Annotated in this window: 212 protein-coding genes, 5 tRNA genes, 2 rRNA genes, 1 other RNA gene and 10 pseudogenes (2 of these 230 running past the window's edge); 129 read left to right on the forward strand and 101 right to left on the reverse strand. The window is 35.0% G+C overall.

Annotated features, from left to right (window positions below; translation table 11 throughout):
* A protein-coding gene (gene purB / locus AAGD91_RS03755; protein ID WP_341820658.1) for an adenylosuccinate lyase crosses the window boundary here: on the forward strand, window positions 1-867 show its 3' portion. The gene continues 426 nt to the left of window position 1, outside the view; the window shows 867 of its 1,293 coding nt (coding positions 427-1,293); the start codon falls outside the window, past its left edge; its stop codon occupies window positions 865-867.
* Window positions 867-939 (forward strand) — tRNA-Met (locus AAGD91_RS03760). The genes purB and AAGD91_RS03760 overlap by 1 nt, the downstream gene beginning before the upstream one ends.
* 195 nt (window positions 940-1,134) lie before the next feature.
* Here the strand turns inward: AAGD91_RS03760 and AAGD91_RS03765 are convergent.
* Entirely contained in the window at window positions 1,135-2,472 is a 1,338-nt protein-coding gene (locus AAGD91_RS03765) for an iron-containing alcohol dehydrogenase (protein WP_341820659.1), read from the reverse strand.
* A 42-nt stretch (window positions 2,473-2,514) separates the two neighbouring features.
* Here AAGD91_RS03765 and dapE point away from each other — a divergent pair, with 42 nt between their 5' ends.
* The 3 genes from dapE to AAGD91_RS03780 all read left to right on the forward strand — a co-directional run bounded on the left by dapE (window position 2,515) and on the right by AAGD91_RS03780 (window position 5,654).
* Window positions 2,515-3,720, forward strand: coding sequence for a succinyl-diaminopimelate desuccinylase (dapE, locus tag AAGD91_RS03770; protein WP_341820660.1), 1,206 nt, complete (start codon window positions 2,515-2,517; stop codon window positions 3,718-3,720).
* 655 nt (window positions 3,721-4,375) lie between these two features.
* Entirely contained in the window at window positions 4,376-4,903 is a 528-nt protein-coding gene (locus tag AAGD91_RS03775) for a cytochrome c family protein (protein ID WP_341820661.1), read from the forward strand.
* Window position 4,904: 1 nt separating this feature from the next.
* Window positions 4,905-5,654 (forward strand): alpha/beta hydrolase, encoded by a 750-nt coding sequence (locus AAGD91_RS03780; protein WP_341820662.1) that lies wholly within the window; start codon window positions 4,905-4,907, stop codon window positions 5,652-5,654.
* A gap of 4 nt (window positions 5,655-5,658) precedes the next feature.
* On the opposite strand, the gene AAGD91_RS03785 is transcribed toward AAGD91_RS03780, so the two are convergent.
* The 3 genes from AAGD91_RS03785 to AAGD91_RS03795 all read right to left on the reverse strand — a co-directional run bounded on the left by AAGD91_RS03785 (window position 5,659) and on the right by AAGD91_RS03795 (window position 9,036).
* Entirely contained in the window at window positions 5,659-6,540 is an 882-nt protein-coding gene (locus AAGD91_RS03785) for an Rpn family recombination-promoting nuclease/putative transposase (protein ID WP_341820663.1), read from the reverse strand.
* 347 nt (window positions 6,541-6,887) lie between these two features.
* The gene (gene ligA, locus AAGD91_RS03790) at window positions 6,888-8,885 is read right to left on the reverse strand and encodes an NAD-dependent DNA ligase LigA (RefSeq protein WP_341820664.1); all 1,998 of its coding nucleotides are present in this window, start codon (window positions 8,883-8,885) and stop codon (window positions 6,888-6,890) included.
* A gap of 4 nt (window positions 8,886-8,889) precedes the next feature.
* On the reverse strand, window positions 8,890-9,036 hold the full coding sequence (locus AAGD91_RS03795; protein WP_264329277.1) for a hypothetical protein: 147 nt from the start codon (window positions 9,034-9,036) through the stop codon (window positions 8,890-8,892).
* A 78-nt stretch (window positions 9,037-9,114) separates the two neighbouring features.
* Here AAGD91_RS03795 and gltX point away from each other — a divergent pair, with 78 nt between their 5' ends.
* From gltX to AAGD91_RS03810, 3 genes are all read left to right on the forward strand, one after another.
* The gene (gene gltX / locus AAGD91_RS03800; RefSeq protein ID WP_341820665.1) at window positions 9,115-10,437 is read left to right on the forward strand and encodes a glutamate--tRNA ligase; all 1,323 of its coding nucleotides are present in this window, start codon (window positions 9,115-9,117) and stop codon (window positions 10,435-10,437) included.
* A gap of 163 nt (window positions 10,438-10,600) precedes the next feature.
* Window positions 10,601-11,482: an Rpn family recombination-promoting nuclease/putative transposase gene (locus AAGD91_RS03805; protein WP_341820666.1), complete on the forward strand. Its 882-nt coding sequence runs from the start codon at window positions 10,601-10,603 to the stop codon at window positions 11,480-11,482.
* A 175-nt stretch (window positions 11,483-11,657) separates the two neighbouring features.
* Window positions 11,658-12,335 carry a hypothetical protein gene (locus AAGD91_RS03810; RefSeq protein WP_341820667.1) on the forward strand — a complete coding sequence of 226 codons (678 nt, stop codon included), beginning with the start codon at window positions 11,658-11,660 and terminating at the stop codon, window positions 12,333-12,335.
* A gap of 175 nt (window positions 12,336-12,510) precedes the next feature.
* Here the strand turns inward: AAGD91_RS03810 and dapA are convergent, their stop codons facing one another.
* The 10 genes from dapA to AAGD91_RS03860 all read right to left on the reverse strand — a co-directional run bounded on the left by dapA (window position 12,511) and on the right by AAGD91_RS03860 (window position 21,210).
* Window positions 12,511-13,443 (reverse strand): 4-hydroxy-tetrahydrodipicolinate synthase, encoded by a 933-nt coding sequence (gene dapA, locus AAGD91_RS03815; protein WP_341820668.1) that lies wholly within the window; start codon window positions 13,441-13,443, stop codon window positions 12,511-12,513.
* A gap of 9 nt (window positions 13,444-13,452) precedes the next feature.
* Entirely contained in the window at window positions 13,453-13,926 is a 474-nt protein-coding gene (gene ssb / locus AAGD91_RS03820) for a single-stranded DNA-binding protein (protein ID WP_096616007.1), read from the reverse strand.
* Between the two features lie 67 nt (window positions 13,927-13,993).
* Window positions 13,994-14,067, reverse strand: a tRNA-Arg gene (locus AAGD91_RS03825).
* Between the two features lie 110 nt (window positions 14,068-14,177).
* Window positions 14,178-14,993 carry a hypothetical protein gene (locus AAGD91_RS03830; protein ID WP_253309204.1) on the reverse strand — a complete coding sequence of 272 codons (816 nt, stop codon included), beginning with the start codon at window positions 14,991-14,993 and terminating at the stop codon, window positions 14,178-14,180.
* A gap of 4 nt (window positions 14,994-14,997) precedes the next feature.
* On the reverse strand, window positions 14,998-15,606 hold the full coding sequence (locus AAGD91_RS03835; protein WP_341820669.1) for a hypothetical protein: 609 nt from the start codon (window positions 15,604-15,606) through the stop codon (window positions 14,998-15,000).
* A gap of 4 nt (window positions 15,607-15,610) precedes the next feature.
* Entirely contained in the window at window positions 15,611-17,050 is a 1,440-nt protein-coding gene (locus AAGD91_RS03840) for a hypothetical protein (protein WP_341820670.1), read from the reverse strand.
* A 205-nt stretch (window positions 17,051-17,255) separates the two neighbouring features.
* Window positions 17,256-17,381: a hypothetical protein gene (locus AAGD91_RS03845; protein WP_341820671.1), complete on the reverse strand. Its 126-nt coding sequence runs from the start codon at window positions 17,379-17,381 to the stop codon at window positions 17,256-17,258.
* Window positions 17,374-19,119, reverse strand: coding sequence for a type I secretion system permease/ATPase (locus tag AAGD91_RS03850; RefSeq protein ID WP_341820672.1), 1,746 nt, complete (start codon window positions 19,117-19,119; stop codon window positions 17,374-17,376). The genes AAGD91_RS03845 and AAGD91_RS03850 overlap by 8 nt, the downstream gene beginning before the upstream one ends.
* Before the next feature lie 182 nt (window positions 19,120-19,301).
* On the reverse strand, window positions 19,302-20,309 hold the full coding sequence (tsaD, locus tag AAGD91_RS03855) for a tRNA (adenosine(37)-N6)-threonylcarbamoyltransferase complex transferase subunit TsaD (RefSeq protein WP_341820673.1): 1,008 nt from the start codon (window positions 20,307-20,309) through the stop codon (window positions 19,302-19,304).
* 163 nt (window positions 20,310-20,472) lie between these two features.
* A complete protein-coding gene (locus AAGD91_RS03860) occupies window positions 20,473-21,210 on the reverse strand; it encodes a hypothetical protein (RefSeq protein WP_341820674.1) in 738 nt (245 codons plus the stop codon).
* 492 nt (window positions 21,211-21,702) lie between these two features.
* Between AAGD91_RS03860 and AAGD91_RS03865 the strand changes: the two genes are divergently transcribed.
* Window positions 21,703-22,311 carry a superoxide dismutase gene (locus tag AAGD91_RS03865; protein ID WP_341820675.1) on the forward strand — a complete coding sequence of 203 codons (609 nt, stop codon included), beginning with the start codon at window positions 21,703-21,705 and terminating at the stop codon, window positions 22,309-22,311.
* A 1-nt stretch (window position 22,312) separates the two neighbouring features.
* A complete protein-coding gene (locus AAGD91_RS03870; RefSeq protein WP_341820676.1) occupies window positions 22,313-23,584 on the forward strand; it encodes a pitrilysin family protein in 1,272 nt (423 codons plus the stop codon).
* A 103-nt stretch (window positions 23,585-23,687) separates the two neighbouring features.
* Here the strand turns inward: AAGD91_RS03870 and AAGD91_RS03875 are convergent, their stop codons facing one another.
* From AAGD91_RS03875 to nuoE, 4 genes are all read right to left on the reverse strand, one after another.
* Window positions 23,688-24,017 (reverse strand): hypothetical protein, encoded by a 330-nt coding sequence (locus tag AAGD91_RS03875; protein ID WP_341820677.1) that lies wholly within the window; start codon window positions 24,015-24,017, stop codon window positions 23,688-23,690.
* Between the two features lie 198 nt (window positions 24,018-24,215).
* Window positions 24,216-25,358 carry a hypothetical protein gene (locus AAGD91_RS03880; protein ID WP_341820678.1) on the reverse strand — a complete coding sequence of 381 codons (1,143 nt, stop codon included), beginning with the start codon at window positions 25,356-25,358 and terminating at the stop codon, window positions 24,216-24,218.
* Window positions 25,359-25,501: 143 nt separating this feature from the next.
* Complete coding sequence (gene tgt, locus AAGD91_RS03885) at window positions 25,502-26,719, reverse strand: tRNA guanosine(34) transglycosylase Tgt (RefSeq protein ID WP_264731631.1); 1,218 nt, start codon at window positions 26,717-26,719, stop codon at window positions 25,502-25,504.
* On the reverse strand, window positions 26,720-27,220 hold the full coding sequence (gene nuoE, locus AAGD91_RS03890) for an NADH-quinone oxidoreductase subunit NuoE (RefSeq protein WP_264731629.1): 501 nt from the start codon (window positions 27,218-27,220) through the stop codon (window positions 26,720-26,722).
* Window positions 27,221-27,562: 342 nt separating this feature from the next.
* Here nuoE and AAGD91_RS03895 point away from each other — a divergent pair, with 342 nt between their 5' ends.
* The 4 genes from AAGD91_RS03895 (at window position 27,563) to rnpB (ending at window position 30,891) form a co-directional block, all read left to right on the forward strand.
* Window positions 27,563-28,012, forward strand: a complete 450-nt coding sequence (locus AAGD91_RS03895) for a hypothetical protein (RefSeq protein ID WP_341820679.1) — start codon at window positions 27,563-27,565, stop codon at window positions 28,010-28,012.
* Window positions 28,013-28,273: 261 nt separating this feature from the next.
* Window positions 28,274-28,744, forward strand: a complete 471-nt coding sequence (locus AAGD91_RS03900; protein ID WP_341820680.1) for a hypothetical protein — start codon at window positions 28,274-28,276, stop codon at window positions 28,742-28,744.
* A 9-nt stretch (window positions 28,745-28,753) separates the two neighbouring features.
* Window positions 28,754-30,385, forward strand: coding sequence for a hypothetical protein (locus tag AAGD91_RS03905; RefSeq protein WP_341820681.1), 1,632 nt, complete (start codon window positions 28,754-28,756; stop codon window positions 30,383-30,385).
* Between the two features lie 157 nt (window positions 30,386-30,542).
* An RNA gene (rnpB, locus tag AAGD91_RS03910) (RNase P RNA component class A) lies at window positions 30,543-30,891 on the forward strand.
* 48 nt (window positions 30,892-30,939) lie between these two features.
* Here rnpB and AAGD91_RS03915 read toward each other — a convergent pair.
* Window positions 30,940-31,710 (reverse strand): response regulator transcription factor, encoded by a 771-nt coding sequence (locus AAGD91_RS03915; RefSeq protein WP_096616586.1) that lies wholly within the window; start codon window positions 31,708-31,710, stop codon window positions 30,940-30,942.
* A gap of 325 nt (window positions 31,711-32,035) precedes the next feature.
* Here AAGD91_RS03915 and AAGD91_RS03920 point away from each other — a divergent pair, with 325 nt between their 5' ends.
* The 4 genes from AAGD91_RS03920 to AAGD91_RS03935 are packed head-to-tail and all read left to right on the forward strand — an operon-like array spanning window position 32,036 to window position 35,469.
* Window positions 32,036-33,019, forward strand: coding sequence for an NAD(P)H-dependent glycerol-3-phosphate dehydrogenase (locus AAGD91_RS03920; RefSeq protein WP_341820682.1), 984 nt, complete (start codon window positions 32,036-32,038; stop codon window positions 33,017-33,019).
* 19 nt (window positions 33,020-33,038) lie between these two features.
* Window positions 33,039-33,521, forward strand: a complete 483-nt coding sequence (locus AAGD91_RS03925; protein WP_341820683.1) for a phosphatidylglycerophosphatase A — start codon at window positions 33,039-33,041, stop codon at window positions 33,519-33,521.
* The gene (locus tag AAGD91_RS03930) at window positions 33,511-34,290 is read left to right on the forward strand and encodes a GNAT family N-acetyltransferase (protein WP_341820684.1); all 780 of its coding nucleotides are present in this window, start codon (window positions 33,511-33,513) and stop codon (window positions 34,288-34,290) included. Before AAGD91_RS03925 ends, AAGD91_RS03930 begins: the two co-directional genes overlap by 11 nt.
* Before the next feature lie 42 nt (window positions 34,291-34,332).
* Entirely contained in the window at window positions 34,333-35,469 is a 1,137-nt protein-coding gene (locus AAGD91_RS03935; protein WP_341820685.1) for a hypothetical protein, read from the forward strand.
* A 3-nt stretch (window positions 35,470-35,472) separates the two neighbouring features.
* Here the strand turns inward: AAGD91_RS03935 and AAGD91_RS03940 are convergent, their stop codons facing one another.
* The 7 genes from AAGD91_RS03940 to AAGD91_RS03970 form a co-directional block, all read right to left on the reverse strand.
* Window positions 35,473-36,261 carry a succinate dehydrogenase iron-sulfur subunit gene (locus AAGD91_RS03940; RefSeq protein ID WP_341820686.1) on the reverse strand — a complete coding sequence of 263 codons (789 nt, stop codon included), beginning with the start codon at window positions 36,259-36,261 and terminating at the stop codon, window positions 35,473-35,475.
* Window positions 36,262-36,347: 86 nt separating this feature from the next.
* Window positions 36,348-36,800, reverse strand: a complete 453-nt coding sequence (ybeY, locus tag AAGD91_RS03945) for an rRNA maturation RNase YbeY (protein WP_253309310.1) — start codon at window positions 36,798-36,800, stop codon at window positions 36,348-36,350.
* On the reverse strand, window positions 36,794-37,192 hold the full coding sequence (locus AAGD91_RS03950; protein ID WP_341820687.1) for an EVE domain-containing protein: 399 nt from the start codon (window positions 37,190-37,192) through the stop codon (window positions 36,794-36,796). Before AAGD91_RS03950 ends, ybeY begins: the two co-directional genes overlap by 7 nt.
* Complete coding sequence (ftsZ, locus tag AAGD91_RS03955) at window positions 37,192-38,388, reverse strand: cell division protein FtsZ (protein WP_253309308.1); 1,197 nt, start codon at window positions 38,386-38,388, stop codon at window positions 37,192-37,194. Before ftsZ ends, AAGD91_RS03950 begins: the two co-directional genes overlap by 1 nt.
* A gap of 247 nt (window positions 38,389-38,635) precedes the next feature.
* Window positions 38,636-39,166 (reverse strand): hypothetical protein, encoded by a 531-nt coding sequence (locus tag AAGD91_RS03960; RefSeq protein WP_341820688.1) that lies wholly within the window; start codon window positions 39,164-39,166, stop codon window positions 38,636-38,638.
* An 83-nt stretch (window positions 39,167-39,249) separates the two neighbouring features.
* Complete coding sequence (locus AAGD91_RS03965; protein ID WP_341820689.1) at window positions 39,250-40,713, reverse strand: YifB family Mg chelatase-like AAA ATPase; 1,464 nt, start codon at window positions 40,711-40,713, stop codon at window positions 39,250-39,252.
* Window positions 40,643-42,274, reverse strand: a complete 1,632-nt coding sequence (locus AAGD91_RS03970; protein WP_341820690.1) for a recombinase family protein — start codon at window positions 42,272-42,274, stop codon at window positions 40,643-40,645. Before AAGD91_RS03970 ends, AAGD91_RS03965 begins: the two co-directional genes overlap by 71 nt.
* Before the next feature lie 312 nt (window positions 42,275-42,586).
* Here AAGD91_RS03970 and AAGD91_RS03975 point away from each other — a divergent pair, with 312 nt between their 5' ends.
* Window positions 42,587-43,783, forward strand: a complete 1,197-nt coding sequence (locus AAGD91_RS03975) for a hypothetical protein (protein ID WP_341820691.1) — start codon at window positions 42,587-42,589, stop codon at window positions 43,781-43,783.
* On the forward strand, window positions 43,749-44,858 hold the full coding sequence (locus tag AAGD91_RS03980) for a hypothetical protein (RefSeq protein WP_341820692.1): 1,110 nt from the start codon (window positions 43,749-43,751) through the stop codon (window positions 44,856-44,858). Before AAGD91_RS03975 ends, AAGD91_RS03980 begins: the two co-directional genes overlap by 35 nt.
* A 12-nt stretch (window positions 44,859-44,870) precedes the next feature.
* Here the strand turns inward: AAGD91_RS03980 and AAGD91_RS03985 are convergent, their stop codons facing one another.
* Genes AAGD91_RS03985 through AAGD91_RS04005 form a run of 5 tightly spaced genes read right to left on the reverse strand, consistent with a single transcriptional unit; the run spans window position 44,871 to window position 49,984 of the window.
* Window positions 44,871-46,886 carry an AAA family ATPase gene (locus AAGD91_RS03985; RefSeq protein WP_341820693.1) on the reverse strand — a complete coding sequence of 672 codons (2,016 nt, stop codon included), beginning with the start codon at window positions 46,884-46,886 and terminating at the stop codon, window positions 44,871-44,873.
* Between the two features lie 22 nt (window positions 46,887-46,908).
* The gene (locus tag AAGD91_RS03990) at window positions 46,909-48,135 is read right to left on the reverse strand and encodes an AAA family ATPase (protein ID WP_341820694.1); all 1,227 of its coding nucleotides are present in this window, start codon (window positions 48,133-48,135) and stop codon (window positions 46,909-46,911) included.
* Entirely contained in the window at window positions 48,132-48,620 is a 489-nt protein-coding gene (locus AAGD91_RS03995) for a hypothetical protein (RefSeq protein WP_264337671.1), read from the reverse strand. The genes AAGD91_RS03990 and AAGD91_RS03995 overlap by 4 nt, the downstream gene beginning before the upstream one ends.
* 23 nt (window positions 48,621-48,643) lie before the next feature.
* Window positions 48,644-49,441, reverse strand: a complete 798-nt coding sequence (locus AAGD91_RS04000; protein WP_341820695.1) for an ATP-binding protein — start codon at window positions 49,439-49,441, stop codon at window positions 48,644-48,646.
* Window positions 49,442-49,492: 51 nt separating this feature from the next.
* Window positions 49,493-49,984, reverse strand: a complete 492-nt coding sequence (locus AAGD91_RS04005; RefSeq protein WP_341820696.1) for a sigma-70 family RNA polymerase sigma factor — start codon at window positions 49,982-49,984, stop codon at window positions 49,493-49,495.
* An 897-nt stretch (window positions 49,985-50,881) separates the two neighbouring features.
* Here AAGD91_RS04005 and AAGD91_RS04010 point away from each other — a divergent pair.
* From AAGD91_RS04010 to AAGD91_RS04165, 32 genes and pseudogenes are all read left to right on the forward strand, one after another.
* The gene (locus AAGD91_RS04010) at window positions 50,882-51,352 is read left to right on the forward strand and encodes a hypothetical protein (RefSeq protein WP_015587746.1); all 471 of its coding nucleotides are present in this window, start codon (window positions 50,882-50,884) and stop codon (window positions 51,350-51,352) included.
* A gap of 132 nt (window positions 51,353-51,484) precedes the next feature.
* A complete protein-coding gene (locus AAGD91_RS04015) occupies window positions 51,485-51,955 on the forward strand; it encodes a hypothetical protein (protein WP_341820697.1) in 471 nt (156 codons plus the stop codon).
* 18 nt (window positions 51,956-51,973) lie between these two features.
* Window positions 51,974-53,467 carry an ankyrin repeat domain-containing protein gene (locus tag AAGD91_RS04020; RefSeq protein ID WP_341820698.1) on the forward strand — a complete coding sequence of 498 codons (1,494 nt, stop codon included), beginning with the start codon at window positions 51,974-51,976 and terminating at the stop codon, window positions 53,465-53,467.
* Window positions 53,464-55,290, forward strand: a complete 1,827-nt coding sequence (locus tag AAGD91_RS04025) for a phage terminase large subunit family protein (protein WP_341821512.1) — start codon at window positions 53,464-53,466, stop codon at window positions 55,288-55,290. Before AAGD91_RS04020 ends, AAGD91_RS04025 begins: the two co-directional genes overlap by 4 nt.
* The gene (locus AAGD91_RS04030; RefSeq protein WP_341820699.1) at window positions 55,283-55,507 is read left to right on the forward strand and encodes a gpW family head-tail joining protein; all 225 of its coding nucleotides are present in this window, start codon (window positions 55,283-55,285) and stop codon (window positions 55,505-55,507) included. The genes AAGD91_RS04025 and AAGD91_RS04030 overlap by 8 nt, the downstream gene beginning before the upstream one ends.
* Window positions 55,507-56,934 (forward strand): phage portal protein, encoded by a 1,428-nt coding sequence (locus AAGD91_RS04035; protein WP_341820700.1) that lies wholly within the window; start codon window positions 55,507-55,509, stop codon window positions 56,932-56,934. The genes AAGD91_RS04030 and AAGD91_RS04035 overlap by 1 nt, the downstream gene beginning before the upstream one ends.
* Entirely contained in the window at window positions 56,931-57,998 is a 1,068-nt protein-coding gene (locus AAGD91_RS04040; RefSeq protein ID WP_341820701.1) for a S49 family peptidase, read from the forward strand. The genes AAGD91_RS04035 and AAGD91_RS04040 overlap by 4 nt, the downstream gene beginning before the upstream one ends.
* 27 nt (window positions 57,999-58,025) lie before the next feature.
* Window positions 58,026-58,385, forward strand: a complete 360-nt coding sequence (locus AAGD91_RS04045) for a head decoration protein (RefSeq protein ID WP_341820702.1) — start codon at window positions 58,026-58,028, stop codon at window positions 58,383-58,385.
* Window positions 58,386-58,411: 26 nt separating this feature from the next.
* Entirely contained in the window at window positions 58,412-59,416 is a 1,005-nt protein-coding gene (locus tag AAGD91_RS04050; protein WP_341820703.1) for a major capsid protein, read from the forward strand.
* An 83-nt stretch (window positions 59,417-59,499) separates the two neighbouring features.
* Complete coding sequence (locus AAGD91_RS04055) at window positions 59,500-59,820, forward strand: hypothetical protein (RefSeq protein WP_341820704.1); 321 nt, start codon at window positions 59,500-59,502, stop codon at window positions 59,818-59,820.
* Window positions 59,813-60,310 carry a phage tail protein gene (locus tag AAGD91_RS04060; protein WP_341820705.1) on the forward strand — a complete coding sequence of 166 codons (498 nt, stop codon included), beginning with the start codon at window positions 59,813-59,815 and terminating at the stop codon, window positions 60,308-60,310. The genes AAGD91_RS04055 and AAGD91_RS04060 overlap by 8 nt, the downstream gene beginning before the upstream one ends.
* Window positions 60,291-60,818 (forward strand): hypothetical protein, encoded by a 528-nt coding sequence (locus AAGD91_RS04065; RefSeq protein WP_341820706.1) that lies wholly within the window; start codon window positions 60,291-60,293, stop codon window positions 60,816-60,818. Before AAGD91_RS04060 ends, AAGD91_RS04065 begins: the two co-directional genes overlap by 20 nt.
* Window positions 60,808-61,377: a phage baseplate assembly protein V gene (locus tag AAGD91_RS04070; RefSeq protein WP_341820707.1), complete on the forward strand. Its 570-nt coding sequence runs from the start codon at window positions 60,808-60,810 to the stop codon at window positions 61,375-61,377. The genes AAGD91_RS04065 and AAGD91_RS04070 overlap by 11 nt, the downstream gene beginning before the upstream one ends.
* 39 nt (window positions 61,378-61,416) lie before the next feature.
* Window positions 61,417-61,869 (forward strand): PAAR domain-containing protein, encoded by a 453-nt coding sequence (locus AAGD91_RS04075; protein ID WP_341820708.1) that lies wholly within the window; start codon window positions 61,417-61,419, stop codon window positions 61,867-61,869.
* A gap of 5 nt (window positions 61,870-61,874) precedes the next feature.
* Window positions 61,875-62,210, forward strand: a complete 336-nt coding sequence (locus AAGD91_RS04080; RefSeq protein WP_341820709.1) for a GPW/gp25 family protein — start codon at window positions 61,875-61,877, stop codon at window positions 62,208-62,210.
* A 9-nt stretch (window positions 62,211-62,219) separates the two neighbouring features.
* Window positions 62,220-63,017: a baseplate J/gp47 family protein gene (locus AAGD91_RS04085; RefSeq protein WP_341820710.1), complete on the forward strand. Its 798-nt coding sequence runs from the start codon at window positions 62,220-62,222 to the stop codon at window positions 63,015-63,017.
* Between the two features lie 6 nt (window positions 63,018-63,023).
* Entirely contained in the window at window positions 63,024-64,241 is a 1,218-nt protein-coding gene (locus AAGD91_RS04090; RefSeq protein WP_341820711.1) for a phage tail protein, read from the forward strand.
* A 21-nt stretch (window positions 64,242-64,262) separates the two neighbouring features.
* Entirely contained in the window at window positions 64,263-64,949 is a 687-nt protein-coding gene (locus AAGD91_RS04095; RefSeq protein WP_341820712.1) for a hypothetical protein, read from the forward strand.
* Window positions 64,950-64,974: 25 nt separating this feature from the next.
* A complete protein-coding gene (locus tag AAGD91_RS04100) occupies window positions 64,975-65,271 on the forward strand; it encodes a hypothetical protein (RefSeq protein ID WP_341820713.1) in 297 nt (98 codons plus the stop codon).
* A gap of 17 nt (window positions 65,272-65,288) precedes the next feature.
* Entirely contained in the window at window positions 65,289-72,548 is a 7,260-nt protein-coding gene (locus AAGD91_RS04105) for a neuraminidase-like domain-containing protein (RefSeq protein ID WP_341820714.1), read from the forward strand.
* A pseudogene (locus AAGD91_RS04110) lies at window positions 72,548-74,476 on the forward strand (DUF4815 domain-containing protein). The gene AAGD91_RS04105 and the pseudogene AAGD91_RS04110 overlap by 1 nt, the downstream one beginning before the upstream one ends.
* Window positions 74,477-74,496: 20 nt before the next feature.
* Window positions 74,497-75,702 carry a hypothetical protein gene (locus tag AAGD91_RS04115; protein WP_341820715.1) on the forward strand — a complete coding sequence of 402 codons (1,206 nt, stop codon included), beginning with the start codon at window positions 74,497-74,499 and terminating at the stop codon, window positions 75,700-75,702.
* Window positions 75,703-75,706: 4 nt separating this feature from the next.
* On the forward strand, window positions 75,707-75,901 hold the full coding sequence (locus AAGD91_RS04120) for a hypothetical protein (protein WP_341820716.1): 195 nt from the start codon (window positions 75,707-75,709) through the stop codon (window positions 75,899-75,901).
* Window positions 75,898-77,322 (forward strand): hypothetical protein, encoded by a 1,425-nt coding sequence (locus tag AAGD91_RS04125; RefSeq protein ID WP_341820717.1) that lies wholly within the window; start codon window positions 75,898-75,900, stop codon window positions 77,320-77,322. Before AAGD91_RS04120 ends, AAGD91_RS04125 begins: the two co-directional genes overlap by 4 nt.
* A gap of 6 nt (window positions 77,323-77,328) precedes the next feature.
* Window positions 77,329-77,886, forward strand: a complete 558-nt coding sequence (locus AAGD91_RS04130; RefSeq protein WP_065094341.1) for a hypothetical protein — start codon at window positions 77,329-77,331, stop codon at window positions 77,884-77,886.
* 11 nt (window positions 77,887-77,897) lie between these two features.
* Window positions 77,898-79,085: a phage tail sheath subtilisin-like domain-containing protein gene (locus AAGD91_RS04135; protein ID WP_341820718.1), complete on the forward strand. Its 1,188-nt coding sequence runs from the start codon at window positions 77,898-77,900 to the stop codon at window positions 79,083-79,085.
* Window positions 79,086-79,099: 14 nt separating this feature from the next.
* On the forward strand, window positions 79,100-79,600 hold the full coding sequence (locus tag AAGD91_RS04140) for a phage major tail tube protein (RefSeq protein ID WP_065094343.1): 501 nt from the start codon (window positions 79,100-79,102) through the stop codon (window positions 79,598-79,600).
* A gap of 16 nt (window positions 79,601-79,616) precedes the next feature.
* Window positions 79,617-79,868, forward strand: coding sequence for a phage tail assembly protein (locus AAGD91_RS04145; RefSeq protein WP_065094344.1), 252 nt, complete (start codon window positions 79,617-79,619; stop codon window positions 79,866-79,868).
* A gap of 112 nt (window positions 79,869-79,980) precedes the next feature.
* Window positions 79,981-82,152 (forward strand): phage tail tape measure protein, encoded by a 2,172-nt coding sequence (locus AAGD91_RS04150; protein WP_341820719.1) that lies wholly within the window; start codon window positions 79,981-79,983, stop codon window positions 82,150-82,152.
* A 3-nt stretch (window positions 82,153-82,155) separates the two neighbouring features.
* Entirely contained in the window at window positions 82,156-82,563 is a 408-nt protein-coding gene (locus AAGD91_RS04155) for a phage tail protein (RefSeq protein WP_341820720.1), read from the forward strand.
* 10 nt (window positions 82,564-82,573) lie between these two features.
* Window positions 82,574-82,747, forward strand: a complete 174-nt coding sequence (locus tag AAGD91_RS04160; RefSeq protein WP_245611407.1) for a tail protein X — start codon at window positions 82,574-82,576, stop codon at window positions 82,745-82,747.
* A 1-nt stretch (window position 82,748) separates the two neighbouring features.
* Window positions 82,749-83,717 carry a phage late control D family protein gene (locus AAGD91_RS04165; RefSeq protein WP_341820721.1) on the forward strand — a complete coding sequence of 323 codons (969 nt, stop codon included), beginning with the start codon at window positions 82,749-82,751 and terminating at the stop codon, window positions 83,715-83,717.
* On the opposite strand, the gene AAGD91_RS04170 is transcribed toward AAGD91_RS04165, so the two are convergent.
* Window positions 83,694-84,221: an ankyrin repeat domain-containing protein gene (locus AAGD91_RS04170; RefSeq protein WP_341820722.1), complete on the reverse strand. Its 528-nt coding sequence runs from the start codon at window positions 84,219-84,221 to the stop codon at window positions 83,694-83,696. The two genes, AAGD91_RS04165 and AAGD91_RS04170, sit on opposite strands and share 24 nt — an antisense overlap.
* 131 nt (window positions 84,222-84,352) lie before the next feature.
* On the opposite strand from AAGD91_RS04170, the gene AAGD91_RS04175 reads away from it, so the two are divergent.
* From AAGD91_RS04175 to AAGD91_RS04190, 4 genes are all read left to right on the forward strand, one after another.
* The gene (locus tag AAGD91_RS04175) at window positions 84,353-84,577 is read left to right on the forward strand and encodes a hypothetical protein (RefSeq protein WP_065094365.1); all 225 of its coding nucleotides are present in this window, start codon (window positions 84,353-84,355) and stop codon (window positions 84,575-84,577) included.
* A 9-nt stretch (window positions 84,578-84,586) separates the two neighbouring features.
* Window positions 84,587-85,501: a patatin-like phospholipase family protein gene (locus AAGD91_RS04180; RefSeq protein ID WP_341820723.1), complete on the forward strand. Its 915-nt coding sequence runs from the start codon at window positions 84,587-84,589 to the stop codon at window positions 85,499-85,501.
* 105 nt (window positions 85,502-85,606) lie between these two features.
* The gene (locus AAGD91_RS04185) at window positions 85,607-85,852 is read left to right on the forward strand and encodes a DUF6444 domain-containing protein (protein WP_341820724.1); all 246 of its coding nucleotides are present in this window, start codon (window positions 85,607-85,609) and stop codon (window positions 85,850-85,852) included.
* Window positions 85,852-86,121 carry an IS66 family transposase zinc-finger binding domain-containing protein gene (locus AAGD91_RS04190; RefSeq protein ID WP_341820725.1) on the forward strand — a complete coding sequence of 90 codons (270 nt, stop codon included), beginning with the start codon at window positions 85,852-85,854 and terminating at the stop codon, window positions 86,119-86,121. Before AAGD91_RS04185 ends, AAGD91_RS04190 begins: the two co-directional genes overlap by 1 nt.
* 28 nt (window positions 86,122-86,149) lie before the next feature.
* Here AAGD91_RS04190 and AAGD91_RS06370 read toward each other — a convergent pair whose 3' ends face one another.
* The 5 genes and pseudogenes from AAGD91_RS06370 to mutL all read right to left on the reverse strand — a co-directional run.
* Window positions 86,150-86,572: a transposase gene (locus AAGD91_RS06370; protein WP_410541928.1), complete on the reverse strand. Its 423-nt coding sequence runs from the start codon at window positions 86,570-86,572 to the stop codon at window positions 86,150-86,152.
* Window positions 86,515-86,742, reverse strand: coding sequence for a hypothetical protein (locus AAGD91_RS04195; RefSeq protein ID WP_341820726.1), 228 nt, complete (start codon window positions 86,740-86,742; stop codon window positions 86,515-86,517). Before AAGD91_RS04195 ends, AAGD91_RS06370 begins: the two co-directional genes overlap by 58 nt.
* Window positions 86,693-86,857: a transposase gene (locus tag AAGD91_RS06375; protein ID WP_410541929.1), complete on the reverse strand. Its 165-nt coding sequence runs from the start codon at window positions 86,855-86,857 to the stop codon at window positions 86,693-86,695. Before AAGD91_RS06375 ends, AAGD91_RS04195 begins: the two co-directional genes overlap by 50 nt.
* A 69-nt stretch (window positions 86,858-86,926) precedes the next feature.
* A pseudogene (locus AAGD91_RS04200) lies at window positions 86,927-87,082 on the reverse strand (DNA mismatch repair protein MutL); the annotation flags it as partial.
* A 153-nt stretch (window positions 87,083-87,235) separates the two neighbouring features.
* Window positions 87,236-87,924 (reverse strand): annotated as a pseudogene (gene mutL, locus AAGD91_RS04205) (DNA mismatch repair endonuclease MutL); the annotation flags it as partial.
* Between the two features lie 389 nt (window positions 87,925-88,313).
* On the opposite strand from mutL, the gene AAGD91_RS04210 reads away from it, so the two are divergent.
* The 13 genes and pseudogenes from AAGD91_RS04210 (at window position 88,314) to AAGD91_RS06380 (ending at window position 109,632) form a co-directional block, all read left to right on the forward strand.
* Window positions 88,314-92,648 carry a type I polyketide synthase gene (locus AAGD91_RS04210; protein WP_341820727.1) on the forward strand — a complete coding sequence of 1,445 codons (4,335 nt, stop codon included), beginning with the start codon at window positions 88,314-88,316 and terminating at the stop codon, window positions 92,646-92,648.
* A gap of 19 nt (window positions 92,649-92,667) precedes the next feature.
* Window positions 92,668-95,406 (forward strand): beta-ketoacyl synthase N-terminal-like domain-containing protein, encoded by a 2,739-nt coding sequence (locus AAGD91_RS04215; protein WP_341820728.1) that lies wholly within the window; start codon window positions 92,668-92,670, stop codon window positions 95,404-95,406.
* 25 nt (window positions 95,407-95,431) lie between these two features.
* Window positions 95,432-96,367 (forward strand): ketoreductase domain-containing protein, encoded by a 936-nt coding sequence (locus tag AAGD91_RS04220; RefSeq protein ID WP_341820729.1) that lies wholly within the window; start codon window positions 95,432-95,434, stop codon window positions 96,365-96,367.
* Complete coding sequence (locus AAGD91_RS04225) at window positions 96,364-101,013, forward strand: amino acid adenylation domain-containing protein (RefSeq protein ID WP_341820730.1); 4,650 nt, start codon at window positions 96,364-96,366, stop codon at window positions 101,011-101,013. The genes AAGD91_RS04220 and AAGD91_RS04225 overlap by 4 nt, the downstream gene beginning before the upstream one ends.
* On the forward strand, window positions 101,007-102,659 hold the full coding sequence (locus AAGD91_RS04230; RefSeq protein ID WP_341820731.1) for a beta-ketoacyl synthase N-terminal-like domain-containing protein: 1,653 nt from the start codon (window positions 101,007-101,009) through the stop codon (window positions 102,657-102,659). The genes AAGD91_RS04225 and AAGD91_RS04230 overlap by 7 nt, the downstream gene beginning before the upstream one ends.
* Window positions 102,646-103,377 carry a thioesterase II family protein gene (locus tag AAGD91_RS04235; RefSeq protein WP_341820732.1) on the forward strand — a complete coding sequence of 244 codons (732 nt, stop codon included), beginning with the start codon at window positions 102,646-102,648 and terminating at the stop codon, window positions 103,375-103,377. Before AAGD91_RS04230 ends, AAGD91_RS04235 begins: the two co-directional genes overlap by 14 nt.
* Complete coding sequence (locus tag AAGD91_RS04240; protein ID WP_341820733.1) at window positions 103,374-104,180, forward strand: GNAT family N-acetyltransferase; 807 nt, start codon at window positions 103,374-103,376, stop codon at window positions 104,178-104,180. Before AAGD91_RS04235 ends, AAGD91_RS04240 begins: the two co-directional genes overlap by 4 nt.
* 21 nt (window positions 104,181-104,201) lie before the next feature.
* Window positions 104,202-105,353, forward strand: coding sequence for a M42 family metallopeptidase (locus AAGD91_RS04245; RefSeq protein ID WP_341820734.1), 1,152 nt, complete (start codon window positions 104,202-104,204; stop codon window positions 105,351-105,353).
* 62 nt (window positions 105,354-105,415) lie between these two features.
* Window positions 105,416-106,540, forward strand: a complete 1,125-nt coding sequence (locus AAGD91_RS04250) for an MFS transporter (protein WP_341820735.1) — start codon at window positions 105,416-105,418, stop codon at window positions 106,538-106,540.
* Between the two features lie 5 nt (window positions 106,541-106,545).
* The gene (locus tag AAGD91_RS04255) at window positions 106,546-107,379 is read left to right on the forward strand and encodes a TauD/TfdA family dioxygenase (RefSeq protein WP_341820736.1); all 834 of its coding nucleotides are present in this window, start codon (window positions 106,546-106,548) and stop codon (window positions 107,377-107,379) included.
* Window positions 107,379-108,092 (forward strand): 4'-phosphopantetheinyl transferase, encoded by a 714-nt coding sequence (locus AAGD91_RS04260; protein WP_341820737.1) that lies wholly within the window; start codon window positions 107,379-107,381, stop codon window positions 108,090-108,092. The genes AAGD91_RS04255 and AAGD91_RS04260 overlap by 1 nt, the downstream gene beginning before the upstream one ends.
* A 225-nt stretch (window positions 108,093-108,317) precedes the next feature.
* Window positions 108,318-109,428, forward strand: a pseudogene (locus AAGD91_RS04265) (IS3 family transposase).
* A gap of 111 nt (window positions 109,429-109,539) precedes the next feature.
* Window positions 109,540-109,632 (forward strand): MGMT family protein, encoded by a 93-nt coding sequence (locus AAGD91_RS06380; RefSeq protein WP_410541930.1) that lies wholly within the window; start codon window positions 109,540-109,542, stop codon window positions 109,630-109,632.
* Between the two features lie 13 nt (window positions 109,633-109,645).
* On the opposite strand, the gene AAGD91_RS04270 is transcribed toward AAGD91_RS06380, so the two are convergent.
* The 3 genes from AAGD91_RS04270 to AAGD91_RS04280 are packed head-to-tail and all read right to left on the reverse strand — an operon-like array spanning window position 109,646 to window position 111,369.
* Window positions 109,646-110,017, reverse strand: coding sequence for a helix-turn-helix transcriptional regulator (locus AAGD91_RS04270; protein ID WP_341820738.1), 372 nt, complete (start codon window positions 110,015-110,017; stop codon window positions 109,646-109,648).
* Window positions 110,018-110,051: 34 nt separating this feature from the next.
* Window positions 110,052-110,384, reverse strand: a complete 333-nt coding sequence (locus AAGD91_RS04275) for a helix-turn-helix transcriptional regulator (protein ID WP_341820739.1) — start codon at window positions 110,382-110,384, stop codon at window positions 110,052-110,054.
* Between the two features lie 52 nt (window positions 110,385-110,436).
* Entirely contained in the window at window positions 110,437-111,369 is a 933-nt protein-coding gene (locus AAGD91_RS04280; RefSeq protein ID WP_341820740.1) for a hypothetical protein, read from the reverse strand.
* Between the two features lie 190 nt (window positions 111,370-111,559).
* Here AAGD91_RS04280 and AAGD91_RS04285 point away from each other — a divergent pair, with 190 nt between their 5' ends.
* A complete protein-coding gene (locus AAGD91_RS04285) occupies window positions 111,560-112,642 on the forward strand; it encodes a hypothetical protein (RefSeq protein WP_341820741.1) in 1,083 nt (360 codons plus the stop codon).
* 180 nt (window positions 112,643-112,822) lie between these two features.
* Here AAGD91_RS04285 and AAGD91_RS04290 read toward each other — a convergent pair whose 3' ends face one another.
* The 3 genes from AAGD91_RS04290 to AAGD91_RS04300 form a co-directional block, all read right to left on the reverse strand.
* On the reverse strand, window positions 112,823-113,185 hold the full coding sequence (locus AAGD91_RS04290) for a helix-turn-helix transcriptional regulator (RefSeq protein WP_341820742.1): 363 nt from the start codon (window positions 113,183-113,185) through the stop codon (window positions 112,823-112,825).
* A 1-nt stretch (window position 113,186) separates the two neighbouring features.
* On the reverse strand, window positions 113,187-113,522 hold the full coding sequence (locus AAGD91_RS04295) for a helix-turn-helix transcriptional regulator (RefSeq protein WP_341820743.1): 336 nt from the start codon (window positions 113,520-113,522) through the stop codon (window positions 113,187-113,189).
* Window positions 113,523-113,625: 103 nt separating this feature from the next.
* Window positions 113,626-114,285 (reverse strand): RadC family protein, encoded by a 660-nt coding sequence (locus AAGD91_RS04300; protein ID WP_341820744.1) that lies wholly within the window; start codon window positions 114,283-114,285, stop codon window positions 113,626-113,628.
* A gap of 332 nt (window positions 114,286-114,617) precedes the next feature.
* On the opposite strand from AAGD91_RS04300, the gene AAGD91_RS04305 reads away from it, so the two are divergent.
* From AAGD91_RS04305 to AAGD91_RS04320, 4 genes are all read left to right on the forward strand, one after another.
* Window positions 114,618-115,457 (forward strand): polysaccharide deacetylase family protein, encoded by an 840-nt coding sequence (locus tag AAGD91_RS04305; RefSeq protein ID WP_341820745.1) that lies wholly within the window; start codon window positions 114,618-114,620, stop codon window positions 115,455-115,457.
* Window positions 115,412-116,968 (forward strand): penicillin-binding transpeptidase domain-containing protein, encoded by a 1,557-nt coding sequence (locus AAGD91_RS04310; RefSeq protein WP_341820746.1) that lies wholly within the window; start codon window positions 115,412-115,414, stop codon window positions 116,966-116,968. Before AAGD91_RS04305 ends, AAGD91_RS04310 begins: the two co-directional genes overlap by 46 nt.
* A 126-nt stretch (window positions 116,969-117,094) precedes the next feature.
* Window positions 117,095-117,730, forward strand: a complete 636-nt coding sequence (locus tag AAGD91_RS04315) for a hypothetical protein (RefSeq protein ID WP_341820747.1) — start codon at window positions 117,095-117,097, stop codon at window positions 117,728-117,730.
* Window positions 117,731-117,811: 81 nt separating this feature from the next.
* Entirely contained in the window at window positions 117,812-118,228 is a 417-nt protein-coding gene (locus AAGD91_RS04320; RefSeq protein WP_341820748.1) for a hypothetical protein, read from the forward strand.
* A 671-nt stretch (window positions 118,229-118,899) separates the two neighbouring features.
* On the opposite strand, the gene AAGD91_RS04325 is transcribed toward AAGD91_RS04320, so the two are convergent.
* Window positions 118,900-119,916 (reverse strand): aspartate-semialdehyde dehydrogenase, encoded by a 1,017-nt coding sequence (locus tag AAGD91_RS04325; protein WP_341820749.1) that lies wholly within the window; start codon window positions 119,914-119,916, stop codon window positions 118,900-118,902.
* A 141-nt stretch (window positions 119,917-120,057) separates the two neighbouring features.
* Here AAGD91_RS04325 and AAGD91_RS04330 point away from each other — a divergent pair, with 141 nt between their 5' ends.
* Entirely contained in the window at window positions 120,058-120,504 is a 447-nt protein-coding gene (locus tag AAGD91_RS04330) for a hypothetical protein (protein ID WP_253307368.1), read from the forward strand.
* A gap of 8 nt (window positions 120,505-120,512) precedes the next feature.
* On the opposite strand, the gene AAGD91_RS04335 is transcribed toward AAGD91_RS04330, so the two are convergent.
* A complete protein-coding gene (locus tag AAGD91_RS04335) occupies window positions 120,513-121,790 on the reverse strand; it encodes an APC family permease (RefSeq protein ID WP_341820750.1) in 1,278 nt (425 codons plus the stop codon).
* 138 nt (window positions 121,791-121,928) lie between these two features.
* Here AAGD91_RS04335 and AAGD91_RS04340 point away from each other — a divergent pair, with 138 nt between their 5' ends.
* Complete coding sequence (locus AAGD91_RS04340; RefSeq protein WP_341820751.1) at window positions 121,929-123,338, forward strand: hypothetical protein; 1,410 nt, start codon at window positions 121,929-121,931, stop codon at window positions 123,336-123,338.
* 1,438 nt (window positions 123,339-124,776) lie between these two features.
* On the opposite strand, the pseudogene AAGD91_RS04345 reads toward AAGD91_RS04340, so the two are convergent.
* A pseudogene (locus tag AAGD91_RS04345) lies at window positions 124,777-125,187 on the reverse strand (DUF1284 domain-containing protein).
* A complete protein-coding gene (locus AAGD91_RS04350; protein ID WP_341820752.1) occupies window positions 125,184-125,711 on the reverse strand; it encodes a biotin transporter BioY in 528 nt (175 codons plus the stop codon). Before AAGD91_RS04350 ends, AAGD91_RS04345 begins: the two are co-directional and overlap by 4 nt.
* 85 nt (window positions 125,712-125,796) lie before the next feature.
* On the opposite strand from AAGD91_RS04350, the gene AAGD91_RS04355 reads away from it, so the two are divergent.
* The 8 genes from AAGD91_RS04355 to dnaN all read left to right on the forward strand — a co-directional run bounded on the left by AAGD91_RS04355 (window position 125,797) and on the right by dnaN (window position 131,865).
* The gene (locus AAGD91_RS04355; protein ID WP_341820753.1) at window positions 125,797-126,384 is read left to right on the forward strand and encodes a nitroreductase family protein; all 588 of its coding nucleotides are present in this window, start codon (window positions 125,797-125,799) and stop codon (window positions 126,382-126,384) included.
* A complete protein-coding gene (dapF, locus tag AAGD91_RS04360) occupies window positions 126,365-127,153 on the forward strand; it encodes a diaminopimelate epimerase (RefSeq protein ID WP_341821513.1) in 789 nt (262 codons plus the stop codon). The genes AAGD91_RS04355 and dapF overlap by 20 nt, the downstream gene beginning before the upstream one ends.
* Before the next feature lie 827 nt (window positions 127,154-127,980).
* Entirely contained in the window at window positions 127,981-128,106 is a 126-nt protein-coding gene (locus AAGD91_RS04365) for a hypothetical protein (protein ID WP_341820754.1), read from the forward strand.
* Window positions 128,107-128,424: 318 nt separating this feature from the next.
* On the forward strand, window positions 128,425-128,565 hold the full coding sequence (locus AAGD91_RS04370) for a hypothetical protein (protein WP_341820755.1): 141 nt from the start codon (window positions 128,425-128,427) through the stop codon (window positions 128,563-128,565).
* Between the two features lie 76 nt (window positions 128,566-128,641).
* The gene (locus AAGD91_RS04375; RefSeq protein WP_182184127.1) at window positions 128,642-128,893 is read left to right on the forward strand and encodes a hypothetical protein; all 252 of its coding nucleotides are present in this window, start codon (window positions 128,642-128,644) and stop codon (window positions 128,891-128,893) included.
* Window positions 128,894-129,200: 307 nt separating this feature from the next.
* Complete coding sequence (locus AAGD91_RS04380) at window positions 129,201-130,094, forward strand: RNA polymerase factor sigma-32 (RefSeq protein ID WP_341820756.1); 894 nt, start codon at window positions 129,201-129,203, stop codon at window positions 130,092-130,094.
* Window positions 130,087-130,584, forward strand: a complete 498-nt coding sequence (locus tag AAGD91_RS04385; RefSeq protein WP_164225010.1) for an invasion associated locus B family protein — start codon at window positions 130,087-130,089, stop codon at window positions 130,582-130,584. Before AAGD91_RS04380 ends, AAGD91_RS04385 begins: the two co-directional genes overlap by 8 nt.
* Window positions 130,585-130,707: 123 nt before the next feature.
* Window positions 130,708-131,865 (forward strand): DNA polymerase III subunit beta, encoded by a 1,158-nt coding sequence (gene dnaN / locus AAGD91_RS04390; RefSeq protein WP_341820757.1) that lies wholly within the window; start codon window positions 130,708-130,710, stop codon window positions 131,863-131,865.
* A 96-nt stretch (window positions 131,866-131,961) separates the two neighbouring features.
* Here dnaN and truA read toward each other — a convergent pair whose 3' ends face one another.
* Window positions 131,962-132,699, reverse strand: coding sequence for a tRNA pseudouridine(38-40) synthase TruA (truA, locus tag AAGD91_RS04395; protein WP_341820758.1), 738 nt, complete (start codon window positions 132,697-132,699; stop codon window positions 131,962-131,964).
* A 141-nt stretch (window positions 132,700-132,840) separates the two neighbouring features.
* On the opposite strand from truA, the gene recA reads away from it, so the two are divergent.
* From recA to plsY, 6 genes are all read left to right on the forward strand, one after another.
* Window positions 132,841-133,908 carry a recombinase RecA gene (gene recA / locus AAGD91_RS04400; RefSeq protein ID WP_264687864.1) on the forward strand — a complete coding sequence of 356 codons (1,068 nt, stop codon included), beginning with the start codon at window positions 132,841-132,843 and terminating at the stop codon, window positions 133,906-133,908.
* Between the two features lie 164 nt (window positions 133,909-134,072).
* Window positions 134,073-134,765, forward strand: a complete 693-nt coding sequence (locus tag AAGD91_RS04405; RefSeq protein WP_253309960.1) for a phosphatidylserine decarboxylase — start codon at window positions 134,073-134,075, stop codon at window positions 134,763-134,765.
* A complete protein-coding gene (locus tag AAGD91_RS04410) occupies window positions 134,762-135,532 on the forward strand; it encodes a CDP-alcohol phosphatidyltransferase family protein (protein ID WP_182183504.1) in 771 nt (256 codons plus the stop codon). Before AAGD91_RS04405 ends, AAGD91_RS04410 begins: the two co-directional genes overlap by 4 nt.
* 31 nt (window positions 135,533-135,563) lie before the next feature.
* Window positions 135,564-136,901 carry an amino acid carrier protein gene (locus tag AAGD91_RS04415; RefSeq protein WP_341820759.1) on the forward strand — a complete coding sequence of 446 codons (1,338 nt, stop codon included), beginning with the start codon at window positions 135,564-135,566 and terminating at the stop codon, window positions 136,899-136,901.
* A 1-nt stretch (window position 136,902) separates the two neighbouring features.
* Entirely contained in the window at window positions 136,903-138,369 is a 1,467-nt protein-coding gene (locus tag AAGD91_RS04420) for an amino acid carrier protein (protein ID WP_341820760.1), read from the forward strand.
* 124 nt (window positions 138,370-138,493) lie between these two features.
* Window positions 138,494-139,063, forward strand: coding sequence for a glycerol-3-phosphate 1-O-acyltransferase PlsY (gene plsY / locus AAGD91_RS04425; RefSeq protein WP_341820761.1), 570 nt, complete (start codon window positions 138,494-138,496; stop codon window positions 139,061-139,063).
* Here the strand turns inward: plsY and AAGD91_RS06385 are convergent.
* From AAGD91_RS06385 to AAGD91_RS04445, 3 genes and pseudogenes are all read right to left on the reverse strand, one after another.
* Window positions 139,058-140,892, reverse strand: a pseudogene (locus tag AAGD91_RS06385) (hypothetical protein). The gene plsY and the pseudogene AAGD91_RS06385 overlap by 6 nt on opposite strands.
* A gap of 52 nt (window positions 140,893-140,944) precedes the next feature.
* On the reverse strand, window positions 140,945-141,817 hold the full coding sequence (locus AAGD91_RS04440) for a cation diffusion facilitator family transporter (RefSeq protein ID WP_341820764.1): 873 nt from the start codon (window positions 141,815-141,817) through the stop codon (window positions 140,945-140,947).
* Window positions 141,818-141,843: 26 nt separating this feature from the next.
* A tRNA-Val gene (locus tag AAGD91_RS04445) sits at window positions 141,844-141,916 on the reverse strand.
* A gap of 244 nt (window positions 141,917-142,160) precedes the next feature.
* Between AAGD91_RS04445 and AAGD91_RS04450 the strand changes: the two genes are divergently transcribed.
* The gene (locus AAGD91_RS04450) at window positions 142,161-145,526 is read left to right on the forward strand and encodes a peptidase M2 (RefSeq protein WP_341820765.1); all 3,366 of its coding nucleotides are present in this window, start codon (window positions 142,161-142,163) and stop codon (window positions 145,524-145,526) included.
* A gap of 205 nt (window positions 145,527-145,731) precedes the next feature.
* Here the strand turns inward: AAGD91_RS04450 and AAGD91_RS04455 are convergent, their stop codons facing one another.
* A complete protein-coding gene (locus AAGD91_RS04455) occupies window positions 145,732-146,220 on the reverse strand; it encodes a transposase (protein WP_341820766.1) in 489 nt (162 codons plus the stop codon).
* Window positions 146,221-146,378: 158 nt separating this feature from the next.
* Window positions 146,379-146,672: a transposase gene (locus tag AAGD91_RS04460; RefSeq protein ID WP_341820767.1), complete on the reverse strand. Its 294-nt coding sequence runs from the start codon at window positions 146,670-146,672 to the stop codon at window positions 146,379-146,381.
* 40 nt (window positions 146,673-146,712) lie between these two features.
* On the opposite strand from AAGD91_RS04460, the gene AAGD91_RS04465 reads away from it, so the two are divergent.
* The 3 genes and pseudogenes from AAGD91_RS04465 to AAGD91_RS06390 all read left to right on the forward strand — a co-directional run bounded on the left by AAGD91_RS04465 (window position 146,713) and on the right by AAGD91_RS06390 (window position 147,692).
* A complete protein-coding gene (locus AAGD91_RS04465; RefSeq protein ID WP_341820768.1) occupies window positions 146,713-146,952 on the forward strand; it encodes a hypothetical protein in 240 nt (79 codons plus the stop codon).
* Window positions 146,953-147,001: 49 nt separating this feature from the next.
* Window positions 147,002-147,289: pseudogene (locus AAGD91_RS04470) on the forward strand (IS630 transposase-related protein); the annotation flags it as partial.
* Window positions 147,290-147,473: 184 nt separating this feature from the next.
* On the forward strand, window positions 147,474-147,692 hold the full coding sequence (locus AAGD91_RS06390; protein WP_410541925.1) for a transposase: 219 nt from the start codon (window positions 147,474-147,476) through the stop codon (window positions 147,690-147,692).
* 47 nt (window positions 147,693-147,739) lie between these two features.
* On the opposite strand, the gene AAGD91_RS06395 is transcribed toward AAGD91_RS06390, so the two are convergent.
* Window positions 147,740-147,976 (reverse strand): transposase, encoded by a 237-nt coding sequence (locus AAGD91_RS06395; protein ID WP_410541931.1) that lies wholly within the window; start codon window positions 147,974-147,976, stop codon window positions 147,740-147,742.
* 367 nt (window positions 147,977-148,343) lie between these two features.
* On the reverse strand, window positions 148,344-148,499 hold the full coding sequence (locus tag AAGD91_RS04475) for a hypothetical protein (protein WP_341820769.1): 156 nt from the start codon (window positions 148,497-148,499) through the stop codon (window positions 148,344-148,346).
* Between the two features lie 253 nt (window positions 148,500-148,752).
* On the opposite strand from AAGD91_RS04475, the gene AAGD91_RS04480 reads away from it, so the two are divergent.
* Window positions 148,753-149,397: an alpha/beta hydrolase gene (locus AAGD91_RS04480; protein ID WP_341821514.1), complete on the forward strand. Its 645-nt coding sequence runs from the start codon at window positions 148,753-148,755 to the stop codon at window positions 149,395-149,397.
* Between the two features lie 5 nt (window positions 149,398-149,402).
* Entirely contained in the window at window positions 149,403-150,218 is an 816-nt protein-coding gene (locus tag AAGD91_RS04485) for an SDR family oxidoreductase (RefSeq protein WP_341820770.1), read from the forward strand.
* Between the two features lie 9 nt (window positions 150,219-150,227).
* Here AAGD91_RS04485 and AAGD91_RS04490 read toward each other — a convergent pair whose 3' ends face one another.
* From AAGD91_RS04490 to AAGD91_RS04500, 3 genes are all read right to left on the reverse strand, one after another.
* The gene (locus tag AAGD91_RS04490; RefSeq protein WP_341820771.1) at window positions 150,228-151,655 is read right to left on the reverse strand and encodes a hypothetical protein; all 1,428 of its coding nucleotides are present in this window, start codon (window positions 151,653-151,655) and stop codon (window positions 150,228-150,230) included.
* 130 nt (window positions 151,656-151,785) lie between these two features.
* A complete protein-coding gene (gene carB / locus AAGD91_RS04495) occupies window positions 151,786-155,088 on the reverse strand; it encodes a carbamoyl-phosphate synthase large subunit (RefSeq protein WP_341820772.1) in 3,303 nt (1,100 codons plus the stop codon).
* 86 nt (window positions 155,089-155,174) lie between these two features.
* Entirely contained in the window at window positions 155,175-155,327 is a 153-nt protein-coding gene (locus AAGD91_RS04500; protein ID WP_341820773.1) for a hypothetical protein, read from the reverse strand.
* Window positions 155,328-155,367: 40 nt separating this feature from the next.
* Here AAGD91_RS04500 and AAGD91_RS04505 point away from each other — a divergent pair, with 40 nt between their 5' ends.
* On the forward strand, window positions 155,368-155,661 hold the full coding sequence (locus AAGD91_RS04505; RefSeq protein WP_253309376.1) for a transposase: 294 nt from the start codon (window positions 155,368-155,370) through the stop codon (window positions 155,659-155,661).
* Window positions 155,662-155,819: 158 nt separating this feature from the next.
* On the forward strand, window positions 155,820-156,308 hold the full coding sequence (locus tag AAGD91_RS04510) for a transposase (RefSeq protein ID WP_341820774.1): 489 nt from the start codon (window positions 155,820-155,822) through the stop codon (window positions 156,306-156,308).
* 114 nt (window positions 156,309-156,422) lie between these two features.
* Here the strand turns inward: AAGD91_RS04510 and AAGD91_RS04515 are convergent, their stop codons facing one another.
* The 3 genes from AAGD91_RS04515 to rlmB all read right to left on the reverse strand — a co-directional run bounded on the left by AAGD91_RS04515 (window position 156,423) and on the right by rlmB (window position 158,527).
* Entirely contained in the window at window positions 156,423-156,959 is a 537-nt protein-coding gene (locus AAGD91_RS04515; RefSeq protein ID WP_253307274.1) for a cytochrome c oxidase assembly protein, read from the reverse strand.
* On the reverse strand, window positions 156,960-157,682 hold the full coding sequence (locus AAGD91_RS04520; RefSeq protein WP_341820775.1) for a Bax inhibitor-1/YccA family protein: 723 nt from the start codon (window positions 157,680-157,682) through the stop codon (window positions 156,960-156,962).
* An 80-nt stretch (window positions 157,683-157,762) separates the two neighbouring features.
* A complete protein-coding gene (rlmB, locus tag AAGD91_RS04525; RefSeq protein WP_341820776.1) occupies window positions 157,763-158,527 on the reverse strand; it encodes a 23S rRNA (guanosine(2251)-2'-O)-methyltransferase RlmB in 765 nt (254 codons plus the stop codon).
* 92 nt (window positions 158,528-158,619) lie between these two features.
* Between rlmB and AAGD91_RS04530 the strand changes: the two genes are divergently transcribed.
* Window positions 158,620-159,114, forward strand: a complete 495-nt coding sequence (locus tag AAGD91_RS04530; protein WP_341820777.1) for a Smr/MutS family protein — start codon at window positions 158,620-158,622, stop codon at window positions 159,112-159,114.
* 977 nt (window positions 159,115-160,091) lie between these two features.
* Here AAGD91_RS04530 and AAGD91_RS04535 read toward each other — a convergent pair.
* Genes AAGD91_RS04535 through rpmF form a run of 3 tightly spaced genes read right to left on the reverse strand, consistent with a single transcriptional unit; the run spans window position 160,092 to window position 162,271 of the window.
* Entirely contained in the window at window positions 160,092-161,048 is a 957-nt protein-coding gene (locus AAGD91_RS04535) for a beta-ketoacyl-ACP synthase III (protein WP_341820778.1), read from the reverse strand.
* Window positions 161,041-162,078 carry a phosphate acyltransferase PlsX gene (plsX, locus tag AAGD91_RS04540; protein ID WP_341821515.1) on the reverse strand — a complete coding sequence of 346 codons (1,038 nt, stop codon included), beginning with the start codon at window positions 162,076-162,078 and terminating at the stop codon, window positions 161,041-161,043. Before plsX ends, AAGD91_RS04535 begins: the two co-directional genes overlap by 8 nt.
* Before the next feature lie 10 nt (window positions 162,079-162,088).
* Entirely contained in the window at window positions 162,089-162,271 is a 183-nt protein-coding gene (gene rpmF / locus AAGD91_RS04545; RefSeq protein WP_010962967.1) for a 50S ribosomal protein L32, read from the reverse strand.
* Between the two features lie 1,018 nt (window positions 162,272-163,289).
* Between rpmF and AAGD91_RS04550 the strand changes: the two genes are divergently transcribed.
* The gene (locus tag AAGD91_RS04550) at window positions 163,290-164,075 is read left to right on the forward strand and encodes an enoyl-ACP reductase (RefSeq protein ID WP_341820779.1); all 786 of its coding nucleotides are present in this window, start codon (window positions 163,290-163,292) and stop codon (window positions 164,073-164,075) included.
* Here AAGD91_RS04550 and secD read toward each other — a convergent pair.
* The gene (secD, locus tag AAGD91_RS04555) at window positions 164,072-165,589 is read right to left on the reverse strand and encodes a protein translocase subunit SecD (protein ID WP_341820780.1); all 1,518 of its coding nucleotides are present in this window, start codon (window positions 165,587-165,589) and stop codon (window positions 164,072-164,074) included. The two genes, AAGD91_RS04550 and secD, sit on opposite strands and share 4 nt — an antisense overlap.
* Window positions 165,590-165,684: 95 nt before the next feature.
* Window positions 165,685-166,182 carry a hypothetical protein gene (locus AAGD91_RS04560; RefSeq protein WP_341820781.1) on the reverse strand — a complete coding sequence of 166 codons (498 nt, stop codon included), beginning with the start codon at window positions 166,180-166,182 and terminating at the stop codon, window positions 165,685-165,687.
* Window positions 166,183-166,309: 127 nt separating this feature from the next.
* Here AAGD91_RS04560 and hemC point away from each other — a divergent pair, with 127 nt between their 5' ends.
* The 3 genes from hemC (at window position 166,310) to AAGD91_RS04575 (ending at window position 168,680) form a co-directional block, all read left to right on the forward strand.
* Window positions 166,310-167,188, forward strand: a complete 879-nt coding sequence (gene hemC / locus AAGD91_RS04565) for a hydroxymethylbilane synthase (RefSeq protein WP_341820782.1) — start codon at window positions 166,310-166,312, stop codon at window positions 167,186-167,188.
* Window positions 167,179-168,066, forward strand: a complete 888-nt coding sequence (murB, locus tag AAGD91_RS04570; protein ID WP_253309144.1) for a UDP-N-acetylmuramate dehydrogenase — start codon at window positions 167,179-167,181, stop codon at window positions 168,064-168,066. Before hemC ends, murB begins: the two co-directional genes overlap by 10 nt.
* A gap of 446 nt (window positions 168,067-168,512) precedes the next feature.
* Entirely contained in the window at window positions 168,513-168,680 is a 168-nt protein-coding gene (locus AAGD91_RS04575) for a hypothetical protein (protein ID WP_341820783.1), read from the forward strand.
* A gap of 484 nt (window positions 168,681-169,164) precedes the next feature.
* On the opposite strand, the gene AAGD91_RS04580 is transcribed toward AAGD91_RS04575, so the two are convergent.
* From AAGD91_RS04580 to AAGD91_RS04595, 4 genes are all read right to left on the reverse strand, one after another.
* Window positions 169,165-169,923, reverse strand: coding sequence for a cell division protein FtsQ/DivIB (locus tag AAGD91_RS04580; protein ID WP_341820784.1), 759 nt, complete (start codon window positions 169,921-169,923; stop codon window positions 169,165-169,167).
* Complete coding sequence (locus AAGD91_RS04585; RefSeq protein WP_341820785.1) at window positions 169,904-170,923, reverse strand: D-alanine--D-alanine ligase; 1,020 nt, start codon at window positions 170,921-170,923, stop codon at window positions 169,904-169,906. Before AAGD91_RS04585 ends, AAGD91_RS04580 begins: the two co-directional genes overlap by 20 nt.
* A 132-nt stretch (window positions 170,924-171,055) precedes the next feature.
* Window positions 171,056-171,538, reverse strand: a complete 483-nt coding sequence (locus tag AAGD91_RS04590) for a hypothetical protein (protein WP_341820786.1) — start codon at window positions 171,536-171,538, stop codon at window positions 171,056-171,058.
* Window positions 171,539-171,735: 197 nt separating this feature from the next.
* On the reverse strand, window positions 171,736-172,110 hold the full coding sequence (locus AAGD91_RS04595; protein ID WP_096617230.1) for a ferredoxin family protein: 375 nt from the start codon (window positions 172,108-172,110) through the stop codon (window positions 171,736-171,738).
* Window positions 172,111-172,171: 61 nt separating this feature from the next.
* Between AAGD91_RS04595 and dprA the strand changes: the two are divergent.
* Window positions 172,172-173,261: pseudogene (gene dprA, locus AAGD91_RS04600) on the forward strand (DNA-processing protein DprA).
* 133 nt (window positions 173,262-173,394) lie between these two features.
* Here the strand turns inward: dprA and AAGD91_RS04605 are convergent.
* From AAGD91_RS04605 to AAGD91_RS04620, 4 genes are all read right to left on the reverse strand, one after another.
* The gene (locus AAGD91_RS04605; RefSeq protein ID WP_341820774.1) at window positions 173,395-173,883 is read right to left on the reverse strand and encodes a transposase; all 489 of its coding nucleotides are present in this window, start codon (window positions 173,881-173,883) and stop codon (window positions 173,395-173,397) included.
* Window positions 173,884-174,041: 158 nt separating this feature from the next.
* Window positions 174,042-174,335, reverse strand: a complete 294-nt coding sequence (locus AAGD91_RS04610; RefSeq protein WP_253309376.1) for a transposase — start codon at window positions 174,333-174,335, stop codon at window positions 174,042-174,044.
* Window positions 174,336-174,695: 360 nt separating this feature from the next.
* Complete coding sequence (locus AAGD91_RS04615) at window positions 174,696-175,421, reverse strand: triosephosphate isomerase (protein WP_341820787.1); 726 nt, start codon at window positions 175,419-175,421, stop codon at window positions 174,696-174,698.
* Between the two features lie 24 nt (window positions 175,422-175,445).
* A tRNA-Thr gene (locus AAGD91_RS04620) sits at window positions 175,446-175,518 on the reverse strand.
* Window positions 175,519-175,596: 78 nt separating this feature from the next.
* On the opposite strand from AAGD91_RS04620, the gene rsmA reads away from it, so the two are divergent.
* Window positions 175,597-176,415 (forward strand): 16S rRNA (adenine(1518)-N(6)/adenine(1519)-N(6))-dimethyltransferase RsmA, encoded by an 819-nt coding sequence (gene rsmA, locus AAGD91_RS04625; protein WP_341820788.1) that lies wholly within the window; start codon window positions 175,597-175,599, stop codon window positions 176,413-176,415.
* Window positions 176,416-176,446: 31 nt separating this feature from the next.
* On the forward strand, window positions 176,447-177,940 hold the full coding sequence (gene guaB, locus AAGD91_RS04630; RefSeq protein WP_341820789.1) for an IMP dehydrogenase: 1,494 nt from the start codon (window positions 176,447-176,449) through the stop codon (window positions 177,938-177,940).
* Window positions 177,941-177,950: 10 nt separating this feature from the next.
* Here guaB and fsa read toward each other — a convergent pair whose 3' ends face one another.
* From fsa to pstC, 4 genes are all read right to left on the reverse strand, one after another.
* Window positions 177,951-178,592: a fructose-6-phosphate aldolase gene (gene fsa, locus AAGD91_RS04635; protein ID WP_341820790.1), complete on the reverse strand. Its 642-nt coding sequence runs from the start codon at window positions 178,590-178,592 to the stop codon at window positions 177,951-177,953.
* A 291-nt stretch (window positions 178,593-178,883) separates the two neighbouring features.
* A complete protein-coding gene (locus AAGD91_RS04640; protein WP_341820791.1) occupies window positions 178,884-179,228 on the reverse strand; it encodes a F0F1 ATP synthase subunit epsilon in 345 nt (114 codons plus the stop codon).
* 12 nt (window positions 179,229-179,240) lie between these two features.
* A complete protein-coding gene (gene atpD, locus AAGD91_RS04645; RefSeq protein ID WP_253309946.1) occupies window positions 179,241-180,668 on the reverse strand; it encodes a F0F1 ATP synthase subunit beta in 1,428 nt (475 codons plus the stop codon).
* Window positions 180,669-180,769: 101 nt separating this feature from the next.
* The gene (pstC, locus tag AAGD91_RS04650) at window positions 180,770-181,858 is read right to left on the reverse strand and encodes a phosphate ABC transporter permease subunit PstC (RefSeq protein ID WP_341821516.1); all 1,089 of its coding nucleotides are present in this window, start codon (window positions 181,856-181,858) and stop codon (window positions 180,770-180,772) included.
* Between the two features lie 107 nt (window positions 181,859-181,965).
* Between pstC and rpmH the strand changes: the two genes are divergently transcribed.
* The 3 genes and pseudogenes from rpmH to AAGD91_RS04665 all read left to right on the forward strand — a co-directional run bounded on the left by rpmH (window position 181,966) and on the right by AAGD91_RS04665 (window position 182,758).
* The gene (rpmH, locus tag AAGD91_RS04655) at window positions 181,966-182,100 is read left to right on the forward strand and encodes a 50S ribosomal protein L34 (protein WP_006279898.1); all 135 of its coding nucleotides are present in this window, start codon (window positions 181,966-181,968) and stop codon (window positions 182,098-182,100) included.
* Between the two features lie 67 nt (window positions 182,101-182,167).
* Window positions 182,168-182,443 (forward strand): annotated as a pseudogene (gene rnpA / locus AAGD91_RS04660) (ribonuclease P protein component); the annotation flags it as partial.
* Window positions 182,444-182,533: 90 nt separating this feature from the next.
* On the forward strand, window positions 182,534-182,758 hold the full coding sequence (locus tag AAGD91_RS04665) for a hypothetical protein (protein WP_253309152.1): 225 nt from the start codon (window positions 182,534-182,536) through the stop codon (window positions 182,756-182,758).
* 16 nt (window positions 182,759-182,774) lie between these two features.
* Here the strand turns inward: AAGD91_RS04665 and rrf are convergent.
* A 5S ribosomal RNA gene (rrf, locus tag AAGD91_RS04670) occupies window positions 182,775-182,881 on the reverse strand.
* 66 nt (window positions 182,882-182,947) lie between these two features.
* Window positions 182,948-185,714: ribosomal RNA gene (locus AAGD91_RS04675) — 23S ribosomal RNA — on the reverse strand.
* 335 nt (window positions 185,715-186,049) lie between these two features.
* Here AAGD91_RS04675 and AAGD91_RS04680 point away from each other — a divergent pair.
* Both AAGD91_RS04680 and AAGD91_RS04685 read left to right on the forward strand, forming a co-directional pair.
* Complete coding sequence (locus AAGD91_RS04680) at window positions 186,050-187,126, forward strand: methyltransferase domain-containing protein (protein ID WP_341820792.1); 1,077 nt, start codon at window positions 186,050-186,052, stop codon at window positions 187,124-187,126.
* Between the two features lie 58 nt (window positions 187,127-187,184).
* Window positions 187,185-188,969 carry a ribonucleoside-diphosphate reductase subunit alpha gene (locus AAGD91_RS04685; protein ID WP_341820793.1) on the forward strand — a complete coding sequence of 595 codons (1,785 nt, stop codon included), beginning with the start codon at window positions 187,185-187,187 and terminating at the stop codon, window positions 188,967-188,969.
* Between the two features lie 678 nt (window positions 188,970-189,647).
* On the opposite strand, the gene AAGD91_RS04690 is transcribed toward AAGD91_RS04685, so the two are convergent.
* Window positions 189,648-192,347 (reverse strand): PD-(D/E)XK nuclease family protein, encoded by a 2,700-nt coding sequence (locus AAGD91_RS04690; RefSeq protein WP_341820794.1) that lies wholly within the window; start codon window positions 192,345-192,347, stop codon window positions 189,648-189,650.
* A gap of 107 nt (window positions 192,348-192,454) precedes the next feature.
* On the opposite strand from AAGD91_RS04690, the gene AAGD91_RS04695 reads away from it, so the two are divergent.
* The 7 genes and pseudogenes from AAGD91_RS04695 (at window position 192,455) to AAGD91_RS04720 (ending at window position 201,752) form a co-directional block, all read left to right on the forward strand.
* Window positions 192,455-195,556 (forward strand): phosphoribosylformylglycinamidine synthase subunit PurL, encoded by a 3,102-nt coding sequence (locus AAGD91_RS04695; RefSeq protein WP_341820795.1) that lies wholly within the window; start codon window positions 192,455-192,457, stop codon window positions 195,554-195,556.
* 203 nt (window positions 195,557-195,759) lie between these two features.
* The gene (locus AAGD91_RS04700) at window positions 195,760-196,272 is read left to right on the forward strand and encodes a hypothetical protein (protein ID WP_341820796.1); all 513 of its coding nucleotides are present in this window, start codon (window positions 195,760-195,762) and stop codon (window positions 196,270-196,272) included.
* Between the two features lie 306 nt (window positions 196,273-196,578).
* Window positions 196,579-199,383: an excinuclease ABC subunit UvrA gene (gene uvrA, locus AAGD91_RS04705; protein ID WP_341820797.1), complete on the forward strand. Its 2,805-nt coding sequence runs from the start codon at window positions 196,579-196,581 to the stop codon at window positions 199,381-199,383.
* A 54-nt stretch (window positions 199,384-199,437) separates the two neighbouring features.
* Entirely contained in the window at window positions 199,438-200,085 is a 648-nt protein-coding gene (locus AAGD91_RS04710; protein WP_341820798.1) for a hypothetical protein, read from the forward strand.
* A 121-nt stretch (window positions 200,086-200,206) separates the two neighbouring features.
* On the forward strand, window positions 200,207-200,932 hold the full coding sequence (locus AAGD91_RS04715) for a ComF family protein (protein ID WP_341820799.1): 726 nt from the start codon (window positions 200,207-200,209) through the stop codon (window positions 200,930-200,932).
* Between the two features lie 247 nt (window positions 200,933-201,179).
* Window positions 201,180-201,362: pseudogene (locus AAGD91_RS06400) on the forward strand (ankyrin repeat domain-containing protein); the annotation flags it as partial.
* A 111-nt stretch (window positions 201,363-201,473) separates the two neighbouring features.
* Entirely contained in the window at window positions 201,474-201,752 is a 279-nt protein-coding gene (locus AAGD91_RS04720) for a hypothetical protein (protein ID WP_341820800.1), read from the forward strand.
* 22 nt (window positions 201,753-201,774) lie between these two features.
* On the opposite strand, the gene AAGD91_RS04725 is transcribed toward AAGD91_RS04720, so the two are convergent.
* The 5 genes from AAGD91_RS04725 to AAGD91_RS04745 all read right to left on the reverse strand — a co-directional run bounded on the left by AAGD91_RS04725 (window position 201,775) and on the right by AAGD91_RS04745 (window position 208,563).
* Window positions 201,775-203,196: a UDP-N-acetylmuramoyl-L-alanyl-D-glutamate--2,6-diaminopimelate ligase gene (locus AAGD91_RS04725; RefSeq protein ID WP_341820801.1), complete on the reverse strand. Its 1,422-nt coding sequence runs from the start codon at window positions 203,194-203,196 to the stop codon at window positions 201,775-201,777.
* Window positions 203,171-204,412 carry a cystathionine beta-lyase gene (gene metC / locus AAGD91_RS04730; RefSeq protein WP_341820802.1) on the reverse strand — a complete coding sequence of 414 codons (1,242 nt, stop codon included), beginning with the start codon at window positions 204,410-204,412 and terminating at the stop codon, window positions 203,171-203,173. The genes AAGD91_RS04725 and metC overlap by 26 nt, the downstream gene beginning before the upstream one ends.
* A 7-nt stretch (window positions 204,413-204,419) precedes the next feature.
* Window positions 204,420-204,704, reverse strand: coding sequence for a BolA family protein (locus AAGD91_RS04735; protein ID WP_341820803.1), 285 nt, complete (start codon window positions 204,702-204,704; stop codon window positions 204,420-204,422).
* Window positions 204,705-204,789: 85 nt separating this feature from the next.
* The gene (gene dnaK / locus AAGD91_RS04740) at window positions 204,790-206,712 is read right to left on the reverse strand and encodes a molecular chaperone DnaK (RefSeq protein WP_341820804.1); all 1,923 of its coding nucleotides are present in this window, start codon (window positions 206,710-206,712) and stop codon (window positions 204,790-204,792) included.
* 87 nt (window positions 206,713-206,799) lie between these two features.
* Entirely contained in the window at window positions 206,800-208,563 is a 1,764-nt protein-coding gene (locus AAGD91_RS04745; RefSeq protein ID WP_341820805.1) for an Rne/Rng family ribonuclease, read from the reverse strand.
* Window positions 208,564-208,712: 149 nt separating this feature from the next.
* Between AAGD91_RS04745 and rpmG the strand changes: the two genes are divergently transcribed.
* Window positions 208,713-208,913, forward strand: a complete 201-nt coding sequence (gene rpmG / locus AAGD91_RS04750; RefSeq protein WP_064124823.1) for a 50S ribosomal protein L33 — start codon at window positions 208,713-208,715, stop codon at window positions 208,911-208,913.
* 25 nt (window positions 208,914-208,938) lie between these two features.
* On the forward strand, window positions 208,939-209,214 hold the full coding sequence (locus tag AAGD91_RS04755) for a helix-turn-helix domain-containing protein (RefSeq protein WP_341820806.1): 276 nt from the start codon (window positions 208,939-208,941) through the stop codon (window positions 209,212-209,214).
* Window positions 209,215-209,288: 74 nt separating this feature from the next.
* Here the strand turns inward: AAGD91_RS04755 and AAGD91_RS04760 are convergent, their stop codons facing one another.
* The gene (locus tag AAGD91_RS04760; protein WP_341820807.1) at window positions 209,289-210,170 is read right to left on the reverse strand and encodes a zinc ABC transporter substrate-binding protein; all 882 of its coding nucleotides are present in this window, start codon (window positions 210,168-210,170) and stop codon (window positions 209,289-209,291) included.
* On the opposite strand from AAGD91_RS04760, the gene AAGD91_RS04765 reads away from it, so the two are divergent.
* Both AAGD91_RS04765 and ubiB read left to right on the forward strand, forming a co-directional pair.
* Window positions 210,162-210,902 carry a metal ABC transporter ATP-binding protein gene (locus AAGD91_RS04765; RefSeq protein ID WP_341820808.1) on the forward strand — a complete coding sequence of 247 codons (741 nt, stop codon included), beginning with the start codon at window positions 210,162-210,164 and terminating at the stop codon, window positions 210,900-210,902. The genes AAGD91_RS04760 and AAGD91_RS04765 overlap by 9 nt on opposite strands.
* Complete coding sequence (gene ubiB / locus AAGD91_RS04770) at window positions 210,899-212,329, forward strand: 2-polyprenylphenol 6-hydroxylase (RefSeq protein WP_341820809.1); 1,431 nt, start codon at window positions 210,899-210,901, stop codon at window positions 212,327-212,329. The genes AAGD91_RS04765 and ubiB overlap by 4 nt, the downstream gene beginning before the upstream one ends.
* 172 nt (window positions 212,330-212,501) lie before the next feature.
* On the opposite strand, the gene AAGD91_RS04775 is transcribed toward ubiB, so the two are convergent.
* Window positions 212,502-212,894: a TraR/DksA family transcriptional regulator gene (locus AAGD91_RS04775; protein ID WP_341820810.1), complete on the reverse strand. Its 393-nt coding sequence runs from the start codon at window positions 212,892-212,894 to the stop codon at window positions 212,502-212,504.
* A gap of 107 nt (window positions 212,895-213,001) precedes the next feature.
* Here AAGD91_RS04775 and AAGD91_RS04780 point away from each other — a divergent pair, with 107 nt between their 5' ends.
* Window positions 213,002-213,649: a heme exporter protein CcmB gene (locus AAGD91_RS04780; RefSeq protein ID WP_341820811.1), complete on the forward strand. Its 648-nt coding sequence runs from the start codon at window positions 213,002-213,004 to the stop codon at window positions 213,647-213,649.
* Window positions 213,650-214,398: 749 nt separating this feature from the next.
* Complete coding sequence (locus AAGD91_RS04785) at window positions 214,399-214,686, forward strand: hypothetical protein (RefSeq protein WP_182158640.1); 288 nt, start codon at window positions 214,399-214,401, stop codon at window positions 214,684-214,686.
* Between the two features lie 7 nt (window positions 214,687-214,693).
* Here AAGD91_RS04785 and AAGD91_RS04790 read toward each other — a convergent pair whose 3' ends face one another.
* From AAGD91_RS04790 to AAGD91_RS04805, 4 genes are all read right to left on the reverse strand, one after another.
* A complete protein-coding gene (locus tag AAGD91_RS04790) occupies window positions 214,694-215,152 on the reverse strand; it encodes a hypothetical protein (RefSeq protein ID WP_341820812.1) in 459 nt (152 codons plus the stop codon).
* Window positions 215,153-215,287: 135 nt separating this feature from the next.
* Window positions 215,288-215,362 (reverse strand) — tRNA-Gln (locus AAGD91_RS04795).
* Window positions 215,353-215,688, reverse strand: a complete 336-nt coding sequence (gene cutA, locus AAGD91_RS04800) for a divalent-cation tolerance protein CutA (protein ID WP_341820813.1) — start codon at window positions 215,686-215,688, stop codon at window positions 215,353-215,355. The genes AAGD91_RS04795 and cutA overlap by 10 nt, the downstream gene beginning before the upstream one ends.
* A 616-nt stretch (window positions 215,689-216,304) precedes the next feature.
* On the reverse strand, window positions 216,305-217,744 hold the full coding sequence (locus AAGD91_RS04805; protein WP_341820814.1) for a hypothetical protein: 1,440 nt from the start codon (window positions 217,742-217,744) through the stop codon (window positions 216,305-216,307).
* 156 nt (window positions 217,745-217,900) lie between these two features.
* Here AAGD91_RS04805 and AAGD91_RS04810 point away from each other — a divergent pair, with 156 nt between their 5' ends.
* From AAGD91_RS04810 to AAGD91_RS04825, 4 genes are all read left to right on the forward strand, one after another.
* Window positions 217,901-218,116 (forward strand): hypothetical protein, encoded by a 216-nt coding sequence (locus AAGD91_RS04810; RefSeq protein ID WP_264687826.1) that lies wholly within the window; start codon window positions 217,901-217,903, stop codon window positions 218,114-218,116.
* Between the two features lie 82 nt (window positions 218,117-218,198).
* Window positions 218,199-219,233 carry an FtsH protease activity modulator HflK gene (gene hflK / locus AAGD91_RS04815; RefSeq protein ID WP_341820815.1) on the forward strand — a complete coding sequence of 345 codons (1,035 nt, stop codon included), beginning with the start codon at window positions 218,199-218,201 and terminating at the stop codon, window positions 219,231-219,233.
* Window positions 219,234-219,235: 2 nt separating this feature from the next.
* Window positions 219,236-220,108 carry a protease modulator HflC gene (locus tag AAGD91_RS04820; RefSeq protein ID WP_341820816.1) on the forward strand — a complete coding sequence of 291 codons (873 nt, stop codon included), beginning with the start codon at window positions 219,236-219,238 and terminating at the stop codon, window positions 220,106-220,108.
* Between the two features lie 3 nt (window positions 220,109-220,111).
* Window positions 220,112-221,596: a DegQ family serine endoprotease gene (locus tag AAGD91_RS04825; RefSeq protein WP_341820817.1), complete on the forward strand. Its 1,485-nt coding sequence runs from the start codon at window positions 220,112-220,114 to the stop codon at window positions 221,594-221,596.
* Between the two features lie 37 nt (window positions 221,597-221,633).
* Here AAGD91_RS04825 and AAGD91_RS04830 read toward each other — a convergent pair whose 3' ends face one another.
* The 3 genes from AAGD91_RS04830 to AAGD91_RS04840 all read right to left on the reverse strand — a co-directional run bounded on the left by AAGD91_RS04830 (window position 221,634) and on the right by AAGD91_RS04840 (window position 222,741).
* Window positions 221,634-221,927 carry a hypothetical protein gene (locus AAGD91_RS04830; protein WP_341820818.1) on the reverse strand — a complete coding sequence of 98 codons (294 nt, stop codon included), beginning with the start codon at window positions 221,925-221,927 and terminating at the stop codon, window positions 221,634-221,636.
* A gap of 133 nt (window positions 221,928-222,060) precedes the next feature.
* Complete coding sequence (locus AAGD91_RS04835; protein ID WP_341820819.1) at window positions 222,061-222,525, reverse strand: hypothetical protein; 465 nt, start codon at window positions 222,523-222,525, stop codon at window positions 222,061-222,063.
* A 27-nt stretch (window positions 222,526-222,552) separates the two neighbouring features.
* Window positions 222,553-222,741, reverse strand: coding sequence for a hypothetical protein (locus AAGD91_RS04840; protein ID WP_341820820.1), 189 nt, complete (start codon window positions 222,739-222,741; stop codon window positions 222,553-222,555).
* Window positions 222,742-222,801: 60 nt separating this feature from the next.
* On the opposite strand from AAGD91_RS04840, the gene terL reads away from it, so the two are divergent.
* Window positions 222,802-224,232, forward strand: a complete 1,431-nt coding sequence (terL, locus tag AAGD91_RS04845) for a phage terminase large subunit (protein ID WP_341820821.1) — start codon at window positions 222,802-222,804, stop codon at window positions 224,230-224,232.
* A 10-nt stretch (window positions 224,233-224,242) separates the two neighbouring features.
* On the opposite strand, the gene AAGD91_RS04850 is transcribed toward terL, so the two are convergent.
* From AAGD91_RS04850 to AAGD91_RS04875, 6 genes are all read right to left on the reverse strand, one after another.
* Window positions 224,243-225,703, reverse strand: coding sequence for a hypothetical protein (locus tag AAGD91_RS04850; RefSeq protein WP_341820822.1), 1,461 nt, complete (start codon window positions 225,701-225,703; stop codon window positions 224,243-224,245).
* Between the two features lie 121 nt (window positions 225,704-225,824).
* Entirely contained in the window at window positions 225,825-227,153 is a 1,329-nt protein-coding gene (locus AAGD91_RS04855; RefSeq protein ID WP_341820823.1) for a hypothetical protein, read from the reverse strand.
* A gap of 37 nt (window positions 227,154-227,190) precedes the next feature.
* Entirely contained in the window at window positions 227,191-227,379 is a 189-nt protein-coding gene (locus AAGD91_RS04860) for a hypothetical protein (RefSeq protein WP_341820824.1), read from the reverse strand.
* A gap of 21 nt (window positions 227,380-227,400) precedes the next feature.
* Window positions 227,401-227,619, reverse strand: coding sequence for a hypothetical protein (locus AAGD91_RS04865; protein WP_341820825.1), 219 nt, complete (start codon window positions 227,617-227,619; stop codon window positions 227,401-227,403).
* A gap of 53 nt (window positions 227,620-227,672) precedes the next feature.
* Window positions 227,673-229,052 carry a hypothetical protein gene (locus AAGD91_RS04870; RefSeq protein ID WP_341820826.1) on the reverse strand — a complete coding sequence of 460 codons (1,380 nt, stop codon included), beginning with the start codon at window positions 229,050-229,052 and terminating at the stop codon, window positions 227,673-227,675.
* Between the two features lie 608 nt (window positions 229,053-229,660).
* Window positions 229,661-230,686, reverse strand: partial view of an ankyrin repeat domain-containing protein gene (locus tag AAGD91_RS04875; protein ID WP_341820827.1) — the 3' portion only. Its footprint extends 582 nt past the window's final position; the window shows 1,026 of its 1,608 coding nt (coding positions 583-1,608); the start codon falls outside the window, past its right edge — the gene reads right to left on this strand; it ends in the stop codon at window positions 229,661-229,663.

Genomic DNA, 230,686 nt, shown 5'->3' on the forward strand with positions numbered 1-230,686 from the left:
ATGCATGCAGAACCAACAACTCTTGGATTAAAATTTGCTAGATTTTATGCTGAATTTAAACGCAATTATCAGAGATTAATTAGCGCGCAAAAAGAGATCTCAATTTGTAAAATATCAGGTGCAGTAGGTAATTTTGCAAATGTTGATCCGTTTATTGAAGAGTATGTAGCGAAAGAAATGGGACTCATACCTGAAACCATATCGTCTCAAGTCATTCCTCGTGATAGACATGCCATGTTCTTTTCGGTTTTGGGAGTGATTGCAAGCTCAATAGAAAATATTGCAATTGAAATTCGTCATTTGCAAAGAACTGAAATCGGCGAAATTTCTGAGCATTTTTCCATTGGGCAGAAGGGAAGCTCTGCTATGCCACACAAATGTAATCCTATTTTAAGTGAAAATCTGACGGGACTCTCACGTTTAATACGCAGTTATGTTTTTCCTGCGTTAGAAAATGTTGCATTGTGGCACGAACGTGATATATCACACTCGTCTGTGGAAAGATGCATTGCTCCTGATGCTTGTATAACAATGGATTTTGCTTTAGTGCGATTAACAGATTTGATAGATAAATTGGTAATCAATAAGGAAAACATTGAAAAGAACTTAAATTCTTCAAAAGGTTTAGTTTTCTCACAGCGTGTATTGCTTGAGTTAGTAAATAGTGGTTTAGCGAGGGAAGAGGCGTATAAAATTGTTCAGAGCAATGCAATGAAAGTGAAACAAAACAACAGTGATTTTCTGGCCGAATTGAAACAAGATAAACCTTTACTTAAGGTTATTAACTCGGAAAAACTTGAATCTTTGTTTGATTTGAAATATTATACAAAGCATGTAGGTCACATATATAGCAAGGTTTTCAATTAGGCTGAGTAGCTCAGTTGGTAGAGCAGGAGGATCATAATCTCTTGGTCGGGGGTTCAAGTCCCTCCTCAGCCACTCGAACTGAACTATGTTTAGCAAGATAGTGCTATTGGTGAAATAGTGCAACCCAGTGTCAGCTACTTGGAATGGTTACGTTCAGTTGTATATCCACTTAGGTCTACAGTTTAGAGGAAAATGGATAAGAGATTGTGAAAAGGGTTTAGCTTTTGGCCTATGATCTCTTTAAATGACAGAATTTCACTACAAAACTTAACTTTCTTCTATGCAATTAGCTAAGTCAAGAAAGGTGAATCTATCTCTTGTTGCAAACGCAAGATCGACCACTTTACAATATTGTTCTTTATTCCAACTGAGGTGCTCTGGTAAGTGCGGAATTGATAGATCTTCAAATATTTTTTGCAGGTATTTTGCAGGTAGTAAATTTTGCTTAATTAAATTGGAAATATTAGTCCATTCTTTACAAATAATCTCTTGGATTTTTTGCTGCATAATTTGCTTCTGTTCAAAAGTTCTTACAAATTCGATATTATCAAAGCACTGAGTTATATGTTTTACATCTAAAGTGGTCGGGTTGATAATCGGGTTTTGTATTGATAATATCTTTTCCTGCAAATTAGCCATGGTAATCGTCGTAACAGAAATTTTTTCGCCATGTAGTGAGGAATGATCTCTTGTTACCATTTCCATTGCGTGAGCTATCATATGCTCTCCTTGGCTTGCAGAATAGCTGCCTTTTGATATTACCATTCCAAGTCCTGAAATTAGTAGAACTTCCATAAGTAATAGGACCACTTTTCTACTTCTTTTAGTAAGCGCCGTATACTCTCTTAGCAAAATTTGCTCCAAATCGCGAACAAGTGTAAAAGGTAATTCATTGTATTCTGTGCCAAGCAACAAATGAGATAGTAGCCAGTCAGCCTGAACTGTCGAACGGCAAATGAAATCTGCAAATCCGCTTAATGTGAGGCGCAGTGGTGCATTGGTAAGTATGTCTATATCTATATATATCGCTCTTGGAAGATGTGCTTTGAACGATTTTTTGTATCCATTTACTAATATTGAAGCATTTGCGGATGTATATCCATTCATGGAAGCTGCTGTTGGGAACGATATATAATCTTTTTTCTCGAGGTAGCTTGCATATTTGCAGATGTCGTTAACGGTGCCGCTACCAAATGCAACTATTAAGTCACTGTCTTTTGCTTTGTTTCTAACTAGATTTATGGTTTCAAGAGAGGCAAGTGAAAGATTAGTACCCATGGTTGGTGTCATTCCAGCGCGTGACGCTGATTTTTTTTCCTGGATCCCAGTCTCGGAGGACTGGGATGATAAAATGTAGGGAGCATCCGAAATGATATGAGGTTTTGCAAGAGGCCTAATAGTATTGCTCGGGATAATTAAGTGAGAAATTTTATTAAATACGTTTTTGTTTAAAAGTTTTGCTGTATTTTCATCTGCAACTAGAAAGATGTCATTTCCATGTCGTGTGCATATTTTATAGATATCATCAGCAAGGTGGTAATCTGTTATTACTTCCCTTAGAAAAGTTTGTTCGGCTTGATGTAATATTTGTTTTAAATAGTGCATAGAGTGTTTACAATATAGCAATATAAGTATTTTAAGATTGACATGAAAATTGACCCTGTAGAGCTAACTAAGAAATTGATCTCTTTTGAGAGTATAACACCAAGGGACGGCGGGGCAATAGAGCATATAGCAACAATCTTCAAGAAAAGTGGCTTTGACTGTGAGATTTTAGAATTTGGTGATGATGGAACTAAAGTTAAAAATCTTTATGCGAAATATATAAATGGAGTACCAAATTTGTGCTTTGCTGGGCATGTTGATGTTGTACCACCGGGTCAGTTAAAAGATTGGGCATTTGGTCCATTTAATCCAGAAGTTAGAGATGGAATGCTATATGGAAGAGGAGCAGCTGATATGAAAAGCGGAATAGCTGCATTTATTGCTGCTATGGCAAATTTAATTGCAGAAAAGTTTCAATTTAATGGTTCGATAAGTGCATTGATTACCAGTGCTGAAGAAAGCACGGAAGAATATGGAACAAAGGCAGTTTTGGAATGGATGAAAAGTAAGCAAAAAAAGATAGATTTTTGTGTAGTTGCCGAACCAACCAGTAGTGAGAAATTAGGTGATACCATAAAAATAGGCAGAAGAGGTTCTGTAACATTTGAATTAATTTGCCATGGAAAACAAGGACACGTTGCCTACCCAGAACTAGCAGATAATCCAATATATAAGGTAATATCGATATTGAGTAAGGTAAAAAATACTACTTTTGATCATGGTAATAAATATTTTCAGCCTTCACATTGCGAAGTTACTACTATCGATGTTGGAAATAATACTAGCAATCTAATACCTAGTTCAGCAACTACACGTTTTAACATTCGATATAACGATACACAAACACCTGACGGCTTATATAAGCTGATTGATGAAATATGCTCCAGTGTAACTAACGATTATAAACTTTCTATGCATAGCAGCAGGGACGTTTTCCTCTCTACTCCTGATAGAAATACTGATATTATGCTTGATGCGATAAATAAAGTTACCAGTATTGATGCTGTGCTGAGCACAAGTGGTGGCACATCTGACGCTGCGTTTATCAAAGATGTTTGTCCAGTGATTGAATTTGGTATAATCAACAAAACCGCACATCAGATAAACGAATGCGTATTAGTAAATGATATACACAAATTAACAGCTATATATAAGGAATTTATAGAAAATTATTTCAATCCCACTAATAAAATATTGAGTCAGGTCAACGTAGTTAGTAATATATCTAGTGGTCCATTGTTAGCTTAGATGTAATCAGATCTCTTGCATAACTGTTGTTTGAGTAACAACTGGTATCATCCCAGCGTGTGACGTTAGAATCCAAAAACCATGAGAGCTACAAAAACCACTTGACAAACTCCGCCAGTCCCCTTATCATGAAACTGAAGCTATTGTATTTGTTTTCGCCAATCTGCAGATTAAAAGGTAAGGATTACTTAATGTATTGGCGTCTTATGTTCAATTTTTTGCAGTATATAGATACTGTATGTCTTTACAAAACTTCATCTACATCTAGATTTTTATCTAAATAAGCTGAACGCGCTTACAAAGCGTTACAAGACATCAAAAAATGCCAATACTCGACAAAGATAGTAAAAGACTAGCTAACTCGGGGATTCTTTGTCTTTTTTTCTGCTTGGTAAATTTCTTAAACATTTGCAGCGTAGGTTAGTTGCAATTAAAAGCAGCTTAATCTCGCTTGTCAAGCGTTTAAAACATAAAAAACGCCAATATTTTAAAGCGGATAATAACCCCAGGGTTTCTTTTGCCTTTTTTTTCATTTGGTAAATTTCTTAATATTTGTAGCTAGAGACTCTCATCTTTAGCGAGCTTCAAGGTAATTGGTTGCTATTTGCGAAAATATTTGCATAATTTAAGCAACATTAATTGATAAAAATTAACTATGGAGCTTAATAAGATTGCAGCATCGATTTTACTTTCTGGGCTAATCATTATGATAGTCAGCAACGTAGTTGATATGCTGTATAGTCCAGAGGAATATAAGATTGAACACCAAACGATAGTAGCTGCTGGTAACAATGAGTCCCAGCAAAAAATCGAGCAAGTGGCGCTCGATATTGGAGCGCTCATGCAGAATGCTAGCTTTGAAAAAGGCAAGTCAGCAGGGAAGAAATGTATAGCCTGCCATAGTTTTGAGAAAGGTGGAATGAATAAAGTAGGACCAAACTTATGGAACGTAGTTGGAAACAAAAAGGCTCATCTTGGTAACTCATTCAATTACTCAAAAGCAGTGCTTGAAAGAGGTGGAAAATGGGGGTATGAGGAGCTATTTGCTTTCTTAAAGAACCCAAAAGCCTATATAAAAGGTACGCGTATGGCATTTGCAGGTATTTCCAATCCACAAGAAATTGCAGATCTAGTTAGTTATTTGCGTCAATTGAGTGATAACCCGGTTGCTTTGCCAAAGTAGTATGGATTATTGTAATGATGGAAATAATGGTCACATAGCATATCGAAAGCTACAAGGAAAGAAAGCTTCTGTAGTTTTTTTCGGTGGATTTGCATCTAATATGGATGGAACTAAAGCAACTGCTATTTACAAATTTTGCCAAGAAAACGATATAGCACTTGTGCTATTTGATTATTTTGGTCACGGTCATTCAAGTGGTGATTTTATTGATTACACGATAAGTGATTGGCAAGAAAATTGTGCTAAAGTGATAAGTGAATTAACTAGCGATAAACAAATAATTATAGGTTCAAGTATGGGAGGATGGCTGATGCTGCTCATTGCCCTTCAATTTCCAGAAAAAATTGCAGCATTAATCGGCATATCGTCTGCTCCTGATTTTACTGAAGATTTGATATTCAAGCAATTGTCAGGCAAGCAAAAAGAAGAACTAGGTTCTAAAGGTGTAATAGATTTTACTTCAGAGCATTGTACATACAAAATAACTAAAAATTTGATCGAAGATGGCAGAAAGAACCTTCTTTTAAACAGAGAAGCAATAGATATAAACTGTCCTGTGCGCTTATTGCATAGCATTAATGATAAAGATGTTCCTTATCAAACTTCATTGAATTTAGCTGAAAAAATTAAGTCAACCGATGTTGAAGTATACTTGATGAAATCAGCAGAGCACAACATGTCTGACAATTACTCACTGAAAGTTTTATTTAAGACCATTAGAGAATTTTTGCCAGCAAAAACATATAGGTAACCGTTCACAGATTTCCACTTAATTCTTCAATCTCACTAATAGAAAGGCCAGTAAATTTGACAATAGTGTTGACATCAACATTATTAGCCAGCATTGCTTTTACGACTTCAATTTTTCCTTTCTCTATACCTTTTTGTATACCTTTCTCTTCAGCAAGATCAAGTCTGTATTCAAGAATGGCTTCTTCTTTCCGTAGATCCATTATTCTTTCTTCGTAAGCTACTAAATCTTTTTCGTTCCAACGAAACTTGTCTAATTCATCATATGCTAGCTTTATTATTGGCGCTTTTTCTGCTATCTCTTTTAAGTCCTCTTCTGTTGTTTCTTCTGCGTATTTAAAAAAGAAACACCACCTTTCTACTATACTTTCTAACTGCTCTACTTTACTTTTTGAAAATTTGGGCAATTCTATAAAGATAAATTGAAAATCTTTTAAGTAATGGCCGTTAGTTTTTATATCACGTATATTATGAGTAGAGATATAACCAACTTCTTCAGGAAGTAAGTTACAATTGGAAATAGCAATAAAGAAGACTTTCTTTAAATCAATGTAGTTGCCAGATTTATCTAATTGTCTTGAGTAGGCTTTAGCGGCATATAATTGAGCGCGTTTTTCGAAGCCCTTGTCTCTAGCGAGCTGCATTTCTGCTATATATCTATTTCCGTGAGAATCCTTGCAGAGAACATCAACAATACTTTGTTTATCAGAGGCAACTTCGGGATCCATAATAGTGCTAAGAAACTCAACTTCTTGTATTGCATTTATCTCAGTAAACCCTAAAATATCGTTCAAAAAGTGGATCAGGATATTCTTATTTTTTTCCGTTCCAAAGATTTTTCTGAAACACAAATCATTGCTAGGATCGAGAAATTTTGAAAGAGCCATAATGCTTGGAAAATATTAATAATTATACACTATTATTAACAATTATTCAACCATATTTTTGAAGATAGCTATAGCTAAAGTGACTTAGGTTTACCGATAATTTGAAAAACAAAAATTCGTCATTCCGCTACTTGTTAGCGGAATCTATGCTGAGATACTGCGAATAAATCGCGGTATGACGTGTTGCTTGGGTCAGCTATAGGACCTGTAACAGCACCATGACCTTACCCAGAAAAAATGGAGAGAAAGAAAGGAGTTTTTTTGTGGTAATGACCCTACCCAATCAATCCAATTAACAGCTTGCTCATTATAGTCTTGCAACTTTGATTTAATATACAATCCAAGTGTCATTTGAACACTCCCGAACTTATCACTTTATGCCACTGGTCTTCATCTAAAATTTCTACACCTAATTCCACTGCCTTTTTATATTTGGATCCTGGTTTTTCTCCTGCAATTAGGTAGTCAGTTTTAGCAGAAAGATGTGAGCTGACCTTTGCTCCTAGAGTTTTGGCTCTTACTTTTGCCTCTCCTCTACTCATAGCAAGTAGCTTACCAGTAAACACTATAATTTTATTATTTAAAATAGAGTCACTAGAGTTGGAGCTCACAGGAAGAATTTGAAGACAAGCAGTAAGATCATTTAACATTTTGATGTTATGTTCCTTAGAAAAAAATGATTCCAAAGATTCAGCCCCTTTTTTTCCTATGCCGTCTATACCGACTAGCTCAGTATTATCTGATGACAGTTCAATCATCGAATTATACCAATTATAATAAGAAACATAATAATCTGCAAGCAATTCTGCTGCAACTTGGCCAATAAATCTAATACCTAAAGAAAATATAAACCTATCTAGAGTTATCACCCTTCTGCTTTGTATAGAATTTAACAAATTAGCTATAGATTTCTCGCCCCAGCCAGACTGTCCTTCCAGATTAAATTCATCCAATTTTTCTTCTAAAATAAAAATATCATGGATTTGTTTTATCAGATCAAGGTTGTAAAAAAACTCTATCTGCTTATCACCAAGGCCAACAATGTCAAATGCATCTTTCGATACAAAATGCTTTAGTTTTTCTATTATTTGAGCTTTACAGGCAAATTCCTCAGGACATCTTACTGCCGCCTCTCCCTCAACCTGACGTACTTTACTACCACATTCAGGGCATACTCCAGGAAACACAAATTCAGGTGTATTTGGAAGACGAGAATCTCTGTTCACTTCAATGATCTGGGGAATTACATCTCCTGCCCTTTTGATTGTTACAATATCTCCCTCTCTTATGTCTTTACGTTTTATCTCATCTTGGTTATGCAGACTTGCTCTACTAACTAGCACCCCACCAATATTGACTGGCACTAAATCTGCAACTGGAGTTAAAACCCCTGTTCTGCCCACCTGTATAAATATCTTATTTAACTTTGTTTTTGCATAAACCGCAGAAAACTTGTATGCAAGTGCTGAGCGCGGTGCTTTGTGAGTATTCCCTAGACGATTTTGTAGTACCAAATCATTTACTTTATAGACTATTCCATCAATATCATAATCCAAGTTATAGCGACAATTATAGACCTCGTTATAGAACTTCAGCATTCCATCCAAACTACTCGTTAAGGACTGATGCTCATTTACGCAAAAACCAAGTGCCTCAAGCTTATTTAGTATTTCACTTTGACTTTTCTCTGCTCCACCAATCAAAGAATAAGCAAAATATCTAAGTGGTCTACTTGCTGTAATGTTTGCATCCAATTGCTTTAGAGAACCAGCAGCTGCATTTCGAGGATTGGCAAATTCATCGTTTTCATTTAACTTTAAAAAGTCGCTGTTACTGATGTATATTTCACCTCTTACTTCCAATCTACCTTGCACACCTTGCAAAAACTTAGGAAAGCCTTTTATTGTTGCAACATTGTGAGTGACATCTTCCCCTAAAAAACCGTCACCTCGAGTTGCAGCTTTAACAAATCTCCCATCCTCATAAATTGCAGAAAACGACAACCCATCAATTTTTGGCTCACATAATATCTCTATTTTGTCCTCAATTAAAAACCTCTTTATTTTAGACAAAAATTTCTCTACATCTTGTTCGTCATAAGCATTCTCAAGAGAAAGCATAGGTTCTTGATGTTCCACCTTAGAAAACCTCTCATCAGGTGGAGCACCAACACTATCTTGTGTTGCATAAATTTCTGGAAATTGTGCCTCTATTTCAGCTAACTTTTTCTTCAGTTCATCATATTCAGCATCACTTATTTCTGGCTTATTTTTTTGGTGATACAAAACATTATGATAATTTATTTGATCTTGCAGTTTTTCTCTCATCTTTTCTAAGTTAGTCATGATATCAATATAATGCTACATTAGCCTTTGTCGTCAAGTTGTGAATTTTCTTGAATTTATCATATGGTCTTAATCCATCAAATATCAAAGGTGCCACAATGCTATAGCCATACTTATTCTTCTCTTGCTCAATTGTATTAGCAGATCTCACTTGCTTTAGCCGTATATTTATATAAAATTAAAATAAATTAGAGTAAATAAGTTATTATTTTACAATATTGCTATTTAAATGCTAACAAGATTCGCTCCAAGCCCAACTGGCTATCTCCACGTAGGAAACGTACGAACTGCTTTGGTTTGTTGGATGTACACACGTAATCAAAATGGAAAATTTCTACTCCGTTTTGATGATACTGACCTTCAGCGTTCAGATGTCAAATATATAAATAATATCATAGAAGACCTAAAATGGATTGGTATCGATTGGGATGCAAGTTTTAAGCAATCAGAGCGCTTTGAGCGCTATAATGAGGTGTTCTTGCAGTTAATAAAAGAAGGGCATATTTATGCATGCTATGAAACAAGAGAAGAGTTAGAAATTAAACGAAAGTTGCAATTAAAACAAGGACTTCCTCCTGTTTATGACAGAAGTGCATTGCTTCTAACTGAGCAAGAGAAAATCCATTATGAGCAAGAAGGACGAAGACCACATTTCAGGTTTAGATTGGATAGAAATGAAGTTGTTAAATGGAATGATGAAGTTAAAGGTGAAATAAATATTGCAACAAGTCACATCAGCGATCCTGTGGTAAAAAGAGAAGATGGAATTTATACATACATGCTACCTTCTGTTATTGATGACGTTGACTTTAATGTAACCCATGTTGTACGTGGGGAAGATCATGTAACTAATACCGCAGTTCAGATCCAAATGATTAAAGCATTAAAAGCGAAAATCCCTATATTTACTCACCTTTCTCTACTACATTTTGATGATAGCAAGATATCGAAACGGAAAGGCGGGCTGGATATCAAGTCCATAAGAGAAGATGAGACTGAACCAATGGCGCTAACTAGCTATTTAGCAAAACTTGGAACATCTGATCCGATAGAAGCTCATGCTGACATACAGTCTTTAATTGACTCATTTGATATTAAAAAATTTAGCTCAGCATCTGCACAATTCAGCTTGAGTGAAGTATACAAGCTAAATAGCAAAGTGCTGCAACAAATGTCATTTGAAATTGTACAAGAACGTTTAAATCAAATTGGAGTGGGCTCCTCAGAGTTTTGGTATTTTATAAGGAAAAATATAGAAAGGTTTTCTGAGGTGGCCAAGTGGTGGAAAATATGCAAATCTGATATAGAGCCTGTGATTCTTGATAAGGAGCTTATAAAAATTGCGTTCAATGCATTGCCTCAAGGCGATTGTAACAAAAACACATTATCAGAGTGGGTAAAAGCTATTCGACAGACAGTGGATATAAAGGCAAAAGACTTATTTATGCAGTTGCGTTCAGCTTTAACAGGAACAGAAACAGGACCAGAGCTCGCTAAATTATTAATTTTTATCGGCAAAGAAAATATCATTGCAAGGTTAAAAAAAAAGTGAAAATCAAAAAATTATATAGTAACCAGACTGCATTCTGTGAAAAATACGATCTTTCATTTGAGCTTTCTTCAATTTAAAGTAAATATAGAAACTAGCTATCTTCAAAAATATAGTTGAATAATTGTTAATAATAGTGTATAATTATTAATATTTTCCAAGCATTATGGCTCTTTCAAAATTTCTCGATCCTCGCAATGATTTGTGTTTCAAAAAAATCTTTGGAACGGAAAAAAATAAGAATATCCTTATTCACTTTTTGAACGATATTTTAGGATTTGCTGAGGCAAGTGCAATACAAGAAGTAGAATTCTTAAGTACTATCATGGATCCCGAAATTGCCTCTGATAAACAAAGTATTGTTGATGTTCTCTGCAAGGATTCTATTGGTAATAGGTTTGTGATTGAGATGCAACTGGCTCGTGATAAAGGTTTTGAGAAACGCGCTCAACTATATGCTGCTAAGGCTTACTCAAGACAATTAGATAAATCTGGCAACTACATTGATTTAAAGAAAGTCTTCTTTATTGCTATTTCCAATTGTAACTTACTTCCTGAAGAAGTTGGTTATATCTCTACTCATAATATACGTGATATAAAAACCAACGGCCATTACTTAAAAGATTTTCAATTTATCTTTATTGAGTTACCTAAATTTACAAAAAGCAAAGTAGAACAGCTAGAAAGCATAGTAGATCGTTGGCTATTTTTCTTTAAATATGCTGAAGAAACGACAGATGAAGATCTAAAGAAAATTGCAGAAAAGGCACCAATAATAAAGCTAGCATATGATGAGTTAGATAAGTTTCGTTGGAACGAAAAAGATTTAGTAGCTTACGAAGAAAGAATAATGGATCTACGCAAAGAAGAAGCCATTCTTGAATACAGACTTGATCTTGCTGAAGAGAAAGGTATAGAAAAAGGTATAGAGAAAGGAAAAATTGAAGTCGTAAAAGCAATGCTGGCTAATAATGTTGATGTCAACACTATTGTCAAGTTTACTGGCCTTTCTATTAGTGAGATTGAAGAATTAAGTGGAAATCTGTGAACGGTTACGGATTGATTGGGTAGGGTCATTACCACAAAAAAACTCCTTTCTTTCTCTCCATTTTTTCTGGGTAAGGTCATGGTGCTGGTACAGGTCCTATAGCTGACCCAAGCAACACGTCATACCGCGATTCATTCGCGGTATCTCGCCATAGATTCCACTAACTAGTAGCGGAATGACGAATTTGTCGTTTTTCAAATCGTCGGTAAACCTAAAAAAGTTTGCATCATATGCAGCAATAGCCATAGGGTCTGTAGGGCTTATAGCTAGTATCACAGCTCTTAAATATTGTCCTAGTTTACCGCCTTTGATCGCAGGGGGGATGATTGGCTCTATGCTCCCGCTAGTTGCGTGTACGCTTGTTGGCATTTTATTGCTTATAGATAGAAGCTCTCTCGATAAAATATATGGTAATATATATGACCAAAAAAAGATAAATGAAAAAGCTGAATTGTTTGATAAATTGAGTAAGTGTGTTTTACCTCTTATAGCAGGGGCTGTGGTTTCTTTTGGAGTTGGAGCAGGCTTAGTTGCTCTTGGTGTCACATCACCTATAGCTATAACTATTTTGACTCTAATAGCAAATGCAATTGTTATGCAACTTGTGAGTAAAATAACTGAACGCTCTTCTTCTCCACCAATACCACCAGGTAACCATACTGGTCCTGATAGCAAAACTAAATGCCCTTCTTCTCCACCGCCAGGTATGGTCGGCCACGGCATGAGAGTTGATGATGCAAATGGTCATAATCCTATAGATTACCAAAAAGAAAGAGAATGTAAGGGCAAACCAAGTACTGAAAGAAAGTGTTCAACATATGCCACCCGCAAAAAGCCTATAGATAAGGAATAGGGTGAAAAGGAGTATCTTCGCCCTTTAGAAGAAGACCCGTTTGTAAAAGAATTAGAGGATCACTTTGAAAGAATAAGCAATTTGATAATAGAAACTGAAAGCAGAGAACAACCAGATAGCTCGGTTGACAGCGGTGTGAAAGTTAATGGTGCTAGTGCAGGTTGTGTTCCTAGCCCTAGTCATTAGTCAGTTCTTTCCATCCAAGAATCATTTTATTGGCTTGCCTTAATATCTCAACAGAAGGCAAGTCTTCTGTGCTGAGTGGTAGGCGGACAGTTTGATGTTCTATAAGACCAATATCATGCAAAAGTGCTTTAGTGGGTATTGGGTTGCTGGCAATAAATAGAGCTTTGCAAGCTTGTTGCCAGATATCTGTTGAACTTTTCATGTCATTTCCTGTCATTTGAGGAGTTGTTTTTTTTCTAGTTACGTGCTGGAATGACAGTAGGCATTGCTTAACATATTCATGTGCTACATGTGGCCAAACATTGGAAGCAACGGAAACCAGACCAGCCGCACCATAAGCGGCCATATCGGATATCATGTTATCATCTCCGCAAAAGACCTCAATATTTGGAGCAACTTTCTTATACTGAGCTAAAGTATCAACGGTGCCACTTGAATCTTTGATAGCCCAAAATTTTTCGTGGCTGGATAAGTTGCGTACAGTTTCAGCGTGAAGACTCACTCCTGCTCTCGATGGAATATTGTAAAACATAGCCGGCACATGTGCTTTCTCAAGCAGCTTTTCAAACCATAAAGTCTGCCCCATAATTCCGGGCTTTGCATAAATGGGAGTTGTCATTAGATAGCCATGAATAGGCATACCCTTGCAAAAATCAAGCCATTCAAGAGTTTGATATAGATTCACTCCTGGTACACCAATTATAATTTTCGTATTTAATTTTAGCTTACATACAAATTCAACTAATGTACGCTTTTCAGAATCAGTAAGCGATAGGCCTTCACCTGTGCTACCCAGTAACACTACGCCATTTTTAGCTTCAGCTTGTATTGTAAGTAAACGCTGCAAACTGCGGTAATCTATGTCATCCCCATTGCAATTAAAAGGAGTAACACAAGCAGTCCATAAAAATGTAAATTTCAATTTAAATTGTTAAAATGGTATTTCATCGTCGATTAGTTCATCTTTTATATCGTTGTCAAAACTTTCGTGCTTATTTTTTTGTTCTGTTTCATTTTGCTTGTATTCACTTGGCTTGTAATCGGAATTTGGTCGCGAATCCAAGAGAGTAAGAGCGCTATTAAAATTATATAGAACCACCTCTGTTGTGTATCTTTCACTACCGTTTTGGTCAGTCCATTTTCTAGTTCTCAAAGAACCTTCAACATAAACTTTACTGCCTTTGCGTGCAAAATCTTTGACGATTTTTACTAATCCTTCACTAAAAATTACAATATTATGCCATTCTGTCTTTTCAGAGCGCATACCGGAAAGTTTGTCAGTCCAACTTTCAGACGTGGCTATTGAAAAACTTGCCATCTCTTTTCCATTTTGTGTAGTCCTAATTTCAGGATCTTTTCCTAAATTACCAACTAATATGACTTTGTTTATGGTACCACCAGACATAATTATACTCTAAATAAATCCCTTTATTATCTTATGTGAAAGTACTATTGTCAAATTTAATTAAAAGTGCGCTTGGAGGGATTCGAACCCACGGCCTTTGCCTCCGGAGGGCAACGCTCTATCCAACTGAGCTACAAGCGCATATATAGCTACCCACCCGCGGTATCTATGTTGAGATCCCGCTAACGAGCAGCGGGATGACGGTTTTTCAAATTGTCGGTAAACCTAAGTCACTTTGGCTATATACTAAATTATTTAATAGATAAGCTATCCAAGTCAAATTTTTGTTTTGGATAAAGCGTAAACATAACACTCCCATGTCCAAGATATACATTTTGAGAATCATTCGCATGCTTTTTTATTGCTTTTTGATCTACGGCCCATACAAAAGTCACACAATTTTCAGTGACTGAGTGCACCTTTAAGTCCTTAGTATTTATAAACAGCTTTCCATTTACCCATATTTTCCATGTATCGGAAGAAAGATATAAAATTGAGTCTAAACTCACTACCTTACAGTTGAAATTATCTGATACCTCCTCTTTTGCAGCTCTTGAAGACCGTAAATTGAACTTTTCCATTTCATTGACCATTCTATTAACTGGCTCTTCATCAAAAAAAATGCTTTTTACGTTACTATATTGTGACAAAACGTCAAAGTCACTTTCCACTGCTTCTCTTATTATATCGTCCCGATCTGTATAGCTTAGTTTTTGATTGTTAATAAAGAAACACTCTTTTGCACGCAAATTTGCTATATCAATAAAATCATCGATTTCTTGATTGCCAACTTTAAGAATACTTTCAAAATATCTTTTTTCTATCATCATTCCATACTGAGAATGATGACAAACCATTTCATCATCACCTTGTTTTTCTATATATACGCATAAATTTCCACTATTTAATCCTAATATTTTATGCTCAATAAAATCTTCATTGCCAATATATTGTCGGCAAGAATACTCCTTACAAATTTCTATGCTTTCTATGATATCTTCACAACTGCAATATGCATTAACATTGGAAATGAGTAGCGTAAAAATAAAAAACAGCTTTATGTTCATCACCTTATCTACTTAATATAGTATACCAATCAAAGACTATATTAACTCTCACTATCTCTATCATATTACCATTCAAAATTTGATTCATAGTTACAGCATCAATATTTCTCTGCTTGTTTAAAATAAGAGATTTGATCATAACATAACCGGGCAGATTTGGAATAGACTGTAGAAATAAAAAAATATGCTTATCGCTGATTGAACTTAAATTTAAGACCACTTCACTTTTTATTACTTTTGTGCGTTCACTTTTGTTGTGGAGCTCAACTTCTTCGGGTATAGAAATTGATATTTCAGGTTCTAATATATAGTACTTTTTATATAACCTGCTAAGCTCGAAATTTAAATTTGCAATGTATCTGCTACTGTGTAAATTTGAAGAAGAAATTTTTTTCCATAAATCTAGGTTTTTATTTAGAACAACTTCCTTTTTTTGAATTCCAGTAATCTGTAAATTAATAGAACGTATTTTATCAATCGCAATTTGGTTTTTATTATAAACCTTTTCGTTATAGATAACAACATATGTTAATAACCCTATTAATCCAACAGATAATAACAAATACGATATAAACTGAATTGTAGCTTTTCTTTTTAATTGAGAGATAGTCATTAATCTACATTGCCTCTCCTATTTCAACATCAATAGATAGATTTTGCCCTTTAGCAGCAGGTAAGTTAGAAATATTAATGTCATAGGTACGAAAATTATCGTTTAAATTTTTTCGTAGTTTCTCGTATTGATAGGAAATATTTTTACCGGATCGAAAATTAAACCTTAAAGTTGTGGTAATATAACTTTTTGCCTCATGATAATTCCATTCAAATGATCGAAGCTCTATACCTGGTACTTTTAACTTTTCTACATACTTAACTTGTGTGAGAGGAGAGTATTCTATTTTTGATAAAATATTATTGATATTAATAAAATCATAAATTTCATCTATTTTTTTTACATTATAGCTTTGGCTAAGTTTTGTTAATTGGTTATTTAAGGTGCTCTGCTTTGCGGATAAATTATCAGCGACACTGAAGTTTGAATACAAATTTAGCAAACAAAGGGCGTTAATTACAACTAAAACCAAAGCGAAGTATAGAAAAATTTGAGGAGAGTTTAAATAAAGATAATTGAATAGATAAAATTCTTTAGTTTCCTTTGTATTAAAAATAGCTGCTAATTTATTCTTAAAGCTGTGAAACAAAATTATGGTATCGCAAAAGTTATCTTTTTCACTTATAGCTAGTTCTGCTCCTAATAGTTTGCATAACTCATATGGAGTTAATATGTTCACACTGTTCTCTGAAAAATTTATGACTGATAAACTAGCTTTAATATCTTCTGACACTATGATGCAAAGGTCGATAGGGTTATTTTTTTCAAACCCAAACTTAGTTAAGGATCGAATAGTATCTTGCACTTCCTGATATATTCCACCAGCAATAATTCCTGGTAAATTATCATTAATAAATGGTACTAAACGCGTAAATATCATTTTATTCTCTTTAAGAACCACTTGTCTATAGCCTCCCGTTTTAGTTGCAGCAACTATAATTTTCCAATTATTAGGATCTTTATGTAGAATCTTTTTTGTTATATTACTTATTTCTATAGGAAACATTAATATTCCCTTAAAGTTGGAGCCTATCTCAATAAACACATTCAACCAATATTCTACTAAATGCTTTGCTTTTGATGAAACAAGAAGATAGCACCAGTTTTGATTGAATTTGTTTGGCTTCTCAACCAAAAAAACTGAACTTATGTCATTATTACGAGAAAAATGCTCCATCTTTGTTTTTGCTGATAGATAGGCACTAATCTTGTTTGCCCTTGTAATAAACTGTAGCGAGTAATTTTGATCTGCATGATTAAGCACCAGGTATAAAGGTGCTTTTTTGTCTGATGAAAGACATGAAATTAAATCGGAAACTGCTTTATCGTTTTTGCCCTTAACAAAATACCTTTTATTTAAAGTATTATTTTTAAAATATAGTAACATTATGCCTTCTTCTCCAATAGAAAGCATAAACTTACTTTTGGATTTTGAACTAAACATATTAACAAAGCATATACTTATCTAGAATTAAAAAGGCAATTTATTGAAATTCATTAAACGTTAGAGGGAAATATTGTTATAAATTTTCGCAGCAACATTATTTATATTATAATTTTTTTATAAAATCACTACTAATATTAAACTATTTAATTAATAAATTAAGAAAACTCATTAATTAGAAATATACTCTATCTGCCGATTAACTTTAATTAATAGGAGTTGTTAATCTATTTACTATTCTTGTAATATTATTTCTAATGGTAAACATTTCTAGTAATACTGGAACAGTTGTTATTTCAGATACAGAATTTAGTGTAAGTAAACTAACCATTTGCTGAAGAGCGCTCATCTTCTGTGGTATTTGATGATGGAGCAACTAATTTGCTCAAAATCTCATCTTTTGGTCCCATAGCGTAAATGACACCATCTGACATGAGGATCACCTTATCAACTACGGACAATAACGGTAGCTTGTGAGTGATGATAACAGTAGTAGTATTTTGCTTCCTTGCAATGCCAATTGCATTAATTAAGCATGCCTCTCCATTGCTATCTAAGTTAGCGTTTGGTTCATCAAGTACTAAAAGTTTTGTATGACCATAAAAAGCTCTGGCAAGTCCAAGAAGCTGTTTTTGACCGCCAGAGAGCGTTACTCCTCCAGGACCTCCTATTGTTGTATCATATCCATTTGGTAAGCTTAGTATTAATTCATGCATTCCTGCAATTTTTGCTGCTTTGATTATTTCTTCAGGATTTGGATCTGGTCTCATGCGAGCAATATTAGCTTTGACACTAGTGTTAAATAACTCAATATCTTGAGGTAAGTAGCCAACATAATTACCAAAATTTTCTCGATTCCAAGTATATACATCAGCGCCATCTAGTCTGACTACACCAGATATTGGCTTCCATACACCAACAGTTAATTTTGCGATAGTGGATTTACCAGAAGCACTTGTACCAATCACACCTACTACGTCCCCTGGTTCTATAATAAATGATATTCCTTTTACTGTTGGCTTATTGCTTCCATAAGGAGTAAAAAATACTCTATCAAATTCCAATTTTCCTTCAGGTTCTGGTAGAGCCATCGTTTGCTCTCTTTTTGGCGATGTTAATATAAGTCTTTGTAGCCTTCCATATGACATTCTAGCCTGATTTAAAAACTTCCAAGTATGAACCGCAGCGTCAAATGGTGCTAATACTCTACCCATTAAAATTGAAGCAGCGATGATGCTACCAGCAGTTTTATGAGCTGTAATTGCAAGTAATGCACCTGTTCCAATTACTGATATTTGCAGAGTTGAGCGCAAAAACTTAGTGATTCCAGTAATTACATTAGAGCGATTTTGTGCTTTAATTTGCATTGCTCGATTCTGATCATTTCGTTTACACCAATCAGAGACTATGAATTCTGACATGCCCATAGCTTCAACTACTTCTGCATTTCTTGTTGCAACATCTATAGCATTGATATTCCGTATAGTTTCTTCGTTGGTTTCTTGTAATATTCGTTTAGTGGCAAGTTCATTCCATATTGCCATAGAGACTAATATAATGATTCCAGCAATAGCTATAAACCCCGTGGAGGTGTGTATCATGAAAATCACAACAAGGTAAATTAACGACCATGGAGTATCAAACAGTGAGAATATACCATTTCCTGTAATGAAATTTTTTATTACCCCGAGATCTCGTATTGCTTCACCACTTGAAGTTGAGCTCTGCACTGACGTTAGCCTGATTGACCTTACTATCAGATCTGGTGTTGCAGTTTTATCGATCCAATCACCTATTTTTGCCATGGCTAAATATCGACAAGTTTCAAGCATTGCAGAACATGCAAATGCAGATAAAGTGATAATTGTCAGCATAGTTAGTGTTGATACACTTTCGCTTGATATCACCCGATCAAGCACTTGAGAGGTATAAAGTGGTAGAAATAACATTAATAAATTGATTCCCGCACTAAACCAAAAGATAAACCAAAATGCACTTTTGCATTTTTCTAGGCAAATATATAGAGTACTTTGCTTCAATTCTTTTTTTATTGATGGCGTAATTTCCACAATCTTCCTCTTAATTTGATTACATGCACCATATACAATTTTTATTACAAAAATATTAATAACGGCAGTTAGCTTACTTTAAGTGAATAAAATATTAATATATGTAAATAGGAAATATAAACAATGGTAAAAAGAAGTATAGTTAATATTTCCTTCATTACCTAATTCAGAATTGAGAGTTTTTAATAACTTTCTAACTCCCACTTAGGTCTTGGTGCAAAATTAAGTGGATCTATATAATTCTTCTGTAACCTTTCAATTCCTGCCCATCCAACCATTACTGCATTGTCTGTACATAGATTATTAGGGGGGAAAAATATGTTTAAGTTTATGTGTTCTTTCAGTTTTTCTCTCAAAAAATTATTTGCTGCAACTCCGCCGGTAATCACAAAGTCATTGATTTTGATATTTAAAGATTCGGCCATAATAATCACATTACTAACCCTGTCCAGCAGTATGTCACTAATACACTCTTGAAACGAAGCACACACATCACACACATCTTGCTCGCTCATTTCGAGTTTCTGCACTAAGTTTTTTACTGCTGTCTTGATTCCAGAAAACGAAAAGTTACATCCAGAACGTTTTATCATCGCCCTTGGCAGTTTAAATCTTGCACCATTGCCTTTTTTAGCTAACTTTTCAATTAATGGCCCTCCGGGATAGCTTAAACCCAGCATCTTAGCAACTTTATCAAATGCTTCTCCTAACGAGTCATCAAGTGTCTCCCCGAGTTTAATATATTTACCTACATCCTGTGCAATTAAAAATTGGCAGTGACCACCTGATATTAGTAGGACTAAAAACGGAAATTTCACCTCATGCAGTAACCTAATAACTAATGCATGCGCTTCTAAGTGATTCACTGCAATGAACGGTTTTTGCGCTACATGTGCAATTGCTTTAGCCATCATTGTACCAACTATTAATCCACCTATGAGTCCTGGTCCTGATGTTGCTGCAATTGCATTGAGATCAAAAAAGTTAAGGTTAGATTTTTCCACGGCGCTTTTTATTAGACCACTTAAATGCTCCATATGAGCACGTGACGCTATTTCAGGGATCACCCCACCGCGTTTTTTGTGTTCTGCTTGGGAGAGAATTTCGTGAGCAAGGACTTGCTTGTCACTATTTACAATCGCTACTGCAGTTTCATCGCAGCTTGTTTCAACAGCTAAAATGGTTTTCATGTATATTCGAGCACTTTATTATAAAAACTATACCTTGAAACGCTGTAGAAGTTAACTGCAAAGTTAACTTCTATAGCTAAAAGATTTACCGACAACCGTCATTCCGCTACGTGTTAGCACCGCGGCGGTATGACGTAGGAAAACCTGCACTAGCTATACTAAGCTAATTGTCATCTCCAAATATAGAGCTAATTTTTTTGCCCCCAGGAGAAAATTTATTAGTCCAACTGCTTTGTACTTTGGTTACGTCTTTAGTGGCAGTTTTATTGCTGTATTCCTTGATTTCCTTATCTATTCTATCCATCATTTGTGGATCCAGGCAGCTCTTTTTCCATTGATCAGTAGCAAGGAACACTTTGTTTAAATCTTGAGTGCGAATTAAGTATTCTTTATCCTTAGGATAAACCTCTTTTGCCCAAGCAAATAGCTCAAAATAGCGTGCAAACAATTCAGATGCGCGTGACTTTGCAGTTTGATAAGCTTGTATCTCCTTAAATATAACTTGGCTAATAATTTTCTGCACAAGAACATTTGCTTGCCTTAAATTCTGCTCAATATCCTGGTAAACCTTATGGAGAAATTCCTGCTCTAGGCTCAAGTTAAGCTCATTTTCAACCATATGTGAAAGTTCATGCACTATAATGTATGGATTTGACCTTCTCAGCACAATAACATACCTATTTACACCGGAAGACCTGATTGTCTTACACACCCCTTCTTCCATATCCACTAATCCCTCTTGGTATATTTCAAACGAAAGCTTATTTTGCTTTATTAGTGATAAAGTGAGGTTTAATGTGTTTCTAAACTTCTCAAATTGATAGAGATACTCAATATATCGTATTGCATTTTCACTGCTTCCTACTTTAGTCGCTTGTTTGATTAAATTCCTGATTAGCATGCCTTATTATTAAAGGAATTTTTTTTTATACTCAAGAGCTACAAACGTTAAGAAATTTACCAAGTAAAAAAAAGGCAAAAGAAACCCCGAGCAGCGAGTTTGACTCTCTAATACTTTAAATTGGCGCTGTAATAATTTGCTGACGCTTAGTTTAAGCGCGATTTGGCTGAATGTAGAAAAATTTTAAAAGACATGCAGCCGCTATAATTTTATGTAATCTGCCAAAAGATACCCTGAATTTTGTCATTGAGCCTGCAGGTCAAAAACAAGTTTTGAGTCATAAATACCCTTAATGCCATGATAAGGGGGCTGGCGGAATTTGTCAAGTAAGTTTTTGTATTTAATCCGTTTCTATGGCTTATATAATAATTATTATTGTAGTATAATTTAGAATAATGCAATAGATACCTAATGTTTTAGCTATTAATTATATGTTGCACAAGAGCACATATTACAATACCATCCAAGTAGGTCAAAAATAAGGAGATTGTCATGAGTTTTACTTTACCTGAATTACCATATGATAAAACAGCTTTAGAGCCTTACATATCTGCAAAAACCTTAGATTTTCATTATGATAAGCACCATAAAGGGTATTTAAATAAACTCAACGAGCTGGTTGAAAATACAAATTATCAACATGTGAAAATTGAGGAAATAATAACAAAAGTGCATGGTAATAGCGATAAAGTTCCCATATTTAATAACGCAGCGCAAGTTTGGAACCACACTTTTTATTGGAATTCAATGAAGAAGAATGGTGGTGGTAAACCTAAAGATGATAGTTTTCTGGCAAAAAAAATTCAAGATGATATCTGTGGTTTTGATAAGTTTTGTGGGGAATTTGCCAATCATGGAGTAAGCCAATTTGGTAGTGGATGGGTATGGTTAGTGCTCGAAAAAGGAAAGCTCAAAATCACCAAAACTCCAAATGCAGATTTGCCATTAATTTATGGTCAAGTTCCATTACTCACTATGGATGTCTGGGAGCACGCCTATTATTTAGATTGTCAAAATCGTAGAATTGACTACATAAAAGTTTTCCTTGACCATTTGATTAATTGGGATTTTGCAGAAGAAAATTTAAAAAAGAATACATAAGATGAATACACCTCAGGTAACAAAATTAGATAATGGTCTACGCATAATAACCGAGCAGGTGCGTGATGTTGATTCCGTAGCTTTAAGCATACGAGTTGGTGTTGGCAGTAGAGCAGAAAGTGCAAAGCAAAATGGAATATCCCATTTTTTAGAACACATGGCTTTCAAAGGGACAAAGACAAGAACTGCCTTTGAAATTGCAAAAGCTTTTGATGACATAGGTGGAGTTTTCAACGCTAGCACCGGCAGAGAAAGCACCACCTATTATGCAAAAGTTCTCAAGAAGGATATCAAAACTGGTATTGATATATTAATAGATATATTAATGAATTCTACGTTTCCAGAAGATGAATTGGAACGTGAGAAGGGTGTTGTAATACAAGAGATTTTTCAAACTAATGATTCACCAAGTGACATTGTTTTCGATAAATATTTTGAGGCAGCTTATAAAGATCAACCTTTTGGCAGGTCAATCTTAGGCACGCAAGATACTGTAAAATCTTTTGCTCGAGGAGATCTAGATAATTACATAAATGAACATTACTTTGGCGAGAATATGCTATTTACCGTTGCAGGAAATGTTGAACATGAAGAAGTTATTGCATTAACCAAAGATTTTCTCTCAAAGATTCATTCTAAAAAGCTGAAAAAAAGCCAAAATGCGAGCTGTACTGGTGGTGAGTATTTAGAACATCGTAAATTAGATCAGGTACACTTGCTAATTGGTCTACCTAGTGTTTCTCGCCATGACGATAAATATCACACGTTTCAAGTGCTTGATTCTATATTAGGGAGCGGAATGTCATCACGTCTGTTCCAGGAAGTAAGGGAAAAGCAGGGATTAGCTTACTCTGTTTATTCATTTAATTCCAGCTACACTGATACAGGGATGTTTTCCATTTTTGCTGGCACAGATAGTAGTAACTTAGATAAGCTTTTAAAATCTATGACGACAGAGTTGAAGAAGCTGTCTACAGATAATCTGAGGGAAGAAGAAGTAAATAGAGTGAAAGAGCGAATAAAATCCCAAATTTTAATGTCACGCGAAAGTGTTAGCTCACGCGCTGAAACATTGGGGTACTACTATGGTAACTATAATAGGTACATCAGTAAAAATGAATTAATAGAAAAAATTAGTGCAGTTACCACTGCTAACGTAAAAAAAGCAGCAAAAGAATTGTTATCTCAGCATGAAAAAACCACTCTAGCTGCAATTGGAGAAATTAAATCATTGCCAAGTTACGATAAAGTGGTTTCTATGCTTAAAGCTTAGCGCATTCTATTATATTGATTTGGCTGCTTTACAATATAATTTAGCACAGTGATTAAAGAAGTGTAAGTTGAAACAATGTGCCATGAACCGGATATGCAAGAAATTATACGAATCTTCGACCTCCTCTTTCAATAATATTATTATTTCTATTTTGCGTAACTTTTTCCGTATAATTTTTAGGAGGTACTGGTGGTGCAAGTGGTTTTTTGCTTACAGGGTTTGAGTCTATACCTTTCTTTTGCCGATGATAGTTCCGTGCTTCTTGAACGGTCTGAAATATAGACTCTCCATCATTATAGTTTCCTCTCACAGAGTTTGAGTTTATGTCTTTCTTTTGCGGAGGATAATTCAATGCCTCTTCACGAGTCTGGAATATAGGCTCTCCATCATTATAGTTTGAGTTTATATTTTCCTTTTGCAAACCAGCGTTCAATAATTTCGATATCTCTCGCCCTAGCTGATCACCTTTATAATTATTGTTAAGATCTTTGATTTTCTCTTTTTTCTCGATTATTTGAGCTAAGGACTCGACAATAATATCTTTGTTTATTCTTGAAGCATCTATTGGTTTACTTCCTTTGACAGTAATTTCACTACTTCCTTGCTTACTACTTACATTATAGCCCTGCCCTTAAATTTTTGTTGCCACTTCTCTTCTAAATAAATTGCAAATAGCATTTATTACCTCTTGAATACAATCTTGAAAAAAAGCTTTGATTGCCTTGAATTCTTGTGCTAAGGAAACGATTTGAATATGTGCGTATTTTTTACCTGGTGATAACTCTTCAGCATTCTGGTGTATAGATTCTATTTGCTGAGGGTCAAGCATCATTGCATGACATTTTGAGCGTGTTGGGTTTGCTTGTGTTTCGGATGACGACATGTCCTTAATATCTTGTTTTTTATTCTCACCATCAGCAACCATACCATCACTTGATTTCCTTTTTTTAGGAGGCAATGGTGGTCGATTTTCATTGTTCTGATATATAGGTTCTTTTGGTACCGTTTCAGACAATGATCTCTGAATATCTTGAAGATTTTGGTATATAGGTTCTTCCTTCTTCAAATTTTCATAAATTGGTTCTTGCACTAAGTTAGCATTGACAAACTCCTGTACTCTTTCTAGATAACCAACATTTTTATCCTCTTTCGGCACTCGCGCACCTTCAAATTTGATTTTTTGTATCTCTTCAATACTCAGCCCATTTTTTTCAAGCCATTCCTCTCTTTTACTCATTGATGCAACAAACTCATTAATCTTTTGAATATTTTTGACATCATCATCAACTATCATGACAGTTTTTGGCAACTCACCATGTTTATCCTTATACTCCACAATTGCCTTACAGATGTGTAAATTTTTTCCAACTTGATTTTTTTGTTCTTTGAGACCTTTTGGAAGCTCATTATCATAATCTCCTGGAAATCTACCAAATACAGAAATACCGCCTGCTTGTTCTTTAGATAAACCCAAATGATTCTCTACAACCCTTCTCACAGCGTCTGAATATCCTGTATACGATGCGATATTAACTTTCACTCCATTTGAAAGTGCAGATTGCAACACAGATTTTAATGTCTCCTTATTTTTTACTCCGCCTGTATTCTTTAGAAAATTTCCTATATCAGTATCGTTCACTGCATATTCTGCACCAGAATTGAAATCACTTTTTTTGAACCCGGAGTGTTTACCGGAGAAAATATTATGCATGTGTCCATTAGTAATAGTGTTATCAAAATCAAATATTAATAGGGTATTATTTCCTTTAGCCATATCTTCACCTCTAATCCTTACAAATCATACGGGTAGAGACTAACATTAATAGATTAATTATTTATTATAACCTTTCTAATTAATAGTGTGATAAATAAAGTAAATATAACAAGAAGTAAAAATCAACGGCATAAAGAAAAGACTTAAAGAGAGGCCAAATCAAAGTGCAATGGTATTTCACTAATCCAATTATTTTTCTCTTGATCTAGCCTATCATCTAATATTGCCTGCCTTATAGATGCCATTAACTTATTCATGAAGAAAACGTTATGAATGGTAACGAGTGTGTAAGCCAGGAGCTCTTTAGCTTTCAGTAAATGGTGTATATAAGCTCTTGAATGCTTTCTGCAGGTAAAACATAAGCAGTCACTTTCAATTGGGTTATTGTCCAGCTCGAATTGTTGATTTCGCAAATTAATATGCTCTTTGCACTTTGAAGAAATAGAATCTCTATTTTTTACTTTAATAAGCGCACCACCATGCCTTGCTAAACGGGTTGGATGCACGCAATCAAACGTATCAATTCCAAGACTAACTCCGCGAAAGATGTCCACAATTCCACCAATACCAAGCAAATGAGTAGGCCTATCTTTTTTCAGATGGTCCATAGTGAAAGAAACTACATCGTACATCTGCTCTTTACTTTGACCAAGTGATCCACCTATTGCTTGACCAAAAAATGGCAAATCGTTAATAAAATTACAACTTTCTCTACGTAAATCTTGATATACTCCGCCTTGACTAATTCCATACAGTGCCTGCTTGCCATTATTATTTTTTTCAAATTCATTTAAAGAACGTTCAGCCCATTTGTGGCTCATGAGCATTGATTTTGCTGTGTATTCTTTGCTTATGTGAAATGGAGTACATTCATCTAAGACTAAGACTAAATCTGCACCTAGTTTCTGTTGAATTTGTATAGACTTTTCAGGAGTCAAACAATAAGTTTTACCATTAATGTAAGAACGAAAAATTGCCCCATCCTCATTAATTTTGATCAGAGTTTTTTGTTTTTTTCTTATTCCTTTTATCTCTTCCGAAACTGATCCGTGCCCTAAGCTAAATATCTGGTATCCACCAGAATCAGTGAGCATTGGTCCACTCCATCCCATCATCTTGTGCAAACCACCAAGTTTTGCTACGGTATCTTCCCCTGGTTGGAGCATTAGGTGATAGGTGTTGGAAAGTATTATCTGAGTACCTGCTTCACTAATTCTCTCGATATCTGCAGCTTTAATTGCAGCTTTTGTTGCACAGAATATAAAAGCTGGTGTTTCTACGCTTCCATTTGGAGTTTTAATTGTTCCAACTTTTGCAGAACCTGATTGCTTGATTATCTTGAATGCAAATTCTTCTTTCATCTATTTGCCTGAAAGTTCTGTTATGATGTTTTCTACTTTCTCAGGAGTAAGATTTTCATAGAAGTCATTATTGATCTGCACAACGGGAGCATTAACGCATGCACCTAGGCATTCAACTTCTTTTAAAGTGAACAAATTATCTTTAGTAGTCTCACCGATATTGATTCCAAGTTTTTTTTTAAAGGTATTTAAAACTTCTTCACTATTGCACAACCAGCAAGGAGTTGTTCTACAAATTTGTATTAGATATTTGCCTACTGGTTTTAAATTATACATGGTGTAAAAATTTGCCACTTCATATACACGAATATGTGGAATATGCAGCATATCAGCAACATAACGCATAGCAGATTCAGAAACCCATCCGCATTGCTCTTGAACCAGGTATAGTAAAGGCATGACAGCACTACCTTCTCTACCTTTGGGATACATCTCTATAAACTTTTCCGCTTTCTTAAGGTTTTCTGATGTAAAACTAAACTGCTCTTCTTTTTCTATCATTCATGAGACTCGTGTAAACTTTACAGATTATACCTGTAGAACCAATGATTGCAATTGTTGGTTTTTTGAGAAATAGCATTTTGCAGTATCATACTACCCATACTGCCCAACTTGTAAATTCTTTTGGCTTGGCCATAGGATCCAGTTAAAAAATCTGATCATGCGCTAACTTCAATTGTTTCATAAGTTTGTTTTAGTAAATCTCAATTATTTTAGCTACAGCTAACTACTTTAAAAAAATGCTTAAGAAATTATAGTATATTATTTATAAATACACTATCCTTGACATTTATTATAAATGTTGTGTATAATAAACTATATTTATTAATATGAGGTTAAACTATGAGTAAACAATTAAATTTATGGATAAAAGAAACTGGTGAAGAGAAATTTAAAAATTTTCTCACATCACTAGATAAAGAAAATCTTCAAAAGCATGCCACAACTATTTACAGAAATTACGAACAAAGTTACAATGAAAAGTATTTCATGTACAGCAAAATTGGTTCTGGTGAAGTAGTAATAGGATCTTGTGCTCTCATTCTGCTATCTCGATATTTCGATCTAAGAGAAAAAGTGCAAAAACCACTTGAATACATGGCACTTGCAGCAATTGTTATCTTTGGAGTTGGATTTCTATACTCACTTTATCAAGAACATGAATATAAAGCCTCCAACAAAAAGGGAGAATATGTATCAGATCACGAAAAACATAAGGAGCTTCCTGAGGTTCAAACAATTATAGATGAGCTAAAGGCAGAAGCCCTAGTAGGGAGTAAAAAAGAAATTTAGCCAAAACTTAAGATTCCGCTACTTGTTAGCGAAATCTGCATAAGACATAACGAATAAAAATTTACCTTTAAATATAGATTATAGGGTTTTGAGAACTCCACCTTCCTTTCATCTATAAAACTTCTTAGCCATTTTCGAGCCTATACTTACTTTTTAGTATAAAATAAAGACGTTAATTTTTTAATTTTAGTTAAAATTTTCATTGACATTAACACATAGGAGTAATCATAATAGCATTTTATTAATATTTTAAATAAAATTATGTCTATATTAGGAAGATTGCTCGGGATCAACTCAAATACACCGGAAGTTAAAGAAGCGGTAGGTTTTAACCCAGCAAACGTAGGGTTGATCGAAGGAGATGGAGTCGCTTATGGACTTAGCTATCAAGATAATGGTAATGGGAGCAGTAAAGTAAAATTACTTATTAGTCCATTATATCAATCAAAAACATACGAATGGGGTACAAATGTCAGCGTAGTAAATGAATTCAAAGATCAATTGTCTCTCACATTAATAGAAGATTCAGCTGAAACAGATAAAGTTGGAATTGTCTTTCCTGAAGAAGGAATTGGCGAAGAAGGAGAAAAATACGTTAAAGGCTTATCTTTTAACACTTATGGAATTAAACAATCAGTTAATACTCCTTCTGTTGAACATTTAGGTAAAACAAAATTACAAAAGAATATTGATAATAATAGTCTTGCAAATGTGGGCAATAGTTACTTTTAACCAAAAGCAGTGAAAGTTGGTAATGGTGATGTAATTGTAATTGCTCATAACTTAAAGGATCAAATTTTAGTTTCTTGGTACTTAGAGTCAAATGGAAGTGGAAAATTTAAAGCATTAAATGGAAAAAGTGGTGTTACAGAAAGAAAATTGTTCAATTTTAATAATCCGGGGCAATTGGCATTAAATGGAAACACGATGCTTTATGCGCAAGTGAGCAGAAAAATTATTGGGGATCAAGAGGTGAGAAAAACACGTATTTTCAAATTTGATATGGCTAAAGTGGTTGAGGATCTGAAAAGTAGAAAGGAAGATGAATATTTGCTTGGTAAGAAAAATTGTCAGATAAATACAGCGTCATCTTTTTCTAGTGAATATGAAATAAGCTTTTTGCAGTATGTAAAGCGAACTGAAGGCAATGATCTAGTTGCCTTTCTTGCAGAAGACCGGTTGTCTGATAAACAAACGTTACATTTAACAAGTCTTGTTAAGAATGGATCAAAATTGAACTTTACTATTTGCGAATTTGCAGATTCTATAGAGCAATTGTACGTTAAAGACAATGGTCAAGACAGTTTTATTGTAACTGCAATAAGTGAAGAAAACATCGCAATTTTCAATCATCAAAGATTTGAAAAACCTTCTAAGGTAACAATAATACCGGCAAGTAGTATCAAAACTCTCAGTGATTTTGTTGATATCATTAACGGTCGATTGACACCTGATATCATTTCTAGTAGTACCGTGGCTCCTGTAACTATTACAGAAACGGTTGTGACTTCTAAGAAAACGCTGACTGCTGCAATTACTAGCACAACAGAAACCGACACTGTAAAGACTACCAAATTAACAACAGAAGCATCAACTACCGTTGCACCTACTTCTACAATAAGTAAACCTTCAACAGAGTCAACGACTCAAACAAGTACAGTAACAGTGGAGCCAACAACAGAAGCCGTTATACCTACTTCTACAATGAGTAAACCTTCAACGACTCGAACAAGTACATTAACAATGGAGCCAACAACAGAAGCCGTTACACCTACTTCTACAATGAATAAACCTTCAACGGAGTCAACGACTCAAACAAGTACAGTAACAGTGAAGCCAACAACAGTAGCAAAAACAACTACTACTTCACAAGTGACCACGGTTGCTACAACGTCAACTAGTGTGCCAATAATAAACTCAGAGAAAACTATACAAACAGTATTTAGTATACCAAGTACTAGAACAAAAGAGTCAACAACTCCTATATTTACCACGACTTTACTTCCTCAACCTACTTCTTCACCACAGCCTACTCAACTTGCTATAGGGTCTAATAGGGCAGGAATGATAGGAGGATCTTTGATTGGAACAATAGGTATTGCTGGAATTATAGGATTTATAGCATATAAATGTATTAAGAAATATCACGGTTATTATAATGCTGCTCATGTGTTAGAATTAGCTGATTTGGAATCGCATTCAAATAGCAGCAATGAAGAAATTTTTTTCACCCATAGCAGAACAAGCAGTGATAATAACATATCTATACAAACTACGTATCAATCTGAAACAATGCTAAACAGTATATCAGTAGAAAGTAGTAGTCGAGCAAGAAGTAGCTCGTCGTCTTCAAGCGGTGGACCAGGCTCTTGACTAACTGAAGCGGAGTCTAAAAGTGAAAAAAGCTTATCTTGGGATAGCGATGATGTGCCGGAATATCACCTTTAGCTATTTGTCTGAATGTTTTTAATATGTAGACTGTTAGGAAATTGTCTTTTGCTTTTGTGATTTTCATGTTAAAGTATAATTCCTGGGTGAAATAAGTAGCTGCTGTTGTGTGATAAACATAGCAGAGGAAAGTCCGGGCTCCAAGGAAAAATAGTGACGGGTAACGCCCGCCGGAGGCAACTCCAGTTATAGGGCTACAGAAAATTACCGCCTAAAATATTTTAGGTAAGGGTGAAAAGGTGTGGTAAGAGCACACCATGACAATGGCAACATTGGTAGTCGAGTAACCAACACTAGGAGCAAGATTAAATAGAAGTAGATTTTATGTTTTTCTCATATCTACTCGGGTAAATCGCATGAGGTAAATGGTAACATTTACTCCAGATAAATAGCTACATAAACAGAACTCGGCTTATATTTCACCTAGGCGTCACATGATACATGCGATATAAGCCATGCTATATTTAAGTGTAGGCATTTCATGCGTTGTCCTTCACTTGTTCTGCTTGATAGCCATCACTACTTTCGCCTACATTAACATTAGAATATTCTTCATCATCAATATATTCTTTCAGAACATACCCTCTGCCCCAAACGGTTTCTATGTGGCTTTTTCCATCATTTGCACTTTCAAGTTTCTTACGTAATTTGCACATAAAAACATCAACTATCTTGTTATCTGAAGGTTCATCCAAGCCATTGTAAAGATGATTTAAGAACATTTCTTTTGTTAGTACTGTTCCTTTACGCAGTGCTAGCAATTCTATCATAGAATACTCTTTATTAGTAAGGTGAACCGTTTTACCTTTCACCTCAACAATCCTGTGATCAAAATTGATATTTATATTACCAATCTTTATCACCGATTCAGGATGGCCTTTAGTACGACGCACTATGGCCTTAATTCGAGCTAATAACTCGCTTTTATGAAATGGCTTGGTTAAGTAATCATCGGCACCATACCCAAGCCCTTTAGCTTTGTGATTGACAGCGGATATACATGAAAGTATTAAGACAGGAACTTTGATTTTTGCACTTCTTAGTCTTAACAATATATCATATCCGTCAATATCACCAGGCAAGTGTATATCTAAAATAACTAGGTCATAGTAATCTCCGTTTGAGGAAACCATATTATTGTTATAATCTTGTGCAGAAGTAACAACGTCACAGAAGTGTCCATCAGAAGTTAAGGCATTAACCACAGTCTTTGCACTTACTTGATCATCTTCGATTAATAATATACGCATATTTTACACCCCATAAATAATTTATAATTTTAGTAATATATATAACTAAGGAAAGTAATAAATCAAATTTTTATTAACAAATGATCAAAATTACACTTATTAATTAATAATAAATATATTGTTCCAAAGTTATATAAATAGATCTAAAATATAATAGATATACCATGGTAGTAATAATATTTTTAGTAAATATTGAATTAAAGTTACTATTATTAAAAGAATACTTCGGTTAATAAATATTTAACTATTCTATATGTCTGTGTTATATTTTTAATTTACTTATCCTACTGTTTTAAAGTATAAGTAATACTTTCAGGAATATTGTGTGGCAATATCAATTTTAGGTGCTGGTGCATGGGGTACAGCAATCGCAATTTCATTAGGTAGTAAGAAAGATGTGATTTTGTGGACTCGCAATGAAACTACATTTGAATCAATCAACGGGAAAAGAGAAAGTGACAAGCTACCCGGTTGTCGAATTTCTGATAATGTGTCAGTAAAATTGGCTATTGAAGACACAATTAATGCTTCAGTAACAATCCTCGCTGTTCCCACTCAATCTCTGAGGGAGGTATGTCAGCAATTGCATAATTGTAATCTGAAAAAAGATGTAGCAATAATTTTAGCTTGTAAGGGAATAGAAAAGTCTACATTAAAATTACCTAGTGAAATAGTAAATGAAGTTTTACCTAACAATCCTATTGCTATTTTTTCAGGCCCTAGTTTTGCTGTAGAAGTTGCAAGAAAATTACCCTATTCAATGGTTCTTGCATGCCGAAATAACATATTGGGTTCAAAGCTAGTATCAGAACTACAGCAAGAAAATGTTAAATTACGCCTTAGTAGCGATGTTATAGGGATACAGGTTTGTGCAGCGTTAAAGAACGTTTTTGCTATAGCGTGTGGGATTGTTCTAGGTAGTAAACTTGGGTTTAATGCTCATGCAGCATTGATTACGAAAAGTGTAAGCGAAATTAATGCTTTATACTCAGCAAAAGTTGGTAACGGTAATGTGGATATAAATACACTACTTGGACTGGCATGTCTGGGTGACCTAATTATGACATGCACATCCTTGAATTCAAGAAACCTATCTTTTGGGTTTAAAATAGGTAATAGTGACAATGGCTTTAATGTTCAGCAGATTTTGTCAGAAGGCAAGTCAGTGATTGAAGGTTTTAGCACTGCTGAGCCCATATTTAATTTAGCAAGAAAGCTAAAGATAAAAATGCCTATATGTGAAGCGGTCTATAGATTATTGTATGAAAGCGCCTCTATAGAGGATACTATTTCTGTTCTTGTAAATTAGTTTTGTACTTTGGTGTATTGTGAAATTTTTATATAAATTGATATCAACATGGTGGCTGTCTGGCACAGTAAAAAAAATGCCAGGTACCGTAGGCAGCTTAGCTTCTTATCCAATTGTTCCTGTGATACTGAGTGACAGAATTTTAGGTGCAGCAATTATTTTTTTTTTATTTTTGATTGGACTATGGTCTATAGGCAATTATATAAAACACTACAAGACTTCATGTGATCCAAAAGAGGTAGTAATTGACGAAGTAGTTGGTCAATTGCTGACAATACTTTTAGTTTCGATATTGTTAAGCCAAGAGATGAATTGCTCTTCATTGTTGTTGTGCTTTTTTTCTTTTAGGTTTTTTGATATAATAAAAACGTGGCCTATAAATTTGATCGATAAAAATACCAAAGGTCCTTTAGGTGTTATGCTAGATGATATTATAGCTGCAATTTTAGCCTGTGTTCTTATAGGAGCCTTTTATTGTTTATTGTTGATGTATGCAAGATAAAAAAATTTATTATTCAAGCTTAATTGTTCAAAATTTAAAGGATTATATACTGTACACAGCGAATTTATCTGAGTGGGAAGTACACGATGAATTTGATAACGTTACATTTACAATAAATGGTACTAGGGAGTCATTATTTAATTTTATGTTCTGTGGAGATCAATGTACCGAGCTTTCTATACAAAAAACTCTAGATTATCTCAGAATAAGAGATATAGAAGCAACATGGGTAATAAATTCACATATGAAAATAAGAGATATTTTAGAAAAGTGTGAAATAAAACACGTTAGCACACCAAAAAAAGCTTTACTTAATATGAAAAATTACTTTTTACCTGCTGATGTTATTCCAAACTTGAGGTTAAATGCTGTAAATGGTAGCGACCTCTTAGAACAGTTAGATTTACACACTTCTAAAATTTTTTATCATGGCGTCGGAATTGTCAGCACATTTTTTCGCGGATTATCAAATTATGATGATAAAAACTCAAGATTAAGATTTTTTCTTGTAACACTAAATAGTGAAATTATTGGGACATGCGGTCTTTATGTTCAAGACAGTGTAGCTGGTTTTTATAGTGATGGAGTTTTACCAATTTACAGGAATCGTGGAATAGGTACCCAAATGGTTTTAGAAAGAATAAAGATAGCTAAACAGCTTGAATGCAAATATATAGTAGCACATTGTATGAAACCTTCTGTAAACCTTTATAAGAGATTGGGCTTTCAGATGTTAGGCAATCTTTACTTATATAACTCTTCAGCATAATTCTGAGCGGTTACAAGTTTTTACATCTGTTTTAGAAGTGCTATGTTTTTTTTGTATGAAGTGGTTTTAATATTGATTCTAATATTATTCTTTCTCTCTTATTCTAAATTAAAAATTAGTAATAAGATTAAGAACTTACAACATCGAAATGTTATCATAAATAATTTAATTGATACTGTGAATGATGGGTTTTATATTTGGGATGCAAAAAAGCGTATAGAAAAGTTCTCTCCCAACTTACTAATTTTGCTTAATACTGTTTTTTACTCATTTAATGAGTTTGTGAATTTTTTTGAGCAATCAGAAAGTTTAATTAAAAATTTTGCTGAGGCAAAGGAAATAAATAAATCTTTTACTCTAGATTTAAAGTCAAAAGACAGTGAGGTTTATTGCATATGTTATGGTAGAAGCATAATAGATGATTCTACCAATGTGATTGGTGTGCTGTTATGGATACGGAATGTCTCAGACTGTAAAATAAAAGCTCACGGACTTGAGCTAGAAAATAGTAAGCTTACACAAGAAGTGGAGAGCTATAAAAATGTTTTCAACTCTTTACCATTTCCAATACTAAAATATAACAAGAATAGAAAGGTAGAATTTTATAATTTGTTTTATGATAAATATGTAGATGGCTCTAAGAAATTTGCTATTACCAGTAGCGCTCATAGCACAAAACCAGGAAGGCATGTCGTAACTTACAAGAACGAACCTAAGGTTTTCGATTTTGTTAAAATTCCAATACAAGGTTCTGGTAGCATAGTAATGTATGGGAAAGATGTTAGTGATGCAGAGAAATTATATACTGAATTAAACAGTTATTTAGCTACACAGAAAAATTTGCTTGAGAGGTTGCCGGTTGCTATAGTAATATATAGTAAGAATCAAAAGCTAAAATTTTATAATAATTCTTTCATAAAAACCTTTCAATTTGACCCAAAATTTTTGGCATCTTACCCAACTTATCATGAAGTTATGCTTTACCTCTTCGAATCTAAAAAGCTTTTAAAAAAAGAGGATTTTCAAACTATTAGTAACCAAAGACATGAGTTATTCAAAAAATTATTTGCATCGTATGATGATACGATGCATTTCACGAATGGAAAAGCGTTCAGGGTATTAACAATACCCTACGCTTCGGAAGGTTTGCTGTTCTCTTACGAAGAATGCAAAAGATGATACTTAAACTCCTTCTTTCTCTACCATGAGCTGTTTTACTTTCGCTATTGCTCTTGCTGGATTAAGTCCTTTAGGACAAGTTTTTGTGCAATTCATTATTGTATGACAACGATACAACTTGAATGGGTCGTTTAAAACATCAAGTCTTTCACCTATCTTATTATCACGGCTGTCAGCAATCCATCTGTAGGCTTGTAATAGTATTGCTGGTCCTAAAAATTTATCACTATTCCACCAGTAGCTTGGGCAACCAGTCGAACAGCAAGCACATAATATACAGTCGGACAAGCCATCTAATTTTTTTCTATCTTCAGGAGATTGAGAGTATTCTTTATTTGGTAGGGCAGGCTTATCTGCTTGTAACCAAGGTTTAATTGATTTGTATTGCTCATAAAATTGGCTCAAGTCCGAGACTAGGTCCTTTATCACATACATGTGAGGTAATGGATATATTTTTACATCACCTTTTATATCGTGTATAGATCTAGTACATGCAAGAGTATTGGTTCCGTCAATATTCATGGCACAAGATCCACATATGCCTTCTCTACAAGAACGTCTGAAAGTTAAAGTCGAATCTATTTCATCCTTTATTTTTATTAATGCATCAAGTACCATAGGGCCACAACTATCCATATCAATAAAAAATGTGTCTATTCTAGGGTTTTTCTCGTCATCAGCAGACCAACGGTAAATTTGAAATCTTCTGATGTTTTTTGCTCTAGCAGGAATAGGATAAATTTTGCCCTTTTGATTAATTTTAGAATTCTTTGGCAAAGAAAACTGAACCATATCACTTACCTTTTATTGTTTATAGCTAAAACCCTTTGTAGATAACATATTTTATTATCATCTACTATATTTTTATTAAATTCCTTTTAAATCGCGCACATATTGTAGCCAAGCGAAGCTAAAATTTCTCTTTCTAGATTTTTCATTATAATTTCTTCATCTTTTTTTTGGTGATCATGACCAAGTAAATGCAGTAATCCATGCACTAACATGTGTGCAATGTGAGCAAGAATAGGTATACAATACTCATGCGATTCTCTTTTTATTGTGTCTATTGAAATTGCTATGTCTCCTAAATCGCACTCATTAGACAATTGTTCACACGGAAATGATAGTACGTTAGTTGGCTTATCCATTTCTCTAAATTTTAAATTAAGTTGATGTAGCAAGTCATCATCAGCCAGAGCTATTGATATATTTGGTTTATAGTGGTCTATTTTTAATTCTTTTAGAGAAGCATTGATGACACCTAATACAAAATTTTTAGGATTTTCTATAATGCTGCACCATTTCTTGTCAAGAATATTTACTTCTAACATTCACTCATCCTTATTACTTCATTCCATTCAATTTCCGAAACTGGGGCAATTGATAAACGTGGTTGTTTTAATATAGCCATATTTTTCAAAAGTGGGTTTTGTTTTATATTATTTAACGTTACTTGGTTATTTAAAGGTTTCAAAAACTTTACATTCACTAATCCGAACTTGGGATCATTAATATGATAATACTCTTTAAATACTTCAACGATTCCAAGTATTGCTTTCTCTTTACCTGTATGATAAAAAAACGCAAGATCGCTTACTTTCATAATTTTCATGTAATTTTGAGCTTGATAATTGCGCACGCCATCCCACTCAACTACCTGCTCCTTTTCCATTTTTTGCCATGAATATTCACTTGGCTCTGACTTGAGTAGCCAAAGTTGCATTATTTTTTTCTTCTTAAATAAGCCGGTATATCATAAACATTGCTGCCCCATTTAGCTCCTTCGCTTACCTGTTCAGTTGGTTTTGTTTCCAGTGTTTTGTCTTGCGTACTTTCACTGTGACTATAGGGCCACTTAAATTTCTCTTTCTCTGAGTCTTCGCTCTGACTTATAGGTGAAGTTTCTGACTTATTATTGCGACCATCAATGCCAGTTGCAAGAACAGAAACTCTAACTCTTCCCTCCATCGCTTGATCAAAAGTAGCACCAAATATTATATTTGCATTTTCATCTACTTCTTCACGCACTCTATTGGCTGCAGCATCAACTTCAAACAGAGTCATATCTCCGCCACCAGTAATGTTAATTAATATTCCTTGCGCACCTTTCATTGATACATTGTCAAGCAATGGATTGGATATTGCAGCTTCCGCAGCACTAATTGCTCTATCTTCTCCTTCTGCCTCTCCGGTGCCGATCATCGCTTTGCCCATCTCGCTCATTACTGTTTCTATATCAGCGAAGTCAAGATTAATAAGCCCTGGCATGACCATCAAGTCAGTTACTCCTCTAATGCCAATATGCAGAACATTATCAGCAAGTTTAAATGCATCAGAAAATGTAGTTTTTTCATTTGCAATTCTAAATAAATTCTGATTTGGAATGACAATAAGTGTATCCACGTATTTTTGCAGTTCTTCAAGTCCAAGCTCTGCAATGCGCATGCGGCGCACACCTTCAAAACCGAACGGTTTAGTTACAACTCCAACAGTTAATATCTTTTTTTCTTTTGGCGCTCTATCCTTAACTGCAGCTCTTGCTTCTCTGGCTGCTTTTGCAATTACCGGTGCTGCACCGGTTCCAGTACCACCGCCCATTCCTGCTGTGATGAAAAGCATATGACTATCTTTTATATGCTCCATAATTTCATCGATTGATTCTTCTGCTGCACCTTTGCCAACATCAGGCAAAGCACCAGCACCAAGACCCTTAGTTAAATTAATGCCAAGCTGAATTTTTTTATCACATAACGACTTTTCTAGTGCTTGAGCGTCGGTATTTGCGACAACAAAATTCACTCCTTGCAAATTAGATTGGATCATGTTATTCACAGCATTTCCACCAGCACCACCCACTCCCACAACGGTAATCCTTGGGTGTAATATAGGTAACTCCGGCAGACTAAGATCAATAGACATTTAAATTACTCAAATTTAGCGAATTCACTTGATAGTAAGTTACTGCTTTTTTAATAATATGCAAATACTTTTCACTTCTATAGGCGTAAACAGTAAACGGGATTTACTTATTCTTAACATTTATACTAATAAGTGCCGTTAATTATAATAACTAGATTCTTAAATGACATCACTTAACCAATGCAAAAAATAGAAAATATTTACGTAAAGGGATAGAAATCTATCCCTTTTCTTTGTTGAAACTGCTTTATTGTCCTTTTGCTGGTGTTGAAACTACTCCAATTGCTATTTTTATTTCATTCAAGAGCATTGATTCATTATCATTCATTGTAGACTTATCACCATCTTTATTTTCATGCTTATTTAATAATTCTTTCACTTTATCAATTTGATTTGCCTTACTACTATTCTTATATGCATACACAGGTGCAGCTATTAAAGCCGCCACCGCAGCAACAACTATCAAACTAGCAACTAGTGGATGAGCAACTAAAAATGCAGATACTGCAGTAATAGCAGGACTAACGAGTGTTGCAGCTTTTGTTCCAACTGTACCAACGAAAGCCACATAAGCTGGGCTCAAAAAATAAGTAGCTGTAAGCGCTACTGCTAAAAACATACCAACAACAGTTGTTTTTAATTTGTTATTCTTTGCATACTCACCAAACCCACCAGCAGCACCTGGAATTCCCTCATAATCATCAGCTTGTTTATATCCTTCTGAAATAGCATTAAAAATGCCATCCCCTTTTTTATACTTATAACCTGTTAATGCCATAACTCTACTCCTTAAACAGAATGTTAAAATTTCATTAAGGGTAGTATATAGTGAAAAAATTATCTGTCAAGTAAAGTAATTTTTTAATATACCCTTATTCTATAATTCAGCGCTTCAGCAATGTGTGCTCTTTTTACTTTTTCAGTTTTTGCAAGATCTGCAATGGTTCTTGCAACTTTTAATACGCGTGTGTAGCCTCGATTGGAAATGTAATTTTCTTTCAGTACGTATTTTAGCAATTCTAACCCTGCCTGATCTGGTTCAGTAAATTTATTAAATGCTTCACCGCTTACTTCTGCGTTACAACGAACATTCAATTTACTATAACGCTCAGTTTGAACTTTTCTTGCTGCTATCACTCTTTCTCTTATGATTTTAGTACTTTCTCCCTCCACAGAAATTTCAGGAGAGAGTATGCTAACGTTTGGCATTTCAATGCATATGTCTATTCTATCAAGCAATGGTCCTGATATTTTGTTTTTGTAATCTGTGCCACACTTTGGAGCTTTGTTGCACGATCTACTTGCATCACCTAAATAACCGCACCTGCAGGGATTCATTGCAGCTATAAGTTGAAAATTGGCAGGGTAGGTTATGTGAGCATTTGCCCTTGCAACGGTAACTTTTCTATCTTCAAGTGGTTGGCGCAGAGAATCAAGCACAAGTCTTGGAAATTCAGGTAGCTCATCAAGGAATAACACGCCATTATGAGCCATGGTAATTTCTCCAGGTTTTGCATTCTTTCCTCCCCCTATCATTGCTGGCATAGAGCATGAATAATGAGGTTCACGAAAGGGACGAGTTACTTTGAATATTTCATTACCAGTTTTTGTTATGCTGGAAATAATATTAACATCAATCATCTCCTGTTCGGTCAAATCAGGCAGCAATCCTATAAAGCGCTTAGCAAGCATTGATTTTCCAGTACCAGGAAGGCCAACAAGAAGCATATTATGCCCACCTGCTGCTGCAATTTCAGCTGCTCTTTTTGCAACAACTTGGCCTTTGATATCCTTCATATCGGGAACCAATCTTTTTTCTTTGGGTGCATCACTATAATTAAAAATTACTGGCTGAATTAATTGCTCACCCTTAAAGTGTCTGATAATATCAGTTAATTTCTCTATAGCTAGAATTGAAACATTCTTTACCCATGAAGCCTCTACTCCATTTCCCCTTGGGCAAATTACTCCTTTGTTTGCCTTTTTTGCATTAATTGCTGTTGGTAGCACTCCTGAAACTGGAATAACTCTGCCATCAAGAGCCAGTTCACCCATGATTATATAAGACTGAACTTTTTCAACTGGTATCACACTCATTACAACAAGTAGTCCAATAGCAATAGCCAAGTCATAATGACTGACTTCTTTCAGCAAATCCGCAGGGGAGAGATTAACTGTAATTCTTTTTGGAGGTAGTAGTAGATTGATTGAATTTAACGCTGCTCTGATGCGCTCTTTGGATTCCGCAACAGTTTTATCCGGCAATCCAACAATATTGACTGCTAGTACAACATTGCATAATTCTATTATGCCTATTTTGATCAAAATTTGCAAGACTTTTTATGCGAAATACTATGTATAAGTGGTTGTGGTTGATTTCAATTTGATGAATTAACATTCTAATAATATTTTGCTTAGTCTGCCAATCTACTTGATCAAGCTTTGATTCAACACTTGAGGAAAAGTTTTTCAAGCTATCTGTAACAAGGCTCAATTCTTGTTGTAGTTTTTTTTGATCAATCGTTCTTTCTTTCTCTTCTTCAATTTCTTTCAAATGCTGTTTCATTGTTGTGATTCTTGGTTCAAATTCTTCTTGGCTTATAAACCCTTTGGCATAGCTATCAATAAATTTTTTGATACTTAATCTTAGCTTACTTTCTTGCTTTTCACGTGTTTGATTATGTAAAGGTTTTTTGTTCTCTGATAATCTACGTTGATATTCATTTGCAATCCTATCTGGCTCTTTCAAGATACTCTTGACTTCTTCCCATATAACTCCATCTAATATATCAGTGCGTATTGATTTATTATCGCAGATTTTATTGCCATTAAATTTGCTAGAGTTTGTACCAGAGCAACGATAGTAATAATATGTCGACTTTTTATGAACGTGGTTTGTACCACAATAAGTATATTGACAACGTTGGCATACCATTAAACCTTGTAATAAATATGTTTCTCTTCTTTGCCGTACTCTTGCTCTTTGTCTATTTTCAGCTAATTGTGTTTGCACTGAATCAAATAAATTTTCATTGATTATTTTTGGTACTGGAATATAAGTCCAATTCTCTTTATCACTATTAAAGCGACCACTTTTAAGTTTACCACAAGTTCCTTTTTTTGACTTTTTTACTTGTGGTTTTGAGCATGTCTTAGTTTTACCATAAGCTGCTTGTCCTATATAAGCAGGATTTTTTAACATGTTCCAAATAGTGCTCCTTTTCCAATACCTTTTTCCTGTTCGTGTTATTACCGGTATCTTATTCAGTTCATGTACAACTTCTCCTATACTTGCTCTTTCTTGGCCAACCCAACTAAATATTTTACGCACTATATTTGCCTCTTCTTCATCAACCTCAAATTGAGCACTTCCTTCACCTACATGTTTTGCTATGTAGCGATAACCGTAAGGCGCCCTACCCATCACACTTATACACCCAGCTTTGGCCGCATGAAGTTTACCTCTACGGTTTCGTTCCATAATCTTTGCACGTTCATACTCTACTATTGCTCCCTGAATCTGTAGAAATAAATGGGAATCAGGATTATCATCAAACTTATGATTCAAAAATACTATTTCAGATCCAGCCTTTTTAAACTCTTCGAGTAAGATCATTTGATATGAAAATTTACGTGATAGCCGATCAGGTGAATGAATATATATCTTATCAATCTTACCTTCTGCTACTCTATCACGTAAATTTTCTAAGCCAGGACGTTCTAAATTTGATCCACTGTAACCATTATCAACAAACCTATGCTCATCTAATAATTCATGTCCATCGCTACTAATGCGACGCTCCAATTCTACAATCTGACTCTCTATCGTATTCTCTTGTGCTTGTTGTCTTGATGAAACTCTTGCATACAAGCTTACTGTTGTCATTTTCTTTCACCTCCTTTATTTTATATTTCAATAATTGTTCATAAGCATCTGCCAAATATGTACCCGCTAACCTGTGAGGTTCATAACGGCAATAAATAGTTAAATCCCCTTTTTGCATGTTTTTCTTCCTGTGAATTTTTTTATAGGTTAGGAGACTTCTATTAAACTAAACCAATGCACACCTTATTTAAGAAAGCTATCTAGTTTACACAAATTCTCCCTAATTAAATATACAAGATTTGAAAAAATTATGTCCAAAAAATCTTTGCTTGAATTGTCATATTATGTATAATATAGCTTATTTTATGTAATATGAATGTTCATCCAAGCCATGAATTTTGGGAAAGCGATTTAGAAGTTCCTGTTAACCTTTTATTAGATCGTTTTCAGGATTCTAATATACGTCAATCTTGGTTAGATTCCCTTTCTGGTAAACAACTGAGCATCATTTTTCAGCATTGCTTTAAAAATCATTTGAATGGGCAACTTTTTCAGGACGGAGATTATGATGATAGATCCACTCAGCAAAAACGTAAGATACTTACCAGTTACTCTGACTCTCTTTTTAACTATTATCTCATTAGCTACTTTGATCGTACAAAGCTTGAGGCTACAGTCAGTGAAGTAGCAAGATTTGCCCTCACTCAAGAGTTAATGAGATCGTACCTAATAAAAAATAATACTAAGTACGATAAAAGATCCTTGTTGTTTTTACTATTTCACATAAATTGCGAACTTCTAAAATCTGTCTATCACTTTGATAAAGTGCAAAAGAAAGGTTTCGTATCATTTGCTCTACAGAAATCACCAAGACAAATAAACACTTCATTCAAGGAATTTATGTCACGAGAAGCTGTAGAGCAGATACTAAATTTTGAAAACCAATTGCAGGGTTTTTTCCATCATCAAGATCGGATATATATGTTTGTACGCCGAGGAAGTGACATAGATTTACTACTTAATTCAAACAAGGTTGTTCATGGTCATAAACCTGAGTGGATGATTTTAGATTTTTCGCTTGATGGTACAAAGGTTAATCTCTGTGCTAAAAATACTAACAAGGCTGTGGAAATAGCAAATAGTATTGTAAGTGGTTATTTTAACTGCGAATGTACTTTTGTAAATATACAGGATAAGAACTTTCCACTACAAGTGCATAAATTTCTTCAAGCATGTATAGATGGTTCTGATCCTAATATTTGTATATTTGAGTTAAATTTTAAGTCAGATTATTTTAAAAATAGTAATACATATCTTACTTTAAGTGTAAAGCCATATGATCCTATTGCACCAGAGTTACATATTTTAAAGCCATCTATTGGCAACATACTACAATCTATTCAATCAGCTAAAGTAATGTTTCAAAATAAAAAGGTAACATTTTCTTTCAGATCAAGTGGAGAAATTTATTATTCAGAGCATCCGCTCAATAAAAAAGAAAGAGAAGAGCTAAAGAAACATATGGAACAATCCTATGGTCTTAAAATTCTTTCACGAGCAAATTGCTGATCTTTTAAGTTCAAATAGTTCTTGGGTTAATCCAAGTCAAAATCACATTCAAGCAGCAAGATACTTATTTGATCTTGGATTGATAAAAATGCAAGAAAGGTACTATATTGTTTGTTCTCGTGAAGAAGATCATCTTGATTGGCCAAATGTAGTTGATCCAAGTTGTAGTAATGAGATTTTCATCGATTCAGACTTTGATGAAGCATGTGATGATGCTATTTGTGAAAACTGTTCTCGCCATATTTTTCCTAATACTGATCAAAAACAGAGGTTTCATCTCTTATCCATATACTTAAATACAGAGAGAATCATAGACTGGTTTGAAACCGAGTTGAATGATTCAAGACTTATGTGGGAAAAAGTGGAAAAAGGAGTTTATTATATTTGTAATCAAGGTCGCATTGTAAATCTAATAATTCTTGATTTTTGTACTGATGCGATATTTTTAACCATAGACAAACTGAGAGTCCATCCGACAGTTCTCATCACTCTAAAAAAAGATATACCTAATCTATTATTGAGCCTATATGTAGTGCGAATGGCAGAACTATTTTGCCAGTATAAGACTTTAATTGAGATATTTCAAGAAGCAGCTAAAAGAGGAGTACCAGAGGTAGTAGAAAATACTTCTTTGCAAGTTTTACCAGCTTCATATATTTCGCTTAAACGTGTTGAACCAATTATACCAACAAAGCTTTTGGAGTTACAGGTAGTTAAAGGTATGGTATATGTTAATAGCGTTGAAGTTATAAATAAAAAAGCTGTGTCATGTCTTAATATTTTTCGAATATTGTTCAAGCAATTTTTACATGACTGTGAAAAAGAATTACCACCTGAAAAACATACACTTCTCAATATTAATCAGTTAGAAAAACTCTTGGGACTTAGTTTAGAAGCAGATTTAGAACATCAAATCAGAAAACCATTAAATAAAATGCAAAGAACAATCAAAGCTACACTTGCTGAAAAATTAGGATTAAGTATTGAACGTGATGATGTAATACAAACACTTGGTTGGCAAAGATCATCACATGGTTATCGTATTAACCCTTTTACTTTGACTATAAAAAAATAGAATTTCCTGATTTTAAAAATTTTCAGCTCCATGAGTAAATTTTCCAACTCCACGTGCAAATGGTCCTGTTTTTACATCAAGCCATTTATCTTCTTTTGAACCATTAGCCATTCCTTTAACTATTTGCTTTGCTTGTAAAAGCTCTTGAACTATACACTCTAGTCTATCTCTTCCCATACTATGAAAAACTTCAGGCAGTCTATGTCGTTGTTTATGTATTCCTGCACTTCCTGTGTGAGTAAATGGATGTCCTGAAATAGCAGCTCGCGCAATTGAATCAATAAGATATATTTTAAGATCCTTATCACTAGTATTTTGAGCTTTTAATTGTTCAGTGATGTCTTCTAATAGCCCTGTTTCTTCATTTCTTAGATAAGTACGTATAGTACGATCAGCCAGGCCATTTGCTTTAACAACAGCTCCATAAAATAGTGCATTTTGTCTTGGGATTTTTCCAATTGATCTAAAAATCATTGGTTTAGTTATATCCTCAACAGGCCAAAAAGCAAAAGAACACCTGACTCCATTTACGAGAGCAGAAGTACCTCGAATAGCATCTCGTGCTTGCTCTACTGTTGATATAGGCTTTTCTCCCTTCAGCTTTCTCATATGATGTGCAGTAATTATTGAAGCTCCAGTGCTACATGCTAAATCAGATAATAAACACATGAGATAATCCCCTACTGCTGGGTCAGCATTTAAATCTGCATGAATGAAAGAAGCAAGGGGATCAAATATAATGAGCTTTAAATCCTTTATTCTGCTCAGCTGCTTCATTACCGACTCAAATTCTGGAGATATTTCTACAACTTTACCGCGAACATTCTTAAGTATGGTAAATGATCCTCCTATATTTGGCAATGGTACAATAAATAGCCTATCTTTATATTTTAATCTCTCGCATTTTGGATCAAGTCGTTCTAAGCGACGATGTATTTCATTTGTATCATCCTCTGCGGAAAATACCACCACAGAACCATGTTCAGTAACAGGTGGGCCAAATCCACACACCTGGTCTATGCTACTTGCAACCTTGAGGGCTAGGTCAAGAAGAAGCACACCTTTGCCTGTATCTCCCATTGCAGCCAAAATGGAGGTTACACCCAAAGGAAATAATCCTTCAACCAAGAATCTTTGCTTTGGTACTGGACCTACAAAACGCTCTACACTCCAGCTGAAAATATCAAGTGGTGGTTTAATAATTATTTTTCTTGAGTTTTTTTCAATAAATTCCGAAACATTTATTCCCTCTAACACACAATCAGCAGCATCCCAACTCCTTGGTTTATTTGGTGGAATCTTAAGCGTAGCAAGTGATGCAACACCAAGTTCTAAAAGCTTCTTTTCAGCGTTTTTGGCATATTTATTACCTGCTTCATCGTTGTCTGGCCAAATGATAACATGTTTACCTCTAAGCGGAGTCCAATCTGTTCTATCAATAGGCGCATTTGCTCCAAACATTGCTGTTGTTGCAGTTATTCCTTTCTCTATAAGTGCTTCTGCGCATTTTTCTCCTTCAACCAGAACAACCTTATCAGACTTTAAAATACCTGGAATGTTGTAGAGTGGCCTTATCTCTGGCTCTTTGAATCTTTGTTTTTTAACATCAAATGGTTTAAACTGTTTTTTCTCTAAAGGAGGATCATAACGGTAGACTATTACAATCAATTGGTTATTTTCATCGTAGTAGTTCCAACTACAAGTCAGGTATTGTTCTAGATCTCTAATATTATTTTTTTCTTTGATGCCAAGCCATTCACTTATTGAGAGCATTACTTCAGGAAATTCTGTTTTTGCATTCTTCCCTTGTACTGTTGCCCAAAGGTCAATAATGTCACCACCTTCTCCTGTTGCAAAATCTTTCCATAATCCAGTTCTTTCGCCTGTTAATTCTATTACAGTACTTTTGCCTTTGTTACCCTGTACATCACCTACATAAAACTTATCACCACGAAATGTCCCTCTTGGTAGTAGATGAAAAAGACAAGATCTGATATTTTGCAAAAGCTGAGTCTTTAGCTCTACCATAGTATCCGTTTTTGCGGACAAGTTAAGTCGTAGCTATAATTTTAGAGTTCTGCCAACGCCCATTTACTCTGCTAATGAATTTTGCTGGTATTGATTTACCATTTCTTAGCTCATATACTACTTGCAAGACATTTGCACGTTTATTTGGTTGAAACATTACCATACCAGATGTATAAAAGCTTCTTAAAGCATTAGCACCAATTAAAGCTTGAAAAGGACTTTTTGCTAATGTAGCTGTGGATACTTTTCTGGTATGACGTGTGATAATTATTCCAGCTGTAGGATTAATCACAGAACGTAGTCTTTCTATTCTGCTTTGCAGGCCAGAAAATATATTTTCATAGTCAAGAGAATCCAAAACGATAAGGTCTATCGTTTTAAATTTTTCCCCTATGATCTCTTTTATTCTCTCTATACCTTCATCATTTAAAGTTAATCTCATCTTTGTAGTAACAATCAAGTTTTCTTCTGCTAGATTTGGTAGCCTTTGATTAGTTATGATTTGTTGTATGCGTTCCCTGATGTAATTATACTCCATCTCATTTTGCAGATAGATTATTTTTAGTGGCCTTGCTGACTTCATCTTAAGAAACGACACTCCTGCTGCAAGATGTGCAAGCAAAGAGAGAAGAAAATAACTTTTGCCAACCTTTGGAGTACCACCAATGACTAAAAGACCACCTGGAGTGAGAATTCGTGGAGCTATTATATCTTCTGGTATTGGTGATTGATCACTTAAGTACTGCTTTACAGAAAATATTTTTTCTTCTCTTTTCCCCCCTTTTTTTTCTCCACTCTTTGATTTTTTATTGAGCCACTTTCTAGCAGAATATATATCACCCTTAATTAAAATCCAAAGATCAATAATATCACCACCAGTTCCTTCAGTAAAATTACGCCAATCACCAGCTTCCTTACCTACTATTTTAACTGTAATTGTATTTCCATTTAAGTCTCCAATATAAGTTTTTTCTCGGTAAAACTCACCATTTGGAAGTAGGTAAGAAACACACTCCTTGATATTATCAATCAATAACATCTTTAACTCTTTTTGCTTTTTAGACATAAAATTCCCATACATATTTTTCATACGTGTAAAGTTGAGATTAGCTAGCTCACAAACAGTTTCAAAAGATTTTGAATTCAGCCAATTAATTGCTTCTTCTCTTAGCTTTGGGTTTTTTCCTACTGCGTCCTGAATACCTCTAGTAACGACAGCAGACCAAAGCTTTTCCTCGTCGTACTTCAAAATGGTACTCTGTCAATTTCATAATTTTTGCGGTATTCTGGAGTAACTACCGAAGCAATTTTGTTCTTCTCTCCATATTCATCAGTTATAACACCTACCTTTACTGTAAACTCTAAGCCATTTAATTCTGCAATTGAATTTAGCTTACGAGCAAGGATTGCACTTTCTGAGTTATCATGTGGATGAATGTCACGCGCTGATTCCAAGATACTGCGAAGCATAGAGCGACCCATTTCTCCCCAAGTATCTTCTGCTTTACTACTTTTAATACCAATTATTTGGTAAATCTTATGCTTTTCATATAGACCTTCAATAACGGTAAATTCTGTATTTAAATAAATGCTACCGGTAGTGGGGCTTTTAGTAAACCAATGCTCATAACCTCCAGGCTTGATTGTCATTTTTACCTTTACTATTGTACCTTTAGGTATTAGTCTACTTTGCGGTTTTACAGTGTTAAAATCAGTTAATAGGTTTTGTAACATATATCACTCTCCATGTTTAAATTTTAAAACTTGCTTTTAATCTTTGTAAGCAGCTTACCTAAGTGTGGTTCTTCAACCATACTCAGACGTCCACTACGATCCTTAGCTGGGTATCCCCAGGGATTTAAAGTGTGGCAAACAAAAGAGCGCTTCTCCGTTCCATCATCTTTCTTGATTCCAACCATACTGATTACTTCGTCAACTATTCCAGGAATTTCACTAGCAGTTTTAGTTCCTTCGCATTGAGGTAGCCAAATTGGACGATTGAAGTCATCGAGATATTGACCTAAAGTGCCAACTATGATGATGTCTTTGTCTCTGATGTGTTGAAATTGATTGAGCCAAGCCATCATCTCCTGAGCAAGTAATCCATAGGCAGCTCTCATGTCCTGTTTTCCCGATCTCTCAGAAAAAGCTTCAGGTTGCATTTTTGCCCATAATAGACATAAACGTGAAGCAACGGTTATACTATCTACAAAGATGCATTGGTATTTAGAAAACTCAGAGAAAAGATCTTTGTACTTACCAGATACATGTTCATGGTGTCTTTGGCTATATGCTTGATCAGACTTCAGCGCAGGATTAGGCCCCCCTATAAGACAAGCAATATCTCTAGCTTCATTCCAAGTGCGAAGACTAATTGAATCTCCTTGCCAATCTTGAACAGCAAGAAGCCCTGCTTCAAAATCAAGGCAAAGTGTTGGTTCATCTACGGTCTTTAGGAGACTTGTTTTACCAATACCATAAGGACCAAAGATGACCATTTTTACAGTTGATATTGTTTGCAATCTTTCATTATTATTCAAAATTTTAAGAACCATTATTTATCCATGCTACGATGTATATATATACAAGAAAGGCAAAAATTTTGTTCAATTTTTCTTTTTGCCTTCGTAGTAAATAGGAGAAAGTTTGGCACGTATCTTCTTGATAATATTGTTTAAAGTGGTTCTTGAAACGTTGTTCATTTTGGCAACTTCATGTAAGTTAAAAAATTTAAGTTGCTCACATATATTTTGCCATTCCTTTGGTAAAACCGAGATCATATAGTCTACATCAATGCGTTTTGTTATTTCACCCTCAAATAGCTCTGTTACATCAATACTAATGTAATTGTTGATATCATGTTTTGCACATCGCTGTTTCTTTAGCAAGTTAATAGCTTTATTTTCAGTTAATCTTGCTACAAAGGTATTAAAGCTACTTTTGTCTTCATCATGCTGGTCAAGATATGGCCAAATTTCACAGAAGAGTTCTTGCTCAAGATCTTCGTGAGCTTCATTAATAAAGCACTTAGCAAGTTTCAGTCTATAAGCTTGATATTTTACATTTTTAATAACTATATGGTAGTTTTGTAATTTCATAACTTTCCTTAAAAACAAATTGATGCTTTTAAGGATGAGAGTTATTAATGCTATTATGTAGGACAGGAGCAAAAATAAATAATACTGATGCGATTTTTAATCTATTGATATTCTGTTATTTTTTTTTGAGAATAATACTGATGCAATTTAAAATAATACAGTTTAGGTTTTTGGAATCTATTTTAAATGGATTTCAATATTTTTAAGAATGGGTAGCTCAGGCTTCCTAAAGTTATATTAAAAATATATAAGAATTTCATATTTTGAAATTCAATATCACCTAAAGAGCTAAAAATGTGGATTTCGCTATTAAAAGAATAGCTTAAATTTTTAAGAGGAAAATAGTTGAAAAGTATGCTCTCTATAACCTTAAGTTCCGTTCCTAATTACTGGCTTCCTAAATCAGGAATTAGGAATCAGGAATCTAGAATTAGCCTGTATGGCGGGTTTTCACCATGCGTTCCTAAAACCGTTCCTAGGAACGGCATATCTGAAGTCCGCCAATATGGAGGATTCTAGCTTCCTGAAACCCTTATATATAATATATATATAATACATATATAAAAATATACACATATATAAAAACATATAAAATATAAGAGTAGAATAATAAAAACCTCTAAAAGTAGAGAAACCCGTTTGAAAGGTCTTCAAATTCAAGAATTATAAAAAAAATTCCTAAAAATTTGAAGATTTTTTGGACGAAAATTTTTCAAATCTTGTATATATATGTACACAACAATTGAAAGGAAATGCTCACACTGGATCTTGGTAAACAAACTGGCTGTAAAAGAGTTTTTATGTTAGTTTTTAGTTGTTAAATTTCGAAAATTAAAGATTTTTTGGACGTAATTTTTTCAAATCTTGTATATATATGTACTCGGCAATTGAAAGGAAATGCTCACCCTAGATCTTGGCAAACAAACCGGCTGGACTATTTTAAATGATGGAATAGTGCAAAGTGGAAGTAAGAGTTTTCATGTTAGCAGGTTTAGTGGTGGTGGAATGCAGTTTTTAAATTTTCGTAATTGGCTTAATTCACTTAAGTATAAATTTCCAGGCATTGAAGTTGTATACTTTGAAGAAGTGAGAAGACACTTGGGAACTGATGCTGCACATATCTATGGAGGGTTTTTAGCACACCTTTCTGCTTGGTGCGAAGAAAGTAATATTCCCTATCAAGGTGTTTCGGTTAAGACTATTAAACGTTTTATAACTGGCAAGGGCAATGCAAGTAAAGCTGATGTAATTGAAGCAGTGCAGGAAAAGGGTTTTTGTCCAACAGATGATAATGAAGCAGATTCTTTAGCATTAATGTTCTATGTTATGAATTTTAGTAAAGATTTTAATACGTTGGAAATATCATAAAAAGTGGGTCCTTTTGGCCAGGCTGGCGGGTTTGGTGGTCCCGACCTCGGGCCTTCTTTAGCGTTAGACATATTTCAAATGTTAACTACTTACGAAATTATAGCTGAGCAGTGCTAAAAAGGAGAAAAAAAGGTGAGAATTACGCAAGCAGAGTGGGCAAGGGAAAAAGGGTTTTCGAGGCAATATGTCTGTTCTTTAGTAAAAAAAGGAATAGTTGAGCTGGAAGATGGACTTATTGACCGAGAACAAGCAAATGAAGCGGTAGCAGCAATAAGAGATCCAAGTCAACCACTTAGGAGAAAAGAGCGCGGAGAAAAACTTTCAACGATATTGCTAAAAACGCGAATAAAAAATGAAACGGAGCGTGGTAAACCTTTGGAAGCTAAAGTGAAAGCTGAAATAGGCAAATTTGTGTCAATTGAAGAGGTAAAAACTGAAGCATTTAACGTAGCAAGAGTTGTCCGTAATAATTTGCTTAATATTCCAAATAGAGTTTCAGCGCTGCTTGCATCACTGAGCGATACTGAAAAGATTCATCAGACGCTAACTGAAGAGATTACAAGCTCACTCCAAGAATTATCTAACACTAAATTTCAAATATAAAAAGATTTTGAATATAAAATGACTGATAACTTAAGTTTAGAGTTAATAAAGTGTCTCATCAATCAACCTGGATTAGATGTTAATGTTAGAGGATTAAATGGAAAGACACCACTACATTGCGCTATAGAGTTTGACGAATTAAGCATGGTAGATCTGCTACTCACAAAAAAGAATATCAATCCTTTTGTAGAAGATAATGATGGTAAAACATCTCTTGATTACGCCAAAGAAGGGAAAAAAGCAGAGATATTACAAGCGCTAATTAATAACAAATACGGGTCAGAACAAGATAGCTTACTTCATTTGGCCGCAATGATAGGTGAAGTTAATGCAGTGAGATATTTGATCAGAAAAGGTATTGACGTTAATGCACGAAATGCTCTGCATCATACTCCATTACATCTAGCAGCAGGCATAGGACATGCAGAAGTTGTAAAGATTTTGATAAGAGAAGGAAATGCTGAAATTGAGGTTTTTGATGCACGAAATCAGACACCAATGCACTATGCAGTTAACAACAAAAAATTGGAGATAGTAAAGTTATTACTGGAGCTAGGAGCAGATGTAAATAGCGCACGTGTAGGACAAAACTCAATGAAATTGTCACCTGTGCATATAGCTGTAAGTAATACTAATTACGATGAAAGAGACTTATGTCTTGATATCCTCAAATCCTTAATAAAGGAGCCTAATGCTCAAGTCAATTTGCAAGACTATGAAAATAAAACACCACTACATTATGCTGAAAGACTGAAAACAATAGAAGTTTTACTAACGCGAGAAGATATAGACCCTCTGGTAAAAGACGATAGCGGTAAAACACCATTTGATTACGCTAAACCTGAGATAAAGAAGGCTTTGATGAGTAATAAATACGGTTCTGAAAAGAATAGTCTACTCCATTTAGCTGCACAAAGAGGAGAAATTGAGATTGTAGATGCAATTTTAAAAGAAGAAATCAATATTGATATTGTAAATAATAAAGGTCTATCACCGATTTATCTTGCTGCAGAAAAAGGGCATTTACATGTAGTAAAGTTATTGCTGAAAAAAGGAGCAAATTATACACCTGTTTTGCACTTAGCAATCAAATCAAACAATTTAGAGTTACTTAAAGTTTTGTTTACTGAAAAAAATGGGTCTTTGCTCTGCAGAGATACCGTTGTTAATTTTCCAACCCTTCATAATAAATATATAGCACAGAGAGAAATAGCAGATAAAAGGACGAAAAAACATAATAATATTATCTGCATCTATACTACAGTCAGCGCAACAGCAGTAGCAGTATATATAGGGTTGATAACAACAACAATAAGCAGTGCAATCATTTTTGCAACAATAACAGGGATATTTGCGCTTGTTATAGCAATAATGATAAGTGAGGTGAGCAAAAGATATATAGAAAACGAATTTCAGAAAAAGGTGTTTATGGAATTGGAGGAGTGTGGAGGAATAAACTCTACTGTTAACAATATTGAGATAGAACCAATTATGAGTAGATGCAGACAATGATATACGCTAGAGCTTTTTCTGAAGGTTTAAGACCAGATCCGCAGCTTAAAGTATCAGAGTGGGCAAATGAGTATCGAGTTTTAGCAGCAACTGCAGCATCAGAGCCAGGTAAATGGAGAACGGAAAGAACTCCTTATTTAAAAGAAATCATGGATTCACTTTCTCCGTCCTCACCAACAGAAAAAGTAGTATTCATGAAAGGAGCGCAGATTGGGGGAACAGAAGCTGGTAACAATTGGATTGGCTACATCATAGATCAGACTCCTGGTCCAATGCTGGTAGTACAGCCAACAGTTGAAATGGGAAAACGTTGGTCAAAAGGAAGATTTGCGCCGTTAATAGAGAGTACGCCATGTTTAAAGAGTAAAGTAAAAGACCCAAGGTCAAGAGACTCAGGCAATACTGTACAAAGTAAGGAATTTCCAGGTGGAATTGTAGTAATAACTGGAGCAAACAGCAGTGTAGGACTGAGATCTATGCCAGTAAAGTATCTCTTTCTTGATGAGATTGATGCGTATCCAGGAGATTCAGGAGGAGAAGGAGATCCAGTACTGCTTAGTATTGCTCGAACTAATACATTTGCACGTCGAAAGATTTTTTTAGTATCGACACCAACGATTCATGGAATAAGCAGAATTGAGAAAGAATTTGAAGCAACAGATAAGAGATACTTTTTTGTACCATGTCCACATTGTAATTATTACCAAATATTAAAATGGCCACAAATTAAATGGGAAGATAAAAATCCAAATACAGCACACTATATATGTATAGAATGTGGTGAAAAGATAGAAAATCATCAAAAGACAGAGATGCTTGAACGTGGAGAATGGAGACCTACTAATAGAGTAAAAGGTGAGAAAAAAGGATTTCATCTTTCAAGTCTTTATAGTCCAGTTGGGTGGTATAGCTGGACTCAAGCAGTAGAAGATTTTCTCCATGCAAAAGAAAGTGAACAATTACTAAAAGTTTGGATAAATACCACCTTAGGAGAAACTTGGGTAGATAAAGGAGAAGTACCAGACTGGAAGCAATTATTTAACAGGAGAGAATTTTTTCCCGTAGGCACAGTACCTAGGAGAGAAGTGGTACTTACTGCAGGAGTAGATGTCCAAAAAGATCGTTTAGAAGTAGAAGTTGTAGCATGGGGAAAAAGCCGTGAAAATTGGTCAATAGACTACCGAGTATTTGAAGGAGATACAGGAAGTGGAGAAGTATGGAAAAAGCTTTCAGAGCTTCTGAGTCATCATTTTATCGGTGAAAATGGTCTTGAATATATGATAAGTATGATGGCGGTTGATGCTGGGTATGCAACACAGGAAGTATACAACTGGGTAAGAGGTCATCAGGGCTCTGGAAGAGTAATGGCAGTGAAAGGTGTAAATAAAGCGCTAGTGCCACTTAGTAGCCCAAGCAGAGTAGATATAACAGTTGGTGGTCAAAAGTTAAAAAGAGGAATAAAGTTATGGCCAGTAGGAGTATCAATATTAAAGTCAGAACTTTTTCAATTACTTAATGTTTTAAAAGAAGAAGAGAAAGTACCAGCAGGATATTGTCATTTTCCCGAGTATACACCTGAATATTTTAAACAGCTAACGGCAGAGCAATTAGTCAGCAAGGTAGTGAAAGGTTATACCAAACAGGAGTGGCAAAAGGTAAGAGAAAGAAATGAAGTACTAGATTGCCGAATTTACGCAAGAGCAGCATCGATAGCATTGGGGATTGATAGATGGCAAGAGGTTAAATGGAGTAGTTTAAGTGAAAAACCAGAAAGTAAAAAACCTAAAAAAGTGAGACAGAGTAAGTGGTTGGAAAATGTATAACGAAGAGTATTTGTTTCAGGTTGAACAAGCAATAAAGAAGCTGCAAAGTGGCGAAAGAGTAGTATCAATTGCATATGGTGACCATGTGGTAAGATATGCCGAAGTAGATATAAATGATTTACTAAGCTTAAGACAACGTATTAAGGCTGAACTAAAGATTGTTGGAATGAAGCCGAAGAGGAAAATTATTTTTGCTACTAACAAGGGAGTTTTGTAATGTTACTAAAATCATTCAAACAACTATTTAGCAAGCCAAAAATCAAAAGCTCAGCCTGGGATGCATCTGGCTCAGGAAGAAGGGTAATGTATTGGCAAGGAGAAACGGGAAGCATAAATAATTTACTCTCTCAAAGCCTTGAGCACTTGCGTAGCCGCTCTCGTGATATGGTAAGAAAAAATCCATATGCAGCAAATATCATTGATACAATAGTAAGTAACTCGATTGGAACAGGAATAAAACCGCAATCAAAAGCTAAAGATCCAGAGTTTCGGAAAAGAGTGCAAGAGTTATGGCTGAGATGGACAGATGAAGCAGACAGTAGTGGAGTAAATGATTTTTATGGACTGCAAGCACTGGTTTGTAGGAGCATGATAGAAGGCGGGGAATGTTTCATACGGTTAAGAACAAGAAAACCTGGAGATGGTCTGTGTGTACCGTTGCAATTACAAGTGCTTGAATCTGAACACTTAGATAATAAAACAAATCAAACTTTAGCAAATGGTAATGTAATAAGAAACGGGATTGAGTTTAACAGGGTTGGGCAAAGAGAGGCATATTACTTATTTAGAGAACATCCAGGAGAAGGCTCATTTGGAGAGTCAGTGAGAGTGCCAGCAAATGATGTTTTACATATTTATAGACCACTAAGACCTGGTCAGATCCGAGGAGAGCCATGGCTTTCTAATATACTGCTAAAGCTCTATGAGCTTGATCAATACGACGATGCAGAGCTGGTAAGAAAGAAAACAGCAGCGATGTTTGCAGGGTTTATTACGAGACTTGATCCTGAAGCAAATATCATGGGAGAAGGTGAAAGTAATGAGCAAGGAATAGCACTATCTGGCCTAGAACCTGGAACAATGCAGCTTTTAGACCCAGGAGAAGATATAAAATTTTCAGAGCCGTCAGATGTAGGAGGAAGTTATGAAGCGTTTATGAGACAGCAACTCAGGGCAATAGCAATAGGTACAGGGATAACATATGAACAGCTAACAGGAGATTTAACAGGCGTTAATTATTCATCCATTCGAGCAGGATTGATAGAGTTTCGCAGGAGGTGCACGATGTTACAGCATAACATTATGGTATTTCAGTTTTGCCGTCCTGTATGGGATAGGTGGTTAGAGTTAGCACTACTTTCTGGAGAGCTAGACATAGGTGAAGAATGGACAAAGGGAAAAGAAGGAGCAAAAAAAGAAGTAAAATGGATACCACAGGGATTTGATTGGGTCGATCCGCTAAAAGATCAGCAAGCACAGCAAATGGCAGTAAGAAATGGATTTAAGAGTCGATCAGAAGTAGTATCAGAAATGGGTTACGATGTAGAAGAAATTGAGCAGGAAATTGCTGAAGATCAAAGACGTGCAAGTGAACTGGGCTTAAGTTTTGATTCTGACGTTACGGCCAATCAAGAGGTGATATGAAACAACAAACAATATGGCTAAACAGATGTGTAATGGTAGAACCAAGGAGCTTTGAATTACTGTCACTACAAACAGGAAAGCAGCCTATCTTTAAAAATATAAAACATGCAGTAAGAAATAGTGAAAGAGGAATAATACCGATACATGGAATCTTGACAAAAAAGTCAGAAACTTTTGATGATATTTTTGGAATGACTTCCTATAATCAAATAGAAGCACAAATTACACAAGCAATAGAAGATAGTGATATAGAAACAATCCTGTTGGATATAGACAGTCCTGGAGGAGAGGTCAATGGAGTGTTTGACCTTGCTGATTTTATTTACAGTGCAAGGGGAAAAAAGAGGATAATAGCGATAGCAAATGATGATGCATATTCTGCAGCGTACGCTATAGCTTCTAGCGCTGAAAAGGTATTTGTGAGTAGAACTTCAGGAGTAGGAAGCATAGGAGTAATAGCAAGTCATATAGATCAAAGTGGGTTTGATGAAAAACAGGGAATAAAATATACCACAGTGTTTGCAGGAAGTAGAAAAAATGATTTAAATCCACATGAGCCAATAACTTCTGAGAGTTTAGAAAATCTAAAAAGCGAAGTGAATCGTTTATATGGAATGCTGGTTGAGCTAATAGCACGCAATAGAAACCTTTCTGTAGAGGCAATAAAATCAACAGAAGCAGGGCTATATTTTGGCGAGAAAGCAGTAGAAATAGGTCTTGCAGATGGAATTACAATTCTTTCAGAGCTTAAATCTATTAATAAAAACAGGAGTATTACTATGAACGAACAAACTATAACTGACCTAAAAGAAGAAACTAATAATTTAACTAAGTATCGTACTGAAGTTCTTGAATTAATACGTTTATGTAACTTATCACGAATGCCAGAGAAAATAGGAGAATTTATTGAGCAGGGCGTAAGTGTTGAGCAAGCAAGGGAGGTTTTAATGGAATTACTTGCAGAGCGAACGAAAAAGACAGAGATACTGAGTGCAATACCACAGAATTCAGGAGAAGAGTTGATGATGCAGGTAGCGAAAAGTCGTGCGCAATCAGGCATTTAAAATATATAACAAAAGGAGAAAAGCAAAATGAGTACTATAACCGAACAAAATAATCTAGGTGACTTATTAAAGTATGAGGCATCAAGCCTGTATTCAAGAGACTCAATAGCAGTAGCTAAAGGTCAAAATCTTAAACTTGGTACAGTTGTTGGTCGTGATAAAGACAACATGATTAAGGTGATAAATCCAACTGCCACAGATGACACACAAACAGCGATAGGTGTAATAACAAGTGATGTAAACGCAACCAAAGCAGTAATCATTACACGTATAGCAGTGTTAGCCGATCATGCAGTTGTATGGCCAGCAAATATCACTGAAGAGCAGAAAGCTGCAGCAATAAAGCAACTTGAAGCACGAGGGATCATTGTCCGCAAGGGAGTGTAACTTAAATTAATAAGGGGGAGAAAAAAATGCAAAATCCATTTACAAATACAGCATTTAGCATGACGGCACTAACAAATGCGATAAATATATTGCCGATAAATTATGGACGAGTTGAAAATTTAAATTTATTTCCAAGTAGGTCAGTAAGATTTAGACATATTACGATAGAAGAACACAACGGAGTGTTAAGTTTACTACCAACGCAAGTACCCGGAGCACCAGCAACAGTAGGAAAAAGAGGAAAAAGAAAGGTAAGAACATTTACGATTCCGCACATTCCGCATGATGATGTAGTGCTGCCAGAAGAAGTACAAGGAATAAGAGCTTTTGGATCAGAGAGTGAACTTAAAGCGCTGGCAGATGTAATAACCGATCATTTACAGCTAATGAGAAACAAACATGCAATAACGTTAGAGCATTTGCGAATGGGAGCGCTGAAAGGGATTATTCTGGACGCAGATGGCAGTGAATTATTAAATCTGTACAACGAATTTGAAATTACGCCAAAAGTAGTAAATTTTGCACTAGGAACAGCAATAACAGATGTAAAACGTAAGTGTATGGAGGTATTGAGGCACATAGAAGATAACCTAAGTGGTGAATATATGACTGGAATTCATGCCTTGGTAAGCCCTGAGTTTTTTGATGCATTAACTTCGCATAGTAAAGTGAAAGAAGCATATGAAAGATGGCAAGAAGGTGCAGCGCTAAGGAATGATATGAGGTCAGGATTTACGTTTTGTGGTATAACGTTTGAGGAATATAGAGGACAAGCAATTGATCCTGAAGGAACCGTGAGAAGATTTATTGAGAAAGATACAGGGCATTGTTTTCCACTAGGAACAGCGAGCACATTTACAACATATTTTGCACCAGCAGACTTTAATGAGACAGTAAATACTCTTGGGCAGCCACTATATGCAAAACAAGAGCCAAGAAGATTTGATAGAGGGACTGATTTGCATACGCAGTCAAACCCTCTGCCAATGTGCCACCGTCCAGCAATACTAGTCAAGATCGTTGCAACATAGGTAGAGCAAATATAAAGCGGTGTGAGGCAGAAGAATGCTTTACCTCTTCTTAGCATGTAAATGTTAGTATATAGCGGAGAAATGTGCAAGAGAATATTAAGAGATTATTTAAAGATTGTTTTGCCCATTTAGGAGAAGTGGCTTGTTATAAATCAAAGGATAAGTCATATATGGTACAGGTATTAAAGCAACAGCCAGATAAATTATACGAGATTGGTGAAGGACAATTTGTGGGAGAGATGCTTTTTCTTGAGGTAAATATTTTTGATGTACTGAGGCCAATGGTGGGAGATATTTTTGTTATTGATGGTCGTAAATATAAAGTATATTCTCCACCACTGCGAGATAATTCAGGAATAGTATGGAATATAAAATGTACAGTACTTGGAGAGAAGGATGTTTAACATTGAGGTTAATGAAAATATTGAGAGAATTATTCACAACATTGATGCTAACAAAGCCAAAATAGAATTGGCAGCGGTAAGAGCGCTAAACAAAACGGCATTATGGTTAAAATCTCAGGCTGTCCGAGAAATCAGTGAAGAAAAGCAAATTAGGCTAAAAGTAATTAGAAAAAGACTAAGAATTATCAAGGCAAGGAAAAGCACTTTGAAGGTTTTAATTAGAGCATATCTGTATGATGTGAGAATGAGAAATATAAAACAAGCAAAAATAAGAACAGCATTTAATGATGCATTTATGGCAACGATGCCAAGAGGCTATCATGGTATTTTAAAACGTGAAGGAAAAACAGCACTGCCAATACAGGAAGTTAAACTACCACTTGAACCTGAGGCTTCAAGGATAATAGAAAATCTTGTTAATTATGAAGTTGAAAGGATATTTGAAAAATATTTTACACATGAGTTATTTTATGACGGCATTTTGGACTAATTTACATGAGGCAATCTGTAATACGCTAAAGGCAGAGATACCAGCAATTCAAACTTGTGAGGTTTATCCAGCAATAAGGAAAGAGTTAGCAGCTCCAGCGGTATTTATAGAATTGTCAAGTCTAGAGCAAGGAAAAGATCCAGGAACAGAGGAGCTAGCGCTGAGAGCAAAATTTGAGGCACGAATAGTGATCGATAGCACAATAGAAAATGCACCTATTATTGTCAGATCATTGGCGGCAGAAGTAGCAAGAGTGGTAAATAAAAACACTTGGAAAGTGGAAAAAATTTCACCAGGAGAATTTATCTCAGGAGGGGGAGATGATTTTAGGCCAGAGCTCGATGCATATTTAGTGTGGATAGTAGAGTGGGTGCATGAATTACATCTTGGTGATTCAGTATGGGCAGAGAGTAGTATTCCGCTGAGTACTGTTTACATTGGGTTTACGCCTGATATTGGAGTTGCTAATAAGCATAAATATGTAAAGGTTGGCAAAAATGATGAATAGTTTTAAAGATGCAGATTTACCAAGAAAGTTGGATAACTTGGTTAGACTTGGCACAGTGGAAGAAGTGGACTGTGGCATGGCTAAGGTGCGTGTAAAAACGATAGGTAATATATTAACAGACTGGTTGCCGTGGGTAACAGCAAGAGCTGGAGAAAATAGAAGTTGGTTTGCACCAAGTATTGGAGAACAGGTGATAGTACTTTCGCCGTCTGGTGAAATTGCTAAAGGGATTGTCCTATCTGCAATTTATTATGAAAAATATCCTCCTCCAGAGGGAAGTAAGGAAGAAGTAAGCGGTTTTGTTTTTAAAGATGGAACAATTGTTTACTATAACCGAAATAGCCATAAGTTTACAGTTTCTGTCAAGGAAGAAGGAATGCTTGTTTTTACAGTGAAAGAAACGCAAATGGAAGTGACCAGTAAGAAAGTTATTTTGAAAACGGGAAGATCAAGTTCAAATATAACTGATGAAAAGATTGTCTTACAGGTTGGGAACTCAAGTCTAGAGATTACTGAGAGTGGCATTAAGTTAAATGCAAAAAAAATAGATTTAAACTAGCCGGAGAAAAATGTTAGAGCTAATAATGATAAGGGTATTATGATTGGTGATATTGATAATACCTCTCAAACATCAGAATTAAGTGGATATGAATCAGGATGTGAAGATGAGTCAAGAAGAGAGGAGGAAACAAGAGGTTCATTGTTAGGGCAAAAACGACTTTCAGAATCAGACAAAGATTTAAGTTTGGCAAAACAGGGAAAAGTTATTCGTTTTGGTGATGTGTGTAACCAACATGGAGATTATTTACAAAGCCCTGGTATAGGAGGAAGCAGTAATGTGTTTGTAAATGGTAGGCCTGTGCATCGTCGAGGAGATGAATGGTCACAACATGCATCAACAGACCCTTATAAGCCACCACATATTAGTCAATTCCTTCTTGAGGGGTCAGATTCAGTGTTTGTAAATGGCAAAGCCATTGCTCGTACTGGTGACCTAATTTCCTGTGGAGCGATAGCAGAAGAAGGGAGTGATAACGTTTTTGCAGGGTAAATAATATGCATGGTATGAGTTCTGAAACTGGCAAAACAATAAGCGGTATAGAACATTTAAAACAATCAATAGTTGATATTTTAACCACACCAATTGGCACTCGTGTTATGCGCCGAGATTATGGATCAAGATTATTTGAGCTGATTGATCAGCCAATTGTACCTGGTTTTGCACAAGAACTTTATGCAGCAGTTGCAGAAGCACTGGAAAAGTGGGAGCGTCGATTTAAGCTTAAACGTGTACAAATAACAGAAATAAAAGAAGGTAAAGTAACTCTCATTTTAGAAGGAATCTATCTGCCAAATGGAAAGCCGATCCGCCTTGATGGTATTATAGTATAAGGTAGTAGGATGAAAACACCAAATATTGTCGAAACATTAAAATTTGAGAAAGTCTTTTCTCGCATGAAAGAAGAGTTAGTGCGTCGAGATGCAAGTTTTTCTGCGCTAACTGAGAGTGATCCAGCAATAAAGATACTGGAAGTAGCAGCCTGGCGTGAACTTTTGCTTAGGCAAAGGATTAATGCTGCAGCACAGGCAAATTTACTTGCTTTTGCAAGAGGTAATGACCTTGATCACTTGGCTGAATTTTATGGTGTGCTGAGAAAGGAGTCAGAGAATGATGAATCCTTAAGAAAGCGGGTAAAAGCCAAAATTGTTGGTTGGTCAACAGCAGGAAGCAAAGAGCATTATCGTTATCATGCATTATCTGCTGACACAAGAGTAAAAGATGCGCAAGTAGTATCGCCGATACCAGGAAGCGTACAGATTTCAATACTTTCCACAGAAAATGATGGTGTGCCTTCGGAAGAATTACTAGAGATCGTCAGAAGTCACGTTGTTCGTGACGATATTCGTGTGTTAACAGATACGCTAACAGTTATTGGCTGTGGTATTATTCCCATTACTATTCATGCTAAAGTGCATATTTATCCTACTGCATCAAAAGATGTTATCGAAGCTGCAAAAGAACAATTTGTCAAAGATCTTGAATCTGCTAAAGGGTTAGGGTGGAATGTTACCAGATCATGGATTATTGCCCACCTTTTTGCAGAAGGTGTGCAAAATATAGAAGTTACAGAGCCGAGAGAAGATATCACTGTAGAAAATAATGAATGCGTTACTTTAAATAATTTAAGTGTTAGGTAAAAATTGGTGATACTTCCTCCAAATGCTTCAAAGCAAGAGCAAATACTTACAGACATAATTAATTATTCTCTTGATGCAAATTCTCTACGGGGATTTAAATTTAACCCACAGACTGAAATGTTGCCGTGGCTAGTAGCGGAATACGGCTTGGGAGAAATTTTATCCTGGGGTAAGAAAGCTACTAAGAGTGCATTAAAAGAATGGGTCTTAGCTAAGCAAAACGGAATAAGATTTCAACGTTTGCGCGGTACACCACAGTCACTGAAGATGGCGCTGAAGTGGGCAAACATTGATAATATTACCATTCAAGAAGAACCACCAGGAGAGCATTTTGCTGAATTTCAAATTGGCATCTCTGATGTTCCTAATGACTTTTTTGTCGATAGTGTAATTGCTCTGGCAAAACTTTCTGCACCGGCAAGATCTCGATTAATGCGAATATTCAATGACTATTACAATGCTCAGCGGTTTATGTTCGATGAAAGTATTTTTGGAGATCTTCTTTCAGATTACTCAGGTGTAAAAATAGCAAAAGAAGGGCCAGTGTTATCGTTTGGAAGAAAAAACTCATTTGAACTGAAAATAGGAAATCCAAGATTTAAATTTGGCACTTTTAGATCACATTATGATAGAAGCTACAGTAATGATTTATATAGGTTAGATGTTGCAATATTAGGAGAAACAGAGCTTCACACGAAGAATTACAACGGTATATATGAAAGAAGTCATCAGTGGTATAACTTAAAAGCACTATATCCTCTACCACAGAGTTTATTGCCAGAAATTAAGTTTGCTAAAGCATTGATAGTATTGTCAGATAGTTGGAATTTAGGGGATATAAATGCTTGTTTTGCATCAACTACTTATGAAGAAATAGAGCATACATTTCACTTAAGTGAAGATAAACTTTCTGAGCAAATTTGGAACTTTCGATGCACACCGATTTTAGAGCGGTTTAGTATAACTTATTACTACGAAGCAAAGAGTTTTACTGATCAAAGAATAATAGAGTCTAATTTAATGGAATATCATGTTGATTGTCAAAATGATTCAGATTCAAAACAGAAAGATCCCATTCATGAGCTAGAAAATTACGTAGCAGCATTCTATCTAGGTATGGTTACTTGGCATGAACATCGCCACTTAAATCGCCCTTGGAAAGATTTTGATCCTATTATTGCAAAAAAATTGGACGTTTTTTCCACGGATCTTGTATATACATAATATCAACTACACAAATCAACTATGTCAGTACTCACACAATCAGGCAGAGCAGCTATTGCTGCGAGCATAAAAGAGCAACCAATACATCTTGCTTGGGGATCTGGAGATTCTACCTGGGAAAGCAGCTACAAAGTTGAAAAAACTTTTACAGCAGGCGGCAAGATAAGTTTAGATCACCACACTATTAAAAATGTAAAAGTTTATACAGGGCAAACAATTTATCAGTCAAGCATAGATTATATAGTTGATAGTAGCGCAGGCGCTATTGAGCGTGTAGAAAATGGTGCAATTATAGCAGATAGCGTAATCACTATAGAGTATACTCAAAATACACCACCAGAACTCATCACTTCTGCAACATTAATTAAGGAAGTTGGACGTCGTGTTGTTGATGAGATGCTCTTCTGCGTGGGTGATGAAAACGGAGAGCTTGTTACTCCCTCAGGGAGGTTTAAATCTTCTGCTGTACCAACCAATAACTTGTACCTTAAATTTACTTTCGATTTCACGGACGCAGCAAATCAAGTGATAAGGGAACTAGGGGTTATGGTTGGTACAAAGCTTAGGGAAAATTTACCTCCTGGGCAGAGATATTTTGAACCACAGGATATTGAAGACCCGGGAATTTTATTGGTACTTGAACACACGGTACCACTTATCAGAACCGTAGCAACTCGTGAAACTTTTTCATTTGTGGTTACATTTTAAAAATTTTATGGAAGGAGAAAAAGAAATGACAAAAGATGCGCTTACTCGTTTGCAGAAGATAGGACTTGATGATTCCACTGCTGAGCAGCTACTCAGTTTTGAAGATAACGGCAATTTTCTATATGACTCAGCATTTAAGATTACTGACTTATCTGAAGATAGGTTTGTTGAAGCAGTAAAAGATACATTTCTAGAAAGCACAGCACGGGATATCTACAAAAAAGCTGTAGCTAGGAAGAAGTTTATCTCAGTTTATGTAGCAAATGCTAAGGAAATTTCTGAGCCTCATTATCGAGCTCAACACTGCTGCAACATACATTAAAATTTATAGGGGAAAACATGCATATACCAAAAATCTTTAATACCGATAATTACAATCAGTGCGAAAGTTGCCAATCAGTACTAAGTCCTGCAGCTTATCTGGTTAAGTTATTGGAAATAGTTAATAAATATATTTGTCCACCTGAATTACTTAAGGAACGTCGTCCAGATCTCTACTGCATAAAACTAGATTGCGATAATACTAACAAAGAGAAGTTATATCTTGAAATCGTAAATGAGATAATGGAGGAAAAGCTAAAGCATGATCTTGGAAATGATGTTCTAAGTAAACTTGCAACTGCCAAATATCCTTTTAACCTTCCAGCAAATTTTCCACTAATGAGTATACGTGCTTATCTTAAGAAGCATAAGACAAGCTTAGCAGAGATATATAAAATACTCATTGCAAATGCTGACACTGATGCAGAATTTTCAAGCCTTTCCCCAGAAGAATATGAAGTAATTACGTCTGATAATGAAACAGAAGCTTATTTAAGAGAAGTATATGGAATAACAGAAGGAGAAATAAATCAATTGAACAATGTTGATAAATTTATCGTACAAACAGGTATAGAACACGATAAGCTTCAGCCATTACTTGATAGCTATAATAAAATTAAAGGTTCAATAACACTTACTATTACAGGACAAACTATAGATGAACGCAAAGAACAAGTTATAAATAATCTTGATAATCAAGCACTGAGCTTTTTACATCGTTTTATTCGTTTAGCGAACAAACTTAATTGGTCATTTGATGAGTTAACTCAAGCACTAAGTGAGGGTAAAATTGATCAGAAAAAAATAGCAAAGATTAAAAATCTACATGAAAAATTTCAACAACCTTTAGCTAAAATATTTGCATTGTATGCTGATAGTCTACCAGAGGGTATATCAAATAAAATTGACAGTTTACCAGAATTTAAAGCACTTCTAAGTCAAAAAAGCCTCAAAGATTTAGCTGCCACAGCAAGTAACTATAGTACATTACAAAATATTTTAGGAGTAAATATTAATGAATTAACTTCTTTAATTAACTACCACAATGATCAAGAGGTATTCGGAGAAAAAATTTTAAAAGTATACAAACAAGTTCTGCTTGCAAGATTAGTAAACATACCAATAGCAGAGCTCTTATCACAATTAAAGATAGAAGGAGTAAATCAAGACAATGTAGTTGAGTTTAATGATTGGCTAACAAAACATGCAATTACGACAGAGCAAATACGCAGATTGATTGATCCTGCCTCAAGCAAGCAACTTGCAGAACAATTGCACAATTCAGTACAAGGAGTAAAAGATCAGCAAAGTTTCTACAACGAGGTGTATAAGTTTGTAGGTAATATTCAACCTGAAATACTAGATGCTATTTATACATTTACTGCTGATCCAGAGAATTCGCAATCATTTTCAGACAGAGGATTTTTAGAAAAGTTTCTTCATAATATAGATGTATTTACAACATTAAAATTTGAAGTAGAGAGTATTGCAAATTACAAGAGTGCATATGGAGGACAAGAAACCTGGTCAATTGAGCAGATCAAGACTTTAGCAAACTATAGAACACTAAAGGGATTATATTCTAAGTTGCCAGGATACATAAGCTGGCTATATGGAAATGACTACAAAAGTGACAAAATAATAGAAAAAATGGTTCAGCTAACTGGTTGGAATCAAGATACGCTAGAAGCTATTAAAGAGGTCAAAATATTTAGGCCATGTTTTGAGAAGCAAGATCCAGTAGGCTCTCTGATGAAGATTAAACCTCTCATGGATATAAAGGAGATAAACATCAAAATTCTACTAAAGCTCAAGGATTTATATAATTTAAAAGTAAGTAATGGGTGGAATAAATACACCGATGTTGCTCGAGATTTAGAGCTCATTACTGAAAAAGACGAAGGACATTTAGCAAGAGAAAAGCGGGATATTCTCGCAAGGTACATGATACATATCAATCAAGACCTGAAAAACATGAGGGATCTCTATGGATTCTTGCTAATGGATGTTGAAATGAGTGAATGTTCAAAGATTTCGCCGATTAAAGCAGCACTGAATAGTGTCCAACTTTACATTCATCGCGCTATGATGAAGATAGAAGAGGGTATAAAGGTTGATGAGAAATTCACCGAAGAAAAATGGAAGTGGCTGTCTAGTTATCGTGAATGGGAAGCAAGCAATAAGATAAAATTATATCCAGAAAACTACTTAAATCCAACTTTACGTAAAATAGTCGCCCCAGAATACAAAAAGCTGCAAAATACTCTCATGCAAGGAAATATCACCGATGAAGGAGTAAGTGATGCATACATGAAGTATTTTGAAGATTTTGAACAAGTAACCAGCTTAAAGATAGTTGATAGCTGTTTTGAAAGAGTAGATAAAAAAAATACACTGTACGTTATTGGCAGAACACTTGCGCAACCATACGATTATTATTACCGCACAGCAGTATTTGATGAAGAAAACCAAAAGATACTTTACTGGACTGCGTGGGAGAAAATAGAAGCGTCAATTCCAGTTGAAACAGTAACACCAATATATGCATTTAACAGATTATTTATATTTTGGGTGCAGCAAATTGAAAAAGGGAAAGATAACGAAAAAAGAATTGATGCAATGATTAATTACATATTTCAAAAGCCAAGTGGCAGTTGGACAGCACCACAAAAGCTTGCAAGCGATATTAAAATAGATCCAGTTGATGAAGCAAAAAAATTATACTGGAAGAAAGTAGCAGTTTTTTATCTAAAAGAACAAGGTGGAGAAGAAAGACGGATTGTAGTTATTATAGGTGAAACAAAGTTTGATAGTGAAAGCCCGTCTAATCTATTTACTCTTGATGAAGATTTAGTTGCCAGTGAGAACCAGAAAGGAAAGTTTATTAATACCTTTCCTTATAAAACTTGTACTGTTGACTTAAAGAAAAAATTTGATCCTTTACCTTTTTCATCAAAAGCTGTCATTGGTAATAAAGTTATTTTCTTCGGGGGTAAAATTGATGATGATCAATACTCTTCACAAGTAAATATTTATGACAATGAAACAGGAGAACGGTCATCCCATACTGTTGGTGAAGGGCGAATTTTTGTACCAGTAGCAGTAGTGGGCAAGAAAGCCATTTTTTTTGGGGGTAAGAACAAGGATGGTTATTCCTCAAAAATAGATATTTATGATGACAAAACTAAAGAATGGACAAACTGCCTTATGAAAGGCAATCCATTGTATAGATCAGATGCTACAGTAGTCGGCAATAAAGCCGTTTTCTTTTGTACTAGTCAATCTCCAGAAATAGATATATATGATGGTGAAACAGGGGGGTGGACAACTCATACTGCCAGTGGAACACGGCACAATCCAGCAGTAGCAGTAGTGGGCAAGAAGGCTATTTTCTTTGGTGGTGAGAAATTTTATAACCCCTCTCCAAAAGTAGATATCTATGACGATGAAACAGGAGAGTGGACACCTCATATTACTAGCGAAGCAAGAAAAGGTGCAGCAGTAGCAGTAGTGGGCAAGAAGGCTATTTTCTTTGGAGGTATGGGCAAAGGTGGATACTCATCAAAGATAGACATTTACGATGCTGTAACTGGAGGATGGACAACTCATATTGCCAGTGAAGCAAGAATGAATGTAGCAGTTGCAGTAGTCGGTAAAAAAGCTATTTTCTTTAGTGGTGATGCAGGTGATATTAGTGTTTATGATCATCCATCACAAATAGACATCTATGATGATGAGGCAATTGATAAAAAGTGGTCAACTCATAGCATTAGTAAAGAACGAACATATGTAGCAGTAGCAGTAGTGGGCAAGAAAGCTATTTTTTTTGGTGGTTTAGGTTCTAAAAAAATAGATATCTATAATGGCGAAACCAAAAGTTGGATAACCTGTGCCGGTGGCCAAGAGAGCACAACCTTCCAAAAAAGCGTAGTAGTAGGCAAGAAGGCTATTTTCTTTAACAAATTTGATGCTTCAAAAATAGATATTTATGATGACGAAACTGATGTATGGACAGCTAGAACTACTAAAATTAAACATTTGTATAGCCACATTATTCAAGGCAATAAAATAACATTTATCGGCTCTGATGAAAACAAAAATATGTTGAAGTATGAAATAACAGTAGATAAGATCCAGTATTCATCTTATGATGCAATTAAGAATAGTGATAAGCTTCTTTTAGGAGAAACCAAAAATATCTTTGAGACCAATGTTACCAATAAAGATGGTAATGCTACACTTTTATATGAAAATGACTCTACTAAGCAATTAATATTGTTAGATGATTTTAAAAAGTCCTTATCACAGCAAGTAATAAACAAACCAGGCTGGTTCATTGTTGAAGGTAACTTAGAGCGTGAAAATATTCGTGAATCTTTCTTGCTTTTACCTAAAGATTACAACTTATCTGCAATTAGTGAGCAATCAACTTATAAGATAAATAAGGATAAACTTGAGTTTGAATATATTAGCGAAACCCCAAAGTCTAATTTTAAAGATATAAAATTCTCTTTTACGAGGTTAAACATCACTGGCAATATGCGTGATTTACGTCAAAAAGCTTATGCTGGTGGGCCAAAGAGAATTTTAACTTTAGAGTCGCAGAAAATAGAACAACTTAAATTCGAAAGATTTAACCCAACGAATAGTGTTGTTCATCGTCCAAGTGATCTTTTAGATTTTAGTGGTGCCTATGGTCTTTATCTGTGGGAGATATTCTTTCATATACCAATGCTGACTGCATGGCATTTAAATCGAGAACAGGATTTTGCTACAGCAAGAAAATGGTATCAATATATCTTCAACCCTACCAATGATAAAGCATGGCAGTTTTTGCCTTTTGAAGAGCATAACAGTGATAATATCGTTGCATCACTGAGTGATACGCAAACTACTATAGAATTAGCAATTGATCCATTTGACCCATACACCATTGCAAAACAACATGTAACTTCATTTGAAAAGTACATCATCATATCTTACGTAAACAATCTCATCGATTGGGGAGATATGCTCTTTGCTAAAGGGTCTTGGGAAGCATTAAATCAAGCTACGATGTTATACATTAGAGCTTGGGATTTACTTGGCCCAAAACCTATTAAAAAAGGAAATTTTTCAGTTCAGCCTCAATCCTTCAATGAATTAAAACAGCATGATTTATTGCAACTGGAAACAGAACTACCCTGTGGTTCACAACCTGAAGTTCAATCTGATGAAGCTCATGATCTTATCAAATACAGCAATTACTTCTGCACGCCTGAAAACAAGAGCTTTATTGATCTTTGGGATAAAGTTGAAGATCGTTTATACAAGATAAGACATTGTTTAGATATGGGAGGCAAAAAAGCAGTACCGCCTTTATTCCAGCCGCCGCTTAATCCTAAGCAACTATCAGTAGCAACTGGAGGCTATTCTGTAGAATTACCACAAATACAACTACCACATTATCGATTCAGTCAGATGGTGAGTTATGCAAAATCAATAGTTGAAACTGTGATGCAATTTGGCTCAGAGTTACTTGATGTTCTGGAAAAAAGAGATGCTGAAGCATTGACCATCCTTTTCAATAAACAAGAAGGAATAATCAGTAATTTAATCTCATCGGTTAAAGAAAGGACCATAGAAGCCTTAAAGAAAGAAAAAGATGCACTAAGTGCAAGTTTAAATAATGCTGAGGAGCGTAGATCGCATTATGAAAAATCAATTAGTTCTGGTGTATTTTCTGATTTACCAATTCTCAGTGGATTACTCCATGGTTTATCAGCTCTTGAATTAACAGGAGTAACTTTGCGTTCTGGAGCAATTGCAACAAGACTTGGAGCTTATGGTACATTTGGAGCTGCAGCGTTAACTCATTGGACACCTACAATATTTGGCTTTTCTAATGGCGGTTTTCATCCCGGTTTTTCCGTAGAAGCAGGAGCAGAATCTGTCAGTGCCTTAGCAGACAATATGAGAGATGGTGCTGAATTATGCAACATTATAGCAAGTTATCAAAGACGTGATGAGGATTGGGATTTACAGAAAAAGTTAGCTACCTGTGATGCTAAGCAGATTAGCCATACAATAGAAGCTAATAAAATTAATCAAGCCATTGCTGAACAAGAACTAAAAGTACATAAAGAGTCAATCAAGCAAAACCAGGAAAAAAGAGAATTCTTCGAAAGTAAGTTTACAAGTAAAGAGCTCTATGACTGGATGAAAGGGCAAATAGCGATAATATATTTCCAAGCTTATAAGATGGCCTTGGAGATGGTAAAACAAGTGGAAAAAACTTATCAGTATGAGTTGAATAACGATAGAGTATTTATTACAGCAAGCTCTTGGAACAGTTTAAAAGAAGGATTACTTGCAGGTTATAGCTTGAAGTTTGCTCTTGAGCAAATGGCCAAAGAGTATCTTGATAACAATGAAAGAGCTCTAGAAATTACTAAGACCATACCTTTAAACCCTATTGCAATTAATGACTTAAAAACTAAAGGTAGTTGTAAGTTTTCATTAACAGAAAAAATGTTTGATCTTGATTTTCCAGGTCATTATTGCCGTAAGATTAAGAACATAAGAATTACTATTAAAGCAGCTCATGAAGACATTCATGCTACCTTGCAGCAAACAAGCAACAGAGTGGTACTTAAACCTGATATTGAGGCAATAAAATCATTACTTGGTGAAAGTGATGAATCAAATGAGTCGATAAGGGTAAATTGGAAAACAGGTCAACAGATAGCAATATCAAAAGGAAACCAAGCAGATAGTGGATTATTTGAATTAAACTTCAATGATGAACGTTATCTGCCATTTGAAGGCACAGGGGCGGTATCTGATTGGATATTGAAACTGCGAAATGCTACGAAAGTTTCTGATGTAATTGTTCATCTTGATTATACTGCGTTTGATGGTGGCGAGGAGCTCTGTGATAAAGTAAAAGCTCTGCCAAAACTGAAGTACTATTATGATATGCTGGCAGTAAAGTTAAGCGAGTTTGATCAAGAAGAGTGGCAAAGATTTAAACGATCATCAGAGCTTAAGTTTAAACCTACTTTTCCCGCTGAGATCAAAAACCCAGAAATTGATTTAAGTTACAACGGTATTTACCTCATACCAAAGATCTCAGATGAAAGTCAGGTGGATATAAAACTTGGTAGTAATGTTTGGGATAGAAATACCCATAAAGTAAGCGTAACTCAACTAGAAAGCGATTGGGTCATTAAAGCAACTAATGCAGATAAAATAGAGGAGATTATGGTAATAATACCTTATAAGGCAGAGGTTAATTGATGACACTTAACAGATATTATAACCGCTTTAATCCTGACAAAGAATACGAAAAAAGCTTATTTCTTGCTGGAAGAGGTTTGCAATCTGCAGAATTAAACGAGACTCAGGAGTATGCTCTCTCTAAGCTTAAAGGCATAGGCGATGCAATATTTCGTGATGGTGATGTTATAACAGGAAGCAATTGTATTATAGATAGAGAAACTGGTAAAGTTACGCTTGAATCAGGAAAAATCTATCTTCGTGGAGCAGTTAGAAAAGTCGAAAAAGAAGAATTTATTATTCCACTGAGTACCACAGTTCGTATAGGTGTTTATTATCTAGAATCTACTATTACAGAGCTTGAGGATGAAAATCTTCGTGATCCTGCTGTTGGTACAAGAAACTATCAGGAAGTAGGAGCAGCAAGACTTAAAGTTTCCACCATTTGGGGTTATCAATATGAAGGTCTTTCTCCACGTTTTTCTGAAGGAGAGTTTTATCCAATTTACAATATTGAAAATGGAGTATTAATAGAACATTCACCGCCACCACAAGCAAATATAGTAACTACTGCTCTTGCTCGTTATGACAAAGAAGCAAATGGTTCCTATGTTGTAAATGGCCTTGAAGTAATGTTCCTGCAAAAGGAAGAGGGGGAAGGAGGAAAAAAAATATTTGTGATTAATGAGGGCAAAGCTCATGTTGATGGCTATGAGATTGAGTTACCTCACAGTATTCGCATTTCTTTTGATGAAGATCCAGATATAAAATCAGTTGAATCAGAACCACATACTTTTCAGCCAAATAGCCAAAAAGTAATGGAACTTAAAGTTAATGATTTTCCAATAAGTGAAATCAAAAAAGTAGATATAACTGTTCAAAAAACCATTACCATTACTCATGGTTCATATTCAGGAGCTGTTGATCCAATACCTGACTCTGCAGTACTTGAAATTATTCAAATTAAACAAGGTAATGTTATTTATGAAAATAGTGTAGATTATAAACTAAACGCAGGAAATATTGATTGGTCATTACCCGGCAAAGAACCAGCTCCTGGAAGTAGTTACCTAATAACCTATCGCTGTCGCACTCATATAAGTCCTGAAGATATAAGCGAAGAGGGATGTAAAGTAAGAGGTGCAGTTGATAACAGTTTGGTTCTGATTGACTACACCTGGAAAATGCCCCGCTATGATTTAATTACTATCGATAGCAAAGGAGTGGTAAGGAGAATAAAAGGAATTTCCCATTCTTGGAGACCATCGATGCCTAAAGCTCCCTCTGGACAGCTTTTGCTCTGCTACATTCATCAGACGTGGAAAAAAGGCGAAGGGGTAAAAATAGTGAATAATGCTATCCATGCTGTGCCAATGAACGAGCTTGAAGCAATGAAGAAGGGAATAAATGATCTTTATGCGCTAGTTGCACAGGAACGTTTACGCAGTGATGCAAATTCAAGAGAACTTACCACCAAAAAAGGAGTATTTGTTGACCCATTCTTTGATGATGATATGCGTGATCAAGGAATTTCACAGTCTGCAGCAATAGTAAATAAGGAACTAATTTTACCAATAGATGTAACTATTGCTGATATTGATGGGGGAGAAAAAACTTATTTGTTGCCGTATGAACTTGAACCGGTACTGGAGCAGCTTTTACAGACCAAAGGAGAAAAGATCAATCCATACCAAGCTTTTGATCCAGTACCAGCACAAATTACTTTAAATAAAAATATTGATCACTGGACGGAGGTAAAAACAAATTGGAAAAGTCCAGTAACCAGAGTATTTAATGTTAAAGAAACAACAGAGCTGCTGTCAAGTACCTAATACGAAACTGAATTTATGCGAGAAGCAACTCAAAATTTTGAGATTGAAGGTTTTGCAACTGGTGAAAAGCTTAAGGAATTAAAGTTTGATGGAATTTTTATTCAACCTCAAGCATAGAAAATATTTGAAAGAAAAACATGATCGCAACATTTATTGCTGATAACAGAGGAAAAATAAAAGGAAGATTTACTGTATCAAGAAACATTCCTGCTGGGACTAAGTTAGTGCAGTTCTTCGGTGATAAAGGCAGTTATGGAGAAGCAACGTATACTGGTAAAAAAACAATTACCATAGAGGAAAGAAGAAGAGTTATCGCAGCAAGAAGAGTTGATCCTTTAGCGCAAACATTTACTCTAAATGAAAGTAGGCACATAGGAGGCGTGGAGCTATGGTTTGTAAATAAAGGCAAAAAACGTGTTGTTGTGCAGATTAGAGAAACAGCAGTGGGAATGCCCTCGCAGACTGTCATTGCTGAAAGCTATATTGAGCCAAAAGATATAAAGATAGATGGTACGGCAACACGTATTACTTGGTCACCAGTGTTTTGCCATGCAGGACAAGAGTATGCAATAGTACTGCTTACTGATGATCCGGGTACTGCAGTAAAAATAGCAGAACTTGGCAAATATGATGCAGTAAATAGCCGTTGGGTAACAAGTCAGCCATATCAAGTAGGAGTATTACTTTCATCAAGCAATGCAAGTACGTGGACTCCACATCAGAACTTAGATTTAACGTTTCGATTACTAGCTGCAAAATTTAGCGAAGTTTCTCACATTATTGATCTTGGTAAAGTTACTGTAAATAATGTATCAGATTTAATAGTTTTAACAAATGTTGAAAAAGTAGCATTTGATACCAATGTAGAATTTATCTTAACAGATGAAGAAGGAAAAGAAAACTTTTTGTCTGATAATTTGCCGCTTGCACTGCGTGAAAGAATAAATGGGGAATTAACGGTAAAAGCAAGCCTAAAAGGAGGGCAAGAAAAAAGTCCAGTTCTTTATCCTGGGTTACAGTTAGTTATGGGTGATCTTTCAGAGTCTGGAGATTATGTAACGAGAAGCATTACAGCAGGAACTAACACTAAGATTACCGTAACATATGATGCGCTCATACCCGGCACTGCAGACGTTAAAGCATATGTAGAACAAAGCGTGGGAGGGGGAGAAAAATGGCAGCTAGTAAATTTAACCTCGGGAAAACCAATAGGGGAAAATTGGGTAGAGAGAACTCATGTGCTATCAAATTTTAACGCCAATGAGACAAGGATAAAATTGGTTTTAAGTGGAACAGTTGTCTATCGTCCTAAAGTCAAAAATCTACGAATCATTATCACTTAGCAGAATGTCAGATGATAAAACAAGTAGAGGATACTCTTTGCCTCATCCAGAAAACATTGCTGTGCAAGATGTTGTTCGTATCCGTACCACAATTGAGAAAATAGATGAAGATATTACCGAAAGAGAAGATGAGCATAATCAACTAAAAAATAATTTTAAACGATTTAGATTTGAAACTTTTTTGACTTTTTGGGAATGAAAGAAGCAATATACCAAAGGATAAAGGATTTAGCAGCAAACAGCACTCCAGATCAACTGGCATATCTTGCAAAATCTCTGGAATTGATAGCAGATAAAAAAGCTATTTCTGACATTGTGCAAATGACTAAAATAAAAGAAATAATTGATGCACTACAAAAGAGACTTAAGGATTTAGTAGCAAACAGCACTCCAGATCAGCTTGCATATCTTGCTAAAGCATTGGAATCAATAGTCGATAAAAGTTCGGTTTCTGAAATTGTGCAGATGACAGATGGTAAGCTAAAAGAACTTCTTGATAGTGCAAAAAAACACTTAACTGATCTGGATAATAAAAAAGCTAGTTCTTTAGCAGTGATCTCTGAATCAGAGAAGCAGTTATTAAAGAGAATTGATGAAAAAGGAACAACAAATTTATCGCTACTTGATACGAGAAAGAATGCCAATATTGCAGCAATAAATAGCATTAGTAATAGTCATAAAGATGGTCTTAAAGGTTTAGTAGAAGATTTTCGTGCTGTTAATAATGTACCATCTGGCTCATCAATTATTAGGGAAATAGAAACTCGTGATAACCAATTAAAAACATCCCTTACAAACGAGATAAAAACTAGAGATGATGAGCTGAAAGTGTCGCTTACACAAGAAATAAGAAAGCGCAATATGGTTGAACCAGGGTCATTACCTTTCTTATTTGGTGTACTTGGAAGAAAAAATAATTACTTTGGCCACGGAACTTTTACAACAGAGCTTGGAAAGTGGAGTAGTAAAACCGACTATATGTTGCAATTACTAGCAGGTAGCCATACATACGATACAGATTACGTTAGTTTTTATCGGCCAAGACAACTAAGTTTTATAGAGGGAAGTAAAGGAACATTTATTTACGGAGAGTTATGCACAAAAAGTTTTTCGGGTAGTTATGATGAGATATACTATTACCCATATGCTGCACTTGGAGTAGTATTTATAAAAAATACAACGAATGTGAACATAAATAAAACAATAGAATTTGTTGGATCATCATACTCTAGTACGGAGTATGGGGGTGCAGGATTATTTGTGGGAACACCAGATAATACCAATGCTAGTAAATCAATAATTTCGAAAATAATATGGAAAAATGTTTACCAATACACGAGCTCTAATAGCAAATTGGCCGGATCTGGCAATGTAGAAATTCCAGCAGGAAAAACAGTTGCTATGTTACTTTACACATCATCTTATCTATATTCTAGAACACAAGTTAGTCAAGGTATGCTTGCATCAAATTATGTACACAACTATGGTCAATTTATCCAGTGGGGAATATATAACTTACGTAGCAATTTTCTGACCACAGGGCTTGAGGTAGATGTAGAGAGAACACTAAAGGCTTGGCAATGTCCAGGATTATCTGAAACCTATGAGCTCTGGAGGTAGCAAATAATGCCAATTTATATTAGATTTGAAAATAACAAACAGATAGAAGTAACAGTACTTGAAAATAAGCCAACTGGGAATGATTGGTATGAAGCACCAAAGAATTTCGACTGGCAAAAGAGTTATCGATTAATTGAAAGAGGAGAAATTGTTGAGCGTACTAAAGAAGATATACAAAAGGAGTTGCTGGATAATGCGAAGCTTTGTGCATTTGATAGTATGCGTTTTTATTATGATAGCTATATTAACCAATATGCAGGGAATTCTCACCAAAAAGCTAAATCTTATGAGATTCAAGCAGAAGCCGCAAAAAACATTCTAGCAGCACCAGAATCTATAAATAAAAAAGATGCAGCAATTATAGAGCCTTTAGCAAGAGTGAGAGGAATTTCAGTAGTAGAGATGGCAAAAATAATTCAAGAGAAGGCAAAAAAAGCAGTAAAAGAAATAATGAAATGTGAAGAATTGGAAGACATCGCCAAGAAGAAAATTAAAGAAGTCAAAAGTGAAGAAGAGCTACAGACTTTGCTCGATGATTTCAGGAAAACAATGCAAGAAAGTTAAAAAGGGAAGAAATGCCAGAAGAATTTTTACACGGAGTAAAGGTTATTGAGGTAACCTCAGGAGCAAGATCAGTACGTACAGCTAAATCATCAGTGATAGGTGTAATTGGTACTGCCCCTGAAGCTGATGAGCAAAAATTTCCACTGAATAAACCAGTACTGATAGCAGGAAGCTTAAAGGAAGCAGCAAAGCTTGGGAAAAATGGAACACTACCTTCTGCAATAAACGGAATATTTTCCCAAATTGGTGCAACAGTAGTAGTTATTCGAGTTGAAGAAAGTGAAAACAGTGATACAAAGCTCAAAGAAAGTGAAGCTATTCAAAATATAATTGGTGGAGTTGATGAAGAGACTGGAAAATATCAGGGAATTCAAGCATTCCTCAGCAGTGAAAGCATAATACATGTTGCCCCAAGAATACTAATTGCACCTCAGTTTACTCATCAATTGCCTGAATCTGAAAATCCTAAAAACCCAGTAGTAGCAGCTTTGATAGGAGTAGCAGAAAAGCTAAGGGCAATAATAGTAGCAGATGGTCCAAATACTAATGATGAAGAAGCAATAAAATGGCGTAAGAGTATCGGTAGCTCAAGAGTTTACGTAGTTGATCCGTGGGTTAAGGTATTTATTGAAGGAAAAGAAGAAACTTTGCCATCTAGACCATTTGTAGCTGGTTTAATAGCGAAAGTAGATAGCGAGCAAGGATTTTGGCACTCACCTTCAAATAAAGAGATAAACGGTATTGTTGGCACAAGCAGACCTATTGATTTTACGCTCGGTAATACAAATTGTAGAGCAAACCACTTAAATGAAAATGAAGTAACAACGATAATTCATCAAAATGGCTATAGGCTTTGGGGAAATAGAACATGTTCAAATGACTCAAAATGGGCTTTTCTGTCAGTGAGAAGGACTGCAGATTTAATCAACGATAGTCTACTTCGAGCTCATTTATGGGCAGTTGATCGAAATATTACCAAAACTTATATAGATGATGTGATTGAGGGGGTAAATTCTTATCTTGCAAATTTAAAAGCGCAAGGGGCGATTATTAGCGGAAAATGTTATGCAACTCCAGAGCTCAATACACCAACAAATATTGCAAGCGGAAAAGTGTCTTTTGATTTTGAGTTCACGCCACCATATCCAGCTGAACAGATTACTTTCAGGTCACACCTTGTGAGTGGCGCAATATTGTAAAAGGAGAAAGAGAGATGTTACCAAAGATCCTAAAGAATTTTAACGTATTTGTTGATGGTCGTGGTTATGCAGGAAAAATAGATGAAGTAACCTTGCCAAAACTTACCATAAAAACAGAAGAATACAGAGCTGGTGGTATGGATATTCCAATAAATATTGATATGGGCATGGAAAAGCTTGAAGCAGATTTCACTTTTTCTGAATATGACTCTGAGCTCTTTAGACTTTTCGGATTGATAAACAATAATGCTGTTTCTCTTACTTTAAGAGGAGGTTTGCAGGGAAGTAGTGATGCCGAATCAGTAGTAATTAACTTAAGAGGGCTCTTTAAGGAACTTGATTTTGGTAACTGGAAGGCTGCTGAAAAAGCAACACTAAAATGTATAATTGCTGCCAACTATTATAAGCTTACCATTGATGGCAGAGAATTGATTGAAATTGATGCAGAAAACATGATTCGCAAGATCGATGGTGTTGATCAAATGACTTCTATGCGCACAGCTTTAGGGATTTAAATAAAAGGGTAAAATAATGCAAAAAATTAAATTAACTGAACCAATAAAAATCGATGGAATTTTAGTTTCAGAGCTAACTCTACGTCGTCCAAAAGTTCGAGACCGTTTAGCTGTTGAACGTATGGGTAATAGTGATGCAGAGAAAGAAGTAGCACTGATTGGAAATCTTGCAAGTATTTCAAGAGAAGCAGTAGAAGAACTTGATCTTGCAGACTACAATAAGATTCAGGGAGCGTTACAAGGTTTTTTGTCTCAGCAGAAGATTTAAGGCTGAGCATATTATCACTTAGCTCAATGGTTGGTGGTGGAATCAATCAGTGGCTTGATATGGATATTGAAGAATTTATTACTTGGTTTGAAAGTAGCGGAAAATTATACAAATGAAGGCAATTTCTATAGTAATTGGAGCAACACTGCAAAGCAGTTTTAATAGTACGATAGCAGGTAGCACGAAGCAACTTTCTCGTATTGGTAGTACGATAAAACAACTTGAATCATCAAGTAAAGCAGTATCCAAGTTTAAACAATTAAGCCACGATGCTCTGCTTGCTAGGCGTTCTTGGAATGAACTAGAAATAAAGACAAAATCTCTTGCTCAGCAGATAAAAAACGCAGAAGAACCAAGTAAGAGTCTGCAAAATGAGTTTACAAGGTCTAAAACTGCAGCACTGAAAGCTAAAACAGCTTATTTACAAAAAAGAAGTGCTCTCCACCATTTACGCACGGAGTTCAGTAAAAGTGGTAGAGATATAAAATCTCTTATTGGAGATCAAGCTAAACTTGGCTCTTCTATTGAAAAGCTTAAAAATAACTATACAGCTTTAAATTCCGTAATGCAAAAACGTAAGGGAGTTTTAGCGCAAAGAGCAAATTTTAGAGCTCAAATCATGGATACCGTGGCACTTGGCCTCACCCTTGCAGCACCACTTAAGGCTGCAATTAGTTTTGAGAGTGCCATGGCTGATGTAAAGAAAGTTGTAAAGTTTGAAGATACAGATGTAAATGGCTTAACAAAGCTTGGGGAAACATTAAAGGAAATGTCACGAACAATTCCGCTATCTGCAGCAGAACTTGCGCAAATTACTGCAAGTGGTGGTCAGCTTGGTATTGCAGCTAAAGATCTTACAATCTTTACAGACACTGTGGCCAAAATGGCAACTGCATTTGATATGTCAGCAGAAGAAGCAGGCGACGCTATTGCTAAACTTTCTAATATTTATCAAATTAAAATTGGTGAAATGAAAAGCGTTGGCGATGCGATAAACCATATCTCTGATAACACTGCGGCAAAGGCTCAGGACATTGTTCCAACGCTAAACAGGATTGGTGGTACAGCAAGGCAATTTGGCTTAACTGCAATGGAAGCAGGAGCTTTAGCAAGTAGCTTCATTAGTCTTGGCAAAACTCCTGAAAAAGCAGGTACGGCGATTAATGCAATGCTCAGCAAGTTGCAAACAGCGAGTAAACAAGGTGGCAATTTTCAAAAAGCGTTTCAAGTGCTAAAAATAAATGCTCAGGAGTTTGAGAAAGCAATCGGTAAGAATGCACAAGGTACATTACTTAAGTTCTTAGAAACAGTTGCAAAATTAGATAAGCAAGAACATTCTAGCGTTCTCTTTGACCTCTTTGGTCTTGAATATCAGGATGATATAGCGCTACTTACTGGTAGTCTAGATGAATATAGAAAATCTTTGCGATTAATAAACGAAGAATATCATGGCTCAATGCAAAGAGAGTTTGAAAATAGAGCAAATACTACAGCAAATAATCTTCAGTTACTTAAGAACTCAATAGCAGAATTGGGTATGAATCTTGGTGCGGTATTATTACCACCTTTAAATTTTACTGTTAATCTTCTCAAGTCAGCAACTACACAAGTAGCGCTGTATGCAAAAGAATATCCAATACTGACTACAGTAATCACGAGTACTGCTACAGCGTTGATTAGCATTAAAATAGCAGCTATATCTCTTGGATATGCTTGGACTTTTATAAAAGGTTCTTTATTCGCTCTTTTATCTACTTGGAGAATGTTTGGATCTGTTATTACTTTGGTAAAAATAGGTCTTTATTCTACTTCTGCAGTTTTTCCAGCAATTATTGCTGGATTTAAAGCATTAACAATTGCCGTGATGAGCAACCCTATGGGGCTGATTATTGGTGGTATTGCTGTTGCTGCAACTTTGATAATTACCAAATGGCAAGCAGTAAAGAACTTTTTTGTTACTATCTGGGAATCAGTGAAAATTGTATGGAAGTCTTTTTCTGATTGGGTAGGAAAATTTTGGAATAATATTACTCAGCCTTTTAAAACAATCAATAATCTATGGAGTAAAAAAAATGAGGCTAGACTAGAAGTTAGATCTGTAAATAACGTTATCAGTGATTCTCTTAAGTACCCCATTACAGCACAAAGTAAGACTGTAGAAAACAAAATGCAATTTAGTATCAATATTCATTCAAGCCCTGAGCAGAATGCACGCAGCATTGCTGATGAAGTAATGGAACGAATTAGAGAACAATTTAGTGGCGCACTTTACGATATAAATTAAATTATGTTATCTCTTGGTACATATAGATTTTCATTAATTGAGCAAGGCTTTACACGCAGAAGTGAATATCGCTGGCCTGCACTTGAGCGTATTGGGGAAAAGCCATTGCTCCAAAGTATTGGTCCTGGAGAGGACATTGTTGAGCTTGCAGGAGTAATCTATTCAGGAGGGCTGAAGCAAATAAATAATATGCGAAATTCATCGAAACCTCTTTTACTTATTGATGGCCAAGGTAACATTTTAGGCCATTTTATTATCGTAAAAATAGAAGAAACACAGAAATATTTTTTTCCGAATGGTGAACCAAGGAAAACTGAGTTTCATTTAAGTTTAAAACATTATAGCAATTTATCATCACAAAATAACACTACTGACTTTACTGCAGCTAACAATGATGTACTACAAAACTAAAGAAAATGACATGTTAGATTTTATTTGCTGGAGACACTATGGATTCAGCTCTGGCACAGTTGAGGTTGTATTAAAAGCTAATCCTGGTCTTGCAGAGTATGAGCTTCTTCCTGCAGGGTTAACCATTAAACTGCCTGTAATTCAAAAAGCAATACAAAAGCAAGTAGTAAAACTATGGAATTAAAGTGACACCAGACTTTAGTATTTCAGTAGAGGGAGTTTTAATCACTGAGCTGATAAAGAGTCGATTGGTATCAATGCATATTACTGATGAAGCTGGAGTAATAAGTGATACTGCTATAATTCACCTTGATGACCGTGATTCGTTATTTGAGATTCCTAGAACTGGAGCAAAGCTGAATATTTTACTTGGATATAAAGAAACTGGCATTGTGCCAATGGGAGATTACATAGTAAATGAAATTGTGTTACAAGGCCCGCCACAGGCGTTAAAAATTAAGAGTCATGCAGCAGATTTAAAACAGTCTTTAAAGGAACAAGTGTTTAATGAGTGGCATCAAACTACTTTAAGTGATTTAGTGGAAAAAATCGCAAACAAACATGGCTATCAAGCTAAAGTTGCTGAAGAGTTTGCAAGTATCATGATATCACATATTGATCAGACCGCAGAGAGCGATATGCATTTTTTAACCAGGCTTGCTCAAATTTATGGAGCAATAGCAAAACCTGCAGGAGGGTATTTACTGTTTGTTTCAAAAGGAAAAGCAAAATCAGTTACCGGAAAAACTTTAAGCACTATTACTTTCACACCTGGAGATATTACAAATTGGAAAGTAAGATTTAATGAGCGTAATCAATATGGCTCGGTTATTGCCTACTGGTATGATTATGAAAAAGCAGAGACTATAACAGAAAAAGTAGGTGATCAGGAACCAAGCTATATTCTGCGAGATGTTTATGCAAGCAGTGATTTGGCGCAAAGTGCAGCATCTGCAAAATTAAATCAGCTGATGAGTGATGCAGCAACACTCAATATCACAATGCCAGGAAGTCCTGAATTGTTTGCTGAAGCAAAGATCAACTTTTTGGGGTTTCGCAAGGGAGTTTATGGTAAATGGATAATAAATAGGGCTGAGCATGTAATTGATAATTTGGGCTATCGTACTGTATTAACAGCAGTTATGGGAAAGTAAATTGATAATTTCCTCATAAATATCTTTTTTTTCTTTATTATTGTTTAATGCCTCTACAGCAAGATCTAAAGGAGTTTTTTTATCTTTATTTTTAGCAAGAGGATGTGCTCCATTTTCCAGTAGAAATTTAGTAATTTCCAAACGTCCTTCCTGTGCAGCATAGTGCAAAGCTGTCCAGCCAAAAGCATCAGTAGTATTTATATCAATGCCCTCTTTAATTAGAAATTTTACAACTTCTAAACAGCCTCCGCTTGTAGCATAGTGTAATGATGTTGCGCCAAAATGATGAGTAGCATTGATATCTACCACATTTTTTATTAAGGACTTTACAGTATCTAAGTTACATTTTTTAGCTGCAGTAGACAATCTTTCCAGATTATTGCCATTTGCATTACTTTTTATTGGTATGTTTTTTGAAGGTCTAAAATGTTGAAACAAAAAGATAGTACATATTATTGGTATTATCGAATTTACTAATAATTTTCGAAAAAGGCTAGATTTCATGTCTTTTATATTATTTGCATCGCTTGTTCAGTGCAACCAATTAACTTTATTTTAGAAAAGATTTTTTGGACGTAATTTTGATGAATCTTGTATATATCAATACGCAGCTCTTTATGCAAGAGAACTTTAAGATGAAAAACCAAAGTACAGGAAAGATCCCTGTAGCAGTAATTGCTACTATGGTAATACAAACAATAGCATTTATCTGGTGGCTGGCCAAACTCGACTTAAGAGTACACATGCATGATAAATTTATAGAACAAAACCAAAGGACTACAGAAATCATCTATCGTCTTGAAGAAAGGGTCAAAAACCTTGCTGAAGAAGTTAACGAGCTTGAGCAGAGACAAAAATAATTATAACAAATGACAAAGTACATTTTATCTGTAGATGGAGGAGGAATTAGAGGAATAATTCCTGCCATTATTCTAGCAGAAATTGAATCTAGGACAAAAAAGCCAATTTCCCAGATCTTTGACTTAATGGCAGAAACTTCAACCGGTGGAATTGTTGTTGCTGGACTTTGTAAAAGCAATAAACTTCAATACTCTGCCAATGATTTGGTTGAACTTTACCAAGAGTATGGACCATATATCTTTCAAGCATCACTTTGGAGAAAATCAATCGCTTCTTGGCTGAGTGGTTCTCAGTACTCATATAAAAATATGGAATTTATTCTCAACAAATACTTCGGCGAAAGCACTATGGCCGATGTTGCGAGTAATCTACTGCTCACCAGTTATGACATTCACAATAGTTGTGAATTTTTCTTCAAAAGTTGGAAAGAAGAAAACATTAAGTTAAAAGATGCACTCAGAGCTACAACAGCTGCTCCAACGTACTTCACACCAAAACGTCTAAAAATTAGCCAAAGAGAGAGAGTGTTGATAGATGGCGGAGTGTTTGCCAATAATCCAGCGGCTTGTGCATATGCAAGTGGTAAAAGGTTATTTCCAAATGATGAGATTATACTGCTATCAATAGGCACTGGTGGAACAAATAGAAGTATAAAGTATGCTAACTCAAGGAGATTTGGCAAAATAGGGTGGATCAAGCCACTACTGAATGTGATGTTTGCTTCTGGATTGGATTGCGTTGATTATCAACTAGAACAAGTAATAGATGATAAATACATAAGAATACAATCGCAATTGAAAGTAGCATCGACTGAGATGGACAATATTACACTCAAAAATATCAAATTTCTTCAGCAAGAGGCAAGTAAAATGATAGAGGATAACCAGAAAGTGATAGACAAATTCTGTGATGTCGTATCTTGATACGCAGAAATGCAAAAAAATTCGTAGCCGTTTACGGAGATAAAGTGGTTTATAAAGTAAGTATAAAAGTGTAAAGGAATAGGAAGCTAAATATGGAATGGGTAAATGATAACAGTGCTGCAAGAAAGGGTTGCAGTAGAAAACGTTAATCTCAAGGAAGAAATAAAAGCGCTGATCAGAGAAAATAATAGCTTCAAAGCAAAAATAGTTGAATTAGAAGACAAATTGGGCTTAAATTCGCAAAATTCATCGCTACCACCGTCACGAGATATATATCGTAAGAAAGCAAAAAAGAAAAGTGATAAAAAACAGGAGGTCAGCCAGGACATAAGGCGCATAAGCGTAAATTAATGGCTGCAGATGAGGTAGTGAGCTGCACAATTGATACGATTTGTATGTGTGGAGGTAAGGTTATTTTAGAAGATGAAATTATTCATCAGAAGGCAGAGTTGCCAGAAATTAAGCCAATTGTAACTGAGTACAGATTGCAAAGAGGACGTTGTAGAGTATGTAAAAAAAGAATTACAGCAAATTTACCCGAAGGTGTTGCAAGAGATCTTCTAGGGTCTAATGCTAAAGCGATCATAAGCAACCTTAGAACCTGTCTTGAAAGGAGTTAAGCAGCTAATTTAGTAAGCATAGAAGTAATCATGTAAAATAAGATTTGTTTTTTGAAGTAAGAGGAGAATGTTCGTAATCCTTGCTCATGCGTCTAAAATTGGAAAGCCAGGCAAAGGTTTGTTCTACAATCCAACGTTTAGGAATAACTTGAAATCCTGTATCAACCAATTTCTTGGTAATCGTTAGTAAACATCCAGTTTCCAACAAACATCGATTTTGTAATTTACCTTTGTATCCTTGGTCAGCAAAAAACTTACGTAATGTTGGAGCTTTGCATTTAGCCTGAACAAAAAGATTGGTAGCAACATCACGGTCCTTAATGCTTGCGCTGTGTACTTCTGCAGTAATTACAAGACCTAGTGTATCTACAATAATATGACGTTTTCTACCCTTTATTTTTTTACCGGCATCATATCCTCTTGATCCCCTTTTTGAGTCGTTTTCACTGATTGACTGTCAATTATACCTACTGAAGGTGTTTCATTTTTACCAACCATTTTTCTTACCTCTTTTACTAGCATGTCATGTATTTTTTTCAATTTTCCATTATTACGCCACCTGAGAAAATATTCATACATCGTTTTCCATGGAGGAAAATCTTTTGCTCCACTGGCAACCACCCCTCATTATATACCTTATTGCATTAATAATTGTTCTGATGTTATGTTTTCTTGGTCGTCCTATCGCTCCTTGTGCAACATAGGGCTCTAAAATTTCCCATTCCTTGTCACTTATATCACTTGTTACCCTCCTATTTTTTGCTTACCTCATCATACTCTTTTCTTTATTCCCTTTCAAGACAGGTTCTAAGTGCAGCACTGCAAAAGGATACCCCCCACTTAGAATAAAATCTTGATACGCATATCTAATTGCACCAGTAAGTAGATTGTCTTTTATTGGCCTTCCATTAACAAACGTATAGATCTGAGTTGAATTGCCACGACTAATAGTTGGTTTACAAGACCTGCTGCAAAAGGAAAGTTGCTGTCTTTATGGTAGCCTATTTCCAAAAAAAATCTGATTTTAAAGTACATTACAGAAGCGAAACATATTATCCTGGTCATTTTTTAACCCTTAAAAAATACTCCATTTTTGTTTTGCAGCAGGTCTACAGATGTGTCCCGTAAGTTTGATGCCGTCTTCTTCCTCTTTAACTTCCAGCGAATCTCTCTGAAATTCTTCTCCTATTTCGCATAATCTGTTAAATAATGAAGTTTGCTTAACATATTTTAAGAGCTTTTTATTACCGGAAGTGAGAGTAAACCCAATACTATGTTGCTAAGTTATTCACAATATCAACAATGCTTTGTGCTTCTGCCCTTTCGGTCTTTAGAAATTTTAGTCTATTTGGTGTTGCAAAAAATAAGTCACGAACTTCAATATATGTACCCTGTAGCAAAGAACAAGGTGTAATCTCTCTTATTTTTTCTCCTCCCTCATAACTTATAGACCATGCTTCATCTGCTCCATTTGCCTTAGATGATAATTTCATTCTACTTACTGCTGCAATTGAAGGCAGAGCCTCTCCCCTAAAGCCAAGATGTCTGATTTCTATTAACTCACTATCGCTTAATTTTGAAGTGGCATACCTCGTAAATGCTAGTTCTAGATCGTTCTTTTCTATTCCATTTCCATCATCTGTTACAGTAATAAGATTACGCCCACCACTTTCTATCTTGATCTCTATCTCTGAACTTCCAGCATCTATTGCATTTTCTACTAATTCCCTTACTACACTTGCTGGCCTCTCTATCCGCTGCTATACGGTTTATGGTTTTTGTGTCTAAAAGAATTATTGTCATATTTTCAATCCTCAGTCTGATCAGTTGAATATCAATGCAAATCAAGTATGGTTTACTCAATTCATTTGCTGGACTTCAAAAGCATATTACAGAGAGAAGATATATAAAAAGGACCTATAGAGATGTGTAGACTTTTTAGTTCCTATGTAGCTTGTTAATACCATATAAAGCATTTGATAACTACTAAACATCAATTAGAATGATTGACATAACATGTTAATTAGATGGTAAAATGAATAGCTACCATGTAAAAAATAACGCTTTGGCAATATCGAACACCACAACCAATATAAGTGGACTAGTGAGTGTTTTACAAATTAATACACACATTACAAAACTTAGTTTAGAACATGATAAGTTAACAATGTTAAAGGTAAGTTGCGTAAGTTATGGATGATCAGCACGATATTGCGATTATTGGAATTTCTTTAGAATTTCCTGGAACAGATACTGTAGATGATTTTTATGCTTCTTTACTAAGAAGAAAGGTTTTGTATATCAATAATAATTCAGATTCTAGTAGCCACGAACTAGTTTCAGCTTGGGGGGGAGTAAAGAACTTGTATGGCTTTGATTACAATTTTTTTGGTTATTCATATAAAGAAGCATGTTATATAGACCCCCAGCATAGGTTACTTTTAATGCATAGTTGGAAAGCATTAGAGAGTGCAGGGTACGGTAGCTCTAAATATAGACCTGTTACCGGTGTGTTTGCTTCTGCTAGTATAAATCGATATCTTCATAATAACCTTATAGGTTTGATAAATGATGACAAAGAGGATGAAGTTCTAATTGGTAATATACATGATTTTTTAGCATCAAGAGTGGCGTTTAAACTAGATTTAAAGGGACCTGCCTTAAATATACAAAGTGGTTGTAGTTCGTCACTTGTGGCAATTCATCAAGCACGCCTGGCTCTATTAACAGGTCAATGTAACATGGCATTAGTTGGAGCTGTCTCATTATCTGCTCCAAATGATCATGGATATGAATATGAAAAAGACGGTATTAGATCCCAAAACGGAGAAGTGCGCCCTTTTGATTCTAAGGGTACTGGTACCGTTTTTACTAATGGAGTAGCTGTAATTGTTTTGAAAGAGTTAGAGAATGCTTTATCAAGTAAAGACAATATAATTGGGGTTATATCAAGTACTGCAGTAAATAACGATGGATGTAACAAGGCAAGTTTTACATCCCCTTGTAGCCTACAGCAAGCTCAAGTTATCAAGAAAGCAATGGAAATTGCAAAAATTACTCCAGAACAATATGCATTGATAGAGACTCATGGCACAGGTACTAATTTAGGTGATCCAATAGAATTTTATGCGTTAAAGAGCGTGTTTTCTGGTGTATCCAATAGTAATTTATGTGCTTTACAATCTGTGAAGGCTAATATAGGACATCTTGATACAGCAAGTGGTATTGCAGGCGTTATAAAAACAGCACTGATATTGAAAAATAGAAAAATTCCTCCTCAAATTAATTTTGAAGAACCCAATTCCAAGATTGATCTTGCAAGTAGTCCTTTTTATGTTAATGCAAAAGAGAGTATAGACCTCAAAGGTAAAGATCCTATTTACGCTGGTATTACAGCTTTGGGTATAGGTGGAACAAATGCTCACGTTATAATGAAAACCTTCCAAAGCGTTTCTAAGGATAATATTGCAAATAGAACTTTTGATAAATCAAATGGAGAAGTAATTCTTCTTTCTGCCCATACAGATAATGCACTCAAAAATCTAAAAAAAGAATATTTGGAATTTATTGACAAGAGCAGCGATGAGTTACGTGATATCTCTTATTCAAGTATTTTCTCAAGAGAAGAAATGAAATTTAGATCCGCCTTTGTTTCCCATTCCATAGCTGATCTTCGTGACCAATTAAACGTCAGCTTAAACAAAAAAACAAGTGTTACAAAAAATGCCATAGTTTTTCTTTTTTCTGGACAGGGCAGTCAGTATTTTAAGATGGGAAAAGAGCTATTTTATAGCTCCAGTATATTCAGGAACATTCTGTCTGATTTTCTTAATACCATAAGCAAGTTATTAGATCGAGATTGCTTTAATATGCTGTTCATAGATGAGCAAAACCAAGATCAACTATATGAAACAAGAAATGCTCAACCTATCCTTCTTGCAATAGAAGTAGCACTTGCTCAATACTTAATAATTTGCGGGGTGAAACCACAAGCTTTATTAGGTCATAGCTTAGGAGAATATTCAGCCTTGGTCATCAGCAATGCATTATCCTTTGAAAATGCTGTAAAGTTTGTAACAAAGCGGGCTGAATTGATGTCTGAAACAGATTTAGGTGGAATGGCATCAGTTATGACTAATTTAGAAAATGTAAAAAAAATCAAGCCAGATAGTTTAGATATTGCTGCAATAAATGGTTATGATTTAACTACCATATCAGGTAAAAAGGAAGAAGTGGAGAGTTTTATTTCTTTATGTGAAAAACAAGGTATAATTTGTTACCCTTTACCAACTAATAGGGCGTTTCATTCGCACTTGCTCGATACTATTCTTGAAAGATACTATCAATTCGCAAAATCCATTATATTTAACAAACCTTTGATACCCATTGTATCAAACTTATACGGGAAGATATTACAATATGAAGATTTAAATTCGAGTTATTTGGTCAATCAAATGCGTAAACCAGTTCAATTTCTTAATTGTATTGAGTTTTTGCAAGGCCAGTACAATCCTATTTTTCTTGAAGTAGGCCCAGGCACAACTCTAAAGTCGTTGACCCAAGGCATATTGCAGACAAAAGGAAATTCAAATCACATAGCTTTAAATACCATTCCTCATCCAAAAGATAGAACCAGTAGTCTTACAATGATACAGAAATGTCTTACAACTTTATGGGAAAATAATCATGAAGTTGATTGGTCTAAGGTGAGAGACTACACTGATAAATCTAAAACTATTATATTACCAACTTATCCTTTTGAATTAGAAAAATGTTATGTAAAAAATGGAGAAAACAGATCTGCGCATTTAGAGAAATCTACTGATAAAGTTCCTTTGTCTTACGTTCGAGTTTGGAAGCAACACAGTAGAAGTCTTACAAAAAAAATAAATCTCGAAAAGTATCACATACTTTTTTTGAATAAAGATCATGATGTAAAATGTCTTGTATTATCATTACAAGAACAGAGTAAAGTAGTTTTATTGGTATATAAATGTGAAGAGAATTTTGATAATTCTGAATTCTTATTGCAGTTAGCTCAAGCATGTGTAGCTTCAGATACAAAAAATAGAATTTTCAAAATTTGCTTTGTATCTCATCATGGAGCAGATTTGCAAACGACTATAAATCCATCAATTGCAACATTGCAAGCACAAATAAAAGTTGTAAATCAGGAATTATCTCCCTGCAAATGCCTGCTTATCGATGTCTTAGAATCAGAAAATTGGTGGGATGAAGTGAAGGAGGCGTTATCGTATGAAAATGAGTATCCTATTGTAGTGTTACGTCATGGTGAAAGATTTGTTGAACATTTTGAACCATTTGAGATATCAATTAATCATGACAATATTTTAGGAAATAATGTTATTATTTTGGGTGGAACAGGCAATGTAGGCCTTCAATATGCTGAAACACTACTGAAAACAACAAAGCAAAAAATTTTTCTAGTGCAAAGATCTAGTATTGAATCACTTGAAAACCCCAAAACAAAGCGTGATAGAATTAAAGCTCAAAAAATTGAAAAGTTGAGGAAATTGGGGAAAAACAGGCTTTTTATCTTAAGTGCTGATATTGGTAATTTGACTCAATTATCAAATGTGATTACAACTGCTTTGAAACTAAATAACGGAAATTCGATAGATAATATAGTTCATACATCTGGGGTAGATGCTTCCATGCATTATAGGTTGCTTAAAGACATTGATAATGATTTTTATCAAGCTTGTTTTTATGCAAAAAAAGAAGGTTTGAGTAATTTATCTAAAATTGTAAAGGATTTTAAAATTAAAAACTGCCATATTATTTCTTCTATTTCAAGTGTTTTAGGGGGAATTGGTATGTTTGTATATGGAGGTATGCATTCTTACATAGATAGTTTTATACTTTGGCAACAGCAAATTAAAAGTGATACTAACTGGTCAGTGATAAATTGGGAAGCATGGAACTTCCAGATAAATGAAAGCGAACCAGAAGAATTTCAGATGGGTTCCTTTGGCAATCATCTAAATCAACTAGCAATTTCTCCAGAATTAGGTTCTTTGTTAATAAAGAAGATTTATGGAAAGATTTTTTCTAATTTAATTATTTCCAATACAGACTTAAATGAACGTTATAAAAACTGGGTTTTAGATCAGGTTTCAGAATATGATATATCAAGATTTTTAAATAAAGTTCCTCGACCTAATATAGGTGTAGAATATGTGTCGCCAAGCACAAGAATTCAAGAGGATCTTACAGAGACATGGACTGAGCTATTAGGAGTTGAAGGTATAGGAATTCATGATAGTTTTTTTGAATTAGGTGGACATTCCTTGTTAGCTTTACAAATGTTAAAGGTAATTAATAAAAGCTTTGGTATCAAATTTTCGATTGTTGACTTATTTGAATTTTCTACCATTAAGAAGCTCTCAGATAAAATAGAGCAAAATATAAATGACGATCATTTTCGTAGTAACGCTATAGAAAGGTTTAATCGTAAAAAGAGCGCAAAAATTAATTTTAAGAGAATAGATATAGCAAGGAGATAGTATGAAAAGCATTGTTTAGTTGGAAGCAAAAGAAGATAATAGCTTCTTAGAGTGGATAGGTAGTAAGCTAGGTGTTTTTTTAAGCGTTTTCTATTCTTGCATAGAGAATAGAAAGAAGACTTTGTGGGAAAGTAAGATGGTAGATTGTATAAACAAAATTGCCGTGATAGGTTTTTCCGGGGCATTTCCAGGCGTTGACAATGCCTATGATTTGTGGAATTTAACTTCCACTGGTAGCCTAGGAATAAAAAAAAGCAACCAAGATCAAATTGCAAAGAATCTGCCAGATGATATTGCAAACAATACAAACTTTATTCCATTTGGAGGAGGGCCTAGTAATTTTAAAAATTTCGATGCTAGTTTTTTTGGTTATAGTCCTAAAGAAGCTAAATATCTGGATCCTCAAATGCGTAAGGCACTTGAGTATTCTTGGCACGCCTTCGAGCATGCTGGATATTGTCCAAATGGTATAAACGTACCCGTTGGTGTTTACATTGCTTCAAGTGTGAACTTCTATTTTATAGAAAACCTGAGGAACACTTTTCATGGAAATACCAGCGAATATGAAAAGAACCAGATTCTATTTCTTAATGAGCCAGATTTCCTAGCCACTAGAATATCGCATAATCTCAACTTAAAAGGACCTGCATTTACTTTAAAATGCGGCTGTTCTAGTTCATTAGTTTCAGTACATCATGCTTGTAGTGGTCTAAATAATTTTGATTGTGATATAGCACTTGCTGGCGGGGTTGCAATAAAACCAAGATATCACTATGGGTATATTTATGAGCAAGGTGGTATTATGTCAAATGATGGCTATTGTAGGCCTTTTTCAGATGATGCTTCCGGAACAGTATTTGCTAATGGTATTGGATTAGTTATTTTAAAGAGGTTAAGTGATGCAATAGATGACGGTGATCAAATATACGGTGTCATCAGGTCGAGTTTTACTAATAATGATGGTAATGATAAGGTTGGATACATGGCACCTTCTATTTCTGGACAAATGGCCTGCATGGAAACGGCACTAGCATATGCCGAACTAGAACCAAAAGATATTCAGTATATAGAAGCACACGGTACAGGCACGAAAATTGGAGATCCGATTGAATATAAAGGATTAGAAAAGATATTTGCAAGATCTCAAAAAAACAGTGTTGCGCTAAGTTCAGTTAAGAGCAATATAGGCCATTTGGACGCGGCTTCAGGTATTGCTGGTTTCATCAAGGTTTTGCTTGACTTAGAAAACAAAACGATTTCTCCCATAGCAAATTTTAGAAATCCAAATCCTGAGTTGGATGATTCTAATTCACCAATTGAGTTAGTAAGAAATTTAAAAGAATGGTGTTCAGGTGATAAAGGCAGAATTGCAATTATAAGTTCATTTGGTATAGGAGGAACAAATGTAAATATTGTTTTAGAAGAATATCTTCCTCAAAAAACAAATACTGCAGACTATAGCAAAGATAGTGACTACCTATTTACTTTTTCAGCAAAGAGTCCGGTATCTTTAATACATTATATTAATAATTTTAAAAATTATTTTTTGTCACATCCAGAAGTAAACCTAAGAAATTTATCATACACTTTACTAATTGGAAGAAGGCACTTTAATTATAGATATGCTGTAATTGCATCCAATGTACAAGAGTTGCTGTGTAAGCTTGAAGGTATAGAGAAGGATTTGTTAATTGTGGTAAACAAATATCAAGAAATCAGCCTTACAAATGACAACTTTAACAATCCAAAGTCATTGATTAATGATTGGCTTCAAGGTGCTATGATAACAAATTTAAGTGTCAAGATAGATGGATGCCATAGAATAGCAGCCCCACTTTATCAGTTTGCTGATTATGAATTCTGGATCTACATGAAAAAAGAAGGGTTTGAACTTAATGAAAAAATAACAGACGTTTCTCAATGGTTTTATATTCCTGATTGGAAAGCAACAAAAATACCAGAGAATAAAATAGATATTTCTTATAAAAATGTTCTTATTTTGTCATCTGCTAATCAATTTTGTAGTGAGTTTATTTCAACTCTTACTGAACATGGAGCTAAAGTTATAAATGTGTGTGTCAATGATTTTGACATTACAAAAAAAGAAAATTGGATTTCTTTTTGGCACAAGTTAAAAGAGGCGGACCACTTACCAGAAATCGTCGTTCATACATGGTGCTTGACAGATCAAAAAAATGAGGCGGTTTTCGATTTCGATACTTTAGGTATTTTTTCGTTAATGTACTTATATCAAGCCAGTATTCAAATAATCGGTGATGTTCCTCTTTTGACAATAATCGTGGCAAACCATTTATTTAATATTTCAGGTTGCGAATATATCGAACCTTTAAAAACAACTTTATTAGGTATTTCACAGGTTTTACCGAAAGAGCGTGAAAACGCCGCTTGTCAATTAATAGACATAGATTTATCTACCCCACATCATTTTTATATAAATTCATTACTTCAAGAAATTGCTTATAGAAAAAGTTGTGAAGTCGCATTTCGTCAGACAAAAAGGTTTATCAGAAGCTATAGCAAAATTAATCTTGCTCAAGAGTATTTAGGTAATTTTACAATTAAAGCTGATAAAAACTATTTGATATTAGGTGGGTTAGGAAACTTTGGCATGGAATTAGCTGAGTTTATTGGTGTACTGCACAAAGGTAATGTATTTTTAACTAGCCGTATGAATTTTCCTCAAAAAGAAATGTGGGATGAATGGTTAAAACAAAAAGGTACAGATAATTTTAATTAGTAAAAAAATTATATCCTTACAAGAGTTGATTGCCAAAGGCGCTCATATCGAAATTCTTAAAGCCGATGTTACAGATAATGAATCTCTTTATAATGTTCAAGCTTATATTAAAAATAATTACGGCCCTATATCAGGCATAGTTCATGCTGCAGGAGTTGTTGAGAGTGGGATGATACAGAGCAAGTCTATTGATTCTTTGCAATCAGTATTTGCTGCAAAAGTTAAAGGCACTCAAAATGTTTGTAAGACATTACTTGACAAAAATTTAGATTTTTTAATTTTGTGCTCAAGTATGAATTCTATTATTGGAGGCTTAGGGCAAATTGATAATACTGCGGCAAATGCTTACATTGATTCCTTTGCTGAGTATTGTGTAAATCGTGGATATCATAATGTTATAGCTATTAATTGGGGCGCTGTAAATGAAGCAAGAGCAAGGAATTATTCTACTCTTCCACAATTTACTGAATTAAGTCGCGAACATATTAAAAATAGAATGACTAAAGAAGAAATTTTTGATGTTTACTATCGGATATTTTCTACCAAGCTTTCACCACGTGTTGTAGTTTCTACAATTAATTTTAATGAGGTGATAAAAAATTGGAGTAAAGTTGGAAGCTTAAAGGAACTGATTAAAAAAACTGATATGAAAAAACAATTAAGAGAATCAGTAACAAATGTTGGTTATAAAAAGCCCAAAGATGATTTTGAAATTTTTGTTGCAAACTTGTGGCAAGAACTCCTAGGAATAGAAGCTATTGGTCTTGATGACGATTTTTTTGAACTAGGTGGTAATTCATTAATTGCTATCCAATGTATTGGATCTATAACAAAAAAACATCCCATAAAAATCCATGCTATGTCCATTTATGAATATCCAACTTTACAAAAATTTGCGTCATACATAAAACAATCAACCCTAGAAAGCCTTGAGAAACAAAAATTAATGGGAATATTATGAATAGCACACAAAGTATATTTAACTATTTTTTAGAGCAAAAGAATAAATCTCCTAACAAAACAGCGATTTATTATTCGAATATTGCAATAACTTATCAAGAATTATTTGATAAGGTAATCTATTATTCAGATTTAACTCGTTCTTTATGTTCCAATAGAGTACCAGTTGCACTTCATATGGATCGCACTCCTGATTTGATAGCGGCAATGTTTGCTTGCTGTTATTTAGATAGACCATACATTCCATTTGACATAAATCATCCCTTAGAAAGAAAACTATCTATATTGAATAATTTAGGGCTTAATGTTTTAGAGATTCCAGATATCTTACCATTGAGTGAGAATGTAGCATTCCCAAACACCGCCTATATACTCTTTACATCAGGTTCAACAGGACAACCTAAAGGAATAGAAATTAATGTCCGAGGAGTAACTAACTTAATCGAATGGGCTGGTGATTATTATGCTCCAGAGCAATTGCAGTGTGTTCTAGCATCAACTACAATTTGTTTTGATTTGTCTATTTTTGAAATTTTTGTACCGCTTTGCCTTGGATATAGCATTTATCTTGTTGATAATATATTAGACCTTCTTAACGAGAAACCACAATATTCAAAAATTACACTAATTAACTCCGTTCCTTCTGCAATGAGAGAAATTGTAGAAGCTGATTGCATTCCTTCAAATGTTAATACGATTAATTTAGCTGGTGAAGCATTATATTGGAGTTTGGTAGATAAACTATATTTAAAATCCTCAATAAAATCTGTCTATAACTTGTGGGGACCTTCAGAAGATACAACTTTTTCATCTATATATAAGTGTCCTAAGTATCACGATGGAAAGCAACCATCTGTTCCAATTGGGAAGTCCATTAAGGGATCAAAGATCAAACTTGTTGACAGTGAAATATGGTTATCTGGGCCGTGTTTAGCAAATGGTTACTATAAGAGAGAAGACCTTAATAAAACGAAATTTGTTATTAAAAACTCTATACGGTATTTTCGCACAGGGGATATTGCAGAATTAGATAAGGACGGAAATTTAGTTTTCAAAGGTAGAATTGATTTTCAGGTAAAAATACGTGGGTTCCGTATAGAATTAGAAGAACTTGAAAATCATGTTTTAAATATGGAACATACAATAGATGTAGGAGTTACAACTATAGATGAAGGTCAGAATATCAAACTAGTTATTGTTCTGTTTTTTAATAACTCAGGCAGTATTGAAGATATAAAAAAGCAACTCAGTAAAAGAGTCACTGGTTATATGATGCCTCACTATTGGTTGACAGTTGATAGTCCACTACCAAGGACACCTAATGGTAAATTATGCAGACAAACATTGAAAAAATTAGTATCACAAAATTATTTATTACCAAATAAACAGTTTGATGTTGATAGTTTCTGTAGTTTGGTTTCTACAGTTTTAAATGTTCCAGTGGATCCTAATTTAGGCCTTATATCCCAGGGGGGAGATTCTTTGGATGCAGTTAGAATTTTTTCGGAATGTAATAAACGCTGGAACAATAATATTACATTAGAAAAGCTACTAAGTCAAAATTACACGATTGCTGACCTCGAAAAACTTGCCGATGTTACTAGGGTAAAAACTTTAGAAGAAAGTCTTACTCTTTTTAAGAATAATGAGGTAAGTTTTGAAGAAGCAAGGATGTATAATGTTTATATTCACTCTAAAGATTCAAGTAGCTATAATATTGCCATAAAATTTAATATTCTTAGTAAGAAGCTAGATATAGATAAATTAAGAAAATCATGCCATTATATTCTGTCAAACAACAAAATATTCCAATGTAATTATGTACTAAAAAATGGTGAGATATACAAACAATACAATCCTAAAGACGTCATCATTTCTGATATCCTAGATCCGAGCTTTCAGGATTTGCCTTTTGATCTATCGACGGACTTGCTGGTCAGAGTTATATTAACACATCAAATATCTGATTGTTACTGCCTTTATTTTTGTTTTCCACATGTAGTTATTGATGGTATTGGCATTGATAATCTTATGAATCAAATATCTAAACATTATGCAGGTAATGATGTTAATGTAGACCATGTTATCATTTCTAACAGCAGAAATTGCATATCCCAAGCATTAGAATTTTGGGAAAAAGAACTAGCACAATATGAACCTCTAGTTTCATGGCCTAACAATAATTATTTGAGTTCAAATAGTTATCGAAATGCTATAGAAATTGATACTGAAACGAAAAAAATTCTCTGTGATTATGCCTATAAACTAGATTTAAGTTTACCAACTCTACTGTTTGGTGCATTCTATATTACCTTATACAGAATGGATTTCGGAAAGTTTTTGACTATAGGCTGTCCGACTGCTAACAGATGCTCACCTGCACGACAGCAACTTGTTGCGAACTGCATTAATACATTGCCAATTTTAGCTGAAATCCGTGGAGATAATACAGTAAAACAGTTTTTTTCATACTTTAGAAAAAAGTTTTTACAGTGCTTATCATTCCAAAATGTACCAACAGATAAAGTTCTACTCGCTATAGCAAACAAAGGCCAGCATAAAAACTTTGATAATATTTTTGATATTATTTTTAGTTATTTAGATATTGGAAAAACTTTTGAAATAGAGGGCTTATCAATTAAAAGTGAAATTATGTTTCCTAAGGCTTCAAAAGCCCCCCTGGTACTTTCTGTGGTTGATAAAAATGACAAGCTTGAATTTATCTTCGAATGTCAAGGCTGTAGAATAAGCCAAAAGTATTTAAAGGCCTTAGGAGAAATTTTCAAGCATTTGCTGTTGGAGCTCCCAATATCAGAGACAAAAAAAATAGATAGCATAAACATGCTACCGAAAAGGCATTTACAAATAATACGATCCAATGCAATTTATAATAAAATTGACTGTAAAGAAGATTTAGTACAATCCTTTTTAAGAATAACAGGTACTTATCCTAGAAAAATTGCAATAATTGATCAAGATCATAGTATTACTTATGAAGAACTTCTTATAGAAGCAAAAAAAGTTAAAAATGCAATTCTAAGCAAAAATATTCCTCCTGAAAGCGCTATTGGGGTTTCTATGCCTAAGACTTGGCGAGTAGTATCATCTATTTTAGGAATCTTGTTAAGTGGTTGTTATTATGTGCCTCTTGACCCTAGAAATCCTCCATCACGCAATCAATATATACGCAGTAAAAGTGGTATAACACTTGTAATTACTGAAGATTTATATCAGGAATTTTCAGATATAGACGTAAGTGATAAGGATTTTCATCAAAATAGAGAATTTTTGGATAAAATTGCATATGTGATCTTTACTTCAGGTACAACTGGTACCCCAAAGGGAGTTGCAACAACACATCGCAACGTTGCTAGATTATTTTTAGCTTGTCAAGAATGGGCTCATTTTAGCGACAAAGATACGTGGACATTGTTTCACTCATATGCCTTTGATTTTTCTGTATGGGAAATATTTGGAGCTATTTTATATGGTGGTACACTTGTTGTTGTCAGAGATGAAACATGTAAAGATTTTAAAAAGTTCTTAAAACTCATAACTGATAATAAAATCTCTATTTTAAGTCAAACCCCTACAGCATTTAAAAACCTACTTTCAGTATCTGACACGCAATTTGATACATTTACCCCAAGAATAATTGTATTTGGGGGAGAATCGTTAACCCCCAATATTATAAATGTTTGGTGGCGTAGATACGGCAAGGATAAAACAAAATTTATCAATATGTATGGAATAACTGAAACAACTGTTCACTCTGCATACAAATTTATTGATGAAAAAGTTCACAACTCTAATATTGGAATCCCCTTGCAAGATGTTGGAATAATTGTAGTTGATCGAAATCAAGAATTACTTCCTGTTGGTGTTCCAGGAGAGATTTGGATTTCTGGCCAAGGTATTTGTAAGGAATACATAAATGATCCCAACTTCAATAATGAAAAATTTATTTTTAAAAATTTTCCAGAATTATGTTCTGAGTCATATAGATTTTATAAAACAGGTGATCTAGCGATTTTGAATGAAGACGGAGATTTTGAATATTTAGGCAGAATAGATACACAGATTAAAATTAATGGATATAGAGTGGAAGTAAAAGAAATTACTAAATCAATCAGCAAATTTCCAAATATAGTAGACTCACATGTTATAGTGGTAGAATTAGAAAATAGCATAAAAGCACTTGCAGCATATTATATAGCCAGCGAAAAAATAAATCATTTAGAGTTGAAATCCTTTTTGAATCAGAAGCTTCCTAATTACGCGATACCAGAGTTTTTTATTCCAATTGATTTCTTTCCACTTACTGTTAATGGAAAAGTAGATAACATAAAGCTACCTAAAATCACTATGAAACCTTATAATAATCGCTCAGACACGATAGCAAGAAGTTTTGAAGAGCTTATAAGAGCATCATGGTATCAAACATTAAACATTAGAGATCTTAATAGTAATGATAATTTTTTTGATCTTGGTGGCAACTCTATAAAAGCAGTTGTACTAGCGAAAAATTTAAATAGTAATATCAAAGGTAAGAAAACAGTTTCTGTTGTTGATGTTTTTAGATTCCCAATTTTTAAACAACAGGTAGATAATTTAGCCAGAAGTATTCTGGAGGGTAAAGAATGCTAAAATTAGAAGAAATAGCGGTTATCGGAACTCACTTAAGGGTGCCAGGAGCAAAAAATGTAAACGAATTTATAAATAATTTGATAACGTCCACTATATCAATCAAATCTTTGCCGAGTGTAAAATGTGGTGCTAGCAGTAATATGGTTAATGCCAAAGGGATTCTTGATGATTACAATTGTTTTGATGCCGGGTTTTTTAATATATCTGACCAAGAAGCGAGAATTATGGATCCTCAACATAGGGTGATACTTGAAGCAGTAGTACACGCTCTTGAAACAGCTGGCATTTCATATTTAGAAAATCAAAAAACTATAGGTATCTTTTGTTCTTGTTCAACCAATTATACCTACTCGTTTTCGCTTTATGAGAATGGCACTTTAGGTTCACTTGATAAATATAGTTGGTTGATTGGAAATGATAAGGATTACTTGGCAACTAGAGTGGCATATAAACTTAACTTTACCGGTCCCGCTTTAACCGTACAATCAGGATGCTCAAGTTCACTTGTGGCTCTACATCAAGCATGCAGGTCTTTGCAAATATCTGACTGTGACATAGCAATAGTTGGAGGTGTTTCGATAACGCTACCTATGTACAGTAGCTATGAATTCGTTGAAGGTATGATTTATTCTAAAACAGGTTTATGTAGTCCTTATTCTTCAGAGGCTGATGGTATTGTTGATGGATGTGGAGTTGGCGTTATTGTTCTTCAAAAGAAAAAAGAGGCTATTTTTGAGAAAAGAAATATTTGGAGTATCATTCATGCATCAGCAATAAACAATGACGGTAGTAACAAAGCTAGTTTTTTATCACCTAGTGTTGAGCAACAAATTGAAGTTATTAGGAAAGCTTTAATGCAATCAAATTTAAACCCAAAAGAAATAGGATATATTGAAGGCCACGGTACAGGGACAGTTATAGGTGATGCAATGGAACTTACTGCTTTAGATGAGGTGTATGGTAAAGATAGGAGCAATTTATGTTATGTTGGTTCTGTAAAAGCTAATATTGGTCACCTCGATGCAGCTAGCGGTATTATTAGTTTCATAAAAGCAACTTTGTCCGTCAAACAAGGCAAGGTATTTCCACAACCCAATCTGTCACAAGTAACGAATCATATAAAACAAGAAGAAAGTTTTTTAAGGTTTGCAACTCAAACTAACAGTTGGAACGATGATTGTAGATACGCAGCTGTGACATCCTTGGGTGTTGGCGGAACAAATGTGCACGTTATAGTCTCTAATCATGAGAATAACTTTACTTATATACCCCTTCCAAGTACTAATTTTAGAAAATTTAGGTATCCAAATAAATTAGACCAAAACATTACAGATAAAAATGTTTTGATGCAATCTACTGCTCATAAAAGTGATATTTGTTATAATACTGAGCAAAAAATCTTATTGGCATGGAATCAAACATTAGGTGTAAATATCACTTTCATAAATGAAGATAATTTTTTTGAGCAAGGCGGAGATTCATTGCTAGCAGTAAAATTAGTAAATTTAGTAAATAAAGAGATTCAAGTCAATTTGTCTCCAGTGGTTTTATTTAACTATCCGAAATTGAAAGATTTAAAAGCTTATATTGTTGAAAATTTGAAACAAAAAAAGATGCAGGAAGAAGAAGTTTATGATCAGCTGTAGTAATAAAAAAAATTATGACCATACCTTAATCTTTTTCCCATTCGCTGGAGGAAACGGTGAATCATATATCCCATGGTTTAAACATTTTTTACCTAACATTTCCTGTAGATATGCTTTACTAAAAGGGAGAGGAAAATATTTTCATAAAAATGCTTTTAATACAATCAATGAATTGATAGATGATATTATTCCAGAGGTATATAAGGTTTGTGATAAACCATTTAGCTTTTTTGGGCATAGTATGGGAGCACTTATTGCTTTTGAGATGAGTAGGACACTGCATAAAGAGTTTAACATTATTCCAGATAATTTATTTATTTCGGGATTTAGACCTCCACAGCTTACCCATAATAGACGCTTTCTACATACTATGTCAAAAAAAGAACTTTTAGAAGAAATACGTAAAATGGGAGGTTTAAAACTGATTGAACCAATTAACATAGATCAGTTAGAGCCATTTTTCCCGACACTGTATAGTGATTTCAAGTTGTGTGAACTATACAAATATAAGCACAATCAACCATTGTCATGCAAAATATCTGTTTTATGGGGTGATACAGATGATTGCATACAAAGTGAGCAAATATCATTGTGGCAAAAAGAGAGCTGCTTCCCTATAGATTTTAGAAAATTTAGTGGTGGGCACTTCTATATTTGGGAAAATACGATAGAAATAGCTTTATTCATTAACAACAAAATTAAGGAAAGTTTATTATGAGTTATATAGATCTGAACGAGCAAGAAATTATAAAAAACATGGAAAATAATATATATGAGAAGCTACAATATATTCCATCAAAGATTATCACTATGAGTATTGGCAAGATAGGTCAAACCTTATTAGTAAGTTCTGGAATGCCTTCTGATACATTTAATACAGCGTATGGAGGAGTAATCACATCAGAATTAGCTGATAATGTGATGAAATATTACCTGAACAAAAAGATGCCAATGGCTTGGTGGATTGGACCTTCTTCTGCCCAAAACTCAAATTTAGAAGTAAGTATGAAAAGTGCTGGTTTTGTCCATGATGAACTTGATGTTGGGATGTACTGCGATCTCCATGATTTATCATTGGATGAATATAGTTTGCCTACTGAGTTATTCATTAAACAGTGCGTAGATGCAAAAGATTTTGCAGATTTTGGAGATGTATTAGCATCTATTTTTGATCCTGTTGATGAGCATGTAAAAATGTTTTATAGAAAAGTCTCGAATTTATCTAAAAGCGAGAGAGTGAATTTAAATTTATTTATTGGTTATGTTGATGATAAGCCTGTATCTACAGGAGGACTTTTTTTAACAGAGGTGGCTGGAATTTATGATATATCTACTCGTCCAGAAATGCAGAAAAAAGGATATGGTTCTGCTATGTTTTACACATCATTAAAGTTTGCTAGAAATAAAGGTATAAAATACGGTGTACTACAAGCTTCTCCAGATGGCCTTAATATATATAAAAGGTTTGGATTTGAAGAAATTTGTGAATTTAATGTTTGGAATAATAAAGATAGGTTATAAAAATTTTAATAGGTCGTGCACATGAGGGTTTTTTCTACAAAAGTAATATTATTTACTTTTTATTTCATTTTTTCTGCATTCAAGCCAGTTCATGCAGATAGTACCTTAGATACTCTAAAACAACTTTGCAATACTTATGGTGTTAGTGGTTTTGAAAATGACGTAAGAGAAATACTATCAAAATATTGGACAGAACAAAGAATTAAATATGAGATAGATGGAATGGGGAATTTAATAGGAAAATTTCCCTCTCATTCTGATGAAAAACCCACTTTGTTAATAATGGCCCATATGGACGAAGTAGGCTTTATGACTAGTAAAATTGATGATGACGGGTTCATAAGCATTATCCAATTAGGTGGATGGATGGATCATGTGATCTGGAGTCAAAAGTGGGTTATTCGTACTCCCGATGGTAAGTATATATCAGCGGTAAGCGGTATGGATGCTCCGCATGTTCTTAGTGATTTTACAAAAACACCTTCTGCAAATAAAGGAGCGTTATTTCTTGATACAGGTTTATCCAAAAAAGAATTAATTGATTTAGGAGTAAGGCCAGGTCTTCCAGTTACTCCGGATTTTAAATTCCAACAGCTATCAGACAAAAGATATGCTGCAAAAAGTTTTGATGACAGAGTCGGATTGGCCATAATTATAGATGTTATTAAGTTAATTAATAATAATCCAATATCCTTGAACAAAATCAATGTAGTCTTTGCTGCTACTGTCCAGGAAGAATTAGGAATGAGAGGCTCAAGGGCAGTTTATGAATCTACAAAGCCAGATCTAGTAATTAATATTGAAGCTGGAATAGCAAGAGATTATCCAACCCAATTCACTACAGATTCTGTTCCAAAACTTGGGTATGGAACAGCTATATTTGTTTATGATGGTAGCATGATGCCAAATCAAAACTTAGTACAAAAATTAGGAGAAATAGCCAAAAAGAATAATATACCCATTCAATGGGAGTTAGAGATTTCCTATGGCCAAGATGCTTCTTGTCTGCAATCCGCTGGGAAAGGTATGCCAGCAGTTAACATAGGGGTTCCTGTCAGATATGCGCATAGCCATATCGGTGTTATCGATAGAGACGATTATGATAATACTGTAAAGTTATTAACTAATATCATTCTAAATTTAGATGAAAAGTTAATTAAAAGTTTACCATGACTAATGATTCAAAAAAAATTTTTTTGACACTAATTCCTATTATACTGTTAGGCCCAATAGCAATGGATATTTTTTTGCCTGTTTTACCAATGATAAAAAACTATTTCCAAATATCCGTTATAGAGACACAGTGGACGCTAAGCATCTTTGTGGCTGGTTTTGGAGTATGCCAAATATTAGTAGGTTTCTTATCAGATAAATATGGTGTACAAAATACGTTATTAACATCTGTCATTATTTTTATTACTGCAAGCATAATATGTGCTTCAAGTTCAAATTTGCCTTTTTTTCTCATTGGAAGACTTATGCAGGCACTAAGCTCTTGTTGTTGTATGGTCTTATCTTTTGTGTTGGCAAGAAACATATCTTTAAGAGATATTGAAAGCGTTCAAGCTTTTAGCATATTGTCTAGTTGCACGGGATTGGCACCTATAATAGCCCCACTCATTGGTGGATTAATTGTGCAATACTACGGTTCATGGAAATACACTTTTTACTTTCAGGCATTGTTAGCAACTATTGGTGCAGGACTTTTTGTAAGAAATATGGGATCAATATCTCATATTCTAAAGCTTTCTAATCAAAGCTGTTCCAGAAATTTTAAGAGTTACGGACTGGTGCTAAAAGACTTCAGCTTTTGGCATTATGCATTTTTTGGTTCCGCTGGCATGATTATGTTATTTACGTTTTTTTCAGTTGTGCCATATATTATGTTGGAAGAATTTCATTTAAGTGAAAAAAGGGTTCCTGCTGTCTTTAGTATATACTCTGCAGGTTTTATTTGTGGTAATATTATTACCACTATACTCATACAAAAAATAAATTTAGACATAATTTTAACCCTTAGTTATCTAGCGATATCGTTCCTGTCATCCATCATGATTATTTTTACAAATTATATTAGCTCTCTTCAAATATTCACCATATTCATGTTTAGTATAAATTTTTTTATTGGCATGTCTTTTGGAGGCTCTATGTCTGGAGCAATGAAAAATTTCGAACGTAATTCGGCAACAGCAGCATCTGTATATGGAGTTCAACAATTTATGATGGCTTTTTGTGTTGCAACATTGCTAGTCACATACAATTTTAATACTCAGTATAATTTGAGCATCATAATATTGATTACTTCTATATCAGTACAATGTGCAAGTTTTTTTATAAAAAAAAAGTTATTAAGAAGGTAATTGTTATGTTTCACACTAAACCTCTCAGCAACACATTTGGCTTGGAAGTGCTAGACGCAAATCTTCATGTCAATATGGATTCAGATACAATCAAATATATTGAGCACCTTATACTAGAACACAAGGTTGTTGTCTTCAAAGGTCAAGAACTTTCTCCCATTGAACAGATTGGCTTTTGTAGACAATTTGGAGAAATTGAGCCTCATCCATTAAAGAACAACACTTGTCCTTATAGAGAAATGACTTATGTTTCTAATGTTACAGAAAATGGAATCTCTAAAGGATATCCTGGCCCCCAATTTTATATTTGGCATTCAGATATGTGTTATGAAAAAATTCCCCCTAAATTCTCGTTTCTCTATGCGGAACAAGTTCCAGAAATTGGTGGTAATACTCTATTTGCTAATACAACCAAGGCGTACGAAGATTTAGATCCAATAGTGAAAAAGAAACTACAAGGAAAAAAAGCTACTTTTGGTTTTTCTGATAAATTAATGCAACGGTGTAAGCAAAGGGGTTATAATTTAATAATAGATAAGGAAGATCAAAAGCCAGACTGTGCTCACCCAATATTTAGAGAACATCCCTTAACTAAAAAAATCTCTATTTTTGTAAATTGGACTCATACTGACTCAATTATTGAAGTGAATGAAAATGAAAGCGAATATTATCTAAATTTATTGTTCGAACATTCTACATTAGAGAAATATATTTATTTGCACAAGTATCACAAAAATGACCTTATTGTATGGGATAACAGCGCTACTTTGCATACAGGGGATGGTACGATCGAAATTGATAAGCCAAGAGTAATGCGTCGTGTAGTTATAAGGTTCTGATGATTAAAGTTTTAAAAAACATTACAAAAAACGGTCTTAAAAACTACTTAGACAAGGGTTACTCAATTCCTGAAAAAATAGAACAATCTGTTTTTAAAAGGCAAAATGAATTTGCGGTTGGTCGCCTATGTGCAATAAGCGCACTGGAAACTTTACTTGGAAAGTTTGAAGATACCATAGGTCAAGACAATTTTTTTCGACCAATATGGCCTGATGAAATTGTTGGTTCAATAAGTCATAGCGATAACTATGCTGTAGCAGTAGTAACTTTCAAACAAGATATTTTTAGTTTAGGCGTTGATATTGAGGAAGTGGATTTATGCGCTAGTAAAATAAACAGTATACAAGAATTAGTAATCACAGAGTTAGAAAATAGGTTAATAAAATTCCTAAATAATTCGAATATTCCTGAGTTAAAGGCATATATAATTTATTTAATTTTTTCTGCTAAGGAATCTTTCTTTAAGTGCATTAATCCATTGTGCAATTTGATATTTGATTTTAAAGATGTTGAGCTTTTTGATATCAATTTAAATAAAAAAACTTTTAAAATAAAATTAATCAAGGATTTAGAACTATCCAATCTTTCAACAGATGCAATGGTGTTTTGCGGAAGTTTTTTCTCATTATTTGAGGGCAAAGTAGTGTACACGCAAGTTGATTGTAAACATGAAATCTATGGCCAACCCAGAAAAAGTTTACCTGAATATTAAAAACAAAGTCGATGATGAAGAGGGTGAAAAGGAGAAAAGAAAGCTATAGGTAAACCTTTCTTTTGTTAACTATAGTAGTAGGGGAAAGGGTTTACTGCTCCATTGTTGTTTCTATATTAAAACATCTTCTAAAAGTTTTTCGGACTTTTCTAACTATAATGCACCCCATAAATTAGACCAAAAAAAATTGGTTGATCCGAGTAGGAAGGTAAAAGGGGTAAAAGTATGGCAACAAAAAAATATGAACCAGAGTTAAAAGCAAAGATAGCTTTGGAAGCAATAAAAAATCAAAAAAGCACAGCTGAGATATGTAGTGAATATAAAATACCATCAACAAATCTATATGATTGGCGTGATAGAGTATTGGCAAGGTTAAAAGACCTATTTGTTGAAGAAAGTGAAAGTGCGAGAAAACAAAGAATCTTAGCGCAAGAAATAGAAAGTTTACATAAAATAATAGGGGAATTGACGGTGGAAAATAGTTATTTGAAAAAAAAATTACTGAAATAAGCAAAAAAGATAGAGTAAGGTTTATAGAAAAAGATTCTGATCTATCAATTAGGAAACAGGCTGACTTACTGGGGATTTGCAGATCTGGCCTATATTATAGGCCTATAATTAATAACGAAAGTGAAGTAGCAAATTTGATTCAAGAAGTATATTTGGCTTCTGATTGCCGTTATGGATATCGTAAAATTATTGCTGAAATCATAGCGAGTGGAGTAGTAGTCAATCACAAGAAAATCTTAAGAATTATGAATAAAATGAAGATTAGTGGGCTGTATTGTAGAAAAAATATAATACAAGTATTAAAGAAAAAAAGCATAAAATATATCCTTATTTACTCAAAGATTTGATTATTTGTAGAGTTAATCAGGTATGGGCTACTGATATAACATATATCATGGTAGAAGGTAAGTTTGTCTATTATGTGGCAATAATGGACTTGTATAGTCGCTATATTATTGCTCATTCATTATCACCATATCTTGATGCTGGATTTTGCCTTTATACTCTCAAAGAAGCTCTAAAACAAGGTAAACCTGAGATTTTTAATAGTGATCAAGGAGTGCAGTTTACTAGCTACAACTTTATTATGGAATTAGAGCGTGCTAATATTAAATTAGTATGGATCATAAAGGACGTTGCTTCGACAATATATTTGTTGAGCGTTTATGGAGAACTTTAAAGCAAGAAGCTATATATTATTATAGACCTAAATAGTATCAGAGATTTGAATCTTATAATAAACGATTTTGTTGGTTGGTATAACTATAAAAGGCGACATCAGACTCTACATTATAAAGTTCCTGCTGATCTTTATTATCATAAATAGTAAATGAATATATTGATAAATACTTTAAATGTGTGTCGATGTATTTATCAACATATTCATTTTAAAAATCGGATTATTTTGAAAAAAATGGTCTAGACAAATGGGTGCACTATAGCCTTTCCCATACCTTGTCATCATGTTATTCGTAAATCTGGAAAAATTCATAAGTACCGCTGGGGAGTAGAGCGCAAGAATTGCTTATGAAGCACTGCTATACCTATCTATTAGTAAGAGCCTTTATCACTGAATGAATAATATCACGCAACGCCCCATCCTTAATTTTTCTATATTCCCTTACCAGCCTTGATATTTCTTCGCTGCCTACATCACTACGAAAGGCCTTATCATGTAAGTCTTCAGAAGCTTTGGTAAAAAAATATGACATATCAACGGACAGTGCTTCTGCTAATTTATATAATCTATCCACTATAAGCCTAACCTCTCCAGTTTCATATCCTTGTATATGCTGAAATGAAATTTCAAGCTTTTTTCCTAAGTCCCTTTGGCTAAAACCACACGTTAGCCTTCTTTTCCTTATTCTTTCACCTATTTGTTTATCAATAGGGTGTTGTTCAGCTTGCACAATCATTTATTAATATCTTAATTTATATATCAAAGCAATACTAACTCTCATTGTAACCTTGAGAAAAAGATTTTACTAACGTATAAACTACACTACGCAACCTTTTGCTCTTAATTTCGTTATATCCTTTGACTAATTTTAGTATTTCTTCATCGTAACTTTCATGTGAGTCGGCGTGCATATTAGTAAAAAAATCAGCAACATCGATCGATAGAGCTTTTGCTAAGTCATACAGTCTACTGGCTAAAATGCAATTTGAACCATTTTCGTACCTTTGTATCTGCCTATATGAAACACCTATTCTTTTTCCTAACTCAGTTTGCGTTAAACCACAGTATAACCTAATTTCCTTTATTTTTTTGCCTAATTGCACCTTTAATTTCAGTTATTCAATTTACAACAAATTTTATGAAGTGGAAAAACAGTCAACAAAAAAATTGCTTCAATAATTTCTGTCTTTCGCTAATTAAATTATGTAGCGTTATATACCTTTTCTCAATTTCCCTCATCTCTTTTTCTCGTTCTGCAATGCTATTTCGTATTACTTCAGCCGAATATCTGCTTTTACCACTTGCAAACTCTGATCTTAATCTTCTCACCTTATATTCAAGCTCAGAAAATCTTTCATGCTGCTCGAGAAGTTCTATCATGTGACTGATTTCAGAATTTAACTTTTCTTCCTCTACATCTCTCACAATAAAAGAAAGTAGAAGCTTATCTATCTGGTAATCAATATTGGGTTGAGCAGCAAATAGATCAATCATGGCTTTTACGTCAGTAGGATTTGTAACTAGTAAGTTAAAATTACTACATAAAAAACTATAGAACTTTATTGTCTTCTCAAGATAATTTTTCATATCTTGTGATAATTCCAATTCTTTGTGAATTCCTGACAGCAATATTTTCAATTCTTCCAGGTATTTCGTATCAAAATTACCTGCTTCTGTAGGTAAAAGGATCATTAGCAGCTTTTTTACAAGCTCAACATCATTTGATTTTACTGCATTATAAAGAGCTTTTTCCTTATCTTCTTTTAAATCATAAAGCTCTGATGAGTTATCTGTGCTGAACAGGTAATTTGCCACTTCAGTGTTTCCTTGAGGAGAATAGATTAAAATGTCTACTTCCCTTAGGGGGTGATCATCATTAAACTTTTCTAACAACTCTTTATCGGTAATTTCCTCTATCGCTACAGCAGCTTTACTGATCTTTTTCAGCTCAGAGACATTGTCTCTTGAATTTTCAAGTATATCTTTAGCCTTGTCTAGGAGCTGCTCATATAGAATTACTTTTTCTTCATCATCAAGTAGCTGGCAATGCTTCTTCAGCTTTGCAATAGAGTAAGATAAGAGATCCATTTGTTTCAGTTTTACAATCACAATACCCAATTTTTGTTGAAACTGAAATAATTTTTATAGGATGTGTTTTTCTAGTGTAAATGCCCGTTAAATTTGTTATTATAATGCACAGTAAATCAATAAGTCGTATAATATTAACAATTAAATAATATTTATCACGATATAGTAATGAAATTAAGTGAGGGTTACAATGAAAAAAATAAATGGTAAAAAATTGTCTAGTAAAATGTTAAAAGCGGTAGAGCGAATAGCAAAAGAAGGGTTATTACCTAATTTTATAAAAGCTGCTCCAACAGCGAATAAAAAGATTAGTAAATTACCTGTCTTAACATATCCTGAGGAGCTCAATCCATTTCGATCAGCTTTATGCAGGACAAGACTAAGTGAGTATGAAAATATGAAACTAAATGAATTCCTGGAAAAAGCTATTGCAGCTAAAAATATAAACGAGTTAAGTAAAGTTATCGATGAAGCTTTGGACTTAGGAATAAGAATAAATGCTGCCAATGAAGATGGCTTTGGCTTTGCTAACGTTACAATGTTTAAGATGTATCGTGATGAATTCAAAGGGAATAAACAAGAGGATATAATCAGGAAGTTAGCATTAAATGGAGCAGATTTTAATGTACAAGTTGATAAGAAAATAACTGAAATTCATCAAAAGGTGCAAAAAGAAATTGAGCCACAAATATATAGTAGGCTCACAAAACTCAGGGAAGTTGGAGAGAACGCTACTATAGAAGGAACTGTTGAAAATGTAGAAATCGATAATAAGACCTTCTATATGGAATTTTCACATAGCTGCATAGTTGATGTTGCCAAAGTTGTAGAAGGTGCAAAAAATTTGGGCTTAAGTAAAGGAGACTTAAACCTTGGTGGCAATATTATAAAAATAGCTGATGGTGAAGTTGAAGTCAAAACTGGGAAAGGCGGTGAAAGAGACTACGTGGATATATCGGATAACAGTGCTTTTGCAGTCACATTTTATACTAGCCTAGGAGAGCTAAATTTAATGGTATATCATGACACAGCAGACTATCATCAAGTACAAATTGAGGTAGAAGATGAAGAAATGTGGAACGAGTTGCAAGAAATAGGAGAAATCGTAGGAAAGGGTTGTTTATTTGGTGGAATGTCTGTTAAAGAAGCAGTAGAAAAAGGCAGTTTTACTAGATGTGGAAGGTGGGGCGACCAAAATTCTAAAAGTAGTGAGACCTTTTCTTGGGTGAATAAATTAAAAGACAACAAAACGACATCCGTAGGACGTTCTTGATTGGAGACAAGTGGCTATGTTTCACATAGCTACTTGTATATCAGAAATAAATGGTTAACTATTACAAAGTAAAGTGGTTTTTAAAACTCAATTCAATTTATCATAAATAATTTACTTTAATTAGTATTGCTTGTAGAAGTGTTTTATATTATAAAAAATACCTGAACTTTAAAATTTGTACTATTTGTTAGCAAGAGCCTTAATCACTAAATGAACAATATCACGCAATGTTTCATCTTTAATTTTTCTATATTCTCTTACTAATCTTGATATTTCTTCGCTGCCCACATCGCTACGGAAGGCCTTATCATGCAAGTCTTCAGAGGCTTTGGTAAAAAAATATGACATATCAACAGACAAAGCTTCTGCCAAATTATACAATCTATCAACTACAAGCCTTACCTCTCCAGTTTCATATCCTTGTATATGCTGAAATGAAATTCCAAGCTTTTTTCCTAAGTCCCTTTGGCTAAAACCACATATTAGCCTTCTTTTCCTTATTCTTTCACCTATTTGCTTATCGATAGGATGTTGTATGGTCATTTTACGTATCAGATAATATACTTTGAGAAAAAGATTTTACCAATATATAAACTACACTACGTAACCTTTTGCTCTTAATTTCATTGTATCCTTTGACTAATTTTAATATCTCCTCATCATAAGCTTCATGTGAGTCGTTATGCACATCAGTAAAAAAATCAGCCACATTAATCGATAGAGCTTTTGCTAAGTCGTATAGTCTACTAGCCAAAATGTGGTTTGAACCATTTTCGTACCTTTGTATCTGCCTATATGAAACACCTATTCTTTTTCCTAACTCAGTTTGTGTTAAACCACAGTATAACCTAAGTTCCTTTATTTTTTTGCCTAATTCCACTTTTTATTACTAATTTTAGCTGTTCAAGCTTATATTGAATTTTTTAATTTATGAAGTGGAAAAAAAGAAGGAAAGCTAGAGAACTTTCCTTTCAGTCTACAGATTACAATAAACCACTGTCATAAAAACTAAAATGGCTCTTCTGTGTTACGATTATATGATCTATTAATTTCATTCCTACATTTTCACAGGTTGCAGCTAATGTAAGTGTGTTATCTTCATCCTCTTTAGATGGCTTTATATCTCCACTTGGATGATTATGTGAAATTGCAACAGATGATGCGTCAATCAGTAATCCCTGTTTGATTATTTCCCTCACATACAGAGGTACTCTGTCTATAGTTCCACAGTCTTGAATATACTCATATATTAAATGACCACTTCGATCTAAGTATACCACTCGTAAGCTTTCTTTTCGTGACTGCCCTATTGCTGCTTTAAAGTATTTTAATAGCTCTTCTCTGTTATCAAGAATCGACAGCTTTTTTAACTTACCTTTCAATATCCTATCGAAAATCTCTTTCAGGCAAAAGATATTTGCTATTGCTCCATCGTTCATTCCTGTAACATTTTTTAGCTCGTGAAGATCAGCATTAATTACCCTTCCTAAACTACTAAAGAGCTCCATTAGCTTTTTGGCAACTTCTCTTCCTTCTGTGTATGCAGATAGATTACGTTCCAGTAGCTCATGGTCAAGCAAAGACCTACCTCTACTTGATAGAATACGAGTTTCTAATTTCTCTTTTCTCTCACTATTATTCATAAAAACCTCCAAGATCAACATTATATACAAATTCAACGCCAGCTTTCTGACGCAGTAGTTCTCGAGGAATAACCCTCTTGAACTCTAAATTTGCAATGTTGTCCTTGTTGCTTTAAAAGCTGGAATACCATTTGCCATATGAATTTGTGAATTGACATTTACTGTGCTAATTCCCTGAAGCGCAACGGTATTTATATTTGCAATCATAATATATTATATAAAATTGTTAATATAATGTATTAAAGAAGTGATGAAGTAAAGGCTACAGCAATTAAAGATGGCTTAACTTAGCAAAAAAGTGCATAGTATCCTATCACTTTGCTGATTATAAAATGTTTATAAGGATAATAACTTTTCTTTTGCTATACTCAAGCGCGGTTTTCTGTGGTGATTGTAATTTTAATTTACCATACTGTGGGCTCAGTTGTAATCTGGATCTATCATATAGAAATTTAAGTAATATAAAAAAATTGTTGAATAACGACGATAAGTTTGTTGCGCTTACGTTTGATGATGGGCCTTCCAACAATAGAGTAAACGATATTATTAATGTTCTGGAAAGCTATGAAGCAAAAGCAACGTTTTTTGTGCTTGGTGAACGTATAAATAAAAAAACATATGAGATAGTAAAGAAAATCCATGAAGCAGGTCATGAGTTAGGCAATCACTCTTGGTCGCATAGGAAGTTGACATCACTTTCAAGTGAGGAACAATTGCAAGAATTGGAAAAGACAAATACAGCAATTAAAAATGCAATAAAACAAGATGTAAAATGGTTTCGCCCGCCATATGGATGTTATGACGATAATCTGATTGAAAATACTAATAAATTGGATATGTATTCGATATTATGGACAGTTGATTCGCTAGATTGGCAAGGTGATAAACCAGAAGCTTTAGTTGAAAGAGTTTTAAGTAATGTACATAATGGGGCAGTTATACTGCTTCATGATCACAATAACAGATCAAACACAATTGAAGCTTTACCTCATATTATTAAAATACTAAAAAAATCGGGTTACAAGTTTGTTACCTTAAGTGAGTGGGAGGAAAGGGTTTGTAATACGGTAAAAGCCAGAAGTGTAACAATAAAAGAGGGGGAAAAAGTGCGTTTTGAAGGAATGTTATGTGGACAAAAAACAAAGTCTTTAACCGCAGAGCATTTATATTAGGTGGTATTCAGCTTACCATTTCCGCCATTTTTAGTTATAGGTTATATAATTTACAAATACGAAACAGACAAAAATACGAAACGCTGTCTAATAACAATAGGGTACGAATCACCGCTATTATGCCTCAGCGGGGCAAAATTTTAGATAGGAATAGCACTGAACTTGCGATAAACAAAATTTCGTATGTTGTTTTATTTGATGGGCAAAAGACTTCTGGTGAGGAGGTCGATTTGCAAACATTATCAGAAGTCGAGTCTAAAATAGCAAGATCGTCAGAAACAAAAGTAACTGCTCTTTATAAACGTTATTACCCGTTTGGTTCAATATGTTCTCATGTAATTGGATATACAAAAAGACAGCAAGGTATAAGCGAAGTAGGAATCAGCGGTATTGAATATACATATGATCATATATTGAAAGGCAAGCCAGGAAAATCTGAGCAGGAAATAAATTCTAAAAAACGCGTCATAAAAGAATTATCAAGCATACCACAACAAGACGGACAAGATGTACAGCTAACAATTGATATTAATCTGCAAGAGAAAATCGCAAATGTATTTAAAGATCACCAAGGCTCCGCAGTGGTAATTGATGTAAGTAACGGAGAAATTTTAGCACTATATAATTCACCTTCTTACGATAATAATCTTTTTGCAAGCAGACTATCAAATGAGACTTGGGAAAGCTTGAATGCTCCTTCATTACCACTTGTGAATCGTGCATTGTCGTATCAAATTCCACCTGGTTCAATATTTAAAGTAATAGTTGCGCTTGCGGGTTTAAAAGACGGGATAATAACACCAGAAGAGAAATTCTCGTGTAAGGGCTATATGAAAATAGGTGAGCGGAAATTTCGTTGCCTGAAAAGCAAAGTCCATGGGTATGTATCTTTAAATGAGGCAATGGCATTATCATGCAACACTTACTTTTATAACATAGGAAAAAAAATAAGTGTAGACTCTCTGGTGGAAATGGCCAGAAAATTTGGTATTGGCGGTGGGTCGCTGATTGGAACGTTTAAGGAAGAAGCTCCGGGATTGTTGCCCGATAGAGATTGGCGCGCACGAAAACTATATTCGCAGTGGTATTTAGGTGACACTATCAACTTAGTTATAGGACAAGGGTATTTGCTTACAACACCACTGCAGCTTGCAGTTCTTGCAGCGAGGATTGCAACAGGAAAAGAGGTAATTCCCCACATTGAAATGAGTAATACAGTACAAAATTTCCCTGACATTGATGTAGATTATGAGCATTTTAGCATAATTCGAAAAGCTATGTTTGACGTGGTGAATTCTAACTATAGAAAAGGGCTAAGCGGCATACAAATTGCCGGCAAAACCGGTACACCAGAGATAAACTCTAAGGGTGAAAGTCATAAGTTATTTATCGCTTATGGTCCTTACCATAACCCGCGCTACGCAATCTCTGTGTTTATAGAACACGGCAAAGCCCCGCGCCAAGATGTTGCTATGGCTAATGAGATATTTCAATACATGCTTGAAAAGTAACTATAAATATTATGGCTATTACTTGTCGTGTATTATCTTAATATAAATATTAATTTAGTCATAAACTATTGACGAATGATGATAATCTAGTTATTATTAAATTATCATTAACAAGTGAAGTAAAAAATGCGTACATCAAATCTTGGTCCTTTAATTGCTGTTTTATCATTATCTGCATTTAGTTTCACAGCTGGTCAATATCTTCCTTATGTTATTACAGCAATTTCTGGTTCTGGTGCCATTGCAGCAGTTCTTTTAGCAATTTTTGCTGTTTCTACGGTTGTTGCATTGGCTTCAGTGATATATCTTGTTAAACTTGCCGTTTCTAGAGCTACTAATAAGAAAGAAGCAGTTCTTAGTAGAGAGGAATCTGACCAGCAACATACTGAATGTCAAGAACCAACACATGCTACTAATCTGGAAAGTAAACCAATTGGAGAAGAATTTAATAAGCTTGTTAAGCAAGATAGTGAAACACAGACGGAAGTGGTAGATTCGGAACATGTTGATACTAATCTGCAGCTTACTCCTCAACAATCTCCGCTAACATTTGGTGCAGCAATTCCTCCATTAACTGGTACTCCACCACCACCACCTCCTCCTATGCCAACTCCTGAGCAATTGAATCAAGCAAGTGGTGCACCAGCTCCCAAGCTTACGATGCAAACCAAGGATGATGATATGTTCGCAGGGATAAAGAATGTAAAACTAAAGGAAACTGGTGGTCCTAGTATGCCTAAAGCTAATAATGATTTGCTTTAGGCAATAAAAAAAGGAACAAAACTCACGAACAAGAAAGAGTCTGACAAGAGGGAGAAAGAGAGGTTAAATAAACTGGAAGATGTGCAACCAAAAAATCTTATAGATGTTTTGTCCAAAACGCTTCAGTCTCGATTCAAAGCAAATTATTCGAGTGATAGTGATGACGAAGATGACGATCAAAATCGTACACCTAATAGTGAATGGGAAGATGAACATCAAACACCTCCAAAACACCAATCAGACGATGAAAAAGGAACAAGGACTCCCGAGAGTGATTATAGATCTGATGATGATGTGGATCAACAATATCCTAAAATTGCAGCTTTGCCAAGCTACCAACCAAATACAGAAAAGCCACCAATACCTCCTAAGCCTGCTAATTTATCAACAGGACCTCAAGCTCCTCCTGCAACAACAGTGACTGAGGTGAATAGTGAGGTGAAAGATCCATCTACTCTTCCTTTTAAGGATCGCAAGGCACAGTTTGAGGGCAAATGAATTTCTTTCATTTGCCCTCTTCATAAGTAGCTATACAACAAAGCCATCCCAGTGTCATGCACTGGGATGACAGAAGAAGGTGCTGAGATGACAAAAAAAGGAGCACTGACCTCTCTTGGGCTCTTTTAGCTATAAATATTAAGAAATTAACTAATTTAAAAAAGGCAAAAGAAGCCCCGTGGGTAACTAGTTATTTATATGTACTTCAAAATATTGGCGTTTTTTATTCTAAACGCTACGATTCAGCCGCTTTTAAATGCGACTAACCCAAATTATAAAGGTTAAGAAATTTACTAAGTGAAAAAAAAGGCAAAGAAACCCTAGGGTGGCTAGTATTCAAATTCTCCCTTGTCTATTTGACGTCTTTTACTGTCTTAAACGCTTTATAAGCGCGTTTCAGCTTATATAGGTAGAAACCTAGAAGTTTTATAAAGACATGAGGTGCACATAGTGCAAAAATTAAACATGATTTACGCAAATACATTAAGTTTTTTTGTTATTAATCCACTGCAGAAATTGCAAAGATAAATAATTAGCTTCAGTTTCATGATAAGGGAGGTGGCGGAGTTTGTCAAGGAAGTTTTTGTAGCTCTCATGGTTTTTGCGTCACACGCTGCCATGTGGTATACAAATTTCCTTCGAATTACAACGTACGTGCACTCTATATGCACTTAATACTCTCTTATCAAAATCTCAAGAATCTGCACTATATTTAATGCTGCGCCTTTGCGCAGATTATCAGCCACTATCCACATATTCAATCCGTGTTCAACAGTATTGTCTCTTCTAATACGCGATACATATATAGCATTCTCCTGTACAACATCAATTTGAGTGATGTATTCACCGTCTTCACGCCTGTTGTACACTAAAACTCCACTATCTTCGGCTTCACTTAGCACTTCACGAGCTTGTTCTTCAGTGATATGTTGATCAAATTCTACATTTACTGCCATAGCGTGACCGATAAAGACAGGTACTCTTACACAAGTTGCAGTAACTTTTATATCTTCCTCTAAAATTTTTTTTGTCTCCTCTTGCATTTTCCATTCCTCTTCTGTAGAACCATTCTCCATGAATTTCCCTACATGGGGAATGCAATTAAACGCTATTTGCTTGGGGAATATCTCGGGCTTTTTAGTCTCATTCATGAAGATTTTTTTTGTCTGGTCATAGAGCTCATCCATTGCTGCTTTGCCTGCGCCAGAAGTTGATTGATAAGTTGAAGCAACGATTCTCTTTATTTTTGCTTTCTGGTGTAATAGATGTAGTACTAGCAGCATCTGTATTGTAGTACAGTTTGGGTTGGATATTATGTTGTGGTTTTTATATTCCATAATTTTTTCTTTATTAATCTCCGGAATAATGAGTGGCACACCTTCTTTCATTCTAAAATGGGAACTGTTATCTATCACGATGCATCCAGCCTGTGTTGAAATTGGTACATACTTTTCAGAAACATGATATCCAGCACAGAAAATGGCTACATTAGTTCCAACGAAGTCATAATCCTCAAGGCATAAAACTGTTAACTCTTCGTCACCAAAACTCACCTTCTTCCCTTCTGATTTTTTCGATGCAAGTGCAATTACAGAATCTATTGCCTCATCTTGAAACTCAGCAAGCGTGCTTAATACCTCACGCCCTACTCTTCCGGTTGCTCCAATAACAGCAATTTTGTATCCCATATAGATGAACCTCTAACTTTAAAGTTCTATTATATTTTTACTGACAAAATTTACAATTATTTTAATATTTTTTACCTTGCAATTAATTGTAATTTAGCTATTATTATGCAATATTAGTAATATTACATAATAAAGTGAAAGATGAATAAAGAATACAATGAAACTAAGGTTAAACCTGCAATGTCTACACCTCAAGAGCCTGAAAGAACCAATGGATTAAAGGCTCAAAATGTTCTTTCGAAAAAAAGAAAGCCTGCAATAAATTTTGATGATAAAAAATATGGTGTAAAAAACCTTAAAATAGACCAACAGTTCCTAAATAAAAGACAAGAATCTTCAAAGCTAAGAGATTTCTTAAGATCAATACCAATAATAGGGAGATTTTTAGCAAGGATTTTCACACCTGAAAAAATAGAAATCATCAGTAACCCTATATATGACAACATGGAAGCATATGAAAAATCGCAAGCAGGTCACTCCAGTAAGATAAAAGATGAGACTAGTGTAGATGATGAACACGCAAAAGAAGTAGATAGTAAACTTGAGAAGGGTAATGTTGAACAAGTGGACAATAAGAAAAGTCGTTAAACTCTATTTTATTGTGCAGGAGCTCTGCAGTACCAAAATAAATAAATGGGTATGCCACTTGCAGTGAATAAGCTTGCGATCAGGAAGGTATTCACAGAAGTTTCAAATATTACCCAGCAGCAAAAGGTTGTTGCTATACTGCCAATTAAAAATTTGTAATAGTTTTTCTCCTTTATAATAACCTTGAGAAAAGCAAGACTGCATGCAAGGTAAACAAATAAAAATGAAACTACAGAAAAGTCGATAATTGATGTGATCTGTTTAGCAAAATTGTTGCTTGAAGTGAGAATTAGTAGAACTGAAGTGCCAACGGAGCTGATTATTATGCCCCAGAAAGGAGAACCGTGCTTGTTTCTTTTAGCAAAGAACTGTGGCATCAGTTTATCTTCTGCAAGGCCAAGGGCCACTTGTCCACTAGCTAGTACCCAAGCATTTAAACTACCAACACAAACAATAAAAGCAACTATAGAAATGATCAAATGCCAATTACCAGGAAACATAATTTTTATTGCGTCAACATACGGCGCTTTTGAATTAACTAGATCATTGCCGTTTATCAATCCCATGATTGCAAGGCTATTAATGAAATATATAACTGCAACAGAGATTGTGCCAAGCACTATGGCTCTTGGTATAGTCTTGGCTGGATCGTTGACTGATCCTGCAGGTGCTGTTGCTGATTCAAGTCCAATAAAACACCATAGAGTGAGTAGTGTAGAGCGAGCAAGGACTTGAGACATCGTGAGGGTTGATATTTCCTCACTTATGATAAAATTATTCCTATCAAAGAAAAATAACGCTGTTACTGGTATAGCAAGCAGTGCGGTAATTTTGACAGTCATCAATAAAAGCTCAACACATCCAGCAGCAGTGACACCTCTTAAATTTATTAGTGTAATGATCGTAAATAATAGTATTTCTAAAAATAAGCGTATATTTTGAATATCTCCATGAAAAAGCGAAGTAAGATAGCCAATACTTGCAACGATTACTGCTGTCGTGCTAACCCATGAGATCACCCAATACGTCCAACCAACAAAGAAAGCTGCAGCAGGGCCAAAAGCATGCTTTACATAAACGTAAGGACCACCCGTTTCTGGAAATTTTGCGCAGAGTAAGGCAAAAACCAAAGCAAGAGATATAGCACCAAGCCCTGATATCACCCAGCTTATAAGGCTATAAGCGCCATATGGAGCAAGGCTAATTGGAAGCATAAAAATTCCAGAGCCAATTTGACTACTAATCACTAAGGCAAAAATAGCCCAAAAACCTATTTTATTTGACACAATAGTTTCTAATTTCTATCTGAATAGATTAACAATATAACTGAAGCTCAGAAATTTCAATCAATCTCTATAGAAACTTGCGTTTTTTTCAATTTATTTCTAAAATAGATTATATTAACAAGTTATTAAGTGAAGGTTATGAATCTGAGGTTAAAAAGATTTTTGGTTGTTTATGGGTATGTTTTATTAATTGGTGCTGCTATTGCAGCGATGATTTTATTTGATTGTTTGCTTGAGATCTTTATTAGTATGCTTCATGCATTCCTTCTTGCTAAAACTTCAAGTGAAGTATTAGCCCTTTTTGGAACACTTGCAATTTTTCTAGCTATTGGCGTTTCGTGCTACGGGCTGCATAAGCTCTGTTCTATCTTTACAGAAAAGATTACAAGCAGCTATCAATCTTTCAAAAATGAAAATAGTGGTGATGGTATTTTTTCTGAAGTATATAATGACCCAACAATAGGGTTGAAAGATAAAATTTTGTTTTTCTATATATATTTGATATATTGCATTCAATTACCATTTTTGTACTGTGCATTGAAGGTATCAGAGCTCAGCAGAATATTATTAGGTAGTAGAGTAATAGGTACTAGTATATGTTTAGTGTTTATCAATACTATATTATTAATCCCAGTAGCACTTCTTGAATTGATAAAGTATCCATTAGTGAGGCTTTTCTCACCTTTGGGTTTGAATGTAAAGCAGCTAAGCTTTTTTTTTAATGTAAGTGATTTGGGCACTAGTAGTCAGAGTGTTCACACGAGTAGTTTTGAACATGGTATTTTCCAATGCGCTCAAGAGTTAAAAGAGAAATTTGAAGCTCAACCAAATGTACTCAATAAAGAGTTTGAAGACTACATAAATAATTCAGATGAGCTTACAACTCAAGAAAAAGAGCAATTAAACCTTTATCTTAATTTTAATGGCTCCAACCGGGCAACTTGGCAAGAATCAAGAACTAGTCTGACACTTACACAAACTGCAAATTTAGTTTTGACTGCAGCTAAGGATCAAAAGTTAGATACAGATTTTCTAAAGTGCATGTTACTGATGCGTTTAAAAGAAGGAAATGGTGCATGTTATCTTGGAATGTTTAATCGTATTATTTATTCACTTAGTTGTCTTGAAGCTAAAAATAACTTTACAGTTGAAGTAAACTCTCAAGTGTACGAGAGAATGCCAAGCATTACGGAAAAATTCCTTAGAAGCTGTAACAATAAAAAAATTACAGTTTTAAAGGACAATTTTGATAATTTTTATTTTGATGGTGATATGGATCCTCAAATAAAAAGCAACATCAGTAAACTGATAGAAGAAGCAAAACAATCTGTCTTTAATGAATTATATGTGGATTATTACAATAGGTATGGGCAAGATGTTGGAAGAGGCCCTATAAAGCATAAATTAAAAGAGTTAATTACAAGCGATGATGTAAAAGAAGCAATAAGCGCTGTTATAGATGGTATAGAAATTCCTCCAGTACCACCTACTTATCTTGAAAGAGTAAAAGCATTTTTTGGAGGTCATGCAAGGTCTTCTGCTACTTAGTGATGCTATAGCAGAAAACTTTTTTATTTTAACTAAAAAAATTACTTCTGCATATTCAAAGCCTTATTATAATGACAATTAGAGATATTTAGAGAGCTCAAAATCTATCTCCGTCTGCAGACTTTTCATCTAAATTTCAGTTAAAAATGTGGCGTATCTTCTTCAGCGTGTATACATATACTTAATCTCTGCCCAATGTACGTTGCATTTTTTCTGAATCTTGTTCATATGGGGGATTCTATGTCTAAAATTCCAGACACTTGACTTTAGCTAAAAACCATCTGGCGCCTATGGTTTTTTATAGTTTTGTCTTCCCTTTTCTGAATGGTTTGCAAGCTGCTGTAGCTAACCAAGAAAGGTTTCCCTACGTCATACCGCCGCGGTATCTCTAGATCCCGCTAACAACTTACTATTACCCACAAATAAAAACATAGTATTGTATTTACTCAAATAATTTAATTTTATTAACCTGAAAGCTTATTGGATTAAAATTATTAAACTAAGAGTTATAATTTTAGCAACTAAAAGCTGTAAATTGCACCATATAAACAGTTATTTCAAGCAAAAGTTATGCCATTAAGAGCTATGCAACAAACATTTATATTTGTGGGTAATAGTAAGCGCTAACAAGTAGCGGGATGACGAAGTTATCGTCATGCCACCGCGAACCGTCATATCGCCGCAGACCGTCATAACGCGATTCATTCGCGGTATCTCTTAGCATAGATCCCGCTAACACGTAGCGGGATGACGATTGTCAAGGTGTCATCCCAGTGCCCTGACTACTTGGATCCAGAAAACTTAACTTTAAATAAGTGGCTGCATAATAAAGACTAGATTCCAGCGTCACGCGCTGGAATGACACCATTTTCGGTCTCTTACATTGCTTTAGCTACAAACATTAAGAAATTTACCAGGTAAAAAAAAGGCAAAAGAAGCCCCATGGTTGGCTAGTTATTTATATGTACTTCAAAATATTGGCGTTTTTTATTCTAAACGCTGCAATTTAGCTGCTTTTAAATGCGACTAACCTAAATTATAAACGTTAAGAAATTTACTGAGCGGAAAAAAAGGCAAAGAAACCCCAGGGTAGCTAGTATTCAAATTCTCCCTTGTCTATTTGACGTCTTTTACTGTCTTAAACGCTATATAAGCGCGTTTCGGCTTATATAGGTAGAAACCTAAAAGTTTTATAAAGACATGAGGTACACATAGTGCAAAAAATTAAGCATGATTTACGCCAAATACATTAAGTTTTTTTGTCATTAATCCACTGCAGAGATTGCGAAGATAAATAAATAGCTTCAGTGTTATGATAAGGGGGCTGGCGGAGTTTGTCAAGCAAGTTTTTTGTTTCTACTGAATGACAGTTGTGGCTTGGGAGGTAGTGCAAGAAGTCTATTTCCACAAAAATGCTTCAATTTATCTTAACATTTTGTCAACTACCTTTATAGGAATGACAATTTAAAAGAGCATTTTTACATATTCCATATGGCTGCCAGTTGCACCCCTCACATGCGTAATCAAATTTCTTTAAAGACATTTTCTCTCTAATCTTTTTTACCGCCTCATTCCAAGTTAAAGTCTCGCCAATTTTTATTCCTAAAATTCCCATATGCCTTCTATCTAGGTCTAAAACTTTAGCTTATGTGGTGCATTTACCTTGTTTAATCTGGTTTGGGCAAGCACTACAAATACTATCAAGATTGCCGACTACTTCGATTTGAGTGTTAGGATCACTAATTACTTTGCTTGCTATCTTTTTATAATTTTCTACAAAACCCTGAGAATACCCATATCCCTGAAATGCAAGAGTGCACATGAAATGATGAGGACGAAACCTTATCACTTTTTCAAATACTGCAAAGCCGCTACGAGTAGAAAAATTTTTACCAAACCAGGAAGGATAAATGATAAAACACCCACCATTATTGCTTGTCCCAGACCCAAGTAAACAGCAAGCCAACTAACACCACAAATAAAGATTACAACTGTACCAGCCAGACAACTTAAAGAATTACACACAAATGATTTATATTTAGAGTTCAGTAATTCATTTACTTTGCTCATTACCATAACAGCAGCTAAAAAGCCAATTAAATATCCACCTTTTGGTCCGAGAAAAATGTGATAACCACCAGAAAAATTCGCAAAAACAGGAAATCCTGCTGCACCAAGTGATAGATATGTAAGCACAGAATAGAATGCTGTTCTGCAGTTAAATTTAAGCCCAATAAGCATTACTCCTAAAGTTTGCAATGTGATAGGCACAGGCTGCAATGGTACGCTTATTTGAGCCATCAAGAATAAAAGTAAAACGCAAGACAATATTTCAGCCAGTGTTGATCTGCTGCTAGATTGTGTTATAAACATACCTTCCCAATAAAAATAACTTATTAAATGTAATATATGTGTATAAGAGGTTTTGCAATTTAAATTTTGCTCATATTGTGCTACAATGAATTATTTACGCACTATTAAATTAAAAATGATGAGTAAACAAGATCTATTATCGTTGATGAAAGCAAGACACAGCGGACGTTCATACGATACTACAAGAGCAATATCTCAGGAAGACATGGATATTTTAGTGGAAGCTGTAAGGCTGACTCCCTCATGTTTTGGTGATGAACCTTGGAGATATGTGATATGCAACAAACAGAACAATCAAAGCGCATGGGAAAAGCTGCTAAATTGTCTTGATGAATCTAATCAAAAATGGGCAAAAGATGCACAAGTGTTAATCATATCTTTAAGTGCTAAAAACTTCCGTAAACGAGGTAAAGGAGAAAATCTTTGGGCTAGTCATGATACTGGTGCAGCAAATTATGCACTTATGCTACAGGCTGCATCTGTGAACTTAATGGCTCATCAAATGGGTGGATTTGATAGAGATAAAATAGTAGAAAGATTCAACATATCCGATGATTTTAATGTAATGTCAGTGATAGCGGTTGGTTACGAAGAAGAGGACGCTGAAACAAGTAAGAAAAAAAGAAGACCAATAGAAGAAATATTTTTTTATGATGAGTGGCCAAGGTCCTAAAAATTTTATCAAGATGCACGGTACTGGCAATAATTTTGTTATCATAGACTCACGTTCAACAAACAATTTAGACTGGAACTATAGACAAATTGCTGATCAAAGCAGTTGTGATCAAGTGATAATTATAACAATGTCTAATGCTGCAGACTGCTTTATACATATCTATAATGCTGATGGTAGTCGAGCTGAAATGTGCGGAAACGCAGCACGCTGTGTTGGATATTTGATAATGTCACAAAAAGGTACTGAGTATATCACTATTGAGCTGGTAAATAAACGCATTTTAGAGTGTTTTAAAGTTGGTGATAAATCCATAAAGGTTAACATGGGTAAACCTTTGCTAAAATGGCATGAAATTCCCTTGTCTACTGAGTGTGACACTCTTCACTTACCTATAGAGCTTGAAATGCTAAAAGATCCTGTTGCAGTAAATATTGGTAACCCTCATATAGTTTTTTTTGTTGATAACATAAGTGAAATACCATTGCGAAATTTAGGACCAAAGCTAGAAAATCACGTACTATTTCCTCAGAAAATTAATATTAGTATTGCACAAGTTGAAAAGTCTGGAGAAATAGCTTTAAGAGTTTGGGAAAGAGGTACAGGCATTACTGCATCATGCGGTAGTGCAGCCTGTGCAGCACTTGTTGCATCCACACTACGTGGATATCTGACTGCCCAACAGACTTCAGTAGATTTACCAGGAGGTAAGTTATTAATCGAATGGGCAAATAACGTATTCATGACCGGTGATATAGGATTTTTGTGATAATTGTTTTCACAATGCAAAACTACTTGACAAACTCCGCCAGCTCCCTTATCATAATACTGAAGCTATTTATTTATCTTCGCAATCTCTGCAGTGGATTAATGACAAAAAAACTTAATGTATTTGGCGTAAATCATGCTTAATTTTTTGCACTATGTGCACTTCATGTCTTTATAAAACTTTAGGTTTCTACCTATACAAGCCGAAACGCGCTTATAAAGCGTTTAAGACAGTAAAAGACGTCAAATAGACAAGGGAGAATTTGAATACTAGCTACCCTGGGGTTTCTTTGCCTTTTTTTTACTTAGTAAATTTCTTAACGTTTATAATTTAGGTTAACTGCATTTAAAAGCAGCTGAATCGCAGCGTTTAGAATAAAAAAACGCCATACTTGAAAGTATAATGTAAGTAACTAGCCAACCACGGGGCTTCTTTTGCCTTTTTTTTCATTTGGTAAATTTCTTAAATATTTATGGCTAACATGAACTGGGCAGTGCGTGACGCTATCCAAGATGATGTCATTCCAGTGCTTGACACTGGAATCTAGTCTTTATTATGCAGCCACTTATTTAAAGTTAAGTTTTCTGGATCCAAGTAGTCTGGGCACTGGGATGACACCCTGACAATCGTTATCCCGCTGCTTGTTAGCGGGATCTGCTGAGATACCGTGGCGGCATGACGCAGAGCTCACGTTAGCTATACTTTTATACTCACCAACTCAGTATCCAATCAAAATTCCTGGATCCCAGTGGGCTTTGTTACATAGCAGCAGAAAAACTAGTGATTACTGACTAAATTCATTATAAAATGACGATTTAAGGATAAATATGCCACAAAAAATGAGAGTCAGTAACCATAGAGAATATAACAAATTTCTAGAAAAAAGAAGAAATATTTTTCATTATATCAACGAAGCCATAGAAAATTGGTATGAAATTGGGCCAAAAATGTAGGGTGGCAACAATATTTACAGCAACAAAGTGGTAATTTTGATACATATAATAACCCATCTATTCAGAATAGGTTTGAGACAAACAGTGGGATTTTTAGAGGGATACATTGAACAAATAGGAAAAAATTTGCAGCTATTCACAAGCATCAAAAGAAACTTGATATTAAGATCAATGATTGCAGAGTTGATAAAAATAACATGGAAGATATCGAAATTGCTATAGACAGTACAGGAATTAGTATATACAACAACACACAGCAAAGAGAATAGCAGAGATAGAGAGTACCGCGGCTATAAACAAGTAAGAAAATTGCACATAATGTTGAGCAAACAAGTCATAGCTACAAAATACAGTAATGGCGTTTACTCTGATCACTATGGAGCATTGGGGAAATTTGATGTTAAATATGCTATAAAAGCACTATATGCAGATAGGGCATATGATAAAAAAGCTCTATAAGCTGTATAATTAATATGGCATAAAAACGAAAATTCCTCCGAAAAACAACGCAGCAGAGCATCCAAAATTGGATTATATGCTTGATAGAAATGCCGCTATTCAGTTAATGAAATTACATGGTGAGAATGGTATAAAAAGATGGAAAGAAGAAGTAAATTACGGAAAAAGATCGTATATTGAAGGATTTTTCTCAAGGTTGAAGCGAATATTTGGGTTTAGTTTTAAGAATAAATCTGAGACAAATAGAGAGAAGGAACTACTTATTAAATGCTACTTAATGAACAAATTTACTGCAATTGGTATGCCTAAATTTGAAATAGTCGCATAAAATTATTTACTCTGGAAAAAACTTACGTTGCTATGCAACAAAGCCCACTGGGATCTAGAAAAAAGAAATGTGGATTCCAGTGTCAAGGCACTGGAATAACACCACTTACTACGTATTTAAACTATAATGTTCATCATTACACGCTGGCAGGATGTCATATATAGTGTTACCCAGGTAGCTGATGTTGGGGCTTATCGTCTTTAAGATCCCAATTAGATAGAAGGTTTGTACTTTTTTTCAAATCAAAGCTTGAATTTTTGCTCGAAAATCAATATATTATATATATGAAGTTTTAATTTAAGTTGTTATGTTGACCCCAATGGCAAGCTTATGTGTTGATAGCAGAACCAATCTCATGCAATATATTGCTAGAGTGCAAAAATTCCCTATGCTGTCTCAAGAGGAAGAGGTACGATTAGCAAAAAATTGGAACCAATATAAGGATATTTCTTCTGCTCATAAATTGATTACCAGCCATTTGAATTTGGTAGTGAAAATTGCAATGAAATTCAAAAATTATGGACTATTGTTGATGGACCTGGTCATGGAAGGGAATATGGGTTTAATGCATGCAGTAAAAAAGTTTAATCCTGATTTAGGGTTTCGTTTTTCAACTTATGCAGTGTGGTGGATTGAAGCTTCAATAAAAGACTTTATATTGAAATCTTGGTCGTTCGTGAAAATAGGCACAACGCAAGCACAAAGAAGATTATTTTTTAGTTTACGTAAAATAAAAAAAAGAATTTTACAGTATACAAACAGAGAGACTTTAAGCAATGAAGAAATAAAAACAATATCTAATGAGCTTTCTGTATCCGAAGGAGATGTTCTGCAGATGAATTACCGTTTGGCTTGTAAGGATCAGTCGCTAAACGATTGCATAAAAATAGGTGATGACTCTAAAAGGGAGTTGCAAGATATGATCCCATGTAACTTGGTCAGTCAAGAAGTAACCTATCAGAATCATGAAGAAAAAGAATTAAAAGAAACAATTTTAAACAATGCACTAGCGAGCCTCAACGAAAGGGCAAGAGACATTTTTATCAGTAGATATTTGTCTGAAAACACTCAAACTCTAGATGAACTTAGTAAAAAATATTGTGTTTCAAGAGAAAGAATAAGACAGTTGGCTGAGCAGGCGATGGCTAAGGTAAAACAATATATACAATCAGAAAGTTTGGAATTTGGTTTGCATGCGTAGTTTCTTTATATTTCTAATATTTTTTTCAATAGGCGCTTTTGCATCGGTTAGTGATGTGCAATTGAAGGAAAAATACAAAGACTGGCTTGTATATACTGCATCAGAAGATGGAGAGAAAGTGTGTTACATTGTATCTTACCCTAAGACAAAAAGCGAGCATTATACAACCAATCGCAAGCCGTATGTAATGGTCAGTTATGTTGATAAAAAAGCAGATGAGGTAAGCGTTACCTCTGGTTTTCAGTATGATAAGGAGCCTGTAGCTCTCAATATCGACAAAAAAATTAAATATACACTGCCTATAATACAGGGAAGTTTTGCGTGGGCAGAGCATACAAAAATAGATCAAGATCTCATTCTAAAAATGAAGCAGGGATTATCAATGGTAGTTAATGGAAAAACAAAAACAGTGACCATTGATGATACTTATTCCCTACTTGGTTTTCAAAAAGCGTATCAAAAAATGCATGATTTATGCCATACAAAGTAAATCATTGTAACAAAATACCCAGCTATAGTATAAACTGGACTACTCTTTCAATGGAAATATAAATAGCACTTTACTTTATATGGGATGTGGATATCATTTAAAATATATTTTTGAGAGTTAGCAATGTCAGAGGTTGCAGGTGTAGATACAGAAATCAAAAAGCAAAATTCTGTGTGCGAGCAGATGCGTTTTAGCGTGAGCCGTACAAGTCTTTTAAATACATTATCCAGAGTAAGTGGAGTGGTTGAAAGGCGTAATGCAATAGATGTTTTGGCATGTGTAAATATCAAAGCACAACACGGCAGCATAAAATTAATGGCAACTGATCTTGACATTTCAATGTTTGCCTCACTTGCTGCAACCGTATTAACAGAAGGAGAAGTAAAAATTTCAGCGCATACTTTACATGACATAGTGAAGAAGTTACCCGCTGATTTGGATGTCAATTTTGAAGTAAACAACCAAAGAAAATTATTGATGTCTTGCGGAAATGCAAACTTTTCTTTACCGAATGTAGTTTCAAGCAGCTTTCCTGCTCTTGAAGAAGACAATTATAAACATGATTTTATTCTACTAAATACGGACCTGATAGACTTATTAACTAAAACAAAATTTGCTGTATCACTAGATGATACAAGGTATAATTTAAATGGAATATATCTACATACAGACGAGCAGTTTCTGTACTGCGTTGCAACTGATGGTCACCGTTTATCATATATAAAGAGACCAAAGCCTGGGAACATCAATGGCGAATTTGGTGTGATCATTCCACGTAAAACTGTTATGGAGCTGTTAAAAATATTGGACGACTGTAATGAAATTAATGTAAAACTCTCAGACAGAAAAATCAAGTTTACATGCGGTGAATATATTCTAATATCAAAATTAATAGATGGGACTTTTCCAAATTATAAAGCAGTTATTCCAGCATCTCAAGATAAGCATATGATTATTGAAAGTAAAAAACTTTCAGATGTTATAGATCGAGTTTCCGTTGTTGTATCTGATAAAGTAAAATCCATTAAATTCTCACTACAAGAAAAGCTGCTGACTCTGCATTCAAACTCTCAAGAGTGCAATGATGCAACTGAATCCATAGAAGTGGACTACAATGAAGCCCCTATAGAAATAGGGTTTAACTCGCGTTATTTACTTGATGTTCTATCCTGCATAAAAAATAAATGTAAGTTTAGCTTAGCCGATGGTAATAGTGCTACAATTATCACTGATGAAGACGATTCAAGTGTATTATATGTAGTAATGCCAATGAGAACTTAAACTTGTCATCCCGCTTCTTGTTAGCAGGATCTGGAGATACCGTGGCGGTATGACGTGTTGTTACTTATTTCACTAAGAACGTTACTTTTTATTAAATTAGTAATCTATCTTTACCAAATATAAGCCAAAAGGTGGTGCAGTAACTCCAGCTGCATTTCTTTTGCATTGGTTTAATATATTTAGCATTTCTTGTGGATTAGTTCTATTTTTTCCAAATTCAACTAAAGTACCCACAATGATCCTCACTTGGTTATGTAAAAAGGAAATAGCAGATATTTTGATGTGTATATGATTCCCATTTTGTATTATATCGATATCATCAATTGTTCTCATCGGATTTGCGGCTTGACAATCTTTTGAACGAAAACTTGAAAAGTCATGTTTTCCAAGTAGATGTTTAGCAGCTTCACGCATAATATTTACATCAAGTGGGTTAAACACTTGCCATACATAACCTGTCTCCAGAGCGGCAGGAGCATAGCGATTAACTATTCTGTATTCGTAATATCTTTTTTTTGCTGAAAACCGTGCGTGAAACGCATCATCTACAACTTCTGCATTCAGTACAACTATGGGAATTGATTTTAAATGATAATTTATTGCGTTTCTTATTCTATAAAGCTCAAATTCCTTTTCCATATCAAAATGAGCAATTTGTCCTAAAGCATGAACCCCTGCATCAGTCCTGCCACCGCAGTACAAAGTAACTTTCTTACCACTAAAATTAAATATAGCATTTTCTATGGCTTCCTGGATTGAATTAGCAGAATGTTGCTGCTTCTGCCAGCCAGAGAAACTACTACCATTGTATTCTATCGTTATTTTATATCGCACTGCAGAGTCTATCTAACTTTCTATCTTAATATAATTTAGGTAGCTAATTTTTCTACGATAACGTTCTTCGTTATTAAAAAACCCTTGGCAGGTTGTTCACGTTCGATTATCATGAAAGTTATACAAGTTAATAAATGATCCATGGCAAACAACTCAGAAGAAAGAAATAATGATAAGCAAAAAGCATTAGATAACGCAATAAGCCAGATTGAAAAAGCATTTGGTAAAGGTGCAATAATGAAGTTGAAGCAAAACCCTGTAGAGAAAATAGACACAATATCCACAGGATCAATTGCGCTTGATTCGGCTCTAGGTGTTGGAGGTCTGCCAAAAGGACGTATAATTGAAATATTTGGTCCCGAGAGTTCTGGTAAAACCACTCTTGCCTTGCACGTGATTGCTGAAGCACAAAAAAAAGGAGGATCATGCGCATTTATCGATGCAGAACATGCATTGGATGTCTTATATGCTCGTAAACTTGGGGTAAGCACTGATGATTTAGTAATTTCGCAACCAGACACTGGGGAACAAGCATTACACATTGTTGAGTACTTAGTGTGTTCTGGTGCGGTTGATGTGATAGTTATTGACTCTGTTGCAGCGTTAACTCCAAGAGCTGAAATTGAAGGTGATATGGGTGATCAACATATGGGGCTGCAAGCAAGGCTTCTAAGTCACGGGCTACGAAAGCTAACCTCTGCCGTTTCAAAAGCGAACTGTATATTGATATTTATTAATCAAATTCGTATGAAAATAGGAGTAGTGTATGGAAATCCTGAAACTACCACGGGTGGAAATGCATTAAAATTCTATACTTCTGTAAGGCTTGACATAAGAAAAGTTGGTGTAATAAAAGACAAAGAAAATATTACAGGCAATGAAACAAGAGTTAAAGTTGTAAAAAATAAAGTTGCTCCTCCATTTAGAGAAGCGAAATTTGATATAATGTACAATGAAGGTATATCAAAACTCGGAGAAATAATAGATATGGGAGCAAAGCTTGGTGTGCTTGAAAAAGCAGGTGCTTACTATTCATATAACAATACACGTCTTGGACAAGGAAGAGAGAATGTAAAAACTTACCTAAAAACAAACAAAGAAGTCGCAAATGAAATAGAAATGAAAATCAGAGATTTACTCAGAAATCATGATAATTCTATTATAATAGACGAGGATAGTGAGCAACTTTTAGAAGAATCAGTGTTCTGATCTAAACTTAGTTTGTGTTGGATGGGTTGTTACAGTATGACGGTGTGTGCTAATCTGTAATGTTACCTTGTATCAAGAGGACTTTGCTGAAGCAGTTAAAAAAAGCTTTTCATGAGAAATTATAAATGATAAATTGTTAACAATAGGTTATTGTGAATAAGATTATGTGTTTTAGTTTACCTAATATAAACAGGGAAGGTTATTTATTTATAGTCGTTGCCTTTATAGTAACGTGTATAGCATTCTCTATATCTTGGGGGTTTGGTGTTACGTGCTTGTTTCCGACATTATTGTGTACTTATTTCTTTCGCGATCCAACAAGAGCTGTGCCAAACAATAAGGATCTTATATTAAGTCCTGCTGATGGTGTGATTTCAAAAATTGAAGAAGTTAATTATCCTTTATCGGCAGAAAATGGAGAAGAGAAGAAGTTCACGCTTGTTAGCATATTTTTAAGTGTTTTGAACGTCCATGTGAACCGTATACCAATATCTGGTACGATAAAGGAAATGAATTATAAAAAAGGCAAGTTTGTATCCGCAATGAGCAATAGGTCTAGTAATGAAAATGAAAAGCAGGTTATTGTGATTGAATACGAAAAGGGAAAAGAAATTATTGTGGAGCAAATAGCTGGATTAATTGCACGTCGTATCGTTTGTAATTTAGGAGTATCCCAGAATGTGAAAGCAGGTGAAAGGTTTGGAATTATAAGATTTGGTAGTAGAGTGAATATTTATGTTCCTGCTGATATAGAAGTCAGAGTTTCAGAAGGGCAAACTGTTATTGGTGGTGAAACAATTATAGCAAACTTAAATAAGGAAAACGTTCAAGAGAAGCTTACTTTTGACGTTATATGAATAACGATGGAAGTAACAGTAGATTCTTACCTATTACTAAATTATTCCCAAACTTTATAACTTTATTGGGTTTATGTTCTGGTCTCACTTCACTTAAATTTACATTTAATGAACAATGGGAATTCTCAGTAATTTTTATCATCATTGCAGCAATAATAGATGGAATGGATGGCAGAATAGCTAGAATTCTAAAATCAACTAGCGATTTTGGAGCCCAGCTTGATTCTTTTGCAGATTTTCTAAATTTTGGTGCAGCGCCTGCATTTCTTTTGTATTTTTGGAAGCTAAACGAAATCAAAGTCATAGGTTGGATTTTAGTAATGATATACGTAATCTGCATATCAATAAGACTTGCAAGATTTAATGTTTCGCTACACTCAGAACAATCACACTGGGAAAAATTTTTCTTTTCTGGTGTTCCAGCTCCAGTGTGTGCTTTACTTTCTTTGTTACCAATAATTATTACCTTTCAATCTCATGAGAGTGAATACTTACTTCTCATAGAGCGATTTTTTAACACAAGAAACGTAGCTTGTTACTTTCTGGCCATTTCATTTTTTTCGATAAGTCACATTCCAACTTTCTCTGCAAAATATATTTATGTTCCCAAAAGCCTATCCTATATATTTGTGTCATTTTTTGGAGTACTTATTATATTTTTCATCAGTAAGCCCTGGATGACGCTACCAATTTTAGGTGTAGTGTATGTACTTACTATTCCAGTAAGCACTGGGCTTTATATATATTACTCGTATAAAGCTCGTTAGCTATAAGTTGTAATAAAAAGTAGTGAGCAGCATGATTGTAAAAATAAGTGAACTGTTGAATTCATTTCTGTACATAAAGATATTCAACATTCCATTTATAATTATTTGGGTAATTGCAACTGGGGTTTTTTGTACCATCCAATTTAAATTCACTAACTTTAGATTGTTCAAGCATGGAATACAGAAGCTATTCAATCTAAAGTGTAATAACAATGGCATAATCACTCATATTCAAGCGGTTGCAACAGTAATTTCAGGAACAGTTGGTCTTGGAACAATATCAGGAGTTGCAATAGCTATCACAATAGAGGGCCCAAGTGCAGTTTTTTGGATGGTAATTACCGGAATACTTGGTATGTCGATAAAGTTTGCCGAGGTGGTGCTTGCATTCACCTATCGCTCTGAAAATGCAACTGGCGGGGCTTTTTATTACATGAAGTACGGGCTTGCAAAAATTGGATTTGCAAAAACTGGTAGATTTCTTGCCTTTACTTATGCGATTATGCTACTTATTGCAATGATTTTGGGCGGTATATCATTTCAAGCGAATCAGATAGCAGCATTGTCGAATAACCTCTTCGAATACAACGCATATATTATTATATCTCTGCTTGTCTTTATTGTAATATTGGGAGGAATAAAGCGCATTGCTTTCGTTTCAACGAGCTTAGCACCAATTATGATAGTGCTATATATGGGTATGTGTATATATTTAATTTATGTAAACAGAAGTAATTTGCTGAATGCTCTATCCATAATATTCCAAGACATCTTCAATAAATCAGCTATAGGAGGCGGAGTATTGAGCGGATTAATAGCAGGAGTGAGAAGATCAGTGTTTGCTAACGAAGCAGGTACCGGAACAGCAGTTATAGCACATTCAGATGTAAAAGAAGAAGATCCAATTAAAGTTGGATGCGTTGCAATGATTGCACCACTTATAGACACAATACTAATCTCATTTTTGACTGGTATCGTGATAATTATTACTGGTATGCATAGCACTGATAACGTGGGTGATATTACACTAATTAGTTCGGTATTTTCAACAGTTTTGCCCTTGTTCAGCAAGTTAGTTTTTCCGCTAATGATGTTTTCCTTTGCATTTTCTACAATAATAGCTTATTGTTACTACTGTGAAGTTGCTCTGCTGTATTTATTTGGTAATAAAAAAATACTGATACCGTTCCAAATTCTTATAGTGGTTTCAGTGTATATTAGTTGTATGTCAAAAAATATAGAATTTATATCTTACCTAGGCGACAGTTTGTTCATGTGCCTTATGATTCCAAATGCTGTTGCAATATATCTACTAAGAAGGGAAGTTTTGAATACAATAGATTCTTATTACAATTCTAAAGGGTATTAACATGATTTATAGATTACTTTGTATGGTGTTATTTTGCCTATTGTTTAATGATGTGTACGCTGCTTCAGGTTTTTATGAAAGTTATGATGCTGTGTTGAATGGAATAAATAACTTCATGAATGAAGTGCTGTTTTTCAAAATCCTTTACGTGCCATTTATAATCTTTCTACTAGCTTTTGGTTATGTGTTTCTAACATTACGTTTTGGATTTCTCAACATAAGAATGTTTAAGCATGCGTTTGCTATTTTATGTGGAAAATATGACACGAATCACCATGATGGTCATATTACGCATTTTCAGGCATTTATGACTGCACTTTCAAGCACAGTAGGCCTTGGAACTGTTGCTGGAGTCGCAATTGCAGTTTCAATGGGAGGGCCAGGAGCGGTGCCTTGGATGATGATTACAGGTTTTTTTGGTATGTCAGCAAAATTTGCCGAAGTGACTTTAGCATTTAGACATAGAACAGAAGATCAGGAGCAATTGTTTAGTGGTCCCTTTCAGTATATAAGGAATGGTCTGGAGGAATTTGGATTTAAAAAACTTGGTATTGTTTTAGCTGCAATATATGCAGTATTCTTTGTATTATCAGGTCTTGGTGGAAGTGTAGCGTTTCAAACCAACCAAATGGTTTCAATATTATCTGGCTATTCAAGTTGGGTAGATGGTCACTCTTGGTTTCTTTCTTCCATAACCTCTGCGCTGCTTGCTCTAGTGATTATTGGCGGAATTAAAAGGATAGCTAGAGTATCTTCTGCACTAGTGCCTATTATGTCACTCATATATATATGTAGCTGCCTTGTTATTATTGGATTTAATATCCACAATCTTGGTCACACATTTAAGATATTATTTTCCAGCATGATAGATTTTAATGCTGTTGGCGGAGGGATGGTAGGAGCATTTGTTGCTGGAATTCAAAGAGCAATTTTTGCCAGCGAAGCTGGTGTTGGCTCTGCTGCAATTACTCATGCAACAACTAAAGATGAAGAACCAGTAAGAACTGGACTAGTCGCTATGATAGAACCATGCTTTGACACAATGTTAATTTGCTGTTTAACAGGAATAACAATAGTAATAACAGGTGCATACCAGACTAGTGTTGGTGAAGGGATATTAGTCACTCAAAAAGCATTTGAGACAGTTTCTCCGTGGTTTCCTATACTTCTAACAATAGCTGCACCTTTGTTTGCATTTTCTTCAGTAATTTCGTTTGTATATTGTTGTGAAATAGGGTGGCTATATTTATTCGGTGCAAAAAGTATAGTGATATACCGCATAGCAGTAATAATTGTAGCGTTTTTTTCTGGTCTTTCTAAAGATATAATGGCTATTGCCAATATCGGTGGAACTTTGTTCTCTTGTTTAGCTCTCATCAACATGACAGCGCTTATACTGTTTAGTAATCAGATTAACGATGAAGTTCAGTGCTACCTAAAAAGGCTGAGGAATAATAAAATTAATTAAATCTTTGATATATGTGGAGAGGTATAGCTATAATAAGTAAGATTTCCCTACGTCATACCGCCGCGGTATCTCAGCCGCTAACAAGCAGTGGGGTGACGAGGTCTTTCGATAGTAAATCTTACCTGTGTTAGCTATAGTTCTCATATTATCCTACGTACTCGGTTCAATACCGTTTAGCTTAATCATTACAAGAATAAAAGTTATAAACTTAAGAGAAATAGGTTCAGGAAACATTGGCGCTACAAACGTTGCAAGAACAGGAAATAAATGTCTTGCTGCTCTGGCATTACTTCTGGATTCCTTGAAAGGATTCATCGCAGTTTATATAGCACAACAATTTTTCGATGACAATCTTTGTATATACATATCTGCAATTTTAGCAGTTTTAGGACACATGTTTCCTGTATGGCTAAAATTTAGTGGAGGAAAGGGAGTTGCAACAACTTTAGGAGTTCTGATAGCACTTAATATGCCAATTGCCTTGATATTTATATTTACCTGGATAGTGGTATTTTTTATCTTTAGATACTCTTCTCTTGCTTCTTTGACTGCTACTTCAACGGTTGTAGCATGGTCCTTTTTTTTTCAGAGGAATTTGTTCTTAACATTACTAGTTATAGGAACACTAGTTTTTCTCAAGCACTACAAGAATATTATGAACCTTCTGCAAGGCAAGGAACATAAATTTTTATAAGCGCGCTGACTCTGCTGCTATATTACTAACAGATACTTCATGCGAGAAACGACTTGAGACCACTTCTTCTACTTCTTTTATCATTTCTTCCATGCTTTTTCCACTTTTCTTACATGCATCATCAAGTGCTAATTTTAGCTTGCGTATATCATTCTCTTCTAGCATCTTATTCATTTCTTTTTTCGTTATCTCTAATTTTTTTAGTAAGATGTTCTCCATTATCTCTCTTTCATCACCTTTATACTGGCTACTTAGTCTGCTATACGCAATGCAACACTTCTTTTCTCGTGGCAAGGCTGACAGATTTTGCAATGTAGCATCTACTTGAACTTCTATAGGGTTAACTTTCCTAGCCTTTTCAGCAGCTTCTGACCTAAATTTCTCGACTTCTCCTATTATTATTTTGTTAGCTATTCTTTTAGCTCCATCCAAAGATGAATCCTTGAGAGAAAAATCTGTCTTGAGTAAATTTTGGTTTAAAAGCTCTAGAAAAACTTTTTCTTTTATATTTGTTATTAAGTTTATTATACGCTCATCTCCTAATTCGAAATTCCGATCAGCACAACATCTTGTGTTTGTTTTTTGTGCAATATAAAAAGATAAGCGCTCATCCAATAATTCTACTAACTTCATAGAACTAATATCTTTCATTAACGCCAGCACAACTTGCTCACTGTATTGAGAAGTGAAACTCAATAATTTTCTCATTAAAGGAATACTTACTTCTGAAATAAAATCATCAACTATCTTCTGATTTTCATTATCTTTATGGTTATTTTGAACTGTATGCCAAGCCTTAAGAATTTCTTTACTGTTTTTCTTGTTTTTTAACCTGTCTAACATAAACTCACGTGCTTTATTTTGTGCTTCTGAGAGCAACATTTCCCTTGGGGGAGTAAATCTAATTTCTGGATCAGGATGAATACCCTCTAGCGTACTTAACATCCTGTAGACAATACCGGTAAAACAGGTGTTAGGGATTCGCTCTTTTCTAGAGAAAGTTTGGCTATCAAGCAAATTTATAATTAACGCGTCTTTTTTATTTTTTACAGCTTCTCTGTCTCCATCATTGCAGGCTTTCAGAACTAAAAGTAAAATCTGTCCACCTGTAAAGCCAGAGCTATGACTTTTGATCATCTTTGCAAAAGTCATTTAAAAATGTAATTACTCTTCCTTTATTTTCATCACTAAACTCATATGAACTATCTATATGTCCAATGAATTGAATATATTCATCATTTTTGATTACGTCTTCAGGTACTTGTTCACTATACTTATCTTTTAATTTATCGATATTTTTAATGATATCATCATTTAATTGATGGGGCAGTAAATGTTCAAGATCAATATCAAGATTATTAACCATACCACGTAAGTTCTCTTTCATGCCTTCCCGAAAGAAATTCATGGAAGCTTTAAGCAGTGTAAATGGGTTAAAATCTTTTGGTCTCAGTTCACTCTGCAATAAAACCAATAGCATTGTAAGTGGTATAGTTCCCAGTAACGAAATTAGTAAGAAAGTGGAGGTGAAAGTGAGATATGTTATGAAAGCAGAAAACAAGAGGAAGGCTGCTACCTTGATTGCATTGTTCTTAAAAAATATTTCCCAATACTCCTTTTTACTTATTTTTTGCTGTTTTGCCGCTTTTATTTCTTTGTAGATATAAAGAGTTTTAATTTCAAACCTGAAGAATATAGTACCAAGAGAAAAAAAGAACATTAACAGGGTTAGTGATAATGCTTAAAGAAATAAAAGTTGCAAAGTAACTAACAAACTTTAGCCTGCTAGATTCCTTTGAAGGAAATTGTAATTGAGAAATACCTATCATAGCTTACCTTCAACATCATTACGCTCTAGTAATAGCATAGTAATTTAAAACGTCAATGTTTAAGTATCTTATTATCCGCACACTCATCGTATTCGATCTCGACTGTAGAGTGTGCTATCTCGAACCTATTTAGTAGTATTTTTTTTATCTCATACAAAATATCAGTGTGTTGTGCATCTTGCTTTACTTTGGCATGCATGGTAATTATAAAATAATTATCAGACAGTGACCATGCATGTGTGTGGTGCACATCTATCACTTCAGGTAATTCTGATGTGATCTTACTTTTTATTTCCTCAGTAGATATCCCTTCAGGTGTGCCTTCAAGAAGTATGTGGCAAGAATTCTTTAGAATTTTGTAGCCACTATTCAAAATGATTACACTGACAAATACCGATAAAATCGGATCCACCATTTGCCATCCAGTAAACATGATAATTATGGATGCAAGTATAGCAGCTACAGAACCTAAAATATCTCCTATAACGTGTAGTACAGCACTTTTTATGTTTATATTGCTCTCGCATTTACTATGTAATATAAAAAAGACTATAATATTAGAGATCAGGCCAAGTGTAGCAATTACTAACATTACTTTCCACTCAACATTTACCGGAAAAATAAATCTTTTTATTGACTCAATTATAACGATTACTGCAATGAAGAATAAAGTTAAACCATTAACAAATGCTGCAATTATCTGCAACCGATGATACCCGTATGATCTTTGCAAATCAGATTTCTTAGCTGAAAATTTGTGTGCTAAGCAGCTTAAAACTAAGGCAAAGAGGTCAGTGAGCATATGCCCTGCATCTGATAGTAGAGCAAGCGAATGTGAAATTATTCCACCTACTATTTCCATAAACATTGTTATCGCAACTATTATTATGGAATAGATTAAGCGCTTGGACTGTGCTGCTGTCATATAAAATCTTTTCATGAACAAAAACGTGGGTAACACTGGGTTCGAACCAGCGACCGCTTGCACGTCAAGCAAGTGCTCTACCAACTGAGCTAATTACCCATCGTGGTTTTAGTATAGTGCTTTGGTGGAATGAAAGTCAATTTGCTTTTAAATTCTTACCCTATCCTAATGTAACGTTAGAATTTAGATTTTTTTGTGGTCAAGCTATATCTTATATTGTTCATATTAAATTAATTACTTATATTTCTTCACTAAGATATAGATTATACCAATATGAAAATTCACACTTTTTTAGTAGAGATCACCTTATATTTGAAGAGTTAATAAATTAGAGGTTAGAATTATGACAATCAATCAACAAATAAATAAAAATATAACTAAAGAAGAATACTTTAACAATAACGGCAAAGGGTTTAATTCGCCACATGTTGTAGAAGTTAAAGATTTAAATATTAAAGTAGAAGTTTATTCTCATAATTTAAGAGCAAGTAAAATTGCAACAATTGAAAGTGAGATAAAAGAAACAGCTACTAGTTTTAAAGATACATTCAAGTTAGAACACAGCAACTCAGAACAAACATTTAAAATTTATATGTTTGATGACAAGGATGATTACACTCACCTTGGCGGAAGCGAGCGTTTCGGTTCTTACCTTGGAGATGAGGGTGGTAAATGTTACTACAAAGGGGAAGCTGATGTTTTTGCTGAAATGTATGTCTATCAGCAAAGTGGCGTTCATAACCTTCAGCATGAATTTGTACATGGTTTAACTTACTTGGCTACAGGAGGTAAGCACCTACCTATAGTATTAATGGAAGGAATTGCAGATTACTTTGAGCATCATTCAGATCATAAATTCAATTCTCAAGGATCAAGTATCGACAAAACTGAAGCTGCAAATTTGGATTTAGATAAAATTTTAAGTTTAGAATATTCAAAGGACAGCGAAGCAAATAGCCTGGTTTATAAAACAGGTCATGCGTTGATAATGTACTTACAGGAAAAAGATCCTAGTTTATTAAGAGACTACCTAGATGCTTTACGTCAAGGTAACTCAGATGAGTCAAAAAGTTTCTTGAAAGACATAAAAGGACATGATGCTGACTTCAAAAGTTGGCTTGCTGAGAATGATACAGAAACTGCAATGGAACATCTCAACGCTTTGCAAGTTACAAAAGGAGATTTTATAGCAACTGGTCAAGAAATAGTGGGTGGAGAAATTAAAAACGTATCCTACTATAAAGCAAATATAGAAAAAATAGATGGAGAAAACGTTGGAAGTTTTTCTCCTGTAGAACATGTATCATTTTATGATGTTGCTCGTGCTATAAATAGGGCAACAAATGATAACCTCGATATATCAAAGGAATATCATTTCTTAAAGGTAATCAAAACTTCTGATGGACAGGATAAACTAACTTACTCTGATCAACAAGGTAATGAGTACCAAAACAGTCAAGAGTATAAAGATCAGGCTTTAAGGATGCTATCAAAGTATGATACAGAAATTAAGAATCAGGTAGATGAGGTTGATAATTTGAATAAAGAACGTGATGAAATGTATCAAAAATATCATAAAGGAGAGATTACTATTGAAGAGTTACGTAATGAGGAAAATACAAAATACAGACCAGCATTTTTAAAGTTTGATCAACTAAAAAACAAAGCAGTTGATGAGATTGAAAATAATCCTCAGGCAGCAAAAATATTAGGAGAGCTGGTCAATATCGATCCAAACTTAATCAGAGGTACTCACATTAATCTACAAGAAGGTAAGATTTTTTCTATGCACGCTCATGGTCAAGGAGATATGGGTGCACTGTCTATATATGACGGAAATACAAAGCTTGGAGAATTATCGAGCGAATCAGGATTTTTTAAGCAAGTTGAAGGCCAAACTAAAGAAACTTTTGTTTTTGAGGACATATTGCACGACTTAAATACTCAATATGATGGTGGTGCTTATATGGCTATTACAAAAGAAAATGGTCATTATAAAGCTTCTCTGATAGATGGCAGAACAGTTGAACGCGATGAATACTTTGATGAAGCACATTTACATGAAAATGAATTGTTGCATCCTAGCACTGGACACATCCAAAAAGATTTAGATTCTCTGCTCCTTAGAGGTACCAAAATTTTGAATCATCAAGATTCAGAGCATGCACAATATTCTGATGAGCAAAAGACAAATGGAGTAATCGTGGAAAAAGGAAAATTATTGGATAATAAGGGAACAGATAGGACAGACGATGATGTATATGAAGCTGTCGTAAAGCAAGGAGACGAGCGCTTATATGAATTCAAAAATATGGGCTTTTATATTACCGAGAAAGGTGATCTATTTATTCATGACCATGGAGCAAATGTAAGGTTTCAACTACCACAAAGTATTACTCATCTAAAATTAGTGGAAAAAGACGGAGCATATAAGCTTGTTCCGGTGACGAAAGATGGTGATGAACATCCAATAGGTATGCCAAATATACCAGATGAATATAGATATATAGATCCAATATTTGCACATGAATATGAGAAGAGAGATTATTCCCATAAACATGTAAATGTGGGCCTTATAAACTTAGAGAAATATGGCTCTGGCAAACTTTTTGCTATAAAGTACGACCCAAATGATTACCACATACAAAGAAACTCTAGCGGTGAAATAGTTAGAATAAAAGATCAAGCATATTTCACTAAAGTAAAACTATTTGATGGTGATACTGATGAAGAAATTGGAATGTTATCTAATAATTTCCATAACTTCAAAGGGAAAATATTCTTTTCTGCTGACTACAACTACAGTTATAACGATTTCCTCGCATCTGTTTCTCCTCAAGTTGAAATTGAGGACATGGGGAATGGAAGTAAAAAAATAACTTTCGATCAAGGTGATGGTGATATCGGTGACACTAATAGAGGCTACACGGACTATCAGAGAATATTCACAAAAGAGAAACAAACCGAAAGTCCAAAAGGGCAAGTAAGTGAAACTAAGACAGAAGTTGATACATCACACATAAGTCACAATACTACTAATGTTGTTGCACAAGCTGCTGAAGAGAGAACTGTATCAAACGACAATAGTGAAATGCAGTCTGATCAGCCACAAATTCCAACAAGGGCAAAAAGGTCATCTTCAGTGGAAGAGAAAGAGCAGGTATTAAAAGACACAATCTTGAAAATAGAAAAGAGCTATGATCAAGGTTCAGAAGGGAAGCATAAGGCAAATGTAACCATAGATTCTAATGATGTGAAAGCCTTGTATGATAGAGCGGAAGGAGCAGAAAAGCAATCTGTGTTAAAGTTTTGGCACAAATTGGCTGAATCAGGATATAAGGTTGGTGCTTTGCCGGAAGACAAATACTATTTTGAAAAAGGCAAATTCGTAATCCACGATAGTGGCACAAAGAAACTTATAGTGTCACCTGAAGATAAGGTGTCCATCAAAATAATGAAGGATGGTGATAGTTATAGTTTAGCTATATCAAGTGGTAATGGCAAAGTAATAAGCAGCATTAGTAAAATAGATAATCCAAATTACGAATTGCTGTCAGATTCAAGTCATTTCAATTTAGGGGAGCAAGATAATATTGTATTATCAGATCAACATCACGAATATAATCTTTATCTAGAGAATGGCTTTGTGAAAATGTTTGATTACACAAGCGACCACATTTATCACGACCACAACTCAGCCTACATCTAATACATACAGGGAGGCAAGTATAGCTGACCCAAGCAACACGTCATACCGCGATTCATTCGCGGTATCTCTTAGCCGCTAACAAGTAGCGGGATGACGGTTGTCAGGCTAGCTGTCATGCGAGTAGCCCCTTCGGTGTCATCCCAGTGCTTGAAACTGGGATGGCTTTGTTGCATCACACTTTATGAGATGGTGATTTATGGTAAATTCATGTAACTATCTCAAATTTAGCCATACCAATATCAGTGAATTTATTAAGCAAATAGCATTTGATTAGCAGTTCTTTTTCTCGATTTATCTCAGATTTATTCCTAAAACTAAATCCGAATATTTGCTTTAATCTTGAGAAAAACCCTTCAATATAAGATCTTTTCCCATAATTTACTTCTTTTTTCCATTCTTTCATGCCATCTTCACCGTATAATTTTATTAACGTAATAGCAGCATTCCTGCCAGACATATAATCTATTTCTGGATGTTCTGCCGCATTGTTTATTGGTGGAATTTTTGTCTTTATATCATATTCGTTACACAACTTATAAAACTTGTGCCTATCACATGCTCTATCTGCATATAGTGCTTTTATGACATGCTGAAAATCAACTTCTTTTAGCAAATCACAAGCTCCATAGTGATCAGAGTAGACACCGTTACTGTATTTTACAGCTATGGCTTTTTTGTTGTTTATATTCAACATTACGTGCAATTTTCTCGTTTTCTCATAGCCACGATATTTTCTGTCAGTGCTATTTTCCTTGCTGTGTGTTGTTGTATATACTAATTCCTGTACTGTCTATAGCAATTTCGATATCTTCCATATTATTTTTATCAATTCTGCAATCATTTATCTTAATATTAAGTTTCTTTTGATGCTTGTGAATAGCTGATAACTACCAAATCTCTTCCTATTTGTTGCAAATACCCTTTTATAAACCCGACTGTTTGTCTTAAACCAATTCTAAAGAAACTGACGATTATATGCACCAAAATCACAACTTTATCACTATAAATATAGTTGCCGCCCTGCATTTTTGGACAATTCTCGTACCAATTTTCTATGGCATCATTGATATAACAAAAAATGCTTCCTCTTTCTTGGAGAAATTTGTTATATTCATGGCAGTTACTGACTCTCATTTTTTGTGGCATATTTTTTCTTCAACAGCTAAATGGCTATTTATAATGAATTTTGTCAGTAACTGCCAGTTCTTTTTACTTGAGCGATGCAACAAAGCCCACTGGAATCCAGGTTGCTCATAAGCAAACTATAGTATTTTCAAAAGCGAATGATAAAGGTATAATATGTTTTTTTAAAGTAGGGAAAGCTATGGTATATAGTGTAGATTTAAGGGAAAAAGCAGTATCTTTGGTAAAAAAAGGAAAGTCAAAGGTTGAAGTTGCAGAGGTTTTTGAGATAGACACTATATAGATGGTTAAAAAAGAAAGCTACTGGCCAAGGTCTCAAAGCGGTAAAAAGTACTGGTTTTATTCGGAAAATAGACCCAAAAATACTTGTAGACTATGTTAAAAAACACCCGGATCACACACTAGCAGAAATGAAACAAAACCTTGGCTTTGGAATAAGTGCAACTTGGTATAGGTTAAAACAGCTAAAAATAACCTTAAAAAAAGTCACATTCTATCAAGAGCGCAATCAAGAAGATAGGCAGCAATTTATCGATAAAGTCTCAAAAATAGACCACTGTAGCATTTTATATATAGATGAAGCAGGAGTTGATAATAGACTATACCGAGAATATGCATGAGCTCCAAGAGGAGAAAAAATATATGCTGATGTTCCAGGAAAAAAGTGGGAAAGAGTGAGTATAATAGGTGGATGGATTGAAAAGAAGTTTATTGCACCAATGACCTTCACAGGAGGGTGTAATAAAGATGTATTTAATGTATGGTTAGAGCAAACCACAATTGCAGCGTAATACAACCATAGTTATGGATAATGCTATATTCCATAAAACTCCCAAAACAAAGTCATTAATAGAGTCTTTTGGCTGTCATTTGCTTTATCTTCCAACATATTCACCTGATCTAAATCCGATAGAGCATTGTTGGCACACCATCAAAAGTCGCCTCAGACCTCTAATGCATCAATGTACAGACTTACACCTTTTAGTTGGTAATACCATTTTAGACGTTTATCATTCGTTTTAGAAAATACTATACTTGTAGAGAAAAAAGAATAGATGATGATCCTATAGCTAACCCAAGAAAGGGTTACCTGAATATTGAAAAACAAAATCAATAGCAGAATTGATATCAGGCCAAAAGCTTGGCAGCGCTTTTTTTATGGCATGCTTGATGGCAAACCAGAACTTCTCAATTGGATTTAAATCAGACAAGTATGGCGGCAAAAATAAAACTTTACATCTAACACTTTCTATTAATCCTTTCGTCTTGTCAGACTTATGAAAACTCGCATTGTCAAACCTAGCCAGGTTTTAATATTGGCATAAGCCTATTTTCAACATACGCTTCAAAAAGCTCACTGTTGCAATATCACTCATGGTGCCTCTTCACTTAGGGCTCCAATTATTTCTTCCTTTGTATCCTGGTTTCTCTGTAAATAGCCCTTTTCCTCTTCGAGACCATCCATATTCATAAAATTCGTTGTCTTCTATACCTGATTCATCTATGAATACTAAATTTTCTTCATTTATTTCTGCTACCTTTTGTATGACTTCCTTTCGTTTTCCTTCATCCCTTTCCTGGTAGAGAAAAATTTTTTTTATACATATAGTTCACTTTTTTAAGGTAGTTATTACTTTGTCTTTGCACATATTGCCAAATTTTTCAATTATCTTTTCAACTCCGATTTTCATCTAGAAATTCGACAAAGCTATCTAAGTCTTTAATTTTATGACTATGCCCCTTTTGATAGCCTGAAGATGGTTTTATGCTTCCTGTTTCTTCTCTTCTTTTCCTCCACCAATATATTGTTTTTCTATCAATTTTGAACATCTTCCTCCATAGTCATTTTTTTCTCGTCTACTACTTTCAAAACACGTTCCCTCAGATCCTCACTTTGGCATCATTCTACCTTATCCAAAGCCATTTTATACCTTTTTATCCCCTCTGAGGTAACCTTTTTTCAGTTAGCTATAGGTATAAAATAATGGAGTATGTCTCTCCATCATTCAACAGCAATCACAGTATGTTTTTACAAATTTGAAAATTAGTGTTAAATAAAAATATAAATGCAAAAGGAAAAGAAATGATTGAACTTAAAGGCCAAGAAATTTGTGCAGGCGGAAATAAGAAAAATTTGATTATTTTTTTACATGGTTGGGGCTCAAGTGGCGATAATTTCATTCACCTTGCTAAAGTTATGAGCAAGTTTTTACCCGAGTCATATTTTGTAGCACCCAATGCTCCGTTTGAAAGAGAAATAGGTGATGGTTATCAGTGGTTCAGCTTGGAAGATCGTAGTGAGGAAGCGCTATATAATGGAGTAAAAAATGCTACATCAATTGTAAATCGTTTCATTGATACAAAATTAAAGGAGCTTAATTTAAAAGATACGCAACTTTCTTTGGTTGGATTTTCTCAAGGAGCAATGCTTGCAATACATACAGCTCTCACCCGCTCTCAATCCTGTGCATCAGTTGTTGCATACTCTGGTAGGTTTCTTTCACCTTCAAAAACTGCACCAGAGATCAAGTCAAAACCTAACATATGTGTTATCCATGGTGATGCTGACGATGTGGTACCTTTTTCGTCCCTCGACTTAGCGGTTAAAGCTTTGAAAGAAAATGGAATAAATGTTGAAGGGCACCCAATTCATGCATTAGGGCATATTATTAATGAAGAGGGGATAAAATTAGGAGTAGAATTTATCAAGAAGAATTTTAAAAATTAATTTTCATGCACTTGTTTTGCTTTGGTTATGGATATGTGGCTAAATTTTTATCGAAAAAACTGCTGAACTTAGGTTGGAAAGTCAGTGGCACATCAAGAAGTAAAAATATACAAAATGTAATCCTCTTTAATTATGAGAAAGTTAGTCAAGATCTGCTTAAAAGCGCAACGCACGTTTTAATTTCTATTCCTCCAGATGGTGATGATATTATGGAGAAATATGGTGATTGCCTGCAAAATGTTAAATGGTTTGGTTATTTGTCTGCAACTAGCGTTTATGGTGATTACTCTGGTAATTGGGTGAATGAGGAATCTGAAACAAAACCTATAGAAATCAGAGGAGAAAAGCGCCTTAGATCTGAAAAGAAGTGGCTGAATAGCAAACTGCCTGTACATATTTTTCGTTTAGCTGGAATATACGGTCCTAGTAGGAACGTGTTAATTGACTTGCAGCTTGGCAAAGCAAAAAATGTGAAAAAAGAAGGGCATTTTTTTTCTCGTATTCACGTTGAAGATATATCGAACATTCTATTTTCTTCCATGCAAAACATAAAACCTGGTGAAGTATACAATTGTGCAGATGATTTACCCACTACACAATCTAAAGTGATAAGGTATGCAGCCAAACTCCTCAATGTTAGTCCTCCAGAGCCAATTGAGGTTTCTTCCTTACCAGATTATGCACAGAGTTTTTATTTAGGTTCAAAAAAAGTAAGTAATGTTAAAATTAAAAAAGATCTTAATGTCTCTCTAATTTATCCTAACTATAAGGTGGGATTAGAGAGTTTGCAAGTAAAAAAAACTGAAATCACATCAGAATGATAGATAGGCCTATTGTTTAGTTCTGTAATTGTATCCGTTCAGGAAAATGTTCTCTAGGTAAGATTGTGGAGTATTCGTTGCAGCATTTGGCTGTTCAATTACGCTAGTTGGTATACTTCTATTTCTTTTAAAATTTCCATCTCGTATAGCTTCCAGAACGCTTTTTCCTCCTAAAAGACAGTTTTCTCCTAAACTTTTCCCCTTATCTTCTAACTCGTTAAGCCTTGCTTCGCTCTCCTTATCAATCTTTACTTCTATTTCATTACTATTTTCCTTAGGATTTAGATGAATACTGATTTTTCCTGCTTCACTATCACAAGATAATGTTACACCTTGCTTAAAAACATCCAGATAATTTCTTTTTCCTTTGTAGCTTTCAACTCTTACTATACTTTTCCCAATTTGCAGTATACCAACTCTTAAGTTTAAACCTTTATTCTTTTCATTGCTTAGGATTTTTGCAACTTCAACAGTACTATCTTGTGGATATTTTATACAAAAGCACTCATTATCTATCTCTACTTTTAATTCTAATTTGTCCTTTTGAGCTTGCTCATTTTTGTTTACAATACTTTCATATGCTACATTTTTTAGATCGTTTTCAATTTCCTTACATTGTGCAAAGAGATGCCCGTCAAACTGAAGAGAAGAATTATCTACAAATGCAGTAGTTGCATGTCCTATCCTATCATGATGGAAGAGATGTCGTTTTACCTTCCCGCCCTTTAACAATAAATCACGAACAATGCTTTGTATAATGCTTATATTTTCATCTTTTGTTGCTTCATCTTCATCCTTACTATAATCTAGAAGGTCTATAGGGTCAAACCTAGATGATCTACCACCAGAGGTTGTATTTGTGGTACTTTCAAGAACACCTACTATTTCATTAAATATTAAGTTTACTACAGTTTCTTCACTGCTATTACAACATGAATTTAACTTTATCCCTTTCTCTAAGTATTTATCTACTACGCTTTTAATACGTTCTAAAGCACCCTCTGTCCAATTTTCTATACTTTCCTGCTTAGATATCTTTGTTTTATACTCTCGTTCATTTTCTTCTATTTTCTCTTTTAATTCCTTACAAAATTCACCAATCAGCTTACTTTCACTTGTAGTTAATGGTATTTCTAGATCCATTGAAAGTGAGCCATCTTCCAAAAAATAAGAATAATCTGAACTACAGCTCGAATTTGAGTCCCAATCACTTGATTCAGTATAAGGCGTCTGATTACCATCAGCGGAACTATCATCTGAATCATGATCACTAGAGTTCTGTAGTCGATTATCACTTTCGTGTTCATCTGTTTTGTTTGACAAATCATTTTTGGCAAAGTTATACTCTTGATTAAGAGAGAACTTCGTCGGATCTTCTATATCACTTTCAAGAATTTGTTGGTCTATTGTTTGTTGCTTTTTTATCTCATAAGTCATGTTATATAACCATTACCCATTAATTCTTTGATAAATACTATAATACATAGGCAAGTCAGCAAAGAAATTTGACTTACATTACTCTACCACGATTTCGAGATAGAGGAATGAATTATTTTAGTTTTGATACTTAAACGTTTTGTATCTGCTGTAATGATTTCACTTCCAATTTGCTATTCTTTACATATTGAATTGCAAGCACTAACGCTTTACTCCCAGAAGCTGTGGTGCTATAAGCTATATTTTGCAAAATAGCAGTTCTCCTGATATCTTTGCTATCTGAAACTGATTTCACACCTTTTGAAGTATTGATTACTAGATTTATTTTTCCATCTTTGAGCCTATCAACTATGTGGGGTCTGCCTTCTCTCACTTTATTTACAGCTTTTGCAGCAATGCCGTTATTATTCAGATATAAAGCTGTGCCTTTGGTTGCATATATTTCAAAACTCAGTTCTTTCAACATTCGTGCAACAGGCAATATATACTCTTTATCATCATCTTTTACTGAAACCAGAGCTGTTCCTTCTATTGGTAACTTGTATCCTGCAGCCATGTGCGTTTTTGCAAGTGCAGCTTCAAACGATGAGTCAATTCCCATTACTTCTCCTGTTGATTTCATTTCAGGACCAAGTAGAGTGTCAATTCCCGAAAAACGCGTGAATGGAAAAACAGCAGCTTTAACTGCAAAATGATTGAAAGGCTTGTTTTCCTGATTCAATTTCTTACCCAAAATAACCTGAGTGGCAAGCTTTGCAATAGGAATATTGATTACCTTGGAAATAAAAGGAACGGTTCGACTAGCTCGTAAATTTACTTCAAGTATGTATACATAACTCTCTTGAACAGCAAACTGAATGTTTATCAGACCTTTCACTTCTAGTGCAAGAGCTATTCTTTCAGTTTGGAGCTCGATCTCTTTTATTATTTCGTCACTCAATGTATTTGTCGGTATTGAGCATGTTGAATCGCCAGAGTGGATACCAGCTTCTTCAATATGCTCCATGACCGCTGCAATGAAAACTTTTTTCCCATCACACACAGCATCAACGTCAACCTCAACTGCATTGACTAAAAATTTATCAAGAAGCAGCGATCCGTGTTCAAAAATTTTGGTTTGATTCAAGACATACTCTTTAAAGCTCTGAGTATCGTGTCTAATCGACATAGACTGACCGCCGAGGACATATGATGGCCTGACTACTAGTGGAAACCCCACCTTTTCTGCGTTGGTTAACGCTTCTTTTACTGAATGGCAGATAGAACTTTCAGGTTGTTTTAAATTAAGTTGCAAAGCAAGGTTTTTAAACCTCATGCGATCTTCTGCAAGGTCAATAGAATCAAACGAAGTTCCCAGAATTTTGAAACCTCTCTCGTTAAGCACTTTGGCTAACTTTAAAGGTGTTTGACCACCCATTTGAACTATTACACCAACCAGTGTGCCATTTTCTTGCTCTTTACTTAGTATTTCAAGCACATCCTCTGCAATCAGTGGGGCGAAATATAAACGATCAGCGGTATCATAATCAGTTGAAACGGTTTCTGGATTACAGTTGATCATTATTGTTTCATACCCCATTTCTTTGGCGGCAGAAGCTGCATGTACGCATGCATAATCAAACTCAATACCTTGACCAATGCGATTTGGACCACTTCCTAAAATGACAACCTTTTCTCGGTCAGAAACATCTGCTTCGCACTCCATTCCCTCTGTCATCCGAGTAGCTGACACTGGGATCCATTCTTCCTTATCTCTGGATTCCAGCGTCACGCGCTGGAATGACATCATTGTGTTACCCTCATAACAGCCATACATATAAGCAGTGCTCGATTCAAATTCAGCTGCACAGGTGTCTACACGCTTATAAACTTGTTTAATGCCAAATTTTTTTCTTATTTCTTCAATTTGCTCTACTTTCTTATTGCTTAATTTTGCCAATCTTGCATCTGAAAACCCCATTTTTTTCAGCTCTAACATTTCATATGCAGTCTCAGGAAGGCCGTTTTCCTTGATTTTTTGTTCAGCTAATATAATTTGCTGTATATTCTGCAAAAACCATAAGTCATATCCTGTAATCGAATTTATTTCTTCTATGCTTATTCCATGACGCATTGCGTCAGCAGCAATCAGTAATCTGTTTGGCAGCAATTTTGCTAATTGAGATCTGATGTAATCAATATCAGTATTTTCAGGAAATACTTCATTAAGTCCCGTAAGCCCAGTTTCAAGCGAGTGAAAAGCTTTCTGCAGCGACTCATTAAAAGTGCGGCCGATCGACATCACTTCCCCCACTGATTTCATGGAAGTTGATAGTTCACAATTCGTCCCCTTAAACTTCTCAAATTCAAAACGAGGAATTTTAGTGACGATGTAATCAATCACTGGTTCAAATGCAGCAGGTATAACTGGAGCGCAATCATTACGTATCTCATTGAGTGAATAGCCGATAGCAAGTTTAGTTACAACTTTTGCAATAGGATAACCTGTTGCTTTTGAAGCAAGTGCAGAAGAGCGAGAAACCCTTGGATTCATTTCAATCACAACGAGGCTTCCATCTTCTTTAGGATTCACTGCAAACTGAACATTTGCACCACCGGCACTAACATCAATTTCTCTTAGCACTGCTATAGATGCATTTCTCATCTGTTGGTATTCTACGTCACGCAGAGTCAAAGCAGGAGCAACCGTGATACTATCTCCGGTGTGCACTCCCATTGGATCAATATTTTCTATCGAACAGACTATTATGCAGTTATCTTTACAATCACGGATAACTTCCATTTCATATTCTTTCCAGCCGATAATTGATTCATCTATCTGAACTTCATTTATTGGCGAAATTTTGAGAGCACTTTCTGCAATATTGAAAAACTCCTCTTTATTGTATGCTATGCCGCTACCTGCACCACCAAGGGTGAATGACGAGCGGATGATTGCTGGTAATCCAATGTAATCCAAAGCCTTTCTTATTTGTTCTTGATTTTTTATAATGATACTTTTGGGGTATTTTAGCCCTATTTTATCCATGGACTGAAGGAATAACTCTCTATCCTCTGCTTTTTTTATTGCTTCTCTATTTACCCCTATTAATTCTACATTGTATTTGTCTAACACTCCATCATCTGCAAGTTTTATTGCGCAATTGAGTGCTGTTTGCCCGCCCATTGTTGGCAATATTGCATCTGGCATCTCCTTAATTATAATTTTCTCTATGATTTCAGGCAGTACCGGCTCAATATAAGTTGCATCAGAAAACTCAGGATCTGTCATTATAGTTGCGGGGTTGGAGTTAACCAAAATGACTTTATAACCTTCACTTTTTAATACTTTACAGCTTTGCGTTCCGGAATAATCAAACTCGCATGCCTGACCTATAACTATTGGGCCTGCTCCTATTACTAATATAGATTCTATATCTGTGCGTTTTGGCATAATTACAATAACGATTTCTGTTCAAATAATATTACCAATCTTTCCTGTATATGTGAATTTTTATTAAACCTATTAGCTAACTGTTTTTAGGCTTGACGCATAACTGTACGAACATTGTGATTTGAGTCTACTAGGAGGGTGTCATCCAAGTAGCCTTCTTCTCCTGTCATCCCAGTGCCCAGACACTGGGATGGCTTTGTTGCATCGCTCAAGTAAAAAGAACTGGCAGTTACTGACAAAATTCATTATAAATAGCCATTTAACTGTTGAAGAAAAAATATGCCACAAAAAATGAGAGTCAGTAACTGCCATGAATATAACAAATTTCTCCAAGAAAGAGGAAGCATTTTTTGTTATATCAATGATGCCATAGAAAATTGGTACGAGAATTGTCCAAAAATGCAGGGCGGCAACTATATTTATAGTGATAAAGTTGTGATTTTGGTGCATATAATCGTCAGTTTCTTTAGAATTGGTTTAAGACAAACAGTCGGGTTTATAAAAGGGTATTTGCAACAAATAGGAAGAGATTTGGCAGTTATCAGCTATTCACAAGCATCAAAAGAAACTTAATATTAAGATAAATGATTGCAGAATTGATAAAAATAATATGGAAGATATCGAAATTGCTATAGACAGTACAGGAATTAGTATATACAACAACACACAGCAAGGAAAATAGCACTGACAGAAAATATCGTGGCTATGAGAAAACGAGAAAATTGCACGTAATGTTGAATATAAACAACAAAAAAGCCATAGCTGTAAAATACAGTAACGGTGTCTACTCTGATCACTATGGAGCTTGTGATTTGCTAAAAGAAGTTGATTTTCAGCATGCCATAAAAGCACTATATGCAGATAGAGCATGTGATAGGCACAAGTTTTATAAGTTGTGTAACGAATATGATATAAAGACAAAAATTCCACCAATAAACAATGCGGCAGAACATCCAGAAATAGATTATATGTCTGACAGGAATGCTGCTATTACGTTAATAAAATTATACGGTGAAGATGGCATGAAAGAATGGAAAAAAGAAGTAAATTATGGGAAAAGATCTTATATTGAAGGGTTTTTCTCAAGATTAAAGCAAATATTCGGATTTAGTTTTAGGAATAAATCTGAGATAAATCGAGAAAAAGAACTGCTAATCAAATGCTATTTGCTTAATAAATTCACTGATATTGGTATGGCTAAATTTGAGATAGTTACATGAATTTACCATAAATCACCATCTCATAAAGTGTGATGCAACAAAGCCATTCCAGTGTCAGCTACTCGGATGACACCCTATTGATTACTTGAAATGACATGGTTTGCAAACATTCTGTTACTTAAGCTTAAAAAACGTGTATGATAGCGTTATTTCACTTAAGTCTTTTGTATTACTATCAAGCATTATCTCAGGATCTATATAGAAAGATACGGGCATAGCTGCTTTTTGTTTTGGTAGCAACATTTGTTCTTCAAAACAAAAGCATGCAACTTTATTAAAATACTTACCTGCTTTGAAAGGCGTAACGTTATATACTGCCATACCAAATGAAAGATGATCAGATAGATTTTTTGCGTAATAAAATGCTAAACTTTGTTCTCCTATGTTTACGTCAACGTAGTTAGTTTCTGATTTAAATTCCCAAGGTAGATCGGACATTATATCAGCATTGAAGTGGACCCTGATTTTTTGGTCAGTTGCACTTATTGTTGCATTAGTTACTTTTCTTGTTGTGCCACCATACCCGGTAGCTTTACAGAAAATGCTATATAGTGGCACCGATGCATATGCAAGACATAGCATCAACACGACTAAAGATATTAAAAAGAAAACTATAGAATTCTTACTACCTTTCCTTAAAAAGGAAAACATCTAGTCCCTATTATTGAACAAGTTAAGTAACCTGAGTAGATTGAGAAATATGTTAATAAAGTTAAAATAAAGATCAGTTGCACCCAGTATTGCCAATTTAGTAGTAGCGACTTCTGAGCCATCATTATGTCTATAATAAACGTCTTTGATTCTCTGAGCATAATATGCAGTCATTAAGGTAAAGACTATTACTGATATGAACGATATTGCAAAATAGAGAGGACTGCTTCTAAGGAATAAATTTACTATGGATGCTATAATTATCCCCAAGACTCCCATAATCAAGAAAGAGCCCATACTTGTAAGATCTCTTTTTGTGGTATTACCATATAAAGCCATAGAGCCAAACATAATTGATGTAATGAAAAACGCTCTTGCTATATTTTCTGCAGTATAAACTATAAAAATATAAGACAAGGAAAGCCCCATTAACACTGAGAACGAGAAAAATATAGTAACGGCAGACTGAGCACTTAGGTGTTGAATTTTATACCGCATATAGATCACCAATGCAGCTGGAGAGAATATTGTCACAAGCGACAGAACAGGATTAGAATGAATTACCTGAAAAAGACCAGAAAATACCGTTAGAAACGCAACAAGCCCTGTAACGCCTAAAGCTAAAGCCATGTAGTTATATACTTTAGTTAGGTAACTTCTGAGCCCAGCGCTATAATAAACGCCCTGAGAGCGGATATCCTGTTCATTTCTCATATAAGACATAAATATAACTCCTTTTGTCCATTATTTAACACATTATAATATAAAACCACATTTTTATCAAGTATTTTTATTATAAACAGCTATGCGCTGGCATTTGTTTTAATATAAATAGAATATAGGCCTATTGCTGCTGCATTTGAAACATTTAAACTGTTAATTGCATTTGACATTGGTATTTTTAAAAGATAATCACAATTTTCTTTAACTAACCTACGCATTCCTTTCTCTTCAGAACCAAAAATAATTACTCTTTTTTTCTCAAAGCTCTTTATTTCATCTATATTTTCTTTAGCATTGCAATCAAACCCGTAACACCAGTAGCCGACCTTTTTTAAATACTGCATAGTTTTTACTATATTTGTAACGTATATTAGCGGAACAATATCCAATGCTCCACTTGCTGCTTTTGCAATAGATGCATTTTCGCCAGGTGAATGATTATGTGGTAAAACCAATGCGTTGACATTAAAACAAGCTGAAGTTCTTAAAATTGATCCAATATTGTGCGTGTCAGTGACTTGATCTAAAATGACTATAGTAGAGCTGTCGTTTGAGCTTTCAGCTACTTCTTCGATGCTTAAGTTACAAAGAATAGGGGCAACATTTAAAGCAATTCCTTGATGGTTAGCACCTTTAGATAAAACGTTGTTAAGTATTTTGTTTTCTACTAATCGAACTTTAATGCCCTTACTATTTACACATTGCCTAATTTCTTTTTCATGTTCTCTATAGAAATTTTCTGTTACTAACAGTTCTATACACCGCCTATTTTTATTCTTCAGTGCTGACATGCAGGTGTGCTTTCCATACAGCCAAAAATTCTCATTAGTTTTTGACGATTTCATCGTATTATCGAAAATCGGGTTTTTATAGAATAAGCAACATTTTACTATGTTTGGATATTGTTGTAAAATTATACAATTCGATTAATGCGTTTATGTCGGACGATGAGTTGGATTGGCAAAAAAATGTTAAGCCAATAGAATGTGGAAAAGTTACTTTAAAAGTTAATAATAAAGTAAATATAAAGTCTATGGTTGATAAAGGTACCTCCGACTTACAAAGGAATTTTCTTAATACCAATAATGGTGACTCATCATTTTGTCTTGACCAAAACACAAAATCAAAAGTTGATAGGGGTAAATATTTTATAAGCGATGAGCTCGATTTGCACGGCTATAGTATAGAGGATGCTTACTGTAAATTGATAGATTTTATTATCAAAAATTATCGAGCAGGAAATAGATGTTTATTGGTAATTACGGGATACGTCAGTGCAACAAATAAAACAGACACTATAAAGAATAACTTAAATAAGTGGTTAGATGATACTAAAATCCAGCATATGGTTCTATACTACCAGCAAGCTACGAAAAAACATGGTGGTAAAGGGGCTTTTTATGTTTTATTAAGAAGGCTTAGGCCCTATTAGCTGCTTAAGTTTCCTTTTAAGCCTTAATTTTTCTTATATAGCCATATAAAAACCAGTGTTCGGCAGCGCGTTACGCACAATTGTACAAACATTGTAGCCGTTATTCAAGTAGCTCATAGAAACGGATTAAACAAAAAACTTACTTGACAAACTCCGCCAGCCCCCTTATCATGGAAGTGAAGCTATTGTATTTGCTTTCGCCAATCTGCAGATTAAAAGGTAAGGATTACTTAATGTATCGGCGTCTTATGTTCAATTTTTTACAGTATATAGATACTGTATGTCTTTACAAAACTTCATCTACATCTAGATTTTTATCTAAATAAGCTGAACGCGCTTACAAAGCGTTACAAGACATCAAAAAATGCCAATACTCGACAAAGATAGTAAAGGACTAGCTAACTCGGGGATTCTTTGTCTTTTTTTCTGCTTGGTAAATTTCTTAAACATTTGCAGCGTAGGTTAGTTGCAATTAAAAGCAGCTTAATCTCGCTTATCAAGCGTTTAAAACATAAAAAACGCCAATATTTTAAAGCGGATAATAACCACGGGGCTTCTTTGCCTTTTTTTTCATTTGGTAAATTTCTTAATGTTTATAGCTAAAAGAGCCCAAGAGAAGTGTCATTCCAGTGCTTGACACTGGAATCCAGTTTTCCATATAATCTCATCAAAAATGTTTATTTTCTAGCTACTTTTATACTTATCAACTCAGTATGCTTACTTACAATTAAAATTCCTGGATCCCAGTGTCAAGCACTGGGATGACACCCTCCTGATGGGCCCAAATCACAATGTTCGTACAGTTGTGGGCGGTATGACAGCGTTAGCTATACTTTTATACTCACCAACTCAGCATCCAATCAAGTAGTCAAAGCACTCGGATCTGGTGGACTCAAATCACAATGTTCATACAGTTATGCTGTGCCCTATGGGTGTGATGTTCTACGAGTTGGGTGACAGGAGGTAATGCAAGAAGTCTAATAGCGCAGCAACACGGAACCCCATGTGAGACCTGCACCTATTGCAATCAGCAGTACCAGATTTCCTAATTTTATTTTTGATTCTTGTATTGCATAGTCTAAGGCCAGTGGAATTGACGCTGCTGAGGTGTTTGCATGCTTATCAACGGTATTAATCACTTTCTCTATAGGAAAATCTAATTTCTTTACTACTGCTTCAATAATACGAATGTTTGCTTGATGGGGAATTAACCAGTCAATATCAGTGATTTTCAAATTATTGCATCTTAGTGTTTCCTCTACTGAGGCTGTTAACTTATCCACTGCATGTTTAAATACTTCTCTTCCATTCATGCATATTTTTTCAGAATCATCAGTAGAGGATACCCCTCCGTTCGTACATAATATGTCCACATTGCCATCAGAGTGTAAGTTTGTTGATATGATGACGCTGCTACCCATTTCCGATTTTATTATCACTGCACCAGCACCATCACCAAAGAGCACACAAGTTGACCTATCTTCCCAGTCAACAATCCTAGACATTATTTCAGCACCAATAACGAGCGCATATTTAATTCTATTGTTAGATTTTATGAGCGAATCAGCAACTGTAACTGCATATATAAAACCAGAGCATGCTGCTTGTACATCAAAAGAAAATACGTTTTTACATTTTAACTTACTTTGTACAATCGTTGCACAGCTAGGCAAAGTTTTATCAGGCGTTGTTGTTGCAACTATAATCAAGTCAATTTCATCTACTGAAATTTTAGCTTTTTCTATAGCACTTTTTGCTGCATTTACAGCTAGATCTGACGTTAATTCTCCTTCATCTGCTATATGCCTTTGAACTATTCCTGTTCTCTGCCTTATCCATTCATCGCTTGTCTCAACTATCGATGCAATTTCGTTGTTACTCAACGTTTTTCTTGGTAGATAAGATCCAGTGCTTAATATGAAACTTTTATTCAATATGACTTACCCCGTTAATTATCTTTTGATTTAAATTTTCACTAATTGCATTTACTGCAAATTTTATAGCATGGGCAAAAGAAATAGCATCAGAATTTCCATGACTTTTAATGATGATACCATTCAGCCCTAAAAACATAGCTCCACTTCTAATTTTGGGATTAAAACGCGTTAATGCTTTATTTAGTTTAGATTTTAACAATATACCAATAAGCATTTTCGCTATCCACGAGTTGAATACTTCCTGCTTTATTAGATTGATAAAAGTACTAGCGGTTGCCTCAGCTGTTTTGAGCATTACATTGCCAACAAAACCATCAGCAACAATCACATCTATATTACCCTCTAAAAATTCACTTGCCTCTATATACCCTTTGAAATTAATGCCTGGAGCGTTTTTAAGCAACTCAAAAGCGTCGCGCACTGAGTCATTACCTTTAACTTCTTCTGTACCGATATTTAGTAAAGCAACCTCAGGATTGTCAATTTTTAGCGCTACTTTTGCAAATATACTTCCCATTAATGCAAATTGGAATAACGAATCGGCATTACAATCGACATTTGCACCAAGGTCAAGCAAAGCGAAGCTTTTTGTCTTAGTTGGACAGATAGAGACAATAGCAGGACGATAAATATTTGGTAATGTTCCTAAAATAAATCTGGAAATTGCCATCAACGCCCCGGTGTTGCCTGAAGATACCACTCCGAAAGCTTTACCTTCTTTCACTGCAACAATTGCAGCTTTCATACTTGAGTCTTTACGATGTCTCAGCGCAAAAGATGGCTTATCATTTGCAAGGACATTGTCAGAACAATGAGTAAACTCAGAATTGTTACTTACTTTTTTATATTTCAAAAGCAAAGGAGATACTTTTTCCTTATCTCCATAAATATGAAAAAGAACTTTAATGCCTGGGTCAACAAGATTATCCAAAAAAAAACCAGCACCCTGAATTACGGAAAGAGGCGCAAAATCGCCCCCCATAGCGTCAAGTGCAATAACTATGTGATTATTTACCGTAGGTAACATACCATAATAGTCATTCTGCCTGTTGCTTAATGAAAACTCGTTTTCCTTTGTAACTGCCATCGACTGCTACATTGTGAGGCAACATGAATTCTCCAGTTGTTGAACATACCACAACATTCTTAGGCTCAATAGCATGATGAGAACGATGCATATTACGCCTTGACTTCGACTTTTTTCTTTTTGGAACTGCCAAAACTTCCTCCATTCTACTACAAAATTCAATTCATTAATAACATGTTTTTTACAAGAAGTAAACAGGGATAATAAAATAAGTAAGGTTTGCTTATGTAATTGAGTCCTATAGCTAAAGTGGCTTAGGTTTACCTACAATTTGAAAAACCGTCATTCCGCTACTCGTTAGCGCCGCGGCGGTATGACGTAGGGAAACCTTTCTTGGGTTAGGTGTGCCGTAGAGACACAAAGAATGTTCAAGTAAGAGCAAACTAAGTGCAAAAGCTACGCAATAGATGAGGGTGGGCCCCTCGGAGCCGGTTTACAAGAGCAGGCTTCAAACAGCCATAAGCTGCTTTGGTAAAGAGCTAAGGTAGTGAGCGTTATGGAAAAGGCGCAATTATGCGTCATGTATGAAATAGAGAGACGAATGGAAATGAACCACTGATAAAGTTTCGAAAGGAACTAGACGACGTCAAAACCAGGGGTCTAACCTAACCTGGGATAAATCTATCGGGAGCTTGTTTACTGGATAGGTGGCGTCCGGCATAGAGGTGGCGTGAATCTATTTTAGGCTATTGTGTGGAACTACGGGAACCTGTCGTTTTGATGATAAGGGAGAAATCCAAGTAGCTAAACTCCAAGGGTGAGAGTACCGATGCGAAAAACAGGGGCGCGTAGTAGTGAAGAAGTTTCTGTAATGGAAATGGAGCGAAGGGATTTAGTTTTAATTGTTTTGTCAACCAGAAATGGGATGAGCAATTGATTAAAACAGAGTCCTTGATTATGCTATAATTAGTAGCAAGGGCCGAATAATGGGAGCTGTGTGAGTCGAGAGGTTCATGCACAGTTCTGTGAGAGGCTGGCGGGGAAGGTCCGCCGGTCTACTCTCCCTATAGAAACTCTCATCGCTGCCTTTTTGTTAACAGTGGTATTGCTAATACTAGACTTCAAGTTACTGCAAAAAATGTTTTAAAACATAGTTGATATCTTGACTTTATCTAGTTAATACTCCAAATTATAAAAAAACAGATAGTTTTATGATGGCAAGTCTATTACAAGGCAAAAAGGGGTTAATAACTGGAATAACAAATAAGAGATCGATAGCATGCGGTATAGCAAAAGCTCTCTCAGAGCACGGGGCAGAACTTGCAATCACCTACCAGAATGAAATAATAAAAGAAAAACTATCACCAATAGCAGATGAATTAAATGTGGAGCTAATATTACACTGTGACGTTTCAAATGAAAAAATCATAGATAACGCTTTTGAAATAATAGAGAAAAAATGGGGTACTCTTGACTTTTTGGTGCATGCAATAGCATTCTCCGATAAAAATGAGTTAGATGGTAAATATGTCAATACTTCACTGAATAACTTCCTCAATGCAATGCATATATCGTGCTATTCTTTCACTGCTTTAGCGCAAAGAGCTGAAAAAATGATGTCAGGTGGTGGTAGTTTACTTACTTTATCTTATTATGGCGCTGAAAAAGTTATGCCAAATTATAACGTTATGGGTTTATGTAAAGCAGCACTTGAAGCAAGTGTAAAATATATAGCATGTGATCTCGGGCCACAAAATATCAGAGTAAATGCAATTTCCGCTGGTCCAATCAGAACTTTAGCATCTTCTGGAATAAGCGATTTTCACTCCATATCAGAATGGAATAGAAATAATTCTCCGCTTAGACGCAATGTTACAATAGAGGATGTTGGCAAGGCAGCGTTATACTTATTAAGCGACTTAAGTAGTGGCACTACTGGAGAAATTTTGCACGTCGATTCAGGATATAACGTTGTGGGAATGAAGGTGGTTGACTAACAAAGCACTAGTTCCTTCGGGTTCATACACAACTCTATCAGGAGTTTTGTGACTGTGATTGCAGAAAACATCGAACATAAAATTCCTATTGATAAAGTGACAGAAAAGCCTCTAATTGCTCCGCTGCCAATAATGAACATTATTCCTGCAGCAATGAGTGTTGTGATATTTGAATCCAGTATTGTCTTTATAGCGTTTTTAAACCCTTCTTCAATAGCACGTTCCACTCTCTTGCCAGATTTGATTTCCTCGCGAATTCGCTCAAATATTAAAACATTTGCATCCACCGCCATACCGACAGTGAGTGCAATACCTGCAATTCCAGGTAAAGTTAGAGTTGCTTCAAGCAGAGTGAGAATTGATAATATAAGAATTACATTAGAAAAAAGCGCAACAGAAGCTAATATACCTAATTTGCCGTAAGTGATAATTATAAATAAAGCCACGGCTATAATAGAGATTGTTGCTGCCATTTCCCCTGCCTTTATTGATTCTTCTCCAAGGCTTGGGCCAATGTTTTTTTCTTCAATTATTTTAAGTGGTGCTGGCAGTGCTCCAGATTTTAAAAGTATTGCAAGTTCGCTTGCTTGTTTTTCAGTGAAATTACCGCTAATTTCTCCCTCTCCATTTAAAATTGGCTCACGTATTGTAGGTACTGTTAAGACTGTGTTATCCAGAACAATTGCAAAAGGTTTTCCCACATTTTCTTTAGTGATTTTCGCGAATCTTTTACTCGCTATGCTGTCAAATTTAAAATGCACTGTTGGTTTACCTAAGTGACCAAATCTAACTGATGCGTTAACCAGCGAATCGCCACCTATTTCAGTTTTGCGGAATATTGGATAAGAATTACCTAAAGAATCCTTGAGCATGACAGTAGTTTCGTGATCTATATCCTGCACCTTGGCTATGTTAGTGTTTGCCAAATGAAAAGCTAGTTTAGCAGTTTTGCCAAGCAGAGATTTTATCTGCTTGGTGTCTTCTACTCCAGGCACCTGCACTAATATTTTATTCTGCCCTTGTTTTTGAACGCTGACTTCCTTTGTGCCAAGTTTGTCCAAACGGCACTGGACATTGTTTATTGATTCTGCAGCTACTTCACTGATCAAAGAATTTTTATAATGGGGTTTATACGAAATGAGAATTGAAGAATCTTTTCTATTTAGCTCTAAATTTGGATTTATCGCATTAATCAACACAGATGCTTTTTTATAATCATCAATATTATTTAAAGTTACAATTACTTGTTCGCTGTTTTGTACGTTAGATTCAATATTTTTTGTTAGCAATGTCTCTTTTATCTCACCTGCTAGCATGCCTAGCTTTTCCTTAAAATAGAAGTCTAAGTCTATGTTTAGAAGCAAAGATGCCCCTCCTTTCAGGTCAAGGCCTAAGTTTATTCTTTTTTTCGAAATAAAAAGCTTATTATCAAAGAAATTTGGCAGTGTTATGTATAAAGCAAGTAAACAAATGCATAACACTGAAAAAGATTTGACTATAAGCCTGTTGTACATAAGTTGTAGGTTTAAAATTGTAATAATTGATTGTAGACTAAATAATTACTTACTACAAGGCAGAGGTAATAATAGGATATATTAATTTATCCTCGCTAAACTGCACGCTCCACACTTGAATCAACAGCAACCTCATCAATATTATTGTTTACTTTTTCTGTTGGAGAAAAGCATTGAGCTATATAATCGACTATATTATTAGCAGTCCATAGTGCTCCAAACACTGCTATAACTGTAATTGCTCCTATTGCTGCACCTTGTAACATAGATGAACCTAAGAAGGCAGATGGACGACCCCCGATTAACATTGTAGAAGGAAAAACAGCATTTGCAGCTGTTGCAATACCAGCTCCTAATATAAAATTTACTTCTGCTCCTATACCAACTCCAAACACAATTGGAACAACAAGATATATAATTAATTTGGTAAAATTTTTGTATTCCCATAATAATTCTAAATTTTTGCATCCTGATAATGGTTCGTTTGGCTTTCTTATTACAACGGAATCAACAAAGAGTATTACTGAGCATAAAGCAAACACACAACCCAAAATTCCACCAGTCAATAATGGTCTATTGTCCGATTTTAACATAAATACTCCCTGGCTATTAACTAAACATGTACATTATATTATGCTGATTATCGAATAGCCAATAACTAAATTGAAAATAACACAAAAATAGACATAGAATACAAACATATAACATGAAGTAAAATACATGCTAGTCAAAATAGGTACCAGAAGAAGCAAGCTTGCAGTTGCCCAGGCTTTGGAAGCAAAACAAAAGTTGCTGGACTCTTTTCCTAACTTATCTATTGAAATTGTTAAGATAAAAACTTCTGGAGATAAGTACACAAACGCAAATCTTGCTGAAATAGGAGGTAAAGGATTATTCATTAAAGAAATTGAGGCTGAATTGCTCGAAAATAATATAGATATGGCAGTTCATTCGCTAAAGGATGTGCCTGCGTTTTTCTCAGGGGGTTTAACAATTCCTTGTGTTTTAGAAAGGCTAAGTCCATGCGATGCGTTTATTTCTCATAAACACAATAGCCTTGAGTCTTTGCCACAGCAGGCTACTATTGCCACTTCTTCAATAAGAAGAAAAGTTCAGTTGTTAAATGTTAGACCAGATCTAAATATAATATCGCTACGTGGAAATGTAACAACTAGATTGCAAAATCAAATTTTTGATGGAATAATTCTAGCTGAAGCAGGACTCATAAGATTAGAAAAGAATCACTTAATTACAGAGGTATTGCCACCAAAAGTTATGTTAAGTGCAGTGGGACAGGGAGCGATTTGTATTCAATGTAGAAGGAATGATGTAAAAATTATCGATCTTGTAGAGAAAATTAATAATAATATGTCTTTTATAAGAGTGAAATCAGAGCGCAGTTTTATGAAGACAGTGAATGGTTCATGTTTTACTCCACTTGCAGCTTTGGCTGAATATGTGAACGAAAATATGCTACACCTTTGTTGTATGTTAGCAAGTGGAAAAAATATATACTTCACTGAGCGCACTTCATTTATAGAAGATGCGGAGAAAATGGGTATGGATGCAGGACTAGAGTTGAAATCAAAATGCTTATAAGCTTACCTAAAGTACGTGGAATCTATCGTTATGACATCTTAATGTCTAAAGCGACGTGGTTAAACGTCGGTGGACGAGCTGATGTGTTATTTAAACCATGTGATATTGAAGATTTAACATACTTGATTAAAAATACTGAACTGCCAGTTAGCGTTATTGGTGCAACATCCAACATAATAGTACGAGATAGTGGCATTCGAGGAATAACAATAAAATTAGGTAAGGAGTTTGCATATATTAAAAGTAAGGGTAACAACTCCATTGTTGCAGGTGGTGCTGCGCTGCTCAGGAACCTTGCTTACTTTGCAGGAGAGCAACAAATTAGTGGACTCGAGTTTCTAGTTGGAATTCCAGGAACAGTTGGTGGCGGAATAGAAATGAATGCAGGTGCGTATGGTAGTGACATCGCAAGCGTTGTACAATCCATAAAAGCAGTGAACCTAGAGGATGGAAACCTATATGAGTTCTCCAGCAAAGAAATGGGATATTTTTATCGTGGACATAGCTTAAAAGGAAATTGGATTTTTGTTGAAGCTGAGTTTAAAGGAGTAAACTCAGAGCATGAGCTTATATTGCAAAGGTTAAAAGAAATTGTTGAGAAAAAAAATAAAAGCCAGCCAATAAGAGGAAAAACTGCTGGGTGCATATTCAAAAATCCAAAAAACTACCGAGCATGGGAGTTAATTGATAAATCTGGCTGCCTAGGGTTAAATATTGGTGGAGCTAGAATCTCTAAGAAACATTGTAACTTCTTGCTCAATTACGATAATGCAACTGCATCTGACTTGGAAAACCTTGGCAACAGAGTAAAAGATGCAGTGAAGGATAAATTTAATGTTGAACTTGAGTGGGAAATAAGGGTTTTGGGTGGCTATTAAACAGTTTTTATAGCTGCTGTATATTCGTTCAGGAGAACGGCAAATAAGGTAGACAAGTAATCTATAGCTAACTGAAAAAAGGTTTCCCCAGAAGGGATAAAAAGGTATAAAATGGCTTTAGATAAGGTAGAATGATGCCAAGGGCATTAAAAGACGATCCTTCATGCACTGCTTATTTGGCTTTCTACCTTTTGCCTTTTTCTTAGTCTCTTCCTCTATTAAAATTTGAATTACTTTTTTAAATGTTTTTTTTTACTCCTGTTAACCTACGAAATTCCTCTTCATCAAGCTTGTTTATTTGTTCAAATCTCATACCTTCACTAATATATTACCTTCCTTATAGTACTCCTTTTCTTTAGTTATGCAAGAAGTCTAATGAAGGAACGCTTAAAAGGGATAGAAGAAGAGAAAAAAAGGTAGTTGACCAAAAGGCAGTAGAAAAGGGAATGAATCTTATTATAAATAGCATAAAGAGTCTTTATTCTAGTGTAAAATCGAACTTGGAACAGCTAGATTGGCGAACTAAACGTGGTATTATTAAAGCATTAATAGAACAAATTAACATTGGTCGTGATCAGGTAGAAGTAGCATTTCGGATCGAAGAACCAGCGTAGGATGGAGAAATTTTTAATTTGCAACATTGTACTGAACGTCATAAAATTGAAGCTATTTTATTTAACTTCGCAATCTCTGCAGCAGATTAAAATGGCAAGAAAACTCGTATTTGGCGTACTATTGTTTAATTTTTTGCACTATGTGCATCGTATGTCTTTATAAAATTTCTAGGTTTTTACCTACATAAGCTGAGTCGCGGTTATTAAGTGTTTAAAACATAAAAAAAACGCCAATGTTTTAAAATAGATATTAACCGGGGCTTCTTTTGCCTTTTTTTCCATTTGGTAAGTTTCTTAATGTTTGTAGCTAAACGACAACCGTCATCCCGCTGCTTGTTAGCGGCTAAGAGATACCACGAATGAATCGCAGTATGACGGTTAAGCATCCTGCTACTTGTTAGCGGCTAAGAGATACCGCGGCGGTATGAAGGTTTGCGGCAGCATGACGATAAGCTCGTCATCCCGCTACTTGGATGACAGCAGATCACCTCTTCACAAAAATTTTATCAGTAATACGCATATCAATAATACTCCAATCGCTGAAAGTAAAATCAGTTGTATTGTGTAAGTGGTTTAAATAGTCCCATGCACTAGAAGGGTTATCTTCAGGCAGTTTCACTGTGGAATCGTTATCAAATATGATATTCCATCTTCTATTCCCTATATAAGCAAAAGAAGAAATGTGGTCACTTAATTGAGTTTTACTCTCTAACACATCTCTAACAAATTCTAGGTTTGATAACGAGTTTTGTCCTGTAATTACAACAAGATCATCTACTGGATAGTCATCTACGATCACTTTGCCTTCGAAATCAATTACCGAGGTTTTGTTATTATCTTTCCAGAGAGCAAACGGTTTATGCTCATCTATATTAATATGTAGGGTATTGGGCAAAATTCTGTGAACTCCTACGTATTTTATCCATCTGCTTACGGATTGTATGTTACTGGCAAGTTTTGAAAGTGATATATACATGATAGGTTGCGTTCTATCTGTCAAACTTAGAATATCCTTTTTGTTTGTAAATTTATTGCCGCTCACGACTACTTCGTCGATTGAAAATCCACTACTGAGTAATAAACTAGATAGGCAGTCATTATACCAAGTAAAGTAGTAATTAAATCGATTTATTATTTTATCAAGTGAGCTGTAGAGCATTAGCGTAAGAAAAAGTGCTGTGATAATAACCAAGGCACACTTACGCAAAAAACTCCTTTGGCTTCTAGTAATACTGCTCAACATGACTTAAATCCCTAATATTTTTGTGCTGCAAACTATCTTCAATAATAATTTTAACTAATTCATTAAAATTGATTCCTTTTGCCAATTTTGCAATTTCTGGCACTAACGATAACTCAGTAAAGCCAGGATGTGTATTAATCTCAAGCATTTTTAAAGTGTTATTTTTGGGATTATAACGGAAATCTGAGCGGGAAATAGTTTTACAGCCTAAAAATTGATGAATTTTCAGTGCGTGTTCCAAGGTCATTTTATATATATTGTCAGGAATTTCAGCAGGAAATATATGTTCTGCAAATCCATCTGTATACTTTGCTTCATAATCATAGAATTTATTTTTTTGTCGTATTTCCATAGTGCCAATTGCTTCATCTAGCAATACAGCAGTATGTAACTCTATTCCTGGGACATATTCTTCTATGATCATCAAGTCTCTTGTCATAGAGGTAGCTGACACTGGTTCTTTTTTCTGGATTCCAGTGTCAGCTACTTGAATGACATCAAGTATGATAGCGTCATTTTTAAATTTTAAATGGTCTTCATATGAGGAAACAATATGCACTCCGATGCTAGAACCTTCGTTAATTGGTTTTAAGACGTACGGATAATCGATTTTAATATTATTTTTTAGTAGATCTTCTTGGCTAATTACATAACCTTTTGGAGTGTCGATACTAAGGGATCGAAATATATGCTTTGACATCACTTTATTCATAGCAACAGCAGAAGCCATAACTCCTGAGTGTGTATATTTTATACCTAAGATTTCCAATAAACCTTGAATGCAACCATCTTCACCATAAGGTCCATGCAGAGCGATAAAAGTAAGGCCCGGATTAATTTTTTTAAGCTTTTCAGCAATGTTGCTGTCAACATCTATTTCTATTGCATTATATGAAAGGCTATCAAGTGCCTTCTTTACTGCTTTTCCGCTCATAAGCGACACTTCTCTCTCGCAAGAAAATCCACCACTTAAAATTGCTATAGTTGGAATCATGAGCATTCTATATAATTTTTATGCTAACGTCTGCATTTTAAGTTATAATATGGACTTACGCACATATTTTCTATATAAATTATACCTACTCTACCATGTCTTTTAGACTGCGTACAGGTTTTCATACATGTTAAATCCTTAAAAGTTAAAATTTACTCCCACTTCCGGCCCATGAAGGTAACCACGACTTAACAGACCTCTCTCTAAGTAATAGCCAACAGAAAGACTTGCTTTTGGAGAAATTGGAAAGTCAACACCAGAACTTATCCGGTATGCAAGATTATAATCAGAAAAGCCTGAAGATAATATTCCAAGATTAGCATTAATGTATGGAGCAATACCTATATCTTTAATATCATAATGGTAGCGTAAACCCGACAAAATTCCTATTCTCGTTTCTCCTGCTGCTAGACTTGAAAATGAAAATATAGGCCCAATTGAAACTTGGGTGCTGTTTGTATAGTGATAGCCAAGAGCATAAGCAAAGCTTAAAAATCTGGTGCTGCCATGTGTTGTCACAGTATAAAAGATTTTATCTTCTTCAATAGAATCAACTCCAAAACACGCCCCTGACAAAGAAATAGCAGGTAACATAGCTATTAAGGTGAGCAATTTTTTCATTTCTTCCTCTCAAATATTGGTACGTGTATGTATACATATATAAATGTTAAGAATAATACAACAACACAGAACACGGTAGTGATAAAGAAGTTGTAATTTAGCAGTAAGTATTATTAATAACTTAAATAATACAGCCATTTTCAGCAACCAAAAACAACAACCCTGAAATACAAAAAGTTTCTTTTCCTTCAGTAGCATTATTCTAAATTTTCATCAAAATAAGTTGTTTTATCCTTTTTTTCCTTATACTCTTCTGCAGTATAGAGAGGTTGCTTTTTAGCTGTGATATTTGGCCATTTTTGTGAGTATTCTACATTTATATCGTAAAATAACTTGAAAGTTTTTTGTTCGCTGCTCAGCAACTCTTCATCTAGTTCTAAAATATCTTTTATGGAATCATCAGTTACAATTGCATCTACTGGACACTCAGGTATGCACACTCCGCAATCAATACATTCATCTGGGTTAATCACGAGCATGTTTTTACCTTCATAGAAGCAGTCAACGGGACATACTTCCACACAGTCCGTATATTTACATTTTATGCATTTATCTGTAACAAAATGCGTCATAAAACACTGTATATTTGTATTATCTTGGGTACACTAAATTGATAAGAAATTCAAGCCTTTTATGAAGATAAATAAATTGAACAATAAAGAATTAGAAGTATGGTTAAGCTTGGCTAGAACTATAGGACCAATAAAGTTTTTTAGTATACTAAGAACACATGGATCGCTAGATGAGGTGCTAAAATATCTCAATAGGGTGGCTAATAATAAGGTGTATGGCATTCAAGATGCACGAGAAGAAATCAATAATGCAGAAAGAATTGGAGCTAAAATTATACCCGCATGTGACCCAGATTACCCTGATCTTTTAAGAAATATCTCTAGTTGTCCTCCTATAATAACTGCGTTTGGTAATATATCATTATTAAGCCGTGAGATAATTGCAATAATCGGTGGGCGCAACTCTTCGATGAATGGAAGAAATTTTGCCAGTAAACTAGCACTTGATTTAAGCGAAGCTGGTTTTGTTATCGTTTCTGGACTTGCAAAAGGAATTGATACCGCAGTAAACAGTGTAATATACAAAAATCATCCCACTATTGCTGTTACAGCAAGCGGAATTGATGTGGTGTATCCAAAAGAGAATTTTGATCTATACAAAAAAATCACTGGGAACGGTGGTTTAGTAATTACTGAGCTTCCATTTGCTACTAAACCAAAGCCTCAGTATTTTCCTCAAAGGAATCGAATTATATCTGGTCTATCGCTGGGTGTTGTAGTGATTGAAGCATCGAAACGTTCTGGCTCTCTGATAACAGCAGATTTTGCTTTAAATCAAGGTAGAGAGGTATTTGCAGTTTCTGGTTTCCCTTTAGATTCACGCTGTAGTGGTAGTAATTATTTAATTAAAAACGGTGCTAAGCTTATCGAGTCCGCTGATGACATAATAGAAAGTGTTAGGTTTAGTTTACCTCCGCAGCAAAAAAAACCTATTTGATGTTGAGCACCATTCTGTTAACCAAAAACAAGAAAAATTACAACAGGCAAAATCTGTTATAGTTGATCATATTAACTCTGTACCTGTTGATATAGATGAACTGATATTAGCAAGCGGACTTTCTGCCAACATAGCTCTAATAGCTCTTTTAGAACTAGAGTTGGAAAACAAAATAGAGCGTTCACCGGGGAATAAAATATCGTTAATTTTCTAGATTACTTTAGCTATAAGCCCACAACCGTACGAACATTGTGATTTGAGTCCACCAAGAAAGATGTCATTCCAGCGCGTGACGGTGGAATGGCTTTGTTGCATCACACTTTATGAGATGGTGATTTATGGTAAATTCATGTAACTATCTCAAATTTAGCCATACCAATATCAGTGAATTTATTAAGCAAATAGCATTTGATTAGCAGTTCTTTTTCTCGATTTATCTCAGATTTATTCCTAAAACTAAATCCGAATATTTGCTTTAATCTTGAGAAAAACCCTTCAATATAAGATCTTTTCCCATAATTTACTTCTTTTTTCCATTCTTTCATGCCATCTTCACCGTATAATTTTATTAACGTAATAGCAGCATTCCTGTCAGACATATAATCTATTTCTGGATGTTCTGCCGCATTGTTTATTGGTGGAATTTTTGTCTTTATATCATATTCGTTACACAACTTATAAAACTTGTGCCTATCACATGCTCTATCTGCATATAGTGCTTTTATGGCATGCTGAAAATCAACTTCTTTTAGCAAATCACAAGCTCCATAGTGATCAGAGTAGACACCGTTACTGTATTTTACAGCTATGGCTTTTTTGTTGTTTATATTCAACATTACGTGCAATTTTCTCGTTTTCTCATAGCCACGATATTTTCTGTCAGTGCTATTTTCCTTGCTGTGTGTTGTTGTATATACTAATTCCTGTACTGTCTATAGCAATTTCGATATCTTCCATATTATTTTTATCAATTCTGCAATCATTTATCTTAATATTAAGTTTCTTTTGATGCTTGTGAATAGCTGATAACTGCCAAATCTCTTCCTATTTGTTGCAAATACCCTTTTATAAACCCGACTGTTTGTCTTAAACCAATTCTAAAGAAACTGACGATTATATGCACCAAAATCACAACTTTATCACTATAAATATAGTTGCCGCCCTGCATTTTTGGACAATTCTCGTACCAATTTTCTATGGCATCATTGATATAACAAAAAATGCTTCCTCTTTCTTGGAGAAATTTGTTATATTCATGGCAGTTACTGACTCTCATTTTTTGTGGCATATTTTTTCTTCAACAGCTAAATGGCTATTTATAATGAATTTTGTCAGTAACTGCCAGTTCTTTTTACTTGAGCGATGCAACAAAGCCCGCTGGAATCCAGCCTTTATTATGCAGCCACTTGGTTGAAATTAAGTCTTCTGGATCCAAGTAGTCTGGGCACTGGGATGACACCGTCTTGGATGGAAATCAGTGTCAGCTACTTAGATGACACCACCTTTGTATGGAAACCAGTGTCCCTCTGACAACCGTCATCTCGCTACGTGTTAGCGGATACCGTGACGTTATGACGAGGGAGTACGCGTTAGCGGAATCTGCTGAGACGCCCGTGATAGCCCTATTCCTATAGTGAGTAATTCCCTTTTATCTACTTTTAGAATTGATAAGAGAAAACTTTTTTTCAACTTGTTGTATGATTTTATAAAAGTGATCGAAATCTAAGCTTGCACTGCCAATTAAAACTCCTGATAAATTTGAAATATTTAACAAATTTTCTATATTTTCTGAACTGACTGAACCACCATATGTAATGTGTTTTTTACCAGTACACAATTTTATTACCTCTATCACCTCAGCAATTGCATCATTATTTGGCACATGACCTGTGCCTATTGCCCATATTGGCTCATATGCTACGGTATATTCACCGTGTGTTGGCAAACGGTTTTTGCATTGATATTCTATTACTTCTTTTGTTTTTTCATTCTTATAATCTTCTGAATTTTCACCTACACAGATAATTGGGTGTAAGCCTGATTCTATTGCTATTTCCGACTTAAGTTTTATTTCACTATCTGTTTCGTTAGCCCTTTCAGAATGCCCAAGTATTACGTAAGTACACCCTAATTCCTTTAACATTTCTGCGCTAATTTCACCTGTGTAAGAACCAGATTTTTTATAATGGCAATTCTGTGCTCCTATATTAATATTATCACTCAACTCTATACTGTCTGAAAATGCGGTAAATGGTAGACAAATCACTAGTCTAGAAGTAATCTCATTGTTCTTGTTATTAAGTTTGCCTATAAAGTCAACAAATGAAGACCGTGTTCCATTCATCTTCCAATTTGCTACTATTAAAAAGGACATCAACTTTACTTATATGAGCGAGAGTGCCGGCTGTCGGACTTGAACTGACAACCTACTGATTACAAGTCAGTTGCTCTACCAATTGAGCTAAGCCGGCGTTAAACACATTAATAATATACAATTATCAATGGATTTTAGTCAACTGATTTTTAAAATACTGTATAATGAAAATAATATGAGAAAATTTTTACTGAAGCCAAAAAAGAGTCTAGGGCAAAATTTTATTTTATCGAGTGAGATAATAAAAAGAATAGTCGTTTTAGCTGGCAATCTAGAGAATTTTAACGTCATTGAGATTGGTCCTGGATATGGTGCATTAACAAGGGAAATATTGGTGCATAATCCAAAGTCTCTACTTTCTATAGAAAAAGATAGAGATTTAGTAAAACACCATGACCAACTGCTAAATGAGCATCAAGGAAAGTATAGAATTATAGAAGCGGATGCACTGCATGTTATAGAAGAAGAGCTGATAGAGCGCCCAGTCAAAGTTATTGCTAACTTGCCTTACAATATCTCGGTAGTGTTATTTTTAAAGTGGTTAAATAATATAAAATTTTTTACGAACTTGACATTAATGTTTCAAAAAGAGGTAGCAGATCGCATTACGGCAAGACCCAATTCTAAAGATTATGGTTCCTTATCAGTGCTAAGCCAGTTACTATGTGATATAAAAAAGGAATTTGATATTGAACCTAAAGAGTTTTTTCCAAGGCCAAAAGTACATTCTTCAGTAATTACAGTAAATCCTTTGCCTACCCCAAAGTTTGCAGTAAATTTGGAAACCTTAACAAGATTAACACGTGCCGTTTTTGCTCAAAGAAGAAAGATGCTGAGAAATAGCTTGCAAAATATAACGAACCACGCTGAAACTGTCCTTGAAAACGCTAAATTGAGTGGAAACGAACGTTCAGAAAACTTAACTATTGAGCAGTTTTGTTTGCTGGCAAATAATGTAGAATGCTTATTTTGCAAAAGCCCTATTGCAATTTAATTAATTGGCGTATAAGCTTTAAATAAAGCCTATGAAAAAAATGGAAGCTTGTTATTCGTTTGACGATATACTTCTTTTGCCAGCCTATTCTAATATATTCCCTTGCAATGCAGATACAAAAACTTATTTAACAAATAATATAGAACTAAATATCCCTCTCATATCCTCTGCAATGGATACTGTTACTGAATCGGGCTTTGCAATAGCTATTGCCCAACATGGAGGGATAGGTTGCATACATAAGAATTTATCAATAGATGAACAAGTTTTAGAAGTAAGAAGGGTGAAAAAATATGAAAGTTGGATCGTGTATAACCCAATTACGATTTCACCGGATAAAACAGTTGCGGAAGCAATTTCATTAATGAGAGAGCACAATTATTCTGGCATTCCTGTAGTCGATCAACTCAAGTTAGTTGGAATTTTAACTAACCGAGATGTGAGGTTTATTGAAGACCAGAACATGAATGTAAAAGTTTCCGAAGTGATGACAAAAGATAAGTTAGTGACAGTGCGGGAGCAGGGAGTGAATAGTGCCTCAGCAATGAAATTGTTGCATGAAAATAGAATAGAAAAGCTTTTGGTCGTAGATGAAAATTCTTGTTGTATAGGTTTAATTACGGTTAAAGACATTGAAAAATACAATAGATACCCAAATTCATGTAAAGACAGTAAAGGGCGGCTCAGAGTTGCCGCTGCAATTGGCACTGGTAAAAAAGATGGTATAGAAAGATGTGAAGCTTTGATCGGAGAAGAAGTTGATGTAGTTGTTGTGGATACTGCTCACGGTTATTCCGAAAACGTTATCAATACCATTAGGGAAATAAAAAAGATGTATCCTAATATGCAATTAATTGGCGGAAACATTGCAACAAAGGAGGCTGCTGAAGCGTTGATTAATGCGGGCGTTGATGCAGTGAAGGTCGGAATAGGACCAGGATCAATCTGTACAACCAGAATAGTTACAGGTGTTGGTGTGCCACAATTCTCTGCAATCAAGAATGTTGCAGAGGCGTGTAGAGCAAGAAACGTCAGACTAATTGCTGATGGTGGGGTAAAATACTCAGGAGATGTTGCAAAAGCTATTGCAGCTGGTGCTGACTCTGTGATGATTGGTTCGATTTTTGCTGGCACTGACGAAAGCCCAGGTGAGATTATCATGTATAAGGGCAGAGCATATAAAGGCTATCGAGGAATGGGATCTATTAGTGCAATGAAACGAGGTTCAGCTAGCCGTTATTTTCAAGATAAAGATTCAAAACTAAAATTAGTTCCACAAGGAGTGGAAGGAAGAGTTCCATTCAAAGGTCCAGCTTCAGGAGTAATCCATCAGTTGATTGGCGGATTGCAAGCTGCAATGGGGTATACTGGTAATAGGAATATAGAAGAGATGAAAAAAAATTGTAAATTTGTTACTATTACTGCATCAGGATTAAGAGAGAGTCATGCTCATGATGTAGTCATTACACAAGAAGCTCCAAATTACGCTTATCAAGCGTCCAATTTGTCAACCGATTCAGAGTAGTGACCGTTTATTATTTTGCACCCCAGTCTTTTTCAAATATTACTAGCCCTTGGTCAGTAAGTGGGTGATTAATTAATTGTCTAAGTACTTTTGCTGGCACAGTAATTGAATCAGCACCAAGCCTTGCAGCTTCTATTACATGTGCTGGGCTTCTCACTGATGCAACAAGAACTTTAGTATCAAAACCGTAATTAGAATATATAGTACATATATCTTCTATTAGCGATAAGCCATCATAGCTTATATCATCAAGGCGACCAACAAAGGGAGAAATAAAACAAGCACCGGCCTTAGCGGCAAGCAGTGCTTGTCCAGGAGAAAAACATAATGTGATGTTAACAGGTATTTTATGCTCTGTCCACAACTTTTTACAAGAAATTAATCCTTCATATGTAAGGGGCAATTTTACCACAACATTATCAGCGATTTTCGCTAACTTAAGGCCTTCTTTAACCATATCTGCATGGTTATTTGCAACAACTTCAACACTAACAGGCCCCTTGATAATAGAGCATATTTCACGCACTAAATCCTCGTATTTATCTTTACGCCCGGACTTTGCTATTAAAGAAGGATTAGTTGTTATGCCGTCAATGAACTCCTTTAGTTCTTTAATTTCATTTAAATCAACGCTATCAAGAAAAATTTCCATATTAATCTCCCATAAAAAAAATACCCTTGCAAAATCTTGTCATCCAAACGCCCTCCTTTGTCATCCAAGTAGCTGACACTGGGATCCATCTTTTTTTTATTATGAACATATATGCTCCTAGAATCTATTACCCATTGCATAATTTACAAATATTTTTACACCTAGATCCCAGTGTCACGCACTGGGATGACAAAGATGAATACTGGGATGACAGGGAAGAGAATACTGAATGACAGAAAAAAAAGCACTTGGATGACAAGAAAGTAATAACCGACTTTTTGCCTAAAATAACTAAGAAAGAAATTTCTCATCAAGATAACTTAAATATATACTAATTCTCTTATTTTTAAACGATTTCTCATCATGAATTGCACGATCAAAAACCTGAATTTGACTTGTTATAATGCTACAATTATTATTTGCAACTTCTAATACGCCACTATCAATTACAACCTTCTTTTCTGTTTGGTTACTCATTTTAACAGTAATCATACCAGGCAATAAATAAATTAAGTAAGGAGCATGGTGAGCTAAAATCATAAGCTCCCCTTCGAGCCCAGTTACTGAAAGAGAAACCACTCCAGTGAATGAAATTTGATCATCAGGAGAGAAAAATTGCACTTTAAAAGTATTCATAATCTTTAACTTTTATTTAGCTTCAGCTTGTATTAATTCAGCCTTTTTTATTGCTTCATCTATATTCCCCACCATATAAAAAGCAGCCTCTGGTAAGTGATCATATTTACCTTCAACAATCTCTTTAAAACTGGAAACAGTATCAGAAAGTGAAACAAATTTACCAGGCATACCAGTAAATATTTCTGCAACGTGAAAAGGTTGAGAAAGAAATTTCTGAATCTTACGAGCCCTATCAACAATAATTTTATCTTCATCAGATAGCTCATCCATACCAAGTATTGCGATAATATCCTGCAGTGATTTATAAGTTTGCAATATACGTTTCACCTCAGAAGCTACCTTATAATGTTCTTCACCAATGATTTCAGCAGATAAAGACTGAGAAGTTGAATCAAGTGGATCAACAGCAGGGTATATTCCCATTTCAGCTATTTGCCTTGACAACACTGTGGTGGCATCAAGATGAGAGAATGTAGTTGCTGGGGCTGGATCAGTTAAATCGTCCGCAGGAACATATATAGCTTGCACAGAAGTAATAGAGCCAGAAGTTGTTGAAGCTATTCTTTCTTGCATTGCACCCATATCAGTTGCAAGGGTTGGCTGATAACCAACAGCTGACGGTATTCTTCCAAGTAAAGCAGAAATTTCAGAACCAGCTTGTGTAAAACGGAAGATATTATCCACAAAAAATAGAACATCTTGGTTTTCACGGTCACGAAAATACTCTGCCATAGTAAGTGCTGTTAAAGCAACTCTAGCCCTTGCTCCAGGAGGCTCATTCATCTGACCATAAACCAAAACAGCTTGAGATTTTTCATGCTCATTTATATTTATTACATTTGAAGTGATCATCTCGTGATAAAGATCGTTACCTTCACGCGTTCTCTCCCCTACCCCGGCAAACACAGAAAATCCTTTATGAGCTTTTGCTATATTATTAATTAATTCCATTATCAGGACTGTTTTACCAACACCGGCTCCACCAAATAAGCCAATTTTTCCTCCTTTAAGATAAGGTGCAAGAAGATCTATAACTTTTATTCCCGTAACTAAAACTTCTTCCTGTATTCTCTGTTCAGTAAAACTTGGAGGTGCTCTATGTATAGGCTCTAAGTTATATTTTCCCTTCAGTGGACCACACTCATCTATAAGCTCTCCAACAACATTAAAAATCCTTCCTAAAGTTGAACGCCCAACCGGAACTGATATTGGTGCGCCTGTATCAACAAATTCATCCCCCCTTGACATGCCATCTGTGCTATCCATAGCAATACAACGAACTATATTGTCACCTATATGCTGCGAAACTTCTAAAACCAGCTCCTTATCCTTATATTTTAGTTTGCTTTTTAAAGCATTAAATATTTTAGGCAATTCACCTTCAAATTTTATATCAACAACTGCTTGAGTTACCTTAATCGCTCTACCTATATTCATCTCTTTATTTTTATCACCCAACACTATAATTCCATAAAAGAACTTCTAAAGAAAATAAATCTTATATTATTAATAGAAATTTTGCAACATTAAAACGCTTACTAGTTATGCTTCATTACAAACAATGCAAATGCATTTAATAGCCAAGTAATAATAAACAATACTAAACTAAGCGCATAAGCAGCAAGAGTTTGTACACTATTGAAATCCTGATCTCCGGTAAGTAATGTAGCGATCTGCACGGTAATGGTAGTAACTGAATTAAGAGGGTTAAAAGTCAAATTTGCGTTGATTCCCACAGCCATTAGCACAATCATTGTTTCACCTATCACTCTTGAAATTGACAATAAAATTGCACTTAAAATTGTAGGCATTGCATAAGGTATTGTTATATGCCATATAGTTTCCGCTGGAGTTGCGCCAAGTGCCATGAAGCCATAACGCAAGCTTTTTGGAACAGATCTTATGGCATCTTCGAGTAAAGAAATAATAAAAGGAAGAATCATTATCCCAATCGACAAACCAGCAACTAAGGCACTTTCTGAGTGTATACTTAAACCAAAAAAATTTGCTACCTGCTTTATAAAGAAAGACAAGAACACAACCGCAAAATATCCATATACAACCGTAGGAATAGCAGATAAAACTTGCAAAGTTGTATTAACAATATAACGCACTTTCTCACTCGCATATTCACTAATATATATTGCAGAAAATAAACCAAGCGGAACGACAACTAACATTGCTATAATAGTTATAAGTAATGTACCTACTAAAAGCGGCGCTATACCAAAACATCCTATCTTCTCTTCATTGACAGTGACTACATTGTGGCCCCATTTCAAGCAAAACAAGAATTCTGAAATAGCTACTTTATTAAAAAAATCAATGGATTGAATAAAAATAGATAGCATTATAAATAAAGTGATAAAAAATGATATGGCCAAAGCCACAAATAACGAAAGTTTTATTATCTTATTTCTTTTATTTTTAAAGATAAAAGCAAGCATGAAAAAAAGTAACGCTATAGAAATAAAAGTTACAAAACAATTATTATAGAGTACTAACAACCAAGTTAGCATCCATACACAACTAAGATATAGATAAGATTTAACCTTATTTACTTCTTGAAACCTACTAAAACAAAATAAAAGGATTAGTAGGACAGGTATGACTATCACCGAATTCATTTTCCCATGCATCAAATTTTATTCTACGAAAATGTCATACAAGTTCACCATCATTTGACAATAAAGTAAAACAATTTAAAATAAATAATTATATTAATATAAAAACAATGAAGAGAACATTTCAACCAAAAAATTTGATAAGAAAGCGCAGACATGGATTTCGTTCACGTATGGCAACAAGAGCTGGAAGAAAAATCCTTAATAGGCGCCGTTCATTAGGGTGTAACAAATTATGCGCATAGTAAGTATAAAAAAAAAGATTTTTCCTTTGCTTTCAAAAATAAGTTAGAACTCAGCAGTCTTTTTTATCGTGGGCTTTATATATCACTCTACGCTATAAAAGAAAGAGAACCTGAAAAGTACACTCATACTATTAGAGTAGGTCTGGCTATCAGTAAAAAAGCCGGAAAAGTAGCAAAAAGAAATAAAATAAAAAGGCAATTACGAATGCTTGCTAAAATTAGCATTTTAAATATAAGCAATATAGGGCATTACTACATAATACTAACTCATAGAAACATTATGCAAGCAAATTATAAAAACTTACAAAAAGATCTAACTATTTGCTTAAAAAAGATAAAATAAAAAAAAATCTCAATTAAGGTATTTACAACTATATTTTTTATGATAACATAAGTAAAATTTTTAAAATAAATTAACGGGTGTGGGTGTTTAATGGTAGAGAGTAGAAAAGAACAAGATAAAAATCTCAATATAAATACAAATAATGTTAAAGAAGATTTTTATGAATATAAAGAATCTAATTATCGTACACAATGGGAATTAGCATTTGAGCAAAGTCGATACTTAGAGCAGAATAAGAATAAGCCTAGACCACAATTATTAGACTTGAATATAGAAGCGACTTCTCGTAATAAAAGAATTATTAAAAGGCGATAAAAAGAAATTTTTATAAACTTGGCGGCGACTTACTCTCCCTTTTCAAGTACCATCAGCGCTAAAAAGTTTCACTTCCGAGTTCGAGATGAGATCGGGTGGTTCATTTTTGCTATAGCCACCAAGTCAATAAAAATTTCTAACTTAACAATTTTAACTTAATATTTAACACTGCATACACACATATAGAAAGCAAATAAATCAATCAGGCTATTAGTACTAGTTAGCTTCACATGTTACCATGCTTCCACACCTAGCCTATCAACGTGGTAGTCTTCCACGGCCTTAATTGGGAAATCTTTTTGAAGAGGGTTTCTTGCTTATATGCTTTCAGCAATTATCCCATCTATACATAGCCACCCAGCGATGCTATTGGCATAACAGCTGGTACACCAGAGGTATATCCATCTCGGTCCTCTCGTACTAGAGTCAGACCTTCTCAAATTTCCTTCACCCACGGCAGATAGAAACCGAACTGTCTCACGACGTTCTAAACCCAACTCACGTATCACTTTAATCGGCGAACAGCCGAACCCTTGGGACCTTCTTCAGCCCCAGGATGTGATGAGTCGACATCGAGGTGCCAAACGGTGTCGTCGCTATGAACGCTCGAACACCATCAGCCTGTTATCCCCGGCGTACCTTTTATCCGTTGAGCGATGACCCTTCCATACAGAATCACCGGATCACTATGACCGACTTTCGTCTCTGCTTGGCTTGTCAGCCTCGCAGTCAGGCAAGCTTATGCCATTATACTATCAAGCTGATTTCCGACCAGCTCTAGCTTACCTTCGCACGCCTCCGTTACTTTTTAGGAGGCGACCGCCCCAGTCAAACTACCCACCATACAATGTCCTAGTTCCAGATAATGAAACATAGTTAGATATCAAAAGTGTAAAGGGTGGTATCTCAAGGTTGACTCCATTATAGCTAGCGCCATAACTTCAAAGTCTCCCACCTATCCTGCACATCACACTTTTAATAGCAATGTAAAGCTATAGTAAAGGTGCACGGGGTCTCTTCGTCTAACCGCGGGTACCCCGCATCTGCACGGGGAATTCAATTTCGCTGAAGTGATGTTGGAGACAGTGGAGAAATCGTTACGCCATTCGTGCGGGTCGGAACTTACCCGACAAGGAATTTCGCTACCTTAGGACCGTCAGTGTTACGGCCGCCGTTTACTGGGGCTTCAATTTAGAGCTTGCACCCCTCCTATTAACCTTCCAGCACCGGGCAGGCGTCAGACCCTATACTTCCACTTACGTGTTTGCAGAGTCCTGTGTTTTTAGTAAACAGTCGCTACTCCCTATTTTGTGCCACCTGCTCATAGTTGCCTAAAAGCAGGTTACCCTTCTTCCGAAGTTACAGGTATAATTTGCCGAGTTCCTTCAACATCATTCTTTCAACACCTTAGTATACTCTACTCATCCACCAGTGTCGGTTTGCGGTACGGCCTCATAAATATAAGTGCTATTTCCTGGAGCTTCTTTTAAGCATAGATCAATCCAATAAGATCTATACAAATACAAAACCCGTCACACTTAAGAGGTTTAGGAATATTAACCTAATTGCCATCGACTACTCCTTTACGGACTCGCCTTAGGAACCGACTAACCCTACGCAGATTAACTTAACGATAGGAACCCTTAGATTTTTGGTGAGAGTGTTTTTCACACTCTTTTACGCTACTTATGTCAGCATTCTCACTTCCGATATCTCCAGCAGTTTTCACAAACCACCTTCACAGACTTACGGAACGCTCCGCTACCGCGCCTATTGATCGAAATCAATAAGCACTCACATCTTCGGTATACAGCTTTAGCCCCGGTACATTTTCGGCGCAGAAAAACTTATTTAGACAAGTGAGCTGTTACGCTTTCTTTAAAGGATGGCTGCTTCCAAGCCAACCTCCTAGCTGTAATGGTTTTTCTACTTCCTTCCCCACTTAGCTGTAATTTTGGGACCTTAGATAGTGATCTGGGTTGTTTCCCTTTCCACCACGGACTTAGCACCCGTAGTGTGCCTGCTGTATAATTAATTGTTGGTATTCGGAGTTTAGTTAGATTTGGTAAGACGGTGAATCCCCCTAGTCTATCCAGTGCTCTACCCCCAACAACATACATACAACGCTCTACCTAAATAGATTTCGCGGAGAACCAGCTATTTCCAAGTTTGATTGGCCTTTCACCCCTAATCACAACTCATCCAATAATGTTGCAACATTAACTGGTTCGATCCTCCAGTGTGTTTTACCACACCTTCAATCTGGTCATGACTAGATCACTTGGCTTCGGGTCTAATCCATAAAACTAAAACGCCCTATTCAGACTTGCTTTCGCTACGCCTACACCTAACGGCTTAAGCTTGCTTCATAGATTAACTCGCTGACCCATTATGCAAAAGGTACGCTGTCACTCTAAATATCAATAAATTGATATAGAGCTCCAACTGTTTGTAAGCACTTGATTTCAGATTCTATTTCACTCCCCTCCCGGGGTTCTTTTCACCTTTCCCTCACGGTACTTGTTCACTATCGGTCGTTAAGGAGTATTTAGGCTTGGAGGATGGTCCCCCCATATTCAAACAGGATTTCACGTGCCCCGCTCTACTCAAGGATTTAAAAACTTTCTACTTATACAGGACTATCACCTTCTATGGTTACTATTTCCAGAGTATTCTAATTCTTATTCTTAAATCACTAGCCTTTTCCGCTTTCGCTCGTCACTACTAACAGAATCTCGGTTGATTTCTTTTCCTTTGGCTACTTAGATATTTCAGTTCACCAAGTTTGCTTTACATACTTAGTATGTAATAACTAGCCAAGCTAGTTGGGTTTCCCCATTCGGAAATCTGCGGATCAAAATTTGTTGACAATTCCCCACAGCTTATCGCAGCCTGCCACGTCCTTCATCGCCTCTTAACGCCAAGGCATCCATCAAGTGCTCTTAATAATTTATTTATCCGACTATATGCAGAATATGCAGAGTTAAATATTATTAAAATTGAATTGAGATTAAATTAATCTCTACCATAAAACTTGTCAAACATCTAAAAACTAAATTAATCTTTTATATATTATAATCTAATAAATAATATGTCAACGCCTTTTTGCACAAAACATTTACTTATATTATCAACAACAATATACTAGCAATCCTAAACAGTACAATCTGAGAAATATGCGGTAAACTTATATATACAGTAAAAATTAATGAAAAAGATATTTTGTAAGATAAAATGTGTTAAAATCAATTGCCTAAAAATGATAATGAACATTCGGAGTATTTCTCATGTATGAAAAGTAATCTCTCTTTTATAAAAAACGTTGCTTTAAATTGTATGTCTAAGCTCATTGGTGTATTAAATATTAAGAAAGTAAAACACTTCATTGTGAATAAATATAATACTTTTCATAAAGAAATGACAGTGCTTCTTAAAAAATCTAAGAACCTGTTAAATACCAACATTGAAATTGGTTTATATCACTTTTATAAAGGTAGCATATCAGATGCAAAGTTACGATTTTGGTTAATTAGCATATTTTACCCCCATTTACCCATAGTCTGGTATAACATCGGAAGGTGTCATTTTGCGGTAGGGAATACTAATAAAGCTTATAATTATTTAACACAGACACTAAAATTAGATAGTGATTACGAGGAGGCATCTTACTATATAAAAAAAATGACAAACTCAGCGCCTATTACAGAATTGCCAAAAAACCTCATAAGACAATATTTTGATTACACAGGTGAATATTTTGTTGAGCATTGGTTGATTGCTAAACAGTATAGAGGGCATGAACTTGTACACATGATAATTACAAAAATCTTCAACAACCCCACTTCTGAGCTCAATATACTTGACCTTGGTTGTGGGACTGGAATATGTGGTCATTTCTTGAAAATAAATAGTACTGGAAGCCACATAACAGGAATTGACATTTCAAGTAGAATGCTAAATATCGCAAGAGGATGCTTTATAAAAGGTAAGCCTGTTTACAATGAATTAATACATATGGAAATGAAAGAGTTTCTTAAACAAAAGAAAAACCAGCAGTATGATGTAATTATCTTTGCTGAAGTGCTACATTATCTACATGACTTTCAAGAAGAATTGGAATTAGCAAAAAGATCTACGAGCAAAAAAGGGGTTATTATATGTTTAATAAGAAGAAAGGAAGGTGAAGGTATTGACTTTGTAAACAAAGGAGACTATTTCCGTCACTCAGAAAGTTATGTTCAACATGTTGCAAAAAAAATAAATATGCAGATAAGTTATATGAGTTACTGTAAAATATATGGCAGTCAGGTTGACGGTATCTTGTTTGCATTACAGCATCAACAAGAAAATCCGAAAAACCTAACTTAAAAATCGCTCAAAGTGGCTTTTAAGTATCTATATATAATAAAAGAATAAAAGGAATTTTATGAATAACATTACTATTAATTACGCAAAGGATAGCAAATTAACCGATTTTGGAAAAGCAGTTCTATCAGACAGGTATTTAATAGAAAATGAAAGTTACCAAGACCTCTTTGCACGTATTGCTAATTACTATTCTGATAACAAAAAACATGCGCAGCGTCTTTATGACTACATGAGCAACTTGTGGTTCATGCCTTCAACACCAATACTCAGCAATGGTGGCACCAAGAGAGGGTTGCCTATCTCTTGCTTTCTTAATGAAACCGAAGACAGCTTGCAGGGAATAGTTGACTTATGGAATGAAAATGTTTGGCTTGCTGCACGTGGAGGAGGCATAGGTAGTTATTGGGGAAATTTACGTTCAATTGGTGAAAGTGTAAAAGGTAGTGGTAAAACATCAGGAATTGTACCATTTATTGTGGTGCAAAATGCTCTAACGCTCGCAATTAGTCAGGGATCCTTAAGGCGAGGAAGTTCAGCAGTCTATCTTCCTGTATCTCATCCGGAGATAGAAGAGTTTCTGGATTTGCGCAAGCCAACAGGCGGTGACCCAAATCGCAAAGCGTTAAATATACATCATGCTGTAATAGTAACAGATAAATTTATGCAGGCTGTTGAGAATGATCAAGAATGGAATTTAATAAGCCCTCACAACAATAAGGTTATTTCAACTGTAAAAGCGCGGGATATATGGATCAAAATATTAACAGCAAGAGTTGAAACTGGAGAACCTTACATTATTTTCCTTGATGCAACAAATAACAATAAGCCAGAATCTTACAAAAAGCTCAACTTAGACATCAAGATGTCAAATCTATGCAGTGAAATAACTTTAACTACAGGTTATGATCACCTGAATAAGTCACGCACTGCTGTGTGTTGTCTATCATCCGTAAACCTTGAGTACTACGAAGAATGGAAAGACAATAAACTCTTCATAGAAGATATAATGCGCTTTCTTGATAATGTATTGGAAGATTTCATAAATAAAGCACCGAATGAAATGCAGCGAGCAAAATATTCTGCAGCCAGAGAACGCAGTATTGGTCTTGGTGTGATGGGGTTTCATTCATTTTTACAAAGCAAAATGGTTCCTTTTGAATCAGTAATAGCACAACAATGGAATAAAAAAATATTTAAGTATTTACGTGAGCAAGCAGATATAGTTTCTAAAAAATTAGCAGAGGAAAAGGGGGCATGTCCTGATGCCAAAGAAGTTGATCTAATGGAAAGGTTTACACACAAGCTCGCTATTGCTCCAACTGCCTCAATCTCCATTATTGCAGGCAATACCTCTCCTGGAATAGAGCCATATGCAGCAAACGTATTCATACAAAAGACACTGACAGGCTCATTTGTAGTGCGAAATAAATTCTTGCAAAAACTATTAGCAGAAAAAAATCAAGACAATGATAAAATATGGTCTTCAATTTCGACAAACGAGGGTTCCGTTCAGCATTTAGATTTTCTTAGTGAGCATGAAAAATTGACATTTAAAACAGCGTACGAGCTTGATCAAAGATGGATTATAGAACATGCAAGTGATAGAACTCCGTATGTTTGTCAGTCTCAATCAGTCAATCTGTTCTTGCCTGCCAACATACACAAACGTTACTTACATAAAATACACATGCTTGCCTGGAAAAAAGGATTGAAGAGCTTATATTACTGCAGATCACAATCAATGCAGAGAGCTGACAAGGTTTCGCATGACATATTCAAAAAAAGTGAAATATTGCAACACAAAACAGATATTGACTACGATGAATGTTTGTCATGCCAATAGTGACCTTATTCAAAAAAAGTAGAGAGAAAGTTAAGCAAATGGGTAAGGAAATATAATAGACTTCTTGCATAACCATATAACGAACTTTTCTTGGGAATAGAAACGAAAAAACTTCCTTGACAAACTCCGCCAGCCCCTTATTATGACAGTAAGGGTATTTATGACTCAAAACTTGTTTTTGACCTGCAGGCTCAATGACAAAATTCAGTAAAAAACTTAGGGTGTTTTTTGGCGGATTACATAAAATTATAGCGGCTGCATGTCTTTTAAATTTTTTCTACATTCAGCCAAAACGCGCTTAAACTAAGCTTCAGCACATTATTACAGCGCCACTTACAGTAATATAGAGTCAAAACTCGCACCACGGGAGTTCTTTGCCTTTTTTTTCATTTGGTAAATTTCTTAATGTTTGTAGCTAAAGCAATTTGAGATACCGAAAATGGTGTCATTCCAGCGCGTGACGCTAGAATCTAGTCTTTATTATGCAGCCACTTATTTAAAGTTAAGTTTTCTGGATCCAAGTAGTCTGGGCACTGGGATGACACCGTCACAAAGGAACCAGTGTCAGCTACTCGGATGACACCGTCTTGGATGGAAAGGCTGGATTCCAGACTGGAATGACATCATAGTGGCACTGCCTTCATAAAGGAACCAGTGTCAGCTACTTAGATGCACCATTTACAACCACTCCCCTACCCTTTCTAGCTGTTTATAGCTGTTAAATCTCAGGAATTTATCAAAATATGGAGAGGCAATAAAAGGTGTGGAATTACTTAAATAATTAGATAAAAAACCAGGCAGATCATTTTTTAATTCTTGCATTTTGTATCTATAATTTTGTATAGAAATAACTTTTATTTTATCATAATCAAGTTTCCAATAAGCAAGTTCTGAAACTTCTCTTTTTGTTATATGTTCTACCGCTAAGGCTTGCAAAATTAACTGTGGAAAAAACCCCGACATCACTTCTTCATTGGAAGGTGGTGAACCAAGCTTATAGTCTATAATTGCTACTTGCCCACTTGGTAGATACTCAACTCTATCACATCTTACTGTCAGTAAAATTTCTTGTGGGATCAGATCTCTATTTGTCATCCAAGCAGTTTCATACTGGGATACATCATCACAAGAAATATAGATTCCAGCGTCACGCGCTGGAATGACACCAATATGAAATATCGGACAGGTAAAACTCTTTTCCAACTCAACATAATTGCTTCGAGTCTCATCAAATTCGACAAAAGATTGAATTATCCTTTGCAGTCTTACCCACCACATATTTGAAAAATTAAACTGACTAGTCGAGAATGCTTTTCGTGCAATGCTCATTGGCGACCTTTTGTTGCGTAAATATCTTGCAAGAATGTTGTGCACCATAGTGCCAAATTCCAATATCGATGGCTTAAAATTCAAGTCTCTTAATTGTTTAAGGCCCAGTATATATTCAACGTAAAATGAATAAGGATTACGAATTAGCTTTTCTATTGCACTGCAAAACATCACCTGCATTTTTTCTTTTCTAACTTCGGTTTGAGGTTTTGGCATAGGCTGAGTACATGGAACAGTACATTCAGGCGTATTTAATATCCTCAGCCAATCGCGATACGGCTGTTTCCCCTCCTTGAGCAGAATTTCCAAACGCTGCAATAGAATTGGTTTTCTATGGCTTAGCGATCTTGTAATATAAACCTTACTTGCACAAAACAAATTGTGTAAAGTATAAAAAAAATACCCCTGCTCTTCTTGCGCAGAAGGAAGGTTAAATTTTTCTCTCGTAAGTGCATTCAAAAGCGGACTTTGAAAGCTTGGCGCTTCATTAAATCCAGCGAGTATTACAACTTTGTTGTGATATAAGCTGAATTTATTCAAGTCATTTGCTACAGAGAAAAACTCTTTCTCTAAAAATAAGGTCAGAATTTGGCTATATAACTCTAAGGAGCACTTAATTTCTATACCCTCACATGCATTCAAGAAATTACAGGTGAAATTACCTATTTCACTATTTAGCTCTGAAAAATTTATACCAGATAGCACATTAATACACTGCAAATGAGTTACCACCACATCAGAAATAGGGCAATTTATAGAGTTAAGTAAAAGATTAAGTATAGCCTCTAACCTATTGATAATAAGTAATATATCCTCTTTGTGTTTTAGCTTTTTATAGGTATTAATAGCATCTATAATATCTTTAAGGCCATTTGTACTAAAGTTGCGTAATATCTCTATTTCAAATTCAGATAAAATCTGAGAGTACTCTTCTTGAGTGTAATCAAAAGTCACTAGCCTATGTTTAAGGAGCGAAAGTAATGACACACTGCTCCAATTTGAGGTCAAAACTTCGATACTATAAAGTAGGAGTGTTATATAAGGATAATTTTCCGGTATGGCACTGTGTTGCCTTGATAAACATGCTATACGAGCTGCAAGTAATTTATCAAAGACAACCAAAGAAACGTTTTCATAACCTTCATTCTCTATAATTAATGATGTCACTTGTGCTTCTTCCTCTCTGGAATCACAAGTGATGACTTCAATATTGCCAATATGTCCATTACTAACTTTGCTTAGATCGGCAGTTGTATCAAAAACATAGTCAGTTATTTCATTCTCTATAGTGTTCAAGCAGCTAACATCCCTTCTATCCACTTTTAAATAATCGAGCAGATCTTTCAGGCAATATTGATAATGTTTTTTATCAAGTGATTGCCAATCTTTCTCTTTAATTTTCAAATTCAGATTAGGAAAAATTATTTTTCCAAACGGCAGGTCATATATAGCCTTAATTAACGACTTATCCTTTCCAATTCCAACAAAGATTATATGTTGGCCTTTCTGTAAAGAGATTATCATATTGTTTATGTAATCACTCTTATGTTCTAATATATCTACTACTCCTAAATCTTTTAAAATTTTATTCCAACTCTCAATGAGTAAGCTTATGAAATTCTCTATTTTTTTTGAATGTTCATCGAATTGATAACAATCCGTTGTTTGGGTAGATTGAATTTTATCAAGCAATGATGGCAGGCTATAAGCTAAATCAATGGGGAAATTATCATTATTTTTCCTATTCCACTCCAATATGAATTGAATAAGTAGCAGCGTCCTCTTTGTTGGATTGATAACTTTAACTCTATCAAGATGTAATATTAAATCCTCTTCATCAATGTTTTCCAGTGAAACTATCTCTGGCAAAATTATGCATTTTTTAGCGTTATAATTCTTGAACGCACTCAGCAGCGCTATTACATCCCTTTTGCAGGGAAGTATGATCTTTATCTCGGGAATTTTTTCTCTTTCATATTCAGAAAATATGTGCTGAACCAATACATTGAAAAAGGACTCATCCACATTAACGGTAAAAACTCTTCCCACTAACAGTAACAATTAATACAATATTTTATTATATAGAAATCACTCAAAATATAAATGTGCTCGCAGTTTCTTATGCTATGATATATTAAAGTCTTTCACAATATTACATGGCAAACATCAGAATAGAAGTTTTAAATAAATGTGAACAAGTTGGCCGCAGAAGGGTAGTTAATGTTTACTTGATTTACATAAGCAAAGAATTACCATCAAAATTACATGAAGAAATTTGTGGGCTATTTTATAATAAAGTCATACAAGACTGCCGTTATTATTCCTACAATGAAAACCTTGAAGAAGTTCAATATAACTTCATAGAACCACAAGCAAAATGGGGCTTGGAGATAAGCTTTTTACCTGGCATGACCGACAATGTAGGCAACACAGCAAAACAAATTATTACAGAATATTTAATAAGCAAAGGCTATATCGACCAGCCTGTCATCCCAGCCCTCCCTTCTGTCATCCAAGTAGCTGACACTGGGATCCAGAAAGAGAAAACGCAGATTCCAGCGTCACGCGCTGGAATAACACCAATTGAGATCAAAGCAAGAAGTTCAAAATTGATTCTAAGTCAAGGGAATTTGCCAACTGAAGATGATATAAAACAAGAATTCAACCCTATCACTGAATATTGCACACTTATCTGTAAGAACTATAGCTGGAAATATTATGGTAAATACAAAGCAAACTCTTCAGCGCTCTCTTACTTGTCATCCCAGTGCCCAGACACTGGGATCCAGAAAAAAGATGTAGATTCCAGTGTCAGCTACTCAAATGACACCATTAATGGTAAAGCCAAATCTGTTGACCTCAATGTGAGTGACCAAGAGCTTGAAAAAATCAGCAGAGATGGAATCGATGGTAATGGCACTTTAGGGCTCTCGCTGGCAGCAATGAAAGCTATAAAGGATTACTTTAAAAAACTCGGTAGAAATCCATATGATATTGAACTTGAGTCTCTGGCACAGACTTGGTCTGAACATTGTAAACACAATATTTTTTGCTCCCCTATTGATGAAATAAAAGACGGTCTATATGCTCATTATATTAAGCGTGCAACGCGTGAGATAAATTCTGACATATGCGTGTCAGTTTTCTCCGACAACGCAGGAGGAATAACTTTTGATGACGATTACTTGATTGTAGATAAAGTTGAAACTCACAATAGCCCTTCAGCTCTTGATCCATTTGGTGGAGCAATGACCGGAGTGCTTGGAGTTAATCGTGATATAGTGGGTTTCGGGAAAGGCGCGGAGCCTATAATGAATACCTATTACTTTTGCTTTGCCAAAGAAGCAAAAGGCAAATTTTATAGGGACAAGGAGCGTACTGATGAGATTTTACCGCCAAAATATATAATGAAAGAAGTGATTCATGGCGTTAATGTTGCTGGCAACTGCTGCGGTATTCCAACACAACTTGGATCAGTATATTTTGACGATAGATTTTGTGGAAAGCCGCTGGTCTTTGTTGGAAGTGTTGGAACTATTCCGCGCAGTATAAATAATGTACCTTCACACATCAAAGGGCCTAAAAACGGCGATAAAATCGTAATTATTGGTGGAAGAGTTGGAAGAGATGGAATTCACGGTGCAACGTTTTCTTCAGAGGCTTTGTCGGGAAACAGCCCTTCAACGATTGTGCAAATTGGCGACCCAATAACACAAAAAAAACTATCCAATGCCGTCATAAAAGCAAGAGAGCTTGGTCTTTATAATGCAATAACGGATAATGGAGCAGGCGGTCTATCATCGTCCATTGGTGAAATGGGAAAAAACGGATTTGAAGTTGATTTGAGCAAGGTTCTCCTTAAAAACGATGGTATGGCTCCGTGGGAAATATGGATATCAGAATCACAAGAGAGAATGACCTTAGCAGTGCCAGAAGAAAATCTTCCTATGTTTAAGCAAATCATGAAAAAACATGATGTGGAGGTTTGTGTGATTGGAGAGTTTAACGAAAGTGGTAAAGCTGTTGTTAAATGTCCTGAAGGGAAAGTAATAATGGACATCGAAACTGAATTTCTGCATGACGGTAATCCCAAAGTGCATTTACAGACAAAGCCATGGTCTAAAGCCCCCTACCCTTTCATCCAAGTAGCTGACCAGCCAGCGTCACGCGCTGGAAATCCGTCTTTTTTAGAAGTCGAGCTAAAAGAAATGCTAAGCAGACCAAACATACGCAGCAAAGAGTTTATAGTGGTACAATATGACCATGAGGTTCAAGGATCGTCAATACTGAAACCACTGCAAGGCAAGGGAAGAGTGTGCAGTGAAGCTGTTGTCTCGAGGCCAGTCCTTTCTTCAAACAAAGGTGTTGTAAAATCGCAGGGATTTGGCTCAAGTTATGGAGAAATTGACACTTATCACATGGCAGCATGTGCGATTGACACTGCAATACGCAACTACGTAGCTGCAGGAGGAAATATAAATCATCTAGCGTTGCTCGACAATTTTTGCTGGTGCGATGCTTATAATCCAGAAAGGCTATGGCAGCTAAAGAGAGCTGCAGAGGCTTGTTACGACTTTGCAACTGCATTTAAAACGCCATTCATATCCGGAAAAGACAGTATGTTCAATGACTTCAAGGGATATGACGAAAATGGCGAGAAAGTGATGATATCTGCACCACCTTCATTACTCATTTCAGCAATTGGAGTTATAGAAAATATTGAAAATGCGGTATCGCTTGATGTGAAAATGCCAGGGGACTTGATATATGTGCTTGGTACAACCCACGATGAGCTTGGCAGATCTGAATATCAGTTATATAGTGGAATAGATAATAACAACGTGCCAAAAGTTGATGCAAAGAGCGCTAGGAAGTTGTATGAGCGTTACAACCAGGCAATAAAAGATGGCATAATTGCCTCTGCAATTGCACCAAACTTGGGCGGATTAATTATTGCTCTGGCAAAATCGCTAATTGCAGGAGACCTTAGTGCTGAAATCGATCTTTCACTAGTACCAATAGGAAAAATACAAAATACAGACATAATAAACAAGATAATAATGTTTTCTGAATCGCAAAGTAGAATTTTGGTTACTATTGCACCACAAAATCAGCAGAGGTTTGAAGCGTTGTTTGAAGATGCGGCTTATTCATGTATTGGCAAAGTAACAGAGAAAAAGGTGCTAAACATAAAGGATGTTTTAAAAGTAAATCTGAAAGATTTGGAAAATAGTTATTATATAGCTAAAGTAACTTAGGTTTACAGACGATTTGATAAACGACAAACTCTTCATCCCGCTGCTTGTTAGCGGCCGCGGCGGTATGACGTAGGAAAACCTTTCTTGGGTAGCTATAGCATGTCAGTTTAAAATGTTTTTTTTCCATTAGGTTAAATAACTCTTTCACTATGTGCAATATTTACTTAAAATAAATGTATGTTATTAAATTTAGTTAGGTAATTATGTCTATTTTACTGACACTCTTATTTATCAGTCTTTCTTTACTCAACGCTTCAAATAAATTGATGATATGTGCTGCTTTATTTATAGGAGCTGCTTTAGTTGTAAATTCAATAGTTGAATTTTATGGCAAAGAAAAAGCTACGTATAGCTTAATAGTGTGTACAGCGCTATGCTATATTTTAAAATGGCAAAGTTTTAGTTTGATGATATTGACTTCATATGCTGCAATTTTAGTATCTCTTCTCTCGAGCATAATTGTTTTTGAAAAATTGAAGTCCAAGTTGAATTTTCATATGGCAAATTTCATTACTTTAATTATGGCATCAGTAATTGATAGTGCCGTTGTATGTGTTGGATTACTATACAAATTTTCTGCAGGTAAATGCTTATCAATATATACTAGAGATTTAATTTTTAAGTTTTCTTATGCGTCAGTATTAAGCATCTGCTTGTTTGTAGGAATGTATTTATTTTGCTTGGCGAACAAGAAGTATTTTAAGATTTCCACATAACCTGTTTTCTGATATAGTTAAACTGACTTTGGGTCCTGGGGATGTATTTGGTGGTCCTAATACGTAACAACAGTTTAGAATTTATAGGTAGTAGATTTGCCCTAAGACTCTAACACAAGTTGTACAGCCCTACGTCATACCGCCCGGTATCTCAGCATAGATTCCGCTAACAAGTAGCGGAATGACGATTTATCAAACGCTGCCCAATTTTCCGTAACAGTTAAAAAATCAATAGAAAATCAACATATCACTGTAAATTCATGTATTTTAAGGCTATAATGGTTAAAATACGTTATATAGTATAATATGGACGATTTTATAAGAGTTAAGGGTGCAAGGGAACATAATCTGCAAGGTATAGATGTCAATATACCGAAAAATAAGCTAGTTGTTATAACTGGGCTAAGTGGTTCTGGTAAATCTAGTCTCGCATTTGATACGATTTATGCAGAAGGCCAACGCCGATACGTTGAAAGCCTATCAGCTTACGCGCGTCAATTTCTCAACATTCAGGATAAACCAGATGTTGAGTCGATTACAGGTCTTTCCCCTGCAATATCTATCAACCAGAAATCGATCTCAAAAAATCCAAGGTCAACAGTTGGAACTGTTACCGAAATTTACGATTACTTGCGCTTAGTATATGCACGAATAGGGGTTCCTTATTCACCTGCAACTGGATTACCGATAACAAAGCAAACTGTATCTCAAATTGTAGATACTATAATTGCGTTACCTTTAGAAACTAAAATATATATACTTGCCCCTGTTGTGCGTGGTAGAAAGGGAGAACATCTCAAAGAGATATTGGAAATTAAAAGACAAGGTTACGTAAGGTTCAAAATAGATGGTGAAGTGTACAATGTAGATGACTTGCCTAAACTCGATAAGAACAAGAAACACGACATTTTTGTGGTTGCAGATAGAATATCAATATTGGGCGATATAGGAAATCGACTGCCAAGTAGTATAGAATCCGCACTAAAACTTGGTAATGGTCTAATGTATGTAGAAGTAGTAAACCTACCTGACAACCATAATTCCGAGTATAAAAATGGTCAAATTCTGACTTTTTCAGAGAATTTTGCATGCCCCGAGTCTGGTTTCACTCTTGAGGAAATAGAACCAAGATTATTTTCTTTTAACAGCCCTTACGGTGCATGTGGTTCGTGTAATGGGCTTGGTAAAAAGCTGGCTGTTGATGTAAAGCTGATAGTGCCAGATGAAACTCTTTCAATATCTGAGGGTGCTTTAAAGCCAGTAGGACCAATGTTCTGTCAAGTGCACACAAGTTATAGATTTCTAAAAAGTGCACTTCTATCACTGGCTGAAAATTGTAAATTTAGCCTTGATGTTCCGTGGAAGAACATAGATCAAGAAGTAAAAGATATGATACTCTTTGGCTCTAATAAATTTCAAGGTTTGATTAGTATCTTGGAGAACCAGATGGATTATGATGAAACGCTTGTTGAGCGATACTGCTCTGTTATTCATTGTAAGGAATGTACTGGCTATAGATTGAGAAAAGAAGCACTCACAGTGAAAATTGATAGCAGACATATAGGTGAAATATCAGGGCTCAGCATCGATAAATCCCTTAAGTGGTTTGAAAATTTGCCAGACAAGCTCACAGAACAACAGAAGCAAATCTCAAGTAAAATATTAAATGAAATAATCAAGAGGCTAGCATTTCTAAAGAATGTAGGGTTGAATTACCTAACGCTCGATCGAGAATCTAGCACTCTCTCTGGCGGTGAGAGTCAGAGGATCAGACTTGCTTCGCAAATTGGCTCTGGTTTAACAGGAGTGCTGTATGTGCTTGATGAACCCTCGATAGGCCTTCATCAATTCGATAATGATCGGTTAATTGCTACACTGAAAGACTTGAGAGACATGGGTAACACTGTAATCGTTGTTGAGCATGATGAAGATACAATAATGGCTGCTGATTATGCGATTGATATTGGTCCTGGAGCTGGCGTAAATGGTGGAAAAGTTATTGCAGAAGGAACACCAGACCAGGTGCAAAGAAATTCAGGGAGCATAACAGGGCAATATTTGAGTGGAGAGAAAAAAATTTTAATTCCAAGGAGAAGAAAGCAAGCAACTCAGTTCATAAAAGTAATAAATGCATGTGAAAATAACTTAAAAAATGTGAACGTTAAATTTCCTATAGGGAATCTTATTTGTGTTACTGGAATATCAGGAGGGGGAAAATCAAGTTTAGTCATAGAAACGTTATATAAATATTCAGCACATAAGATATATCATTCGTCTGCACGGTATGGTCGGTGTGATAGAATAGAAGGCCTTGAATATATAGATAAAGTTATAGAAGTTGATCAGTCGCCAATTGGTAGAACTCCTGCGTCAAATCCAGCAACATATGTCGGTATGTTTACTCATATAAGAAATTGGTTTGCAGGTCTTTCGGAGTCAAAAGCAAGGGGATATAACATAGGCCGGTTTTCATTTAATACCAGAGGGGGAAGGTGTGAGGCTTGTAAAGGTGATGGGCACTTAAAGATAGAGATGCATTTTCTACCGGACGTTTATGTGAAGTGTGAGCAGTGTAAAGGGCGAAGGTATAATCGTGAAACATTGGAAGTTACTTATAAAGGAAAATCAATCTCTGATGTGCTTGATATGACGATAGATCAGGCTTGTGATTTTTTTGAAAACCTTCCAATGATAAAAGAAAAGTTGGTTTCTTTGCAGGAAGTGGGGCTTGGCTATATAAAACTCGGACAGTCGTCAACAACGTTGTCTGGGGGTGAAGCACAACGAATAAAGCTATCCAAAGAGCTATCAAAACGATTTACCGGAAGAACATTGTATATTCTTGATGAGCCAACAACTGGATTACACTTTGAAGATATAAATAACTTACTAAAAATACTCCATAGATTAGTCGATCTGGGAAACACTGTTATAGTTATCGAGCACAATTTGCACGTTATAAAAACTGCAGATTATATAATAGACATCGGACCAGAGGGCGGAATAAAAGGCGGAGAAGTGATTGCTACAGGAACTCCAGAAGAAGTGGTAAAAATTCCAGAAAGTGTTACAGGCAGGTATCTTAAAACATATTTATTAAATCAAGCATAAACTATTTCTTAATTATATTAGGCTAGGTTGCATATTTATGATTTGGAGATAAGAATGTCAGTATATCGATACTTTAGAAGGTACGTTGAATATGGAGTTGTACCTGCTAAGAGAGCAGAAGATTGCACACTAGTTCCAGAAAATAGTTTCTATAAGTCTGTACATTATGTTGATAATATATTAGGACCTGTAAAAGATGTAATTTGTGGAGTTGAGAGTAAAGACAATTATAACAAGTATTATAAAAACAATGATAAATGTGAATACGTGGGCCACAGAGCAGAGGAAGTGTTTCCACTTTGTGAACAGGGTGCTTTTCTAGCAGCTAGCATAATATTGCAACCTTTATTTTTGATGGTGGCATATTCGTCATACTTTCCAGCCAAGTTATTGTCAAAAATAACAGGGGACTATTGTTTAAAAGCAAGTACAAAATCATTAGTTGATCATTCAAATGCATTTTTAAGTGCTGGGCAAGATTGTGCTAGTGCAGTAGCTGAAGTATTTAACAAGATTGTAAGTTATGCTTGCGCTGCTATCATTTGGGCTGCCGCGTCAATGATAACGCCACTTGTGTGGGCTTGCAACAAAGTGCAAAGTAAGTTAAGTGAAATACAGGAGCCAGAAAAACATCAGCTTTTATCTAATCGGAGTGATTCGGAGACTACTTTAGTCAATGGTATACCGCAAACTGATTTATAAGTTCTGCTTTTTCAGCAGTGGCTCAGTTTGAATTACATTGAGATGAAATAAAAAGTGAAAGAGTGTAAGCACAAGTTACTTTAGCTATACTATATAAATTTTATAATATATTTAATGAATTGTGAACCTTCTCTTACTAAAAAAAGCTACAAATCTTATATTTCCGAACGTATGCGTAAGTTGCGAATATATCATTGATGAAAATCTTAATCTGTGTAGTGAATGCAACAAAAAAATCAATTTTCTAACTAAGCATTACTGCAATGTTTGTGGCGTAGTAATCTCAGACAACATTCATACGTGTGGTAAGTGCATCATCAATCCTCCACCGTTTAAAGTATTAAGATCAGTTTTTGCTTATGATCAACATAGTAAAAACATGATTATAAATTTCAAATTTTTTGATAATTTGAATTACGTAAAAATCTATGCAAAGTGGACACACCAAGCTAATCAGGATACGTTTCAGAACGGAGAGGTCATAATTCCTATACCGTTACATAAAATGTGCTTGCTTAAACGTAAATATAATCAAGCAGCATTGCTTGCAAAAGAGTTGAGTAAGTTGTCCAATTTATCCTATACGCCATTTGCAATAAAATGTCTTCGCCATACTGCGCCTCAAGCTGGTCTTTCACTTAAACAGCGTGAAAAAAATTTGAAAAAGGCTTTTAGCATAAGCAACAAGAAAATTATCGAAAATAAAATCGTGATATTAGTTGATGATGTGGTAACAACCGGAGCAACTGTAAGATCTTGCTCTCAAGAAATTTTAAACTCCGGTGCAAGAGAAGTGAGAGTGCTATCACTTGCAAGAACGGTGAATGATTGTGAAACTATTACGTAAAAATCTTGACTTGTTTTTGTTTTATCTATAAAATAATTTATAGTAAATAGTTTTTGGAGAGCGTACGAGTATAAAAGAGCAAGAATCAAAAGAAAGTGACATAATTGAAGAAATTAAGCAAAAGCTGCTCGCATGTAACCAAGATACATAAAATCAGTGGAAAAGACTTAATTTTCACATAGATCATTTATTTGAAATACGGCAAGAGATTAACCATGCTTCTCGGTATTATACTACTGCGTTAAACATTGCTGCTCATAAAGGCTTAGTAAAAACAGTAAGACGTCTACTGGAGAAAGGTGCAGAGGTTAGTACACGCGATGGTGGTGGATACACTGCTCTGCATTGTGCCGCTAGCAGCGGTAATACGGAAATAATAGAATTACTACTGGAGCAAGGAGCACATATTCACTCATGTTCTAAACTTGGCTCAACACCGCCGCATTTTGCTCCTACTAATAATCATATAAATGCAGTGAGGTGCCTGTTAAATAAAGGAGCTAGTCCTTTAGCACTAGATAATAATAATTCCATTCCCATTATGTTTGCTACAGACAAAGAGGTGATTGCTGTCTTGGAGAAAGCAGAAGAAGAAAAACATAAGAAAGAAATGGAATGTAAGAAAAAAAGGCAAGCAAAAATGATTGCTGTAGGTGGTATTGCAACTGCATTGATAGTGGCGGGTATTGGATACATTGTTGAATTACCTATACTAGTAACTATTGGTATATCTGTATCCATTGCATTAGTATCTGTTTGCATTGCGTACGTAATGTCAAAACCTAACACTAAAATGGAAGAAACAGAGAGCTCTGTATAGGAAATTGGTCAGAGTATATAGGTCAAGATAAAACTTTACTTTTAATAACCTCAACATCACTAAACTCAAAGGTTTGATTCCCTATGATTTGAAATCTTTCGTGCCCCTTTCCTGCAACTAGCAGAATCATACCCTCGTTATAGGCAATATCTACTCCTTTCTCTATAGCTTCTCTTCTATCTTCTATCTCTAGCGCATTAGGGCAATGTAGTAAAATACCACGACGAATTTCTGCAGGATTCTCATCACGCGGATTGTCATCCGTGATTATCACTTTGTCTGCATATATTTGTGCTACTTTACCCATTTCTGCGCGTTTTGTTTGATCACGATTGCCACCACAACCAAAAACTAGAATTATTTTTTTATTAAAATGCCATTTTAAAGACAATAGGGCTTGTTTAAGCGCACTTGGAGTATGAGCGTAATCCACAAATGCAAAAGGTTTCACTTTTTCCATTCTTCCTGGTGGAGAAACGAGTTTTTCTACACATATTTCTCTGTAATTCAGTCCAGACGAGGTAACTATACCCATTGCACACAACAGATTATATGCTTGAAATTGCCCCAGAACCGGAAAAAACGTATCATAAATTTCACCACCAATTTTTATTGTAAGGTGTTGACCATTAGGGGTTGGTGTTTGCTCCAATAAAGTAATATCAGAGCCTGTTTTTCCATAGGTGATAATTTTGTTGCTGCGTTTTTCAGCTATCTTAAGCAACGCGTAGTATTCATCTATATCCGTATTTAAAATCGCTGTTTTTCCTTCTGGTAATACCTCGTAAAATAACCTTTTTTTAGTTTCTAAATATTCACCAAGATTTTTATGGTAATCTAAATGATCTTGCGAGAAATTAGTAAAAGCTGCAGCACTCAACTTTAATCCATGGATTCTATATTGATCAATCCCATGACTTGATGCTTCTAACACTAAGTGTTCTACATTTATACCACGCAATGTTGCGTAAAGGTCATCTGCATCTGGAGTGGTAAGACTGTTGCTATTACCTTTTCTACCATTATTGATGCATGTTCCAAGTGTTCCAATAGACGCAGCATTATAGCCAGAGTTTTGCCAGATCTGGCGGCAAAATTCTACTACTGAAGTTTTACCATTCGTACCCGTTACAGCAGCAACATATTTGGGCTGTTTGAATTGATAAAACCTGCTGACTATTTCGCTGTATATTTCTTGAGGATTTGGGTGGAAAATATGAATTCCAGCGTCACGCACTGGAATGACACCATTTGTTATGCAATCACTTGCAATTATCGCTTTAGCTCCACAAGATAATATCTGATCTATGTAAACCCTATCCCTTTCTGACACACAAACGAAAAGATAACCTTCCTTGACTCTCTTGGGATTACATGTAACGCCCTTGATTTCAACGTCAAAGTTAACATCAACAATATCATGCAGTAATTCTCTCAGTTTCATGTCCTACTTCATCGTTTTGAAAGTCTAAACATGGTAACCTTTTTAGTGCGTCATTAAGGTCAAAGATTAAATCTTCAGGATCTTCCAGTCCACAAAATATTCGCACGAAACTTCCACCACAATCTGAATTCATTACAGATCTTGACATAGATCTACGATCTACTGGTAATATCAAACTGTCGCACCCTCCCCAAGAAGCACCAATACTAAAAATTTTCATATGATCAACCATGCAGCTTAGTTCTTCACATGAATATTCTCTATCCAGTGCTATACTGAATGTGCCGCTTGCTCCTTTGAAGTAACTTTTCCATAATTCGTGTTGAGGATGGGAGGGAAGTGCTGGATATAAAACCTTTCTAACTTTTTGCTGTGCTTCTAGCCACTTTGCCACTTCCATTGCTGTATTTTGGTGCCTTTTCATACGTGTGTGCAGTGTTCTTAGTCCCCTGTGTGCAAGGTAGCAGTCGTGCGATTGAATGGTTACTCCATAATTTTTATAGCTCTCATAAAGCAATTTAAAAATTTCACCTTCAGCAATAATAGCTCCCATAACTAAATCTGAGTGACCGGCTAGATACTTTGTCACTGAATATAGTGCAACATCAATTCCATAATCAAGCGGCTTAAATAACAAAGGAGTGGCCCATGAATTGTCGCAAACGGTTACGATTCCATGTTCTTTAGCAACTTTTACTATATGCTCTATATTCGAAATCTCAAATATTATAGAACCAGGAGTCTCGATCATTATCAATGAAGTATTACTCTGAATTAAATCAGTTATATCCTGCGTTGGATCATAAAAAGTTACTTCTGTTCCTCTTTTTGGTAGCTCATTTTCTGCAAACCTCCTAAGCCTATAATAACTATTATCTTGAATTAAAACGTGCGAGCCTGCTTTAGTGAAAGTCAAAATAGCAAAAGTAAGTGCAAATAGTCCGGAAGGATAAATAAGCGCTTGTCCACTCCCTTCAATTTCAGCCAGTGCATTTGAAAGATAATGGACAGTAGGAGTACCAACATTACTGTAGCTATAATCCCTTGCAACACCATCGTTGATTACATCGTATATACTTTCTCCATTTGCTGCATTTAAGTAGTCCTTGTAAGTAGGAAATAATATGGTAGAAGAATGATAAACTGGCGGGTTCATAGAACCTTTATAGTCATTAAATTTTCTTCCTGCTTTAACTAATATAGACTCTTCCTTCACATTTTTATTATTTATTTTTTAAATTGTACTCGTTTTGCGTATACAAGTGAAGAGAAATTGCATGTATTAGCTCTATCTTACCCTTCAATAACTCATAAATCAACTTATGTCTTTTTAGAATTCTCATTCCAATAAAGCCGTCAGATATTAATATTAATTTAATGTGCGAAGGTAATGTTGAAGATGAAGCAAAATAATGATCAGCATGCTTTGCTGATTCATCGACAATGTTGATATCAATTAAATCTATCGAATCGCGTATCTTTTCTTCTATTGTTTTAATAATATCCATAATGGTTTCTTTAAGCAACAACATGCTCCTCTTGTCATCCAAGTAGCTGACACTGGGATGACAGGAAAAGTGATATAACACACCCTTATTTATTCTCTTCCTTATTATCTATGTCTTGATAATCAGAATCTACTACCTTTTCTTCTTTATCATTTGGATTCCCTTCTGATGAAAAGCCATTTCCAGCACTATTTTGTTGTGAGGCATTATACATAGCTTCTCCAAGTTTCATAGATAATTGAGAAAGATTAGTAACTTTCTGCTGGATTGAATCAGCGTCATCAATGTTATCAGATTTACTAACTTCTTTTAATTCGTTAACTGCATTTTCAATAGCAGATTTATCTTCTGGTGAAACTTTATCACCATACTCTGTCAGAGACTTTTCTGTAGAATGAACTAAACTATCCGCTTGATTCTTCTCTTCAATAAACTTTTTGCGCTTTTTATCTTCTTGCGCTTTTTCTTCAGCTTCTTTTACCATGCGATTTATTTCATCATCAGATAGACCACCTGAAGATTGAATGCGTATTTTTTGCTCTTTTCCAGTAGCTTTATCTTTTGCAGAAACGTGTGCTATTCCATTTGCATCTATGTCAAATGTTACTTCGATCTGAGGAACTCCACGAGGAGCAGGAGGTATCCCTTCCAAACTAAACTGACCAAGTAGCTTGTTATCAACCGCCAATTTTCTTTCACCTTGATGTACCTTAATTGTAACGGCTGTTTGGTTATCTTCTGCAGTTGAAAACACCTGAGATTTTTTAGTAGGAATAGTAGTATTACGTTCAATAAGTGGAGTGAATACTCCTCCTAGAGTCTCAATACCAAGAGAAAGTGGAGTCACGTCAAGTAGTAACACATCTCTTACATCACCTTGAATGATTCCCGCCTGTATTGCAGCTCCAATTGCTACAACTTCATCAGGATTTACTCCTCTATGTGGATCTTTGCCAAAGAATTCTTTAACTTTCTCTATGATTTTTGGCATACGAGTCATGCCACCAACGAGAACCACTTCGCCAATTTGACTAGCAGACAAACCAGCATCCTCAAGAGCTTTTTTACAAGGAGCCATAGTTCTTTCGATTAAACCATTCACTAAGCTTTCAAGTTTTGCTCTCGTTAATTTCATATTTAAGTGTTTTGGACCACTTGCATCAGCTGTAATAAACGGTAGATTTATTTCCGTTTCCATTGCACTTGATAATTCAATTTTCGCTTTTTCAGCAGCTTCTTTGATTCTTTGCATAGCCATTGGATCATTTTTCAAATCAATGCCATTACTTTTCTTGAATTCATCTAGTAAATAACTCACTATTGCGTTATCAAAGTCTTCACCTCCAAGATGAGTGTCACCATTTGTAGCCTTTACTTCAAAAACCCCTTCACCTATTTCAAGTATTGAGACATCAAATGTACCACCACCAAGGTCATATACCACTATTGTGTGCCCATGTTTCTTATCAAGACCATAAGCAAGCGCTGCAGCAGTCGGTTCATTTACTATTCTGAGCACATTTAATCCGGCGATTTTTCCTGCATCTTTTGTTGCTTGACGTTGAGAGTCGTTGAAGTATGCTGGCACTGTTATCACAGCATCTTTTACTTCCTCTCCAAGATAAGCTTCTGCTGCTTCTTTCATGTTTTGTAGTATGAATGCACCAATTTGACTAGGAGAGTATTCTTTATTATCAGTGGTTTTAACCCATGCATCACCATTTTTTGCTGCAAACACTTTATACGGCACGTTTAGATTTTTCATTTCAGAATCACCGTATTGACGGCCTATTAATCTCTTAGTAGCAAAAAAAGTATTACTTGCATTGGTGGTTGCTTGTCTTTTTGCAGGAGCGCCAATCAACCTTTCTCCTGACGAAGTAAATGCAACTATAGATGGAGTAGTTCTTGCCCCTTCTTTATTTTCTATTACCTTTGTATCCTTGCCCTGCATTATTGCAACACAAGAATTTGTTGTTCCGAGATCTATGCCTATTGCTCTTCCCATAATGAGTACCCCATTGTAAATATTATCTGATATAAGAATATATAAGTACAGGACTTATTAATTACAAGCCCAATTTAGGGTTTCTAATTAGTTATTAGAACTTAAAAAGCGCGAAAGCCATTTAGTCAGCCAAAAATTGCCTCGTAGTTTATTTGAATTATCAACTTCTTCATTGCTGCTATCCTCAATTTGGTATCCAGAGTTCTGTAATGGCTTATAACCGTTTGAATTAACATCATCTCCTTGTTTTAAAACAAATGTATTTACATCTAAACTGTTATCAATACTAATGTTCAATGTAATATTAAACTCTTTTTCGATTGTAGAAACTGTATTCCGTTTATTATTAAAAATATGCGCTATAACCGCACTATGCGCTACTAAATCAAAAGACTTATTTTGGTTCCTATGAGCAATGTGTTGTAAATCCCTTAGTATCGATGCAACAATTACTTCGTTCGATTTTACTCTTCCAATACCCTTGCAGTGTAAACACTCTGTAGTATTAATTTCTTGTATGTTTGGTTTAATTCTTTGTCTTGAAAATACCATTAAACCAAAGTCATTTATGTAGCTAAATTGAACTTTAGCTTTATCGTCTTTAAACGCTTGCTTTATAGCAGACTCAACAGCTCTGCAATACTGATATTTCAACATGTCAATAAAATCGACTACTATTAATCCTGATAGGCCCCTAAGATTCACTTGTCTTGATATTTCAGGTACTGCTTCCATATTGGTTCTATAAGCTGTTTCTTCTATGCTATCTTCTCCTGTCATCTTTCCTGAATTTACGTCTATTGAAACAAACGCCTCAGTTAAAGTTATTACCAAAGACCCACCAGATGGCAACTCTACCCTATTGCTATATAACTCAGAAATTTGATCTTCGATTCCATAGTAAGTAAAGATTGGGATAGAACCTCTATACAATCTGTAACGCAACTTACTACCTTTTAATGCATTTTTAGTATATTGTCTCACTGCTTCAAAAGCTTCCTTCCCAGATACTATGACTTCTATACCATCGCTACAAAAATCACGAACAGATCTCATAATTACATCTGCTTCATTGTAAATTAATGATGGAGCATTTACAGAGAAGGCATTTTTTTGAATGCTCTGCCATAATGAGGATAAGTCATTGTAATCCTGCTCAATTTCTTTCTTATCTTTTCCTGAACCAACAGTTCTTACTATTAAACCTGATCTTTTTGGCAAGTTTATTGAACTCAGTATATCCTTTAACTGCTTTCTGACATTAGCATCTTCAATTCTGCGAGACACTCCACCTTTACTCATGGAATTTGGCATGAAAACACAGTATCTACCCACTAAAGTTATGTATGTTGTAAATGAAGCTCCTTTATTGCCTCGTTCCTCTTTAGTTAGCTGGACCAATACTTTTTGATTTACTGAAATAACATCTTGTAATTTGTATTTTTTATATAAAGGTACCTCTCTTACAAAACCACTACCTAACTCGTTGACATTCTTACTAGCTGCAGAATCTGAAGAAACATTTGCTGAAGCTTCTTCTGTACAATCGTCATTTGAGTAGCCCTCAAAGATAGTTTCCTTTTCTTTTTCTGGAATATTGAAGTAATCTAGAGATATCTCGGAAAAAGATAAAAAACCTTGCTTGTTTTTTCCATATTCAATAAATACGGCTTGCAAAGAAGGCTCTACACGCTTTACATAAGCAACGTATATATTACCTCTTAATTGTTTTTTTTCCTTGAATTCTTGTTCAAATTCTACAACCTTATTATTAACTGATAAGGCAACTCTTACCTCATTAGAACAGGCAGAATTTTCTATCAATAATAACCTTTTGCCACTATTTACCACTTATTTACCGTTTGCTTTTCATTCTGAAGTTAACTTCATGCTACTTAATGCATTGTTGATTGTCAAGAATTTTACGATCTGCATTATTCGGTTGACTTTTAGTGTTTTGCGTAATAAACTCGTATAGAATTCATTATATCATTATAAGTATGGCGAAAAAAAATGCTTCTTTGCTCGTTAAGTTAGTCAGCACTGCAATCAAGATAACAAAAACTGGTGAAGAAAAATCAACTGGCTATTTTTATGTAAAAAAGCGTAATCCAAAAAAGCTCACCAGAAAACTGGAGTTTAGGAAGTATGACCCAGTAGTCAGAAGGCATGTATTATTTAAAGAAGAAAAATTAAAGTAGTTTTTTTATAAGGAATTTTATTATTATGCAAAATTTACAATCAAGTTATCCTATAATAGTAGAGTTGGGGGATGTAAAAGATACAAAACTGAAATTAATAAAGGTCATTGCACAATTAATAAGTAAGAGGTACACAACACAGAAAAAAGCAGCAAACGCTCTAAAGATTGATCAACCTAAAGTATCTCAAATCAATAGGTCAAAAATCGAAGGGTTTTCCTTAGAATACTTGTTTAACTTATTGATTGCATTGGACCAAGACATAAACGTAAGAATAAAGCATAATTCTAAACCTGTATAATATGTAAAGGACAAATGGTGATTTAAATGCAGAACAATAAAACAGTAAGTCAGAGGCATTTTAAAAAGAACTTGTTACTCAACAAAACAAGATTTGAAATTTTGTGCAATGCTATTGATTATAGCTAGATATGCATCTTTTCCAGGCTCTATGTCTGATCCAATAGGATCAAGAACTACCATTTTTGCGTCATTAGAAAGAGCATTAGGCTTTATGCTATCTTCTTGTGAATGAGCAAATATACATTTAACGTTTTCTTCCTTCATTATCTTTTTTAGCTTCATTAAACTCTTCATACCTATGTACAAATCCTCTTCTATAGAAAGAATGGCGCTTGGGTGATTTAAACCAAAATATTTTTCAAAATATTGATAAGCATCGTGAGTGACGATGTATTTTTGATTTTTAAAATCATTCAGTTCTTTCACGATTTCTTTTACTTCTTGGTCTATTTTTTTTATGGCTTTTGTTGCATTAGAGTTGTATCGATGGAAATTTTCTTTATCTATGTTAGACAATGTTGCACTTATAAAAAGTACCATGCTCTTTGCATTTTTGGGACTCAGCCAAATGTGTAGGTCTTTTTCATCTTGAGTATTGGTAATTTTTCTAGAAAATGAATGTGGCCGAGCAGGAAGTAGGTTGATTACCTTTGACAATTGCACTAGTTCTTTATTATTTTTGGCGAAAGTTTGAACAAACGTCTCTAAGTTATCGTCAGTGTAAAATATGACATCACTTGATTCCAAATTACTCGCATCAGACGGCTTTAATATATAATTATGCGCAGATGTTGCATAGCCAAGCAATTCCGGTTCTAAAATCCCTTCTGTCACAGAAGCTACAAGTGAGTGGATAGGTTTGATTGTAGCTACAACTTTTAAATTGGATGAAAAGGCAATATTATAGTATAGTGTAAATGAAAGTAATAGAAAAAAAGCCAGTAAATGTCTCATATAAACGTTGAGAAGAAGTTAAATTTTGCCAAAAAGTTAAATAATGTCAATAATCGTGTTCTAAAAATAGAAAATCTTGCTCTCACATATGATGGTAAAAAAATCCTTGACAATATCAATATGTTCATGGAAAGAGGAGACGTAATTACAATACTTGGTCCAAATGGTGGAGGTAAAACCTCTTTAGTGAAAGCAATTGCTGGCATAAATAAAAGCTGTACCGGTAGTATCGTATTTGCTGACAACATAAAAATTGGCTATATGCCGCAAAATTTTAGTATTAGTAATTTGATGCCAATAACAGTTGAATATTTCCTTTTAAATAGCTCCTTGAAAAGACTAAAGAAAAATCAATCCATTATTACAGAAGCGATAGAGTTGGTTGGTATCGGTAACATTTTGAAGAATCAAGTGTTAGAAATTTCTGCAGGGCAAACACAACTACTACTGCTTGCACGTTGTTTAATTGCAGAGCCTGACTTGATCATTCTAGATGAACCAGTCAGTGCAATGGATATTAACGCGCGGGCTAAATTTTATGATACTATAAATAAAATAGCAAAAAAACGATTGGTATCGATTCTTATGACTTCTCATGATCTTAACTCTGCTCTACCATCCTCAGATTACGTAATTTGTATAAATAATACTATCTATTGCCAAGGCAAGCCTGATGAGATTATGAAAAATAGAACCCTAAATGAAATATTTAGCAGTTACGCAGCAAAATGATTCAAAATATTTTGCGTCTTCTGCACATAACTACAGTGCTGACACGTTACAATATATTACCTTATTTACTTCCACCATCAAAGAAATCAATAAATAAAATACAAGGCCATAAGCTAAAGTGTGCTCTTGAAAAATTAGGTCCGGTGTTCATTAAGTTTGGGCAGTCTATCTCATCACGTACTGATGTTTTAAATGAGGATATAACAAATAACTTGTTATTGATATGTGATAGATTGCCATCATTTTCACATAAAATAGCAGTTAAAACTATAGAAAGTGAGTTTAATTGTAAATTGAGCGACATTTTTTCAAGCTTTTCTGAAAAGCCAATTGCAGCAGCATCGATTTCTCAGGTGCATAGAGCGGTTACAACTGAGGGTAAGGAAGTTGCTGTGAAGGTTTTAAGGCCAAATATTGAGAAAACATTCTCAAGGGATATAAAAATGCTTTCTTGGCTTGCAGAAATTGCAGAAAAATTTAGCGAACAATCAAAAAGGCTGAGGCCAATTGAATTAGTCAAAACTTTTGCTGAAATTTGCCGATTAGAGTTAGATCTACGTTTTGAAGCTGCTCACTCTTCAGAACTAAAGGAAAACACAAAAAATGACAGAGGTTTTTATGTACCTGAAATAGATTGGAATAGAACTGCAAAAAAGGTTTTAACATTAGAATGGATAGAAGCAACACCAATATACGAAGTTGAAAAACTGAATAATCGTAAGCAAATAGCTATCAATCTTATAGAATCGTTTTGTAGTCAGGTATACAGGGATTGTTTTTTTCATGCTGATATGCATCCTGGAAATCTAATGGTTGATAGTAATAACAATATTATTGCCCTGGATTGTGGAATCATGGGTAGAATAGATCGTGAGACATGCTATTACGTTATAGAGATACTCAAAGGCTTTTTAAATCGGGATTATGACCACGTTGCAAAAATGCACTTTAAAGCTGGTTACGTTTCATCACAGCATAGAAATTTTGTCATAGCTTGCAGGGCAATAGGTGAACCCATTATTGGGCAGCCTATACAGAAGATTTCATTTGCTAGTTTACTTGCTCAGCTATTAAAAATAACTGGTGATTTTGATATGAAAGTTCAAACACAATTGTTATTGCTGCAGAAAACTATGATTTTACTGGAAGGGACATGTAGAAAGATCTACCCAGAAATCAATATGTGGAAAGTAGTTGAAGCGTGGATAAGCAGTGAACATGAAAGTAAAATAGGGTATAGGGAAAAAATTAGAAATTCTTATCCTGTAAAAACAATCCAAGGGATATTTAGCCTTATAGAAAAATTAAACCTAATAGCTGATAAAAAATTAGAAAACATCCAAGTTAAAAATAAATCAAATGGAAAAGTCTATTTTTTACTGTGGTTTGTAATTATAATTCTAATCGTTAAGTTTTTAATTTCTTAAACTATGGGAAAAAACTGCGTCAAACCCAATTTTTAATTCAACTTAATTTTTAATCTGCAGGAGTCGAGTTGAGAATGTCCAATTTTCCACTTTCTTTATAGCATAACATACTTCAGTCCTGATCCGCCTCTTGCTCCTCTTGAAGCCCAATAGCTCACCACTTATGTGTAAATTAATCGTTAATGTTGTACACGTTCTTTTCTTTTTCTACTCTCTCTTGCTCTTCAATACAATATATAGCAAGCGGATTAGCTTTAAGTCTTTTGACTCCTATTTCTTCTCCTATTCCATCGCAGTAACCATAAGTGCCTAATTTTATTTTTTCTAACGCCTCCTTAATCTTTTCTTTTCTATCTTTTCGGCGCTTGATTAATTCCTCATTTCCACTATCTCCATCAGAATAGTATGTATCAATACTATTATCTTCTAGTTCTTGTTTCTCCAACTCAGCGAGTATTGATTGTAACTTTAAGCTGAAGTATTCCAGTTGTTTTACGCTCATATATTCTTCATCTTCTGAAGGAGTATAATCCTCTGGTGACTTTATTTTCAGTAACTTTTCCATAATTGCATTATCAAAAAAATAATAAAACCTATATAACTTATGAACAAAAAATTATACTACCCTCAAAGTAAACACTATAATTTATAATAAACATTTAAAAGCCTAGTATGATCGACTTAGTAAAAAAATTAGTAATAGATGGTAAGAACCTTATCTATATAGTATGTATTTTTATTATAATGTTAAGTTTATCTTCATTTACACTTGAAAACAACAATAAACAAGAAGTTATGTTAACATTAACATGGATATGTGCTACATTTGTTTTGCAGATCTCTACAAATAATTTGTTTACATCTGATTATCATGATGGAATATTAGAGCAAATCTTTGTACAGCCACTCTCTTCTAGGCTTATAGTTGCTTATAAAATTTTCGCTCACTGGTTATTATTTGGGCTACCGATTTCAGTGGTTTCTTCCATATTCAGCTTTGCAGTTCTAGGCAATAGTATTGAACACTCAATAGCAGCTGGAGTGTCTTTATTATTTAATACGCTGATAATCATTAATATTTCAGCTACTGGAAATGCATTGATGATTGGTCGAAACAACTTAGCATCAGGAGTATCGCAAATTCTTGTTTTGCCAATGATAATGCCAACCTTTGTCTATTTTAAAATGCTAACTCAATTTGAAAATTTGTCCTTGAATATTTATACACTACTAATCACCATGTTAATTTTTGTCGTTTTGATTGTTAACAGCACTATAACTACTCACATGGCACTAAAATTTGCTGTGGAACAGGATTGAAAAATCTTACTGTTATTCAGTAGGTATCCGTTTAGCAGAGTGGCAAAATAGGTAGACAAGATAAACCAAAAAATCAAGAAAAAGTGAGTTTACAACAAATGGTGTCATGCAAGTAGCTGACACCATAGAAACGAAAAAACTTACTTGACAAACTCCGCCAGCTCCCTTATTATGATAGTAAGGGTATTTATGACTCAAAACTTGTTTTTGACCTGCAGGCTCAATGACAAAATTCAGTAAAAAACTCAGGTATTTATTAGCGGATTACATAAAATTATAGCGGCTGCATGTCTTTTAAAATTTTTCTACACTCAGCCAAATCGCGCTTATTTTAAGCGTTAGCACATTATTACAGCGCCAGTTTAAATTATTATAGGGTCAAAACTCGCACCACGGGGCTTCTTTTGCCTTTTTTTTCGCTTGGTAAATTTCTTAATGTTTGTAGCTAAAGCAATTTAAGAGACCGAAAATGGTGTCATTCCACCGCGTGACGCTGGAATCTAGTCTTTATTATGCAGCCACTTATTTAAAGTTAAGTTTTCTGGATTCAAGTAGTCAAGCTACTCGGATGACACCTTGACGATTTGAAGAATCGTCATCCCGCTACGTGTTAGCGCCGCGGCGGTATGACGATCTGCGGCAGTATGAAGGTTCGGGTGGCATCTCGTCATCCCGCTGCTTGTTAGCGGGATCTGCTGTGGCGACATAAACTCAAATCATTTCAAATTTCAATCCAAAGAGGTATCATTATGTCAAACAATTTCAATTTTAAAGAATTTTTTAACCACTATGAAACAAATAGTACGTCAGATGATATACAAAGGTATTATTTGCTGTGGAAATCAGTAATAGCGCAGGCAATGACTGATGCAGCAAGTCACTGTAAAAAAACAGAAAGCTTGGTAGAGAAACGTAAGGCGATTTCTTGGTTGTCAGACTTTAGTCAAGATTTTGTTCACACATGTATATTGGCTGATTGTGATCCGGTATACGTAAAAAACAAAATACAGCCAATCTTAAAAAGCCTTACTAGATAAAACCTTTTTAATGAGGGTTACTCCTTTTACCGAAAAAAATATCATTCAATCTCCTATCTATAGTTGCCTCTATATCTTTGATTAATAGCTGCTTTATCATGTTTACTTTCTGCTTTGCATCTTGAGCGTGATGCTCATTGTTACCACTGTTATTGCTGTAATTATTCTTATCACTATAACTACTGCCACTTGGTTTACTACTGTTACTGAACTCACTACCCTTTTTTCTTCTTGTGCTGAGCATCTGCACTATCTTTTCCTTTAAAAAGGACTTCCAGCTTGTGCTAAGTAATAATTTATAGAGAAAATGCGGAGTAAGGAACGCTACTAATATTCGAATAGAAATTCCGTAACCGAGGTCTTCCCTATTTTCATAATACCACTTGCAATATTGAAATAAATGGTAAAACGCATTTTTGAAAGAGCCAAATTCTACAGCATACCAAAAACCATTGCTGAGAAACATGAGCACAATGCTGGATGTGTAAAGATACATTGTGAAGAGAAACAGTTTAACAATTATATCTTTTAGACTACCTAATATATAATTCAATAATCTTAATTTATAGAAAAGTGATATCATTTCACACCCACTTCAATATGGCTGGGGTGGAAGGATTCGAACCTTCGCGTGACGGTATCAAAAACCGCTGCCTTACCACTTGGCTACACCCCAATACTACTTACATCAATAACACTATTAGCCCAATTAGTAAAAGATTTATTTGCTTTTTCTATGGACATCACAGCAATAGCTGGCTGATCATAAGAATGCATTGCTTCGATTTTTTCTACAATTTTATCAATTTGATCATTTTTGCTCTTCATAATTGCTACTACTTCACAACTATTACTAATTTTACCTTCCCATAAATACAGAGAATTCACTTCGGGAAATATATTTACACATACAATTAATTTCTCGTTTAACAATTCTTCAGAAATAGTTTTAGCCTCATTTAAATTTGAAAAAGTTGTATAAATCAAAACTAAATTATTCATTAGAATCTACATAAATGCATTGCTACTATACTCCACTCAGGTTTATTCATCAAGAGAAAATAGATGAGATTTTTCTGTTATTCTAGTACTCTCTTCTGTCATTCCAGTGCCTCCTTCCCCTGTCATCCCAGTGCCCAGACACTGGGATCTCATTTCTTAATTTCACAATATAGATCATTCCAAATTGCACCTATTTGCAAGTATATAAATATAATAATTTTGCATAAAAACTTAGATCCCAGTGTCACGCACTGGGATGACAAGAGGGGGTATTCGGATGACAAAAAAAGGAGGCTACTGGGATGGCAAGAAAGGAGCAGCAGGATGACGCCTCGCCATGTCATTCCAGCGCGTGACGCTTGAATCCAGCCTTTTCATAATCATCAAAATGTTGTATTTTAACATAAAACGGCTACTTTTATGCTTCCCAACTTAATAAAATTCCTGGATCCAAGTAGTCAAGGCACTGGGATGACACCTTCCCTAGTGGAGAAATCACAATGTTCATACGTTTGTGCGCATAACGCCGGGATCTAGGATTTTTCTATAGTTTAAAAACAAAAAAAGGATGTTACTCAACGAGTAACATCCTTTTGAAGAAGGTGAGTGATTTTACTTAGTCCATTTTCACTTTCACACCTGCAAGATGATGAACGCTATTTTCACCTACTTCCGTAGAAGGCAGTTGTGATACTGCAAGATCTAGTTCTTTCATAGCCTCATCAAGCCCTCTGTGCAATTCTTCTATCGAAAGACTTTGTCCTCTTGGCGTAGAAGAACCAGAACCCATTCCACTATCAGTAGAAGAGCTTCTTGATACCTTTGGTGGAGTAACTGGAATAGGCTGCTTACCAGAAAGTCTTCCTCCTACTGTTGCAGTTTTACCAGTATTTTCAATGGGAATAGGAGTATCAACGTAAAAAGTGCTCTTTCCTACTTGTCTAGACAACGTGTCTGATTCAGAAAGAACTTGATATTTAACATTAGTAGTTTCTCCTGGTGCTTTTTTACCCCCCAACCATAATGGCACTTTAAATGGAGCAGTTGTCTTCACTTCTTTATGCTTCGCAGGATTTAACAATTCCGCTTCGCTGCTAATAGTACTGTCAGTCCTTACAAAATCTAGTGAACTGCTTTTTGACAAGCTGTTAGATTGTTCAGAGTTGTTTCTCCCCAGTAAAGAGAATGATGGTAATGAAAAAGACCTGCTAGGTCTAGCACTACCTTCTTCAAACATGTTATTACGCATTTTAAGTGATCTTTTGAGAATATGATCTTCTTTGCATTTCGCAATAACTTCCTTAATTTCATCGTAATGTTCAGAGAAAACACGGTCGATGAAATAAACATCGCTAGGCAATGCCTTCTGTTTTATCAAGACACGCAAATCTTTTTCACCCAAATGCTTAATGAAGTCCTTTTGTACTTGCCACTTAGGAGTATGCTCTCTCGATTCTGATTTTGCCTCCTCTGCTATTTTTAAATCAATTTTTAACGATATTCCAGAAAGTATATTTTTTACTAACTTAGAATTATCTCCTTTATCAGCAAAAATCGCTTTTAGTTCGTGCTTTATTTCACCGGCTTTCTTGCGATCTTTCTCAGGAAACTTTGTCATTTTTTCTATAGCAGCACCTTCCTTAGCATGATTGTAAAATACAACTCTATCCCTTTCCTTAAAGCGTTTTTTCAGTGAATCTACACCTTCTCCCACCTTATCTTTAGCATGCACAGCACCATCTTTAATTTTCCCGGCAGTATATTTCGCCCCATCAACTGTTTTTTCTGCTGACCATTTGAGCCCTTTGAATGTGTATTCAACTGCTTTATAAGCAAAAAATAGAGTTAGGGCAACTACTGCACCTGTTGCAGCAAACGGTAAAGCAACTGCCACAAATGGAAGTAATGCACCAACCATCACACCTACTGCAACTATTTGCTCTTTTGCAGACCAGTTAGAGAAATTTTTTATATCTTTTAGTTTATCCTGCACAGTTTCCATGAAAGTGGAATTTTTTTTAACAGAACTTGAATTTGTTTGTTCACTGACTAACATTTTAAACCTCACTATTAATTAAATATATTCATATTGTACACCCTCGATTCTTAAGTTAGTGTTAATTTGGCTGTTAATGTTCACTTGTCTTTGAATAATTCTGCTTGACGCGTTTTTTGGAAGCGTAGAAAATTAGGTCAAGAAGCCGGAGTATTTATGAGGTGCATAAAAAGGGCACTCATCTTTTTGGCTGTTATAACTTTAATAATAATAGCTTTACTATTTAGGTATAATTCCCATTTTCACGAAGACGTAGTGCACTTAAAGAGTGACAACAAAGAATTCAAAAAAAAGCCAGAAAATTCTATAGAGTCGACCATACTACATAGAGAAAAGGAAGTGTACGATCATGTTTTCCATCCTGATGATTAATTTGTAAATAAAATAGCAATTTATGTTTGCATTTTCTTATTAAAGAAGTAATATTAGCGTATTAATTATAGAATCAATCATTATGTTTGATGAGAATAATCCTTGGAATTTGGGAAAGAAATCGGTAGGGAACAAAACTCCTAATAATGAAGATATTTTAAGTAAAGCTGTATCTGATGTAAGGTTCTTTCTTAATGGATTAACCAGAAACAGGGGCAAAAAACCTTATTTCATCATTTTCATTATTTTACTGTTCTATGCTTGCAATGGCTTTTATATTGTCCATCCTAGTGAGGAAAGTATAGAACTTACTTTTGGTAAATATTCTAATACAGAAACACCTGGTTTGCGTTATCACTTCCCCTACCCTATTGGCAAGGTTTTTAAAGTGAATGTTAAGGAAGTAAATCGTGAAGAAATTGGGGTAAGTAATTCTTATGGGCGAGACACAGATCGCAGTGAAGGTGTGATGCTAACTGGAGATGAAAATATAGTCAACGTTAACTTCGAGGTTCAGTGGCGCATTAGAGATGCTAAGGACTATTTATTCAAAGTGCGGGATTACAAAACCGGTTTCAGTGTTAAAAATGCTGCTGAAAGTGCCATGAGAGAAATAATAGGTAAAAACACGATCTCTTTTGCACTTGGTCAAGGCAGACCAGAAATTTCTAGAGATACTAGAATTCTATTGCAGCAGATTCTTGATGGATACCAAATGGGCATAGAGATTTTATCTGTTCAAATGAAAAAAATTGATCCACCAGAAAAAGTAATCAGTTCGTTTAGAGATGTACAAAGTGCTCGTGCAGACAAAGAGCGTACTATAAACGAAGCATATGCTTATAATAACGATATTATACCTCGAGCAAAGGGTGAAGCGATAAAGATAAAATTAGATGCAGAGGCATATGAGAATGAAGTAATAAATGAAGCAAAAGGTAATGCAAATCGCTTTTTATCTCTTTATGAGGAATATAGACAGAATCCTTCTCTCGTTAAGAATCGTATTTATCTTGAAACTATGGAAAATATTTTCAGTAAGGTAGACAAAGTTGTTGTAACTGATGATCTGAAAGGTATGTTTTCTTATTTACCTCTTACAAATTTAGGGAAATAACCATGAGTAGTAATATTAAAATTATTTTTGTTTCTGTATTTGTTGTTTTATTGATTGTTTTATTTAATTCAATATTTGTTGTGCAAGAAACAAAGCAAGCGATAGTTATACAACTCGGTAAAGTTGTAAGAGATGTTAGGGAAAGTGGCTTATATTTTAAGTTACCATTCATAAACAGTGTAGAGTTTCTTGATAAAAGAGTTTTAGATTTAAGTCCTGATAAGATCCCAAGGGAAGTGATAACAGCGGATCAAAAACGTATTATAGTAGATGCGTATGCAAAATATAAAATAACAAATCCTGTTACTTTTTACCAGGCTGTGAGGAATGAATCAGGGCTGGTTAGAAGATTGTATCCGGTTATAGAAGCACACATAAGAGAAAATATAGGCAGATTTTCGTTGATTAGTTTGTTGAACGAAAAAAGATCAGAGGTTATGCAATTGATTCAGCGTGGAGTTTATTCTGAAGCTGAAAAATTTGGCATAGAAATAATAGACGTAAGAATTAAGAGAGCAGATTTACCAGAAGAAAATAGTTCTGCAATATTTCGCCGTATGCAAACTGAAAGGGAAAAAGAAGCAAAAGAAATTAGAGCAGAAGGAGAGCAAGCTGGGCAGGAAGTTAGATCAAAAGCTGATAAATTAAAAAGGGAAATTATCTCCAGTGCAGTAAAAGAATCATATGAAATAAGGGGCCGTGGTTATGCTGAAGCAACTAGAATTTATAATGAGGCATTTAAGGTTGATGAAGAGTTTTTTAACTTTTATCGCTCTATGAGCGCTTACAGTAAATCATTTGCTGAAAATAATACTAAATTTGTACTTTCACCAAACAATAACTTTTTAGATATTTTAAACAAAGGATGGAAATAATTTATGAAAAGTAAGGCATTTATTTTATCTATATTTGCATATTTTCTAATTGCGTTTTCTTCATACGCTAATATGTTTGATTGGAATGCAAAAAAGGTCGTTGATGCTAGTACTACTTCATGTAACTGTAATCAAGGACTTGCCGATTTAGTGGAAGAACTCATTCCTGCGGTTGTAAATATTTCAAGCGAACAAATAATCAAACAAGAAAGTAACAATAGAACTAAAATCCCTTTTATGCCAAGAAATAATTTCTTTGATGATTTTAGAGAATTTTTTGAGCATTTTGATCAGTTTTTTATGGATAGGGGTCCTAGTGTTAACAGAGAGGTGGTATTGCTTGGTTCTGGGTTTATTATAGATAAAGGTGGAACTATAGTAACCAATTATCACGTTATTAAAAACGCCCAAGATATCACAGTTACTATGAACGATAATACTTATTTCAAAGCAGAAGTTTTAGGCTATGATGCAAGAACTGATCTTGCTGTGCTTAAGGTTCATTCTAATAAAGATCTTCCTTTTGTTGCATTTGGTAATTCTGATACAGCAAGGGTTGGCGATACAGTTATTGCAATAGGTAACCCATTTGGTTTGGGTAGCTCTGTAAGCACAGGAATTATATCTGCAAGGTCCAGAGACATTAGTATCGGCACTATGAATGAATTTATTCAAACTGATGCTGCAATTAATAGAGGCAACTCTGGAGGGCCATTATTTGATTTAAATGGAAAAGTTATAGGCATTAACACCGCTATCTATTCCCCATCTGAGTCTGGCGGTAACGTGGGTATAGGCTTTGCTATACCATCTAATTTAGCTATGTCAATTATTGACACATTAAAAAGTGGCAAAAAAATAAAACATGGTTGGCTTGGTGTGCAAGTTCAGCCTATAACGAAAGAATTTGCTGAGTCTTTGGGTTTAAAAGATACAAAAGGTGCACTGGTTGCAAGTATAGTAAAGGATAGCCCTGCAGAAAAAGGTGGAATTAAGGTGGGTGACATATTATTAGAATTTGATGATAAAAAAATTGATAGAATGACACAACTGCCTCAAATGGTTTCAAGAACTGAACCTGGAAAAAAAGTACAAATTAAGTTACTTAGAAAGGGGAAAGAGGTCAATATTAAGGTTGTGATTGAAGAATCTGCAAATGATGGTCAAGGTAATAATCAAGAAGAAAATAAATCAACATCCGATTACATAACTGGGTTAACTGTTTCAAACCTGCCAAAAGAATCAAAAGAAAGTAATCCTACAAAAGGTGTGATAGTTACTAATGTAGATAGTAACAATAATGCCACGCTGCGTGGTATTAAAAAAGGAGACATTATTATCCAATTAGATGGAACCGATATAGAAAATACTAATGATTTTCAAAAACAAGTTGATTCAGCAGTAAAGAAAAACGGTAAAGATTCAATAATGTTGCTCATTTACCGCAATGGAAATCAGTTTTTTACTTCAATAAAGTTAAAGAAATAGCTGGCTTGCAGATTATTCTGTAAGGCAACATTTTGCGTTACTTCCTGTCACCCCCTCGACACTGGGATCTATCTTCTTTTTTTCTAGATTCCATCTTCACGCGCTGGAATGACTCCGAAGGGTGAGCGTGGTTATGCAAGAAGTTCTCTGAATTTGTATAGCCAGAAAAATCTTCATAAAATTTACTTCTTCTAAACTCTTCAACTTTCTTCTCATCATTTAGTGAACCATGTTTAGCAAAATATTCATCTGTCCTTTGAATATATAAACGAATCAACTCAGGAAAAGTGTAACCAACTTCATTGGAAGATTTTAAACATGTAATTGGCAATTTGTGTACATCTTTATCAGCTTTTTTAGGATCAATACATTCATCATTCCTTCTTAATATTGTATGTTGCTTGAAAAATTCTTCATATTCCTCAAAATCTTCAAAGATTTCTTTTTTTTGGTAATCTTTCCCTCTACCGTTTTGCTCTATTCTTTCTATTTTTGTCGCAAGCTGCGCTGGTTTGTTTAATCGTCTTGTCTCCCTCTCGATTGAAGTACATCATGTAAGGAGTAATTACATTGATAATTTTGTGTGTTTTCCAATGGCAACCAAAAATCTTTAGTACTAATTTGATTATCGGAGCAAGAAAAATTTTTAATTTCGCTATGAACCAAAAATAATAAAGAGACGCTTGTTTGAGTGAACTAGCAGCATTGCTAACGATACATCTCAAATGTATATCCTTATCTTTAAAATTTTTATGAACCTCTGCAGCTACATGTCCACCCAGGCAGTCCCCGAACAATATAATATCATCTGGTTTTATACCTTTTTCCAATAAGTGAGTTACAACTTCTATACCAGATTTAACTATATTGCTACGTATCAATGAGCTGTTTCTACTTAAGCCAAGTCCAGGATAATTAAAGAGATGCACAGTAATACCTTGATCTGTAGCCCAATCCTAGTTTTTGGTATAATCTTTGCTAGATTTTAACGCTCTATTCCCGCCAATAAAATATATTAGATGTTTTTCACTTTGATTATTGTTTTGATCTATATTTTTACCAGGAAGTGTTATTGTCTGGATTTTCATCCCATTTCGAGTTTTTATGAACTCTTCCTTAGTGTTCATTCTTTCCGTTGCTGTCATACCTTAATTCTCAATACATCAATTTCATAATACATAAAATCTTTAAAAGAGTAAATCCTCATGAATAAAATCAACTTTTTAAAATTCATTGAACTGCGCTTTCAAACGGTGGTGCCGGGATGTGAGTATAATGATTATCAGTACATAAAAGTCATAGCAGACAGGCTGAAAGCAGCGAATGCTGGCGAAGTAAGGCGCATAATATTCAATATGCCTCCGCGTTCAATGAAGTCCATGTGCATAAGCGTTGCGTGGCCCGCATGGATAATGGGAAATCAGCCAACTGCAAGAATAATAGTTGCAAGTTATTCTCGGCTGCTCAGCGAAAAGCACTCGCTTGATACCAGGTGCATAATGCAATCTGATTGGTATAAAGAGCTATTCCCAGAGGTAAAATTATCCAAAGACCAGAACACTAAATATAAATTCCAAACAGTGCAGAGAGGATTTAGAATCGCAACATCAGTTGGAGGGACGTTAACAGGTGAAGGTGGTGATTTTATTATTGTGGATGATCCGCTTAACCCTACCCAAGCTTTGAGTAAAACGTTTAGAAAGCGTGCCACAAACTGGTTCGATCAGACTTTGGTAACGAGGCTCAACGATAGGAAAAAAGGAGTAATTGTGCTTGTTATGCACAGGCTGCACCTGGAAGACTTAACTGGGCACCTCTTATCTAAGCCAAAAAACATATGGCATCACATTTGTTTGCCAATGATTTCTGAAAAAGTGGAGATAATCGACTCAATTACGACACAAGAAAAAGGTTTATATTCAAGAGAAGAGAATGAGTTATTATATCCCCTGGAGGGAGGAAGAGAAGAAGTTGAGATGATAAAAGTTGAACTTGGGAGTTACGCTTTTGCTGCTCAATATCAACAAAACCCCCTGCCGCTTTCAAGTGGTATAATAAAACAAGAGTGGCTAAAGCGCTATAGAAATTTTCCTGATAATCCCTCATATGTAACGCAAAGCTGGGACACTGCAGTTTCAACAAACGATTCCAGCGACTTTAGTGTCTGCACCACCTGGGCAAAAATAGATAATAAATTCTATTTACTTGATGTATATCGAGCAAAGCTTGAGCATCCAAAGCTTAAAGAGCAAGTTCTGTCACTAGCTGCAAGATGGGCACCACACGCAATTTTGATTGAAGCAAAAACGAGTGGTCAGCAATTAACACAAGAGCTAAAGGCAAATAGCGATCTACCGATTATTGAAATAGTGCCACACAATGACAAACTCACTCGATTTTATCAAATTGTTCCAATTATAGAGTCTGGCAGGGTTTTTCTGCCACAGCAAGCGGTATGGCTCAGCGATTTCGAGTACGAAATTTTAATGTTCCCAGAAGCCCGTTATGATGATCAGGTGGACAGTACGGTGCAATATCTGCAATGGATGAGAAAAACTAACACCAGTGCTTTCAGGGTCAGGGACTTTGGCCCCAACCCTAATAAAACGCTTGGGTGGCTGAGAACGGTGGATTAGGTACAACCGCTTACAAAAACTCCTTTTTTTCTCGTGCAAATAGTTGCTCGGACTTAGGAGAATCTACCTTAGAACTTATAAGAAAGCCATCACTAATTTCTTGATCACTAAAGAGCTTTTGAAGTAAGCATAATATCTCCTCAGTAGAATCTGATTGTACTTGCTCCATCTTCTCAGGAGGAAGAACTGAGCACACTTGCTCTTTTGCCTTAGGATTAGAAAGAAGTAAGCGCACCTCTCTCTTATCAACATAAAGTAAGTATAGTAACTTCTCGTACCCAAGAGGCAAAGAGCCGGAGACTAGCTTCTTCTTCATCTTAGGAGAAAAAACTTTGTATAGTTCCTCCTTCTGGTGCTGGTTTAGTCCACCTGGCACGCCTTTATGCGTAGGAGAAGCCGGGTTTGTGAATAGATTTTGAATAGAACTTGATAATTTACTAAGCATATTTCCAAGTTTATCACCTATTGACAGGTTCTGCGGTGACCCTAAACCACTCTCTTCAGAACTTGTAGAAGCGTAACAACTAACTCCTCGTCCTCTAAGGACCTCCCAAAATAAGACCACTTGCTTCCTTGCGCCAGGAGAAAGATCTACATATATTTTATTTTGCTTATCAGGAAAAAAAAGAAGTGAGCATATTTCCTGCTCCTCAAGAAGAAGAGATGAGAGTAGTCGCTCAATCCCCTCAGGACTTGAGTGTGATTTTTTCACTTTTTCAGAACAAGCTAATATTATTAGCTCCTCCCGTCTCCCAATAGGCAAATGTAAGCATAGATTGCGTATCATATCAATAGAAAGAGGTAAAGATAGTACCTTCTGCATTCCAGGAGAAAAAGATGAGAATGTTTCCTTATCAAACTGCAGAACATCTTTTGTTGCTTTACCGTTAGACTTACTATGCCTTATCGACAAGTCTCTAAAAAATTGTTGAATTTTATTTTGTTTCTTCGGAGATCCACCACAAGCCCCTTGTACGCTTTTATCAGTAACTTGCTGTTTTTCAGGTTCCACACTAAAAATGCTCTCCTTACCTTTAACACTTGGAGAATCTGCAAAAACCCCAAGACTTGAGGACATTAAATCATTCCTTGTCGTAAGAAAAGAAGTCGATGATGGCAAACACCAAGTACTATTCCCTATTGACGTGCTTTCATTAGCACCTTTCCATGATAAACCACTAAGTCCTGGTACAGGAAGTTGCAGTGGCAGCTGCCATTTATTTCCGGATGTGCCTTGTGATAACCGAGAGTCCATTGGCTGAGTCCAAGTACTAGTACTTGCTTGCACATTTTTAGCAGCACCTTTCCATGATGAAGGTCCACTAGAACTCAACTGTGTCGGTGGCTGGAATCGTGGAACACTAATATCACTACTTTGTGCATAAAAAAACGGTAATGACCAACGTTCCATTGGCTGAAACGAAGCACTAATCCCTGCTCGCACATTTTGAGCAGCACCTACAGATTGCACTGATGAAGATGGCCCTTGAACAACACAACTAACTGCAGTAGAACTCAGATGTGACCGTGGCGGGAGTTCTCCACTCGTTCCAGGAACATCTAACGGGTCTGCAGGGAGCAACAGAACTTCTTTACGATCCTCGCATGGGAGAATCCTTTAATGCTACATTCTGACTCCGCGAGGGAAACTCCCATTCCATATCTGACAGTTCAGTCGATGGCCCTGGATCACCACTTGAAGAATGTGCAACAGAATCCTTAGGTTTCGGAGGTGAATTACTATCATCACCACTATCTCTGTCTTCTTGCCTTTGTCTAGGCGGTGTTCTTAGTCCACTCGGTCGTACATGTATAGGAGAATTGAATGGCGACTGCACAGGCGACAATGCTCGAAAATGAAGCTCAGGGTCAATGGCCAGTTTATGGTCTTTGTTGATTACAGAGCTTTCTATTATTTTAGTTATCACACAGTGAGAAATTTCTTTATTAGAAAAGTCTATGCCATATATCCCACTGCTTCCATTTATTGGTAATTCTGCTTGAACTTTACTATAAAGATTATTAAATACAGCATAATTGAATGCATAATTTAGTTTAAGAGCTTCTTCACTTGTTAATACCCTAGGCTCTCCATTATCTAATACAACAGGTATAAGAATTTTAGCTGTTTTTTCATTTAAAGGGAAATTACGAATAAAGCCAGCCACTATCAATCCTGTTGATTGATCAATAAATTCTATTATCAAATCTTTAAATGCTTTTACTTTACTATAATTTTTACTATTATCCTGGAGACCCATACCTTTAAGCCATGCAACATGCCGTGTTACACTATCAATAAAACGAGCGTCATCAAAAACATCCTTGATATATACACTATTGCCTTCAACCTTCAGAGACTTCTTAAAAACACTCCTATACCCATATCTATTCTCCATCCTTGATAAAAACATGCCCTCAAATTGCTGACGTAATCCTTTATTATCAAATTCACCACACCATAAATACTTTTTCTTGTCGAACGTTTTAGCAGTTATATAAATTGACATATCTTCTTGGACATCTTTTTTAAGTGAAAAAGCCAAATGAGACTTAAAATTAAAAATCACGCCCTGATTTATAGGTGCCTCAAACTTAAACCCATGCTGTTTATCCCAAGACCAGTCTCCTTTACTGATATTAAACGGAAAAGAATTAACATCAAAAATTAGCTTAGCTGTATCCAATATTTCTGCATCATTACTTTCCTCAATGGCGTAGAATTCACGTATTATCTTCCTTTTTATACTGTCCAGATAACTGCTACACTGATACTTATACATACCTTTATCAAATGAGACTACGATATAGTCCTTCTTGCCCTTGCTTTGGAGCGTAAAATTAGTTTTAACTGTATTACGAGCATAATTATGTACATTAAAAGCACTAACCAATGCTCTTACTGTTTCTCTATTAGGCATACCAACCTCCACATTTTTAAATTACAACAACTACCCTTTACTTACGTTCCATAGGACTACCAGACTGCTTAAACTGATGCTTCCTTTCTTCTATTTTCCTGGCTGTATCACGATGATCATCAAACCTTTCTTTTTCCACCGAAAGTAATTTTCCACCACCTGGTGCTGTATTTTCACGTTTCCACTTTTCAGCATCAAAACCTTTTTTATCATTACCACTATGCATATTTACTTCCAAGTAAAAATATTATGTAACTAATATACTAAAAATAAATTGTAGTGCAAGCACTTTTTTATATTTTTTAGTATAAATTTTATTCGCTCCTTTTTCATAAAACTCAACTTTCAAGATTCCATCATCACGCGCTGGAATGACAAAAAAAGACGCTGAATGACACTCGTGTTTCTTTATGTCATACCAAATACCATAGGATATCATCCTAGAGCTATAACCATAAGACGTCATCTCAGTGCCCTCTTCTTGTCATCCCAGTGTCTGGGCACTGGGATCTAGCTACCCTATTTACGATGTCCTTCTACTGACTGAGTTTTTACATGTTCATCAACTTTTACATCATCAGTAAATCTTCCTGGTGGTTGAGCATTACTTACAGAACTTTCATTCCCAGGACCATTCCAAAAACCAACTGTAAAATCAAATCTCTCAACAAATTGCTTTTTAGCCCCTATATTAGAAGCAGATTTTTCTATAGCACTCCCACTAGCTTGATTAGATTGCTCTAGAGCTTTTCCGTTAGAAACAGACCCTGGAGTAGGTTGATTTGGAGTGCTTACGTAGGTACTTAAATTTCTATGTCTTCTCCAATCACTATCGCATCCATAAGGCTCCCCTATCACCTGCCCCGTCTCCGTTACAGGCTGCTTTGGAAGTTTCGGTGGACACACCTCTTTCTTCGGTTCCGCTTTTTTCTTTTCTTCCACTTTTGGTTTTGTTTCTTTTATCTCGCGATTTTCATTAACCTCTTTAAATATAGGAGGCATTATAGGTTTTGGTAAAAGATCAAGTTCTGGTTTGCTCAGAACAACCGGCCTTACAAATCCGGGTGAAATTTCAAAAAGGGAAACTGGCACTTTAGGTTTTTCTCTTTCATCTACCTTCATTTCTACGTTTTCACGAACTTCTTTAATTGCTTCTTCCTTTAATGATGTTTTTTCTGCTTTTTTATCTTCTTCTGTAGATGCCTCTACTATAGCTGTTAGTTCGACTCCAAAAATCTCAGCAAAAGCTGTGATAGCCAATCCAACCAGGAACATCTGAAGTTTCAATTTTAGTCCTCTCAGCGCTTCCAATCTTTCTAGTATTGCCATTTCCTCTTCCGGAGATAAACCACCACCGAATAATTTTTCTTCCAATTCTTTTATCTCTTTGTCCAACCTCTGATCGAAACTTAAATCGCGTGCAAAAATCTTCTTGATTAACTTCTTAAGCTTATTACGCAAAAAATTAATTATCGTAGCAATCAGGTTTTTTTCCTTCTTCTCCTTGAGCATTTGGTAGATTTTCGGATCATCTACATCTACTTCAAAGAGGTTGAAGAGAGGTTCAAAGAAACTCCAGAAATCTCCCAGTGGTTTTTCACAATCGCAGTAGCCCTCGTCACCATCTTCGATATGTAGCTCTGCTTGAGATGATATTTCATCGATACAACTAGAAGCCTGACGCTCACACTCGAGCCTTCTGAGCAAATCTTGTCTGTCAAGCTTCTCTATAGCTGCTTTCAGTTCATTTAACTTCTGCTCCGCAGAGAAATCTTGCTCCCTGATTTTTCCTTGGAAGATCGAGCTACCGTTTTCGTTATTATCTGAAAAATTTTCCATTATTTTTGTCCCCTCAATAAAATTACTGTCTTTATTGTTACCTGAAAAGCTTTCTACCATTTTTACTCCCTTCATAAAACTTAATAATTTAATTCTACAGTACTAAATATTTAAGAAGTGTTAACGTAAAGATGTCAATAAAATTATTTATATTTTTATACTATATGTATTCTATCATACGCCATTTAACCTTTCAATAATATTTTTATTCTTGCTGCTTTTTCAAGCTTTAGCATGCGCTTTCCTTCTTATTAATGTTCACTTTTGCCTCTACCACTACTTTTTCTTGTAAAGTATTTGATATAAGTTTTATTATACTCTCTAGCATAACTTGTGCAACATATTGTATTCAGAGTGTATTGAACGAGCCTGAAAGGCTGATAAACGAGTATCAACAAAGACTGTCAGAAAGCAAAGATAAAGGTTACTATCCTACGTTAGATATATCTTAGCCACTTAAGTAGGGTTGGGCCTGACCCTGAAAGCACTGGTGTTAATTTTTTCACCCATTGTAAATACTGTACTATCCACTGTGGCGAGCTTCCGGAAACATTAAAATCTCATACTAAAAGCCATACCGCTTGGTGCGGCAAAATAACCCTGCCAAATCGGAACAATTTTGAGTGAGCTTATTATTGTGTGGCACAATTTCAATAATGGGTAGATCGCTATTTGCCTTTAGCTCTTGTGTTAATTTGCTGCGAACAAGCTTGCGTAAAATCAGTAAATGGAACATCCTTAATAGTCTCGATTGACTCTGTAGGTACATTACCATTTTTCTTAAAACCTTTATCTTCTATAGCTTCCAGAACACTTTTTCCTCCCAAAAGACAGTTTTCTCCTAAACTTTTCTTCTCAGCTTTTAACTTGTTAAGCCTTGCTTCGCTCTCATCATCAATTTCTACTTCTATTTTATTACCACCTTCCTTACTAGGACTTAGATAAATACTAATCTCTCCTACCTCAGTGGTAAAAGACATTTTAATGCTACTTTCTAAGACATCTGTGTAATTTCTTTTTCCATCTTTTGTACCTTCAACTCTTACTATATTCTCCCCAATTTGAATTATGCCAACTTTTAAATTTAACTCTTTAACTTTTTCATGGTTTAAGATTTTCGCAGGTTCAATAATACTATCTTGTGAATATTTCATATAAAAACATTGATTATCTATCTTCACTGCCTCTAGCTTCCCCTTTTGAGCTTGTCTATCTCTGCCTACAATACCTTCATATGCTATACTTATTAGCTTGTTTTCAATTTCTCCACATTTCTCACCGGGATTACGTATATAATCAGATCTATAATTTTGTGCTAGCTCAGTATCGCTACCGCTGGAGAAAAATTCTTCTTTTGCTTTCCCACCTTCTAACAATAAATTACTAGTGATGCTTTCTATGATGTCTAAAGCTTCATCTTTATCTTCATCGTCTTGGTCGGTAATATCATTAACCCTCCCTATATACTCTTTGGTTCCATCGCGTGGTTTCACACGATTACTAAGAACACCTTCTATTTCTTCAAGTATTAAACTTGTTACAGTTTCTTTATCACCTTTTTCATTGTCATTTTTATCATCATTACAAAGATTATCACTTGAACTATAGTTTGAATCTTCTTCTGTGTTACAATCACTCAATTTAACAGACTCTATCTGACTATCATCACCAGAGCTATTTGAACAATCATTACT

It is taken from the genome of Wolbachia endosymbiont (group A) of Myopa testacea (genome assembly GCF_964027115.1).
GTDB lineage: Bacteria > Pseudomonadota > Alphaproteobacteria > Rickettsiales > Anaplasmataceae > Wolbachia.

Excerpts from the sequence above, each read along its gene's own strand:
- AAGD91_RS03765 (WP_341820659.1), bottom strand. The coding sequence starts at position 2,472 with ATGCACTATTTAAAACAAATATTACATCAAGCCGAACAAACTTTTCTA.
- dapE (WP_341820660.1), top strand. The coding sequence starts at position 2,515 with ATGAAAATTGACCCTGTAGAGCTAACTAAGAAATTGATCTCTTTTGAG.
- AAGD91_RS03775 (WP_341820661.1), top strand. The coding sequence starts at position 4,376 with ATGGAGCTTAATAAGATTGCAGCATCGATTTTACTTTCTGGGCTAATC.
- AAGD91_RS03780 (WP_341820662.1), top strand. The coding sequence starts at position 4,905 with ATGGATTATTGTAATGATGGAAATAATGGTCACATAGCATATCGAAAG.
- AAGD91_RS03785 (WP_341820663.1), bottom strand. The coding sequence starts at position 6,540 with ATGGCTCTTTCAAAATTTCTCGATCCTAGCAATGATTTGTGTTTCAGA.
- ligA (WP_341820664.1), bottom strand. The coding sequence starts at position 8,885 with ATGACTAACTTAGAAAAGATGAGAGAAAAACTGCAAGATCAAATAAAT.
- gltX (WP_341820665.1), top strand. The coding sequence starts at position 9,115 with ATGCTAACAAGATTCGCTCCAAGCCCAACTGGCTATCTCCACGTAGGA.
- AAGD91_RS03805 (WP_341820666.1), top strand. The coding sequence starts at position 10,601 with ATGGCTCTTTCAAAATTTCTCGATCCTCGCAATGATTTGTGTTTCAAA.
- AAGD91_RS03810 (WP_341820667.1), top strand. The coding sequence starts at position 11,658 with ATGACGAATTTGTCGTTTTTCAAATCGTCGGTAAACCTAAAAAAGTTT.
- ssb (WP_096616007.1), bottom strand. The coding sequence starts at position 13,926 with ATGTCTGGTGGTACCATAAACAAAGTCATATTAGTTGGTAATTTAGGA.
- AAGD91_RS03830 (WP_253309204.1), bottom strand. The coding sequence starts at position 14,993 with ATGAACATAAAGCTGTTTTTTATTTTTACGCTACTCATTTCCAATGTT.
- AAGD91_RS03835 (WP_341820669.1), bottom strand. The coding sequence starts at position 15,606 with ATGACTATCTCTCAATTAAAAAGAAAAGCTACAATTCAGTTTATATCG.
- AAGD91_RS03840 (WP_341820670.1), bottom strand. The coding sequence starts at position 17,050 with ATGTTTAGTTCAAAATCCAAAAGTAAGTTTATGCTTTCTATTGGAGAA.
- AAGD91_RS03845 (WP_341820671.1), bottom strand. The coding sequence starts at position 17,381 with ATGGTTAGTTTACTTACACTAAATTCTGTATCTGAAATAACAACTGTT.
- tsaD (WP_341820673.1), bottom strand. The coding sequence starts at position 20,309 with ATGAAAACCATTTTAGCTGTTGAAACAAGCTGCGATGAAACTGCAGTA.
- AAGD91_RS03860 (WP_341820674.1), bottom strand. The coding sequence starts at position 21,210 with ATGCTAATCAGGAATTTAATCAAACAAGCGACTAAAGTAGGAAGCAGT.
- AAGD91_RS03865 (WP_341820675.1), top strand. The coding sequence starts at position 21,703 with ATGAGTTTTACTTTACCTGAATTACCATATGATAAAACAGCTTTAGAG.
- AAGD91_RS03870 (WP_341820676.1), top strand. The coding sequence starts at position 22,313 with ATGAATACACCTCAGGTAACAAAATTAGATAATGGTCTACGCATAATA.
- AAGD91_RS03880 (WP_341820678.1), bottom strand. The coding sequence starts at position 25,358 with ATGGCTAAAGGAAATAATACCCTATTAATATTTGATTTTGATAACACT.
- tgt (WP_264731631.1), bottom strand. The coding sequence starts at position 26,719 with ATGAAAGAAGAATTTGCATTCAAGATAATCAAGCAATCAGGTTCTGCA.
- nuoE (WP_264731629.1), bottom strand. The coding sequence starts at position 27,220 with ATGATAGAAAAAGAAGAGCAGTTTAGTTTTACATCAGAAAACCTTAAG.
- AAGD91_RS03895 (WP_341820679.1), top strand. The coding sequence starts at position 27,563 with ATGAGTAAACAATTAAATTTATGGATAAAAGAAACTGGTGAAGAGAAA.
- AAGD91_RS03900 (WP_341820680.1), top strand. The coding sequence starts at position 28,274 with ATGTCTATATTAGGAAGATTGCTCGGGATCAACTCAAATACACCGGAA.
- AAGD91_RS03915 (WP_096616586.1), bottom strand. The coding sequence starts at position 31,710 with ATGCGTATATTATTAATCGAAGATGATCAAGTAAGTGCAAAGACTGTG.
- AAGD91_RS03930 (WP_341820684.1), top strand. The coding sequence starts at position 33,511 with ATGCAAGATAAAAAAATTTATTATTCAAGCTTAATTGTTCAAAATTTA.
- AAGD91_RS03935 (WP_341820685.1), top strand. The coding sequence starts at position 34,333 with ATGTTTTTTTTGTATGAAGTGGTTTTAATATTGATTCTAATATTATTC.
- AAGD91_RS03940 (WP_341820686.1), bottom strand. The coding sequence starts at position 36,261 with ATGGTTCAGTTTTCTTTGCCAAAGAATTCTAAAATTAATCAAAAGGGC.
- ybeY (WP_253309310.1), bottom strand. The coding sequence starts at position 36,800 with ATGTTAGAAGTAAATATTCTTGACAAGAAATGGTGCAGCATTATAGAA.
- AAGD91_RS03950 (WP_341820687.1), bottom strand. The coding sequence starts at position 37,192 with ATGCAACTTTGGCTACTCAAGTCAGAGCCAAGTGAATATTCATGGCAA.
- ftsZ (WP_253309308.1), bottom strand. The coding sequence starts at position 38,388 with ATGTCTATTGATCTTAGTCTGCCGGAGTTACCTATATTACACCCAAGG.
- AAGD91_RS03960 (WP_341820688.1), bottom strand. The coding sequence starts at position 39,166 with ATGGCATTAACAGGTTATAAGTATAAAAAAGGGGATGGCATTTTTAAT.
- AAGD91_RS03970 (WP_341820690.1), bottom strand. The coding sequence starts at position 42,274 with ATGACAACAGTAAGCTTGTATGCAAGAGTTTCATCAAGACAACAAGCA.
- AAGD91_RS03975 (WP_341820691.1), top strand. The coding sequence starts at position 42,587 with ATGAATGTTCATCCAAGCCATGAATTTTGGGAAAGCGATTTAGAAGTT.
- AAGD91_RS03980 (WP_341820692.1), top strand. The coding sequence starts at position 43,749 with ATGGTCTTAAAATTCTTTCACGAGCAAATTGCTGATCTTTTAAGTTCA.
- AAGD91_RS03985 (WP_341820693.1), bottom strand. The coding sequence starts at position 46,886 with ATGGTAGAGCTAAAGACTCAGCTTTTGCAAAATATCAGATCTTGTCTT.
- AAGD91_RS03995 (WP_264337671.1), bottom strand. The coding sequence starts at position 48,620 with ATGTTACAAAACCTATTAACTGATTTTAACACTGTAAAACCGCAAAGT.
- AAGD91_RS04000 (WP_341820695.1), bottom strand. The coding sequence starts at position 49,441 with ATGGTTCTTAAAATTTTGAATAATAATGAAAGATTGCAAACAATATCA.
- AAGD91_RS04005 (WP_341820696.1), bottom strand. The coding sequence starts at position 49,984 with ATGAAATTACAAAACTACCATATAGTTATTAAAAATGTAAAATATCAA.
- AAGD91_RS04010 (WP_015587746.1), top strand. The coding sequence starts at position 50,882 with ATGCTCACCCTAGATCTTGGCAAACAAACCGGCTGGACTATTTTAAAT.
- AAGD91_RS04020 (WP_341820698.1), top strand. The coding sequence starts at position 51,974 with ATGACTGATAACTTAAGTTTAGAGTTAATAAAGTGTCTCATCAATCAA.
- AAGD91_RS04025 (WP_341821512.1), top strand. The coding sequence starts at position 53,464 with ATGATATACGCTAGAGCTTTTTCTGAAGGTTTAAGACCAGATCCGCAG.
- AAGD91_RS04030 (WP_341820699.1), top strand. The coding sequence starts at position 55,283 with ATGTATAACGAAGAGTATTTGTTTCAGGTTGAACAAGCAATAAAGAAG.
- AAGD91_RS04035 (WP_341820700.1), top strand. The coding sequence starts at position 55,507 with ATGTTACTAAAATCATTCAAACAACTATTTAGCAAGCCAAAAATCAAA.
- AAGD91_RS04040 (WP_341820701.1), top strand. The coding sequence starts at position 56,931 with ATGAAACAACAAACAATATGGCTAAACAGATGTGTAATGGTAGAACCA.
- AAGD91_RS04045 (WP_341820702.1), top strand. The coding sequence starts at position 58,026 with ATGAGTACTATAACCGAACAAAATAATCTAGGTGACTTATTAAAGTAT.
- AAGD91_RS04050 (WP_341820703.1), top strand. The coding sequence starts at position 58,412 with ATGCAAAATCCATTTACAAATACAGCATTTAGCATGACGGCACTAACA.
- AAGD91_RS04060 (WP_341820705.1), top strand. The coding sequence starts at position 59,813 with ATGTTTAACATTGAGGTTAATGAAAATATTGAGAGAATTATTCACAAC.
- AAGD91_RS04065 (WP_341820706.1), top strand. The coding sequence starts at position 60,291 with ATGACGGCATTTTGGACTAATTTACATGAGGCAATCTGTAATACGCTA.
- AAGD91_RS04070 (WP_341820707.1), top strand. The coding sequence starts at position 60,808 with ATGATGAATAGTTTTAAAGATGCAGATTTACCAAGAAAGTTGGATAAC.
- AAGD91_RS04075 (WP_341820708.1), top strand. The coding sequence starts at position 61,417 with ATGATTGGTGATATTGATAATACCTCTCAAACATCAGAATTAAGTGGA.
- AAGD91_RS04080 (WP_341820709.1), top strand. The coding sequence starts at position 61,875 with ATGCATGGTATGAGTTCTGAAACTGGCAAAACAATAAGCGGTATAGAA.
- AAGD91_RS04085 (WP_341820710.1), top strand. The coding sequence starts at position 62,220 with ATGAAAACACCAAATATTGTCGAAACATTAAAATTTGAGAAAGTCTTT.
- AAGD91_RS04095 (WP_341820712.1), top strand. The coding sequence starts at position 64,263 with ATGTCAGTACTCACACAATCAGGCAGAGCAGCTATTGCTGCGAGCATA.
- AAGD91_RS04100 (WP_341820713.1), top strand. The coding sequence starts at position 64,975 with ATGACAAAAGATGCGCTTACTCGTTTGCAGAAGATAGGACTTGATGAT.
- AAGD91_RS04105 (WP_341820714.1), top strand. The coding sequence starts at position 65,289 with ATGCATATACCAAAAATCTTTAATACCGATAATTACAATCAGTGCGAA.
- AAGD91_RS04115 (WP_341820715.1), top strand. The coding sequence starts at position 74,497 with ATGATCGCAACATTTATTGCTGATAACAGAGGAAAAATAAAAGGAAGA.
- AAGD91_RS04120 (WP_341820716.1), top strand. The coding sequence starts at position 75,707 with ATGTCAGATGATAAAACAAGTAGAGGATACTCTTTGCCTCATCCAGAA.
- AAGD91_RS04125 (WP_341820717.1), top strand. The coding sequence starts at position 75,898 with ATGAAAGAAGCAATATACCAAAGGATAAAGGATTTAGCAGCAAACAGC.
- AAGD91_RS04130 (WP_065094341.1), top strand. The coding sequence starts at position 77,329 with ATGCCAATTTATATTAGATTTGAAAATAACAAACAGATAGAAGTAACA.
- AAGD91_RS04135 (WP_341820718.1), top strand. The coding sequence starts at position 77,898 with ATGCCAGAAGAATTTTTACACGGAGTAAAGGTTATTGAGGTAACCTCA.
- AAGD91_RS04140 (WP_065094343.1), top strand. The coding sequence starts at position 79,100 with ATGTTACCAAAGATCCTAAAGAATTTTAACGTATTTGTTGATGGTCGT.
- AAGD91_RS04145 (WP_065094344.1), top strand. The coding sequence starts at position 79,617 with ATGCAAAAAATTAAATTAACTGAACCAATAAAAATCGATGGAATTTTA.
- AAGD91_RS04150 (WP_341820719.1), top strand. The coding sequence starts at position 79,981 with ATGAAGGCAATTTCTATAGTAATTGGAGCAACACTGCAAAGCAGTTTT.
- AAGD91_RS04155 (WP_341820720.1), top strand. The coding sequence starts at position 82,156 with ATGTTATCTCTTGGTACATATAGATTTTCATTAATTGAGCAAGGCTTT.
- AAGD91_RS04160 (WP_245611407.1), top strand. The coding sequence starts at position 82,574 with ATGTTAGATTTTATTTGCTGGAGACACTATGGATTCAGCTCTGGCACA.
- AAGD91_RS04170 (WP_341820722.1), bottom strand. The coding sequence starts at position 84,221 with ATGAAATCTAGCCTTTTTCGAAAATTATTAGTAAATTCGATAATACCA.
- AAGD91_RS04175 (WP_065094365.1), top strand. The coding sequence starts at position 84,353 with ATGAAAAACCAAAGTACAGGAAAGATCCCTGTAGCAGTAATTGCTACT.
- AAGD91_RS04180 (WP_341820723.1), top strand. The coding sequence starts at position 84,587 with ATGACAAAGTACATTTTATCTGTAGATGGAGGAGGAATTAGAGGAATA.
- AAGD91_RS04185 (WP_341820724.1), top strand. The coding sequence starts at position 85,607 with ATGATAACAGTGCTGCAAGAAAGGGTTGCAGTAGAAAACGTTAATCTC.
- AAGD91_RS04190 (WP_341820725.1), top strand. The coding sequence starts at position 85,852 with ATGGCTGCAGATGAGGTAGTGAGCTGCACAATTGATACGATTTGTATG.
- AAGD91_RS04210 (WP_341820727.1), top strand. The coding sequence starts at position 88,314 with ATGGATGATCAGCACGATATTGCGATTATTGGAATTTCTTTAGAATTT.
- AAGD91_RS04225 (WP_341820730.1), top strand. The coding sequence starts at position 96,364 with ATGAATAGCACACAAAGTATATTTAACTATTTTTTAGAGCAAAAGAAT.
- AAGD91_RS04230 (WP_341820731.1), top strand. The coding sequence starts at position 101,007 with ATGCTAAAATTAGAAGAAATAGCGGTTATCGGAACTCACTTAAGGGTG.
- AAGD91_RS04235 (WP_341820732.1), top strand. The coding sequence starts at position 102,646 with ATGATCAGCTGTAGTAATAAAAAAAATTATGACCATACCTTAATCTTT.
- AAGD91_RS04240 (WP_341820733.1), top strand. The coding sequence starts at position 103,374 with ATGAGTTATATAGATCTGAACGAGCAAGAAATTATAAAAAACATGGAA.
- AAGD91_RS04245 (WP_341820734.1), top strand. The coding sequence starts at position 104,202 with ATGAGGGTTTTTTCTACAAAAGTAATATTATTTACTTTTTATTTCATT.
- AAGD91_RS04250 (WP_341820735.1), top strand. The coding sequence starts at position 105,416 with ATGGATATTTTTTTGCCTGTTTTACCAATGATAAAAAACTATTTCCAA.
- AAGD91_RS04255 (WP_341820736.1), top strand. The coding sequence starts at position 106,546 with ATGTTTCACACTAAACCTCTCAGCAACACATTTGGCTTGGAAGTGCTA.
- AAGD91_RS04260 (WP_341820737.1), top strand. The coding sequence starts at position 107,379 with ATGATTAAAGTTTTAAAAAACATTACAAAAAACGGTCTTAAAAACTAC.
- AAGD91_RS04270 (WP_341820738.1), bottom strand. The coding sequence starts at position 110,017 with ATGATTGTGCAAGCTGAACAACACCCTATTGATAAACAAATAGGTGAA.
- AAGD91_RS04280 (WP_341820740.1), bottom strand. The coding sequence starts at position 111,369 with ATGGATCTCTTATCTTACTCTATTGCAAAGCTGAAGAAGCATTGCCAG.
- AAGD91_RS04285 (WP_341820741.1), top strand. The coding sequence starts at position 111,560 with ATGAAAAAAATAAATGGTAAAAAATTGTCTAGTAAAATGTTAAAAGCG.
- AAGD91_RS04290 (WP_341820742.1), bottom strand. The coding sequence starts at position 113,185 with ATGACCATACAACATCCTATCGATAAGCAAATAGGTGAAAGAATAAGG.
- AAGD91_RS04300 (WP_341820744.1), bottom strand. The coding sequence starts at position 114,285 with ATGAATAATAGTGAGAGAAAAGAGAAATTAGAAACTCGTATTCTATCA.
- AAGD91_RS04305 (WP_341820745.1), top strand. The coding sequence starts at position 114,618 with ATGTTTATAAGGATAATAACTTTTCTTTTGCTATACTCAAGCGCGGTT.
- AAGD91_RS04310 (WP_341820746.1), top strand. The coding sequence starts at position 115,412 with ATGTGGACAAAAAACAAAGTCTTTAACCGCAGAGCATTTATATTAGGT.
- AAGD91_RS04315 (WP_341820747.1), top strand. The coding sequence starts at position 117,095 with ATGCGTACATCAAATCTTGGTCCTTTAATTGCTGTTTTATCATTATCT.
- AAGD91_RS04325 (WP_341820749.1), bottom strand. The coding sequence starts at position 119,916 with ATGGGATACAAAATTGCTGTTATTGGAGCAACCGGAAGAGTAGGGCGT.
- AAGD91_RS04330 (WP_253307368.1), top strand. The coding sequence starts at position 120,058 with ATGAATAAAGAATACAATGAAACTAAGGTTAAACCTGCAATGTCTACA.
- AAGD91_RS04340 (WP_341820751.1), top strand. The coding sequence starts at position 121,929 with ATGAATCTGAGGTTAAAAAGATTTTTGGTTGTTTATGGGTATGTTTTA.
- AAGD91_RS04350 (WP_341820752.1), bottom strand. The coding sequence starts at position 125,711 with ATGTTTATAACACAATCTAGCAGCAGATCAACACTGGCTGAAATATTG.
- AAGD91_RS04355 (WP_341820753.1), top strand. The coding sequence starts at position 125,797 with ATGAATTATTTACGCACTATTAAATTAAAAATGATGAGTAAACAAGAT.
- dapF (WP_341821513.1), top strand. The coding sequence starts at position 126,365 with ATGAGTGGCCAAGGTCCTAAAAATTTTATCAAGATGCACGGTACTGGC.
- AAGD91_RS04365 (WP_341820754.1), top strand. The coding sequence starts at position 127,981 with ATGCCACAAAAAATGAGAGTCAGTAACCATAGAGAATATAACAAATTT.
- AAGD91_RS04370 (WP_341820755.1), top strand. The coding sequence starts at position 128,425 with ATGTTGAGCAAACAAGTCATAGCTACAAAATACAGTAATGGCGTTTAC.
- AAGD91_RS04375 (WP_182184127.1), top strand. The coding sequence starts at position 128,642 with ATGCTTGATAGAAATGCCGCTATTCAGTTAATGAAATTACATGGTGAG.
- AAGD91_RS04380 (WP_341820756.1), top strand. The coding sequence starts at position 129,201 with ATGTTGACCCCAATGGCAAGCTTATGTGTTGATAGCAGAACCAATCTC.
- AAGD91_RS04385 (WP_164225010.1), top strand. The coding sequence starts at position 130,087 with ATGCGTAGTTTCTTTATATTTCTAATATTTTTTTCAATAGGCGCTTTT.
- dnaN (WP_341820757.1), top strand. The coding sequence starts at position 130,708 with ATGTCAGAGGTTGCAGGTGTAGATACAGAAATCAAAAAGCAAAATTCT.
- recA (WP_264687864.1), top strand. The coding sequence starts at position 132,841 with ATGGCAAACAACTCAGAAGAAAGAAATAATGATAAGCAAAAAGCATTA.
- AAGD91_RS04405 (WP_253309960.1), top strand. The coding sequence starts at position 134,073 with ATGTGTTTTAGTTTACCTAATATAAACAGGGAAGGTTATTTATTTATA.
- AAGD91_RS04410 (WP_182183504.1), top strand. The coding sequence starts at position 134,762 with ATGAATAACGATGGAAGTAACAGTAGATTCTTACCTATTACTAAATTA.
- AAGD91_RS04415 (WP_341820759.1), top strand. The coding sequence starts at position 135,564 with ATGATTGTAAAAATAAGTGAACTGTTGAATTCATTTCTGTACATAAAG.
- AAGD91_RS04420 (WP_341820760.1), top strand. The coding sequence starts at position 136,903 with ATGATTTATAGATTACTTTGTATGGTGTTATTTTGCCTATTGTTTAAT.
- AAGD91_RS04440 (WP_341820764.1), bottom strand. The coding sequence starts at position 141,817 with ATGACAGCAGCACAGTCCAAGCGCTTAATCTATTCCATAATAATAGTT.
- AAGD91_RS04450 (WP_341820765.1), top strand. The coding sequence starts at position 142,161 with ATGACAATCAATCAACAAATAAATAAAAATATAACTAAAGAAGAATAC.
- AAGD91_RS04455 (WP_341820766.1), bottom strand. The coding sequence starts at position 146,220 with ATGTTGAATATAAACAACAAAAAAGCCATAGCTGTAAAATACAGTAAC.
- AAGD91_RS04460 (WP_341820767.1), bottom strand. The coding sequence starts at position 146,672 with ATGCCACAAAAAATGAGAGTCAGTAACTGCCATGAATATAACAAATTT.
- AAGD91_RS06390 (WP_410541925.1), top strand. The coding sequence starts at position 147,474 with ATGGATAATGCTATATTCCATAAAACTCCCAAAACAAAGTCATTAATA.
- AAGD91_RS04475 (WP_341820769.1), bottom strand. The coding sequence starts at position 148,499 with ATGTTCAAAATTGATAGAAAAACAATATATTGGTGGAGGAAAAGAAGA.
- AAGD91_RS04480 (WP_341821514.1), top strand. The coding sequence starts at position 148,753 with ATGATTGAACTTAAAGGCCAAGAAATTTGTGCAGGCGGAAATAAGAAA.
- AAGD91_RS04485 (WP_341820770.1), top strand. The coding sequence starts at position 149,403 with ATGCACTTGTTTTGCTTTGGTTATGGATATGTGGCTAAATTTTTATCG.
- AAGD91_RS04490 (WP_341820771.1), bottom strand. The coding sequence starts at position 151,655 with ATGACTTATGAGATAAAAAAGCAACAAACAATAGACCAACAAATTCTT.
- carB (WP_341820772.1), bottom strand. The coding sequence starts at position 155,088 with ATGCCAAAACGCACAGATATAGAATCTATATTAGTAATAGGAGCAGGC.
- AAGD91_RS04505 (WP_253309376.1), top strand. The coding sequence starts at position 155,368 with ATGCCACAAAAAATGAGAGTCAGTAACTGCCATGAATATAACAAATTT.
- AAGD91_RS04510 (WP_341820774.1), top strand. The coding sequence starts at position 155,820 with ATGTTGAATATAAACAACAAAAAAGCCATAGCTGTAAAATACAGTAAC.
- AAGD91_RS04515 (WP_253307274.1), bottom strand. The coding sequence starts at position 156,959 with ATGTTTTCCTTTTTAAGGAAAGGTAGTAAGAATTCTATAGTTTTCTTT.
- AAGD91_RS04520 (WP_341820775.1), bottom strand. The coding sequence starts at position 157,682 with ATGTCTTATATGAGAAATGAACAGGATATCCGCTCTCAGGGCGTTTAT.
- rlmB (WP_341820776.1), bottom strand. The coding sequence starts at position 158,527 with ATGAAATCGTCAAAAACTAATGAGAATTTTTGGCTGTATGGAAAGCAC.
- AAGD91_RS04530 (WP_341820777.1), top strand. The coding sequence starts at position 158,620 with ATGTCGGACGATGAGTTGGATTGGCAAAAAAATGTTAAGCCAATAGAA.
- plsX (WP_341821515.1), bottom strand. The coding sequence starts at position 162,078 with ATGTTACCTACGGTAAATAATCACATAGTTATTGCACTTGACGCTATG.
- AAGD91_RS04550 (WP_341820779.1), top strand. The coding sequence starts at position 163,290 with ATGATGGCAAGTCTATTACAAGGCAAAAAGGGGTTAATAACTGGAATA.
- secD (WP_341820780.1), bottom strand. The coding sequence starts at position 165,589 with ATGTACAACAGGCTTATAGTCAAATCTTTTTCAGTGTTATGCATTTGT.
- AAGD91_RS04560 (WP_341820781.1), bottom strand. The coding sequence starts at position 166,182 with ATGTTAAAATCGGACAATAGACCATTATTGACTGGTGGAATTTTGGGT.
- hemC (WP_341820782.1), top strand. The coding sequence starts at position 166,310 with ATGCTAGTCAAAATAGGTACCAGAAGAAGCAAGCTTGCAGTTGCCCAG.
- murB (WP_253309144.1), top strand. The coding sequence starts at position 167,179 with ATGCTTATAAGCTTACCTAAAGTACGTGGAATCTATCGTTATGACATC.
- AAGD91_RS04575 (WP_341820783.1), top strand. The coding sequence starts at position 168,513 with ATGAATCTTATTATAAATAGCATAAAGAGTCTTTATTCTAGTGTAAAA.
- AAGD91_RS04580 (WP_341820784.1), bottom strand. The coding sequence starts at position 169,923 with ATGTTGAGCAGTATTACTAGAAGCCAAAGGAGTTTTTTGCGTAAGTGT.
- AAGD91_RS04585 (WP_341820785.1), bottom strand. The coding sequence starts at position 170,923 with ATGCTCATGATTCCAACTATAGCAATTTTAAGTGGTGGATTTTCTTGC.
- AAGD91_RS04590 (WP_341820786.1), bottom strand. The coding sequence starts at position 171,538 with ATGAAAAAATTGCTCACCTTAATAGCTATGTTACCTGCTATTTCTTTG.
- AAGD91_RS04595 (WP_096617230.1), bottom strand. The coding sequence starts at position 172,110 with ATGACGCATTTTGTTACAGATAAATGCATAAAATGTAAATATACGGAC.
- AAGD91_RS04605 (WP_341820774.1), bottom strand. The coding sequence starts at position 173,883 with ATGTTGAATATAAACAACAAAAAAGCCATAGCTGTAAAATACAGTAAC.
- AAGD91_RS04610 (WP_253309376.1), bottom strand. The coding sequence starts at position 174,335 with ATGCCACAAAAAATGAGAGTCAGTAACTGCCATGAATATAACAAATTT.
- AAGD91_RS04615 (WP_341820787.1), bottom strand. The coding sequence starts at position 175,421 with ATGTCCTTTTTAATAGTAGCAAATTGGAAGATGAATGGAACACGGTCT.
- rsmA (WP_341820788.1), top strand. The coding sequence starts at position 175,597 with ATGAGAAAATTTTTACTGAAGCCAAAAAAGAGTCTAGGGCAAAATTTT.
- guaB (WP_341820789.1), top strand. The coding sequence starts at position 176,447 with ATGAAAAAAATGGAAGCTTGTTATTCGTTTGACGATATACTTCTTTTG.
- fsa (WP_341820790.1), bottom strand. The coding sequence starts at position 178,592 with ATGGAAATTTTTCTTGATAGCGTTGATTTAAATGAAATTAAAGAACTA.
- AAGD91_RS04640 (WP_341820791.1), bottom strand. The coding sequence starts at position 179,228 with ATGAATACTTTTAAAGTGCAATTTTTCTCTCCTGATGATCAAATTTCA.
- atpD (WP_253309946.1), bottom strand. The coding sequence starts at position 180,668 with ATGAATATAGGTAGAGCGATTAAGGTAACTCAAGCAGTTGTTGATATA.
- pstC (WP_341821516.1), bottom strand. The coding sequence starts at position 181,858 with ATGAATTCGGTGATAGTCATACCTGTCCTACTAATCCTTTTATTTTGT.
- rpmH (WP_006279898.1), top strand. The coding sequence starts at position 181,966 with ATGAAGAGAACATTTCAACCAAAAAATTTGATAAGAAAGCGCAGACAT.
- AAGD91_RS04665 (WP_253309152.1), top strand. The coding sequence starts at position 182,534 with ATGGTAGAGAGTAGAAAAGAACAAGATAAAAATCTCAATATAAATACA.
- AAGD91_RS04680 (WP_341820792.1), top strand. The coding sequence starts at position 186,050 with ATGAAAAGTAATCTCTCTTTTATAAAAAACGTTGCTTTAAATTGTATG.
- AAGD91_RS04685 (WP_341820793.1), top strand. The coding sequence starts at position 187,185 with ATGAATAACATTACTATTAATTACGCAAAGGATAGCAAATTAACCGAT.
- AAGD91_RS04695 (WP_341820795.1), top strand. The coding sequence starts at position 192,455 with ATGGCAAACATCAGAATAGAAGTTTTAAATAAATGTGAACAAGTTGGC.
- AAGD91_RS04700 (WP_341820796.1), top strand. The coding sequence starts at position 195,760 with ATGTCTATTTTACTGACACTCTTATTTATCAGTCTTTCTTTACTCAAC.
- uvrA (WP_341820797.1), top strand. The coding sequence starts at position 196,579 with ATGGACGATTTTATAAGAGTTAAGGGTGCAAGGGAACATAATCTGCAA.
- AAGD91_RS04710 (WP_341820798.1), top strand. The coding sequence starts at position 199,438 with ATGTCAGTATATCGATACTTTAGAAGGTACGTTGAATATGGAGTTGTA.
- AAGD91_RS04720 (WP_341820800.1), top strand. The coding sequence starts at position 201,474 with ATGTTTGCTACAGACAAAGAGGTGATTGCTGTCTTGGAGAAAGCAGAA.
- AAGD91_RS04725 (WP_341820801.1), bottom strand. The coding sequence starts at position 203,196 with ATGAAACTGAGAGAATTACTGCATGATATTGTTGATGTTAACTTTGAC.
- AAGD91_RS04735 (WP_341820803.1), bottom strand. The coding sequence starts at position 204,704 with ATGGATATTATTAAAACAATAGAAGAAAAGATACGCGATTCGATAGAT.
- dnaK (WP_341820804.1), bottom strand. The coding sequence starts at position 206,712 with ATGGGAAGAGCAATAGGCATAGATCTCGGAACAACAAATTCTTGTGTT.
- rpmG (WP_064124823.1), top strand. The coding sequence starts at position 208,713 with ATGGCGAAAAAAAATGCTTCTTTGCTCGTTAAGTTAGTCAGCACTGCA.
- AAGD91_RS04755 (WP_341820806.1), top strand. The coding sequence starts at position 208,939 with ATGCAAAATTTACAATCAAGTTATCCTATAATAGTAGAGTTGGGGGAT.
- AAGD91_RS04765 (WP_341820808.1), top strand. The coding sequence starts at position 210,162 with ATGTCTCATATAAACGTTGAGAAGAAGTTAAATTTTGCCAAAAAGTTA.
- AAGD91_RS04760 (WP_341820807.1), bottom strand. The coding sequence starts at position 210,170 with ATGAGACATTTACTGGCTTTTTTTCTATTACTTTCATTTACACTATAC.
- ubiB (WP_341820809.1), top strand. The coding sequence starts at position 210,899 with ATGATTCAAAATATTTTGCGTCTTCTGCACATAACTACAGTGCTGACA.
- AAGD91_RS04775 (WP_341820810.1), bottom strand. The coding sequence starts at position 212,894 with ATGGAAAAGTTACTGAAAATAAAGTCACCAGAGGATTATACTCCTTCA.
- AAGD91_RS04780 (WP_341820811.1), top strand. The coding sequence starts at position 213,002 with ATGATCGACTTAGTAAAAAAATTAGTAATAGATGGTAAGAACCTTATC.
- AAGD91_RS04785 (WP_182158640.1), top strand. The coding sequence starts at position 214,399 with ATGTCAAACAATTTCAATTTTAAAGAATTTTTTAACCACTATGAAACA.
- AAGD91_RS04790 (WP_341820812.1), bottom strand. The coding sequence starts at position 215,152 with ATGTTTCTCAGCAATGGTTTTTGGTATGCTGTAGAATTTGGCTCTTTC.
- cutA (WP_341820813.1), bottom strand. The coding sequence starts at position 215,688 with ATGAATAATTTAGTTTTGATTTATACAACTTTTTCAAATTTAAATGAG.
- AAGD91_RS04805 (WP_341820814.1), bottom strand. The coding sequence starts at position 217,744 with ATGTTAGTCAGTGAACAAACAAATTCAAGTTCTGTTAAAAAAAATTCC.
- AAGD91_RS04810 (WP_264687826.1), top strand. The coding sequence starts at position 217,901 with ATGAGGTGCATAAAAAGGGCACTCATCTTTTTGGCTGTTATAACTTTA.
- hflK (WP_341820815.1), top strand. The coding sequence starts at position 218,199 with ATGTTTGATGAGAATAATCCTTGGAATTTGGGAAAGAAATCGGTAGGG.
- AAGD91_RS04820 (WP_341820816.1), top strand. The coding sequence starts at position 219,236 with ATGAGTAGTAATATTAAAATTATTTTTGTTTCTGTATTTGTTGTTTTA.
- AAGD91_RS04825 (WP_341820817.1), top strand. The coding sequence starts at position 220,112 with ATGAAAAGTAAGGCATTTATTTTATCTATATTTGCATATTTTCTAATT.
- AAGD91_RS04840 (WP_341820820.1), bottom strand. The coding sequence starts at position 222,741 with ATGACAGCAACGGAAAGAATGAACACTAAGGAAGAGTTCATAAAAACT.
- terL (WP_341820821.1), top strand. The coding sequence starts at position 222,802 with ATGAATAAAATCAACTTTTTAAAATTCATTGAACTGCGCTTTCAAACG.
- AAGD91_RS04855 (WP_341820823.1), bottom strand. The coding sequence starts at position 227,153 with ATGCCTAATAGAGAAACAGTAAGAGCATTGGTTAGTGCTTTTAATGTA.
- AAGD91_RS04860 (WP_341820824.1), bottom strand. The coding sequence starts at position 227,379 with ATGCATAGTGGTAATGATAAAAAAGGTTTTGATGCTGAAAAGTGGAAA.
- AAGD91_RS04865 (WP_341820825.1), bottom strand. The coding sequence starts at position 227,619 with ATGACGTCTTATGGTTATAGCTCTAGGATGATATCCTATGGTATTTGG.
- AAGD91_RS04870 (WP_341820826.1), bottom strand. The coding sequence starts at position 229,052 with ATGGTAGAAAGCTTTTCAGGTAACAATAAAGACAGTAATTTTATTGAG.